This window comes from Rhodococcus sp. P-2 (genome assembly GCF_016598535.1).
In the GTDB taxonomy this organism is placed as follows: Bacteria; Actinomycetota; Actinomycetes; order Mycobacteriales; family Mycobacteriaceae; genus Rhodococcus_F; species Rhodococcus_F baikonurensis.
Map to the genome: position 1 here is coordinate 5,207,081 of NZ_CP066779.1, position 230,686 is coordinate 5,437,766.

The following is a 230,686-nucleotide window of genomic DNA, read 5'->3' on the forward strand; positions in this document are numbered from 1 at the left end:
TGCAAGCGGCCAGGTCGATCTCGTCGACGACGTCGCCTTCACACCCGGTGTCGTCTCGGCTGCGCGTGCCGCTCTGCGCGACGGCGCGCCGATTTTCTGCGACGCTCAGATGGTGGCTGCCGGGATCACGCGCAAGCGTCTGCCCGCCGGTAACGACGTCATCTGCACCCTCGGCGATCCGCGGGTTCCCGTGCTGGCGTCGACCATCGACAACACTCGTTCGGCAGCTGCTCTCGAACTGTGGGGAGCCAAGCTCGAGGGCGCTGTTGTCGCGATCGGAAACGCACCCACCGCACTGTTCCATCTCCTGAACCTCATCGAAGCCGGCGCGCCCCGTCCGGCCGCCATCGTCGGAGGCCCGGTCGGCTTCATCGGCGCTGCCGAGTCGAAGGAAGCCCTCATCGAACACGCCAGCGGGATCGATCATCTCGTGCTCCGCGGCCGACGCGGTGGCAGCGCGATCACTGCGGCCGTCGTCAACGCGATTGCGAGCGAAGTCGAATGAGCGCAGGCAAGCTCTGGGGTGTCGGTATCGGCCCCGGCGATCCCGAATTGGTGACCGTCAAGGCCGCCCGCGTCATCGGCGAGGCCGATGTGATCGCATTCCACTCCGCGCGGCACGGCAAGAGCATCTCCCGAGCAGTTGCAGCGCCGTACATGCGCGACGGCCAGATCGAAGAACACCTCGTCTACCCCGTCACCACCGAGACCGTTGATCATCCCGGTGGATACCAGGGCGCGATGGACGAATTCTACGAAGCAGCTGCCGAGCGGTTGGCAGCTCACCTCACGGCCGGTCGAACCGTCGCGCTGCTCGCCGCCGGCGATCCGCTCTTCTACAGCTCCTACATGCACATGCACAAGAGGCTGGCCGATCGCTTCGACGCCGAAGTGATTCCCGGCGTCACCTCCGTCAGCGCGGCGTCTGCTGCCCTTGGAAAACCGCTGGTCGAGGGTGAAGAAATCCTCACGATCCTGCCCGGAACCTTGCCGCAGGCCGAGCTGACCAGGCGGCTTAAGGAAACCGACGCCGCAGCCATTCTCAAGCTCGGACGCACGTTCCCGCCGGTCCTGCAATCGCTCGAGGATTCCGGCCGCCTGGGCGAAGCGCACTACGTCGAACGCGCGAGCACCACACGTCAACGCGTCGAATCCGCTGCCGAGGTCGACCCCGACGGAGTTCCGTACTTCTCGATCGCCATCGTTCCGAGCCCGTCGAACAACCCTCGACCCGCAGCCGAGTCGCACGGCGAGGTGGTCGTGGTCGGACTCGGACCGGGCGACACCGCGTGGACCACACCCGAAGTGGCGCATGAGCTTTCGTTGGCCACCGACCTCGTCGGCTACGGCCCCTACGTCGATCGAGTGCCGACGCGTCCAGGCCAGCGGCGCCATTCCAGCGACAACCGCGTCGAAGCCGAACGCGCCGCAATGGCGTTGGACCTGGCGAAGAACGGCGCCCGTGTAGCTGTCGTCTCGTCGGGAGATCCCGGCGTATTCGCCATGGCTGCAGCAGTTCTCGAAGTTGCCGCCGAAGACCAGTGGCGCGGCGTCCCGGTCCGCATCCTTCCCGGTATGACGGCGGCAAACGCTGTCGCCAGTCGCGTCGGCGCTCCCCTCGGGCACGACTACGCGGTGCTCTCGCTGTCTGATCGCCTCAAGCCGTGGGATGTCGTCGCGCGCCGTATCTCGGCAGTTGCAGCCGCGGACATGGCGTTTGCGGTCTACAACCCGGCGTCCAAGTCCCGGACGTGGCAGGTCCAGGCTATGAAGGACCTCGTGCTCGAGCACCGCTCCCCCGAGACTCCTGTTGTCATCGGGCGCGATGTTGCCGGCGCCGAGGAATCCGTTCGCGTCGTGCCCCTCGGTGAGCTCGAGCCTTCCGAGATCGACATGCGGACTCTGCTGATCGTCGGCTCCTCGATGACGACGGTCGTCGAAACCGGTTCGGGCCGTCAGGTGTTCACCCCGCGGCGCTACCCGGAGTGACATCCACGCAGCGATAGCATGGCGTCATGCCCGTCAACCGGACCCGGAAAGCCAGATACGCGCGCAAGCGCAAACGCCGAATGGATCTGGTGGAGCACGACCTGTCCACCGAGCAATGGTCCGCGCTCAAAGCCGCCTGGGGTGGATGCGCGTACTGCGGTGAGCCGGACGAGTCGCCGCAACGTGACTGCGTGCTGGCGATCTCCCGCGGTGGGCGCTACACCCTCGACAACATCGCACCGGCATGCCGCTCGTGCAATGCGAGCAAATGCAACAGCGAGGTCACTCTCTGGTTGCGGCGCAAGGGGTATGACGAGAAGGCCTTCCTCCTGCGCCACGCGGAGATCGGCATCGAGATGAGGGCTCAGTTCTCGGAGCAGTCGTGACGACCCCGGACGAGTTACGCCCGATTCTCGACGAGTTGATGGAGTTCGAACCTCTGTTTCACCGAACGCGAGTAGCAATGTCACGAGACGAGTTCGGTGCGGTCGTCGACCCGGGGTTCCGCGAAATCGGACCCACGCTGAGCAGGATCGCGCCTGACTCTTACTTGGTGACGTATCGGCTGACCCAGGCGCATCGGGTTACCGAGCGATCATCTATCTGGCGGTTCACGGATAATCGATGGAGTGTGCTGTTTCATCAAGGAACAGTCGTGGAAAGTGGTCTGGAAGCGTGAACGAATCGACCCACAACCCCACCATTCCGCTTTGGATGGACATCACTTTCACCGTCTTCGTTCTTGCCTGGATCTTCATCACGATTAGCGCGCTCGTGGCGATCATGCGCACCGACTTCGATCGCTCGGGCGGCAAGTTCTGGTGGTCGGCACTGGTGATCGCGGTGCCTGTACTCGGTGCGCTCGTCTGGTTGTTGTTCGGACGACCCCCGCGTGACTCCAGGTCCCGAACCTGATCTACACCGACGGCCCGGCAGTAGTCTGAGTACGGTCCGGTGCTGTCACTCTGCTCGCATCAGGGGAGAACAACGAGATGAGACTACTTCGATACTCGATCAACGTCACCCTCGACGGCTGCTGTCATCACGAGGCGGGGCTACCACCCGACGAGGATTCGATGCGCTACTGGACCGCTCAGATGGAACGAGCCGATGCTTTGCTGTTCGGCCGGGTGACCTACGAGATGATGGAGTCGGCGTGGCGGCGTCCCGCAACCGGCGCGTGGCCTGACTGGATGGACGAGTGGGAGATCCCGTTCGCCGAGACCATCGACGAGGCCAAGAAGTACGTCGTGTCGAGCACGCTGAGCGGGGTCGATTGGAATGCCGAGCTGGTGCCGGGCGACTTGGGGCCAGCAGTTCAGCGACTCAAGGAGCAGCCCGGCGAAGGCCTGTGGGTTGGCGGCGTGACACTCCCCCTGGCATTGGCAGACCTGGGACTGATCGACGAGTACGAGTTCCTTGTGCAACCGGTCCTGGCCGGCCACGGACCGACGTTGCTCGCCGGCCTGCGCGAGCGCATCCAACTCGAGCTCGTCGATCGCCACGAGTTCCAGTCGGGCGCAGTCGCCGTGCGATATCGGCCTGCGCAAGGATCGGCTAGACATGACTGACTAGTGCGAACATTCCGCTCCCACCACCGGAATCAAGTGGTGAGGCATCGCGGCGTCGACCTTGGTCGTGTTGGAGGTTTGTGGTGGAGAAAGACCAACGCAGTCACCGCGACTGCGTTGGTGCAGTCCAGCATCGAACCGGTCCGCGCACCTGACTACTCGTCGAGCCGATATTTCATCAGCAACGTGACGTCCCCGATGACGTATCTGCGGGCTGCGAATGACCTCGCACTGGTGACCGTCTCTCAGGACAACTGCGGTAGCTGGAGTTCGATAGTCGTTGAAGTCAGATCGAATTCGGGATATGCCACGGTGATCCACAATGGCCCTAGCGGGGGTGGGCTGAGGATGTATTCGCCGCCAGTTGCGATGCCGTACAGGTTCTCGGCGATGCCGCGCCATGAACGGCCGCCGTCCAACCAAGGCCCTTTCGGGTCGTCGGGGTAGTCGCCGGGGTGGGTCGAGTTCGCGAGGATCGGTCCGGTGATGGTTTCGACAATGAGTCGAATTCTGTGCGGCTCGTCGGGTTTGATTCGGGATCCGAAGTTCATCTGTTCGTTGCTGGGCTGGTTCAGCGATGGCATCTGTTCGACTGTTGTTTAGTGGGCCACGATATGAAATGCCAGCCCGGTGCGAAATATTCGCAGGCTGTTCAATCGAAGATCGACATCTGAGTTGGCCTTGAACGGCAGGGATATGTCGTAACGCGCGAAGTTCCGAATCGCCCTGGGGGATCCTTCGATAGTCAGGGAGATCGTGGCTACGAATCAGTTGTTCGGTACGGATCGTTCTGGACGGTTCAGGGCATCAAGTTGCGTTGCCGGTTTTGGATCCGGGATATCGTCGCCGGCCAATCGAAGGACCTGTCCGCTGCGCAGTACGTGTGCTTCGCACTGAGGGTTGGTATGGATGTAGGCGGAATTGACGCGTTCCGACATTCGTAATCCTCTCGGTCCCCGGATCCGCTCCAGATCGGTCCCGTCTCTGGACTATCTGCACGCTACGATACCGTCCGCCGAGCTAAGCGGTCGCTGGAACTTCTGAAGCCGCACATCAGCCGTTCAAAGCGCCGGTCTTCGAACCGGATCCGAGGTAACTCAGGTTTTGATTGCTTCCATATCTTCACCGCTCGTGGATCCGTTCAAATCACTGCCTCTGTCGAGTCGTTTGTGGGCTGCGGGAATGCGAAGTTGCGTAAGTTCATCGACAACTAATCGCGGCGGTGATCTGCTGCGGCCTCACTGATTTGGCCAGTTTTCTCCCAGCCGGTCAGCGCGTCGCGGGGTCCGGGCGGCCACGCCATACTGTTCGACTTCGTATCGGCGTCCGGCGGCGCCGGACGCCGATACGTGTTCACGTCAGCTCACGGCGCTCCCGCCGAGGTGGCGGGCGAAGAACCGAGCCGAACTGTCGCGCTCGTAGTCGGGCACCGGATAGTGCCTGCCCGAGTAGGCGTGCAGCGTCTTCTCCTTCGATCCGAAGGCATCGAACAACGCCACCCCTGACGTGCGGTCGTAATCCTTGTCGTCCCAAGGGATCCGGTACTCGACCGGGACGGCGAGCTTTCGTGCCGCCTCGACGAGGGAGTCGTCCACAAAGACTCCCCCGAAGCTCACGGCAGCGATCCTGGACTCGACCGGGGCCAACATCAGCCCGGTCACGACTCCTAGCGACACGCCGCCGAAGCCGATCGGAGCGTCGGCGTCGACGTCGGGCAGCGTTTGCAGCGCGTCGATGGTCGCCTGCCATTCCGGCACTGCACGCTCCGCCAACGATCGGTTGTACTCGACGACGATCGGGGCGATCGGCTCGTGGGCCGCCCGGGCCTGGTGGATCGCCTCGACCCACTGTTCGTCCTGTGTGTTTCGCGGCCGGTCGCCATGTCCGGGCGCGTCGATCGCGGCGACTGTGAACCCGTGGGAGCTCACGCTGTGGAGCGCACTGGCAACCAGACCTGGTGCCTTCTTGTGCATGCCGCCGGAGTGCCCGGACAGCAGAAGTGGTGATCCGACGGATCCGGATGCGGGTGACCAGAGGACACCGCTGATGTCGTCTACAACGAAATGCCGTTCGACGACACCGTTCGACGTTGTCTCGGAAGTGAATTCGATGGTCTGAGAATGAGATTGCATGGTGTTACCTTTCGGGATTGCCTAGTCGAGGCGCTCCCGGCGACACCTACGTCAATCGCCGATCCGTGAACACGAGTGGGAGCACCCACATGGTTACTGCGTTCATGGGTCTCACCTCCTGGCGTGTTGTCACGGTCTCGCACAAGCTATCAACCCGAACCCAAGCACGTCCAATCATTTTCCAGCGCGCCCGATGGTGGTCATACCCGCGATCGGTCGACGCTCACGCGGACGGCGCGGATGTAGCGGCGCGTGACAAACGCTTGCACTCGACGTCCGATCGGAGCGCCGAGACGCACCCACCACGTTCCCGGCTTGGAGAACGCGATGATCTCGACGCGGACCGCTGTGCTGGTCTCGTCGAACTGGACGACAAACAGCTCCTCCCCACATTCGGGGTGGCCGGCGCGGGTTCCGTATGCGAAGCCCTTGCGATTGGGTTCGTCGACGACGTAGACGATCCGAACTGGGATAGTCACCGGACCGAGTCCGAAGGTCGCATCGTGACCCGCCATGGCGGTCGGGGCCGCCGTACGGACGGTCAGACCGGCTCCGCGGTGCATTCCCCAATTCAGGACGGTACGAGCGGCAACCTCGAAATCCTCACGTCCGGATCCGACAGTCGCGCTCTCGTGAACGTGGTGATAGCCGGCGGGGAGAACGCCGGACGTTGCGCCCACCTCGAGGTACGTCAGCCCGCCCGGGCCGGACGCCATCACGGCTCGCGTCGGTGGCTGAGGATGTTGATCACGTGACCGTCGGGGTCGGCAGCGAAGAACCTGCGCACACCCCACGGCTCCTCCGTGACGGGATAAACGATGGTGTCGCCGCGCTGCACCGCGGCCTCGTACGCTGCGTCGAGATCGTCCACCTCGACGGAGACGTCGGGAACCACGGGCGCATGAGCGTCGTGCGTCATGACGCTGATCTGCAAGGACGGATCCGTCGGCGAAGCCAACGTCACGATCCACCCGTGATCCATGACAACTTCGAGGCCCAGCACTTCGGTGTAGAAGCGCTGCGCGGCCTCGAGCGAACTACTCGACAGATCCGAAACTATCCGCGTGACGGCCATGTCCCGCAGGTTACGCCGCCGCCGGAGTCCACCGCGACTTGACGAGCCGTTCGATGTCACCGGAAAGTTCGTCGCTGACGATTCCTGGAAGCAGGATCTGCCACATCTCGTCGACACGATCCGGAAGATCCGAGCGTCGGGTGAGAACGTTCGAAACCAGCTGTACCCCGGTGAATGCCGAGGGCATGAACCTGCCGAACGATTCTGCGCTGACCGATTTTCGGATTTCACCTTTCGCCTGAGCTCTGGCGGTGAGATCGGTGATTGCCGAGATCCATTCGGCGTACGGTTCCACCGGCCCCTCGTACGTGCTCAATTCCAACGTGAGGCGAATGCCCGCGCGAACGATCGGCTCGTCGACAATCTGGCGTGCCATTTCGTGCGTGAGCATGATCATCTGTTCCAACGGGTCCTTACCCGTCGCGGAAATCGCCTGCACCGATTCGATCGAGAGCCGATGCTGTTCGGCAATGATGAATTGGGCGAGCTCGTCCTTCGACGCGAAATGGAAGTACAACGCGCCCTTGGTAGTACCGGCCCCCGAGACTATGTCGGCCATGCTGGTGCTGCCGTAACCAGTCTTCTCGAACTGCGCGGCCGCGCCGGCAACGATTTGCTGCCGAGTCAGCTCGGCGCGTGCTTGCTTGACCACTGAATCCCTCTCGTCCTCCCAAGGCCCCCGCCCAGCAAACCCCACGGTTCGCGCCACACTCCAGCTATACCCAAAAACTTCACAATTGCCCCACATTACCAGCGCTCCTTCCATTGCTTCAATTACGAATGCAACAAAGTCGCTGGTCAGACGTCCGATTTAGAGGGAATCTCCTCTCCCCAACGTGCTTTCGTCAACCCGCGCACGATCTACCAACTCTCCGACGAGGAGCGTCAATTCCATCATCTGGTCCGTGATTTCCTCACGCAACTGCGCGGCATCTGCCTCGGAAATCGCCCCGGACTTGGTATCGAAGGACATCAACAACTCGATATTGGTGCGCAGTGCAGTGAGCGGAGCCAGAAGGTCCTGGCCCGCTTCGGTGATGAGACTTCGCTGGCGCGCTCGCGATTCCGACAACGTCCCGAGCATCCGATTGAAACTGACTGTCAACGACGCCAACTCGTCGTCACCGGTCACAGGGATCGGCGCGAGATCATCCGTTTCGGCGACTCGCCGCGTTGCCGCAGTGAGTCGCGAAATCGGCCGTAATCCTGTGCGTGCCACAGCATCTCCGGCCGCGTAGGCAAGGGCGATACCGGCCGCCCCGAGAGCCGCCAACACCACTGCGAGTCGCTTGAGGACCGAACGCGTCGGCCCCAGGGACTGGGCGACAACCAAAGTTTGGCCCGCAACCGAGGGTTCGACAAGAATTCGATACGCATCGACGGTTGCGATCGTCTGCGACGAATTGCCGTCTGCGATCGACCTGATGGCGTCTGCACTGGTGCTGAACGGCGGCAGACCGGGGGTCGCCGTCACCAAGGCGCCGTCGGCAGTGAGAAGCCCCACCGCCTGGATGACCGCGGTATCCGCGCCGGCCGTCAATCCCAGAACCGGTGTGACACCGCCGAAATTGACGGTGTCGGTGATCGCGTCACTCGTGCGCTCGAGTTGCCGATCGACGTTGCCTTGCAAATAGGCGTTGAACACGATGTACACCGCCGACGCCGACACGATCACTGCGATAGCCACCAGGCCTGCGGTCAGCAACTTCACGCGTGCATGGAGCGTCCGAACGTGAATTCCCGTTGGTTTTCGACGGCTCATTCCGGGAACCGACACTCTCATGCGCGGTCCCGCAGTGCGGCGTCGAAAGATCCCAACATCCCTCCAGTATGGTCACGGAACCTTAGACGAACCTGAAGCGAACGCCCTGTCGGCCTCACGGCGCCGTTCCACGACCGAAAGCCGTGAGCCAGTCCACGGCCCCGGCTTCGGTGTCGAATGCCTCGACCGCCTTGGGGGCCGGTGGTCGCTCGACGACGATCACCGGGATCGACAGCTGCCTGGCCGCAGCGATCTTTGCGTACGTCTGTTCGCCGCCACTGTTCTTGGTGATCACGACGTCGATGCAGTGAGCCCGCATCAGATCGACTTCTGCTTCGACGTCGAATGGGCCACGTGCGAGTAGCAATTGCGAGTGAGTCGGCAACGTCCCGGACGGCGGATCGATCGAGCGCACGAGAAACGAGACGTCCTTCACACGGTCGAACGCCGAAACTCCTTGCCTCCCGATCGTCAAGAATGCGTGGGAGCCGACCCTCGGCACCAAGTCTGCGGCGTGATCGAGATCGCGTACCGGAAGCCAGGTGTCGCCGGGTTGCTCACGCCACGGCGGGCGTCGGTACATGGCATACGGCACGGAATTCGCGACGCACGCCTCGAATGCATTCTTGGTGATGCGAGCGGCGAACGGATGCGTGGCGTCGAGCACTGCACGAATGTCGTTGGCCGACAACCACTCCGAGAGCCCTTCCGCTCCCCCGAACCCGCCGATGCGCACTTCCCCCTCGGGCCACCGAGGATCGCGAACCCGGCCGGCCAGTGAGGTGACAACTTCGAGGTCTGCTGAACCTGCCAACCGAGACGCGATCACTCGGCCTTCGCCCGTGCCTCCGAGTAGGAGTACGCGACGACGGACACCTGCCGAGGTCAGTGTGTGCTTCTCTCACGCGCTGCCGAGTAGAGGTAGCTGTCCGGAAATCCTTCCGCAGTCAACACTCGGCCGACGATCACAACGGCCGTCTTCGTGATGCCGGCTGCATGGACAAGTTCGACGATCGTGTTCAAAGTGCCTCGAACAACGATCTCCTCGGGCCGTGAAGCAAAGGCGACCACCGCCACGGGGCAGTCTTCGCCGTAATTTTCGGCCAACTCGGATGCGATCTGTTCGATGCGATGAGCGCCGAGGTGAACCACCATCGTGGCGCCGCTGCGGCCCAGGGACCGCAGATCCTCACCCTCCGGCATTGCCGTCGACAAGGTGGAGACACGGGTGAGAACAATGGTCTGGGAGACGCCTGGAACGGTCAGCTCGCGCCCCAGCGCGGCTGCTGCCGCGGTAAATGCAGGAACTCCGGGAACCATGTCGAAATCGACGCCCGCGGCGTCCAGACGGCGGGCCTGCTCGGCCACAGCGCTGAAGATCGACGGATCACCGGAATGCAGGCGCGCGACGTCCAGTCCGGCCGAGTGCGCTTCGACAAGGATCGCGGTGATCTCGTCCAGGCTCAGGCGAGCGGTATCCACGACCTGTGCGCCGACCGGGCACCACTCGAGCAATTCCGCCGGAACAAGGCTGCCGGCGTACAGGCACACGGGGCTCGCGGCGATGATGCGCTGCGCGCGGACAGTGATCAGATCGGCCGCACCGGGACCCGCACCGATGAAATGAACGGTCATTGTGAGGATTCCTCCGGCGTATCGGTGTCCGCGTCTGCAGACGGCTGACTTTTTGTGACGGACCATTGGACCACCGGAAGTTGCGGGCGCCAAACGTTGAACGTGCCCAGTGGCTCGGCGCGCTGAACCTGGAAGCGTCGCAGCGTCCCTCCATGTCGGCCCATCCAGCCGAGCAGCAACGATTCGGATTCGGCGGTCACGGCGTTGGCGACAAGACGTCCACCCACGCTCAGCTGCTCCCAGCACGCATCGAGCATTCCCGGTTGCGTGACGCCGCCGCCGACGAACACCGCGTCAGGACGACGAGCCTCGTTCGCGAACGCCTCGGGTGCGGTTCCTTTCACCGCCAAGGCAGGCACGCCGAGATTGCGCGCATTGGTGCCGATCTGTGAAACACGGCTCGCAACCTTTTCGAATGCTGTTGCGGTGCAACGCGGGTGGGTTCTCATCCACTCGATGGCCACAGTTCCCGACCCGCCGCCGACGTCCCAGAGGTGTTCTCCCGGCGCCGGCGCGAGTGCGCACAACGTCAGCGCACGAATCTCCTGTTTGGTCATCTGACCGTCTCCGACAAACGCTGCATCGGGTAGTCCCGGGATTCGAGTCAGCCTCAACGGATCATCGGCCGCGATGCACTCGACGGCCAGAACGTTCAACGCGTCCACGTCCTCGTCCGCGTGATCCCACTCGTCCGCAACCGTGACGGTCCGCGATTCCTCGGCCCCACCCAGCTGGGCCAGCACAGTCAGGATCGATCGACCGAATCCCGCGCCGGACAAGAGACGAGCCACCTCCCCCGGTGTCGCGCGGCCGTTGCTCAAAACCAGCAGGCGCGCACCACCTGCCACTGCCGCCAACACGGTCGCCGAGTCTCGGTTCACCAGGCTCACGACTTCGATGTCGGCCGACGCCCATCCCATTCGCGCGCTCGCCAATGCCACCGACGACGGGTGGGAGATCACTCGCACGTTGTCCACGCCGAGCAGCCGAACCAACGTGACGCCGAGGCCGTGGAACATCGGGTCACCGCTCGCGAGTACACATACTCGCCGATCGGCGCTCTCGGCGAACATCGACGGCAACGCCGGGATCATCGGAGACGGCCAGGTCAGCCGGGTGGGCGCACGTCGCGCCCCGAGGTGTGTCGCCGGGACCAAGTCCAACTGTCGCGACGACCCCATCAGGACCTCCGCGCCGAGGATTGCGCCCTTTGCACTTTCGGACAGCCCGTCCCAGCCGTCGGCACCGATGCCGACGATCACCACCGGGTGTGCGGTCATCGCGGCATCCGGCGCCAGATCGTCTGAGGCAGAAGCCGCATGACGAAGAACACCGGCTGCAGGATTCGCGGTACCCACACACGCGTCGCCCCGGAGTTCAGTCCCCGTACGACGGCGTCGGCGACCTGCGACGGGGTGCTCGACATCGGGGCAGGCGACATCCCTTCCGTCATCTTGCCGGTGACGAATCCCGGCCGTACCAGCATCAATTGGACGCCCGAACCATGCAGTGCGTCGCCCAGACCGCTGGCAAATCCGTCCAAGCCGGCCTTTGCGCTTCCGTAGACGTAGTTGGCGCGGCGAACCCGAACGCCGGCGACTGACGAGAACACCACGATCTTGCCGGTTCCCTGTCGGCGCATGATCTCCGCGAGGTGCGTGAGGATACTGATCTGAGCCACGTAGTCGGTGTGCACCACCGCGACCGCATGCGCCGCGTCGGTTTCGGCACGCGCCTGATCGCCGAGAATTCCGAAGGCCAGCACTGCAACCGAAATCCGACCGTGCTTGGCGACCACGGCGTCGAGGAGGTCTCCGTGAGTGTCCACGGCGTCGGCATCGAACTCGACGGTGGAGACGCCGACCGCTCCGGCGTTCCTGAGTATCTGCTCCTGCTCCGACAGCTCGCCGCTGCGCCTGGCAGCCAGAACGATATTGCGGCCCGGCGCGAGCCTGACCGCGATCTCGAGGCCGATCTCACTTCGTCCGCCGAGGAGCAGTACCGTCTCGACGTCATTCACGTTCGCACCCGCAGTCACCGCTCCAGTGTCCTGGATTACCGTCGTGGCATGACGCTCACCCCCTCCACCACACCATCGTCACAGCAGACTCTCACCGAAGACGGGCTGAAGTTCGTCGGTGAGTACCACCTCGCGACACTCACGACGTTGCGTCCGAACGGCACCCCACACGTCGTGGCCGTCGGATTCACCTGGGACCAGGAAGCCGGAAAGGCGCGCGTGATCACCAGCGGTGGTTCGCAGAAGGCGATCAACGCAGCGCGCGGTGGATACGCCGCAGTCAGTTCGGTCGACGGCGGCCGCTGGCTCACGCTCGAGGGGCCGGCACGCGTGCTCACCGACGCGGACTCCGTGGCCGACGCCGTCCGGCGCTATGCCGAGCGGTACCGCCAGCCACGGGTCAACCCCGCGCGCGTGGTCATCGAAATCGACGTCACACGCATACTCGGGTCCGCAGCGTTCAAGGAAAGCTGATCAGTCGAGGACAGTCAGGCCGTGCGGACGGTTGTTGAACGACTCACAACCGTCCGCGGTCACGACGACGATGTCCTCGATTCGGGCGCCCCAATTTCCGCGGAAGTAGATTCCCGGTTCGATACTGAAGGCCATACCTTCGACGAGTTCGATGGTGTTGCCCTCGACGATGTACGGCTCTTCGTGCACGGACAGCCCGATACCGTGGCCGGTGCGGTGAACGAACACCTCCGCAAGCCCCTGTGCGGCAAGAACTTCACGGGCGGCAACGTCCACCGATTCTGCGGATACACCTGGCCGCACCGAATCGACAGCAGCCTGTTGCGCCGCCTCGAGTACCGCGAACTGTGCTGCAACCTCCGCCGACGGCTGTCCCATGCTGTACGTGCGGGTGGAGTCCGAGTTGTATCCGGGCTCGACCGGTCCGCCGATGTCGATCACCACGACATCGCCGCTCTCGATCACCCGGTCCGAGACCTCGTGGTGCGGGTCGGCTCCGTGTGGGCCCGATCCGACGATCACAAACGCAGCCTCGGTGTGCCCCTCTTCGAGAATCGCCGCCGAAATCGCCTCGCCCACTTCGGCTTCCGTACGACCGACGATCAAGAACTCTGCCATGCGGGCGTGAACACGGTCGATCGCCGCACCGGCCCGTCGCAGCGCCTCGATCTCGGCGTCGTCCTTGACCATCCGCAATTCGCGCAAGACGCCGGTGGCCAGGATCGGCAACGCACCCAACGTGTCTGCCAGGGGGATCAAATGCAGCGCGGGCATCGCGTCCGTCACTGCAACCTTGGCACCGGCCGGGAGTTGAGCCGCCACAATGGCATACGGATCAACACCGTCGACCCAGTCGAGGACGGTCAACCCGAGGTCGCCCACTGCCGATTCCTTCAACGACGCCAACTCCAACCGAGGAAGTACGACGGAGGCCTTCGCGGTCTCCGCAGCGATGACCAACGCGGTCAAGCGCTCGAACGAATCAGCCCGAGAACCCGTCAGGTACCGCAGATCCGGACCGGGAGTCACCACCAGACCGTCGAGTCCTGCTGATCGAGCCAACTCGGCGGCGCGAGCGATACGTGCGCCGTACACGGCGCTGGAGAATCGGGAATCCTGTTCGGCTGGAGACGTCATGGCTTACAGGTTAGTGCCGACTGGCAGGATGGTGACCATGAGTGGGCCATTGCTTCTCCTCGACGGTGCCAGCCTGTGGTTTCGTGCGTTCTACGCGCTGCCCGAGTCATTCGTCGACCCCGACGGAAGACCTGTCAACGCGGTGCGCGGTTTCACCGACATGGTGGCGTCCCTGATCACCAAACACCAGCCGAGTCGTCTCGCCGTATGCCTCGACTTGGATTGGCGACCGCAGTTCCGCGTCGACGCCGTCCCGACGTACAAAGCGCATCGCGTCGAAGAAGGATCTGACGGTTCCTCCGAAGAAGTTCCGGACACGTTGACACCTCAAGTCGACATGATCATGGACGTACTCGCAGCAGCGGGAATCGCGACGGCGGGTGCTGTCGGACTCGAAGCCGACGACGTGCTGGGCACGCTTGCCGCCACCGAGCGCGAAGATCTCACCGTCGTCGTCAGTGGTGACCGCGATCTACTGCAGGTTGTCACCGACGAGTACGTGCCCGTTCGTGTCCTCTACGTGGGCCGTGGCCTGTCCAAGGCAGAACTGTTCGGACCGGTCGAGGTTGCCGAGAAGTACGGAGTGCCCGGAGACCGTGCGGGTGAGGCCTACGCCGAACTCGCGGTACTGCGAGGAGACGCCTCCGACGGTCTACCCGGCATCAAAGGTGTCGGTGAGAAGACTGCGTCGACGCTGATGCTCCGCTACGGCTCGTTGGCCGGACTTCGGGCGGCCGCGGCTGATCCGGAATCCGACATGGCCAAGGGAATTCGCGCAAAACTCACTTCACCGGAAGCAATGGCTTACCTCGACGCTGCATTACCCGTCGTTCGGGTGGTTCGCGACGCGGACGTGCAGTTCTCGAAGGACGACCAACTCCCGGCGACCCCCGTCGATCCCGCACGATTCGAGGAAGTGGCGGCCTCGCTGAACATCGAACGCTCGGCCGGCCGGCTTGCCGCCGCGCTGAAGGCTGCGGCGGCAAGCCGTTCCGATCAGTAGAGCGTCAGCTCGGGCGGCTTACCTCGTACGTGCCGTTGTCGTCGACAAACGTCACGGTCACGTTCGACTTCACGCCCGCGATCGAGAGCGTGCAGGTGAACTTGTTGCCTGACTTGACTTCCTGATCCGCGGGGCACTGAACATTGCTCACGTTCTTTGCCCCGTAGGACTCGGTGACGATCTTCTCGACGCCGGCCTGAGCCGCGCTCTGATCGAGCGTGTTCTTGCCGAAGACACCGAACACCAGAGCTACCACGACAGCTGCCAGAACGACGAGAACACCGATCGCACCGAAGATCAGGGGCTTCTTCGACTTACCCGACTGGTTTCCGGGCGCACCGGGACTCGGGAACGGCTGAGCCTGGTTCCACTGGTTCTGCTGCCCCGGAGTTTGGCCGGGAGTCGCGGCGCCCCACGCCTGCTGCGGTGCGGCGGCAGGAGGCTGACCCCACGCCTGGGTTGCGTCAGGTGCCTGCTGTTGCCCGGGCTGTCCCCACGGCTGACCGGGAGGCTGCTGCTGGGGCTGTCCCCACGGCTGTTGCTGGCCGGGTTGTCCTTGCCCAGGCTGCTGCGGCTGACCGTACGCAGGCTGACCACCCGGCTGCGCGGGCTGCCCGTATGCAGGCTGTCCCCACGGCTGTTGCTGGCCGGGTTGTTGACCGGGCTGCGGTGTCTGACCAGGCTGACCCCACGGCTGTTGCTGGCCGGGCTGCTGACCAGGCTGCTGTTGACCGCCCGGCTGCTGAGGATTCTGCCCCCACTGCTGCTCGTTCGGCTGCTGCTGATCACCAGGACCCCATTGCCGATTCGGATCGTTCGGTCCGTAAGGCCCGCTCATGTTCGCCTCCCACTCGAAATACCAGTCTGCGAATCAAACCACATAGTTGAGGTCATGCTGCGTCGACAGCAACTACCCCGCGACGAATTGCAGCTACCGCCCGCGCCGCAGTCTTCGCAACGTCGGCATCCGTCGAAGTCAGGCGGACCTGATCGAGGAGGTCGATCACCTGACGACACCAGCGAACAAAATCACCCGCAGACAGTGCACGGCCCTGCACTCCGGCCGCGATCAGCGCGTCGACAAGCGAGTTCTCACTCGCCCAGTGATAAACGGCAGTGACGAATCCGAGATCCGGTTCCCGCGTCGGCGGTAGCTTGTGGCGAATCTCGTCCGACCGCAGTTCGCTCCAGAGTCGTTGAGTGTCGTTGAGCGCGTGACGAAGTGCCGCCGTCGGCACCCGGTCAACGGTGTCGCCGTCCCGACGCGATTCGTAGACCACCGAGGACACGACGGCTGCAAGTTCGGCCGGGCTGAGACCCGTCCACGCGCCGGTTCGCAGGCACTCGGCGACCAGAAGGTCGCTTTCCGAGTAAATGCGGCTGAGTCGTCGTCCGGATTCGGTGACTTCTGGGGCTGCTTCGGCAGTCATGTACTCACGCTCTTTGAGTAGCGCGATGATTCGGTCGAACGTCCGCGCCAGCGAGTTGGTGGTGGCCGCAGCCTTTTCCCGCATCGCCTGTGTTTCGCGGGCCAGGCGGTTGTAGCGCTCACCGATCCGGCTCAGATGTTCGCGATCAGGCCAGCTGTGGCACGGATGCGACCGAATCGCGCGACGCAAAGTAGCGACCTCGGCGTCCTCGGACGCGCCCGCTTTGTGGCGCTTCTTCCGCCTGGGCGCACTGATCCCGGTACTTCGCAACGCCGAAGCCAGATCGCGCCGGATCCGGGCGGTGTGGTGATCGACGTGCTTGGGCAGGCGCATCTTTCCCAGGACCTCGGCGGCTTCGGGGAAATCTCCCGACGAAAGACGGCCGGCCCACTGATCGGCAGTCAGAACGAGCGGTCGTGGGTCCTTCGGATCGTTGTCCGGGACGAGGACCACAGCCACTCCGGAATGACGACCGATGGGAATTGCGATGACGTCGCCGCGGGCGAGTGCACGGAGGGACTCCACCGCATCTCCGCGGCGGTCCTCGCGGCCCTTACGTTCGAGCGCACGCTCGCGCGCACCGAGCCGCTCACGCAACGACGCGTATTCGAAGTACTCGCCGTCTGCACCGCCGAGTTTCTCCTGCAAACCCTTCAGTGCTTCTTCGTTCCGCTCGATGCCACGCACCAGGCCGACCACCGAGCGGTCCGCTTGGAACTGTGCGAAGGAACGCTCGAGCAGCTTGCGTGAATCGGCCGCACCCATGCGCTCGACCAGATTGATCGACATGTTGTAAGAAGGCCGGAACGAACTGCGGAGCGGGAACGTCCGAGTCGACGCCAATCCGGCGACGTCCGTCGGCTCGACACCGGGCTGCCACAGGACCACAGCGTGCCCTTCGACGTCGATACCGCGTCGGCCGGCTCGACCAGTCAGCTGCGTGTATTCCCCCGGCGTCAGTTCGGCATGCGATTCGCCGTTGTACTTGACCAGCCGTTCGAGCACCACCGTTCGGGCCGGCATGTTGATCCCGAGGGCCAACGTCTCGGTCGCGAAAACCGCCCGCACGAGACCTTTGACGAACAGTTCCTCGACTGTCTGGCGGAATGCCGGCAGCATGCCGGCATGGTGAGAGGCCAGTCCGCGACGCAACGCCTTGCACCAGTCCCGATATCCGAGAACTTCGAGATCTTCCTCGGGGAGTTCGCCGGTGTGCTTTTCGATGATGGTGTCTATCTCGCGAACCTGCTCCGGGGAAGTCAGGTCCAGCCGGGATCGTAGGCACTGTGCAAGAGCCGCATCACAACCGGCACGGCTGAAGATGAAGGTGATGGCCGGTAGCAGTCCGGACTGATCGAGCTGAGCGATGACGTCAGGTCGCGGCAGGGGCCGGAAATCATTGGAACTCTGGTAGCTGCCACGGCGTCCGCGGCCACGCGGCTGCCAGCTCTCGACGCGTTCGAGAGCCTGACGCTGTTTGACGTGGCGAACCAGATCCTGGTCGACGAGCACGGTCTTCGGCCCAGCGGCAGGGTGACTGCGGCTGTCGAAGAGATCGAAAATTCGTCGACCGACCATGATGTGCTGCCACAGCGGAATCGGCCGCGTTTCGTCCACGACCACAGTGGTATCTCCCCGAACGGTCTCCATCCAGGCGCCGAACTCCTCGGCATTGCTCACGGTGGCCGACAAGCTCACCAGGCGAACATCCTCGGACAGGTGCAGGATCACTTCCTCCCACACCGCCCCGCGGAATCGGTCGGCCAGGTAGTGCACCTCGTCCATGACGACGTGCGAAAGCCCGCGCAGCGCCTCGGAGTTGGCGTAAAGCATGTTCCGCAGGACTTCGGTGGTCATGACAACCACCGGTGCGTCGGAGTTGATACTCGAATCACCCGTCAGCAGGCCGACTTCGCTGGCGCCGTAGCGCTCGACGAGTTCGGCGTACTTCTGATTGCTCAACGCCTTGATCGGCGTCGTGTAGAAACACTTGCGTCCCGCTGCCAGAGCCAGGTGGACAGCGAACTCGCCGACCACGGTCTTGCCTGCGCCGGTCGGTGCGCAGACAAGGACTCCGTGGCCCGCTTCGAGCGCAACGCATGCCTTCACCTGGAAAGGATCGAGTTCGAACTTCAGGCTGGACGCGAACGTGCTCAGTTCACTCTTGTTCATAACCACCTCGTCAGGGTTTCACACGCCGCCGACGTGGTGGCACGGCGCTCAGAGAGTGTCGGTGAAATCCTGGCCGGGCGCGTTGTCGCCGGCAGTGTCGGATTTCTCCGCGACCGAAGCCTTGGACTTGGACTTACGTCCGAACAATCCACTGGATTCGGCCTTGGGTTTGGTCGGATTGTCGAAAGCCTCGTTCAGATCGGACGGAGCCGAGATGGAGGAAGCTTCCTCGTCGGACAGTGCGCCCCAGTCTTCGCCGGCTCGCTTGGCCTTGCGCTTGTCGTTGAGACGAGCGATCTGGACCGCGACCTCGAAGAGAAGCGTGAGAGCCAGAGCGAGCGCCAGCATCGAGAACGGATCCGAACCCGGCGTGGCAACTGCAGCGAATACGAAGAGCCCGAAGATCAATCCTCGACGCCAGGCCTTCAGACGCTCGTACGTCAGAATGCCCGCAAAGTTCAGCACGACCACGAGCAGTGGAATTTCGAAGCTGACACCGAAGATGAGCAGCAGATTGATGATGAAGCCGAAGTACTCCGAACCACTGAGCGCGGTGATCTGGACGTTGTCGCCGATGGTCAGGAGGAAGTGCAAAGCCTTCGCCACGACGAGGTACGCCAGGATTGCGCCGAGAATGAAGAGAGCGGCACCGGCGGTGACGAATCCGACCGCGTATCGACGTTCCTTTGCGTAGAGGCCCGGGGTGATGAATGCCCACAGTTGGTAAAGCCACACCGGGCAGGCAAGAACGATGCCGGCGGTGAGCGCCACTTTGAATCGCAGCATGAACTGCTCGAACGGCCCGGTCGCCAGCAATCGGCACGCGTCGTCGGTGCTGAGGTTGGCGCGACTCTCGGACGGAAGCTCACAGTACGGTCCACGAAGCAGATCGCCGAGACTTTCGAGACCGAGTATCGAGTGTGAGTACCAGAAGAAGCCGAACGCCGTGGTGATGATCACGCCGAGGAATGCGAACAACAAACGAGTCCGCAATTCGTACAGGTGGTCGACCAACGACATGGTGCCGTCTGGGTTGACCTTCCGCTTGCGGTTACGCGGGTCTAACGGAATACGCACTGTGCATCCTGGTCTTGGTCAGCAGACAACCGGGGTGAACGAATATTTCACCCCGGCTAGAACGCAGTGTGTACTAGAGCGGCTTGACTTCGGTCGGCTGCGCAACAGGTGCTGCTGCACCGTTTGCGACCACCGCGGTGTTGGCCGTCGGCAACTGTGCCGGAGCAGGCTGTGCGACCGGCGCGCTTGCGGGCGCCGCATCGTCGTTCTGCATTTCCTTGACTTCGCTCTTGAAGATGCGGAGGGAACGACCCAGACCGCGTGCTGCATCGGGAAGCTTCTTCGACCCGAACAGAATTACGACGACAACAGCGACAATCAGCCAATGCATCGGCTGCATTGCACCCATAACGACCTCCCATGATCAGATTCCTCGATGCTACCGGACACAACCGGCGCTCGGAGGTGTCAAAGCACTTACTTCAGCTACCTTTTACCTGTTTGTTTCCTGCGAACTCACTGAACGTGAAGTTTCCGGAAGGTTTACGAACCGATTACGTCATAGGCGTCAAGCGCCGCAACGGCCCGATCATGTACTTCGGAGACCAGTTCCGGCGGATGAAGGACCCGAACTCCTTCACCGAATCCCAACACCAGTCTCGCCATCCATTCCAGTGTTCCGAAACTCATCGTCGCCTCGACCGACCCGTCGTCGTTCACGTGCTCGACGTCCATCGGGTAGTAGTCGAGCATCCACACCCACTCTTTGGTGATGAACAACCGTGCTTCCGGAAGGGAGCCGTCGCCGCTGAACAACTCGAGATTCGAATCCTCCTCGAGGGCCTGCGGCGGCGGGTCGGCCGGCTCGTCGAGTTGGACGGCAGCGTCGATCCGATCGAATCGGAACAACCGCACGCCCTCGGCCTGACGGCACCACGCCTGGAGGTAGCTGTAGTTGTCGACCAACACGATGCGAACGGGGTCGACGATGCGCTCGGAGACCGCGTCACGCGAGGCCGAGTAATACGTCAATCTGAGGGCGGTCTTGTCCGCGAGCGCGGCTCTGACCGTCGCGGCGATCGGATCTTCGGCGATGTCCGGCGTCGGCGACGTGTCTCGATCTTGACCGATGGCTCGTGCCGCGGCCGATCCGGCGGCGTCCTCGATCTTCGCGATAGCGCGCTGAGCCGAAGACGGATCGACCATCCCCGGCATTTCCACCAACGACCGAAGGGCGATCAGCAATGCCGTCGCTTCCGTGGAGGTGAGGCGCAACGGGCGATCGATCCCGGCCGAGAACGTGACCTCGATACTTTCCTCGGAGAAGGACAGGTCGATGAGATCACCGGGGCCGTAACCGGGCAATCCGCAGACCCACAGTTGATTGAGGTCGGTCATCAGTTGGGTGGTGCTGACGCCGAGTTCCTCGGCGGCCTCGGCGGGACTGATGCCAGGATTCGCGATGAAGTACGGCACGAGGTTGAGAAGCCGCGCCAACCGCGACGACAGTCGATTGCTCATCAGTTGTCCCCCTGTCCATTGCTGGTGATCGGGCTCGCTGCGGCGGCGCGAAGCTTCGCGACGACCTCCGCACGCAAATCCGGTGGGTCCAACACCAGCGCATCCAACCCGTGGCCGGCGATCAACCGAGCGGTCCATTCCCAGGATCGGACGGGAATGGCCAGCACGCTGCCGTCGCGATCGGTCAACCGCCGATCGGAAGACGACGTCGCAAGCCGGCGAAGCTCATGCGCGCGGCCGTCTGCGACCCACACGGTGGCGGTCCCGGTAACGACGCCCGAACCGGTCACGCGATCGACGACCTCGCGAAGATCGACACCTTCGGGTTTGTGAACCGAACCGGCCGGGCCGAACTCCCTGACGTCGTCCCCGATTCGGGAGAGCCGGAAGGTCCTCACCGCATCACGGTCGACGTCGTGCCCGACCAGATACCACTTGCCGTTATGCGTGACGACGCCCCACGGTTCGACGGTGCGCTCGGTGAACGGTTCGTTCAATGCCCCGCGGTGCTGAAAATGAACTGCTCGGCCGGCGTCGACCGCTGCAAGCAGCTTGCCGAGCGCGGGCTCCGAACCCCGGGTTCGTGCCGGAATCGCGGTGACCGGCGCGGCACTGACTTCTGAGTCGACCTGGACGCCGGCCGCTCGGAGTTTGAGTAGTGCACTCTGGGCTGCCGAAATCAGTTCCGGCGATTCCCACAACTGCACAGCGACGGCTACCGCAGCAGATTCCTCGCTGGTGAGGTCCACGTCCGGAAGCTCGTAGGCATTGCGATTGATCCGGTACCCCTCGACCGTCGAGAACCGTCCTGCCAGACCGGTTTCCAACGGGACACCCAGGTCACGAAGTTCGTTCTTGTCGCGCTCGAACATGCGACTGAACGCTTCGTAGTTCGCGGATTCGTTGTACCCGGCCACACTGTCACGGATTTTCTCCGCCGTGAGGAACTGTCTGGTGGACAGCAATGCGATCACCAGGTTCATCAACCGCTCGATTTTTGATGTCGCCACGCCGAAATCCTAGTGGCTATCCGATAACCGAACGCGCGCCGGACACTTTCGTGCCCGGCGCGTCGCCGCAAAACAGACCTGCTGTGTTGTAAATCGTGAAATTGGCTGACCTACATCGAAGCAATCAAACGCTCGACACGCTCGTCGACGGAACGGAACGGGTCCTTGCAGAGCACCGTTCTCTGTGCCTGATCGTTGAGCTTGAGGTGAACCCAGTCGACCGTGAAGTCCCGGCCTGCTGCCTGGGCTGCGGTGATGAAGTCGCCTCGCAATTTCGCGCGCGTGGTCTGCGGCGGATTCTCGACGGCGTCGTCGATCGTCTCGTCCTCGGTGACCCGCTTGACCAAGCCCTTGCGCTGCAGCACGTCGAAGACACCCCGGCCGCGTTTGATGTCGTGGTAAGCCAGGTCGAGCTGCGCGATCTTGGGATCGGACAGGTCGAAACCGTGACGGTCCTGGTATCGCTGGAACAGCTTGCGCTTGATGACCCAGTCGATCTCCGTATCGACCTTCGCGAAATCCTGAGCTTCGACGGCGTCGAGGGTGCGACCCCACAGGTCGACAACCTGCTCCACCTGCGCGTCCGGTTCGCGGTTACGCAGATGTTCGACTGCCTTGGCGTGATACTCGCGTTGAATGTCGAGGGCACTGGCCTGACGACCACCAGCGAGGCGGACAGGCTTCTTGCCCGTCACGTCGTGACTGACCTCGCGGATGGCACGAATCGGATTGTCCAGGGCGAAATCGCGGAACGAAACCCCGGCTTCGATCATCTCGAGCACCAGTGCTGCAGAACCGACCTTGAGCATCGTCGTCGTTTCGGCCATGTTCGAATCGCCGACGATCACGTGCAGTCGGCGGTATTTCTCGGCGTCCGCGTGCGGTTCGTCGCGGGTGTTGATGATCGGACGCGAGCGAGTGGTGGCCGACGAGACGCCCTCCCAGATGTGTTCCGCGCGCTGCGAGAGACAGAACGTCGCGGCCTTCGGTGTCTGCAGTACCTTGCCGGCACCGCAGATCAACTGGCGCGTGACGAGGAACGGCAGCAAGACATCCGAAATGCGGGAGAACTCACCGGCGCGCGCGACGAGAAAGTTCTCGTGGCAGCCGTACGAGTTTCCGGCCGAGTCGGTGTTGTTCTTGAAGAGGTAGATGTCGCCACCGATCCCCTCCTCGGCAAGTCTCGCCTCGGCGTCGATCAGCAGTTCTTCGAGCACACGCTCACCGGCGCGGTCGTGATTGACCAACTGGATGAGACTGTCGCACTCGGCCGTCGCGTACTCCGGGTGCGAACCCACGTCCAGGTACAAGCGGGCCCCGTTGCGGAGGAAGACGTTGGAGCTGCGGCCCCACGACACGACACGACGGAAGAGGTAACGAGCAACCTCGTCGGGGCTCAGTCTCCTGTGCCCGTGAAAGGTGCAGGTAACGCCGAATTCCGTCTCGATACCCATGATTCGTCTCTGCACACTTCGACACTACAACCAGAATGGGAGGTTCACCCGTGTACTTCGATCGCGTCGTAAGTCACGACTCGACAACGTCGGACAGCGGCATAGTGTGACGGTGTGAGCCTTATTCGCCGAAAAGTTGTCCGAAGCGACGTCAAAGTCATGGAAAGTACTGGAGCACTGCGCCCTTCCGTGCTCGACCCGACCATGCGGTTTCTCTCCAGAGCCGCCGATCACGGCGTTTTGTGGATGGTTGTCGCCGCCTTGCTCGCGATGATCGGCGGGCGGCCCCGTAGGGCAGCAGCACGCGGGCTGCTCGCACTGGCCGGTTCGAGCGCGCTGGCCAACGGCATTCTCAAGCCCCTCTTTCCCCGCCGACGCCCACCGGCACGCGTCTGGCTGAGCCCCAAGCGAGGAGTCGACATCCCGACCTCGTCCTCGTTCCCCTCCGGCCATTCCTCATCAGCAGCGGCATTCACTGCCGCAGTGGCCATGGAATCCCCGGTTGCGGGAGCTGCGCTGGCACCACTCGCTGCAGCAGTGGCGTATTCACGCGTTCACAACGGAGTCCACTGGCCGTCCGACGTCTTCGCGGGCCTCGCGGTCGGCGGCGCAATCGCTGCCGGCACCCGCCGTTGGTGGGCGGTGCGCGACGAAGAACCCGCCGAACTCGGACCCGAGTGCGTCGTCCCCGCGCTCCCGCGCGGAGAAGGCTTGTTGGTCTTCACCAATCCTGGTTCAGGCTCCGAGGACGACGGGATCGTGGAATCGATTCGAGAACTACTACCAGATGCGATCGTCTACGAGTTCGACGCGGACATCGACTTCGACATGCAGATCGATGCCAAGATCCCCGAACTCTCACCGAAGGCGTTGGGAGTATGCGGGGGCGACGGAACAGTGGTCACGGTCGCGACCGCGGCGACAAAGCACGAGCTACCACTTGCGGTTTTTCCCGGCGGAACGCTTAACCACTTCGCCCGCGACGTCGGGGCGGTAAATGTCGAGGAGACCGCACAGGCAGTCGAGTCGGGGCAGGCGGCATTTGTCGACCATGCGGTGGTGCGCACGGATTCCGGAGTGACTGCACGGTTTCTCAACACCGCCAGCCTCGGCGGATACCCCGACGCTGTGCGTCTGAGGGAAAAGTGGGAACCGCGATTCGGTAAGTGGCCGGCCGCGGGAGCCGCGATGATGCGTGTTCTCGCAGCGGCGGAGCCGATGACGGTCACCATCGACGGGAAGCGGACCACCATCTGGATGCTGTTCGTCGGAAACGGGAGGTATTCCCCCGCTGATCAGGTGCCGATGTCGCGTCCGGAGATGAACCGTGGACTACTCGACGTCCGCTATCTGCGCGCGGACAAGAAATTCTCGCGCTCACGTCTGCTGTTTGCGGCTGCTACAGGCACATTGGGCAGCTCGCGGGTCTACGTTCGCGAACTCGTCTCGTCGATGTCGGTCCGAGTCGCCGATTCACCGGTAGCCATCGCCACCGACGGTGAAGTGGTGGCAGACGCGCGCCGGTTCGATTTCGACACCGAACCGGGCGCGGTGGCCGTCTACAGAATCACGCAGTGACTATGAGGGTGCGTCGCCGTTTGCCGGCGGCGCATCCTCGGTTGCTGCCGGAGCTGGAAGCATTTCTTCCAACGCCGTCCCCGCGATCCGTTTGAACGCACGGCGTGGACGGTTGCTGTCGAGGACAGCAACCTCGAGTGCACTCACGTCGAGAGTTCGCGGTTCCGCCTCGGCGGTTCCGGCCGGCGCCGGGCCGCCCTTTTGGAGCGCCCCGACCGCGAGCCGCACCGCGGATTCGAGGTCGAGGTCTCGCTGATAGGACTCGCGCATCGCCGTCACGATCGGTTCGGTCGTGCCGCCCATGACCACGAATTCCTGCTCGTCCGCGATGGAACCGTCGTACGTGATCCGGTAGAGCTGGGCCGGCGTACTACTCCCGAAACGGCCGATCTCGGCAACGCAGATCTCGACCTCGTAGGGCTTGGGCTGCTCGGTGAAGATCGTTCCCAATGTCTGTGCGTACGCATTGGCGAGCGAACGCCCCGTGACATCCCGACGGTCGTACGAATACCCGCGCATGTCCGCGTGGACGATGCCCGCACGACGCAGATTCTCGAACTCGTTGTACTTGCCCACCGCCGCAAATCCGAGACGGTCGTACAGTTCGCTGACCTTGTGCAGAGCACGCGACGGATTCTCCGCGACAAAGAGCACTCCGTCGCGATAGGTGAGAACGACGACGCTGCGTCCGCGGGCAATTCCCTTGCGCGCCAATTCCGAACGATCGCGCATGATCTGTTCGGCTGATGCGTAATACGGCATCGTCATAGCGCAGACTCCCCTTCCGGACTCGCGGTCGCCGTGCGAGCCGCGACGATCTCCCTGGCGATCTCGGCAGCCTTGGTGGGCGACAACTCCACGGCGCCGGCCGAGGTGATGGTGACCGCTGTCGGATAGATCCCGCGTGTCAGGTCAGGACCACCGGTAGCCGAATCGTCGTCTGCCGCGTCGTACAGCGCCTCGACAGCGAACCGAAGCGCAGTGTCCTCGTCGATTCCCGGTGAATACAGCTTCTTGAGCGCCGATTTCGCGAACAGGGAACCTGATCCGACTGCGTGATAGCCAGCGCGCTCCTCGTATCGTCCACCGACGACGTCGTAGGAGACGATGCGACCGGCGGTCGACGGATCGACCGCGTCGAGGTCGTAACCCACGAGCAGTGGCACGACCGCCAAACCCTGCATCGCTGCTCCGAGATTCCCTCGAACCATCGACGAGAGTCGATTGGCCTTGCCGTCGAACGTGAGGGGGACGCCTTCGATCTTCTCGTAATGTTCGAGCTCGACCGCGAAGAGTCGGACCAGTTCGATTGCGATCCCGGCCGTTCCGGCGATACCCGCAGCCGAGTAGTCGTCGGTGACGTACACCTTCTGCACGTCACGGCTGGCGATGAGGTTGCCCATCGTCGCCCGGCGATCACCAGCGAGCAAAACTCCACCCGCGTAGCTGATCGCGACGATGGTGGTGCCGTGCGGAGCTACGTCTCCCCCGCCCATGACAACACCTCCTGTGTCGGCGAAGCGGTTCTGCGGAAGATGTTCCGGTGCGTGCACCCGAAGGTATTCCGAGAATGACGACAGATTCGAGCCGAAGCTCAACCGTGTGTCCCCGTCTGTGATCCGGGGCGCGCGATCCACCGTCACTGGCCGCCCTTCTGGACGTAGGCACGGACGAAGTCCTCGGCGTTCTCTTCCAACACGTCGTCGATCTCGTCGAGCAGGTCGTCGGTTTCTGCAGCGAGCTTCTCGCGACGTTCCTGGCCGGCACTGCCGTCGCCACCAGTGGTTTCGTCGTCTTCGCCGCCACCGGCACGCTGCGTCTGTTCTTGAGCCATCGCCGTCGACCTCCTTGTGTGAAGGGAGCTCTCGCGAGCATCCTGTTCGGCCCAGCAGAGTCGGTAACTGATCCCGCTCGGACCTTCACCCTACCGAGCGGCACCGTCAGGTGTGGAGAGACGCGACGGCGAGCCGCATCGGCTGATTTCAGTGAGTGAGCTGATCGACCAATTCCGCGGCGCTGTCCACGGAGTCGAGCAATGCTCCGACGTGCGCTTTGGTACCTCGAAGCGGCTCGAGGGTAGGGATGCGGATCAACGATTCGCCGCCGAGATCGAAGATGACCGAATCCCAGCTCGCGGCCGCGATATCGGCACCGAATCGGCGTAAGCACTCGCCTCGGAAGTACGCGCGAGTGTCGGTGGGAGGGTTCGTGACCGCGTCGAGAACCTGCTGTTCGGTGACAAGCCGCTCCATGGAGCCGCGAGCAACCAGGCGGTTGTACAGGCCCTTGTCGAGTCGCACGTCTGAGTACTGCAGGTCCACAAGATGCAATCGCGGCGCCGACCACGCGAGTCCCTCACGATTGCGGAAGCCTTCGAGCAGACGCAGTTTGGCCGGCCAGTCGAGGATGTTCGCGCACTCCATGGGATCGCGCTCGAGGAGATCGAGGACCATCGCCCACTTGGCGACGATATCGTCCGCTCGCGGGTCACGAGCGGCCTCGCGATCGAGGAACTTCGAGACTCGTTCGAGGTAAATACGTTGCAGCGCAAGCCCAGTCAGTTCGCGACCGTCGGCCAGTGCAACGGTCTTGCGCAGCGTGGGGTCGTGGCTGATGTGGTGGACGGCGGTGACCGGACGTGCCAGTTGCAGATCGGTGAGGTCGACACCCGCTTCGATCAGGTCGAGTACCAGCGCGGTTGTTCCCACCTTGAGATACGTCGACATCTCCGCGAGGTTCGCATCACCGATGATGACGTGCAGACGGCGGTACTTGTCCGCATCCGCGTGCGGTTCGTCGCGGGTGTTGATGATTCCGCGCTTGAGCGTGGTCTCGAGGCCTACTTCGACCTCGATGTAGTCGGATCGCTGCGAAAGCTGGAATCCGGCGTCGTCGCCGGACTGACCGAGACCCACACGACCGGAACCGCAGATCACCTGCCGAGACGCGAAGAACGGCGTTAAGCCGGTGACAATCGAGGCGAACGGGGTGTCACGCGAGCAGAGGTAGTTCTCGTGCGTGCCGTACGACGCACCCTTGCCGTCGACGTTGTTCTTGTACAACTGCAACCGTGGGGCACCCGGCACGCTGGAGGCGTGCCGTGCAGCCGCTTCCATCACTCGTTCGCCGGCCTTGTCCCAGATCACGGCATCGAGCGGGTCGGCGACCTCGGGGGCCGAGTACTCCGGATGGGCGTGATCGACGTACAACCGTGCCCCGTTGGTGAGAATCATGTTCGCGGCGCCGATCTCGTCCGCGTCGATCACCGGTGCGGGACCGCTCATTCGCCCCAGATCGAAGCCTCGGGCATCTCGCAGCGGAGATTCCACTTCGTAATCCCAGCGTGTGCGCTTGGCCCGTGGCACGCCCGCTGCGGCGGCGTAGGCAAGCACCGCCTGCGTTGAAGTGAGAATCGGATTCGCCGACGGCTCACTGGGTGAAGATATTCCGTATTCGACCTCGACACCGATGATCCGCTGCATGACACAAGAGCCTATGTGATTGCGGCGCGGCGCCTACAGGCGTGGCACAGTTGGAGGAATGCACCAACCTCTCACCGCAGACCTGAATCCCGCGGACGAGGTAGTCGCCGTGTACGACCGGACGGGTAATCCGATCGGCCGAGCAACGCGTTCCGTCGTCTACTCGGGTGGGCTCTGGCACGCGAGCGCGGGCGTTCTGGTTCGCACCGGGGACGGCTCTCGCATCTACGTTCATCGCCGAACCGACACGAAAGCGGTGTTCGGGGGCTATCACGACTGTCTTGCCGGAGGTGTCGTGGATCCAGGTGAGACGCCGCAGGAAACTGCGATCCGTGAAGTGGGTGAAGAACTCGGAATCTTCGGAACAGCAGATCAGCCACTCCAACTGACGGAAATCGCTCGAAAATCCTGGGACGGTGAGTGGAAGAACTCTCCGTTGCGCTGTCACCTGTTCGCGTTCGAACTCAGATACGACGGGCCGATGGCACATCAATCCAGCGAGATCGCCGAAGGTTGGTGGTGGACGCCGAAAGAACTCGGCGCCCACCTGCAGGATCCGTCGTGGCCGTTCGTTCCGGACTCACGCGCGCTGCTGGCCGACTATTGCTGGAGCTGAACACCCCTGGAGCTTGAACACCCATGGGGCTTGAACACCACTGGGGCTTGAACACCACTGGGGCTTGAATACCACCGGGACTGCGATCAGCCCGGGGTGATCGCCGAGAGCCACGCAGCGAACGCGCTGGGGTTGCGGGTCTGTGCGAGCACGCGACCGGGTCCGGTGAAGTCGAAGACAAATCCTTCGCCGGACTTCATCGACTGAATGGTGCGTCCCTGAACGGCGCGCCGCATGTTGAAGTTCATCCCGAGGTCGTAGGCGACCACGTGACCGGTATCGATCGTGACCGTCTCACCTGGCTGCAAGTCGATGACGTCGATCGCGCCGTAGACGGCCAGCACTACTTCACCGTCACCACTTGCCCGCAGGCCGAAGCCGCCCTCACCGCCGAAGAGATTGGACATGCCTCCCCACTTGGACTCGACCGTCACACCGTAGGAGTTGGCCAACCAGGTTCCACGGTTGAGGAAGAACGGGCGATCGGACGTGATGGTCAGCGGGATCAGATCACCGGGAAGCACACCGGTCACGTCGACCCAACCACCTTGCGGCGGAGCGGTATACGTCGTGACGAAAAATGATTCGCCGCTCAGCATCGACCGCTTGAGTCCCTGCAGGACGCCGCCCTGCGCCTTCGCTTCGAGAACCACCCCGGCGGAATGCGCGAGCATTGCTCCGCTCTCCACGCGCAGCGGTTCGCCGGGCGCGAGGTAGCAGCGAGCCACAGTGGACGACGGATTGTGTCGAAGATGTATCTGCACGGCGGGACTCTAAACCAGCGCGACCGACCGGTCCAATCGCAGCGGAGGGAACAGCAGCGGCGCATCGATCAGGCCGGCAACTCTCGAGGAGTAGCCGGCCCGATCGATGTTCGTATTTCTACAGATACTGGCCCGTGTTCGACTCCGTGTCGATCGCGCGGCTGGCACTGGCGTTCTTGCCCGTGACGAGAGTGCGGATGTAGACGATCCGCTCTCCCTTCTTGCCCGAAATACGTGCCCAGTCATCAGGATTGGTGGTGTTGGGCAGATCTTCGTTCTCGGCGAACTCGTCGACGATGGAATCGAAGAGGTGCTGCACACGCAAGCCCGGAGCACCGGTGTCGAGTACCGACTTGATCGCGTACTTCTTGGCGCGGTCGACGATGTTCTGGATCATCGCACCCGAGTTGAAGTCCTTGAAGAACAGGACTTCCTTGTCACCGTTGGCGTAGGTGACCTCGAGGAAACGATTCTCTTCGCTCTCCGCGTACATGCGATCGACGACGCGAACGATCATCGCCTTCAAGCATGCAGTGCGATCTCCACCGAACTCGGCGAGGTCGTCCGCGTTGATCGGCAGACCGTCCACCAGGTACTTCGAGAAGATGTCCTGAGCGGATTCCGCGTCGGGACGCTCGATCTTGATCTTCACGTCCAGTCGGCCCGGACGCAGGATGGCAGGGTCGATCATGTCCTCACGGTTGGAAGCACCGATCACGATGACGTTCTCGAGCCCTTCCACGCCGTCGATCTCGCTGAGCAGCTGCGGAACGACCGTTGTCTCCACATCGGAGGAAACTCCCGAACCACGGGTACGGAAGATCGAGTCCATCTCGTCGAAGAAGACGATCACGGGCGTGCCCTCGGACGCCTTCTCACGAGCACGCTGGAAGATCATCCGAATGTGACGCTCGGTTTCGCCGACGAACTTGTTCAGGAGTTCCGGGCCTTTGATGTTCAGGAAGTAGGACTTGGCGTCCTTGCTGTCCTGGCCGCGGGCTTCGGCGATCTTCTTGGCCAACGAATTGGCGACGGCCTTGGCGATGAGCGTCTTACCGCAACCGGGCGGGCCGTAGAGCAGTACGCCCTTCGGCGGTCGAAGCGAATACTCGTGGAACAGATCCTTGTGCAGGAACGGAAGCTCGACGGCGTCACGGATCTGCTCGATCTGACGACCGAGACCACCGATGTCGTCGTAGTGAACGTCCGGAACTTCCTCCAGAACCAGATCCTCGACCTCGGCCTTCGGGATGCGCTCGAAGGCGTATCCGGCCTTGGTGTCGACGAGCAACGAGTCGCCCGGACGCAGTTTCCTGGTCGGAGAATCGGCGTCGTACGCGATGATGTCGGCCTCGGGGTCGGCGAAGACGGCTGCCAACGGCGCTGCGAGCCAGACGATGCGCTCTTCGTCGGCATGACCGACAACCAGTGCGCGCAGGCCGTCGTCGAGTACCTCACGGAGCGTACTGATCTCGCCGACCTGCTCGTAAGTCCCGGCTTCGACGATGGTGAGTGCCTCGTTGAGACGAACCGTCTGCCCGAGCGCGAGGGTGTCCGTGTCGATATTCGGTGAGCACGTCAATCGCATCTTGCGACCTGACGTGAACACGTCGACGGTCTTGTCCTCGTGTACCGAGAGGAGGACTCCGTAACCGCTCGGCGGTTGACCGAGTCTGTCGACTTCTTCACGAAGTGCGATGAGCTGCTGACGGGCCTCCTTGAGGGTGTCCATCAGCTTGCTGTTTCGGATGGACAACGAGTCCACCTTCGACTCCAGCTCACGCACCTGCTCCGGCGATTGTGCAAGTTGTCGGCGCAGAACTTGTGCTTCCACTCGTAGCGCGTGGAGTTCTTCTGCTGCCGCAACCGAATCCGGGTTCTCTGTCGAGCTCATGTGCGTCTCCTCCCAGTGCGATCCATCAACGCTACCGGCATAAGGGCCCAACTGTCGCCAGACACGGTGCGCGAGTGCGAATTCACACCTGCGCGCGGACCGTGCCGACTGGTCTCGAGCCAGAATTTGGTCATGTTAGCCTTGCCTACAAGATGGAGACAGCGCCTGTCTCTCTTTACAACGAAAGGTAACGCTGTGATCATCCGCAAGACTCTCATCAGCGCTTGTGCCGTCGCTGCCGTCCTGACCATGGGTGCATGCAGCTCGGACGACAACAAGGACTCGACGGCTGCCAGCTCGACTTCCGCCGCCGCCTCGAGCACCACGGCCAAGGCCTCGGCTTCCGCCACGACGTCAGCTGCCGCTGCCGCTGCGGCTCCGACGGCCGAGGAGCTCAACGCGTCGCTCGTCGCTCTGATCGATCCGGCCAAGCCGATCGAGGAGAAGACCGCTCTGGTGGTCGACGGAACCAAGCGTCAGGCCAACATCGAGACGATGAGTGCTGCGCTGGGCGGTAACCCGGCCTACGCGATCACGTTCAACGTGGACAACGTCAAGGTTGACGGTCAGACTGCAACCGCAGACGTCGCGGTCGTAAGCCCGCACGGCGCCGCACCGGCCACCCCGTGGACCTGGGAGCTCGAAGACGGCTCCTGGAAGCTGTCCGACACCTCGGCTTGCGTGCTCCTGGAAATGGGCCGCGCTTCCTGCACCGCATAACTTCCAGCTACAACAAGAGCGGCGATCCGGTATCCGGATCGCCGCTCTTGTTGTTTTCGTGTGATTACTTGGCCGCGGTGTTCGAGCCCTTGCCCGCACGCCGCTGAGGCTTCGGGGTGACCGTTCCTTCGGCCAGACGACGAGCGCTCACGAGGAACGCGGTGTGGCCTTGCATCCGATGCTCGGGGCGCACCGCCAAACCGACGACGTGCCAGCCGCGAACGATCGATTCCCACGAGCGGGGCTCGGTCCAGCATTCCTGCTCGCGCATCGCTTCGACGACCTTCGAGAGCTGAGTAACGGTCGCGACGTAGACGATCAGAACGCCGCCCGGGACGAGGGCCTTCGAAACGGCGGGTAGAACGTCCCACGGAGCCAACATGTCGAGTACGACGCGATCGACCTTGCCGCCGTGCGCTTCCGGATCGAACTCCGCAAGATCGGCGATGGTCAGTTCCCAGTTCGGCGGACGTTCACCGAAGAAGGTCTCGACATTGCGAACCGCATGTTCGGCATGATCGTCGCGGACCTCGTAGGAGATGACCTTGCCTTCGGGTCCGACGGCACGCAGTAGTGAACACGTCAATGCGCCGGAGCCGGCTCCGGCTTCGAGCACGCGCGCTCCGGGGAAGACGTCGCCCTCGTGGACGATCTGAGCCGCGTCCTTCGGGTAGATGACCTGGGCACCGCGCGGCATGGAGAGCACGTAGTCCACCAGTAGCGGACGCAGGGCGAGGTAGGGCGTGCCGTTGACGGACTTGACGACGCTGCCCTCGTCGGCGCCGATCAGATCGTTGTGAACGATTCCGCCCTTGTGGGTGTGGTACTCACGGTTCGCCTCGAGGACGATCGTGTAGTGGCGTCCCTTGCCGTCGGTCAGCTGGACTCGGTCACCGACTCGGAAGGGCCCGGAAGGACGCTTTCCCGGCGCAGTGATGTCAGCTTCTGGAAGCTCTTGTTCGGGAATCTCGGCGACAGCGGACTGCACAACCTCATCCACTTCGGTCGTGCCTTCTTCTGGTTGTAGCTCGTTCGCCATGCGCAGATGATCCCTGTTCGTTTGTTTCCGGTGTCCTCGCCACCGGCTCCGACGGAGTTGTCGGACCAACCGCATAGCCTGCCAGGTGTGAGCTCTGTCGAATTGCCAGCCCCCACTCCAACGGGTGCAACATCACAGGAGCGCCCGCGTAGTCGGCCGGCGCTCTCTCCGTCCCGAGCAGGTGACTACAAGCAGTGTCCCCTGCTCTACCGGTTTCGAGCGGTCGACAGAATTCCGGAAACACCTACCAGGGCCCAGGTCAGAGGCACCGTCGTGCACGCTGCGCTGGAAGCTCTGTTTGCACTTCCGACCGGCCATCGGGTGCCGGACCGCGCGGCCGAGCTCGTCCGTCCCGCGTGGGAACGTGTCAGTGCCGAGAGCCCCGAGGCTGCTGATCTGATTCCGGAGGACGAACTGGACACGTTTCTCGGCGAAGTCGCCAAGCTGGTCGCGACGTACTACACACTCGAAGATCCCACTCGATTCGATGCCGAGGCGTGCGAGGTGTACGTCGAGACCGAATTGGACAACGGCGTTCGACTCCGCGGCTTCGTCGACCGGATCGACGTAGCGCCGACGGGTGAGGTGCGGGTCGTCGACTACAAGACCGGGAAGGCACCCCGCGAGTTCACCGAATCCAAGGCGCTCTTCCAGATGAAGTTCTACGCGCTCGTACTGTTGCGCACTCGCGGAATCGTTCCCGCGCAACTGCGGCTGATCTATCTGGCCTCCGGCTCGATTCTCACGTACGCCCCGGACCACGACGAGCTGATCAGATTCGAACGGACCCTCTCCGCCATTTGGAAAGCGATCCTCGCAGCAGGTGCGACCGGAGACTTCAGACCCAAGCCTGGCAAACTGTGCGACTGGTGCGATCACAAGTCACTGTGCCCCTCGTTCGGCGGAACACCTCCGCCGTATCCAGGCTGGCCTGATCTGTTGAGCACCGAACCTGTTGTCGCAAAGGAGAATTCATAACATGACGGACAGTTCGTACTACCGCTACCTCGGAACGACGGAGGAAGGGCACGAGCGGTTCGCGAGCACGCAGGCAACTGTCAGCATCTGGGGCCCGACGCTGCAGCACGGCGCTCCCCCGTCGGCGCTGTTGGTTCGAGCCCTCGAGCGGTGCGGTGCGCGCGACGAAACCCGTCTGACGCGCGTTGTCGTCGAGATTCTCGGACCGATTCCGATCGCCGACCTCGAAGTACGGTCCTGGATCGAACGACCCGGTCGCCGAATCGAATTGATCGTTGCCGAGCTGTGGGCAACGACTGCCGACGGATCTGCACGCGCCGTAGCGCGCGGAACGGCCTGGCGGATGGAGACAGTCGATACCGGCGACGTCGTCCACGTTGTCGATCCTCCACTCGAACCCCGCGACAGCGGCACCCCGGGCGTTCTCGAGGGCCTCTGGAGCGTCGGCTATCTCAAGACTCTCGACTGGTCCTGGATTGCTCCGATCGGGTGTGTCGGAACCGGGAAGGTATGGGCGCGCCCCAAGCCCGAGCTGGTCGAGGGCGAGAAGATGTCTGCTCTCGAGCGTTTGTTCGCGGTGGCGGACATCTCCAACGGCGTCGGCGCCAAGCTCGACCCGGAGCACTGGACGTTCCTCAACACCGATCTCACGGTGCATGTCTTCCGTGTGCCCGAGGGCGAGTGGGTCGGTGTCGCCGCCGAAACCACCACCGGTCCGGACGGCGTCGGTATGTGTGCGGGAGTGCTCTACGACGAGCAGGGTGCCGTCGGCCGTATCGCCCAGACTCTGCAGATTCGCGCCCGTTCCTGATTTCCGGGAACGGGCGCGAATGCGCGTAAATCTATTCGGGCAGTGATCAGAAAGCGCGTACCGAGCGGATGTTCGACGCGAGGATGGCCTTGGCGCCGAGTTCCGCCAAGGCATCCATCACCTGGTTGTGCCCCTTGATCGGGACCATTGCGCGAACCGCGACCCAGTCGGGATCGGCCAACGGCGAGAGGGTCGGCGACTCCATACCCGGGGTCATCTTGATGGCGTCGTCGAGGATGGTGCGCGGGCAGTCGTAGTCGATCATCAGATTCTGCTGAGCGAAGACGATTCCGCGTACGCGTTCGATGAGCTGGTTGCGTGCGGGATCGTCCTGCGGAGCGCCGGTGCGCTCGATCAGGACACCTTCGGAATCGCAGAGCGATTCACCGAAAGCAACGAGGTTGTGTTGACGGAGAGTGCGACCCGACCCGACCACGTCGGCGATTGCGTCGGCGACACCGAGCTGAATCGAGATCTCCACGGCGCCGTCGAGACGGATGACGGTGGCGTCGAGTCCACGATCGGTGAGGTCCTTGCGGACGAGGTTCGGGTACGACGTCGCAATGCGCAGGCCGGACAGATCCTCGACCGTCCAATCCTTGCCGGCCGGTGCTGCGTAGCGGAACGACGAACGGCCGAACCCCAGCGACAGACGCTCGGACACGGGAGCTCCCGAGTCGCCGGCGAGGTCGCGACCGGTGATGCCGAGATCGAGCTCACCGGAGCCGACGTAGATCGCAATGTCCTTGGGGCGCAAGAAAAAGAACTCGACCTGGTTGGCAGGATCCAGGACCGTCAGATCACGGGAATCGGTGCGTCGACGGTAGCCGGCCTCGCTGAGAATCTCGGCGGCGGACTCGGACAGTGAGCCTTTGTTGGGAACTGCTACGCGCAGCATGGTGGATGTCCTTTCGGAAGGTGTGGGTGACGTGAGACGACGTGAATCGGAAGCCCTGGACGAGCGAGATGGCGAACATCTCGCTGGTCAGCTCCGATCACAGATGTCGGTACACGTCCTCGAGGGTCAGTCCGCGACCGACCATCAACACCTGCGTCCAGTACAGCAGCTGGGAAATTTCCTCGGCTAGCTGCTCATCGCTCTGGTATTCCGCAGCGATCCACACTTCACCGGCTTCCTCGATGACCTTTTTGCCCTGAGCATGCACACCGGCGTCGAGGGCGGCGACAGTGCCGGACCCCTCGGGGCGAGTAGCAGCACGCTCGGTCAATTCGGCGAACAAGGATTCGAAGGTCTTCACGGGTAGACATTCTTTCACGAGGACGGAAGCGGTTTTCACACCCCCACGAACAGCGGTGTTCACAGGCCCGCGTCGAGGGTGCGCGAACTCACGAATCTGCGGGTCTGCCCGGTGATCGGATCCGGGTACTCGAGTGCCCTCGCCAACAATCGCAATGGCGTGGAGAAGTCGCCGGGCACCGCAGGCAGATACTCGGGGTAGTAATTGTCACCGACGATCGGGACGCCCAGCGAGTTGAGGTGCAGGCGAAGCTGATGGGTCCGGCCGGTCCGTGGGAGCAACCTGTATCGCCCGAGAGTCCGGCCGGCCGAGTCGGTGATCACCTCGATCAGATCGATCGAGGTCTCACTGTTCGGCTCGCCGTCGATCTCGGTAGCCGTCATCTCGCCGTGAACTTTATTGATGCGGCTAAGCACCGTGCGTGGGAAAGTCAGTTCCGGATCGAAGCCTGCGATCGCCTCGTATTCCTTGACGATCCGCTGCTCGGCAAAAAGTTCCTGGTACGGCCGTCGTAGGTCCGGTGTCACCGTGAAGACGATGACACCCGCCGTCATTCGGTCGAGGCGGTGAACGGGCGCAAGATCAGGAAGATCCAAGTCACGACGCAGTCGCACGACGGCGCTTTCGACGATGTGCGCTCCCCGCGGAATGGTCGCCAGGAAGTGCGGCTTGTCGATCACGAGAATCGAGTCGTCGCGGTACAAGATCTCGATCTCGTGCGGTACCGGAATCTCGGGCGCCGGCTCGCGGTAGAAGTACACGAAACGGGTCGGCTGATAGGGCGTACGGCTCGTGATCTTCCGCCCGTGCTCGTCGACGACGTCCCCGGCGTCGACGAGGTCCGTCCACAGGTCCCGCTCCCCCGGGTGCTCGCCGATCAGGTGCTCGAGGACGGTACGCGCCGACGACTCCGCCGGCATCCGTAGCCGGTCAGGTCCGAGACCGTTTCGGATCGGCAACGGAGCCTTGGGCACTGCTCAGTCCTGCTCGAGGTCTGGTGAACAACTCTCGCAGAGCAATTCGAGCGTTCGGCCGTCGCCGTCGATCCGATTGCGGTATCGCGGTGTCGGAGTACCACAATCGACGCACACGCCGAGTGTCTTGGCTTCGGATGAGAACTCGATGTTCATCCGCTTGTCGAACACGTACAGGGAACCGTCCCAGAGACCGCGGTCGCCGAAAGTCTCTCCGTAACGGACGATTCCGCCGTCCAACTGGTAGACCTCGTCGAAGCCACGAGAGCGCATCAGCGAAGACAACACCTCGCAGCGCACGCCGCCGGTGCAGTACGTGACTACGGCTTTGCCCTTGAGATGGTCGTATTTGCCGCTGTCGAGTTCGTCGACGAAATCGCGAGTGGTGGCGACGTCCGGAACTATCGCATCTCGGAAACGACCGATCTCGGCTTCGAAGGCATTGCGCCCGTCGAAGAACACGACGTCGTCACCGCGGCTGTCGACGAGTTCGTGTAGTTCCTTGGGTGCCAGGTGAACTCCGCCGCCGACAACACCGTTCTCGTCGACTTTCAGCTCGTCGGGGGCTCCGAACGTCACTATCTCCGAGCGGGCCTTGACGCTGAGACGGGGGAAGTCGTTCCCGAGTCCGTCCGACCACTTGATGTCCGCGGTACGGAAGGGCTCGTAGCCACGCGTACCGCGGACGTATCGCTTGACGTCCTCGATGTCTCCACCGACCGTCGCATTGATCCCGTGAGGCGAGACGATGATTCGGCCCGTCAGGTTGTTGGACTCGGCCAGGCTGTGCTGCCACAGCTTGATCGCTTCCGGGTCCGCCACCGGCGTGAACTGGTAGAAGAGAACAATTTTCGGAATAGCCACAGCAAATCCAGCCTAACGTGCCGCGCTTGAGTGAACGTCGTGAAGATCGTGAATGGACAAGTCCACCAGAGACTCTCGAAACACGCGTCCAGGGCCGGCCGGGACATCGACCTCACACGGAACGACGAGCACCGCGCAACCCGCAGCGTCGGCCGACGCCGTGCCGGTCGGCGAGTCTTCGATCGCGAGGCACTGCGCCGGCTCGAGCCCGAGTAGGTGCGCGCCGCGCAGGTACGGATCCGCCGCCGGTTTCCCGTTGGGGACCTCGTCGCCGCACACCGAGTGGTCGAAGAACTCACGGCCGAGCATCCCGAGTGCCCGATCGACCAGTACTCGCTCGGTGTTGGTGACCAGTGCGGAACGCAGACCACCGTCACGCACGGTCGACAGTGCATCGCGAGCACCCGGCCGCCAGGTCACGCCGTCCTCGAACAGATCGCCGACGCGGGTGTACATCCAGTCCTTCGCCTCGGCGATGGCATCGGGATGCTTCTCCAAGCCGAGCGCGTCGAACACCGTCGCCAAGGCGAAGGGGCTCGACGCGCCGATGACGGCGACGCGTGTCGCTTCCGTCATCGGTCCGCCCAGGCGTAGGGACAGCTCACGAAGCGCGATGTCCCACAGCTTCTCCGAATCGAGCAGGGTGCCGTCCATGTCCCACAGCACACCCCCGAGGGTCGATTCGGATACTTCGGTCAACAACTCAGACATTGAAATACTTTGCTTCCGGGTGGTGCAGGACAAAAGCGTCCGTGGACTGCTCGGGATGCAGCTGCAGTTCCTCGGACAGTTCGACGCCGATTCGCTCGGGTTCGAGCAACGCAACCAACTTGGCACGATCCTCGAGATCCGGGCACGCACCGTATCCGAACGAGTAACGAGCGCCGCGGTACTCGAGGTCGAAGTAACCGGCGACCTCGGTGGGATCCTGCTCCGCGACGGTGTGACCCTCGGGAAGCACAAGCTCTTCACGAACGCGCCGATGCCAGTACTCGGCCAGAGATTCCGTGAGCTGGACGCCGATTCCGTGAACTTCGAGGTAGTCACGGTACGAGTTCGACGCGAACAATTCGTTGGCGAAGTCCGCGATCGGCTGACCCATCGTCACCAACTGGAACGGAAGAACGTCGACCTGACCGGTTGCCTCGGCGTCCTTGCGCGAGCGGACGAAGTCCGCGATGCACAGGAAGCGGTCGCGGTGCTGACGCGGGTAGGTGAAGCGGAATCGTTCGGGTGCATCCGGTTTGGGCTCGGTGAGCACGATGACGTCGTCGCCCTCCGAGATCGCCGGGAAGTACCCGTACACAACGGCGGCGTGCGCGAGGATGCCCTCAGACGTCAGCCGATCGAGCCAGTACCGAAGCCTCGGACGGCCTTCCGACTCGACCAGTTCCTCATATGTCGGACCGTCGCCCTTACGCTGACCGCGCAGGCCCCACTGGCCGAGGAAGAGAGCGCGCTCGTCGAGCAGCCCCGAGTACTCGGACAGCGAGATTCCCTTGACGATGCGTGAGCCCCAGAACGGCGGTGTCGGTACCGCGATGTCGGTTGCGACATCGGAACGCTCCGGCAGGACGACGGGAACCGCTGCAGCTTTACGCTTTTCGGCAATGCGCTTGGAACGCTCGTGGCGGGCCTTACGCTCGGCAGCCTTCTCGCGAGCAGCGATGGCCTCCGGGCTGTCCGGCGCGGGGCCACCGCCACGCTTGGTCGTCATGATCTGGTCCATCAAGTTCAAACCCTCGAAGGCGTCGCGGGCATAGCTGACGTCGCCCTCGTACACCTCCTGCAGATCGTTCTCGACGTAGGAGCGCGTGAGCGCCGCACCACCGAGCAGAACCGGGAACTTCTCGGCCACTCCGCGTGCGTTGAGTTCCTGGAGGTTCTCCTTCATCACGACGGTGGACTTCACGAGCAGGCCGGACATGCCGATCACGTCGGCCTTCTTGTCCAACGCGACGTCGAGGATGGTCGCGATCGGCTGCTTGATGCCGATGTTGACGACCTCGTAGCCGTTGTTGCTCAAGATGATGTCGACCAGGTTCTTGCCGATGTCGTGAACGTCGCCCTTGACGGTCGCGATCACGATGCGACCCTTCCCGTCCTCGTCGCTGGCTTCCATGTGCGGTTCGAGGAAGGCCACGGCAGCCTTCATGACCTCGGCCGACTGCAACACGAACGGCAACTGCATCTGACCGGAGCCGAACAGCTCACCGACGGTCTTCATGCCCGACAGCAAGGTCTCGTTGATGATGGCCAGCGGCGGCTTGATCGTCATCGCCTCGGTGAGGTCGTCGTCGAGGCCGTTGCGCTCACCGTCGACGATGCGACGTTCGAGGCGTTCGAACAACGGAAGTCCGGCGAGTTCCTGTGCACGGGACTCACGTGCCGACGCAGCCGATACGCCCTCGAAGAGAGCCATCAGCTTCTGCAGCGGGTCGTAGCCCTCGCTGCGACGGTCGTAGACCAGGTCGAGTGCGGTTTCGCGCTGCTCGTCCGGAATACGGGCCATCGGCAGAATCTTGGACGCGTGAACGATCGCCGTGTCGAGTCCGGCCTCGGTGCACTCGTGCAGGAACACCGAGTTGAGGACCTGGCGAGCGGCCGGGTTCAAACCGAACGAAATGTTCGAGATGCCCAGCGTGAAGTGCAGTTCCGGGTACGCAGCCTTGAGCTGACGGATCGCTTCGATGGTCTCGATGCCGTCGCGTCGCACCTCTTCCTGACCGGTGGAGATGGGGAAGGTCAAGGCGTCGACGATGATGTCGGACTCGGCGAGTCCCCAGTTTCCCTTGATGTCCTCGATCAGACGCTTGGCGATGGCCACCTTGGTCTCGGCCGTGCGAGCCTGGCCCTCTTCGTCGATGGTCAGGGCGACGACCGCCGCGCCGTGTTCCTTGACCAACGTCATGATCTTGTGAAAACGCGATTCAGGGCCGGCGCCGTCTTCGTAGTTGACGGAGTTGACGGCGCAGCGGCCACCGAGGTGTTCGAGACCGGCCTGCAGCACGGCAGGCTCGGTGGAGTCGAGCATGATCGGCAGCGTCGATGAAGTCGCCAGACGACTGGCCAGTTCCGACATGTCGGCGGCACCGTCGCGGCCCACGTAGTCGACGTTGAGGTCGAGCATGTGTGCGCCGTCGCGGGTCTGGTCCTTGGCGATGTCCAGGCACTTCTGGTAGTCCGCGGAGAGCATTGCCTCGCGGAAAGCCTTGGAGCCGTTGGAGTTCGTACGTTCACCGATCATCAGGATGCTGGCGTCCTGCTCGAACGGCACCGCCGAGTACAGCGACGAGGTGCTCGGCTCGTGGATCGGAGTGCGCTGGGCCTTCTCGACCTGACGAACCGCGTCGGCGACCGCGCTGATGTGCTCGGGTGTCGTACCGCAGCATCCACCGACGAGACCGAGTCCGAACTCGGAGACGAAACCACTGAGCGCTTCGGCCAATTCGTCGGCGGTCAGCGGGTACTCGGCGCCCTTGGGGCCGAGCTGCGGCAGGCCGGCGTTGGGCATGACCGACACGGGCAGCGTCGAGTACTTGGAGAGATGTCGGAGATGTTCGCTCATCTCGGCCGGCCCCGTGGCGCAATTCAGGCCGATCATGTCGATCCCGAGAGGCTCGAGTGCCGTCAATGCTGCACCGATCTCACTGCCCAGGAGCATCGTTCCGGTTGTCTCGACCGTCACGTGCGTGATGATCGGCAGCCGCAGTCCGAGTTGCTCCATCGCACGCTGACTACCGAGGATCGCGGCCTTCACCTGAAGCAGGTCCTGGCAGGTTTCGACGAGGATGGCGTCGGCGCCACCGTCGATCATGCCGAGCGCAGCTTCGGTGTACGCATCACGAAGGACTGCATACGGTGCGTGTCCGAGACTGGGGAGCTTGGTTCCCGGTCCCATCGAGCCGAGTACGAAACGGGCCATGCCGTCGCGGCCGGGTCCCATCTCGTCCGCTACTTCGCGGGCGAGAGCAGTGCCTTTTTCCGCGAGCTCGCGGATCCGGTGAGAGATGTCGTAGTCGGCGAGGTTGGGCAGGTTGCAACCGAAGGTGTTGGTCTCGACGGCATCGGCACCAGCGGCGAAGTACGCACGGTGGATGTCTTTGAGCACGTCGGGACGGGTGTCGTTGAGGATCTCATTGCACCCCTCGAGGCCGAGGAAGTCGTCCAGGGTGAGGTCCGCGGCCTGCAACATGGTGCCCATCGCTCCGTCGCCGATGACAACGCGCTGTTTCAGCGCATCAAGCAGGGCAGAGTTAAATGGGGCAGACATGCCGTCCAGAGTAGTGGGCGCACCGACAAGCTCTGGCCGTAGGCTGGGTGGGTGAGTCCAAGTGAGTTCCCCGTCACTCCCGACGGCCCGGTCGATTTCGACGATTCCGCGGCCTTCGAGAGTCCTGACGGCTTTGCCGTCGACAGCAGCGACCGCCTTGAAGGCGACATCCCTGTCCTTCGTGATCCCATCCTCGTTGCAGCTTTCGAGGGCTGGAACGACGCCGGTGACGCGGCCAGTGGTGCGGTCGAACATCTCGAGCTGATCTGGGACGCCCAGCCGCTCGCCGAACTCGATTCCGAGGACTACTACGACTATCAGGTCAACCGTCCCACGGTCCGTCAGGTCGACGGAGTGACCCGCGAAATCGTCTGGCCGGCAACACGTTTGTCGGTCTGTTCACCTCCGGGTAGTGAGAGCGACATCGTCCTGCTTCGCGGGATCGAACCCAACATGCGGTGGCGCAGTTTCTGCGAGGATCTGCTCGAGCTGATCGACCAACTGAACGTCAAGACCGTGGTCATCCTCGGCGCCCTGCTCGCCGACACTCCGCACACCCGCCCGGTACCGGTCACGGGCACGGCGTACAGCAGCGAATCCGCTGCACGATTCAACCTCGAACAGACCCGCTACGAAGGGCCGACGGGCATCACCGGAGTCCTTCAGGACGAGTGTGTTCGTGCTGGTGTACCCGCTATTTCGTTCTGGGCGGCGGTTCCGCACTACGTGTCGCAGCCACCCAACCCGAAGGCCACCGTGGCCCTCCTTCAACGGGTCGAGGATGTGCTCGACATCGAGGTCCCCCTCGGGGAACTCCCGGCTCAATCGGAGGATTGGGAGGAAGCGGTCAACGAAATGACCGCGGACGACGAGGAAATCGGCGAGTACGTGCGCACTCTCGAGGAACGGGGGGACGCCGAGACCGACATCAGTGAAGCGATCTCCAAGATCGACGGCGACGCCATCGCCGCGGAATTCGAGCGCTACCTCAGACGGCGAGGCCCCGGCAGCTTCGGACTGTGAGCAAGAACACCCCAGGAGGCGACGGCGGGAGTCCACAGCGTCCACTGCGCCTCCGGCTGCAACTGATCGCGCTGTACGCCGGCGGGTTCCTCGGCCCGTTCGGCGGCGGTGTGGTTGCTTCCATCCTCCCCGAGATCGGTGACGATCTCGGGGTCGGACCATCGGCGGCAGCCTCTTCGCTCACCGCGTACCTGCTCCCCTTCGCCGCTCTGATGTTGGTGTCGGGGACGCTCGGAACACGCTGGGGCAAAGTCCGGACGGTACGGATCGCATACGGGGTCTACGTTTTCGCGTCGTTGGCATGCTTCCTGGCCCCGACTCTCGAAATCTTTCTGGCCGCCCGGGTACTACAGGGCTCCGCGAACGCATTCACCACACCGCTACTGCTTGCCTCTCTGGCGGCCGCAACACCGCAGGCCCGACTGGGTCGGGCCCTCGGTGCCTTCGGTGCCTTCCAGGCCGCAGGGCAGTCGTCGGCTCCACTGATCGGCGGTCTGGCGGCTGAATTCGACTGGCGTCTTGCCTTTCTCGTCATTGCAGTGGTCGCAGGCATCCTGGGTGCCGTCGGACTCCCGAAGTCGGAAACACCGACAGCGACTGCTCCCGCACGCCTGCGTGATGCACTTCGCCCGGAAGTGCTCCGCATCGGCATCGCTGCACTGCTCGGCTGGGGCGCTCTCGGTGGGCTGAGCTTCCTGCTCGCCTTCCGCTTCGAAGACGAGTTCGGACTGTCCCCCACTGTCCGCGGCCTACTGCTCACCGTCTTCGGCGTGGCCGGCATCCTCTCGGCCCGGCGCATCGGAATCCTCATCGATCGCATCGGCGCACGTTCATCCGTGATGATCGGCGCCCTGGGCGGTGCTGTCCTGGTCTCCATCGTCGGCCTCGCCGGCCTGGTGCCTGTGATCGCGATCGCATGGTTTGTCGCAGGCGTCGCGAGCCAGTTCGTGCTGGTCGGCGTCAACGCGGCGGTACTCGGCTCCGAGGGACCCAACCGCGGCGGCGCCGTGTCGGTCGTGCAAGCGATGCGCTTCGGCGGCGCTGCCCTCGCTCCCCTGGCGTTGACCCCGATCTACGACTCCTCGCCTGTCGCGAGCTTCCTGATCCCTGCACTACTGCTCGCCGTCGTCGCTCCCCTGGTCATGCCGAAGCAACGCTGATCGGTCTTTGCCAGTTTCGGAATTCGAGTTGTGCGGACGGTGAAGTTAGCCGGTGAAAGTGACCACCGTTGTGTGTGATGGCGTGACCGACCAATATTCGGAAAATCTGGTGTTTCCGTCAACGACAGATATTGATACCATTGGAACATGAGCGAATCTGAATCGGAACCGGAACGGTCGATCGACATTTTTCGACGATCGGTTGCCGTCATCGAAGAAAATTTGCCTCCTACCTGGTCTTTGTCGACGCAGCGCTCCCCCGACCTGTCCGAGGCCCCGCTCCGACTCGACCTCCGCTCCCCTGACGGCGCGGTGGCCAAATTCGGCGTCTACGCCGCGCACGGTGTCCTGAGCAGCGACGTTCCCGGTATCGCCGATCGCTTCCCCACCGGTCAATCGGGCTTCGTGTGCGCAAAATATCTGTCCGAGCCCGTGCGCCGGCAGCTCGATTCCCACGCGATCTCGTACGCAGATGCCACGGGCAACGTTTCGTTGACCGCTGATCGACCCGCAGTCTGGGTGCGTGGACGCGGAGCCGACGCCGACCCGTGGCGGGGACCCGGACGTCCTTCCGGACAGCTGACGGGCGATCCGTCAGCTCGCGTCGTGCGAGCGCTTGCCGATTTCGCGGCGCCGCTGGCGATCACAGCCTTGGTGCGCCTGGCCGGTGCGTCGACGGGAGCAACCTATCGGGTGGTTCAGACACTGTCGGATCGTGAACTGGTGACCAGGCTCCCCCGCGGTGGGATCGGCGACGTCCGCTGGCCGAAGATGCTTCGGGAATGGGCAGCTGAAGCCGGCGCCAAAGCGCCGACGCCTCACGGCTTTCACGCGCCGGACGGTCTGGAGGCTCTCTTCGATCAACTGCGTCAACTCAGCGGTCACATCTATGCCGGTACCGCTTCGGTGGCCGCTGCGCCCTTTGCTCGGTATGCGCCCACCCGACGTGCTCACTTCCATGCCGACAACGTCGATCAGTTCGCCGACGCTCTCGGCCTCCGGCGAGTGGAATCCGGCGGTGACGTGTGGATCACCGCTCCCCTCTCACCGTCCGCGTTCGACCGATTGCTCACTCGCGACGGCATTCGCATCGTCGCACCCAGCCAGGCGTTCGCCGATCTGCTGGTCGGTCCGGACTCCGACGAGGCGGCAGCCGAGCACCTGCTCACATGGATGATCGAGAACGAATCGCAGTGGCGACGCGCCGCATCCCCTGCTACGGATCGCCCGTAGGAAAAAGAGGGGCCGTCTCTCGCCTACCCTGTCATGGTGGAAGAAACGAGTGCGCCCGATTACGCCGCGTACGCCGACACCAATCGACTGAAGCTGTTTTCGTTCACGATCGCGGAAAAACGGACCGAGTACCTCTGGGTGCTCCGTGCCTTCGACCATGCTCGCGCCAACTACACAGTGCTGCTGCACGCCGGAACAGTCGCGCAAATCCTCGAAAAGATCGGTGGCTCGGATCCGGCGGCCGATCTGTCGGCGGCGGAGGTCACTCCCCTGTTGGATCAGCTTCACGTCTGGGAGATCCTCGAGCGCAGCTACGACGGCACCCGCGCGGCCACGCTGGCCGAGTACCGTAATCGCCACTTCGTCTACCAGTTCGGTCAGGCCGGATATCAGGTCTATCGATCAGTCGAGGACGTTCTTGCCGCCCGCCTGGACTCGGCGTCGCTTTCGCGTCTCGCCTTGGCGGATCTGCTCGCAGACATGTCCGAACTTGCCGAAGCCAACCGCAGTTCCGACGGCGACCTGATCTTCCGCAAGCTCAAGCGCCTGGACTCGACGCTCTCCGACATGGCTGATCGAGCCGCGCACTTCTATCTGACACTGGGCGACCTGGTACGTACCACGGAGATCACTCCGCAGGCTTTCCTCACGCACAAGGACGCTCTGCTGACTCACATGCGCGAGTTCAGTTCCGACCTGGCGCGCTACGCCCCCAAGCTCAAGGAAGCGATCGAGCACGTCGAATCCACCGGTGTCGATCGCATGATCCGCCTCGCCGCGGCCAGTGACGAGCGGGTGTTCGTCCCGATCACCGAACGTGAAGACGACTGGGCGGCGCGGTGGCGAGGATTGACCGCCTGGTTCGTCTCCGCGGAATCGGGGATCAGCGAGTCCGAACGCCTCCGTGAGGGCACGATGAGTGCGATCGCCGCGGTTCTCGCCCTCCTTCGCCGCGTCACGGAGACACGTCGCGGCGGCGTCAGCCGCGAGAGCCAGCTCCGGCACCTCGCCGGCTGGTTTGCCGCCACGCCGTCCGAAGACGCAGCTCATGCTCTGTTCCAGGCAGTATTCGACCTCGGCCGTCCACGCCATCTCTCGATGGTGCATCCGGACGCCGACATCATTTCTCACTCGCGATCGTGGTGGGAGGCGCCGCCGGTGGAGATCGCACGAACCCTCGCCGAAACCGGCCGTCCGCCCTCACCCGGATTGCCGAGCAAGGTCGCCCGCAACGACGGCAGCATCCGCCGACTGCGCGAAGAACAGTTGGCGGCGCAACGTACCCGCAGCGCCGCCGCGCAATCTCTCGCGTCGAACGGTGTCTACCAGCGTGAACTCAACGAGCAGGAGACCGAAGTTTTGCTGAGTCTGCTCAATGCAGCATTGACCGCGCGTGTTCCGGTGGTGGGACGCGTCAAGAGCTCCACCGGTAGCGAGAACGGGGTGAAGCTGACACTGAGTCCCTCGGACGGTTCGACCACCATCAAGACCGCCCGCGGGCGTATGCATCTCGACGGTATCGAGGTCAGTGTTCGATGAGAGCTCGCGAGATCACGCCCCTTGCCCTCGATTCGTACCAACGCGCGGCGCGCGTCATTCTGTCCAACCACCTGATCACCTCGACGTATCCGGATCGAATTGCGTTGCCGCTCTTGCGCCGTTGGGCCACCGAGCTGCGTGACGACCTACTGGAACTGTTCGGCTACCGCCTCGAGGTGACAGAGACCACCGCGCGCCTGTTCACGGTGTCGGATCGACTCAACCCGTCGGCACCGGCCCGGACTGCCTCCGAGCGAACCTTCGATCGCACGCGCTACGCGTACCTGGCGTTGTGCCTGGCCGCGTTGGGCCGCGCCGGAAACCAGATCACGTTGTCGGAGTTGGCCGATCACGTCGCGGCCGACGCCGCGCAGGTGGACGGCGTCGAACTGTCCACCGATCGTGCGTCGGACCGCGACGCGTTCGTCGACGCCGTCGGTTGGCTCGGCGTCAGGGGCGCCATCGCCCTGGCCGACGGTGACGCTAACGGCTGGGCGTCCAATCCCGAAGCGGGCGAAGCGCTTTACGACATCGATCGTTCCGTCGTCGTCGCCCTCTTCCGTCCGCCGCGTGCCCTGCAGCACCTGCACTCCATTCGAGGACTGTTGGCCGCCGAGACCTCGAGCGCCTCTGAGGACGACGGAATTCCCGTGGACGCGAAGGAGATCGGCCGCCGGGTCCGCCGGGCTCTCGTCGAGCGGCCGGTCGTACTGGCCGGCGAACTCGATCAGCACGAGTTGATCGCGTTGGCGCAGCCCAAGACCGCGTCGGAGGTCGAACTCCTGACGGGGTTGGTGGCCGAGCGCCGTGCCGAGGGGATCGCGATGATCGATCCCACCGGTCGCCTCTCCGACGTCCGCTTCCCGAGTACCGGAACGATCGCCCAGGTAGCGCTACTCCTCGCCGGCGAGATTGCCGACCGCGTACTCGACGTCGACGCTCCGGAGCTGCCGAAACTTCCGATCCCGCACGTGTCGGACGATCACCTGATCGAACAACTCGATGCCGCCATCCCTGAGGCCGGGATCTTCGAGGACCTCGCCGACGAGGACGACGACTTCGTGCTGCCTGCCGGCGAACCGGCCGAGCCCCCGGAACCCGTCACGTACCCGATGATCGACGACGACTGGCTCGCCGACAAGGTCACCGAGTTGGTGGACCAGTTCGGACGCACGTTCGCAGCGCAATGGCAGGCCGATCACAACGGGCTGCGCAAGCAGGCGCTCGGGTTGCTGCAACGTCTGCGCCTGACGCATGCGGTCGACGGCGGCGTACTGGTGTTGCCCGTCCTTGCCCGGTACCGCGACGTCGTGGTCTCCGTACGCGAACGCGATCCTCAGATCGACTTCGCGGTAGACAACTCCGCACCGGATCCGGTCGACGAATTCGGCCCCGAATCTTCCACCAACGGCGAACTATCAGAGGTAGAGAACGTATGAGCAACGCCCGCTTCCGACCTACTCGGGCTGGAATCATCAACCTCTGGGATTACCGAGACCAGGAGTTCTCGTTCGCCGACGGTCGACTGGTCCTACGAGGGCCAAACGGATCCGGCAAGACCAAGGCCCTCGAGGTCTTGTTCCCGTTCGTTTTCGACGGCCGCATCGAACCGCGGCGCCTCAACCCCTTCGCCGGTGAAGAGCGCACGATGAAGTCCAACCTGCTCTACCGGGGCCAGGACAGCGCGCACTCCTACGTGTGGATGGAGTTCTGCCGCGGCTCCCTCGAAGATCCCGAGTCGGTGACCGTGGGCATCGGCATGCGTGCAACCCGCACCAACGACAAGGTCACCCGTTGGTACTTCGTCGCCGACGGCCGCGTCGGAGTCGACTTCTCGCTGATCGGCAACGACGATCGCCCTCTCACCAAGAAGCAGTTGGCCGAACAACTCGGCAGCGATTCCATCACCGACCGTCCCCTCGACTACCGCACCGCGATCGACGCGCGGATGTTCGGTCTCGGTGTGCAGCGTTACGACCAGCTGATCAACCTCATTCTCACGCTACGCCGACCCCAGCTCGCGAAGAACCTTGATCCGAAGGGCCTTTCGCAGGCGCTCACCGACGGCCTCCGTCCGCTCGACGATCAACTCGTCCTCGAAGCTGCGCGTTCGTTCAGCGACATGGAGGAGGTCGGCCGCGCGCTCGAGGGACTCGCGGCCGCCGATCAGGCAGCACAGAGTTTCATCGGGGTCTACACCAAGTACCTGCGTCAGCAGTCGCGCGGAGAGATCGAACAGGTCAGCACCCGCCTCGCAGCGGTCACCAGAGGTGTTGCCGCCATGGACGAGTCGTCGCTCGCCCAGACCCGCAGCCGTGAGGCACGCGCAGCAGCCGAGGAGCGCTTCAACCAGGCCGAACAGGCACTCGAGAATGCGCGCGCCAATGTCGAAGCGTTGCAACGCTCGAGCGCCTACGAAGGCAAACAGCAGCTCGACGATCTCGCCCAGGCGGTCGCGACGCTCAAGCTCTCGACCGAGCAGCAGGCAGACAAGTCACGGAAAGCGCAGGCCGCACTGGCGCAGCGCGGCGACGAAGCCGACAAGGCCGCATCGTCGGTCAAGCGTGCGGCCGAAGCACTCTCGCGCGCCGAGGACGAACTGCAGGCAGCCGCCGAGGACGCCGGCATCGTCTGGACTCCCCTACCCGACGGCTCACGCAGCGACCAGATCACGGCAGCCGTCCGTGGACATGCCGAAGAGCGTGACGGGGACGTGCGCGTCGTCCGCGCCGCTCTGGCGACCGTCGAGAAGGCCTCGACCGAACGCTCTCGGGCCGAAAACAGCTCGCGCCGTGGACAAGAGCTGCTCGAAGCGTCCAAGGCCGCTGTGCTCGAGGGCGAAGCTGCCGTGGAACTCGCGCGCAGTCAGTGCGCCAGCGGGCTGCGCGCCTGGTGGACCGATCATTCCTCCTTGTTCTCGGCTGTCGGCGCCGACACATCGCTGTTCGAGGCACTCGACTCAGCGCTCGCCCAGGTCGGCGACGAGGACGCTCCGGCGTTGTCCGCAGTGCTCGCCGAGCACACCGAGGCAGGCTCCGAGACGCTACGCGAGCGTCGACGCGAAGCAGAGGCGGAAATCTCGGCATCACACGCCTCGATCGCGGCTCTGAAGGCCGAACGCAAGACCGTCTCGGCGGAACACGACGACGCTCCGCCTGCCTTCCACGCACGTACCGACAACCGCAGTGCCCTGGGTGGTGCACCGCTGTGGCAGCTGGTGCGCTTCGTCGACTCCGTCGAACCGGACGTGGCCACGGGAATCGAATCCGCACTCCAGGCGGCAAATCTGCTGGACGGCTGGGTCTGCCCGGACGAGACGATTCCCGAGCACGTCAGTGAGCAGTTCCTGACGGCTCTTCCCGTCAAGCAGCGCCCGAAGGGACGCACGCTGGCCGACGTCCTCGAGGTCGAAGGCAATGCCGACGTACCCGACGCTCGGGTACAGGACATTCTCGCGTCGATCAGTCTCGTCGAGGCACCGGGCGACACGGACGCAAGCGTCGCGATCGGCGTCGACGGCCGCTTCTGGCAAGGCGTCTCGCGCGGCCGGCACGTCAAGTCCGACGCCGAGTACATCGGCACGACAGCGCGGGCGCGTCGACGCGAAGCTCGGATCACCGAGATCGATGCGGCTCTGGAAGTACTTGCCGCGGCAGTCGATACGGCCAAGGCACTGGTAGCGCAGACTACCGAGCAGCTGAGTCGGATCAACTCTGCGGCAAAGGAATTGCCGAAGACAGGTTCGATCCTGCGCGCACTCAAGACCGTCACCGAATCCGCCGGAGCACTCCGCACTCGCTCGGAGGCCACGGAAACGGCACAACGCGAACTCGATGCGGCGATCGCCGATCTCGCGGCGAAGGAAAAGCGACTCCGAGCGACGGCGTCGCAGCACCGGACCCCGCACGTCGGCCGTGAACTCGACTCCCTCGCCGCAGCCATCCGTCATTTCGAGAAGCAGGGCGAACTGGCACTGCGCTGCCGACGCGAGCATGCCAAGGAAGTCGAACTCGAACGCGAGTCCCGCGACCGACTCGACGAATCACGTGCCAATGCCGAGGAATTCGCCGAGGAAGCCGCCATCGCCGAGGAGAGTCTGCTCCAGCAGGTGCAGCGTCTCGAGACACTGCGCGACACCCTCGGTGCGAGCGCCGAGCAGATCGATCTGGACCTGGCAAAAGCCCGCGCGAAGATCGAGGAATGCAAGGTCGAGCAGCGTGCAGCGCGAAAGGCGTACGACGCCGCGGTGCTCCAGATCGGCACAGCCGAGGGTGCGTACAACACCGCTGTCGAGACGCTTCGGCACACCCTGACCGAAACCCGCAGTGATGCAGAGCGACTCGCACCCTATGCTCGTCCGGATCTACTCGAGTTGTTGGGCGTCAAGGAACATCTGAGCTGGCCGGCAAGTTCGGCGGCGTGGATGAGCCCCGATCAGTTGGTCTACCGCATCCAGAACGAAGATCGCAGTGAGGACGCGGCCCACCCGCCGGTCCTGCCCGAAGACGTCGACAAGTTGTACCGAGCGCTCGAGGCTGCGACCTCGGCGGTACGCGTCACCGACGGCGCCCGCAAGGCAACCCGCACGGCACTGACCTCGGCGTTGCAGGACTTCGACGCCCAACTCGCAGCGGCCGGACAGGACTACCGTCTGCAGTGGGATGCACCGGACGGACTGACCGTCGTACGAGTGCAGGATGATCAGGGCTATTCGTCGATCGGTGAATTCGCAACGCGGATCCACGATGCTCGCGGCGATCAGGAGCAGTTGCTCACCGAATCCGAACGTCGCATTCTCGAAGATGCTCTGCTGACCGGTTTGGCTCAGCAGATTCACGAGCGCACGGTCGACGCGCGCGAGTTGATCGCTCAAATGGGCACCGAGATGCGTGAGCGTCGTATGTCCTCGGGCAACACCATCGGCGTTCACTGGGTGCTCGCCGACAATCTCGACGACAGCTCGCGGGCGATCTCCAAGCTGCTGGATCGCGATGCGTCGGCCCTCGGCGTCGACGAACTGGCCACTCTGCGAGCACATTTCGCGACCCAGATCCGCACCGCCCGCGCCGCGCATCCCGAGCGTTCCTACCCGGAGATCCTGTCGTCGGCGCTCGACTACCGCCAGTGGCGCGTGTTCTCGTTCACCCTCATCAGCGGTGAGGGCAAGGAGGACCGGCTGACCGTTGCGCGACACAGCGCACTGTCCGGTGGCGAGCAGTCGGTTTCACTGCACCTTCCGCTCTTCGCCGCGGCGCACGTCATGCTGGACTCGGCCGACCCGCACGCCCCACGTCTGCTGGCACTGGACGAGGCGTTCGCCGGTGTCGACGACAACGGTCGCAGCGAACTGCTCGGCTTGAGCGTTCAGTTCGACCTGGATCTCTTCATGACCGGCTACGACCTGTGGATCACGTACGCGGACGTCCCGGGGTGTGCTCACTACGATCTCGCGCACTCCACGGCCGAGCAGGCAGTCAGCGCCGCGCTGCTGGTGTGGTCGAACGGTGAGCTGCTCGCCGAGCACGACGGAACCGATCTGGCGAGGGCGTTGGGCTCGCCGCTGCGGCGCCGGGTGCCGACACCAGCCGAAGGTGCGCTGGACTACGCCTAGAAACTGCTGTGCGCCTTTATTAACCGCGGGCGGTTAATAAAGGCGCACAGCAGGGGTTCAGCGAAGCGAAATACCCAGCAAAGCGTCGACGGCATCGGCGAACTCGCCGGGTGCCTGCGCGTCGGATCCGCCGCCCTCGATTGCTCGGCGTGCCCAGCCGTCGAGCGCGTCGAGCGCCTTCGGGGTGTCGAGGTCGTCGGCCAGGTGCTGACGCAACCGTGCGACGGTGTCGGTGGCGGACGGCGCGGAACCGAGGGCGGCCGCCTCCCGCCACAGCTTCAGACGTGACTGCGCCTCCTCGAGGACCTGTTCGGTCCAGGCGCGATCCTGGCGGTAGTGACCGGAGAGCAGTCCGAGGCGGATCGCTGCGGGGTCCACCCCTTCGCCGCGCAGCTTGGAGACGAAGACCAGGTTCCCGCGGCTCTTCGACATCTTCTCGCCGTCGAGGCCGATCATGCCGGTATGTACGTAGTGCCGCGCGAAACGGCGATCACCCGTTGCCGATTCCGCATGTGCAGCCGAGAACTCGTGGTGCGGGAAGATCAGGTCGCTGCCGCCGCCCTGGACGTCGAATCCGGAGCCGATGCGATTGAGCGCAATGGCAGCGCATTCGATGTGCCAACCGGGGCGTCCCGGCCCGAAGGGTGAGGGCCACGAGGGCTCGCCCGGACGCTCGGCACGCCAGACGAGTGCATCGAGCGGATTGCGCTTTCCGACGCGATCGGGATCTCCGCCGCGTTCGGCGAAGAACTTCTCCATCGTCGCGCGGTCGTACCCCGACTCGTAACCGAACTGCTCGGTCGCGTCGGCGCGGAAGTAGACGTCGGGGAACTCGGCGTCGTCGACGATGTATGCGGCGCCGGAGGCCACGAACTTCTCCACCAACTCGACTACTTCGTTCACCGATTCGACGGCGCCGATGTAGTCCTTAGGCGGAAGCACGCGCAGCGCTTCCATGTCCTCGCGGAAGAGGGCCGTCTCACGCATGCCGAGGACGATCCAGTCCTCGCCGTCGCGGTTGGCGCGCTCGAACAGCGGGTCGTCCACGTCAGTCACGTTCTGGACGTAGTGAACGTCGTGTCCGGCGTCGCGCCACATGCGGTTCACGAGGTCGAACGTGAGGTACGTGGCCGCGTGGCCGAGGTGGGTGGCGTCGTACGGGGTGATGCCGCAGACGTACATCGTCGCCTTCTTGCCCGGCGTGACGGGGCGAACCTGACGGTCGGCTGTGTCGTACAGCCGCAACGGCGGCCCCTGACCGGGAACGGACGGGAGTGCGGTATCGGACCAAGACTGCATGCTGCCGAGCCTAGTGGAGACTGCTCTGGGGCTGGGAAGGTGCTGGCTGATCCTGCTCCGGTTCGGGCGTCGACGCGAGCTTGCTCGGCCACCAGATCTTCTGACCGATGTCGTAGGTCAAGGCCGGGACCAGCAAGGATCGGACGATCAGGGCGTCGAGTAGGACACCGAACGCCACGATGAACGCGATCTGTGCGAGGAACAACAGCGGGATCACCGCCAACGCCGAGAAGGTTGCTGCCAGAACAACTCCGGCAGAGGTGATCACTCCACCGGTCACGGTGAGTCCCCTCAGCGCACCCGCCCGAGTGCCGATCTTCAGCGCTTCCTCACGCACCCTCGTCATGAGGAAGATGTTGTAGTCGATTCCCAGCGCCACGAGGAACACGAACGCGAACAGCGGGACCACCGGATCCGCGCCCGGGAAGCCGAAGATATGGTCGAACACCAGCGACGAAATGCCCAGTGTCGCAGCAAACGAGAGCACAACGGTGCCCATGAGGAGCAGCGGTGCGAGCAGCGAGCGCAGCAGGAGCGAGAGAATCACGAACACCACGATGATCACCACGGGAATGATCAGTGTCCGGTCCCGCGTCGAGGTGGTCTTGGTGTCGAGGTCGGTCGCGGTCACACCGCCCACCAACGCATCGGCACCGTCGACGGCGTGAACTGCATCACGTAGCCGAACAATCGTGTCTTCGGCCGCGAGCGAATCGGCAGCGTCAGTCAGCGTCGCCTGCAGGGAGACTCGTCCGTCGACCACCAGAGGTGCTCCCCCGTTCTGGACAACACTCACATCGCTGACACCTTCGACGCGACTCGCTTCGACGACGGCATCGGCGTGGCCGGCATTGGCGATCACCACCGCGGGCGACCCGGAACCCGCGTCGAAGTGCTCACCGAGAATCTCCTGGCCTGCAACCGAATCGACGTCGAGCAAGAAGATGTCGGACGAAGAGACACCGCTGGCTTTGAACTGCGGCATCATCAGCGCGAAGATCACAAGCACCAGCGTCGACGCCACCCAGAAGCGGCGCGGATGCCGACCGATTCGAGCAGCGAGCCCGGCCCAGAACCGGTGATCGCTCGCCTCGTCGTGGTGCTCGCGGTCGGCGTCGAACTTCGGTGTGGTCGGCCAGTACGCCGTCCTCCCGAACAGAACGAGGACAGCAGGTAGGAACGTCATCGATGCGAGGAAGGACGCGGCGATGCCGATGGCGGCCACCGGACCGAGTCCGCGGTTCGAGTTCAGGTCGGAGAGCAACAGGCACAGAACGCCCGCGATGACCGTTCCGGCAGATGCTGCAACTGGTTCGAGCGTCGCGCGCCACGCAGTGCGCATTGCTGCGTACTTGTCCTTCTCGATCCGCAGTTCCTCCCGGTAGCGAGAGACCAGAAGTAGCGCGTAGTCGGTGGCGGCACCGAACACGAGGATGAACAGGATGCCCTGGCTCTGACCGTTCAGTGCGATGACGTCCGCGTCGGCGAGCAGATACACGAGCAAGCTCGACAATCCGAGCGCGAAGATCGCCGAGAAGATCACCACGAACGGCAGGATCGGGCTCCGGTAGACGACGATCAGGATCAGGATCACGACGGATCCGGCAACTAACAACAGCAGTCCGTCGATACCGGCGAATGCCGCCGACAGATCCGCAACCTGCCCGGCGGGACCGGTGACCTTGACTGTCAGTCCGTCGGGGCTCGACTCCAGCGCCGCGCGCAGCGCTTTCACGCTGTCCTTGACCTCGAGGGTGCTGTCGACGGGCAGGAACATCTGGAGCGCCTGCCCGTCGGCCGACGGGATCGGCGGCGATGCGGCGTCTCCGAATCCCTCGGTACCGACAAACGAATCGACGGCCTCGGACAGGAAGGTGGAGTCGGTGGGCTCGAGTCCTCCGGATCGTTCCGCCACGACGATGGCCGGCACGAAACGTGTGTCCGTGAAGCTCTCTTGAAGCTTCGCCACCTCGGTGGCTTCGGCCGAGGCCGGCAGGAACGACGTGTTGTCGTTCTGCTGCACCGTGCTGAGCTTTCCGGCGAACGGCCCGCCGAATCCTCCGATGGCCAGCCAGCCGATCACGAGGAGAGCTGGCACAATCCATCGAAGGCGACGAACAGGACGATTTTGTACTGGTGTGCTCACTGGGTCTCCAGGGATCGGCAGCAGAGAGGGCTTGCCGACTATTTTGTTCAGCATGCTGAGTAATTGCAAACGGAAGGCACGAACATGAGTAGCGACGGCCTGGACGACTGGCCAACCGGCCGACTGTTGTCCACCGCTGCGCGCCTGGTAGAGCACTCGTGGGAGAAGGTTCTGCGGTCTCAGGACATGACGCACGCCGGACTGATCGTGCTCCACTCCATCGCCGGTGGACCCGCGTCGCAACGCGACATCGCAAAGAATGCCCGAGTAACCGATCAAACGATGAGCCGCACCATCGATCGCCTCGAACGAGCGGGTTACGTCACCCGAGACACCGATCCGCGCGACGAACGTCGGCGCGTGATCGCGATAACCGACGCCGGACGACTCACCTACGAGCGACTGCTCACGCTCGAGAAGGAAGACGCCGCATTGACCGTCGGTGTCGGGGACGTCGCCGCGCTGCGCGAACAACTACTGCGGTTGGTTCGCTCGCCCGGATTGAAGACGGCAACTCGCGAACAGCAAGAACCTGCGCGCGAGTAGAAAGCGCGGCTAGAAAGCCGGCCAGGGAATCGTTCGATGGCCGTTCGGTTCGGGCATCACCGCGGACTCGGCGAACTGCATCGCCCGCACGGCCAAGGCCACGACTTCTTCTTCGGTGATCAGTTCGGACAACTCGTCCCCGAGATCCCCGTCGAGGGTTGTCGCGAATTCGGCGACGTCGGCGATCAAGGCACCGGGTACGGGCTGGCCGGCCCAGCCCCACAACACGGTCCGCAACTTGTTCTCCGAGTGAAGACAAATTCCGTGATCAACTCCGTACACCGAGCCGTCGACGCCTTCGAGCGCGTGACCACCTTTGCGGTCGGCATTGTTGATGAGGACGTCCAGAACGGCCATTCGCTGCAGCCGTGGATCGTCCGCATGGATCAGCGAGACGGGTTCGCCCTCCGAGTCGAAGGCCTGCAGGACCTCGAACCACCCGGGCGGAACATTGCCGGGACTGCACAGGTCGACCATCTCGAGTCCGCCAGATCCGTCCGCACGGCGATCGACGGTGTCGATCCATCGCTGCACCATTCCCGGCCCGAAAGGCCCGTCCCGCAACACTGTTCGCGGAATCACACCCCAGCCCAGCGCCTCGGACACCCGGTACGACGCGACCTCACGCCCCGCCAGAGTGCCGTCCGGGAAGTCCCACAGGGGACGCTCCCCACGCACCGGCTTGTAGACCACACGGGTGGACTGCTCCCCCAGAGTCGACTCGCACACCAGCGTGGCGTTGCTCGCTGTCGTGATCTGACCGATGAGCGTCAGATCACCCTCGAGCAGAACGTCCGGCACACCAGGTTCGGACACGACGTCAGACCTCGTCGTCGTCTGCGTCGTCGATCGCAAAACCGAAGGACTCGCCGCGACGGTATCCGTTGGTGCGGATGCACACGTGTCCCTCGGGCGCCAACGGTTCACCACACAGCGGGCACGGAGCGCGTCCCGCCGCGATGACGCGCTCGGACCGCAGCGAGAATTCACGCGCTTGCTCCGGGGTCAGGAACACACGGACAGCGTCCGGACCGTCGTCGGCGTCGTCGAGGACAACCGATTCGTCGAACTCCGTCTCACTGACGGCAAGCAGCTCCACGACGACCGCACCGGCATCGGCGTCCCAACCGAGCCCCATCGTGCCGACCCGGAACTCCGCGTCCAGCGGAGTGACCAGTGGGCTGAGATCGGAGACGTCGTCGGCCTGCGGCGGAACCTCGGTACCGAAGCGTCGATGCACCTCTTCGAGGAGAAGGCCCATGCGATCGGCGAGGACCTGAACCTGCTGCTTCTCGAGCAGCACGCTCACCACCCGTGATTCGTGCACGGCCTGGAGATAGAAAGACCTGTCACCGGGTTCGCCCACCGTTCCTGCGACAAATCGGTCAGGAGTGCGAAATACGTGAATCGCGCGCGACATTGCACCTCCTCGAGTTCGAGCAGAACATCACTGAATACCCATTATCCGTCACAGCTCACGCACCGACCTCTCCGCCGGGGACTGACTCCTGTGCGGGAGCCGAACCGTTGGTCGCGGCCTTCGCTGCACCGATCGCGGCGAGCACGTCTCCGGTGTCGTTGACTCGCAGAACGAACGGCAGTGTGGCCGTGTAGCGAATCACGCTGACCGAGGCGGGCTCGGCGACGATGCGCTGGAACGAATCGAGGTGCATCGCAAACGCGTCGGCGAGAACCGATTTGATGACGTCACCGTGCGTGCACGCGATCCAGACGACGTCCTTGCCGTGTTCTTCGGCCAGCCGTGCGTCGTGCTCTCGGATCGCGGCGACGGCTCGCGCCTGTACCTGAGCGAGCCCTTCACCCCCGGGAAACACTGCACCGGAAGCGTGGCGCTGCACCACTTTCCAGAGCGGTTCTTCCAACAACTCCTTGAGCGGGCGACCCGTCCAGTCGCCGTAATCGACCTCGATGAGGCGATCCTCGACGACCGGTGTCAGACCACGGTCGACGGCAATGGGGCCGACCGTCTGCTCGCATCGCAACAGCGGCGAGCGGACGATCTCCGCGATGTCCAGACCGACCAGCCGATCGACGACGCCTTCGGCTTGTTTCCGGCCGTGGTCGTCGAGTTCCACACCCGGCGTTCGACCGGCCAGGGTATGGGCAGTGTTGGACGTCGACCGCCCGTGCCGCAGTAGGACAACTGTCATTCCACAACCCTAATGGGGCGGTGGCCTGACGGACGGGTGGTCGACGTCGAAACGGGCTCTATGTCGCGGACACGACCCCTGTGGCCAGCAGCGCAAGGACGACTACGCCGAGAGCGATTCTGTATCCGACGAACCAGTACATGGAGTGATCGACAACAAATCGAAGCAGCCAGGCGATCGCTGCGTAACCGACCGCGAAGGCGATGACCGTTGCCACCAGCAACTGCGGACCGCTCGCGTTCAGACCCTCACCGGCCGGCTCGAAGGCATCCGGGAGGCTGAACAAACCGGAAGCGAGAACCGCGGGAATCGCCAGCAGGAAGGAGTAGCGTGCCGCAGCCTCGCGGGTGAGCCCGAGGAAGAGACCGGCACTGATCGTGCCACCCGAACGTGAGACACCAGGGATGAGCGCGAGCGCCTGAGCCGAACCCATGATGATGCCGTCGCGCGCCGTGAGCGATTCGATCGGACGCGTCTTGCGTCCGTAGTACTCGGCAGCGGCGATGACGAGTGCGAACACGATCAGCATCGTGGCAATCAGCCACAAATTGCGTGCGCCGGTACGGATCTGGTCTTTGAAGAAGAACCCGAGGATGCCGACCGGGATGGTGCCGATGATGACGTACCAGCCCATCCGGTAATCGAGATCTCCCCGGTGCTCGGCGTTGAACACACCCCGGAACCAGGCAGTGATGATCCTCACGATGTCGCGCGCGAAGTAGATCAGGACCGCCAACTCGGTGCCGAGCTGCGTCACCGCGGTGAACGACGCACCGGCGTCACTGCCGAAGAATATCTCCGACACGATTCGCAAATGTCCGGAAGACGAGATGGGCAGGAACTCGGTCAATCCCTGCACGAGGCCCAGGATCACGGCCTGGAGCCAGGTCATCGCTTCGCCCATCACTCACCGATCCCGGCTGATTCGAATGGGGTTACTGCACACAGGTTTCGTGTGTCGGGTTCACGTTTCACCGGCGCCACGCTACCGGGGCCCACCGTGCCGCGCCGCGCCCGGCACGTCCGTGTCCGAATACCCCGACTCGAGGCGAGCGCCCACTAGTCTGCACGTGGTGAGATCTCTCGGGTGCCGCACTTGCGCACACGAGTCGGGCGCGAGATGCAGGCGGTTATGAAGCACAGATCTGTCGGAACGAGCGGACTTCGGGTCTCGCGACTTGGGCTCGGCACACTGACATGGGGACGCGACACGGACGGCGACGAGGCCGCTGCGCAGCTACTCGCGTTCGCCGAGGCCGGCGGAACCCTGGTCGACACCTCGCCCGCGTACGGCGCCGGTGCGGCGCAACGGATCCTCGCCGAGTTGCTCGACGACGTCGTTCCACGTGACGAACTCATCATCAGCTCGAGCGCCGGCATCGATCCCACTCCGATCGGCACCGACCGCGTCGACTGCTCGCGGCGAGGATTGCTCCGCCAGCTCGACGCGACTCTTCGTGAACTCGGAACCGACTTCCTCGACATGTGGCAGGTCGCAACCTGGGATCCGCTCACGCCTGTCGACGAGGTTGCAGCAACCCTCGACTACGCGGTCTCGAGCGGCAAGGTGCGGTATGTCGGAGTGCGCGGCTACCTCGGCTGGCAGCTCGCAACGGCCGTCGGAGCCGGTGGCGCAACAACGCTCGCCGCGACGCAGGCCGAGTACTCGTTGCTGGCGCGCGGCGTCGAGGAAGAATTGTTCGCAGCGGCGGCCCATCACGGCGTCGGAGTGTTCGCCGCAGTACCCCTCGCGGGCGGCGTTCTGACCGGCAAGTACCGCGACGGCATTCCCGTCGATTCCCGCGGCGCCGACGAGGCACATTCACAGGACGTGCAGAGCTATCTGACCGATTCCTCGATCCGGGTGGTCGACGCAGTCGTTACCGCCGCCGACGGTCTGGGTACTTCTCCACTGGCGGTGGCACTGGCCTGGGCACGCGATCGTGCCGGGGTGGCCAGCGCCGTCGTCGGTACGCGTGATCTCGCCCAGTTGACAGGAGTACTGGCAACCGAAGAATTGGAATTGCCGAAAGCGATTGCCGCGGCTCTCGACGACGTGAGCGCTTAGTTCGTCCCGCTGATCGAAATACCGGAGGTATCGTCTTGGCGAGGGCAGGCTAACCTAGTAGGCAACGCTTGACTACAGCCTCAGGAGAATCAATGACCACGCTCGACGTAGACAGCCTTTCCGCAGACGCAGGCCCCGCCTTCTCCGAACGAATCAAGACCGAGACGGACGCAGCACACCGCGAGACGGAGCAGTCGCGATTCGTAGGCGCGCTTCTCGGCGGTGAGCTGACCACGGCTGGCTACGCCGCTCTTCTGGGACAGACGTACCTCGTCTACACGAGCCTCGAAGAGGCCGGCCGCACACACGCCGACAACGAGTTGGTCGCTCCGTTCCTGTCCGAGGATCTGTTGCGGGTGGCTTCGCTCGAAGCCGATCTCGAGTTCCTCGGCGGACCGAACTGGCGCGACGAACTCGTGGCCTTGCCGGCAACCGAGCGTTACATCGCCCGCCTGAAGGAGGTGGCGTTCGACTGGCCTGCCGGCTTCGTCGCACATCACTACCTGCGATACATGGGTGACCTCTCGGGCGGACAGATCATCCGCCGGATGCTCGAGCGCGCCTACGGATTCGAGACCGACGGACTTCGCTTCTACATCTTCGAAGGCATCCCCAAGCCGAAGCCTTTCAAGGACGACTACCGCTCGAATCTGGATGCACTGCAGATTCCTGCCGAAGAGCAGCAGCGTTTCATCGACGAGGTGAATCTGGCGTACCGCCTCAACGGTGACCTGTTCGCCGATCTCGAAGGCGACATCGAGAGCTACCTCGTCAAATGATGAAGCGCTTGGCCGCGGCGGCACTGGTCGCAGCAGCGGGTATCGGTTTGGTCGCTTGCGGCTCCAGCGACAATTCCACGACCTCGCAGGGTGCCCGGACCGCGGTACTCGAAGATTCCAGCCCGGTTCCCGTGGCCGACAACCCGACCGCGACTCTGCCCGTGACGGTCAAGAGCTTCGACGGCGTCGACGTGACCATCACCGACAACAGCCGGATCGTGGCGGCCGACCGCTACGGGACGCTCGCAACGACGACGGTAGCTCTCGGACTCGGTGACAATCTTGTGGGCCGCGACACCGCCGCCAAGTTCCCTTCAGTCGCGGACGTGCCGGTTGTCACGGTCGGCGGCCAATCGCTCAATACCGAAGCGATCCTCGATTTGAATCCCACCGTGGTACTCACCGACACGAGTATCGGGCCCAAGAGCGTCCAGGATCAGTTGCGCGCTGCGGGTGTTCCCGTCGTCTTCTTCGATCCCACCCGAACACTCGAAGGTGTGCCGAGTCAGCTCCAGGCCGTCGCCGACGCCCTCGGCGTTCCCGCGCAGGGCGCCGCGCTTGTCGACCGAACCGAATCGGAGATCGCTGCAGCTCGCGACCTGGTTCCCGACGAGGGTGATCCACTGAAGATCGCGTTCCTCTACATGCGAGGATCGGCCATCACCATGATCGGCGGTGAGGGTTCCGGAGCCGATTCGTTGATCGAGGCGCTCGGTGCCACCGATGCAGGCACGGCCTCGGGCATCACCCAACAGTTCGTGCCCATCACCAGCGAGGCGCTGATCGCCGCCGCGCCGGACGCTCTCCTCATGATGACGGATGGGTTGGCGTCGATCGGCGGTATCGACGGCCTCGAAAAGGTCCCCGGCATCGCTCAGACACCGGCTGGAAAGAACAAGAACGTAGTCGACATGGAGGACGGGGTGCTACTCAGCTTCGGGCCGAACACCGGACGTGTCATGGCGGCCCTCGCCGAAGCGATCTACGCGCCTGGTGGATCGTGAGCAGAGATTCGTGAGTGCTGATTCGTGAGTACAGAAACAGGCAAGACAGAGACAGGTAAGTCTGGGCCCGGAGCCGAGGATTCACACGACGTCAAGGGTGCCGACAAGTCGGCATCCGGCCCCGCATCGAGGTCGCGGGTGAGTGCGGTTCTGATCAGTTTGACCCTCGCTCTGGTGATCGTGGCAGTGCTGTCGGCGTGCATCGGTCAGGTTCCGACGTCGCCGCTCGAGGTTTTGGGCAGCATCCTGCACCGCATCGGCCTCGATCTCGGTCCGATGCCCGCCCATCCCAGTGGTGAAGTGACCTTGTGGGAGGTTCGCTTCCCCCGCGTCGTGCTCGCCATCTGTGTCGGCGCGGCGCTGGGATGTTCCGGAGCGCTACTGCAAGGTGTGTTCTCCAATCCGCTCGCCGAGCCCGGAGTGATCGGAGTGTCCGCGGGTGCGGCGGTCGGCGCGAGTGCTGTCATCGTCGTCGGCGGCACGTTCGTGGCCGGCTGGGCCGTGGCTGCCGCTGCGTTCGTCGCCGGGCTCGTCACCACCGCGGCGGTCTACCTGCTCGCTCGGCACGAAGGCCGAACCGAAGTGGTGACGCTCGTTCTGACCGGCGTTGCGATCAATGCGTTCGCGGGCGGCCTCATTGCGTTCTTCACGTTCGTGGCCAGCCCGTCTGCTCGCGATCAGATCGTGTTCTGGCAACTCGGCTCACTCAACGGCGCTTCCTGGAACGCCGTCCTGATCGTGGCTCCGATGGCCGTCGTCGGGATTGCCGCGACGATGATGATCGCCCCACGTCTGGACCTGCTGGCTCTCGGCGAACACGCCGCTCGTCATCTGGGCGTCAACGTCGAACGACTGCGCCAGTTCGCGGTACTGATCGTCGCCCTTCTCGTCTCCGCGAGCGTTGCCTTCACCGGCATCATTCTTTTCGTCGGGCTGGTCGTTCCGCACCTGATGCGCATTCTCGTCGGGCCTGGCCATCGCGCGTTGATTCCCGCCAGCGCCTTGGCCGGAGCACTGGTTCTGCTGGTCGCTGATCTCGGCTCGCGTTCGCTGATCGACAACGCAGACCTGCCGCTCGGAATGTTGACCGCGCTGGTCGGCGGACCCTTCTTCTTCTGGCTTCTCCGACGCACCCGCGCGCAACAGGGCGGGTGGGCATGAGCAGCCTCGTACGAAACTGGCGCGAACTGTTCGGCCGCGTCACTCCCGAACCGGAGAGCCCAGCCGTCGGTGACGTCACGCTCGAGGCGCGCGACATCACCGTCGAACGCGGTGGTCGACACATTCTCGAAGGCGTGTCCATCGAAGTCCGGGCGGGAGAAGTGGTCGTCCTCGTCGGGCCGAACGGCGCCGGCAAGTCGACTCTTCTTGCGGCGTTGGCCGGTGATCAGCCCGTCATCGCCGGGCGGGTGAACGTCGAAGGTACTGACCTCACTCAGTGGTCGCCGATCGACATGGCGCGCCGACGCGCGGTGCTCCCCCAGAAACACACCATCGGATTTTCGTTCAGCGCTCGCCAGGTCGTTCGCATGGGACGTTCGCCCTGGGCCGGAACTGGCCGAGAAGACCGCGACGGCGCTGCTATCGCTGCGGCGATGAAGACCTGCGATGTCGAGGGATTCGCCAATCGGCCGTTCGCCGTCCTGTCCGGCGGCGAGCAGGCGCGGGTCGCTCTTGCCCGGGTACTGGCACAGGAGACGTCGACCATCCTGCTGGACGAGCCGACTGCAGCACTCGATCTCGGACACCAGGAAGCGGTGATGTCCGTGGCGCGCGCCCGCGCTGCCGACGGCGATGCCGTCGTCGTGGTGTTGCACGATCTCGCGTTGGCAGCGGCGTATGCCGACCGAATCGTCGTACTCGAGAACGGTCGCATCGCCGCCGACGGTCCCCCGGAATCGGTATTGCACGAAGAGCTTCTGACCCGCGTCTACGGTTATCCGGTCGAAGTGTTCCCGCATCCGACAACCGGAGCGACGCTGGTCATCCCGCGCCGAGAGTTCACCGAACAGAATCGATGATCGATCCCAGTCTGTTGAGGACGGCTCTCACCGTCGGCAGGCTGCGTCCGTCGCCCTCCCGATCGCCGTCACCGATATCGGGATGTGACCAATCAGTCTCGGTCGAGAGAACTGCGTCACGGACCACACCGGCGATGCTTCGCTCGTCGGTCAGATCGATGTCGGTCACCGATCGCTCCGCCGTGGCGACAACGTCCGACGGGGTCGGCACACTGTGCTCGCAGTATTCGCCGTATACCTCGACGAACAGCATGCTCTTGCGTACGCGGAACGCGAAAGTTCGGCCGTCGGACCTGCCGAAACCGTGTGCATGAGCGCCGACGGTGAGGTCCTCGATCTCGAAGCCCGGCCGCGCCGGTTCGGGCGGCTGTGCGCCGGAATCGGTGGGTTCTGTGGGAATCACAATGATCTCCTCGGTGATTGCAGCGTCAACCGCAATCGCTGTTCGTACGGTATCGCGTCAAGGGTGTGAGCGGAATGGTCGGTAGTTCCTCGACGCGATGAACGGCGCCCGACTGCGATCAGGGATGATCGATGACAGTCGCACTGCGTGAAGAACAGATGACAAGAAAAAGAGGAACTACACATGGCTCGCCTAGGGATCCGCACCACTGCAGCAGCAATGGGGGCGGCGGTTCTGCTGGTCACAGGATGTTCTTCCGGAGATGGCGGAGACGACCTCATCACGATCGATCCCGCTACGGCAGCGGTCTCACCGGCCACCACCAGCACCCCGGACGGCGTGGTTCACCCGTATTCAGGTCTGATCGATTCCATCACATTCGACCCGGTCACGCGCAGCGCTGTCGTGGTTGCCAACGACCCCCGGTCGGTGCTGGTCGTTCCTTCGGACGGTTTGGCCGGCGCCGACCCCGCCTCGGCAGGTCGTCCGACAGCCCTGGATTCCGACGTACGCGACGTGTCGATCGGCTCTGACGGTAGCGCTCTCCTGTCGATGGATCGCCAGGTAGTGAAGCTGAATCTGACTTCGGGCGAACAGACGTCCACCCCTGTCGACGGCCAGGCGAATTCCGCGGTCGAGCTCGACGACGGCCGTATCGCGATCGGCACGGAGAATGGTTCAGTTCACATCGTCGACCCGAAGACCGATCAGTCACAGACGGTTTCGGGATTCGCATCCGTCGACGAACTCGCCGTCACCGGCGACAACCTGAGCGCCCTCGATCACCGTCAGACCTCGCTGACCGCGATCAATCTCGAAGACGGCAAACTCGGCGTCGCTCTCCGCGCCGGTGAGGGCGCAACACATCTGGCCACCGATCGCTTCGGACGCATTCTGGTCACCGACACCACCGGCAACGAACTGCTCGTCTTCACTGCCGATCCGCTCCTGATGCACCAGCGCTACCCCGTCGGCGAGTCGCCGTACGCCGTTGCCTACGACGAGACCGCTGATCGGGTGTGGGTCACGCTGACCGCGACCAACGAAGTGGTCGGCTTCGATCTGTCGTCCGGCATCCCCGTGGAGACCGGACGGTTCAAGACGGTGCGACAGCCGAATTCGTTGGCCGTAGACTCTTCCAACGGCAATCTGATCGTCGGATCGGCAACCGGTGACGGGCTGCAGGTCATCCCGTCACGGGAGAACTGATGGAAAAGCGTACGCGCGGGATCCCCGCGCAGTGGGAAACGTCGGACGACAAGTTCGACTATGTGCCGCTCCGGCTACCACCGAATGTTTCGCGGGTCACCGCCTCGATGCGTCTGGCGATCTCCGCCGAGTTCGGCGGATGGGAACTCTCCCGGGTCCGTCTGTACCCCGACGGCAGTCGTCGTGTGCTTCTCAAGCGAAAGAAGACGCCGCTGCACGTGACCGATCCGGACGGCATTCAGCACTGATCGTTCAACAGACGACCAGAGCCCGCCGCTATCGAAACCGCTGACAAAATCACACCATCGAAGAGCTGGAGAATCGTGTACCAACTGCTGCTGAGCCTGATGTTCCGGATCCCGCCGGAACGCATCCACCACATTGCCTTCACCGCGATGAAACTGGTGACACGGTTCGCTCCCCTTCGCTGGCTGGTCGCAAAAGTCCTAGTCGTCGACGACCCGATACTGCGGAGTCAGGCTTTCGGTCTGACGTTCCCGGCACCTCTCGGCCTCGCCGCAGGATTCGACAAGGACGCCACCGGAGTCGACGCCTGGGGCCCGTTGGGATTCGGTTTCGCCGAGGTCGGAACAGTGACGGCCCAGGCTCAGCCCGGTAACCCCGCGCCGCGTTTGTTCCGTCTTCCGGCCGACCGCGCTCTGATCAACCGGATGGGCTTCAACAACCACGGCGCTGGTCACGCGGCGAACTTCCTGCGACAGCGCCGCGTCACGGTCCCGATCGGTGCCAACATCGGCAAGACCAAGATCGTCGAAGCCGCCGACGCCGCTGCCGACTACACCGCCAGCGCGCAGCTTCTGGGTCCGCTGGCCGACTTCATGGTCGTGAATGTCAGCTCGCCGAACACGCCCGGACTCCGTGATCTGCAGGCCGTCGAATCACTGCGCCCGATCCTGCAGGCCGTGCTCGACACCGTCAGCGTGCCGGTACTGGTGAAGATCGCGCCCGACCTCTCGGACGAGGACGTCGACGCTGTCGCCGATCTGGCAGTCGAACTCGGACTTGCCGGAATCGTCGCGACCAACACCACGATCCGCCGCGACGGTTTGAAGACCCCGGACGCCGAGGTGGCTGAACTCGGGGCAGGCGGGCTGTCCGGTGCACCGGTTGCCGAGCGCTCCCTCGAAGTACTCCGGCGCCTGTACGCCCGAGTCGGCGACAAGATGACCATCATCTCGGTCGGCGGTATCGAGACAGCCGATCAGGCGTGGGAGCGCATCCTCGCCGGCGCGACACTGGTGCAGGGATACACGGGCTTCATCTACGGCGGACCGTTCTGGGCCCGCAGCATCCACAAAGGCATAGCCAAGCGCGTGCGCGCAGCCGGCTTCTCGTCGATCGCCCAGGCAGTTGGAGCTGAGAACCCTCGCTAGAAAACTGCTGTGCGCCTTTATTAACCGCGGGCGGTTAATAAAGGCGCACAGCACAGTGATTATTATTCGACCTCGAACGTCCCGGTCAGGGTTGCACGCGCAATCGCGTGATGGAACACGTTGAAGCCGAGGAACGCCGGCGACGAGTCAGGGGTGACGCCGTCGAGCGTCTCCACGTCGAGGGCATGCACCGCGACGATGTAGCGATGCGGACCGTGCCCGGGTGGCGGGCCCGCACCGATGAAACCGAACCCGCCACCGTCGTGGCGGAGGGTGACGGATCCGGCGGGCAGGACATCGCTGTCCGCCGCGCCGGCACCGGCGGGAAGCTCCGTGACGGAAGCGGGGATGTTCGCCACGGCCCAGTGCCAGAATCCCGACGCCGTCGGTGCGTCCGGGTCGAACACCGTCACGACGAAGCTCTTCGTCTCGGCCGGAAAACCAGACCACGAGAGCTGCGGTGAGATGTCTTCGCCACCGGGGACACCGAAGGCTCCACTGGCCTGAGCGAGCTTCAGCGGCTGGCCGGCAGTGATGTCGTCACTGGTCAGCTCGAAACTCGGCAACTTCGGCAATGGTTCGTACGGATCGTGCGCCATGCGAATCCTTTCTGTGACAAGAGAGCTCGATGTGCGTCGAGCTCACGGATCTATCCACGTGCTCGTCAGGAATTGAGCAGGAAATGTTCCAGAACACGTGTCCCGAACAGTAGTGCGTCCACCGGAACTCGCTCGTCGACACCGTGAAACAGCGCACTGAAATCGAGCTCGGGCGGCAACTGCAACGGCGCGAAGCCGAAGCAGCGAATGCCCAGTTTCGCGAATGCCTTCGCGTCGGTTCCGCCGGAGAGCATGTACGGCACGGTGCGAGCTTCCGGATCGTGCGCAAGGATCGCCTCGTTCATGGCATCGACGAGATGGCCGTCGAACGTCGTCTCGTACGAGTCCAGCTTGGTGATCCACTCGCGGGTCACGTCGGGACCGATCAGTTGGTCCACCGTGCGCTCGAATTCGGCCTGCCGTCCCGGCAGCACACGGCAGTCGAAGACCGCCTCGGCCGTCTGCGGAATGACGTTCGCCTTGTATCCGGCCTTGAGCATCGTCGGGTTCGCGGTGTCACGGAACGTCGCCCCGACGATGTTGGCGATCGTCCCCAGCTTCGCGAGGGTCCCGTCGATGTCCGGTGATCCCGGATCGAAATCCAATCCGGTCTCTTCGCCGACGGCGGTGAGGAACTCGGCGACCGAATCCGAGATCACGATCGGGAATTGATGCGCAGCGAGCCGCGAGACCGCGCCGGCGAGTGTCGCGACCGCGTTGTCGTCGTGGAGGAAGGAGCCGTGCCCGGCGCGTCCCTTGGCAGTCAGACGCATCCAACCGAGACCCTTTTCCGCAGTCTCCACGAGGTAGAGCCTGCGGTCGGTTCCGTCGGGCCGCGGAACCGTCAGCGAGAAACCGCCTACCTCACCGACGGCCTCGGTCACTCCCTCGAACAAATCCGGGCGATGCTCGACCAACCATTGGCATCCGTACTTTCCGCCCGCTTCCTCGTCTGCCACGAAGGCGAACACCAGATCGCGCGGCGGCACGACGCCTTCCGCCTTGAACTGCCTGGCAAGAGCCAGGATCATCCCGACCATGTCCTTCATGTCCACGGCGCCGCGCCCCCACACGTAGCCGTCCTGGACGGTGCCGGCAAAGGGATGGACGCTCCAGTCGGCGGGCTCGGCCGGGACGACGTCGAGGTGACCGTGAAGCATCAACGCACCTCGACCCGACTCAGCTCCCTTCAATCGGGCAAAGACATTCCCGCGGCCGGGTGCACCGGACTCGACGTATTCCGTCTCGTAGCCGACTTCTTGAAGCTGCGCGGCAACCCACTCCGCGCACGCACGCTCACCCTTGGTGGTTTCGAGTTCTCCCGTGTTCGAGGTGTCGAAGCGGATGAGAGAACTGACCAGTTCGACTACTTCTGCTTCGGCTCTGCTCGGATTCGGATTATTCGGGGTTGTGGTCATTCCACTTTCCTACCATCGAATCAAACGACGCGGGCGACCGGAATGCCCCGCAACCTGGCGATTTGGGGCAGCTCACCGAATCGGATACTCTTTCCCAGCACCGAGAAATCGGGGCCGAGTCCGAGTGGCGGAATGGCAGACGCGCTAGCTTGAGGTGCTAGTGTCCTATTAACGGACGTGGGGGTTCAAGTCCCCCCTCGGACACTCTGTGTTGAGACAGACAGGAAAAGCTCCGGTTCATCGAACCGGAGCTTTTCTCGTAATTGGCGAAGTTCCCGCACCAGGGAACAGTCCGCGCGAGCGGCGATCGAGATGGAACAGAAGTTCGAAGTGGATACAGACACCAAGAAGTCGGATGCACTGCAGGCAGATTCGCTGGAAACAGCCGATTCAGAATCTGCTCGAGCCGAACTCACCGGACTCGACCCCGCAGAACTCGAAATCTGCCTGAAGGTCCTTTCCGAAGCTGCTGAACTCGACGACGAGCATCCCGACTCGATCACCATGCAGCGCGCTGTCGGCCATCTGTTCAAACGACTCAAGAAGAAGCGTCGCCTCGCCTCGCGCGCAGCGGTCAACGAAGCCGACCGCCAAGTTGTTGCCGCGACTGCCACCGGTTCACCCGATCGCATCGACGACGAGACCGCAGGCATTCCGATCAAGTCGAACACCGTCGGCGCCTCCGCCGGCACACTCATCAAGGCGCGGCCGTGCTACATCTGCAAGCAGCGCTACACCGCAGTCGACGCCTTCTACCACCAACTGTGCCCCGATTGCGCTGCAACCAGCCGCAGCAAACGTGATGCGAGCACCGATCTCACCGGCCGACGCGCACTCCTGACCGGCGGCCGCGCGAAGATCGGCATGTACATCGCGTTGCGCCTGCTGCGTGACGGCGCACATCTGACCATCACGACACGATTCCCCAACGACGCGATCCGCCGATTCAAGGCGATGGAAGACAGCAACGACTGGATACACCGTCTGCGCATCGTCGGCATCGACCTCCGCGACCCCGCCCAGGTTGTTGCACTCGCGGATTCCGTTGCCGCACAGGGGCCACTCGACATCCTCATCAACAACGCCGCGCAAACCGTCCGACGCTCCCCCGGTGCCTACGGCGCACTGGTCGACGCCGAGTCCGGAGCACTGCCCGCCGGCGAGCTGCCCGATGTGCTGACCTTCGGCAAGACGAGCGACGCTCACCCCGCGGCTCTGGCCGGATCGCTGTCGGACGTCGCTAGCATCACCTCCGGAAATCTCTCCGCCGACGCGGTCAGTTCACTCGCACTCGTCGCCAAGTCGGCTTCACCCGATCGCATCGAGCAAGGCATCGCCATCGACGCCGGCGGACTGCTCCCCGACCTCGCGCACACCAACAGTTGGGTCCAGACCGTCGAAGAGGTCGATCCGATCGAGCTTCTCGAAGTCCAGCTCTGTAACTCGGTCGCGCCCTTCATCCTCGTTTCGCGCCTGCGCCCGTCCATGGCCGCAGCAGCTGCGCGACGCAAGTACGTCGTGAACGTCTCGGCCATGGAAGGTCAGTTCAGCCGCGCGTACAAGGGCCCCGGCCACCCACACACCAACATGGCCAAGGCAGCACTGAACATGCTGACCCGCACCAGCTCCAAGGAAATGCTCGACGACGGCATCCTCATGACCGCCGTCGACACCGGCTGGATCACCGACGAACGCCCGCACTTCACGAAGATGCGTCTGGCCGACGAAGGTTTCCACGCACCACTCGACCTCGTCGACGGCGCCGCCCGCGTCTACGACCCCATCGTTCAGGGCGAGCTGGGCGTCGACCTGCACGGCTGCTTCCTCAAGGACTACAAACCGTCACCGTGGTGATGGGCGGCACCCCGCAGTGGTGACAGGCAGCACCTAGGCGCCCCAATGTGGCGATCTCGTCACCGCCAAACCCCCGTGTCGAGTAGCTCATTTCAGGTAGGGCACAGCATTGCAGGCGATAATGGACTGCGAACCTGCTCACCGACTCGGAGGAACCATGACGATCGCCGTCGTACACAAGGACAGCCCGGAAGGCCGCGCCGCAATCGTGGCCGCCGCACGGGAATCCGTGGGTCGAAGCGATGAACTGCTGGTTCTGCACGTCCTGGACGACGTCAACATCGGGGACACGGTCAACACCGGAGACACCGAGGACGATCGGGCCGCTCTTCGCGGCGAGATTCAGTCAGCTCTCGATGCCGGTGGATTCTCGGAGACGAAGTGGGATCTGCGCACCACCGAGCACGACGGCGATCCGGTGACCGCCCTAGTCAACCTGGTCCACGGCGCGGGTGTCGATCTCCTGGTCGTCGGAACACGCCGGATGTCCCCCATCGGCAAGTTCCTCCTCGAACGCCCGCTGCAGCGCCTTCTGCTCGAAGTGGAGGCTCCGATCCTGGTCGTCAAGGAGCCCCTCCCCGCTGAGTGACCTCGGTCACATCACTTTCGGGTACTCGTTTGTAGGCTGGCTCCATGACTGGAACCTCGCCCGCCCGAGAACTCGACATCATCGTCTACGGAGCGAGCGGCTTCGTCGGAAAGCTACTCGCCGACTACCTCGTCAAACATGCTCCCGAAGGTACGAAGATCGGCCTCGGTGGCCGTTCCCTCGAGAAGTTGGCAGCCACTCGCGCCGATCTGGGTACCGCCGCCGCCGATCTCCCCCTGATCATCGCCGACGCCGACGACGCCGCGGCGTTGAAGGCGCTCGCGCAGCGAACCCGCGTCGTCGCCACCACGGTCGGCCCGTACGCCAAGTACGGCCACACCCTTGTTCACGAATGCGCTTCCGCGGGAACTCATTACGTCGACCTCACCGGTGAGGTGCTGTTCCATCGCGAGAGCATCGACGCCAATCACGAGCTCGCGGTCTCGACCGGCGCAAAGATCGTCCATTCCTGCGGATTCGATTCCATCCCTTCCGATCTCGGAGTTCACGTCCTCCACGAGAAGGTCACTGCCGACGGCGCCGGTGAGCTCACCGACACAACCCTGGTGGTCACGGCGCTGCGCGGCGGCGTGAGCGGTGGCACCATCGATTCGCTTCGCAACCAGATCGACGTGTCGAAAGACGATGTGCGCCTGCGGAAACTCGCTGCCTCGCCGTATTCGCTGAGCCCCGATCGTGACAGGGAGCCCGACCTCGGACGTCAGAGCGACGTGAGCGTGGTCGACGGCAAGAAGATCGATCCTTCGTTGAAGGGGTGGAAGGCACCGTTCGTGATGGCGTCGTACAACACACGAGTCGTTCGTCGCAGCAATGCGCTCCGAGAGTGGGCGTACGGCAAGAAGTTCAAGTACAGCGAGGTGATGAGTGTCGGTTCTTCGGTGGTATCACCGGTGATCGCGGGCGGCGTGGCGGTCGGCCTCGGTGCGCTGGTCGCCGGACTCGCCCTTCCCCCGACGCGCTTCCTTCTCGACAAGGTATTGCCGGCTCCCGGCGAAGGTCCGAGCGAGAGCACCCAGAAGAAGGGTCATTTCACGCTCGACGTGTTCACCACGACCACGACCGGCGCTCGATACACATCACGAGTGAAGGCGAAGGGCGACCCTGGATACAGCGCAACGGCGGTAATGCTCGGCGAATCTGCGTTGTCGTTGGCGAAGGACCACAAGGATCTCCCCCCGGCCACCGGCGTTTTGACCCCGGCGACAGCGCTCGGCGACGTCCTGGTCGAGCGCCTACGCGCGGCTGGTTTCGAGATTTCCGCGCGAAAACTCTAGACAGAACGAATTTCACTTGATCGTTTCAGCTCTTCGCGCCCGATTATCGCAGCTCAGGGCGCGGACAGCGGTAGGAATACTCCCAGGTAACATTGATGTTGGTTCATGGCATCCATATGTGGTGCTCCGCTTTCGGAAAAGTGAGGCTATTCATGACTGAGCGCGTTCAGGTCGGCAGTCTTCAGGTTGCCAAGGTTCTCTACGACTTCGTGGTCGAGGAGGCTCTTCCCGGCACCGGTGTAGATGGCGAGACGTTCTGGGCCGGCGCCGACAAGGTCATCACCGAGCTCGCACCGAAGAACCGTGACTTGCTTGCCAAGCGTGACGATCTGCAGGCTCAGATCGATCAGTGGCATCGCGATCACGCCGGCGCTTCCATCGACGCCGCTGCGTACAAGGCATTCCTGCAGGAAATCGGCTACCTCTTGCCGACGCCTGCCGAATTCTCGGTCACCACCGCGAACGTCGACACGGAGATCACCTCGACGGCCGGCCCGCAGTTGGTCGTGCCGATCCTCAACGCGCGCTTCGCACTCAACGCGTCCAACGCCCGCTGGGGTTCGTTGTACGACGCGCTGTACGGCACGAACGCCATCTCGGAGGAGAACGGGGCCGAGAAGGGTTCCGGCTACAACAAGGTCCGCGGCGACAAAGTCATCGCCTGGGCGCGTGAATTCCTCGATGCGGCAGCACCTCTCGCGTCGGGATCGCATGCCGATTCAACCAAGTACGTTGTCGACGGCAGTGAACTGAAGATCACGTTGGCAGACGGTACGGTCACCACGCTCGCCCAGCCGGAGAAGTTCGTCGGCTACCTCGGTGAGAAGGACGCACCGACGAGCATCCTGCTGCTCAACAACGGCCTGCATGCCGAGATCCAGATCGACGCCTCGTCCCCGATCGGGAGCACCGACGCCGCCGGCGTCAAGGACGTCGTTCTCGAATCCGCCGTCACCACGATCATGGACTTCGAGGACTCGGTCGCCGCTGTCGACGCCGACGACAAGGTTGTCGGTTACCGAAACTGGTTGGGTCTCAACCGCGGTGATCTGTCCGAGGAGATCAAGAAGGGCGCCAAGTCCTTCACCCGCACGCTCAATGGCGACCGTAAGTACACCGCCGTCGACGGCAGCGAACTCAGCCTGCACGGTCGTTCGCTCCTGTTCGTCCGCAACGTCGGTCACCTCATGACCAACCCCGCGATCCTCGACGCCGACGGCAACGAGGTCCCCGAGGGCATCCTCGACGCCTTGATCACCAGCGCCTGCGCTGTGCACGGCCTCTCGATCAATGACGCGAACGGCCCGCTCGACAACAGCCGCACCGGCTCGATCTACATCGTCAAGCCCAAGCAGCACGGCCCCGAGGAAGTTGCCTTCACGACCGAACTGTTCGGCCGTGTCGAGCAGGTCCTCGGCCTTCCGGAGAACACGCTCAAGGTCGGCATCATGGACGAGGAGCGTCGTACGACGGTCAACCTCGCTGCGTGCATCAAGGAAGCCAGCGACCGCGTCGTGTTCATCAACACCGGCTTCCTCGATCGCACCGGCGACGAAATCCACACCTCCATGGAGGCCGGCGCGATGGTGCGCAAGGCCGAGATGAAGAAGCAGAAGTGGATCGGTGCCTACGAAGACTGGAACGTCGACACCGGACTGGCCTGCGGTCTGCAGGGCAAGGCGCAGATCGGCAAGGGCATGTGGGCCATGACCGAGCTGATGGCGGACATGCTCGAGCAGAAGATCGGCCACCCCAAGGCCGGCGCCAACACCGCGTGGGTTCCGTCGCCGACCGGCGCAACGCTGCACGCGACGCACTACCATCGCGTCGACGTGTTCGCAGTTCAGGATGGTCTGAAGGGCAAGCCTCGCGCGAGCGTCGACGACATCCTGACCATCCCGCTCGCGCCCAGCACAGACTGGACGGACGCGGAGAAGAAGGAAGAGCTCGACAACAACTGCCAGTCCATCCTCGGATACGTCGTCCGCTGGATCGACGCAGGCGTCGGCTGCTCCAAGGTTCCCGACATCCACGATGTCGCGCTCATGGAGGACCGCGCCACGCTCCGCATCTCGAGCCAGTTGCTCGCCAACTGGCTGCGTCACGGCATCGTCAGCGAGAGTGACGTCGTGAGCGCGCTCGAGCGGATGGCCCCGGTTGTCGACCGTCAGAACGAGGGCGACGCCGAGTACCGCAACATGGCACCTGATTTCGATTCCAACATCGCGTTCCAGGCTGCCAAGGAACTCATCCTCGAAGGCGCGAAGCAGCCCAGCGGGTACACGGAGCCGATCCTGCATCGCCGCCGCCGCGAGTACAAGGCTGCCAACGCCTGATTTCATCTTCTTCGAACTCGAAGCTGAACCCGAACAGCCTCGGCGCCGCTCCCGGTGCCGAGGCTGTTCGCGTAGGCCCCGAAGATTCGTCACTAGACTGGCCGAGGACACAGTCCGTTCGACAGACATTCTTCGAGTGACCGAGGTAGGGCAAGGTACGTGGGCGAACATCGCGGCGGGTCAGGCGCCAGAGGTATCAGCAAGGGGCCGATTCTCGTCGTCGTGCTGATCGCCTTGATCGTGGCAGGCTTCTTCGGGTGGAAGGCCCTCAGCAGTCGCATCGACGATCAGGGGCAACAAGCGGCAGGCACGTGCGTCGAAGGCAACAAGACGCTCGACGTCACCGCGGATCCGTCCATCGCCCCACAGGTGGAGGAACTGGCCAAGCGGTACACCCAGACTTCACCGGTGGTTCGTGATCACTGCATCGCCGTCGCGGTGCACGGTGCACCGTCCGCGGCAGTGTCGACGGCACTCGAAGCCGGTCCGGCGGCGCCCTGGGACGACGCAGCATTGGGACCGCGCCCCTCCCTGTGGATCCCGACGAGTTCTTTCGAACTCGCGCCGCTGGCGGGCAAGGCCGTGATCAACGGTGATCCTCGCTCGCTCGCGAGTTCCCCGATCGTCCTGGCAGTCGGCCCCGAGACCGCAGCAGCATTAGCCGGCGCAGCATCGAGTTGGAAGTCGTTGCCTTCGGATCTGACGGTTGCACTGCCAGTCGGAAGTACCGAAACTTCCATGGCGGCACAGGCAATCGCTGCCGACGTCGCCGATGCGGGTGCCGGTCCGGTCACGACAGATCAGGCGAAGTCCGCGCAGGTCAACGCTGCGCTCAGTGCGCGGGCGTTGCAGTTCCAATCCTTGCCGACTCCCCCCACGTCCACTGCCGAAGCCCTCGGGGCACTGAGCGCCGGAACACCGGATTCGGTGAAAGCCGTTCCGGCCACGGAACAGTCGATAGCGCAGAGCGCGAACGCTGCGATGACGACGTACTCCCCCGCCGGCGCAACGCCAGTTGCTGATTATCCGGCGGTCATCATCTCGGGCAGCGGGATCGACGAAACCGCTTCGCGCGCAGCGGCTCAGTTTGCCGATTTCATGCGTGAGCCGAATCAGTCACAGTTGTTCGTCGGCGCCGGTTTCCGGGTCGAGGGCCAAGACCTTCCCGATCTCGGTGCGGTGTCCCCGGCCAAGGTCTCGTCCACGTTGATTCCCGCGTCGGCCGAAACCGCAGCTGCGCTCGTTGACATCGTCGCCAATCCGGTCTCTCCGCGCAGTGCCACCATCCTGATGGACACGTCGGCGTCGATGGGTACCGACGACGGTGGCACTACCCGCTTGGCGAACGTTGCTGCGGCAGTGAACACTCAATTGGGTCGCAGCCCTGACGCTTCCGACATCGGCCTCCGCGAGTTCAGCACGGGCACCGACGGAAAACCGTCCGAGCGCATCCTGGTTCCGGGCGGTTCACTGTCCGAACCGAATCGGCGTGCCACCATCACCGATTTCCTCAACGGACTCCGAGCCGGCGGAAAGACGTCCAAGTACCCGGCGCTTGCCAGCTCGTACAAAGCTGCGGTGGACGGTTTCGACGCGGGACGAGTCAACTCGGTGCTGCTGATCACTTCGAGCACACCTGACGAATCCACCACGACGCGAGCCGAACTGCTCAGCGCGATCGCGGCAGCGGGCAATCCGTCGCGTCCGGTGCAGGTCGACGTGATCGTCGTCGGTACGGGTGACGACGTCTCCACTCTCCAAGACGTCTCGGATCGGACGGGTGGAACTTTGGTTCGCGTCGATTCGACATCCGACCCCGCTCTCGCGGCCGCAGTGACCAAGATGCTGTCCTGATGGGGCGCGTCGCGGTTTTTGCAGTCCTTCTCGCCCTTCTGACCTGGTTCCTGCACCGCCGACTCGTTCGCGCCACCGGCATCCCGAGGCGATGGGCTCGTCTTGCCGATACTGTGCTTGTCGTCTTGGCGGTCTCGACGCTCATCGGGGTCGGCAGTGGCGAAGTCTTTCCGACGTCGTGGGCGCGACGGATCGGATTCGTCGGATGGGTCTGGCTGGCTTCGTGGCTGTATCTGATTCCCGGACTGCTCGTGATCGGCCTGTTCGCCGGGATCGGTCGACTACGTGCACGCCACACGGATACCACGACCGAAGTCGACCCAGCCAAGCGTCGTACGTTGCAGTTGGCTACAGCAGCAGTCACTCTCGCGGCGATCGGCACCGCCGGCTACGGCGTCTACGAGGCGTCGGGCCCCAAGATTTCCCGCGTCCGCGTGCCGCTCGCTCGCCTACCTGAGGGCTTCAACGGATACCGGATCGCCTTGATCACCGACCTGCACGTGGGACCGGCCCGAGGGGTCGACTTCACCCGCAAGGTGGTCGAGATCGTCAACGCACAGAACGTCGATCTGATCGCGATCGGCGGCGACCTCGTGGACGGCACCGTCGCGAAAGTTGCTCCCGACCTTGCTCCGCTCGCCGATCTTCAGGCGCGGGACGGAATCTTCGGAGTCAGCGGAAACCACGAGTTCTATGCCGACGACGGCGGCAAATGGCTCGATGTCTGGGAATCATTGGGGATCACGACGCTTCGCAACAGTCGCGCCTCGATCCAGCATGACGGCGACACCATCGACGTCGTGGGCATCCACGACTACACGTCACCGGCCCCGTACGAGCCGAACCTGACGGCCGCGCTCGCAGGCCGCGATCCGAATACTTTCGCCTTGCTTCTCGCACACGAACCGCGCCAAGCGATCGAGGCATCCGAGATGGGTATCGATCTGCAACTGTCCGGGCACACTCACGGCGGACAGATGTGGCCGCTGCGCTACCTCGTTCCGCTGCAGCAGCCTTCGGTGCAGGGCTTGGACAAGATCGGAAACACCGTGCTGTACACGACGCGTGGCGCCGGGGCGTGGGGCCCGCCGGTACGCGTCGGCGCCCCGCCGGAGATCACCGTTCTCGAACTCGTACGCGAGAGGTGATGATCTCCGGCGGGCACACGCTCTAGTTGCCTGCGAACGCTTCGATCGGCGGGCAGGAGCAGACCAGGTTGCGGTCGCCGTGTGCACCGTCGATACGACGCACGGACGGCCACACCTTCGGGCGAGCCTTGCCGCGCGGGAAGACGGCGATCTCACGCGAGTACGGGTGATCCCACTGCGCTGCAATGCTTCCGGCGGTGTGGGGAGCACCCCGAAGCGGGTTGTCCTCCACCGTCCACTCGCCGGCGCCGACGCGATCGATTTCGCCGCGAATGGCAATCATCGCCTCGCAGAACTCGTCGATCTCTTCGAGGTTCTCGCTCTCGGTGGGCTCGACCATCAGTGTCCCGACCACGGGGAAGCTCATGGTCGGAGCGTGGAACCCGTAGTCGGCCAAACGCTTTGCGACGTCGTCGACGGCAACTCCGGTGTCCTTGGTCAACCCGCGGAGGTCGAGGATGCACTCGTGCGCGACCATGCCGTTCTCACCGGTGTAGAGAACCGGGAAGTACTCGTCGAGTCGACGCGCGATGTAGTTTGCCGACGCGATGGCGGTCAGGCTGGCGCGGCGCAGACCCTGTGCACCCATCATCCGAATGTAGGTCCAGGTGATGGGCAGGATGGACGCACTGCCGTACGGCGCTGCCGCGATCGTGCCTCTGCCACCGAGTTCGGGGGCCATCGGGTGTCCGGGAAGGAACGGCGCGAGGTGTGAGCGCACACCGATCGGCCCGACGCCGGGTCCGCCGCCGCCGTGCGGGATGCAGAACGTCTTGTGCAGGTTCAGGTGGCTGACGTCGCCGCCGAATCGTCCCGGACGGGCAAGGCCGACAAGCGCGTTGAGATTGGCGCCGTCGACGTACACCTGGCCGCCGGCGTCGTGTACCGCCGCGCAGATGTCGGAGATCTCGTGCTCGTAGACACCGTGCGTGGACGGGTAGGTGATCATGATCGCGGCGAGACGCTCGGCGTGATCGGCGATCTTCGCACGCAGATCGTCGACGTCGACGTCACCGTTGGGGCGGCAGGCGACAACCTCGACGCGCATCCCGGCCATGACGGCGGACGCCGCGTTGGTGCCGTGAGCACTCGACGGGATGAGGCAGGTGTCGCGGTGGTCGTCACCCCGGCTGAGGTGGTAATTACGAATCGCGAGCAGGCCCGCGTACTCCCCCTGGCTGCCGGCGTTGGGCTGGAGGCTCACGTTGTCGTAGCCGGTGACCGCAACCAACCAGTCTTCGAGATCCTTGATGATCTTCAGCAGACCGGGCGCATCCGACGTCGGCGCGAACGGATGGATCGCGTTGAACGCAGGCCAGGTGATGGATTCCATCTCGGCGGTGGCGTTGAGCTTCATGGTGCACGAACCCAGCGGAATCATGCTGCGATCGAGCGCGATGTCCTTGTCGGAGAGCGCGCGCAGGTAGCGGAGCATTGCTGTTTCCGTACGGTAACGGGTGAAGGCTTCGTGCTGCAGGTAGTCGGAGGTGCGCTCCTGAGCAGCGGGAACCGCGTTGCCCTCTGCTTCGATAGCGACAACAGCGTCTTCGATGCCGAACGCGTCGAGCACCGCGAGGACGTGATCGGCTGTGGTGGCCTCGTCGCACGAGATGCCGACATGATCCGCGTCGACCAGGCGCAGGTTGATCCCGGATTCCTTCGCCGCAGCGACGACGTCGGCCGCCTTGCCCGGAACCTGAGCCAGCACGGTGTCGAAGAACGAATCGTGGACTACGGTCACGCCACCCTCGCGCAGGCCGTTTGCCAATGCGTGTGCGCGGGCAGCGACGCGCAACGCAATCGCCTTGAGTCCCTCGGCGCCGTGGTAGCTCGCGTACATCGCTGCGAGGATGGCGAGGAGTACCTGCGCGGTACAGATGTTGGACGTCGCCTTTTCACGGCGAATGTGCTGCTCTCGTGTCTGCAGCGCCAGGCGGTATGCCTTGTCTCCGTCGGCGTCGATGGAGACGCCGACCAAGCGGCCGGGCAGCTGACGCGCGTGCTTCGAGTGCACCGCCAGGTAACCGGCGTGCGGTCCGCCGTAACCCATGGGAACACCGAAGCGCTGGGTGGTGCCGAAGCACGCGTCCGCACCGAGTTCACCCGGCGAGGTGATGAGCGTCATCGCAAGAAGGTCGGCGCCGACGGCAACCAAAGCGCCGCGCTCGTGAGCTTCCGCGATGATCGCGGTGTAGTCGACGACTCGTCCCGAGGCTCCGGGGATCTGGGCGATGACGCCGAAGAAGTCGCCTTCCGGAAGACCGGCAGTGAGGTCCGCGGAGACGATCTCGATGCCGAGCGGCTCGGCGCGTGTCTCGATGACGGCGAGTGTCTGCGGGTACAGATCCGCGTCGACGACAAATCGCGGAGACTTGCTGCGGTTCGCGCGACGCAGAAGCGTCATGGCTTCGGCAGCGGCGGTGGCCTCGTCGAGCATCGACGAGTTGGCCAGTTCCATGCCGGAGAGATCGGCAACCATGGTCTGGAAGTTGAGGAGGGCTTCGAGGCGGCCCTGGCTGATCTCGGGCTGGTACGGGGTGTACGCGGTGTACCAGGCCGGGTTCTCGATGATGTTGCGCAACAAGACCGGCGGCGTCAACGTATCGAAGTAGCCGAGGCCGATCATCGACGTCGCGACGGTGTTCTGGGCTGCGAGTGCAGTCAGTTCGGCAAGTGCCTCGTGCTCTCCGACCGGAAGCGGCAGAGCGTCGAGTCCGGCCGCGATACCGTTCGGGGCAGCGTCGAGGATGACGGAGGGAACGGCCTTGGTTGCCAGTTCGTCCAGAGAATCGACCCCGACAAGTTCGAGGATGCGCGCGAGTTCCGCGGCGTTCGGACCGACATGGCGGTCGGCAAATATACGGCTTGCAGCGTCGATCACGACAACTCCCAGACAGATCGGAGGATCAGGACACACACCGAACTGCGGTGTGTTCCTCCCCCTCTGTCGCATGCTCGATTCCCGAGCGCCTGAGAGATTCGGTAGTGATCCGCCGATTGACGGAAGCCACAGCCTTTCCCCGTCGGCGGGTGGGTTGTCCCACCGCTTTCCAGAGGCGTCGGAGCCCGTACGGTCCTTGGTGCCTGAGAGATTGACGGGGAGGTATTGCTCCTTCGGCGCCCTGATCCCGCTCACCACTGGGCTCTGCAACAAAGACTGCAGCAAAGACAAGTTCGGTGAATCGGTATCCGAGGCTCTCCCGTACGCCGGCGACGCAGGCCCAGTCTAGTTGACCGAGACGCCTACCTGCACCGTGGCATCCTCCAAAGAGATGTGACGTACGTTATCCGGTTTTGCGGCTGGCGCGATTCTTGCGTCGCGAAGCCAACTCGTCTTCCGGATTGGGATCACTTTCGCCGCCGTCAGCCCGCTCGGCGGGGAAGTCGGCGATCGTTCCGGTGAGTTCACGCATCGCGCCACTGACTGCGATGCCGAATACGCCCTGCCCACCCTGGAGGAGGTCGACGACCTCTTCGGGAGACGTGCATTCGTAGACGGTGGTGCCGTCGGAGAAGAGTGTGATGTTCGCGAGATCGCGCACGCCGCGCTTGCGCAGGTGGTCGACGGCAACGCGGATGTTCTGCAGTGAGATGCCGGTATCGAGCAGACGCTTGACGATTTTCAGGACGAGGATGTCCTTGAAGGAGTACAGACGCTGGCTACCTGATCCGGCAGCGCCACGGATGGACGGAACAACCAACGACGTTCGTGCCCAGTAGTCGAGTTGGCGGTACGTGATCCCAGCGATCTGGCACGCGCTGGGCACTCGATATCCGACGAGGTCGTCGGGGATGGAATCATCCGGGAACAGGCCCGGCTGCAGCTCTTCGGAAGACATTTCTGCAGTCGGCTCGGCACTATCGGCTATGCCCGTTCCGCGCTCATTCGACTGTTCTTCCACTGCCGTCTCCCTCTCGCTTCGCCATCATGTAACCAACCTGTGCTATCAGCAGTCACGAGAATCCCGTGCCGACCGAACTTTCAGATGTGAATCCAAGGCAGGTAATTCCATGAGTGGACTTACCCAGAGTACGCCTCGATCGACAAGGCGAGAAGATCTCCACCGCACGCAACGGTAAGACCACGAGGGTGCTCGGTCAACGCAACACGCCGACCGAGACTCAACCTCTACTTGAGAGTTGAAGACTAAAGCCTGATTACGGACAAACAGGACTAACCGTCAGTTGCCTTGAAGTCGTCCGGCGAGATGGTGTCGAGGAATTCCTTGAACTTCTCGACTTCGTCTTCGCGCTCGTCGGGAATGACCAGGCCGGCTTCGGCGAGAACGGCTTCCGACGCGAAAATCGGAACGCCGATCCGCAGGGCCAATGCAATCGAGTCCGACGGACGTGCCGAGACAGTAGTCTGCTCGTCGAAGACGAGATCCGCATAGAACGTGCCCTCTTGCAGGTCCACGATCCGCACTTCCTTGAGGCTCCGGCCGAAAGACTCGATCAAGATCTTGATCAGGTCGTGAGTCAGCGGCCGCGCCGGCTCGACTCCCTGTTGTTCGAGAACAATCGCGGTAGCTTCGGTTTGCCCGATCCAGATCGGCAGGTACCGATCGCCGTCGGACTCTCGCAGCAACAGGACCGGCTGATTCTGAGGCTGCTCGACACGAACTCCGATCACACGCATTTCGCCCATCGAGCTTGCCTCCAACCTGACGTGATCCAGCCGACCGGCTCCGATGCGGTCGTACTGAAATTCTATTCGAGTGTGCCCCGCTGATCGAGGAACTCAGCGATCGAGACTTCCCCGAACCGCCGATTTGACCAGACACGTGTGCAGAGTCAACGACAGCGCGGCCAGTTCCCGGACCATTTCCTCGGCGCGATCACGCGCTCCGGCGTCACGACCCTTGGCAACCGGTCCGGCGATCTGGGTCACCAGTCCCGCTTCGCGATCGGCAGCCAACTTGAACGCCCGTAGATGGCGAACCTCCAAGCCGTACTCGGACATCGCCTTCGCGGTGCGCGCCAATGTCACGGCGTCCTCGTCGAAGAAGCCTGCTGCGCCGGGAACGACCAAACCGGTGCGGATCAGATCGGTCAGAAACCGATCGTCGATGTCGGCGCGCGCGAGAAGATCCTGACGACCGACCCGAACTTCGCGATCGACTCGGAAAGCCTCGGGTGAGACATCGCCCGTAGCGATCGACAGGACGCGGGCACGACGAGGCGCAGGAACTTCTGCACTCACCGTCGCTGCGCCACTGTCGATCGCTTCGAGTTGTTCTTTGATCACTTTGAGCGGCAGGTACTGATCGCGTTGAGCGGTCAGCACGAAGCGAAGACGCTCGCAGTCCTCGACAGAGAATCTGCGGTATCCCGACGGTGTCCGTTGTGGGCTGATCAAGCCCTCGGACTCGAGGAAACGGATCTTCGAAATCGTCACGTCGGGAAAATCTGGACGCAACCGATCCAGCACGGAACCAATCGACATTCCGGGCTGGCTCTGCTGCCGCACTGCCGTCATTAGCTACCCGCACCTGCTGACGACTCGCCGACCTGCGAACCGCCGGCACGAGGGCCGGTGAGGAACACCAGACGGAACTTGCCGATCTGAACCTCGTCACCGTTCGCGAGAACTGCCGAATCGACAGGCTCACGGTTGACGTAGGTGCCGTTGAGGCTTCCGACGTCGACGACGTGGAAATCTGCATCTTCCTGACGGAACTCGGCGTGACGACGGCTGACGGTCACGTCGTCGAGGAAGATGTCGCTGTCCGGGTGTCGACCTGCCGACGTCGTCGGCTGATCGAGCAAGAAGCGGGATCCTGCATTCGGTCCCCGCTTGACCACCAGAAGTGCGGCTCCGGCGGGAAGGCCTTCCACGCCCGAAACCGGCTGCTCGGCGGCCGGTGCTGCAGAGGAGGTGTTGTCGAGCTCATTGAGGAAGTCCGCACGGAAAACCGAAGTGGTCTCCGCCGGCGACTCCCCATAGCCCGCGTCGTTACCGTTCTCGCTCACTGTTTCTCCTCCTGGGTCAATCATCCAGATCATGAATCACTGGACTACGCAGTGCACTTTCTTCACGAGCATCTTTCACAGTCACGTTCGATACGGCCCTGCGCCCCGACTCGGCACATGCGTACCTAACGACCGTACCCTGCGCAGACCGCCGTGTGCAGCGAGACAGGCCGCGACACAACACGAGTTGGCCGGTCCACGCGCAGGTTTTCTACTCGGACGTGAGCCCCTTGTATGCCTCCGCGTCCAGAGTTGCCGCCAGAGCGGCGTCGAGTGTGGCCTCGTCGGCAACCTCGAGCTCGACCAACCAACCCGTGTCGTACGGATCGGTGTTGACGAGGTCAGGCTGTCCGTCCAATTCACCGTTGGCTGCAAGAACTTTCGCAGTGAACGGAGCAAAGATGTCGGAGACGCTCTTGGTCGACTCGACCTCACCGAGCGATTCACCGGCGGTCACGTCCTCGTCGACAGCGGGAAGCTGGACGAACACGACGTCACCGAGCTGCGACTGAGCAAAGTCGGTGATACCGACTCGAACTGAGGTCGGGCCGGTTCGCTTCACCCACTCGTGCTCCGCGGTGTAGCGCAGATCGGTAGGTGTATCGAGCTCACTCACAGTGGCTTCCTTTCACAGGCCGTCCGAAAGTCGGACGCAAAAAGATCAATTTCCGGGTTGAGCGTATTGGCGCGGATTCAATTGTCGCAAGACGGAGATCGTGACCTGCTGCGATTGCTCGACGGACGACGTTCCGCCGTTGCGTGCGACATTGTCGAAGACGCCTCCGGGAATGTTCAACGCTGCCGCCAATGTCGGCGGATCCCCGATCGCGGTCACAGTGTACGGCTGCTCGATCCGGGTTCCGTCCAATTCGATCTCGCCGCCGCGCCCACTCACCCACGAGTTCACGCCGATACGAATGGGTTCGCCGTTCGCACCGGCAATCGAGATGGCCTCGGCACCGGCAGCACGCAGTTCCTGGATGAGATCGAGAATCACTTCCGATCCGACGCCGCCTGCTGGATCTGTCAGGGTCATCGTCACACCCGGTCCGGTAGCGGGAGCGGTCCCCACTTGAATGGAGAGCGAGGTCAGCCGCGCCCGCGCCTCGTCAAGCGCTGCTCCCGTGTTTCCGCCGGCTTCCAAAGTGGCAAGCGATTCCTGAAGATTCGCGACTTCCTGCCGCAGCGCGGCTTCGCGACGATTCAGGTTGTCGAGAACCACCAAGAGGTCTGCAGGGCGCGCGGCGTCGAGTGAATCTCCGGCCACGGTGCTGCGTACCTGTGTCGCAATCGCAACGCCGAGCACGCCCAGGAGCACGGCCGCGAGGATGGCGAAGACGACGTTGGTGCGGTGTTTCGACGGTGAACGCAACTCGTGACGACCTTCACTCGTGGTCGTGACGGGTGGTTCTTCGGGTTCAGTCGTGACGTGGTCGGACATGGCTCACGCTCCGAACAGTCGTCGTCGCAAGGCCGCTGCGTTCCCGAAGATCCGGATACCCAGTACGACGACGATTGCCGTCGAGAGTTGAGTACCCACACCCAACTGATCGCCGAGCCAGACGATCAACGACGCGACGAGCACGTTGAAGACGAAGGAGACCACGAACACCTTCGCGTCGAAGATCTCGTCCAGATACGCGCGAAGTCCGCCGAAGACGGCGTCGAGCGCTGCAACGACAGCGATCGGAAGATAGGGCTGGATGACGTCGGGCACCTGCGGGCTGAAAACAACGCCCAAGACGATGCCGACGACCAGTGCTGCGAGTCCGTACAGGGCGGAACCGGCCTTCATCGAACTCCTTCTGTCACTTGGGCTCTGTGGGTTCTGTTGCCACCCGGACCGCGCGAGGCGTTGCAGGCGGCAGTGTCAACGAATCGTCCTCGGCCACCGCGAAACCGACTCCGTACAATTGCGAGACGCTCGACATTCTCACGTAGGCGTCGCTGACGACGAACTCTCTCTGCAGCGCGCGCGTGTCGCCGATCGCCTCGACGCGGTACGGCGAGAAGACAGGTTGGTTGTCGACGAGCATCGCGCCGCCCGCCTGACGGATGGTCACCGTCGGCCCGATTCGCACGCCGCCGACGGCAATTGCCTCCGCTCCGCCCGCCCACAGGGCGTTGACGACGGTCTGCAGATCGCGATCGAGGACAACGGTCTTACCGCCGACGCTGCGCTGGGACGCGTCGGTGAGGTTCGGGCGTCCGGCCGGGTCCGTCAGGGTCACGACCAGACCTTCTCCGTGAACAGCTTCGGCTCCTGCACCGGATTCGACCGCTCGCAGTTGATCGAGGACCGCGCTGCCGCGTGTATCGCCTTCGAGCGCCACGCCGCGCGCGGCGTCCACGTCACCGCCGAGTGAATCGCGGGACGTGGCCAGCGAATCGATACGATCCTCGGCGTCACGGACCTTGGCCACCAACTCGCTTCGAACCTCCTCGGTACCGGTCACCTGTTTGGTGGCCTGCACTGCGGACACCGTGACGATGAACCCGATCAACAGTGCGCCGAGAGCCAGCCACGGCCCGGTTTTCGAGGATCTGTTCTTGGTGTGCTCGTGTTGACGTTCGAATGCCGTTGCTTCGTAGCCCGGATCGAGATGCTCGGTCATGAGCGACCGAAGCAGCGACGGTACCGGGTTACGACGGACGTCCTCCCCGGTCGACTTCATCGGGGCACGACCTCGTGTGTTCGCGCCACGTCGACGGCCTTGAGCACGTAGATCACGGCAGTCCACACGTAGAGGACGGTTCCCCAGATCAGGAAAGCGAAACCGAAGGCATGGGTGAACGGTCCGATGGCCCAGTCTCCGTGTCCGGCAAGAATCAACGGCAGCGCGAACATCAGCAGGAAGGTCGCGGCCTTACCGAGATAGACGACCTCGGGCGGCGGCAGTCCACGCCGCCGGTAGATCGGCAACGTCAACGCGAGTAGAAGATCACGTCCGATCAATATCGCCGCGACCCACCAGGGAATGAAATCGCGGGCGACGAAGGTGACGAGTGTCGTGACGACGTAGAGACGGTCGACCAGCGGGTCGAGAAGCGCTCCCAGACGGGAGGTTTGTCCGAGCACTCTGGCCAACTTGCCGTCGAGCCAGTCGGTGAACCCGCTGAGCATCAACAGTGCCAATGCCCAGCCGTCCGAGTGCGTGACGAGCAGTAGATAGGCGAACAGCGGCAGAGCGAGTAGACGCACGATACTGAGCACATTGGGAACAGTGAGAATCCGATCCGTGGGGACCAGTTCTTGTTCGCCAGAGTTCACTGCACACACCTCGCGTCGTTCGATTGCCGTGCGGCCAGCTTTCCACAGCACGACTGACTATTCGCCGAGGCGCCGTAGCCCGAACTGTCCCGAGCGTGTCGAGCTGGTCTTATCGCCAGGCGAACACCGGTTGCTCGAGGTTGTCGATGCGCGTGGTCCGTCCGTTCAGAACTTCGCGGAACTGATAGATGACGGCTCCGGTCGGCGCATGGATCAAGCTCGTTCGGAACGGCCATTGAATCACCGGGTTCGGTGACTCCTCGATGGTGACGAATCGCGAGTCCACGTCGAGCTCCTCCGACGTCACGGCATACACCTGGGCCACCTCGTCGGGATTGGGTACCAGTCCCCCGATGTCCTCACCGGACCAGACGACGAACGGTCGGATCACAAATCCCGAACGGGTGACGTAGTCGTCGAGCCGGCCGATGATGTTCGACTCAGGGACGTCGACGCCCAACTCCTCGGACAGTTCCCGAACCGCTGCTTGTTCGGACGACTCGCCCGGGTCGACGCTTCCGCCCGGCAACGCGAACTGACCGGGGTGGGCGCGCATCTTGCTCGGCCGCTTCGTCACCGGAAACACCGGTGTTCCGTCCGCAGTCCGCATGACGACGATGACCACCGACGCCGAGCGCCTTCCGTCCAATTCGACCGACCGAGGTTCGAAGGCGGCTAGTGAGGCGGCCACGTGGTCCCGATTCAGTAAATCTCCGTTCACCATGGCTCGACAGTAGCGCCACGAGACTGAGACCCCCAGCCAGTCTGGTCCATTTTGACCGCTTCGCCTGATTATCGGTCTGTATTCCTGTCATGCTGAACAGGCAGAATCCACCGTGCGGCATGGCGAGAAGAGAACGTCGATGGCTGAGCAGTCCCAGACCCCCACCCCACAGACCGACCAGAGCGCGCCGGGCGCGCCGAATCGGGCCTCCCGCTTCGCCTCCGAAGCGCTCAGTGTCCTGCGGCGCGTGCCGTTCACCGCGATCGTCGTGCTCACCATCACCGTCGTCGGGATCGCCACCGGTGCGTTGTGGAATCACGTCCGTACCTACTCGTGGTTCGACGACATCGCCTACGGAGTCCCTGCCTTGCAGGAAGGCAAGTGGTGGACTCTCGTCACGGGGTGGTTCTTCGGATTGACGCCGGGTCAGTATGTTTCGATCATCGTCGTCTTCGCCCTCGCGGTCGGCTGGTGCGAGTGGCGCCTGGGCACCAAGAACGCGGCCATCGTCACGATCAGCGGTCAGTTGGCGGGCGAAGTGGGTGCATCGCTCCTCCTCTGGGCCGGCAGCCACACCGACTGGGATTGGGCCCGCAACCTCGCCACCCACCGCGACGTCGGTGTCACCACCGCCATCATCGCCGCACTCGCCGCAACAACCGCAACTCTGCGCTCGCCCTGGCGAATGCGAGTGCGCGCCATCCTGTGTGCGTACATCGCCATCGCATTTCTCTTCGAAGGCCGCCTCGCCGACGTACAGCACCTCATCGCGGTCGCGATCTTCCTCCCGGTGGGCGAGAAGTTCTTCGGCGACGGAGAGCGTGGGTTCATCCCCCGAACCCGACGTGAGATCCGTCTGCTCGGATTCATCGGCCTGCTCCTGATCGGCGTGGTCGAGATCGCCGTCTGGTTGTTCCCCGGAAGCGGACCGTTCGGGCCGACGGAAGCCGAAACCGGTTCGGGCTGGACCGCATTGGTCGACGTGATCATCGTTGCCCTGATCGCGGATCAGTTGCGACGAGGTCGCCGCTGGGCCTGGTGGGTTGCTGTGGCCTTCGGCTCTCTGACGGTTTTGGCCACCGCCCTCGTCCTCGGTTCGGTCATCTTCTTCGACTACGAAAGCGCCGGCGCCGTCACGGTCGGTACCGCGCTACTCTGGCTTCTCGAACTCATCTTGTTGATCAAGGGCCGTCACGCTTTTCACGTGCCGATGCGGCGCAAGATTCGAGGCGGGCCGCTGTCCGGGAACGATCCTCGCGCCGCTGCTCGGGAACTGCTCAAACAGCACGGCGGCGGAACCATGTCGTGGATGACGACGTGGGACGGCAACAATTACTACTTCGGTGAGTCGGGTGAGAGCGTCGTTGCATTCCAACGACATGTCGGTGTCGTCGTCGTTCTGGCCGATCCGATAGCGAGCCCCGACAGGCTTGCCGCGGCGGTCGACGAATTCACGACGATGTCCGAAGCCAACGGCCTTACTCCTTGCCTGTTCTCCGTAGGAAGGGAGACGGCCGATGCCGCCACACGGCGCGGGTGGCGCACCGTTCAGGTCGCCGAGGACACGATCGTCGACCTACCGGAATTGCAGTTCACCGGGAAGTCCTGGCAGGACATCCGCTCGGCGCTCAACAAGGCGAAAAAGGACGACATCACCTTCCGGATGACAACACTGGCAGACGAACCGTTCTCCGTGTTGGCTCAGGTACGCGCCATCTCGGAGGAATGGGTGGGCGACAAGGGACTACCCGAGATGGGGTTCACTCTCGGCAGCGTCGAGGAGGCGCTCGATCGCGACGTCCGGGTCGGCTTGGCCGTCGACCCGACGGGAAGCATTCACGGCGTCACCTCGTGGTTGCCGGTGTACGGCGAGGGCGGCGTCGTCCGGGGTTGGACCCTCGACGTCATGCGTCGACGCCCGGACGGGTTCCGCCCCGTGGTCGAATTCCTCATCGCATCGTCGGCTCTCGAATTCAAAGAACAAGGTGCCCAATTCGTCTCACTGTCCGGAGCACCACTCGCCCGCAGCGACGACGGCGCCGACGCCGCATCGATGGACCGCCTGCTCGACATGCTCGGAGCCGCGATGGAACCGCTCTACGGCTTCCGGTCGCTTCACGCGTTCAAGAAGAAGTTCAAGCCCAGATACGAACCCGTTTTCCTGTGTTTTCGCGACGAAGCCGACCTGCCTCGGATCGGAATCGCACTGACGCGTGCATACCTACCCGACGCGACGGCTCCTCAGCTGATCAAGCTCGCCACCAGCAAGAGCTGACGCCGTGCGGTCCTGGTTCGAGCACACGGTCGTCGACACCGGCAGACTCCCACTGTTCTTCCTTCTACTCGCCTTTGTTCTGACGTTCCTGTTCATTCGATTCAGCGTTCGAATGATCCGGGCCGAGGTCTCGTGGTGGCCGGGCAATGTCACGCCCGGCGGAATGCATATCCACCACATGGTTTTCGGCCTGATGATGATGCTCGTGTCCGGTTTTGCCTTCATCGCTCTGGCCGACTATCACACCCCGATCGCCAACTGTGTTCTCGCGTCGGTGTTCGGTATCGGCAGTGCGCTGGTGCTCGACGAGTACGCACTCGTGCTGCATCTACGCGATGTCTACTGGGCCGAGGAGGGTCGCTCGTCCATCGACGCGGTGTTCGTTGCCATCGCGATCTCATTCCTTTTCCTTCTCGGAGTCCACCCGATCGGGTTCGCGGGAGAGTTCGACCCGTACGAGCAGGACCGTAGCCTGGCGACGTTGATCGGCGTCGTCGTCGCGATCGTGATCCAACTCGGACTCGCAGTGATCACGTTGATGAAGGGCAAACTCTGGACCGGCTTGATCGGACTGTTCTTCACCCCGCTTTTGTTGGTCGGCGCGATTCGATTGAGTCGCCCGGGTGCGCCGTGGGCGCGTTCGCGTTACCGCGACAAGCCCGCCAAGATGAGCCGGGCAGTCGCCCGTGAGCAGCGGTATCGCGAGCCGATGATCCACGCGAAGATCTACGTTCAGGAAACGGTGTCGGGAAGTTTCGGTTCTACTCCCCCGACCCCACCACCGCTCCCCGTCGTCGACACCACGACGCCTACGACGAAAGTCGGACTATCACGGCGGCTTTCGGACAGAATTCGCTGGCGCCGAACTCGCCGACGATTACGAACAGTCCCGGTCTGGCGCCTCCCCGTGATCCTCGTCGTTCTGTCCGTCGTCACCGCGAACATCCTCGTCGGGATCGACGGAGACCTGGTGAGCGACGGCGACGTCGGTACCATTTCCGAGGGCGTGGACGCCGGGGCCACCGCAACGCTGCTCAGCGTCATCGCCGGCGGGATGATCACTCTCACCGGTCTGGTGTTCACCGCCATCACCCTCGCAATGCAGTTCGGCGCCTCGCAGATTTCGGTGCGGGTGGTCCCGATGCTTGCGCAACAGCGAGTGATGCGGTGGTCGATCGGCATGTTTCTGGCCACGTTCGTCTTCTCCTTGATCATTGCGCTCGATCTGGCGCTCGATTCGGAGAATTCCTCACCGACCATCTCAACGGCGATCGCACTGCTTCTGGCATTGGCCAGTGCGATCCTGTTCATCGCGTTGGTGGCGAAGGTCGGGTCGATTCTCAATTCCAGTCGGTTGCTGCGTTGGATAGCGGCCCAGGGTCGCAGCGCGACGATTCGTGCCTATCCGCTGTACGAGGACTTGCCTTCCGGCGCACCGAAACCCAGTCAGCCGCTCCCCCTCCCCCAACCGCGCGAGTCCGAAACCTCCGAGAGCGCCGACGCACTGGTGATTCGCCTGCGCCACCTCTCACCCGACGGCCGGATTCTGCTGGCGATCGATCTCGCACGATTGCAGCGTTTGGCCGGCCGCTGGGACGTCTCGGTCGAGGTCGTCCCCAGCATCGGCGAGTTCGTCGCCCAGAACGCGCCCCTCTTCGAGGTACGCGGACCGTCGCTGAAGGTACGTCCTGACACCTTGATGTCGTGCTTGATCTTCGGTGACACGCACAGCCCGGTCGTCAGCCCCGGTGCAGCGCTTCAGTCGATCGTGGACATCGCGCTCAAGGCACTGTCACCCGCCATCAACGACCCGGGCCGAGCCGTGCAGGCTCTCGACCACATCGAGGACCTTCTGGTACTTCTCGCCCCGCGGGTCCGCTTCGACACGTCAACCTCGGATCTCACGCTGATCCGAGGGCAGCAACGCACCTGGACCGATTACGTGTCCGTCGCCACCGACGAGATCCGGCACTTCAGTACCAATTCCGCGCAGGTCCAGCGTCGTCTACGCGCGGTATTCGCGACCTTGCTCGAAGCCTGCCCGCCGGACCAGCACCCTCCGCTACTAGAGCGCGTCGACGCACTCGATGCGCAATTGACCCGAGAATGGACCGGCGCACTCGACCTTCGGCTCGCGAGTGTGGCAGATCCGCAGGGATTGGGCTCCGAGGCCGGGGCGACCGGAAGAATTCACCCGCTGATCATCGGGTCTTCGGAACTTCCAGACGATCGTTCATTCGGGCAGACCGAGTCGCGTTCCCAGCCAACCTAATTGACTCGCCAATCCAGCCGACCACACCTGGAAGCTGTGTCCTCCGTCGACCTCGGCGTACTGGACGTCCATCCCTGCGGCTTTTGCGGCTTCGTAGAGCGTTTGAAGACCTGGGCGGTAGTCGTTGTCCTGTTTGCCGACTACGAACACTCCGGCGCTGTCGGGGAACTTCTTCTCCCGGAGCAGATCCTGCGGATTCACTGCCACGAACGCGGCTTCGTTGCCGCCGAACGCTGCATCGACCGTCTGCTTCCGATCACCGAGGGTGGGTTCGATCTGACCGGACAGATCCAGGAACGTCGGATACACCGCGGGGAAGTTCGTTGCCATCTGGAACGCGCAGGTACCGCCGTAGGAAAGTCCCCCGATCGCCCACTTCCTCGGGTCGGGATCCACCTGGAGGTTCCCGCGCACCCAGTCGGGAACATCGCGCGAAAGGTACGTTGCGACGTTTCCGAGTTGGGAATCGACGCAGAGCGGATTCGCCAGTTCCGACCCGGTCCCGTCAGCAACGACGACAACGGGAGCCAAGCCCGAATGCGCAGCGGCGTAGGCGTCCATGGTCTGGACGAGACGTCCGCCCTGTAGCCAGTCCTCGGGCGCGCCTGGTTGGCCGGCAAGCAGTACCAACACCGGCAACTCCGGTCGTGGGTTGGTGAAATACGCGGGCGGTAGGTAGATCTCGGCGTCGCGGGCGCTGAATCCGGAGACCGTCCCCGCAATCGTGACCGTGCTGACCTTGCCGGTCGACGGCATGTCCGCTGGAGCCTTCCATTGCGAAACCGGTACCGCGCCGTCCTTGCCGTCGTCCAGGTCGGCGAGTGAAACCTTCTCCGCGTCCGAGAGTCCCAGCGCTGTTCCCAACGTCGGATACGACTGGAACTGCAGATTCACGTGAGCCGCGCTCGACACGACCACCAGGAGCACGGAGACGACGGTGAGCACGCGGCCGTCGAGTCGCGTCGCCGCAAATATCCGCGAAACACCCAGCAGCGCGCCGAGAATGCCCAACCCGATCCACACGTAGACCGGACGGGCAATCGGATCGGGGAACGGGTGCCATACCTTCTCGATCAGCCAGTACAGCACGAGAGTGATCGCAATTGCCGCGACGATGCAGACCGGAATCGAGATCAGCACGTGACGCCTCGATCTCGAGAAGATCAGCCACAGAAGTGCCAGAATTCCGAGCACCGTCACCACGGGCGGGACCGGGCCCGTGACCAGCGACAGATCCGTGATCGTGTGCACGTCGTCTCCCGTCGCAGCCCTGTTTAGACAATATCCAAGAACAAGACATTTCGGAGCTGATGGCGTCAGATCACCGCGTTCGACGCCTGGGCACGTAGGTCTCGGGCCAAGTGATCCCGACGCTCGAGAACAAGCCGCCGCAGCGACGCGGGCGCGTCTGCGTTGGCCTGGATCCAGGCATCGACCGCAGAGGTGTCTTCAGCTGCCGGGAAGAGTCCGTTCACCAACCGTCGCGCAATCTCGATGCTGCGTTCGGACCACCACTTCCCCAAGGACGAGAAATACTCACCCGCATATCCCTCGATCAGTGACGCGTCCGTGCCCGAACGGAATCCGGCGATCGTCGCATCCAGGCGGTCGTTCGAGAGTGAGGCATCGGTGGTCGCCGACGCCCAGGCAGCCGCCTTGGTCGCGGCATCGGGAATCGACGCCGCGGCGCGGACGTACGCAGTTCGACCCGCCGACGTGCTGTCCTTACTCAGCTCACCGTCGAAGTCGCTCACACTCGCATGGCCGGTCGCGGACAGGGCGATCCACAATGCCCACCGCAGATCGGGATCGAGAGCCAGTCCGACCGGTCCCGGGCACGTGCCGCCGAGTATCGACCGCAACTCGTCGGCGCGAGCGTCGTTGACCGCTGCGGCGGCCGACAGGGCCCGTGCCCAGGCCAGCTGTCTTCCGGACCCCGGTTCGGCTTCGAACACCGCCTTCCAGGTCGTTTCCAACCAGCCTGCACTGACATTGGGCCGCAAGCTTTTCGGAACGTAGTGAAGAACCGCGTATTGGGCATCGGTCAGAATCGAGCTGAGAATCGCAAGATCTGTCTCTGCGGGCGCGAATCGTTCCACCATGTCGAGGTATCGGAACACCGAGAGTTGCGCATCACGCACCGAGTTCCACAGCGACGACCAGATCACCCCGCGCGCAAGCGGATCGCTCACGCGGTCCAGGGATGCCTCGACTGTCGACAGTGATCGCTCGTCCAAGCGGACCTTCGCGTAGGTGAGGTCTTCGTCGTTGAGCAGTGTGAGCGCCCCAGATGGAAGGTCCACGGAAGTGCGGGATTCGGTGATGTCGAGTTCGACGCGTTCGGTGCGAACAAGATCTCCGGACTCGTTGTAGTCGTAAATTCCGACTGCGAGCCGATGCGGCCTCGGGTCCGTCTGGACCACATCTGTTCCATCGAGCGACAGCGTGGACACTCCGGTGGTCTGCAACCAGATTCGTGCCCATTCGCGCACATCGCGTCCGGAAGTCTCCGCGAGCACGTCGAGCAGATCGACCAGCGTGGTGTTCCCGAATGCGTGAGCCTTGAAGTACCGTCGAGCCGCTTCGAAGAACGCGTCACGGCCGACAAACGCAACAAGTTGCTTGAGGACGCTGGCGCCCTTGGCGTAGGTGATTCCGTCGAAGTTCAGCTTCGCAGCTTCGAGATCGACGATGTCGGCGACGATGGGGTGAGTGGTCGGCAGCTGATCTTGGAGGTAAGCCCACGCCTTCCGCTTGATGGCGAACGCTACCCAGGCATCGGTGAAACGCGTGGCTTCGGCGCTGACCAGCGATCCCATGAAATCGGCGAAGGATTCCTTGAGCCACAAGTCGTCCCACCAAACCATGGTCACCAGATCGCCGAACCACATGTGCGCCATTTCGTGCAGGATCGTGTTGGCGCGGCGCTGATGCTGCTCGTCGGTCGCGGAGCCGCGGAACACGTATGCCTCGGTGAAGGTCACCAATCCCGGGTTCTCCATGGCGCCGAGGTTGTACTCGGGGACGAAGATCTGGTCGTACTTGCCGAACGGATACGGATAGTCGAAGTGCTCGGCGTAGAAGTCCAGCCCCTGACGGGTGATGTCGAAAACGTTGTCTGCATCGAGATGAGGAGCCAACGACGCCCGGCACAAAGCGCCCAACTCGACAGTGAGGTCGCCGCAACTCCACGACGACGCCACCCGGTGATACGGCCCGGCCGCGATTGCGGTGATGTAGGTCGAGATCGGCAGCGTCGGTGCGAAAGTGACGCGTTGTCCGCCGTCTACGGAGTGGGTCTGGGTCGCGGGCTGATTCGACAGGACTTCCCAGCCGTCAGGTGCTGTCACCTCGAATGTGAAGGGCGCCTTGAGGTCCGGTTGCTCGAAGCAGGCGAAAACACGTCTGGCGTCGGCGGGCTCGTATTGCGTGTACAGATACGTCTGATCGTCAGCGTCGTCGACAAATCGGTGCAGCCCTTCGCCGGAACGGCTGTAGTTACCGTGAGCTGCCACCCGCACGACGTTCGATCCACCGAGTCCGCGCACCACAATCCGGGACCCGTCGTACTCCACGGGAATCGACACACCGTCGACGTCCACGGAATCGACTGCAGCACCGATGAAGTCGAGCCATGTGGACTCCGCCGACGACGTCAGATCAATTGTCGTGACCGTCGAAAAGGTCTTCACGGCGGAGTCGACCGCCGATCGCAGATCCAACTCCACCCGGTAACCGGCGACGGAGATGGCTCGAGATCGTTCGGCGACTTCGCTTCGATTCAGGTTCGCTGTACTCACGCACTCGATCCTGCCAGGCCGCGCGCGGCGATGTGAGCCGCAGTGCGCCTATCCCTTGAAAGCGCCCTGCCAGACGGTGTCGAACGGCGTGTGCGCCGAGACTCGGCCTTCGATGCCCGCCGTGACGAACTTCTTTGCCAGGGCGACGGCTTCGCCCACGTCGGCGCCCTTCGCCAGCTCCGCGGTCACTGCGGCGGCCAGCGTGCAACCGGCACCCGAGACGCGCTCTTCACCGACCTTGGGGGCGGAGAGAACCGTCACGTCGGTCCCGTCGAACAACACGTCGACAGCGTCGCCACCGGCGAGTTCGACACCACCCTTTGCGAGCACGTACTTGGGCCCGAGGTCATGGATACGACGTGCGGCCTCGATGAGGTCGTCCACGCTTTCGATGCTGTCCATTCCGGCGAGGGTGCGTGCCTCGAACAGGTTGGGTGTGACGACGGTGGCGAGCGGAAGAATCGAATCACGAAGTGCTGTATCGGTATCGAGAGCCGCGCCGGGCTCCTGGCCCTTGCAGATCAGGACCGGGTCGAGGACGACGTGGCGCCAAGACTGCCGACGCAATCCCTCTGCCACAACCTCGATCGTGGCAGGCGTGCCCAACATGCCGATCTTGACGACGTCCAGATCGTGAGCTGCCGTGGCAGCCTCGATCTGATCAGCGATCACGTCAGGGGCGATCGGCACGAAGCGGTGACCCCAGTTGTTCTTGGGATCGAACGAAACGATGCACGTGGTGGTCGCTACGCCGTAGACGTCCAATGCCTGAAACGTCTTCAGGTCGACCTGCAGGCCGGCACCGCCAGTCGCTTCGGACCCAGCGATGACATAGGCGAGGTCAACCACAGCACAATCTCCTTCTTCGGACTTTCGAAACGTGCGTGGATGGCCACGAACGCGGGGCCCAGTTTATCAACCGATCCGACGTCCGGTTTTCGCCTATGCAGGCACCGGAGTTCCCCACGCAACGTCGTTGTCCTCGTAACCGAAGGGTGGGCCGACGAACTCGCCACCACAGGTGATCAGCGCGAGGGTTTCCGGTCCGTCGAGGCTGTTCAATCGCTCGACCGGCAGCTCGCCGTTCTTGCCGTAGTGATCGACCGCATCGATACGGTAGTTCCAGGTCTGTCCCCCGGTGCCAGTCACGGTCACGATCGAGCCGATTTCCAGTGTCGAGAACTTCTTTCCGAATCCGTCACCTTGATAGATGTCGTTGATGTGTCCGGTGATCACCACGGTGCCCGCGCCGGAGCCTGGAAAGGCCGAGTCCGCCCACCACCCGATCTCACTGACATCCTCGGGAGGAATGAGCGAGCCGTCCGTCGTCGTCTTGATCGACAGAATGTCAGCCGTGCTGTCGACTATACGAAGCGTGGTCGGGACATCCGGACCGTCGACCGCAGCGCGAACCTCGGGCGGCAGATCTTGTTGGCCGGTCGCGAGGACACGGGTCGGCGATTCACCGTCGTCAGAACATCCCCCGGTCAGGAGCGTGGCCACCACTACTGCAGCGGCCCATGTTCGACGGACCGTGGATCGAGGTGCCGCTGTCACTGGCGAGAAGTCGGGCCGGACGGGACCTGGGAAATCGGTACTCGGTTTCCGACGTCACGGCCGGGAAGGGCGTCACCGGAATCCCCACCGGAACCGTTGTCACCGCTGCCGTTTCCGCCACCGCTTCCACCGCCTCCATTTCCGCCGCCTCCATTCCCACCGGGGCCGGGGCCGGGGCATTCACCTCCTGGTTCGGTGGTGTCGCCTGCCAAGACGATCTTGACTGCCGAGAGGTTGACTGTCTGGTTCTGTGCCACTTGTCCAGGAGTTGTGACGTCGAATGCGAGCTTGGCGCGAACTGGAATGACCGAGCCGTCGTCGGCATCGGTGACCGTGGATCCTGAGCGACCAAGATCTTGAGTCAACGTCATTCTGGAGAGCAAATCCTGATCTCCGGTCAAGCCGGCGCCGTCGATCCGAAGGGTCCCTCGGACTGGACTACCGTGCGCTCTGATCGTCACCGACGCGCGAAACTCGAGAACATCTCCCGGTACGGTCCGCCACGCTTCGATCGAGGTGATCTTCGTTCCGGGCGAACCAGTCGAGATGTCGTACCAGCCGTCGATCACTGCCGGATCGAGTGACATCGAGTTGTCGTTGATTTCCGAATTGCATCGGTGGGTGAGCGCGACGGGGTCCGCCGATCCCACCGCGGGGAGCGCCGTCGACACAACAGTCGCCAGAACGAAGGCCGTCGCGGTGACGACCGCGGAACGCCTACCGAAGATTGTCATTCTCTCGCTACTCTTTTCCGCGGACCGCGGCTTCCGGTCAATTCAGCCAAAATACCAGTACAGCTGGACAAATAGGTCACATTTAGCGCCGAAATTTTCTCGTTTTCTGTGAACCTCGGTAACGAGCAATTCCTCCGCACACACATTCCGGCAAGGGGTACATCGCATCAACAGTGCCCAGAAGTTACATTTCGCCCGCACGCAGGCGCAGAACACTCTGATTTCTCACCGAAGCGGGCAGGCATTGTCGTTTCGAGACGGTCACCAGGTGGAACAACCATCGGTACAGCGTGCCGGGCACGTGTCCGGTCGCCCCACCGAATCAGTCGCCCCACCGAATCAAGGGAAACCGTCATGTCGGATACAACGTCAGTCAAGCAAGGATTCGCGGTAGGAACATCGATCGGGGCAGCAGTCATCCTGGTGACAGTCGGTATCGTGCAGTTCTTCCAAGGTCTCGCTGCCGTCGCCGAAAACGAAGTGTTCGTGGTCGGGATCGACTACGTCTATCAATTCGACCTGACGACGTGGGGGTGGATCCATCTCGTGCTGGGCGCGCTCGTCGCTCTCGTCGGTCTCGCACTGTTCACCGGAACGGCGTGGGCGCGGGTATCGGCGGTCGTGATCTGTGCCATCTCGATCATCGCGAACTTCTTGTGGCTGCCGTATTACCCCTGGTGGTCGACTCTCATCATCGCGCTGAACATCGTCGTGATCTGGGCTGTGTCGACATGGAAGCCCGCCCAAACGACGCACGCCGCTGCGCATGCACCGTCAACGCCGACTCGATCTGTTTGAGTTGAAAGCATGTGTAGGTGGATGGCGTATTCGGGAGAGCCGATACTGGCCCATGACTTGCTGTTCCGGCCACAGCACTCGCTGATCGACCAGAGCCTGCATTCTCAACTCGGGGCAACGACGACGAATGGTGACGGCTTCGGAATCGGTTGGTACGGGGAAGGGCCCCAACCTGCATTGTTCAAGAGCATCGAACCGGCATGGAACGACTCGAACCTGCGCGAGGTCACCTCTCAACTTCGCACTCCACTTCTGTTCGCCCACGTCCGCGCCTCGACGGGAACTGCGGTGCAGCGCAGCAACTGCCACCCATTTCGGCACGGCAATTGGATGTGGATGCACAACGGTTCACTACGCGGATTCCACGACATGAAAAGGGAATTGGTGACCGCAGTTGATCCGTCGCTCTTCCCGGATCTCGAAGGATCGACGGACTCGGAAACCTTGTTCTTCCTCGCGCTGACGTTCGGCCTGACCGACGATCCGTTCGAAGGTGTCGCGAGGGCAGTCGGATTTGTCGAGCACACGGCTCGCTCGCAGGGAATCGACAATCCGGTCCAGATGACCGTTGCCACGTCGAATGGCACCTCCACCTGGATCTTTCGCTATTCGAGCGAGAACCGGTCGAGGTCACTGTTCTTCTCCACCGAGATCTCCACGTTGCGCAAGCTCCATCCTGAGGTGGATGCCCTGCACCATCTGAGTGAGGAGACCCGAATCGTCGTATCCGAGCCTCTGCGCGACCTTCCCGGCGCCTGGAACGAGGTTCCCGAATCCGCCGCAGGCGTCATCCGGCCCGGACGGGACGAGATGCGGCACTTCGCGCCGATCCCCCCAGCGTGATGTCGCCAGACGCGGACATAGCTGCGAAATAGCCTGCCCTCGAAGCGCTTTCACGACGCTCGACTAACGGAAAACCCGGAAAACTAGTCTCCCGAGAGGATGAGCCGAAACGCCTGGCGAGCCTTCTCCGCATCCGGAGTGCCACCGGTGAGCAGATCGTTGTAGATGAACGACTCCCCCACGCGAACCAGCAGATAGGCCATGTCCTCAACAGGCAGATCGGGTCGAATCTGCTCCGGTATTTCGGCTTCGATCAGCCGCCGCACGGATTCGACCATCGTCCCCTGAACCGGCCCCAACCCCGTTGTGAGTATGCACAACGCCTTTTGCGGTTCGCGAGTGAGATACTCCCGGAAGAATTCGGTCTCGATCGTCGCCCGCGCGTGGTAAGTCAGGACGTCGACGACCTTTGACGCTCCGCTTCCGCCACACTCCTCCAGGCCCATTCGCCACGTTCGACGCGCCAGGGAATCGAGCACGTCACCGGTTATCGTGTCGCGATTCCCTGCGCGCCGAAACAACGTGGTCCGATCCACGCCCAACTCGGTAGCCAAAGCGTTCACATCGAGCGGTTTTCCCGCTGCGAACTGCCGACGGGCAGCGCTCAACGCTTCCGCGCGGATGTCACGTGTCTCGGCCATGGAGTGAATGTATCGCTGACGACATGCTGGTCGGTAGCCGGAGGCGATCAGCAGGGGTCACCAACGACTATCGCTGCAACATTCATTGACTTTGTTGCAGGTCAGTGTTTATGGTTCCCCGGTACGTGATTCCAGTCACAACAATTGAGTTGTTTACGGAGGAATGCGATGAACGATCACACGTGGACGACTCGACGATGAGCCCACTACTGCAAGTCCGAGGCCTCACGGTTGACATTGGGACGGAGACGATTTCGAACAGACTCCTCGATCGAGTGAGCTTCGAGTTGGGGGCCGGCGAAGTCACCGGCCTCGTGGGCGAGAGCGGGAGCGGCAAGACACTGACCGGACTCGCTCTGCTCGGCCTCCTGCCCCGAACGGCAACGATCAGCGGAAGCGTCCGCTTCGAGGATCAGGAACTTGTCGGCCTGCCCGCCGCCGAGTTGAGGAAGATACGCGGTCGCGACGTCAGTATGGTGTTTCAGGACCCGAGTTCGGCCCTCAACCCCTCCGTCACCATCGGCCGCCAGATCGTCGATGTCTTGAAGGCCCACCGTGACATCACGAAGGTCGACGCGAAGGGTATCGCAAAAGATCTACTTCACCAGGTCGGACTGGCCAACCCGAGCAGAACCTTGAAAGCGTACGGGTACGAGCTTTCCGGTGGGATGTGCCAACGGGTGATGATCGCCATGGCCCTGGCCTGCGGTCCGAAGTTGCTGATTGCGGACGAACCGACGACAGCGCTCGATGTGACCATCCAAGCTCAGATCGTCGACCTCCTTCGAGAACTGGCCGAACAACGCGATCTTGCCGTCTTGTTGATCAGTCACGACCTCGGCGTTGTCGCCGAGGTCGCGGATCGAGTCATCACCATGTTTCGTGGCGAGATCGTCGACGTCGCGCCGCGGGACGCACTACTTCGCCGACCCGCGCATCCTTACACGTTCAGCCTTCTCGAAGCAGCACGCTCGACATTCGAAAACATCTCCTCCCCGATACACCAGGCGCGAGGAGATTTCACCACCCAAGCCGCTTCACACAGCGAGGGTTGCCGATACCTCGCCCGGTGCGACTACGCCGAGGAGCGATGCGTATCAGATCATCCACTTCTGATCGGATCGTCGGAATCGGCGACGAGATGTCACCGCAGTTCCGACCTCGAGTTGATCGGACTGGTGAGTTGATGAGCAATACCGACATCATCGTCGATGTCCGGAATCTTTCCGTCGAGTACGGACGCGGACGCAAAGCTCTTCGAGCGGTCGATGACGTCAGCTTCTCCGTGCAGCGGGGTGAAACCCTTGCGATCATCGGTGAATCAGGGTCGGGAAAGTCCTCGACGGCTCACGCTCTGGCCGGCCTGGTGGGTACGGCCGCTGGCTCCATCACGATGAATCTCGGCATCCCGGCCTTCGGCAAGGGCGGAACGTCCCACCTCATTTTCCAGAATCCCACGTCGGCTTTGAACACTCGGATGAGCTCATGGGCTTGCGTGGCCGAACCAATGGCACCAGGCCGCATCCGCATCCCACAGTCGTTGCGGCCCAGAGCTGTCGAGCTGTTGCGACGGGTCGGTCTCGGAGCCGATCTTGCCGAGCGCCTCCCGACACAGCTCTCCGGCGGCCAACGCCAGCGCGTGACCATCGCGCGCGCACTTGCTTCCCAGGCGCCACTCATTCTCTGCGACGAACCTGTTGCATCCCTCGATGTTTCACTGCAGGAAGAGGTGCTGCGCCTTCTTGCCGATCTGCGAGAGGAGCACGACCTCACCTACATCTTCATTTCGCACGATCTGGGTTCGGTAGCACGGATCGCCGATCGCGTCGCAGTCATGTACCTCGGCCGAATCGTCGAGATCGGACCGGTTGCCACGGTCTGGAGGACTCCATCGCACCCCTACACGCAGGCCCTTCTGGCAGCGGCTCCGCATATCGACCTCGAACGGCGCAGTCGTCGAAAGGCACTGGTGCGCGGAGAGCTACCCGATCCGCGAAATCCACCGTCGGGTTGCCGATTCCGCACGCGCTGCCCGTTTGCGATGGATCGCTGCGCGTTGGAGTCGCCACTGCTTCACCCGACCTCGAATTCCGCGCACCGCACCGCGTGCCATCTGTCCTCCCCGGTTGCATCAACCGGAATCTCGAACCCGCCGCAGTAAGTGAGTGGCGCGCCAGACTCCCATTCCGACAAGACCGAATCGAAAGTCGCCATATGAATCCACGCTTGTCTTCGCAACCTCGAAATCCCATGACACTCTTCCACACTCGCGAAAAAAGCCACCCACGCGTGCTGATGGCCGCATTCGCACTTTCTGCCCTCGTGCTCAGCGGCTGTTCGAGCAGCGCCACCGGTGCCGCAGGCGGCACCGGACCTGTCGATCCGAACGCCGAACTCAAGGTCGCGACATCGCACGTTCCTGCCTCACTCGACCCATGCGCGGGAAATATCGGATACGACATCGACTACTTGCAGTTGATGTACGCACCACTGATCGATGCCGAACCTGCCACTCAGAAACTACGGCCGGGAATCGCGACCGAGTGGGGATTCTCCGGGCCGGACAACCTCACGTTCGAGATGACGTTGCAGAACGGATTGACCTTCCACGACGGTACAACTCTCGATGCAGCAGCAGTCAAAGCCAGCATGGAACATTGCTTGAGTCTCGGAATCGTTTCCGTCCCGACGATCAAGAGCATCGAAGCAAAGTCCCCTGATCGGGTAACGATCTCGTTGAGCTCACCGACCTCCGGCTTACCAGGATGGCTCAACGGCAGACTGGGAATGGTCGTCTCCCCTACTGCCCTGGCAGTAGCAGGAGCAGACTTCGCCAACAAGCCTGTAGGCGCCGGGCCGTACACATTCACCAGCGCAGTCCCGAACAGTTCATACATATTCAGTCGATTCGATGACTACAAACCGGCAGGTCCACCCAGCCCCCAGCTTGCCAAGATCCAGATCCAGGTGATCTCCAACCCCACAGCGCTGACCAATGCCCTGACATCGAACGCTGCGGATTTTGCCTACGGGCTCACACCGTCGAGTGCTCCGATCCTCGAACGCAACCCCAACCTGAACGTCAGTCACGACCCGAGACTCGGAGTTGCGCTCGTCGTGATCAACAACAAGAACCCCGTGGTCAACGATGTCCGGGTTCGTCTGGCGATGCAATATGCGCTCGACCGCAAGGCAATTGCGCGAGCTGCGCTGGACAGTTCGGAAGGAACTGCGGCTTTCGGGCAATATCCTCCCGGCTCGCAGTTCTACGACGAGGAGACTGAAGATGCGTGGCCGTACGACCCGGAAAAGGCGAAATCGCTGCTGACCGAGGCCGGGTACCCGAACGGGGTCACCGTGCGCGGATTGGCCGGCAATCTACCGCCGTACTCAACCAACGCCGTCCTTGTGGGAGAACAATGGGAGAAAGTCGGCATCAAGGTCGACTTCGTCGAAATGAGTGGACCACAGGCGATTACAGAGTTCGTGGCACACAACAGTGCAGACGTCTTCAGCGTGGGATGGCCCACGCGAGCATCCGCACCTCTCAACTTCGAAGCCTCACTGGGTTCGCGGTCGTACTTCCGGCAGAATTCCGTCCCCAACGAAGAGTTGGAGAAGCTGATCGCATTGTTGAACAACACATATGACGAATCCGCTCAGCTCGACATCGTCAAACGAATCAATCAAGTCGTGATCAAGTCGGCCGAGTACGTACCGTTGTACTTCACTCCCGACGTGGTCGCCTACACGAAGAACGTCCACGGCGCGGTTCCAGCACTGAACGGATCGCCCAATCTCACCTACCTCTCGAAGTCATGACGGCGACCGTCGTATCGCACGAGAATGCTGTGACTCCGGAGGCTGAGAGCATTCCGACTCGAAAACCTCACCGATCGCCCGTCAATCCTTACGTGCGGATGATCGCCGTCAGGTTCGCGCAGATGATTCCCACGGCGGTTATCGCCAGTTTCTTAACCTTTGCCCTCGTCCGGATCATTCCAGGCGGTCCAGCCGAGGCACTACTCGGTCCGAACGGTAGCGACGAATCGATCGCTGCACTCAACGAGCGCCTTGGATTGAATCAACCGCTGCTGGTCCAGTACTGGAACTGGGTGGTGTCGGCGCTGCACGGAGATCTGGGAACCTCGCTGCAGAACAGCGCCCCCGTCGGACCTCAGATCTTTGCCCGTCTGCCGGCGAGCGCGGAACTCGTTGTTCTCGCTCTCTTACTGTCCGCCGTCGTGGCCATACCTCTCGGAGTGTGGACCGCGACGCGTCAGGGTCGACGCAGCGATGGCCTGACCCGCACGATTTCTGGGATCGGACTCGCGGTGCCGGACTTCTTCCTCGCTATCGTGCTGGTCGACGTCTTCGCCCTCGGGCTGGGAGTACTTCCGGTGCTCGGCTGGGTGCCACTCGGGGACGATGTGATCGCCAACCTGAGCCACCTCGTCCTACCAGCAACGGCGCTTGCCGCCGGCGCAGCATCGATCGCGGTCCGGCAGACCAGGGCCGCAATGATCGAGACACTCTCCGGTGACTACGTGCGAACCGCGCGCGCGATGGGCATCGACGAGCGGAAAATCGTGTGGCGCTATGCGTTACGAAACATCGTCCCCACCATTGTCACTGTCTACGGATTGCTCGCCGTGGCGATGTTGGGTGCCACGGTCATCCTCGAGCAGATCTTCGTGCTGCCGGGCCTCGGCAGCGCTCTGGTCATTGCAATCGACACGCGGGACTATCCGATGCTTCAAGGCATCGTGTTGCTGTTCGTCGTGATCGTGCTTCTCGTGAACATCCTGGTCGACATCGTCAACAACATGATCAGCCCGCAATTGAGGAAGGGAACGATCTCGTGAGCCAACTCGTGGTGACCACTGCAGGCGAGACCCGTTCCAAACCGCCTCTCCGCCGACTGACGCCCGGCCTGTGGATCAGCTACGGCTTTCTGGGAACACTCATCGCGGCGTCCGCCTTGGCCTCGTTCGTGGCTCCGTACAGTCCGACCGATCAGAACCTGACCAACACGTTCGCCGGCCCGAGTGCACAACACCTACTGGGCACTGACGGCTTCGGCCGCGACGTGCTCAGCCGGCTGATCTGGGGAGGACGCTCTGCTTTCTTCGGCGTTGCAATTGCGGTCGCTGTCAGTCTGCTCTTAGGCATTCCGTGGGGACTGATCGCCGGATACTGGCCACGCTGGATCGGTGCGTCGCTCCTCCGGGTGGCAGACGCATTGCTGGCATTCCCCGGTTTGGTTCTTGCAGTGGCAATTACGGGCGTTCTGGGGCCGAGCCTGATTACGTCGATGTCCGCCCTCGGAGTCGTCTACGCACCCACGATTGCACGAATTCTGGCTGCCGGGGTCAGCGAAACGAGGAACCGAGACTTCGTCCTGAGCGCGCGACTCTCGGGATGTCCACCGCACGTAGTGCTTTTGCGTCATCTCCTTCCACACGCCATGGGTCCGGTTGTCGTTCAGGTGACTGTGCTCACCGGTCTGACCTTTCTCGCGCAGGCCGCCCTCTCGTTCCTCGGGTTGGGGATACAGCCGCCCACTCCGAGTTGGGGCGGCGACTTGTCAGATGCGTACTTGCATATCTTGAGCGCGCCACAACAGATTCTCCCCTCCGGCATTCTGATTTCACTGGTCGTCTTGGCCGTCTACCGAGTGGGTGATGCCGTCCGAGACCGCATGTATGTCAGAGGGAGATAGCTCACGAAGATCCCCTACCCAGCCTGATTCTCGACCACCACATCACCCATATGAAGGATTACCGATGACCCCGATCGCACCAGACACCGCGCGCCGCGTCTTCCGTGGAGCCGAACCGATACACGGCATGATCTACTTCACCCCCTACGGCGCGGAAGCATATGCCGCTCTGGGTTTTACACATCCTCGGATGGGGTACTTCGCTTCGCGGTCCGCACCCATGGGTGCTGTAGCAGCAGAAGTCACCATCGCTACCTTCTTCAACTTCAATCCGGCACTGGTACACGCGGTACTGCCGGAAGCCTGGACCATCGCCACCCCCGAACAGATCCTCGCCGCTCGACTCGACGCTGTCGACCGTTCGCTGCGCAAGGCATGGGGCGAGCATGTCGACGGCGAGGAGGTACGAGAAGCTGCCGAACTCGCGCGTCGAGCTGCGGAACGCGCATGCAACAGACCACAAGGGCGACCCCTGTTCGGTGGACACGCGTCATTGCCGTGGCCTGAAGAGCCTCATCTCGTGTTGTGGCATGCCCAATCCTTGCTCCGGGAGTTTCGCGGAGATTCTCATGTCGCACTTCTTCACACCGAAGGACTCAACGGTCTCGAAGCGTTGGTAGTCCACGCCGCGACCGGTGATGTTCCAGCTGCTGCTCTGCAAATGAGCCGCGCGTGGGACAACGATCAGTGGGCGGAGGGCGTCGAAAGTGTGCGAGCGCGCGGGTGGCTCGAAGACGGTGATGAGCTTCACCTGAACGAGCTGGGCCGCGATCGTCGGCAGAGGGTTGAGCATCAGACCGATGTGCTGGGGTCGTATCCGTACGAGGCGATCGGTGAAACCGGATGCAGTCGACTCATCGAAATCTCTGAACGTCTTTCCGGTGAAGTGATCGATGCAGATCTCGGATTCCCGGCCGCTCTGGCAGCGCGGCGCCGATTGCGTGCGTGACTGCAGGCGGTGAGTGTCGAACGTGGCTGGTGGTGATACGACGAGGGCATCACCGCCAGCCCGTTCACTGTTTGATCGCCGAAAGTGGGGTGAGCCCGAACCTGCACAGCGGGTCGTCATCCGAATGAGACTGCCGTTGTGCCGAATTCTCCCGCGGGATGGGTCAAGATGGCTAGATGTGGAAACAGGCACTCGGGTTTTCTTTGTTCGGTGCTGCCGTTGCCTTGATCGCTACAGCGCTGACACAGGGTTCGTCACAAGTACCGGCCACGATCACACTCTTTTCTGGCGGCACGACAATCTCGAGCGTTGGAGGCGAATCGCACTGGGCCTGGCCGATTCGGGCTGCACTGACCGGCGCTGTTCTGGGCGCGATGACCGGGTTCGTACTCCGACTCGCGGGCGTGCGAATGTCGGCAGGCCAAGACAACCGAGTGGTACGAACTGCGGTGGCAGGCCTCGCAGGAGTCACTCTTGGGTTGACGCCTCTGTTGGTCGTGATCAGCATGGCATTCACCGGGTCGGTTGACATCGGATGGTCCCCGCTCGCGGTCTACGCCGTCAGCGGTCTCGTGGCCTATGGTCTGTCGGTCGCCGCCGTGTTCGGAGTGCTTCGCGCTGCCGGAGATCGACTGACTGCTCGCACGACGCGAGCGGTCGCGGCGATGCTCCCGGTCGGGGCATTGGTCGCGACGGCCGTGGGTGTCGGAACTGCATGGAAGCTGGGCTTCTCCACCGCCGCTCCTACATGGATCGCGGTCGTACTACTGGTGGTACTCGTATTGGCCACGACGCTCGTTGCGGCACGAGCGTGGGCTCTCCGGACTCAGCCTCGTGACTTACCAGAAGTCGCATAGGCAGTGGGACGTGTGATTCGGACGGGTGCATCGCGATGAGGGGCGAACGAATCTTCGCTGGACTCGTCGTTGGCGTCCTGCTGGGGCTGTTCGGCTACCTGCCATTGGTACTCCTGTGGCAACACTTCGCTGATGTCCCGCAGCCGCAGCTGTATCCGAACCGTTCATTCACTTCGTTCGGCCCCAACCCGCCACCACTCACCTACTGGATAAGTTGGGCGGCGCCTGCCGCCGTCTTCGTCTTGCTCGGACTCATGACTATTCCTAGCCGCACCGGTCGGCAATTTGCATTGCCATTGGTTCTCGCGTTTCTTCCGGTCGCGGCAATGGTGGCGTGGTTCTGGATGTCGATGGAACTGTTCTTCAGCCCCGACTGATCACCCACCCGATCGCAGATCGCGGACCCCACCGCGAGCCCTGACAATGGCGCCGTTGCGCAGAGCGATCGCCTGATGCACCGCCGCAAGTGCCAATGCCAGCACTGCCGCAGGGAGGCTTCCCACCATCGACATCAGGGACGGCATATCAGAGCCGAAAGCCGTAAAGAAACCCAGCACTGCAGCACAAAGCATTGTCGCCGAGACGATCCAGGACACGAATGGTCGCGGGATAACGGCTGGAATGACGCACAGAGCCACCGGCAATGCGAGCACCAAGAAGAGATCTCGTCCGAAGTAGTCGTGAATCGAGCGGTAACAATCTGCCGAACTGAGTGGGCCGAGACCTATTTCGCAATTGGTGATCTCATACAGCGGCCCTGTGCCGTCGCGGATCCCAGAATCCCTGTGGCGACCGCCAATACAACCCACGCGATCCGAATCCCCGTCATACGAAGAGATCATGCCAGGAACGAAAAAACGCCCAGGAGCAGAAAGCGATTACAGCTCGAAATGCGAGGAAGGGCGATACCGTCACCGAACATCAAAGAAGGGATCAACCGATGTTGATCGCATGCGGTGCACTGATGCTCGCTGTTGCTGTCCATATTTACGGTGCTCGCCTCGCAGCTCAGGGAAACTATGGGCGGAGATCGCCTCTCGCGTCGGACCAATTCTCGACGCGAGTGGCACAACAAGTTCGGCGTGCTCAGCTCGCGGGCTAGGTATTGAGCTTGCTCGGAGCATCCGCCATCGTGAACGACTATTGGGAGACAGCACCTCTTTTGAGTGCAGGTAGCGCAGTCGGTGTACTCGGAGCAGTTAACGGCCTGCAGAGTTTAATTGTCACCGTGATGCGCAATCGCAGGTCGCAACAGGCTTGAAGTTTTCGGCCGTGATTTGTGGGAGGGTCCTTGCATGGACACACAACCGCAGACACAGTCGATCACCCCGGCTTGGAAAGTGTTCACAGCCATCGGTTTTGCAGGTGTTGTAGGCGCTGCCGTGACGTACTTCCGAGACGGGTCCACTGCGGCAGTGATTGCCGGGATGATCGTCCTCGCGATTGGTCTGCCGCTTACTGTCTGGTCCATCCTGCGAATGCTGCGCGAGAATCGAGAGCATCGCCTTCATTGGTGGAGAACGCCGCCGGTCAATCCGAGGAACGTCGACCTGTCTCGTGCTGTCGGCATTACGACTACAATTTTCGGTGCACTGACCATCTGGCTTAATACAACAGGTTCGGCGCCGTGGTGGTTGGCAGCAATCTTTACCGCCATTCTGATCGCGCTCTTCGGAGCAACCGTTGCCGTCCACAATATTCGCCTCCGTCGGCGAACCTGAGCTAGCCTTCCGCGCATGCCGGTTTCTGCGAGTGTCCGTGCGCGCCTGAGCTCCCACTTGGATGCAGACGACGAGATCCGGTACGTATTTCCAGCAGACGTTCTGATGAGCGCGAAACCGTGTGTATTTGTCGTGGTGAGCCGAAAGGCCATCACGGTGTTCTCGACAAGCTTTCGTTCGAGAAAAGTGCCGAGGTCGATCCTCACCCAGTTTCCGAGAATGACCGTTCTCGGCCCGGTCGATACTGCGTCCACCCCGCATTTCGTCGTTGCGGGCATTACGTATGAGATCGACGAAGAATATGTTGCAGTCGTGAATGCTGCCGACGCGGAGATCACGTCGCCACAGGACTTCCCGCGTGATCCGTTGCCGAACCTCTGAGGCACAAACAAAAAGGCAGTTTCTCATTTCTGAGAAACTGCCTTTTTGATCTAACTTCGGTCGGGCTGACAGGATTTGAACCTGCGACCACTTGACCCCCAGTCAAGTGCGCTACCAAGCTGCGCCACAGCCCGTCCCACGCCCTTGTTTCGGGCGCTTGGAAAGATTACATCAGGGACGGGCCGAAGTGCCAATCGGCAGGTCAGAGCCTTTTCAGTACCGATTTGGACGCAGAATCAGCGGCCCTTACGGTCACGCTTCTCGCGCACTCGTACGGATACGCGGATCGGGCTGCCGTCGAAGTTGAACTCTTCACGCAGACGCCGCTCGATGAAGCGGCGGTAGCCGGCCTCGAGGAAGCCCGTGGTGAAGAGAACGAATGTCGGCGGGCGTGTGCTTGCCTGAGTCGCGAACATGATGCGAGGCAGGCGACCACCACGCATCGGAGGCGGCGTAGCCGCCACAACTTCCTTGAGCCAGGTGTTCAGGCGACCCGTGGGGATACGCTTGTCCCAGGACTCCAGAGCCGTGTCGAGAGCCGGCACGAGCTTCGCCACGGCGCGACCGGTGTGGGCGGAGATGTTGACTCGCTGAGCCCACGGAACGCGGACCAGATCGCGGTCCACTTCCTTGTCCAGCATGAGTCGACGGTCCTCGTCCACGAGGTCCCACTTGTTGAATGCGATCACCAATGCACGACCCGTGTCGGCCACCATGCTCAGAACACGGAGGTCCTGCTCGGTGATCGGCTCGTGTGCGTCGATGAGCAGGATCGCGACCTCAGCGGCCTCGATTGCACTCTTCGTACGCAGCGACGCATAGAACTCGGCGCCGCTGGCATGGCTGACGCGCTTGCGCAGACCAGCCGTGTCGACGAAACGCCAAGGGCGCCCGCCGAGTTCGACGATGGAGTCGACCGGGTCGACGGTGGTGCCGGCAACATTGTGCACGACGGACCGCTCGTCACCGGACAGCTTGTTGAGCAAGCTGGACTTTCCGACGTTCGGCTTTCCGACCAGCGCAACGCGACGCGGACCGCCGCCGGGGATACCTTCACGCGGGGTTTCCGGCAGCTTCTCGAGAACCTCGTCGAGCAGGTCGCCGGTACCGCGTCCGTGGGTCGCACTCACGGAGTACGGCTGACCGAGGCCCAAGGACCACAGCGCTGCAACCTCGGACTCGGTGCGTCCGTCGTCCACCTTGTTGGCAACGAGGATAACCGGAGTCTTCGAGCGGCGAAGCACTCGAGCGACAGCTTCGTCCGTCGCCGTAGCGCCGACAACGGCGTCGACCACCAGGAGAATGGCGTCAGCCGTTCCCATGGCCAATTCGGCCTGGCGGGCAACGGCCTGCTGAAGACCCTTTGCGTCGGGTTCCCATCCGCCGGTGTCCTGGACGAGGAAGCGTCGTCCGGCCCAGTTCGCCTCGTACGAGACGCGGTCACGGGTAACGCCGGGGATGTCCTCGACTACCGCTTCACGACGGCCGATGATGCGGTTGACGAGCGTCGACTTGCCGACGTTCGGTCGACCGACAACAGCCAAGGTCGGGACGGCAATGTGCGCTTCGCCTTCGCCGTCCGCTTCGAGATCGGCGTAATCCCACTCCGATTCCTCGGACCAAGTTCCGTCACCGGCATATTCGGTTACCAGATCGTCGCTCACTGCACTGCTCCAGTTCTGTCGCTGACCACCAACAGCAACTTGGCGATCACATCTTCAATTCCCAATTCGCTCGTATCCACCAGGATGGAATCCTCGGCAGGGCGCAACGGCGACACTGCCCGAGTCGAATCGAGATGGTCACGGCGCTGCACATCAGCCAGCACCGCTTCGTAATTGTCTTCACGGCCTTGGCCGACGTTCTGCGTATTGCGCCGTGCCGCACGAGTTTCCGCCGATGCGGTCAAGAAAATCTTGACGTCGGCATCGGGAAGCACAACGGTTCCGATGTCGCGACCTTCCACGACGATCCGCTCCGCACCGGCCGCCAACTCACGCTGAGTGGCGACCAGCAGGTCGCGAACCTCGGGCACAGCCGAGACCGCGGAGACAGCCTTGGTGACCGCGTCGCCGCGGATCTCCTCACTGACGTCCGCGCCGTCGAGATGCACCTGCTCGCTGCTCGGATCGGTACCGATGGACCACGGCAACGCCGCAACGGCTGCCGTGATCGCGGCGGAATCAGCCAGATCGATTCCCTGACGCAGCACGTGCAGGGTCGCGATCCGGTAGATGGCTCCGGTGTCGAGGTAGCGAGCGCCCAAACGCTGCGCCAACGCGCGAGAGACGCTGGACTTGCCGGTTCCGGACGGTCCGTCCATCGCGACTACCAGCGGCATGGACGAATCGGTCACAGGCCGACCGCCTCGTACAGTCCACCGACCTCGCTACGTCCGAGGACGCGCTGCGTTCCCGGACGCTGATCGCCGAGAGCGACAACTCCGACGTTGGTGCGTACCAGGCGGACAACGGGGTGACCGACGGCATCGAGGAGGCGACGCACGATGTGCTTACGGCCCTCGTGCAGGACGAGCTTGACGAGCGTCTTGCCCTCGTTGATCTCGAGCACGGTGAACGCGTCCACCTTGGCCGGACCGTCGTCGAGAGTGACACCGTCACGCAGCTGCTTGCCGGTGCTGCGCTCGACAACGCCGTGAACCGTGGCGAGGTACGTCTTCGGAACCTCGAACGACGGGTGCATCAGGCGGTGAGCCAGATCGCCGTCGTTGGTGAAGAGGAGCAAGCCTTCGGTGTCGGCGTCGAGGCGGCCGACGTGGAAGAGCCGCTGACCGGACTGAACGCGCTCGGAGACGATGTCACCGACGCACGGGCGACCGAGGTCGTCGGACATGGTGCACTGCCACCCACGCGGCTTGTTCATCGCGAGGTAGACGAGGTCCTTCTGCACGACGACGCGGACGCCGTCGACACGAACCACTGCGTTCTCGGGGTCGACACGCAGACCCTGTTCGACCACGATGCGGCCGTCGACCTCGACGCGCCCCTGGTCGATCAGCTCTTCAGCTGCACGGCGTGATGCGACGCCGGCCTGAGCCAGCACCTTCTGCAAGCGGACGCCGTCGCCCTTCGGCGGGCCGTCGTGCTTGGTGATCTCGGCATGCTGGTGACGTGCCGGCTTGGCGTTGGAGACCAACGGGTTCTGAGAGACGACGCGCTGCGGCTTCTCGGTCTTCGGCTTGCCACGCTTGTTGGTCGCCGGCGGTGTCGGGGCTGCCGGGCGCTTGCGCGGAGGTCCGTCGAACTTGGATCCACGAGGTGCGTTCGACCATGCGCCGCCGCGAGGAGCGTCGGGGCGTGCGCCGCGCTGATCGTCACTACGACGGTCAGCGCCGCCACGCGGTGCGCGACGGGCGTCGACGTGGGGGGTACGGCGGTCGTCGCTGCGAGGTCCGCGCCGGTCGTCGTTGTAACCACCACGGCGGTCGTCGGTGCGTGCGGGGCGACGGTCGTCACTGCGCGGAGGGCGACGGTCGTCGCTGCGCGGGGGGCGACGGTCATCGTTGAATCCACCGCGACGGTCGTCCGTGCGGGGACGGTCGGATCCGGCGTTGCGGTCGTATCCGGAGGTACTGCGGGAAGTGTTGCTGCGTCCACCACGGGGCGCTTCGCTGCGTGCGCCGCGGGGGGCGTCGCTGCGACCACCACGGAGTGCTTCGCTGCGTGCGCCGCGGTTGTCGCGGGAGTTGTTACGGTCCGGTGTGCCATCTCGGCGAGCGGGATTGTTCACTTTTTTCCTGTCAGTTTTCTACTGTTTCCCGAGCGTGGTCGGGTCTTTCTCGGTGCTGACGACCGACGGAAGTCCGGTCAGTCGTCGACTTCGGTGTCCACTACGTCAGCGGGCACGTCGGCCTTGTTCATTCTCGCAAATCGCGGATCGGATTCCAGGCTTTCGCTGATGTCGTCGATGAGATCGACATCAGGCAAGAGCGGGGCCAACTCCGGGAGCTCGCTCAGCGAGGCCAGCCCGAGCCGTTCGAGGAACAGTTCGGTCGTGGAGTACCGTGTCGCGTTGGTGTCCGGGTCCGGCCCGGCTTCCGCGATCAGTCCGCGGGCAAGGAGGGTGCGTACCACCCCGTCCACGTTGACGCCTCGTACCGCACTGATCCGCGCACGAGTCAACGGTTGACGGTATGCGACTACGGCCAAAGTTTCCAATGCCGCCCTGGTCAATTTGGTGCGTGCGCCGTCCAATAGCAGCTTTTCCACGTACGGGGCAAACTCTTGTCGCGTGTACAGACGCCATCCGTCGCCCGCGTAGCGAAGGTCCATTCCGCTGCCGCGAGCGGTCAATGCGGCCGACATCGACGTCAGGCGTTCTTCGACTCGTTCCGGTGCGGTGCCGGTGACCGATGCGAGCTGGTTCACTTCGGCCGGCGAATCCACGACAAGCAGAAGCGACTCCAGCACTGCGTCGAGCTGATCGTCGTCGAGTTCGAAATCGGGGGCGGAATCTTCGGACTCCGAGGCGTGTTCGGTAGGCTCGATCATCTCGTCTAGCTGCGAAGACTCTGATTCCGTCGGCTCGGCGTTCATCCGTAGTCCTCCTCTGTGACCGGCGCGGCCGGGTCGTCTCCGGTCCAACTCACCATCAGCGGTCCGAGTGCTTCGGGTTGCTCGAACACAATGACCTGCCGGCGATACAACTCGAGCAACGCGAGAAATCTTGCGACTATCTCGACGGTGATCTCACACTCGGCAACGAGGTCCCCGAAGGGTGTCCACTCCCCTATGCCTCGCTCGCGCAGCAACTCGAGAATTCGCTCGGCTTGTTCGGGTATCGAGATATTGGACACATGGAGGTGATCGAGGCCCACCGTGGGCACCGGACGCGGCGTGAACACCGTCGCCGCTATCTCCGCAAAACGCTGCGGATCGACGCCCAACAGCACCTCCGGCAGAAGTTCGGTGAACTGATCCTCGACCGCCACCGAACGCGGATAGCGCCGCAGCGCCGCTTCCTCGAGCTCACCGAACAGCGCCGCAACTTGTTTGTACGCCCGGTACTGCAGCAGGCGCGCGAAGAGAAGATCGCGAGCTTCGAGAAGTCCCAGATCCTCCGCGTCCTCGACCTGCCCGGCAGGCAACAGCCTGGCGGCTTTCAGGTCCAGAAGAGTGGCAGCGACGACCAGGAATTCCGTCGTCTGATCGAGGCCCATCGCGCTGCCGAGTTCCTTGGTGTACGCGATGAAATCATCCGTGACCGTGTGCAGGGCAACTTCGGTGACGTCGAGTTGCCGTTGATTGATCAGGTTCAACAGCAGATCGAACGGGCCTTCGAAGTTCCGGAGAGTGACTCGGAAACCGGCAGCTTTGGCTGCGGTCTGAGCGTCGGTCGGCACGTTCGGGTCGATCGAATCCGGTGCGACTTCGACCGGATCTTCTTGCGATGCAATCAGTTCCACTAACGACCAGACCGGTGAATGACCTCGCGGGCCAATGCTCGATATGCCTCGGCCCCAGCCGACTTCGGCGCCCATGTCGTGATCGGCTCACCGGCGACGCTGGTTTCGGGGAACCGAACGGTACGGTTGATCACCGTGTCGTAGACGACGTCGCCGAAGACCTCCACGACGCGCGCCATCACCTCCCGTGCGTGCAGGGTCCGGGCGTCGAACATCGTGACGACGATGCCGGCCAACTCGAGCTTGGGATTGAGACGATCGTGCACCTTTTCGACAGTGTCGTTGAGGAGTGCCAGGCCGCGCAGGCTGAAGTACTCGCATTCCATCGGAATGATGACCGAATCGGCGCACGCCAGAGCATTCACCGTGAGCAAGCCCAGCGACGGCTGGCAGTCGATGAGCACGTAGTCGTACCGATCGAGAACCGGGTGGAGCACGCGTCCCAAGGTCTGCTCACGTCCGACTTCGGTGACCAATTGGATCTCGGCGGCCGAAAGGTCGATGTTGCTGGGCAGGAGGTCGAGGCCGTCGACTCGGGTTCTCATCAGCACGTCGTCTATGGACACACGCGGTTCGACCAGGAGATTGTGGACGGTCAGTTCGAGGTCGTGATGCTGAACGCCCAGTCCGGCAGACAACGCGCCTTGTGGATCGAGATCCACCAGGAGCACTCGACGACCGTATTCGGCCAACGACGCGCCCAGGTTGATGGTCGACGTCGTCTTGCCGACGCCACCCTTCTGGTTGCACATCGCGATGATCATCGCGGGTCCGTGATGCGCCAACGGTGTCGGTTGAGGCACCTCGCGGACCGGCCGGCCCGTCGGGCCGAGTTCTTCCGCGGAAACGGTCAGTGTTTCCGCAGGTGGAGAGGCTACTGGCGTCGTATCTATTTCGAACATCGCCTCTGGTTCGGAGGGTACAGCTGGTGCTGATTCGTTCACGCGCTCGAAGAGTTGGGCATTGACATGCGGCGGCGCGGACTCCGCCGCTGGTGGCTGCGATGTCGACACGGTCCGATGCTCCCCTACTCTTTCGGCGGTTGCTCTCGGCGCCGGCAAACCCCCGAAACTGCGGTGGAGGCCGCTCGCGCTCCTTGAACGCTACCGCTTACATCACCGAATGGTCTCGCAGACACGCATGAGCCAACCAACCCCTAACGGGCACGCGGGTGTGCCTGAGCCCACACTTCACGCAACGCGGTGACGGTGACCAGCGTGTAGATCTGCGTCGTGGTTACCGAAGCGTGACCCAGGAGTTCCTGCACGACACGTACGTCCGCGCCGCCGTCGAGCAGGTGTGTGGCAAACGAGTGCCTGAGCGTATGGGGTGAGACGTCCGCCTTGATTCCGGCCGACGCCGCCGCATCCTGAAGTATCTGCCACGCGCTTTGACGCGAGAGGCGTCCACCGCGAGCGTTGAGAAACAGGGCAGGAACACCGCGCGTCGCCAGGCTGGGGCGCCCACGGACGAGATACGCGTCGACGGCGGCGATCGCCGGCCTGCCGACGGGTACGATCCGCTGCTTGCCGCCCTTGCCCTTGAGCAGCACGGAACGGGTTTCGGTGTCGATGTCGTCGACGTCCAGATCGATCGCTTCGGTGATGCGTGCTCCGGTCGAGTACAGAAGCTCGAGCAGAGCGCGATCCCTCAGGTCGCGGGGCCCGTCACCGGCCGCACCGCCACCCGAAGCGTCGAGTAGGGCTATGACGTCGTCGAGCGGCAGAGCCTTGGGCAACTTGCGTCCGGGCGTCGGTGGCTTGACCGTCCGAGCCACATCGACACCGACCAGGCCCTCCGCGGCGGAGAACTTGTGGAATCCGCGGACCGCGATCAGGGTGCGCGCTGCCGAACTGGCCGCCAACGGTACGACTCCGGCATCTTTGTCACCCAGGCGCAGATGTGTCACGAATTCGGTGACGTCGTTCTCCGTCACGCCCGCGACGTCGTCGATGCCGCGCCCGTTCAGATAGTCCGCGTAACGATTCAGGTCGCGGCGGTACGAAAGAAGAGTGTTGCGCGCCGATCCTCGCTCGACCGCTAGATGGTCGAGATACGAGTCCACCTGTCGGGCAAGCACTTCAGGCTCGCGACTTGCGTTCTCCGAATGCGCGAGGACGATCGGGCCACGGTGCGTCGGCCGGGCGCAGCGGCTTTCCCGTCGAGCGTGCGGTAGCGATCGCGAGAATGCCCGATACCGCGGTGGCATTGACGAGGTCGCCGCGCAGCGCCATGTCGACGGCGTCGGCGAGCGGAACTCGCGAAATCTCGAGATCGGCTTCTTCGTGTTCGGGATCGTCGCGCTCCACCTCGTGCAACCCCTCGGCGAGGAAGACGCGAACCGCCTCGTCCGTGAACCCGGGTGAGAGAGCTACATCGACCAGCACCGACCATCGATCGGCGCCGAGTCCGGTTTCTTCGCCCAGCTCACGCGCTGCTGCCTCGACCGGGCTCTCGCCCGCAGCGTCGAGCAGACCGGCGGGGATTTCCCACAACCGGTGCCCGAGCGGGTGACGGTACTGGCGAATCAGCACCAGGTTGTCCTGCTCGTCCAGTGCCACGACGGCAACGGCGCCGTGATGCTCGACGACTTCCCGATCGGCACGCTGACCACCAGGCATCGCAACGGTGTCGACACGCAACGCGATGATCGCGCCGGTGTAGACCGTCTTGGAGCCGAGGGTGTCGAATTCGTGCCGACCGGGATCGCTCATCTGTGGCTAGACCTTTTCCACGTTCTCGACTGCAGCGTCGAGCGCCGTCTCGGTGGCGGCGGTGTCGATCTTCTCGTCACCGTGGACGTCGACGGGCAGGCGCTCTTCGAGCTTGTACGTCAACGCTGCTTCGACGAAGGCGGCGAACAGCGGGTGCGGACGCGTCGGGCGGCTCTTGAGCTCCGGGTGTGCCTGGGTGGCAACGAAGAACGGATGCTGCTCACGCGGGTACTCGACGAACTCGACCAGGTGACCGTCCGGTGAGGTTCCGCTGAACTGCAAGCCGGACTTGGCAATCCGATCGCGGTAGGTGTTGTTGACCTCGTAGCGGTGACGGTGACGCTCGGAAACGTCCTCGGTTCCGTAGGCCTGAGCGACGACGGAACCCTTGGTCAGCACGGCCGGGTAAGCACCCAGACGCATGGTGCCACCGAGGTCGGCGTCACCGGCGATGACGTCTTCCTGATCAGCCATCGTGGAGATGACCGGATGCTTGGTGTCCGGCTCGAACTCGGCCGAGTTTGCATCGTCGAGGCCGACGCTGCGAGCAGCTTCGATGACGACGCACTGCAGACCCAGGCACAGACCCAGCAGCGGCAGCTTGCGCGAACGTGCAAAACGGATCGCGCCGAGCTTGCCTTCGATGCCGCGGATGCCGAAGCCGCCCGGGATCAGAACACCGTCGACGTCACCGAGAGCGGCCTGCGCTCCAGCTTCGGTCTCACAGGCGTCCGACGGGACCCAGGAGATCTCGACCTTGGACCGGTTCGCGAATCCACCGGCGCGCAGAGCCTCGGTGACGGAGAGGTATGCGTCTGGCAGGTCGACGTACTTGCCGACCAATGCGACGCGCACGGTCTCACGCGGCTGGTGAACACGATCGAGGAGGTTGCCCCACACGGTCCAGTCGACGTCGCGGAACGGAAGACCGAGCTGGCGAACGACGTAAGCGTCGAGGCCCTCACGGTGCAGAACCTTCGGGATGTCGTAGATCGAGGGAGCGTCGGGCGTCGAGATGCAGGCGTCGACGTCCACGTCGCACATCAGCGCGATCTTGTTCTTGAGGCCCTGCGGAACGTCACGATCGCAACGAAGGATCAGCGCGTCGGGCTGAATGCCGATGCTGCGCAACGACGCAACCGAGTGCTGCGTGGGCTTGGTCTTGAGTTCTCCGGAAGGGCCGAGGTACGGCACGAGGGAGACGTGCAGGAAGAAGACGTTGTCGCGGCCGACGTCGTGGCGGACCTGGCGAGCGGCTTCGAGGAAGGGCTGCGATTCGATGTCGCCGACGGTTCCACCGATTTCGGTGATCACGACATCCGGGCGGTGGCCCTGCAGATCCGGGCCGCTCATCTCGAGGATGCGACGCTTGATCTCGTCGGTGATGTGCGGGATGACCTGAACGGTGTCACCGAGGTACTCGCCGCGGCGTTCCTTGGCGATGACCGTCGAGTACACCTGGCCGGTGGTGACGTTGGCCTGACCGGAGAGATCACGGTCGAGGAACCGCTCGTAGTGTCCGACGTCGAGGTCGGTCTCGGCACCGTCTTCGGTGACGAAGACCTCGCCGTGCTGGAAGGGGTTCATGGTGCCCGGATCCACATTGAGATAGGGATCGAGCTTCTGCATGGTCACGCGCATTCCCCGCGCGGTCAACAACTGTCCCAGGCTCGAGGCGGTCAAACCTTTGCCGAGCGAGGAAGCTACACCTCCGCTGACGAAGATGTGCTTGGTGGCGGTACGCGTGTTAGTGCGTGACTGTGGCAAAGGGGCTCCCGTGACGACTGTGCAGGGCTTGGTCTGATGAAGCATGCTGGGGCCTGCCGACCCACGGGATTTCACGGTAACACCTATCGGGGGTCGGTGCCTACAACGCGCCGACTTTCGACCCCCGATGTGACCGGCGTATCAATACCGGGGTGTCAGTTGGTGGGTGCGCCGACGGTAACCGCCGCCGCTCCCGGTCCCGTGCCGTAGCGGCCGGCGCCGCCGTTCAGCTGTTCCTGCAGCGCCAACGGCGTCGTGATCTTGCCCGACTCCCGATCGATGTTGTCGATGGTCGTCAATCCCGCTGAGAGCGCCGCATCCGCACGTGCGACGGCAACCGGACCACTACCCTCCGCCGAGCCGGGTCGGCCCGCGAGAATCGTTCCTGCGCCGCGTCCGTCGAGAGCGCCTGCAAACCGAGCGATGACCGCGCCGCGGTTACCGGTGGCTGCGTCGGATTCGCTCTTGTTGTCGCCGGTGAGAACCACAGCGAGCTGAGCCGGCTTGACCGCTCCGTCGTCGTAGCTGATGAAGCCGGCACTGCGCAGCGAGTCGAGCGCGAGATTCATCTCGTCGGGAGTGCTCTGCGGTTCGCTGTTCTGCCCGTTGAGAAGCAGAACCGACCCGAGAAGATCGCCCGCAAGGCTTCCCTGATCGACCGCACCGGTCTTGAGGGTGATGCCCGCAGGGATGACATTGGTGACGACGGTCCGCAAGCGGTCGCCGCCCGTGGCGTCGACAAACGAATCGGTGAGCGAGACGCGTCCGGTCACGGCGCCGCCGGCGGCAGTGACGAGTCGGTTGACACCGTCGAGATCACCGGGATCGGCGTCCGGTGCCGTGATCACGACGACCGTGCGACCAGCGAGACTGTCGCGCACGACGCGGCCACCCACGGCAGCATCGAAGCCGTCCGCGGAATTGAGTTGCTGCTGAAGCTGATTGGACTGTTGATTGAGGTCTTCGATCTCGTTCTGCAGGTCCGCCTTGTCGTCACGCAGACCGGACAGCAATCCACTGGACAGCATTCCCGAACCGAGCACCACGCCGATCGCGAGTGCCAGAAAGATTGCCGCTATGGAAATTGCATGTTGACGCATCGAAATCACTTGAAGAGCCCCTGAACCCACAGCGCGAAGCTGTTCCACGTTGCGATTGCCCAGTCGAGAACTTCACTACCGGCATTGGACACGACCAGGGCGACGATCACTGCCACCAGGGCGGCGAGCACCAGGAGCGCGATCGCGCCGCCAGACACTCGACTTCGATACAGCGTTGCGACGGCTTTGGCGTCGACCAGTTTCGGTCCCACCTTGAGCCGTGTCATGAACGCCGACGGATTGCTTTCACGGCGTCCGCGGTCGAAGAACTCGTCCAGGGACACCACGTTGCCGACCGTCACGATCAGTGAAGCTCCGTGGTGATCGGCGAGCAGCAGTGCAAGGTCGGTCGGTGAGCAGGTCGCCGGGAACGTCATCGCCCCGATACCGAGATCCTGGATTCGCGAAAGGCCCGCCGCATGTCCGTCCTGGTCGGCGGGCAGAACAACTTCCGCGCCGGACTTGAGGGTGGAACTGGTGATTTCCTCCGGGTCGCCCACGATCAGATCGGGGCGGTATCCGGCCTTGCTCAATACGTCCGCACCTGCGCCGACACCGATCAGGATCGGCGAATACTCCTTGATGAAGGGTTTGAGGTTCTTCAGATCTGCCTCGTGTTCGGGGCCGTCGGAGACGACCACGACATGGCGATCCTTCAAGTCGATGTCGATGTCCGGAACACCGATTCCGTCAATCAGCAAAGGGCTTTCGGTGCGGATGAACTCGATGGTGTTACCCGAGAACGCTTCCAGGTGATCGACCAGTCCGGTCTTGGCCTCGATCATCCGGTCGGAGATCTCGGCCTCGGTCTGCTCTTCACCCTTGACGAGGCTCTTCTCGCCGTTGAAGATCTCACCCTCGTGCAGGCGGATCTTGCTGCCGTCCTTGACGTTCTTGAAGACGTCACCGTCGACGGCATCGATCAGAACGATGTCGTTGGCGACGATCACTTCCGGGCCGAGGTTGGGGTAGCGCCCGGAAATCGACGGCGACGCGTTGACCACGGCCATGACTCCGGCTTTCACCAGAGCGTCGGCGGTCCGGCGATCGATGTCGACTTCGTCGAGGATCACGATGTCTCCAGGACCGACACGGCGCAGAAGCTTCGCCGTGTTCCGATCGGCCCTGGCGATGCCACTGATCCCAGGCAAGGATTCGGTGTTACGTGAGAGCAATCCGGGCATCTTCATGGCTTCGATGATGAACCTGAAACCGCGTTGACCGGTGGAGGCGCGCCGACAACTACCACATCAGTCACACCAACACCACAGAACCTTCAATCTGTGACGCGGGCCGCATTCGCGATCTCGAGCAGTTCTTCGGCGTGCGCACGACCGGTCTCGGTGTCGTCCAGCCCTGCCAACATACGGGCCAATTCGACCACCCGATCCGAATCCGACAGAGTCCGCACACCACTGCTCACCACTCCGCCTTTGTCGTCGACCTTGTCCACCACGAGGTGGGTGTCGGCAAACGCAGCTACCTGCGGAAGGTGGGTGACGACGATAACCTGATGCGTGCGAGCAAGTTTCGCCAATCGACGTCCGATCTCGACAGCAGCGCGACCACCGACCCCCGCGTCCACCTCGTCGAAAACCATCGTCGCGCCGGTGTCGCTACCAGCGAGAACAACTTCGAGCGCCAGCATGACGCGTGACAGCTCGCCACCGGAAGCGCTCTTGCTGATCGGAAGTGACGGTGCCCCACTGTGCGCGGACAGGCGAAATTCCACCTCGTCGACGCCGGCAGACCCCGCATGCAGGTCTACTCCCCCGACACTGAGCGGCGCCGAGTCCTGCGGGCCGGCAGGCTGCGAACGCACAGTCACCTCGAGGCCCGCACGTCCCATCGCCAGACCGGCAAGTTCCGCGCTGACCGCTTTGGCGAGCTTTGCCGCTGCCTTGACTCGCGCGGCGCTCAGCTTTGTGGCGGCTTCCGCCGTGAGGCCAGCCGTCTCCTCGACCTGCTTGGACAACAGCGACAACGCATCCGAGGACACGTCGAGTTTGGACAGACGAGCGCGAGCGGTATCCGCCCATTCGAGAACACCGTCGACATCGGCGGCGTACTTACGCGTCAGAGTTTTCAGTTCGGATTGCCGCGACAACAGCGAGTCCAGTGCCCCCGGATCGGCAGGAAGCCCGGACAGGTAGGTGTTCAGGTCACCGGCAACGTCGGTGACGACGGCAATAGCGTCGGCCAACCGGGAACCGAGACCGTCCAGATCGGCATCGGTGACCGACTCGATCCGCGCCCTCGCTTCGGACATCAGGTCGAGCGCAGGCATGACGCCCACATCGCCGCTGGCCATGTCGTCACTACCGGCGAGGGCAGCGTGCGCCTCTTCGGCCGCGGAGCGCAATGAATCGAGTTCGCTGAGCCGACGCACCTCGGCAACGATCGCCGTGTCCTCGCCGGGCTCGGGTGCCACGCCGTCGATTTCGTTGAGCGCGAAGGTCAACTGGTCTGCTTCCTGCGCCAGTTCACGAGCCTTCGACGTGCGCTCGATCAACTCCGAACGAGCGTCAAGCCACTCCCGACGATGTTTGCGGTACCTCGTCAGCAGCGTTCCGATTGTCTTGTCCCCGAAGCGGTCCAGAGCGTTGCGCTGTTGGTCGGGACGAAGCAACCGCAGCTGATCGTTCTGTCCGTGGACAGTCAGCAGCGGATCAGTGAATTCGGAGAGAACTCCCGCCGGCACGCTACGGCCGCCGAGATGGGCGCGCGAGCGGCCGTCGCTGCCGACCGTGCGGACGGCGATGATGGTCCCGTCCTCGTCCCGCTCGGCGCCCGACGATTCCAGGATTCGGACGATCTCACGCTCGGTGGCCGGTGAGACGTCGTCGGCGATGAATCGTCCTTCGACAACGGCTCGCGACGCACCCAATCGCACTCGACCGGCATCCGCTCGCGCCCCGCTGAGGAGGTGCAAGCTCGTGACGACCATCGTTTTACCTGCGCCGGTTTCACCGGTCAGGACGGTCAGGCCCTCGTGAAACTGGGCGCTGGCCTCGGAGATCACACCAAGACTGTCGATACGGATCTCTGCGAGCACGATTAAGGCTTCCTTCCTCGCCATCCGGTAACCGGAAGCTCGAACTTGCGAACCATCCGATCAGCGAAGGGCGCAGAGTCCAACCGGACCCACTTGACGGGAGTGGCGCCGCGAACGATCTCGACGCGAGCGCCGGCAGGCAGTTCCAACGTTCGACGGCCGTCGCAGAAGACCAGGCCGTCATGGCTACCGGCGACGGTCTCCACCGCGATGATCGAATTCGGGCTGGTGACCAACGGCCGCGCGAACAGCGCATGCGCGTTGCTGGGTACGACGAGCAGCGCTTCGAGTTCGGGCCACACGACGGGGCCGCCTGCGGAAAATGCATACGCGGTCGAGCCTGTGGGAGTGGACACGAGAACACCGTCGCAACCGAAGGCAGAGACCGGTCGGCCGTCGACTTCGAGGACAACTTCGAGAACTCCCAGACGCGAACGATTCTCGATACTGGCCTCGTTGAGCGCCCACCCGCGGTCGATGATCTCGTCGTCCACCCGAATCACGACGTCGAGTGTCATACGCGACTCGACGCGATATTCCTTGCGAACTACTTGTGCGAGAGCCTCGTCGAGATGCTCGGCCTCGGTCTCTGCCAGAAATCCGATGCGTCCGAGGTTGATGCCCAGTACCGGAATGGACGCTTCTTGAGCGAGCTCGGCGGCGCGCAGGAACGTGCCGTCGCCACCGAGAACCAGTACCAACTCGCATCCGACGGCGGCATCAGGGCCGGGATGAACAACGGTGACGTCGAGACCCGGCGCAGAGAAACCCGCGGGTTCCGTCATTGCTTCGATGCGCGAGCTGTCTGCTTCGTCGACGAGGACGCGCAGTCCGATTCCCGCGCGCTCGAAGATCTTCCCGACCCGCTTGGCAGTTTCCGTGATGTCACGTCGACCCGGGTGTGCGACAAGAAGGATCTCGCGCGACTCGCCGTTCGTGACCGCGTTCACTGGGGCCCTTCCTCTACAGCCTTGCGAATCATGTCCTCCACCGTGGGGACATCGTCGGTAGCGGCATCCGTCTCTTCATCGCCGGATGAACCTGTCTTTCGAAGCCACAGGAAATACTCGACATTTCCCGACGGACCGGGCAATGGGCTGGCCACCACACCTAACGTCCGCAGACCTACCTTTGCAGCAGCCTCCGACACGTCGAGCACAGCGGAGATTCGCAATTCCGGATCTCGTACGACGCCACCGGCACCGACGCGGTCCTTGCCCACCTCGAACTGAGGCTTGACCATCGGGACCAGGTCCGCACCGTCAGCAGTACAGGCGACGAAGGCCCCGAGTACGAGTTTGAGAGAAATGAACGACAGGTCCGCGACAACCAGATCGACTGTTCCACCGATCGTCTCGGCATCGATAGCGCGAACATTGGTTCGGTCGATGACATGCACGCGGTCGTCGGACTGAAGGCGCCACACCAATTGGCCGTAACCGACGTCGACGGCGACAACTTCCTTCGCACCACGCGTCAGAAGAACATCGGTGAACCCACCGGTGGAAGCGCCCGCGTCAAGGCATCGGCGTCCTTCGACCGTCAATCCTTCGGACCCGAAAGCGTCGAGGGCACCGATCAGCTTGTGTGCCCCTCGCGAGGCCCACGAGACTTCCTGCTCGACCTCGACTACCCGAAGTGGAGTTCCTGCCTCGATCGCCGTCGCAGGCTTGGTCGCGACTGCGCCCGAGATGAGAACTCGGCCTGCGGAAATCAGTTCTTGCGCATGATCTCGCGACCGTGCGAGTCCGCGACGGACCAGTTCGGCATCCACCCGTGCTCTACGTGCCACGTCAAGCCCTGTCCACAGAGGCGAGCGCCTGGACGAGCACCTCGTGTGCCTGTTCCAAAATATGTGCCTTCTGCGGAATCACACCTGCTCCGTGCTGATCGTTCGGATCGTGCTCGATGCCGCCGAGGCGCGCCAGCAAACCGTCGACGTCAGAACGTATACGTTCCGGATCGACGGTCTGGCGTGGCCCGGGCAACGGCGATCCGTTACTCGAGTTTCCGGGGTGCGGTGTCGGCGTGCTCATCGCGCACAACGCTAGTGCATGACTCTCGGTTACGCATACACCCGCACCCCCGCGAGTCGAACACATTTGCGAGAAATCAGACGAGCCAGGAAGCAAACAGATCCGCCACGCCGGCGTCCGACGCTTCCAGTGTCTGGAAGGACGGATTGGCCCATGCGACAGGCGCAACCGCGCGTAGAAGGGACATCTCGTCACCGACAACCGGGCCGTCGACAACCAGCGCCGATCCGTTCACGGAGACAGACCACTTGGAGTCCGCACCGACCAGCGATTCGACGGCCGGCTGATTGAGCGAATCCAGAGTTGCTGCAATGTAGGTGGGACGCTGCTCAATCGGAGCCCGCAGTACGTCGCCCGGCGTGCTCACACCGGTGAGAACCAACAACGAGTCGACCGAAACAGCATGTGCGCCTTCGATATCAGTGTCCAGACGATCGCCGACCACCAGAGGACGCGAACACCCGCTGCGAGCGAGCGCATCCTCCATCAGCGGTGCAGCCGGCTTACCTGCCACCAAGGGTTCCTGCTTGGTCGCAGCGCGTAGAGCTGCCACCATCGAGCCGTTTCCGAGAACCAAACCCCGTTCCGACGGCAGAGTGGTGTCCAGGTTCGCAGCCACCCACAGCGCGCCGGCCCTGATCGCCAAGCACGCCTCGGCGAGGATCGTCCAGTCGGTCTCCGTCGAATGTCCTTGAACGACAGCAACCGGAGAATCCGCGAACTCACGAACCGGAAGCAATCCGACGCGGGTCACCTCGTCGGCCAATGCGTCGGTACCGACGACCAGAACAGCTGCACCGGGTTCGAGACGCTCAGCCAACAGGCGCACTGCCGTCTGAGAACTGGTGACGACACGATCATCTTCGGAATCGAAACCGAGTTCGGTCAGATGCGCCGACACTGCCGAAGGCGAGCGACTCGCATTGTTGGTCACGTAGTACAAAGCCTGCGTGCCCTGCCCCAGAGCAACCTGGGTGCCGGGAATCGCATGAGCTCCGGCGTACAGCGTGCCGTCGAGATCGAGCAAAAGTACGTCGTACTGAGTACGAAGCACGGTCACTGATCTTCTCCGGTCAACTCGGCCACCCGTTCTTCAGCATCCGTGTCACCCTCGAGGTCTGCAGCTGCAGCGTTGAGGAACCACTTCAGTCCGTCTTCGACACGACCGGCTGCAACGAGGGCATCGGCATAGGCGTAGAACAGCCGAGCCGCGGCTTCACCGGTACGCGCTGCGTCCAGATCCTTGGTCTGCAGCGTGACAACTGCCTGATCGAACTGACCGAGATCCATGCGGGCGCCGGCGACGACGATCCTCAACTCCGAAGCCTCGTCGCCCGAAAGCAGGGCAGCCTCGTCGCTGCGGCCGAGTTCGATCGCGCGCTCGGGTCGACCCAAACCGCGTTCACAGTCGGCCATGACAGCGATCAGACCCGGTCCACCAGCCATTCGACGGGCAGCACGAAGCTCGGAGAGAGCTTCAGCCCATTCACCGGCGTGGTACGCGGTGATTCCAGCAGCTTCACGAACGACGGCAATACGGCCGGCGCGCTGACGAGCAGCGCGAGCGTGGAGCAGTGCGAGTTCCGGGTCTTCATCGACGAGCTTTCCTGCCATGACAAGGTGACGCGCAACGGTGTTGGCGTTGTCCTTGTCGAGGCTGAGCAGATCCCGACGAACGGCCGGGTCCAACTCGGTGGGCTCTACGTTATCGGGCAAATCCGGTTCGTCAGGTCGTGCTTGCTGACGGTTGCGGTCGCCGTCGCGCCCACGAGGGGTGAACCCACCCTCGCCGCCGCGACGTTGTCCGCCGTTGAATCCGCCGCCGCGGTTACTGTTTCCAGCACCACCACGGTTGTTGTCTCCGGCACCACCGCGGCGGTCTCCGCCTGCAGCGCCGCGTGATCCACGCCCGTCGTTGTCACGACGGGGGCCACCTGATCGAGGCGCTCCTCCCCCACGGAAGGACCGACGCTCGTCGCCATTCTCCGACACAGTCATTCCTCTCATACAACGCACGAAAGGGGACCCAATATGTTGGGTCCCCTTTCGGTTAACGGGTGTTCGGCGGTGTCCTACTCTCCCACACCCTGTCGAGTGCAGTACCATCGGCGCTGAAGGGCTTAGCTTCCGGGTTCGGAATGGGACCGGGCGTTTCCCCTTCGCTATGACCGCCGTAACTCGTCGTCGACTTACCCGCACCGTTCGGGCCCAGAAAGCCCGTCACGATGCCCGGCTTGACCGTGAACGACAAATCGTCCACCGCTTTCGTCGGTCCGTAAACCTTGGTCAATCCCCTCAGTTCAATCATGAGGAGAACTCTGCCCTACCGGCAATAACCAGCACATCGGCCACAGGTCTAGTTCCGAGTGGTACTCAGGTAGGACATGAGTCCGGGCAATTCGGGCAGAACCCCGAGAAATCACCCGGATCTCGTCCCTCAGGACGACGCTTGAGCCCAGAATCGCTTGGGGATCCGGCCGGCGTGCCGCGCCTCGAAACCTGCCACGACAGCGTGACGCATCGCCGACGCCATCAGCGCGGGGTTCTTGGCCCGCGTCACCGCTGTCGCAAGCAGGACGGCGTCGCAGCCCAACTCCATGGCAAGGGTGGCGTCGCTGGCCGTTCCGATCCCGGCGTCGAGGATGACGGGCACGCCGGCGCGCTCGACGATCATCTCGATGTTGTGCGGATTCGCGATGCCCAACCCGGTGCCGATAGGTGAACCGAGCGGCATGACTGCTGCGCAGCCGACCTCTTCGAGGCGAAGCGCCAGCACCGGATCGTCCGTCGTGTAGGGCAGAACGGTGAATCCGTCGTCCACCAATTGTTCTGCGGCGGAAACGAGTTCGATTGCGTCGGGCAGCAGTGTCCGCTCGTCGGCGATGACTTCGAGTTTGACCCAGTTCGTCTCGAGCGCTTCGCGTGCCAACTGCGCCGTCAGCACTGCCTCGGCGGCGCCCCGACACCCGGCGGTGTTCGGCAGCGGTTCGATTCCGAGGCGACGAAGCAGGTCCAGAACACCCGTGCCGCCGGCCGCGTCGACTCGCCGCATCGCGACGGTGGTCAGTTCGGTGCCGGAGGCGACAAGCGCCTCCTCGAGCACCGCGAGGTTGGCGGCGCCGCCGGTTCCGGTGATGAGCCGGGAACCGAAACTGCGGCCCGCGATAGTGAGAAGGTCCTGCTCAGCCACCCTGCACCGCCGTGAGGATCTCGATTTCCCAACCACGTCCGACGGATTCGTCCCAGCGCCCGCGAGGAAAGAGCGCACCGTCGACGGCGACGGCGATACCCTTGCTCGGCAACTCGAGGTGCGTCAGAAGTTCGGTCACCGTGACTGCTCGATCGAACTCGAGATCTTCGCCGTTGACGGTGATCCCGATCGGGACCTGCTCACTCATGAATTTTCCTTAGCTACTGCGAACCGCTCGGGTTCGGTTCCTTTTACCTCGACCAAAGATGTGCCGTTCAACAACGCGAGCGTCGCATCGGCGGTGACGGGCGTCAGCAGGACCCCGTTGCGCCCGTGCCCGGTGGAGACGACGACACGATCGGACACGCGCCCGATCAACGGCAGGTTGTCCGGCGTCATGGGACGCAGGCCTGCCGCGCATTCGTACAGTTCGTATTCGCCGATCGCCGGCATCAGCGCCTCGGCGTCGTTGATCAAGTCCCGTACTCCGGCCATCGTGACCTGTGTGTCCTCACCGGACTCGTATTGTGTTGCGCCGACGACGATTCCGTCGCCTCGCGGGACGAGGTAGGCCGGCCGGCCGTGGACGCTGCCACGGATCGTTCGACTGGGCGCCGGGGTGACTCCAGGCCTACTCCGCAGGCGAAGAATCTCGCCTTTGACCGGGCGTACCGGTAGCCCGGGCCACAGCTTGGGTGACGCGATACCGGCGGTGAGCACTACCTGATCGGTGTCCAGTTCGGCGAGGTCGTTGACGGCACGCGCGATCAATTCGACGCCGGTTTCCGCGCAGGCCTTCTGCAGCGCCTCCAGCAGAAGTCTGTTGTCGACGGCGGATTCACCGACGGCCATCAACCCCGACCGGATGCCCCGGCCCAGCATCGGTTCGAGTTCACGGATGCGCGCCCGACCGAGAACTTCGAGTTCGTGCCCCTGCGAGCTCACCCACTCGGCGATGGTCTGCAGGTCCTGCGCGTCGGCAGCATCGAGTGCAACCGTCAGCGAGCTGTCCGCGGTGAAGACCGATTGCCCGAATTTTCCGAGCTCCTCACCGAACGCCGGCCACCGTTCCAGGGAAGCTGCACCAACCGTCAACGCTGTTTCTTCACCCGGCCAGCCTTCGGAAAGCGGTGCAAGCATTCCGCCCGCCACCCACGAAGCACCTGATCCAATGGACGGGTCGTACAACCGAACGGACCACCCGTCGCGGGCTGCGCGCCACGCTATGGCGAGACCGATGACACCGCCGCCGACCACTGACACCGTACGAGCGTGTGTACTCACGAAACTCCACCTCCACTTCCTGCGCCGGCATGATCCGGGTCAGGTCTGACGGTCGGGATCTGGTCGCGATCCCCTCTCAGCCCCACGAACCTCGCAGTCACGACAAAAAAGTGACGACGACGTTTCAGGACTCCCGTGTCGAACCTTGCTCCCTAGAGGCTACCGTTTGCTCCGTGCACCCCACACATCCCAGTAACGACATCGACCGGCGCGAGCGCCTGGCAGCAGCACGGCTGTACCTGTGCACCGACGCGCGCCGCGAGAAAGGCGACCTCGCGCAGTTCGCCGAGGCCGCTTTGTCCGGCGGAGTCGACATCATCCAATTGCGTGACAAGGGCTCGGCCGGTGAGCGCGAGTTCGGCCCGCTCGAAGCCAAGGACGAACTGGTAGCGCTGGGCATTCTCGCGGCAGCAGCGCGACGCCACGGCGCATTGTTGGCCGTCAACGATCGCGCGGATCTCGCGATGGCTTCCGGTGCCGACATCCTCCACCTCGGCCAGAACGACATTCCGGTCCCCTACGCGCGAACCGTTGTCGGTGAAGACGTCGTCATCGGCCGTTCGACGAGCAGTCGCGCGCAGGCCAGTCTGGCCGCCATCGAAGAGGGCGTCGACTACTTCTGTACCGGACCGGTGTGGGCGACACCGACCAAACCGAATCGAAGTGCGTCCGGTTTGGAACTGGTTCGATCGACCGCCGACGCCGCGCCGCCGCGCCCCTGGTTCGCGATCGGCGGTATCGACGAGGAGCGCCTGCCAGAGCTGCTCGACGCCGGTGCCACACGCATCGTCGTCGTGCGTGCAATCACGCACGCGTCGGATCCCCAGGCGGCCGCGCAACGCCTCGCCGCAGCCGTCGCCGGACGCTGAAAACCGGTAACTGGCGACCGTCAACTGTTTGCCGGGCGATTCCGCACAGTTACGGGTCAGCACGCCTGACTCGAAACATGAACGGAAGTTGTCCGATCAGACAACAAACCCCCAGTTCCTAGGTGCGATTTGATGTCCGAAAAGTCGGAATGCGTGATCTTGATCACAGTTGCTCCGATTGCGTGTCACATCCCATTCGGTTTGTTGTAGTTTACCTCCAGTTACTAACTGAACCTAGGAGCACTAAATGGGATCCCTCGACACCGGCTCGCTCAGCACCGAATCGCTCGAAGACCTGAACCTCGGCAAGATCAGCGAGCTGCTCAAGCTCGGTATCACCGCGGTCAGCTTCATCACGGCGCTGAACTCGCTCAGCTGAGCCTCGTTTCGGTCGGGAGACCGAAACACGGAAGGGCCGGACTCCTGAGGAGTCCGGCCCTTCTGCTGTGTATATGACCTGTTGAGACTACGTCGCTACAACTGGGTATTGCTCGCCTCGGACAGGTTCTGATCACTGCCTTCAGGAGAATTACCCGACAACCATCCGAATCCGCCGTCCTCGAGCACGACGGTGTGCGGGTCGCCGTCCACCGACACAACCGGCTCGGTCCGGAGCTCAGGCCACGAGGAACCGAATCCCGGATGCAGCGGCAGTGAGTCGACGTCGGCTTCACGCACCCACCGCAACTCGGTGCTCTCACCGTTGGCAACCGTCGACAGTGGATGCGCAGCATCAGCCACGACGGTGGTGTACGTCCACCCGCTCTCGGCGCGCATCGTCACTACTTCCCCGCGAACGCGGACGGCGTCCTCGGCGATACCTGCTTCTTCGTGTGCCTCCCGGACTGCAGCGTGCGTCGTGCTCTCGTGTGAGTCCCGCGCTCCGCCGGGCAGTGCCCACGTTCCACCCTGATGACTCCACGCCGCACGATGCTGCAGCAAGACCATGGGTGATCCGTCCGAATCGGGGGCACGCAGAAGCAGTCCAGCGGCTCCGTGTTTACCCCAATGCCGAGTACCGTCCGATCCGATGGACCAACCGTCACCGTCACCACGCATCGACTACCTCGCTCCGCCTGCTCTCGCCGTTGTCCCACACTAACCGTTTCAATCTGCTCCAGGTGTAGGTGATGCTTATATGCTCGCGAAGATGCCCTGAATCATTTCTCGGCGGCATCATTTCTCGGTAGCCCGCGTACAGCAGCGAAGTGAGGTGCTCGATGGTCGACCGTGTCGTCCCGTCCATCGAACCCCGGTCGCTGCCGCCCTCCGAGGCCACGTCGGTATCGGCGGAAGACGAGCGCGCACTTCTGCGGCGCGAACTGCAGGCATTCATGTCGTCCACACCTGGCCGGCTGACCGTCGTCGGACTGATCCTGATCGCGATCACCTTGATCGCCGGACTTCTCGCCACTGCAGCGATCGAGAACCGTCAGGCAAATCTCGACCTCCTCCTCGTCGAAACCGAGCCTCTCGCCAACTCGGCCCAGAATCTCTACAGCGCGCTGTCATTGGCCGACGCCGCCGCGGCCACGGCCTTCATCTCCGGTGGCCTCGAACCCGCCGACGTACGCGACCGATACACGCAGTCGATCGGCGAGGCGTCGGCGGAGATCGTGCAGGCATCGGCCGGCCTCGACTCGACGGATCTTGCCGGCCACAGCGCGTTGACCACCATCTCGACCGACCTGTCCGTCTACACCGGGCTGGTCGAAACCGCACGGGCCAACAATCGCGTCGGAAACCCGGTCGGGGCAGCATATTTGAGCGAAGCCTCGCAGTTGATGCAAACCTCGCTGCTGCCGATGGCTCAGCAACTCCACGCCTCGCAGGAGACTTTGGTCTCCCAGGTACAGCGCGATTTCGAGACTCCACCGTGGTGGCCGATCGTGGCCTTCGTCCTCGTCCTGTGCGCACTGGTGGCTACCCAGGTGTACTTCTCCCGCAAGAGTCGCCGACGCTTCAACCTCGGGTTGATCCTTGCCTCGATTGCCGTTGCGGCAGCTCTGCTGTGGCTGCTCACGGTCGGACTGGTGTCTGCACTCGCCACCGGGCGCGCTCTCGACGCGGGCGCCGAGCCACTGCACGAACTGACCGAGGCGCGAATCATGGCGCAGCAAGCACGCACAGTCGAAACTCTCACATTGGCGCGACGGGATTCGACCGCCGAGGACAACGTCACGTTCACGCGCAAGGTCGACGCTCTGCGCGACACCCTCGAGCGCCTGCAAAACGATGATCGCGCGCGAGTGAACAGCGACGTGTTGACCGCCGCCCTCGACTCGCGCCAGCAGTGGGTGGCTGCGCACACGCGCATGTACAACAGCCTCGGAAACGGTGACTTCAATTCCGCCGCGGCCATCACCATCGGCGCCGGAGAACAGGATTCGGCCGCGGAGTACGGAAAGCTCGATCACGAACTCTGGCAGGGAATCGTGGATTCGCGGACAAATCTGCGTTCCGACGTCTCCTACGCCTCACGTGTGTTGGCAGCCTCTGCACCGGGCATGACCGTATTGGCAGTACTCGGAGTTGCCGGAATCTTCATCGGATTCTGGCCCCGACTGCGGGAGTACCAGTGACGGGAGTACCGGCAATGCGGAGGAAGAGCCCGGCTGCATGCGTCGCGGTTCTGGCGGCGGCGATGCTGGCACTCGCCGGTTGCGGTGCGGACCGAGTAGAAGACCTGAACAACGCGGCCACCACGTCGTACACGGAACCGCCGCTGCCGGCCGAGGCCACCATCGCGCCCAGCCCGACGCCGACGACTACCGCTTCGTGCACCAATCTCACCGCGAGCCTGCGGCCCACCCCCGCGGACGCATCTCCGCAACCGCCGACACCGAGCCTCGACGCCATCCGCGCCCGCGGGCGCCTGATCGTGGGCCTGGACACCGGTTCCAACCTCATGAGCTTTCGCGATCCGGCAACCGGGCGCCTCGAAGGTTTCGACGTGGACATCGCCCGCGAGATCGCCCGCGATCTGCTCGGCGACCCCGAGAAGATCGAGTACCGGATCCTGACATCCGACGACCGGATCGCGGCGCTCCAGGAATCCATGGTCGACGTTGTCGTCAAAACCATGACCATCACCTGTGAGCGACGCGAGAAGGTCGACTTCTCGACGCAGTACTTCTCCGCCGAGCAACGAATTCAGGTCTTGCAGGGTTCACCGGTGCGCGGCATCGACGACCTGGCAGGTAAGCGAGTCTGTGCCGCCCGGGGAACGACGTCGGCCACTCGAATTCAGCAGCTCCAACCCGAAGCTACCGTCGTCACAGTCCCGATGTGGTCCGACTGCCTCGTCGTCCTGCAACAGGGTCAGGTGGACGCGATCAGCACCGACGACACGATTCTCGCGGGCCTCGCCTCGCAGGATCCGTACCTGATGATGGTCGGCGGATCACTGGGCGTCGAACCGTACGGAATCGGCGTGAACAAGGACAACTCCGACCTGGTCCGATTCGTCAACGGAACACTGGATCGGATCCGCACTGACGGGACCTGGAACCGTATCTACGACCGCTGGCTCAGCGTCCTCGGTCCGTCACCCGGTCCCCCGCCGGCCGTCTACCGGGATTGAGGCAGACATGACCGAAGAGACCGGCCCCGAGCCCGACGCCACGCAGGCGTCCATGCGTCCCGAACCCGACGCCACCCAGGCGGTTCACCGCGAGCCTGACTCCACGCAGGCAGTTCACCGCGAGCCTGACTCCACGCAGGCATCCGTACGCCCCGAACCCGAAGCCACCGGCGCCTACGAGCGTCTCGAACCGACCTCGGCCCAGCTACGAGGAACCACGCCGTCCGCGTCCTCCTCCCCTACCGGCCGCTCCACCCGATCCCGGCGCAGTCGGTCGGGACGAAAGCTGCGCCTCGGCGGCGGCCTGGTGGAGGTTCCCCCCGTCCCGCAGATCGACCCGGCGTCGGCGGTGATGAGTGACCCGACCGTCCCCGAGCGCAAACGATTCTGTTGGAAGTGCAACGAACCGGTCGGCCGTAAGAGCGCAAGCACCAAGGCAACTCAGCACGGAACCTGCCCCAAGTGTGGTTCGACTTTCGACTTCCGTCCGCTCCTCGAAGAGGGGGAATTGGTCTCGGGTCAGTACGAGGTTCAAGGGCCCATCGCGCACGGCGGCCTGGGATGGATTTACCTCGCGATCGATCGCAATGTCAGCGACAGGTGGGTAGTTCTCAAGGGGCTCTTGCATTTCGGTGATTCCGAAGCCCAAGCCGTCGCGGTGGCCGAGCGTCAGTTCCTCGCCGAGGTCGCCAACCCCAGCATCGTCAAGATCTTCAACTTCGTCGAGCATCCGCGCCCGGACGGCACACCCATGGGGTACATCGTCATGGAGTACGTGGGCGGGCGATCATTGCGCGAGGTGCTGGCCGAATTCCCGGACGGCAAGCACATGCCGATCGAGCAGGCAATCGGCTACGTACTGGAAATCCTTCCGGCGCTGAGCTATCTGCATTCCACCGGCCTGGCGTACAACGACCTCAAACCCGAGAACGTGATGGTCACCGAAGACCAGCTGAAGCTGATCGACCTCGGCGCCGTGTCCGGAATCGAAGACTACGGATACCTGTACGGCACTGCGGGCTATCAAGCACCGGAGATCATCGAGACCGGCCCGACCATCGCCTCCGACATCTTCACCGTCGGAAGAACACTTGCGGTTCTCACCCTCGACATGCCGTCGAAGCACGGACGGTACCTCGACGGTCTCCCTGAACCCGAGGACGAGCCTCTGCTGCGCGATCACGAGTTCTTCCATCGCCTGCTGCTGCGCGCCACCGACCCGGATCCGAAGAAGCGATTCCAGTCTGCCGAGGAGATCGCGGGCCAACTCACCGGCGTTCTGCGAGAAATTCTCGCGGAGCAGACCGGGCAGGAGAATCCCGGACTGTCACTCGTGTTCAGCAGGCAGCGAACGTCTTTCGGCACCGATGAATTGGTCGGGCAAACCGATGTGTACGTCGACGGTGTCAGCCACGACGCTGCTCTCGATCCTCGCGAAGTTGCGCACGCACTTCCCATTCCGTTGGTCGACCCCACAGATCCGAGTGCGCCGTTGCTTGCGGCTGCGGTGCACAGCGAACCGTCTCAGACTCTCGATGCGCTCAAGCATGCCCGTGAGAACGGCATCGACCGAACGTCCGGCACACCGGCGGCCGCCATCTCCGGAGAAGTTCGACTGGCCGAGGCCAAGGCGCATCTCGATCTCGGCGATCCGGAGACCGCGCTGACTGTTCTGGACGAACTCCACCGATCCATCGGAGATCACTGGAAGATCGAGTGGTATCGAGGGCTTGCAGCGTTGCAACTGGACCGATTCGAGCCCTCCTTCAGTCATTTCGAATCGGTCCTGAACGCGCTCCCGGGCGAGGCCGCACCCAAACTCGCGTTGGCGGCAACAGCAGAACTGATCCTCCAGCATTGGGAGAGCGACGACCCGGACCAGTGGTGCCGCTTCTCCGAGAAGTACTACCGCACCGTCTGGCGGACCGAACGGAACTACGTGAGCGCAGCATTCGGGCTCGCCCGACAACTCGCCGATCACGGCAACAAGAAGGCAGCCATCCCAGCCCTCGACGAAGTCCCCACGTCTTCCCGGCACTACAACGTCGCACGGATGTCGAGCGCTCTGACGATGCTGTCCGGCGTTCCGATCGCCGAACTCGACGAATCGACTCTGCGGGAAGCTGCCCGTCGCGTTCGGGCGCTACCGGCTGAGGAGAGTCGAAGTCTGCAGATGCGAACCCTGGTGTTGGGTACGGCACTCGATTGGATTCGCTACGGCAATCGCTCGCACACCGAACTCGAACCCATCCTCGACCTGCCCTTCACCGAGCAAGGTCTACGCACCGGAGCCGAAGCCTGCCTTCGCGCCCTCGCTCGCGCCACGACCTCCCGCACACACCGCTACGCACTCGTGGACCGGGCGAATGCGGTGCGTCCGCGCAGCAATTTCTGACGGACGCCCGAGATTTACAGCGCGGCCACCAAAGCCTTCGCCGCGCGAGCGATCGCCAACTCCTCGTTGGTGGGGACCACCAGCACCTCGACGTCCGACGTGGATGCGGAGATACGACGCTCGTCGCGGCTCTTCGCCTCGTTGAGAGCCGGGTCGACCTCGATGCCCAGACGGGAGAGGCCGGCCAGACTGTCGCGTCGTACGTCGATGTTGTTCTCCCCGACGCCACCGGTGAAGGTGATGACGTCGACGCCGCCGAGTTGAACGATGAAGGCGCCGATGTACTTACGCAGCATGTGGACGTAAACGTCGTACGCAAGTTGTGCGTCGTCGTCGCCGCCCTCGATCAGTGCGAGCAGAGCACGAAAATCATTGACTCCCGAAAGCCCCTTCAAACCGGAACGACGATTGAGGAGGTCGTCGATCTCGTCGACCTTCATTCCCGAGTTGCGGTTGAGGTGCAAGATGATGCCTGGGTCGATGTCGCCGCTGCGAGTACCCATGACAAGGCCCTCGAGCGGGGTGAGGCCCATCGTGGTGTCGATGGCCTTGCCGCCCTTGATCGCCGAGGCTGAAGCGCCGTTTCCGAGGTGCAGGACTATCTGATTCAGCTCGGCCGGATCTTTGCCGAGGAAGTCCGCGACTCGTCCAGACACGTATTCGTGTGAGGTCCCGTGGAAGCCGTACCGGCGAATCTGGTTGGCCTTGGCCACATCCCGATCTATCGCGTACGTGGACGCTGCGGCAGGCAACGTATGGAAGAACGCCGTGTCGAACACGGCTACGTGCGGAACGTCCGGCAGTTCTTCGCGCGCCACCTCGATACCGATCACGTTGGCCGGATTGTGCAGCGGCGCAAGGTTCGACAGATCCGCGATGGCTTTCACGACGCCGTCGTCGATGAGCGTCGGCGAATAGAAGATGTCGCCGCCGTGCACGACTCGGTGACCGACTGCGATGATTCCTGCCTCGCTCAGCGGCCGTCCGACCTCGGCGACGATGTCGAGCACCATCTTCAGGCCCGCTCGGTGATCGGCGATGGCGAGGCTTCGGTCTTCGACTCCGGTGCGGTGGTTGTAGACGATGTGGCCGTCTGGTTCACCGATGCGCTCGATGAGGCCGTGCGCCACCGATTCCGCTGTATCCGGATGCACGAGTTGAAATTTGATGGATGACGAGCCGGAATTGATGACCAGTACGGTGCCGTCGCTCACGCTTGCGCTCCCTGTGCCTGAATTGCCGTGATAGCCACGGTGTTGACGATGTCCTGGACCAACGCTCCACGAGAGAGGTCGTTGACCGGCTTGTTCAGTCCCTGCAGAACCGGGCCGACGGCGATAGCGCCGGCACTGCGCTGCACTGCCTTGTAGGTGTTGTTACCGGTGTTCAGGTCCGGGAACACGAACACCGTGGCCTTGCCCGCCACCAGAGAATCCGGCATCTTCTTGTCGGCGACACTCTGCTCGACGGCGGCGTCGTACTGAATGGGTCCTTCCACCAACAGGTCCGGTCGGCGCTCGCGCACCAAAGCGGTTGCGGTGCGAACCTTGTCGACGTCGGCTCCACTGCCCGAATCGCCGGTGGAGTACGAGAGCATCGCGATGCGCGGATCGATCCCGAACTGCGACGCCGTCTGTGCCGACGAGATGGCGATGTCCGCCAACTGCTCCGACGTCGGGTCCGGGACCACGGCGCAGTCACCGTAGGAGAGCACGCGGTCGGCCAGGCACATCAGGAAGATGCTCGAAACCGTCGAGACGCCGGGGGCTGTCTTGATGATCTCGAACGAGGGCCGGATCGTGTGAGCGGTGGTGTGGGCGGCACCGGAGACCATGCCGTCGGCAATACCCAAGTGCACCATCATCGTTCCGAAGTACGAGATGTCGGCGATCACCTCGCGTGCCCGCTCGATGGTCATGCCCTTGTGCGCCCGCAGCGCGGTGTATTCCTGTGCGAAGCGCTCGGTGTACTCGGACTGCGCGGGTGCGAGTACCTGTGCGCCGCTGATGTCGACGCCGAGTTCCGCTGCGCGTCGACGCACACTGGGTTCGTCGCCGAGGATCGTCAGGTCGGCAACCTGGCGCTGCAGTAGCCGGCCGGCCGCGCGCAGGATCCGGTCGTCGTCACCCTCCGGGAGGACGATGTGCTTGCGATCGCGTCGAGCGCGGTCGATCAGCTTGTACTCGAACATCTGTGGGGTCACGACGGACGGGATCGGCAGTGCCAGTCGGTCCATCAGGACGTCGGCGTCGACGCGCTGTTCCATCAAACTCAGCGCGGTGTCGACCTTTCGCTGAGATCCGACTGCCACGCGTCCGCGGGTTTGGGCTGCGGCGCTTGCGGTGTCGAAAGTGCCGAGGGTTGTCGTCAGGATCGGTAGACGCTGTTTCAGGCCGGCCATCAACGCCGCGATGGCCGGGTGCGGCGTGATCCCGCCGTTCATGATGATGCCCGCCAGCGACGGAAATCCCTCTGCCTCATGCGCATTGAGCAACGCGAGCAGCACGTCCGAGCGATCGCCCGGAGCGATCACGACCATGCCTTCGACCAGACGCTCGAGGATGTGCTCGGCGGTCATGCCGCCCACCATCACCTTCAGTGCCTCGCGGTGCAGCAGTTCCGGGTCACCCGAATACAACTCGCCGCCGGTGGCCTCCATCAACTCCGCCATCGTGGGCGAGACGAGCAACGGAATCTCCGGCAGGCTCCACGTCGGAACACCGATGTCGGACAGGGCTGCGGTGACCTCGTCGAGCTTGTCGGGATCGCAACGGTTGGCGACGACGGCGAGCAGATGGGCGTGGTTGGCGGCCAACTCGGCGGCGCACAGGTGCGCGAGCTGAGCGACCTCCTCGACGCTGCGCCGAGCGCCTCGAACCGCCAACAGAACCGGCGCTCCGAGGTTCACGGCGATGCGGGCGTTGAAGCTCAGTTCGCTGGGGCTTGCGACGTCGGTGTAGTCACTTCCGATGATCACGACGGCGTCGCACTGCTCGGCCACGGTGTGGTACTTCGCGACGATGTCGGCCAGTGCGGCTTCGGGGTCGGCGTGAACCTGCTCGTAGGTGACGCCGAGTGCGTCGGCGTAGGAGAGATCGGCGGTGGTGTGCTCCAGCAGCAGTTCGAGGATGTAGTCGGTTTCCTCGGTCGAGCGGGCGATCGGGCGGAAGACACCGACCCGGGCGACGGTCGCGCACAGCATCTGCAGCACGCCCAGCGCGATGGTGGATTTTCCGGTGTCACCTTCAGGAGAGGCGACGTAGACACTCGACACGGCAGCGGGCGCTTCTGGCATGCCCAACAGCCTAGTGTGGGCCGCCGCCCACCTTGCCACTGATCGTGGTCACGCTCACGCTCGTGCCGACAACCGGCCGCTACGAGAAAGACGAACGGTGTCTGCCACACGTCGAGTGGCAGACACCGTTCAGTTGATCTCGGGAATCAGCCCAGAGCGCGCAGGCGCGGCGCCAGGTCACGCTCGAACAGTTCGAGGAACCGGCGCTGATCATGGCCGGGTGCGTGGAACACCAGGTGATTGAGACCGGCGTCGACGTAGGCCTTGACCTGCTCGACGGCGTCGTCGGGATCGGAAGCGACGATCCAGCGCTTAGCCACCTGCTCGATGGGCAGAGCGTCGGCAGCTGCTTCCATTTCGATCGGGTCCTCGATGCTGTGCTTCTGCTCCGGCGTCAGGGACAGCGGAGCCCAGAAACGCGTGTTCTCGAGTGCGGCCTCCGGGTCGGTGTCGTAGCTGATCTTGATCTCGATCATCTTGTCGATGTCGGCGACGTCGCGCTCGGCCTTGGCTGCGCCCTCGGCAACCGCCGGAAGCAACTTCTCGGTGTAGAGCTCCATGCCCTTGCCGGAGGTGCAGATGAAGCCGTCACCGGCACGTCCCGCGTACCGGGCGACAACGGGTCCACCGGCCGCGATGTACACGGGAATCCCACCCTCGGGGACGTCGTAGATCGACGCGCCACGAGTGGTGAAGTACTCACCTTCGAAGTCGACACGATCGCCCAGCCACAGCTCACGCATCAGCCGCACCGACTCACGCAGGCGCGCGAAGCGTTCCTTGAACTCGGGCCACTCGCCCTGGAAGCCGGTGGCGATCTCGTTGAGAGCCTCACCGCTGCCGACGCCGAGCATGATGCGCCCCGGGTAGAGGCATCCCATTGTCGCGAACGCCTGAGCGATGACCGCCGGGTTGTAGCGGAACGTCGGCGTCATCACGGACGTGCCGATCTGCACGCGCTCGGTGCGCTCACCGACGGCCGTCATCCAGGCGAGCGAGAACGGCGCGTGTCCACCGTTGTGGCGCCACGGCTGGAAATGATCGCTCACCGCAACGGAATCCATGCCGTGCTGCTCTGCCAGAACTGCCAGCTCTACCAGTTCGCGAGGGCCGAATTGCTCAGCCGATGCCTTGTATCCGAGCTTGAGTTCCTGCGCCACCGTGCACTCCCTTGTCGTCTGTTTCGTTTACTTCTCTGACGTGCTTCTCGTTCTTTGCAGACTATCCAGACACCGCTCGGACTTCTCTGCCTGTCTCAGCGAGCGAGGCTGGTAACCACCGTTGCCACACCGGCTGCGACGGCAACCCCGGCCAATGCCAGTGCAAACAGCCACAATGCGTGCGGTTCCGGCATCGCCGCTCCGTCCTCTAGCGCCTTCTTCACCTGTAGCCAGCGTCGCATACCCACGAGGGCGGCCGCCGCGGCGAGAGCGATCAGCGTCAGACCGAGAGTCGTACGAACCCACCCGGTACTCCATTCCGGCACCAACTGGACGACGGCAATGCCGCCCGCCAGCAGGGCAAGCGAGCTACGCATCCACGCGAGGAAGGTGCGCTCGCTGGCAAGGGTGAATCGCTCGTCCGGGCGGTTCGGTTCACTCATGCGTGCTCGCCTCCGTGGGGTGCCACCAGATCCGGGTCCTGACGCCAGTCGTAGACGACCTCGGTGCGCAGAACGATGTCCTGCAACGATCGTCGTCGTCGATCGACCGCCGACCACAGCAATCCGAAGGCGAAGAGCACGCAGAGCACCGCTCGGATGAAGGCCAACGGCCAACGGACCAGCCGGTGACCCGACGTGATCACCCGAAGCCCCATCACGAGGGAGCCGACGGTCCGGCCGGTGGTCGCCCAACAGGCGGTCAGATACGCCACCGAGACACCGAGAAATGCCGTCGTGGACAGGAAGATTCCCGGTTCCGAGAACGTGAAACTCTGCGGCGAGAAGAGCAGTCGGACGAAGGCGAAGCCCACGTACACGGAACCCATCAGGAGCAGGACGACGCCCAGGTCGATCAGTCCGGCGAGTCCACGGGTGACGATGCCGGCCGGGCCGGAACTCTCCTGGGCCACTAGCGTTCGCCTGCGTTCGTCTTCGGATCGGTCTCTGGTGACGGCTTTTCTGGTGACGGTGCGTTGTCGCGGCCGAACAGGCGGCCGACGAACCCGGCGACAGCGTCGTCCGCCTGCATGCCCTGCACGCGCGCCCCGTGCACGGCCTCGGTGGAGAGTGAACCGGTCGATTCACGAATCATCTGGGGGAGGTCGACACCCTCGATGACCTGGTCGGCGATCTTGACGAGGTCGATGCGGTTGACCTGGCGTTCGAGGTCGACCGTGTCGACTATGCCGTCGAGGTCGAGACGGTCGATCACAGCTTTGACGTCGAGGCGGCTCGCGATCTCGTCCACGTCGACCCGGTCGATGATCGGTTCGAGCGAGACCCGTTCGGCAATCTTGTCCACGTCGATGTTCTCGGCGATCTTGTCGATGTCGACGTGGTCGACGACGATTTTCGTGATGTCGACTTCGGCCAGAGCAGCGTCGACGACAGCTTTGATCACCGTCCTCAACGTGGAATCGGCAAATTCCGCCGTCGAGCGGATCGCGTCAGTGCCGCGAGTGGTGACCTGGGTGATCGCGTCGTCGAGGGTGCCACCGACTACGGGGATCCGCTGCATCGAATCAAGGGCGAGACCAGCGGTTCTGCGCGCCGCACCGGCCGTGATCGCAGCCAGCCCGAAAGCCAGCCGAATCACGTCGGATTCGGGGTGGTGCGACTGCGATCCCACGCAATTGTCTCCATCTTCTTATACGACTGTTACCCGGACATTCGTCACTCCTCTTCGCATTGTGCCACTGTTGGAAGGCACAAATACGCTGTCCGGCTTGCGCCTGGGGGGAAATATGAAGACACGTCGATTCACGGTTCGGCTGACGATGGCGGTGGCCATGGCCGCCGGCTTTCTCGGCCTCAGCGCGCCGACCGCGAGCGCGGATTCCGTGGTCAGTCGCATCGACGTCTACTCCCCGTCGATGGACCGCTGGATCGCCAACGACGTGATTTCCCCGGCCGGAGGTGGCCCCGCGCCGACCTTCTATCTGTTGACCGGCGTCGGCGGCGGCGAGGACGGAATCTCGTGGTTCAACAACACCGGAGTTCGTGACTTCTTCGACGACAAGCACGTCAACGTGGTCATGCCGGTCGGCGGCAAGTTCAGCATGTACACCGATTGGAACGCCGACGATCCGGTGCTCGGCCGCAACAAATGGCAGACGTACCTCACCAAGGAACTACCGGCGGCGGTCAACGCTCGGTACAACACGACCGGCGTCAACGCTCTGGGCGGTGTGTCGATGGCGGGTGGACCGGTTCTGGACCTCGCGATCCAGTCGCCGGGCACCTATCGCGCCGTCGGCTCGTACAGTGGCTGTCCGCGCGCCGGCGACCCGCTCGGTCAGGCAGCGGTGCGCTCGATGGTCGAGATACTCGGCGGCGGCAACGCAGCCAACATGTGGGGTCCGTGGGGTAGCCCGCAGTGGGCTGCGCACGACCCGCTGATCAACGCCGAGAAACTGCGCGGGACAGCGTTGTTCATCTCCACCGGCAATGGCCTTCCCGGCCCGGTGGACGGAATCAATTCACTGGCCATGGCTGCCGGCGTCGTTCCCGGCGCTGTGCTCGAAGGCATCACCAACATGTGCACCGCCGCTCTGCAAGGTCGATTCGGCCAGCTCGGGATTCCCGCGACGTTCAGCTTCCGACCCGAGGGCACCCACACCTGGGGGCTCTTCGAAGCCGACATGCGTGCGTCGTGGCCGATGATCGCCGGCGCTATCGGGGCGTGAGCTTCGCCGCCCTCATCGCAGGCCGTGGCCTCAGGTGAGACTGCGCGCCCAGTCCCGCATACCGGCGGGGCCGGTGCCAGTGGCGTATTCAGCGAACAACCTTCGCGATTCGTCACGGCGAATTCCGCCGAGCACTTCACGCGGCTTACAGAAAAACGGAAGCTCCACGGGCGGCGCCCAAAGCTCCACGAGTTCCTTTGCGCCGTCGTTCGGGGATTCGAGAGCGAACCACACCCGGGTCACACCGAGCGTGATCGCCGCACCCATGCACATCAGACATGGTTCGAGATTGACCGCCAAGGTCAATTCTCCTGACGCTCGAGTGAACCCGAGAGCCTCGTCGGCCTGCAAGATCGCTTGAAGGTCCGCATGGACTACCCGTCGGCCTAGTGCCCGTTCTTGCGTATACGCCCGCCCGAGCACACGGTCGTCGTCGAACACGACTGCGCCGATCGGCATCTCCCCGAGCTCCATGCCCTCACGCGCTACGTCAAGAGCAAGCGCAAGCGCATCTCGAGGTGAAAACATCATTCGACACTAATGGACCAGGCGAGCTCATGCTGCGAGTAGTGCGGGTAGTCCCCATTCCTTGGCCAGCAGCTCGTACGAGCGCAGGCGATCCTCGTGCCGATAGGTCACCCCGGTGATCACCAATTCGTCCGCCCCGGTGAGCTTCTGCAAACTCTCGAGCCTGTCGGCGACGGTGGTAGGTGAACCAACGAACTGCGTGATCAGCCGATCCTCCACCACTGCTTTGTCGGCATCGGAAAGTGGGAGCGCCGTCGCCGGATCGGGATACGGTATTGCTCCGTGCCCGCTGCGGATGCTGTGTGTCCAGTGTCCGAACGTCGACGCCAACTCTCTCGCCGTCGCATCGTCTTCCGCAGCAACAACATCCGCGGACACGACCACGTACGGCTCCGAGAGGACGTCCGACGGGCGGAATGCTGCGCGGTACGCCTCGACGGCATCGAGCGTACTCGACGGCGCCACATGATAATTCGCACCGAACGGCAATCCGAGCCGTCCCGCGAGCTCGGCGCTGGGGCCTGCACTGCTTCCGAACACCCACAATTCGACGTCGGCATCCTCGCCGGGACTGGCGTGCAAGTCGATGCCGTCACGGGTGCGGTGAGTGCCGTTCAGGAGCGAAAGTATGTCGTCGACCTGCTGCTCGAAATCGGGCGCCTGCGCTCCCGGAAAGGCCAGCGCCTCGAACGACGCCTGCAAGCGCGGTGACGTGAGTAGCCCGGTCGGATCGAAGGGCGCCGGGATCACGACGCCCTCACGCACGACCGCCTCCCGCTTCGATTCTGCCGGGGCAGGCGTTCCGGCAGCGACGGCGCGAAGTGCCTCCACCCGACGCTGTCCGCTGCGCCCGATACCGAGATCGATACGACCCGGGTACAACGCTTCGACGGTACCGAAGGCCTCGACCACCTGAGCTGCCGTGTTGTTGCCCAGCAGCACGGCGGCCGAGCCAACGTGAATGGTGTTGGTCGCGGCCGCAATCAGTCCGACAAGCACGGCCGGTGACGAGCTCGCTACGCCGACGAAGTGGTGTTCGGCGACCCAGTACCGCTTGTATCCCCACGCTTCGGCAGAACGAGCGAGGTCCAACGAGTTCCGCAAGGCCTGGCGGGCCGTTCCGCCCTCACTGATCGGCGAGAGGTCGAGTACGGACAGCGGCGCGCTCACCTCGGTGCGCTTCCGTCGCGGGTATTCGGGGTCTTCTCGCCGGCTTCCACCGCGAACGGCAAACGATTCTCGGCGGGAGCGACGGGGCACGTCGCGTAATCGGTGAAGGCGCAGGGCAGGTTCGACGCCCGATTGAAATCGAGGACTACCGCACCACCGGGCTCCGGTGCGCTCACGTGCAGCGAGCGTGCGGCCGGGTAGGTGGACACACCACTGGTCGCATCGGTGAACAGGATGTGAAAGCCGTTGTCCTTGCCCGCGAACGCAATCAGCGTGTGCGTTTCACCGTCGTGTTCGAAGCCGATGGTTCCCCTGGCGTCGTGATGATGCTCGAGGCGCTCGACGACCGCGCCCGTCGTGACCGTGCGAGCCTCCTCGAAAGCAGTGAAGACACCGTCGATGCGCCACTGCGGATTCGGCTCGAAGGTCGGAATGCCACTGAACCGTGTCAATGCCGGGGCCGACGAATCATGAATCCGCAGTGCCACCTCACCGGTGCGGCGGATGACCTCGACCAGCCGTGCACCCTGCTTGACGATCAGTCCCGGCGCACCCTCGATCGGATTCAGAGTGGCTGAACCGTCCACTGCGACACCGTCGATCGAGAGGTCGTCAGCCGGTGTCGCGGTGACGACAACGGCATTCGCGTCGGCGCGCCATGCACCCGGCAGATCCGCGAAGGTGGAATCGGTGTCCACCAGCCAGTGCAACGCAGTCAAGCTCAGCCAGCCGAGTGGCTCACTGAAGGTGGCGTCGCGCGAGGCATGCCAAACATTCCAATCGCCGGTGAAGGTGCTGGTGGACGTGTCGGTAACGGTCATGATGCGCGGACTCCTTCAGCCTGCTCGTGCGGGTGGCGCAGCCCCAGATGGCTGCGCAAGGTGGTTCCTGAGTATTCGGTGCGGAAACTGCCGCGGTCCTGCAGCTCCGGTACGACCGTGTCGATGAACTCGTCGAGGCCACCGGGGGTGAGGTGGGGAACGAGGATGAATCCGTCGCTCGCGTCGCCCTGGACGTAGCTGTCGATCTCGGCAGCCACCTCGGCGGCACTGCCCACGAACTGTTGGCGGGCAGTCACTTCGATGATGAGTTCACGGATGCTGAGGTTTTCGGCCTCCGCCTTCGCACGCCACTGATCGGCGACCGCTCGCGGATCCTTGACGTGCCGGACGCGTCCGCGGGTGATGTTGACGTCGTCCGACGGATCTTCCTTCGGCAAGGGGCCGTCGGCGTCGTACTGCGAAAGGTCTCTGCCCCAAACCTGTTCGAGAAAAGCTATGGCAGTCTGGGGCCCGACCTGCTGCCGACGAATGTGATACGCCTTCTCCTGTGCGTCCGCGGCGTTGTCACCGAGGACGAAGGTGGCAGCGGGGAGAATCTTGAGGTCTGCGTGCGTGCGTCCGTACTTGGCCAAGCGTCCCTTCACGTCGGCGTAGAAGGCCTTGCCTGCTTCGAGCGTTCCGTGTCCGGTGAAGATGGCGTCCGCCTTGGCCGCGCCGAACTCGCGTCCTTCGTCGGAGTCCCCTGCCTGCAACAGAACTGGGTGCCCCTGTGGACTCCGAGGAACCTCGAAGCGTCCGGCGATGTCGAACTGCTTACCGGAGTGTTGGAACTGGCCGACCTGCTGGTCGGTGGCAAAAATACCGCGCTCACGGTCGATGATCGGACGATCGATGCTCCAACTGTCCCACAGCGTCCGCACTGCGTCGACCAACTCGTTGGCTCGTGCATACCGCTCGGCATGCTCCAGATACCCACCGCGGCGGAAGTTCTCGCCGGTGAATGCATCCGAGGAGGTCACCAGGTTCCAGGCGGCGCGGCCCTCGGAGAGATGATCGAGCGTCGAGAACTGCTTGGCCAACTCGTACGGCTCGTTGAACGTGGTGTTGATCGTCCCGGCCAGGCCGAGATGCGTTGTCACTCCGGCAACCGCGTTGAGAATACTGAAAGTGTCGGGGCGACCGACCACGTCGAGGTCGTGAATCTTGCCCTGATGCTCGCGTAGGCGCAAACCCTCTGCGAGGAAGAAGAAGTCGAACAATCCGCGTTCGGCACTGCGTGCGAGATGCTCGAAGGAGCTGAACTCGATCTGGCTCTTGGACGCCGGATCGGTCCACACCGTGGTGTTGTTCACGCCGGGGAAGTGAGCGCCCAGATGAACTTGCTTGCGAATCCTGTTCTGTGTCATCGGTGTTCCTGTTCTTTTCTCGCGCTACGCGAACTGATTGACGGGCAACTCGAAGCCCAACCGCTCGCGCAGCGTGGGGGCGATACTCGGTCGCGGATTGAGAGTTGGCACCACGTCCGTCGCAATCTTTTCCACTGCGGCGGCCAGTGCCAGCGGGCGCAGAACTACTCCGTCGACCCCGGCAAGCCCACCGATCTCGCGCAGCAGCGCAGTCAAACCCGCGCTGTCACCGCGATAGAACAGCGAGTGCGGGGTGTACGGTGCTCCCGCCCATTCCTCGAGTTCGGCCAAGGCGTCGTCGGCCGCTCCGCGGTCGGCGCCGAGAAGAACGTCGACATCGAGAAGAACCCTGACGCTTCGCCCGAGGGCAGCGGCACTCGAATGGACCAGCTTGGCCGTGGCTTTCGCCTCACCGAGGTCGGTTGCCGAGATCCGAATCAGATCTCCGCGCGCAACAGCGAGGTCGCGAGCCTCCGGTCGACTGGCGTCGACGGCGATCAGTGGCTGCCCCTGCGGGGAGCGCGGTGTGATGGACGGACCCTTGACGGAAAAGTTCTTTCCCTCGAAATCGATGTAGTGCAGCTTGTCGCGATCGATGAATCGTCCGCTCGCCGCGTCACGTATCTCGGCGTCGTCCTCCCAGCTGTCCCACAGCCGGCTGACCACCTCGATCGCCTCGGAGGCTTCTTCCCACGCGGACTCCGGAGCCTGCACCGCCTTCCGGCCGAACAATGCTGCCTGCTCGGCGGTGTCGGACACCGCGACCTGCCAGCCGGCCCGCCCCGCGGAGGAGTAGTCGATACTCGCGACGGCCTTCGAGATGTGGAACGGTTCGGTGTGTGTGACCGTCGCCGTGGGGATCAGGCCGATACGCGAGGTCACAGCACTGAGCCGCGCTGCAGTCGCCACAGCCTCCAACCTGCCCCGCACGGCGTGCCGGCCCTCGGATTGCAGTCCGAAAGAATCCGGGAGGAATGCCAGGTCTACGCCACCCCGATCCGCGGCGGTCACCAGGTCCACCCAGTACGACGGCGTGAACAGAACTTCGGCGCGTGAGTCCTCGCGCCGCCAGGAATACGGATGAGCGCCGGTGCCCTCGAATTCGAGGCCGACCAGGAATGCTCCGGAACTACGCTCGGACATGTTCGGCCTTTCGTGTCGAATGATCCCGCCCGGGGATCGCGTCGAGAAGTGTGCGGGTGTACTCGTTTCGGGGATTGTCGAAAATCTCGGTGGTAGTGCCGATTTCGAGCAATCTCCCGGCCTGCATGACGCCGACGACGTCGCTGATCTGGCGAACTACCGCCAGATCGTGGGAGATGAAGAGATAGGTCAGGCACAGTTCTCGCTGCAACTCGTCGAGTAGAGCCAGAATCTGCGCTTGCACCGAGACGTCGAGAGCGGATACCGGTTCGTCGAGAACGAGCAGGTCCGGCTTCAGCGCGAGCGCGCGGGCGATCGCCACCCGTTGACGCTGACCGCCCGAGAGTTCGGCAGGCTTGCGACTGAGGAACTGCTCGGGAAGTGCAACCTGATCGAGCAACTCTGCTGCACGAGTCTGCTGCTGGCTGCCTCCACCAACCTTGAAGGCCCGCAGCGGCTCCGCCACGATGTCCTGGACGGACAATTTCGGGTCGAGCGATGCATAGGGGTTCTGGTACACGAGCTGGATCTTTCGACGCAGCTCGCGCAGGTCGCTGCCCTTGACCTTCGTGATGTCGTGGCCGTCGAAGGAGATGGTGCCGGCATCCGGCTGTTCCAATCGCACGGCGATGCGCGCCGTGGTCGACTTGCCCGAGCCCGACTCCCCCACCAGCGAGACGGTCTGTCCCCGCGGAACAGTCAGCGATACTTCGTTCACCGCGGTGATCGAACTCCCGCGTCCGACGTTGAACCGCTTGGTGATTCCGGTCAACGTCAACAGCGGGCTCGTGTCCTGGCGGACCGGGCGATCGACCGGTCCCGAGGACAGGCTCGGAGCCGAGTTGAGAAGTTTCTTCGTGTACTCGTGTCGCGGGTTGTCCAGAATATCTGCGGTACGGCCGGATTCGACGATTCTGCCGCCCTGCATGACCAGGATCCGGTCCGCACGATCTGCGGCCACTCCAAGGTCGTGCGTGATCAGGAGCACGGCGGCACCGGATTCGGCGATCCGCTCGTCGAGATGGTCGAGAATGCGTCGTTGAACCGTGACGTCGAGAGCACTGGTCGGCTCGTCGGCGATGATGAGGGCCGGGTTCGCGACGAGCGCGATTCCGATCAGAACTCGTTGCCGCATACCGCCGGACAGCTCGTGTGGGTACTGGCGTGCTCGGATCTCCGGTCGGTCGATACCCGCGCGCTCGAGCACCTCGACGGCGTCCAACCGCGCTTTGCGACGGTCGGCGAGGCCGTGGATCCGCAGGACTTCGGCAACCTGGTCGCCGATCCGCGTTACAGGGTTGAGCGAAGTCGTCGGATCCTGCGGCACCAAACCGACACGCGCGCCGCGGATTCGCTGCCACGCACGGTCGGAGTACGAGTCGATTCGTTCACCTTCGAACTCGACGGTCCCGCCGGTGACGTGACCGCTGCCGGCGAGCAGACCCAATATCGCGTGGGCCGTGGTCGACTTACCCGAACCCGATTCCCCGACCACCGCAACTACTTCACCACGGCCGACGGTGAAGCTCACGCCGGATACCGCGGGCTCGTTTCCGTAGGAGATCTGTAGGTCGGTGACGGAAAGCAACTGATCCTCGGTCGTGCTCATCGTCGGTTGTTCCTTTCGATCTCGTGGCCGATTCGGTGTGCCGAGATGACCACGGCGACAATCGCGAGACCGGGAAGTGTTGTCATCCACCAGGCATTGGCGAGGAAATTGCGTCCCTCGGATACCAGCGATCCCCATTCAGGGGTAGGTGGAACGGCGCCGAATCCCAAGAAGCTCAGTGCCGACACGGCAAGCACAGCCTGCCCGAACTCGACTGCGGACAGCGCGACCACGGGCGCGTAGGAGTTGGGCAGCACATGCCGACGCAGGACACCGAGCCACTGCACACCCGAACTGAACGCGGCCTCGACGTACTGAGCGCCGCGCACCCGCATCACTTCGGCACGCATCACTCGCGCAAAGTTCGCGACCATGCTGACGCCGACCGCGATGGCGACGTTGATGGTGCCGAACCCGAGTGCGGTCACCAATGCCAACGAAAGCAGCAGCGCCGGAATGGACAGCAGAACGTCGACGATGCGCATCAGCACGGCGTCGACGACACCACCGACGAAACCCGCAAGCAGACCGATGAGCGATCCCGCCACCAATGCGATTCCCACCGCGACCAAGGTCGCGGTCAGGGACAGCGCGGCACCGTGCACGAACCGTGTGTAGAGGTCACGTCCGAGATTGTCGGTTCCGAACCAGTGAGCCAGGCTCGGGCCCTGCAGTTTGTCGGCAGGGACACCGGACAGCGGATCGCCACTGGCGAAGAATCCGGGTGCGACGGCAAAGCCGATCGCAAGCAACACGATCAGCACCGGAATGACCAGACCAGGCTTGCGGATCCAACCGATGGCAGTGGACCTTCGGCGTGAAACCACTGGCTCCTTCGCCTCGACGCTCGGATCGAGGAGTAGGGGTTCGATCAATGTGTCAGACATGGGCCGGCTCCAGATCGGTCGAGCTTTCGATATTCGACTTTTCGGTGTGACTCTTCTTCGTCTGGATGATCCGTGGATCTATCAAGGGGTAGAAGAGGTCGACCGCGAGGTTGACGAGCACGAACACGAGAGAGGCGAACACGACGACTCCCTGCACCACCGGGATGTCCTGCGCCATCACCGACGTCTGAGTCAGACGCCCGACGCCCGCGCGGGAGAACACCGTTTCCACGACCACCGAGCCGGCCAGTAGCGTGCCGACCAGCACTCCGGCGATGGTGAATGCCGGAATACTCGCCAGTCGCAACGCGTGACGGGTCTGCACGCGCCATCGGCTCGCGCCCTTGGCGTACGCAGTCTCCACGTGCGGCGAACGTAGCGTCGACTGCAGGCTGGTCGTGAGCACCTGCGCGATCACCGCGCCGGTCGGGATCGCCAAGGTGATCGCCGGAAGAATCACCGTTGCGAAACCTTTGTCGCCGAATGCCGGGAAGATGTGCAGACGGAACGAGAAGAGCTGCAGGAGAATCAAGCCCACCCAGAAAGTAGGCACCGCCACACCCAGCGGCGGCAGCGAGAACAACAGGTTCGCGAGCCACCGCTTGCGGGTGTAGGTAGCGAAGAATGCGATCGCCACTCCGAACAACACGGCCAGAACCAAAGCGGTGGTTGCCAGCACCAGAGTGCTGGGCAGCGCCGAGAAGATGGCGTCCGTCACCGACTGGCCGGTGGAGATGGACGTACCGAAATCACCGCGAAGAGCGTTTGTCAGCGATGTCCAGTACTGCACCCACACCGACTGGTCCAAGCCGTACCGTGCCCGAAGCTGATCGAGGGCAGCCTGATCCACTGCAACACCCTGACCGGACGAGTCGGCAGCCATGCTGACCGGATCGCTCGGCAAGAGGAACAGAATCACGAACGAGATGGTGAAGGCGGCCCACAGAACCACTGCGGCCTGGCCCAGTCGGGTGAGTACGTATCGAGTCATGATTACTTACCCGACAACCATGCGTCGTAGAACTGCAGTCGTGAGGAGGCTTCGAAGTTCAGGTCCTGCACACTCGATCCGGCGCCGATAGCCTGCGAGAGTTCGATGGTCGGAATGGAGAGTCCACGGTCGAGGATCAATTCCTGTGCGGTGGATACCAGTTCGCCGCGTTGGCCGTTGTCCGTGGCTGCAAGCTGGTCTGTGAGTACCTTGTCGAGCTCCGGATCTGCGCCGCGGCGGTTCAGGTTGCGACCCTCGGTGCTGAACGATGCCCGCAGGATGTCGGCATCCGCGCGAGTGCTGTTGTAGTACAGCGAATCGTAATCACCCGACACCCCCTTCTCGGTCCATTCACCGTTCGAGACCAGGTTGAGCTGCAGGTCGACGCCGACCTTCTTGAGCTGCTGCTGTACGAGCTCGAGGATGGCCTGGTTACCCGAGAACACCGGACTGAAGGTGACGCTGAAAGTGAGCTTCTGCCCGTCCTTCTCGCGGATACCGTCGCTGCCGGTCTTCCAACCGGCCGCGTCGAGGAGCTTCGCCGACTTGTCGGCGTCGTACGTCACGACACTGGATTCGTCGCTGTAGAGCGGAGTGGTGTGAGCCAACGGGCTCGTGGCCGGGAAGAACGACGGATCCAGAACGGTATCGACGAGTTCTTGGCGGTTGATCGCGGGGATGATGGCCTGGCGAACAGCCTGATCGGCGAGAACGCCGCGACTGACGTTGGGCTGGAAGAAGAAGCTCACACCCGGGTTCGGCCTTGTGAGGATTCGTCCACCTGCGCCCTCGATCTGCGGCGCATCCTGTGGAAGCGCATCGCTGACCGCATCGAGCTGGCCGGAGGCCACGCTGCCTGCCCGCACACCGGATTCGGGGACCACCGTGAAGTCGACGCCGTCGAGATAGGCCTCGCCCTGATGCGCGACCGCGTCCGATGCCCAGTTGTATCCCGCACGCTTGGCGATCTTGACGCTCTTGTCCTGCTGCCAGTCGGTGTAGACGAACGGGCCGGACGCGATCACCGCTGCACCGGGGCAACGCTGCTCGGAAGCCAGCGCGGTGGTGGAATCTGCGAGAATCCCGAGCTGCGGCGTCGAAGTTGCCTGCAGGAACTGAACATTGGGTCCGGAGAAATTGATCTTCGCCGTGTGGGCATCTACGACGTCGGTACCGGTGTACGCGGACAGGTAACTCTTCGCCAACGACGCGTTCGGTCCGAGATTCTTGACCGAGTCGAAGGTCTTCTTCACCGAATCCGCCGTCACCGGGGTGCCGTCGCTGAAGGTGGCGTCGTCGCGAAGAACGAACGTGAAGCTCGCGGCGTCGGGGCTGATCTCCCAACTCTTGGCGAGCCACGGGGTGATCTCTCCGGTGTCGGGATTTTGATCGGTCAGCGAATCCACCACGGTCCGAGTGACATACACGGTCTGGTTACTGCCGGCCTGAGCCGGATCGGCGCAGGTCGGCGCCTGTGACAGTCCGTAGCGAAGGGTTCCGCCGGACTGCGCGGGACCCGCGTCGGCCGCGCTGTCACTTCCGTTGCTGCTGCAACCGGCGAGGACGGTGCCGAGAACCGTGACAGCACCGATACCGGCGATGACGGTCGCGCGTTTACGGGCACCGAATGAGGGCGAAGACACCAAGAACTCCTAAAGAGGCATGCCGAAGAGCGCACCCGCCGCCTGAGACGAAAAAGGCGATCGAGCACGAATCACTTGTGAGAGAGAAGAAAACAGACTTGTCGACGACTCGCCTGAGTGTGAATGACTGACCGAGGTCAGTTGGTACAGAAAGATCCCGCGGTGCGGCACAGGTCTACGTGACGACGCGACCAGGCGGTATCGAAACCGCCTTCGACTGCCTTCATTTCGTGTTCCTCCATCGGTCCTGGCGGTAGCACCCGCACCCGATCACTCGGGGGGTTGCTGCGACTTCAATGAGCCAGGTCTCTCGGTCGCTCTGGATGGTCGTTCGCAAGTGTACGAGGTCAAACCCGGGTGTTGTCAACCCGGTCGGTAGGAATTGCTGCTCGAGTCACATTTTCGAGCACCCGAAGCTGCTTCTCGAACGGGTGGACGCCCACTTCTTCGGGCGAGAGCGAAGCGTCGTAAAGCGGTGTGTATCCACTGGACAGATACAGCGCGACGGCCTCCGGTTGCCGAGGCCCCGTCGTGAGGAACACCCGACTGTATCCGCGAAGCTCGATCTCTCGTTCCAACTCACGAACGACGGCCTTGCCGAGGCCACGCTTCCGATAGTCGACCGACGTCCAGATTCTCTTCAGTTCCGCAGTGGTGGAATCGAATTGACGAAACGCACCGCCTGCGATCGGCAGGCCGTCGTGGGTGAGCACCAACAGCGCTCCCTGTGGGTATGCAAATTCTTCTGCCGGATACGTCGTGAGATCCTCGAGCATCGCTTCGCGAGTCCCGCCGTAACGTGAACTGTATTCGAGGGCCAACTCCGCGATCAGTGGAGCTGCCAAGGGGTCGTCCTGCGAGACCGAGTAGACCTCTACCGCGCCGATACCCGCGAGCTGCCGAGTCCCGAGCTCCAGTGCCACAACACTTTCCTCCATGAATCTGGTCAACGCTCCCCCAGCCGAAAAACTTCCGGAGCGAGAGTGGTTCCGTCGACAAGGTCCGACACGAGTTCACCCAAGGCCGGACCGAATTTGAATCCATGCCCCGAGAATCCCGCTGCCACCGTGACGGCGCCGACTCGGTCGACGACGAAGTTACTGTCAGGTGTGCTCGTGTACAGGCACGTGATCGATTCCACCCGGGTGGAATCGACGCCGGGCAACCACGACTCGGCGTACTCCACCAATCGTTGCTCTCCGGCCGAGTCAGGGGTGTAGTCACGGGTCTGCGGAGTCACCACCGGCCCGGTCGCGTGTTCACCGATCTTGATGCCGTCCTCGGAACCGAGTCCGTAGATCCCCGCAGTCTCCAATTGCGCACCGGTGTGGTGAACGAAACTCGGCCACTCGACTCCGGGATCGAGCGGTGCGAAGTGCGCCGGTTGTTCCTGTGTCGTGCGTAGCGTCGGCAGCACGATCTCGGAACCGAGACAGCTGTCTGCGATCAGGTCCTCAGTCCACGCACCAGCGGCGATCACGACCTGACGAGCTGCGAGTGTTCCGCCGTCCGTCACCACGTCCACGCCGTACGACGCACGTGCAAGCGCCAACACCCGAACGTCGTGACGGACCTCGGCACCGGCGAACACCGCTCCCGCTTTCAGCGCGGTCACGGCTCGGTCCGCGTGCAACCGGCCCGCATCGGGGTGATGGAGCACGGTGGTGTCGAATCGCAGCCCCGGCCAGCGGGCGGACGCCTCGGCAGGAGTGAGAATCTCGCCCTTGATGCCCGCCTCGAGAAGTATCTGCGCCTTGGACTGCACTGCCTGCGGCAGACCGTGATCGACGGCACCGGTCAGTTCCAGGAACCCGATGTCCGTCGTGGCCTCCAACTCCCGCCACAACGGCAGAGCGTCGGCCGCCAACCCTGTGTACAGGTGATTGTCGTACGCCTGACGGTAGATGCGCGACGTACCGTGCGACGCACCGTGCTTGTGCCCCGGCCCGAACTGTTCCAACTGAACGACGCTACGTCCGCGCGCCGCGAGCCGCCATGCGGCGGAGGACCCGACGAGTCCTCCGCCGATGACGATCACATCGAGAATCTCACTCATGGACGAGAGCTCACTTGGTCTTCGGAAGGCCGGGCGGGTTGATCAAAGACGTGTCGACGGCTTCGCTGGTGATGTTCCAGCGCTCGAGGATCTGCTGGTACGTGCCGTTCTCGATCGTGTGGTTGATCGCGTCGTTGATTGCCTTGATCAGGCCGTTGTCCTTCTTCACCAGCACGGCAATCTGCCCCTGCAGAGTGTCGCCTGCACCGGAGAACTCACCGACAACTTCGGTTTCACCCGACTGTTTGGCGTGGAACTGCGACGACGGGTTCGGTCCGAAGTAGGCGTCGATCCGGCCGGACTGCAGGGGCAGGTAGTAGTCGGTGGTGTTCTGGTAGTAGGAGATGTCGGTGGGCGCCAGGCCGGCCGCGACGTTCTGCTCACTCCACTTGACCAACAGCGCTTCTTGATTGGTGCCCGAGGAGACGGCGATCTTCTTGCCCGCGACGTCCTTGGGTTCCTTGATGGAAATTCCGGCACCCTTCTTGGCTTCGAAAGCGAGGGTGTCGAGTCGGTAGGTGGCGAAGTCGTACTTCTCCTTACGCTCCTCTGTGACAGTCACATTGGAGAGGAACGCGTCGGCCTCACCGGAGTCGATGCGGACGAAGTTCTGTGCCCAGTCTGCGGTCTGCAGGTCGACTTTCAAACCGAGAACGTCACCGATCAGGTAGGCGAAATCGGTCTCGGAGCCGATGAGGGTGGTGTCGTCGTCGGCGTAGAAGCGAAGCGGCGGAGCGGAACCGGCACTACCGGTGACTCGCAGTGTGCCGCGGTCGCGGATCGCCTGAGGAACCTCGGCGGCGATGGAATCCACCTTGTCGGTGGTGATGCGATTCTGGTCGGCTGTGAGGTTGTAACCCGCAGCGGCAGTGACCTGTCCACCGTCCGACTCGGCGTCCGCACTGCTGCACGCGGCGCTGAGCAGTCCGACTGTGGCGATAGCCGAGATCAGGAAGGTCGCGCGACGGGATGGGGAGAACATCAATTTTTCCTTTCGGGAATGTGTCTAGGTCGCGTCAGAGGACGCGGGAGAGAAAAGCCTTGGTCCGTTCGTGGACCGGGTTGTCGATCACCTGTGAAGGTGGGCCCTGTTCGACGATGACGCCGCCGTCCATGAAGACCGCGGTGTCCGCCACTTCCCGAGCAAATCCGACCTCGTGCGTGACGATCACCAAGGTGGCGCCGTCACGAGCCAGCTGAGCCAGGACTTCGAGAACCTCGCCCACCAGTTCCGGGTCGAGCGCCGACGTCGGCTCGTCGAAGAGAATGACCGCCGGCCTCAGTGCCAAAGCTCGCGCAATCGCCACGCGCTGTTGCTGACCACCGGAGAGTTGACGGGGATACTCGTCTGCCTTGTCCCCCACCCCCACTCGCTCGAGCAGTGCGCGGGCCTCGCGGTACACCTCGTCACGATCACGCTTCTGGGCCGAGAGCGGCGCTTCCACCACGTTTTCCAGCGCAGTCAGGTGAGGAAACAGGTTGAAGTTCTGGAACACGAATCCGATGTGTGAACGCTGCTTCAGGATCTCGCGGTCACGCAGTTCGTGAAGCCGATTTCCCTTGCGCCGGTACCCGATCAGTTCTCCGTCGATCCGTACGGTCCCGCGGTCGACCTTCTCGAGGTGATTGAGGGTACGCAGCAAAGTGGACTTGCCGGAACCCGACGGACCGAGAATGACAGTCACCTCGCCCTTGCGGACCAGGAGATCGACACCGGCAAGTACTTCCAGCGCGCCGAACGACTTGTGGATGCCGCGCGCTTCGACGGCGTACACCGTCTCTTCGGCCAACTCTGCGGTCATCGGGTCGCACCTCTCGGAATATCGAGACGCGCATCACGAATCTCTTCGAACTTCTTGCGCGCCTTCTGTATCGGCGTCAACGGAAGGGCACGGGCAGATCCACGGGCGTAGTGGCGCTCCACGTAGTACTGACCGATCGAGAGCAACGTCGTCAGGATGATGTACCAGATGGTGGCGACCATCAGCAGCGGCACAACTCGACCGTTGCGTCCGAAGATGACCTGCACCTGGTAGAACAGTTCGGCGATTGCCATGGTGGAGACGATGGACGTTCCCTTGAACAGTCCGATGACCTCGTTTGCCGCGTTGGGCAGGATGGCCCGCATCGCCTGAGGGAGAACGATCTTGAAGAACTGGCGACTGCGCGGAATACCGAGCGAGTGAGCAGCTTCGATCTGACCGTGATCCACCGAGATGATTCCGGAACGGATGATCTCGGCCGAGTACGCGGCCTGGTGCAGCGCCAAACCGATGACCGCTGCGGTGAATCCGCCGATCACACCACTGACCTGGAAGGTGAAGAACTCGGGTCCGAAAGGTATTCCGAGAGAAAGCGTCTGGTACAGGTACGTGATGTTGAACCAGAAGAGCAACTGCACGATGAGCGGAATGGAGCGGAAGGCCCAGATGTAGGTCCAGGCGATCACCTGCAGGACCGGGTTCTTCGACAGACGGCCGAGTGCCAGGAAAACACCGAGACCGAATCCGAGGATCGTCCCCCACAGGGTCAGTTTGATCGTCACCCACAACGCGGCGAGCACGGATTTCGCGGTGAAGTACTGCGCGAACGTCGGCCAGTCCCAGCCTGGGTTGACGACGAGTCCGTGAATGAATTGGGCAAGCAGTACCAGTACGACCGCGCTGATCACCCAGCGCAGCGGGTGCCAGGTACGAGCAACGACAAGCTCCGAGTCGGGAAGTTGCGGCTCGGCCACCGACTTTTCGGGGCGGACATCGGTGGGCGCGCTCACGGCGCACTACCTGACGGAGTGGACATCACGAATAGACCTTTCGGGAAATGGGAACGCAGCTGTGTGCTCGAGTAAATGCACTCGAGTTACGAAGACGACAGTTCGGTCAGCGACAGTGACACGAAGCCGTGCGGCACAGATCGATGTGACGGCGCCTGTGCGGAGCGTGCGAAGTGGAACCCATGTGATGCCTTCCATCGGTCCTGGCGGTAGCACCCGCTCCCGATCACTCGGGGGGTTGCTGCGACGTCGACGAGCCAGGTCTCTCGGTCGCTCTGGATGGTGAGCAAAGACTAGACGCGAATTGCCGAGTCGTCAAATGTTGTATTTCCCTGCACTGCAAGGGAAATGAAAGGTCGATCAGGTTGAAATCGCACTGATTTCAACGGTGCCTAAAGCCTTGACCGCCGTGTTGAATGGAGTGTTCGAATGAAGACCGGGACCGCCGTCCGGACCGACTTCGCACCTGCCGTACCGTCTGCGGAGTGAGTGGACTCGACGCTTTCTTCATCTTGTTGGCCGGCATCGGCGCGGGCGCGATCAACGCCGTCGTCGGCAGTGGAACACTGATCACGTTCCCCACCCTGGTCGCCTTCGGCATGCCACCGGTCACCGCGACCATGTCCAACGCGGTCGGACTGGTCGCCGGCGGAGTGTCGGGCACATGGGGCTATCGGCGTGAGTTGTCCGGGCAGTGGGAACGCCTGCGCTGGCAGATTCCGGCGTCGCTCGCCGGTGCCTTCCTCGGCTCGTGGTTGCTCATGCATCTACCCGAGAAACTGTTCGAGACCATCGTGCCGGTGCTGTTGATCCTGGCTCTCGCACTCGTCCTCCTCCAACCACGCATCCAGGCTTGGGCCAAGAAGCGTTCCACCGAGGAAACGACGCTGTCCACCACAAGGCTGATGCTCCTGACCGTGGGCACCTTTGCGGTCGGGATCTACGGCGGCTACTTCACTGCCGCGCAGGGCATCCTCCTCATCGGTGTGATGGGTGCCATCCTCCCGGAAACCCTCCAGCGCATGAACGGCGCGAAGAACCTGCTCTCACTGCTCGTCAACATCGTTGCAGCGGGAATGTACATCACCCTGGCTTTCGACCAGATCAATTGGGCAGCAGCCGGTTTGATCGCCGTCGGCTCACTCGCGGGTGGCGTTCTGGGTGCCCGCTACGGACGGCGCCTGTCCCCCACCGCACTTCGCTATACGATTGTCGTCGTCGGTTTGATCGGGCTGTGGCGACTTCTCGCTTGACCGCCCACATCGGGCGGCTCCCGCACATACTGGAGACATGACCAGTACAGAAGATCAGACCGGTTGGACCTACCTCATGGACATGGACGGGGTTCTCGTCCACGAGGAGCACTTGATACCCGGAGCGGACACGTTCCTGGCAGAGCTGGCGTCGAACGACATCCCGTACATGGTGCTCACCAACAACTCCATCCGCACCCCGCGTGACCTGCGAGCACGTCTGCTCAATTCGGGTCTCGACATCCCGGAGAAGTCGATCTGGACGTCAGCGCTCGCCACCGCGACGTTCCTGGCGAACCAACGGCCGGGTGGAAGCGCCTACGTGGTCGGCGAATCGGGCCTGACCACTGCCCTGCACGATATCGGTTACGTCCTGACGGACAGTGACCCCGACTACGTCGTCCTCGGTGAGACGCGCACGTACTCGTTCGAGGCGATCACCACCGCGATTCGCCTGGTCGAGCGTGGTTCGCGGTTCATCGCCACCAACCCCGACGCGACCGGACCGTCGCGCGACGGCTCGCTGCCGGCCACCGGCTCCGTCGCCGCCCTCATCACCAAGGCAACCGGGCGCGATCCCTACTACGTCGGCAAGCCCAACGCTTTGATGATGCGGTCGGCCCTGCGGTCCATCGGCGCTCATTCGGCCAACACGTTGATGATCGGTGACCGCATGGATACCGACATCGTCTGCGGCCTCGAAGCCGGACTGCAGACGATTCTGGTGATGACCGGGATCTCGACCCGCGCGTCGGTGGAGCTCTTCCCGTACCGACCCACAGTCGTTCTCGAGTCGGTCGCCGATCTTGTAGGAATGACAACCGATCCATTCCGTAGCACCGCAAACAATTGATTCAATTGCAAAACAAAACCGCGAGTCGGTAATTAACTGGTAAAAAACACCAGATTTGCCAGGATCCGACTCGTCCACTTTGTCCAGATGGACAAACAAGCGGTTTCTTTCGTAGGAAGATTGCGTACTGATAGTTATTCGCAGGTCAGAGGCGAATACACCCCCGGCGATAGGTGGATCACAGTCCAAAAAGAAATTTGAGAAAAAGTAGTAACGAATCGTTTGCCGTGGCTGATACTCATGTCTGAACGACCCATTTCGGGTCCCAGACATGAAATGAGATTTTCATGAAGAAGCAGACCAAGGGCGCGATCGCTGCTGCGGCGGCCGGCGCCCTCCTCCTCGGCGGTGCGGGCTCGCTCGCTGTGTGGAGCGACTCGGCCGACGTCAGTGGCGGCGGACCCGTCACTTCCGGTGCACTCGACCTGAGCGCCTGCGCACCGGTCGGCGGCGGTTGGAACTCCCTCAATCCGACGAAGACCGCGATCACCAACATCTCGGCTTACCGCATCGTCACCACCGAGAGCATCGAATACACCTGCGACGTCACAGTGACCGCGGTGGGCGATCGTCTCGCGGCTGTTCTGACCGCTGATACGGCCGGCATCGTTCCAGGTGCCAACAGTGCCGAACTTGCCGCCGCTGTACAGCCGGTTACGACCATCAAGGACGCTGGTGGCAACCCGATTTCCCAGATCACCAAGGTGCAGAACGGCACGATCGTGCACGTCGGAGTCCGTCTGAACTTCACCGAGGTGGCCAACCAGGTCGCGCAGAACCAGTCGCTGAACTTGTCTGCGATGAAGCTGGTCGTCACTCAGACAGCACTGACACCGGCTCCGTAATTTCATGAGGAAAAAGGTCTGGGGAGCGATCGCAGTCGCGGTGGCTGCTGTAGCGGTGTTCGCATCGTCACAGCAGTCGCTCGCGCTGTGGTCCGATTCGGCGAGCGCGAGTGGTGGGACCGCAACCGCTGCCAGCGTCAACCTCACCGTTGGTACTTCGGCCGGAACCAGTGCGGCGTACACCCTGGCAAATTTGACGACGGCCACGACGCCCGTTGTCCCGGGAGACACGGTGCAAGCTCCGCTCACCGTCAAGAATTCGGGGGCTGATCCTCTGCGGTGGCGAATGCAGTCGACGACCACGCCACTTCCGGGATTCACGTTGACCACGTACGGAGTCGACAACGAAGGCGCCTGCCCGACCGGCGTCAACACCGCGGCTCCGGCAGTGACCCCACTGACGTCCGGATCGATGAATGCATCGCTACAGTACCCGGTTTCCCCCGCGTACATGCCGACTCCGCTCGCAGCCGGTGGCACCTACGTCCTGTGTCTGCGGGTCGCGGTGGACTCTGGTGCGGTCTCCGGTCAGACGAACAAGGCCACCTTCACGTTCCAGGCAGGGGCGGCATGACGAAACACTCGACCAAACGCGGTGAACGTACCGGCCCTCTGTGGTGGGTCACCTCTATCGTCAGTTGGACACTGCTGCTGGCAATTTCGGCAGTCATCGTCGCAACCATTGTCGTCCCCTTCTTCGCGGGAGCGCAGCGCTTCACGATTCTGACCGGTTCGATGCGCCCGACGTACAACCCTGGATCACTGGTCGTCGTCAAACCTGTCGATCCGTCCGAACTGGGGATCGGTACACCTATTACGTACCAGCTGGAATCGGGTCAGCCGACCGTCGTCACGCACCGGATCATCGCCACAAGTGAAAACCAAAAGGGTGAACGAACTTTCATCACCCAGGGCGACGCGAACGGTGAACGCGACGAGAAAGAAGTACGGCCAGTACAGATCCGGGGAAAGGTCTGGTACAGCCTTCCGTATCTCGGCTACGTCAACACCTGGCTCACCGGAGAGCAGCGCACCGTGATCGTGGTGATCGTCGTGACGGCACTACTGCTGTACGCGGCCTACATGATGATCAGCGGCATCCGTGACGGCCGGAAGGAGCGAGCTCGTGCCCGATTGGCTCCTGACCCTGCAGCTTCCAACCTCATCGACTCCGCCCAGATCGAGAAAGGCCAGCACGATGCCCTCGCGCCCTGACCGTCCGGCTCACCGGATTCGTCACCTGTTGACCAGCACGCGCTTTCGCGCGCTGCTCGCGCTGGGGATGGTGCTTGGTGTCGGCGGAGTGACCACGCTCGCGGCCTGGACGTCTTCCGCGACTGCGACTTCGGGAAACATCACGACCGGGTCGATCAACCTGCAGTTGAACAGCACTGCCCAGCCCACCTTGACCAAGTCCCTGAATTTCAGCGAGCTTGGCAAGTCCGGAATGATTCCCGGTGATTCGAATACCGCTCTGATCAAGGTCAACAATCTGGGCACGGGGGCAACTGTCCCACTGAAGTACACGATTACGTCGACGAGTAGTGGTGCGTTGACGACCTCTCTACGTATGACGGTTTCCTCCAGCGGAACTGTTGCCAACAAGTGCACTGACGGCACCAACGTGGTCTCCTCGCTCGCGCTGACACTCACCGCGAATCAAGCCATCGGTGCCGTCGACCGCCCACTGCCGGTCGGGGCGACGGAGAATCTATGTGTCTCGGTGCAGCTTCCGACAACACCGACACCACCGACGAACAGCACGTCGAACATCGTCCTGACCTTCACGGCAAAGGTGTGATGGCAATGTCCCGACACACGAAAGCACGTGCAAAGGTCTCGATGCCGAACCGGATATGGGAAGTGCTACTCACTCTGGGAGCCCTCGCAGGCTTGGCGTCCATCGTCATCTTCATCGCCGGTCTGGTGTTCGGCATCACTCCGCTGATATTTCAGAGTGGATCGATGTCACCCACGATCGATACCGGCGCTCTCGCATTCGCGCGCACAGTACCCGCTTCGGAAGTTCAGGTAGGTGACATCCTCAGCGTCTACGACAGCCAAGGCACGCGCATCACCCATCGCGTGGAATCGATAGATCAGCAGGGCAACAACCTTGCCGTCGCGCAACTGCGTGGTGATGCAAATCCGATCGCCGACCCCGATCCCTACGTCATCACCGAAGCCGATCGCGTCTTCTTCAGCATCAACCGCCTCGGCTACGTGGCAGTCTGGCTGTCCGGACCGAGTGGGCTTGTGCTTGGTGCGATTGCCGTCGGAGGACTGCTGTACATCGCATTTCGCCCACGGAAAGGACCGGATGAAGGGGAACCCAGGCTGGATCGTCACGACGCGCACGGCGATTCCCACGCCTTCAAGGCAATCGTCGCGTTGGCAACGGTCGGTCTCAGCGTGACGGGCATTGCGAACATAGGCGGAACACAGGCCGCCTTCACGGGCACGGCGACAGCGGGAAGCATTTCGTTCACCACTGCTGCAAGCTTTCCGAAACCTCCCGCGTCAATGACCTGCTCGGACAAGGGAACTTCCGTCCTGCTCGCTTGGCCTGGCGTTGCCACGGATACATTTCGAATCATCGTCCGAAACGCAACCAACACCACCCAACCTCCGCTGATCAGAGACGTGACCGGCCTCTCGACGACCCTGACGTTGTCCGATCTGCCGAGCGGCGGGATTCTCCTGTCGAACACGAACTACGACGTCGAATTACACGGACTCGTTGGAACTTACGTGACACCGGAATACACCGGGTACCGCATCAGCAGTTCGACACTGCTCATCATCCTCAATGACATGGCGTGTGTATCCGGACCCACGAGCGGAACCACGGCAGCCTCAGCACCGGCCGCTCGTTCGGCGCTGGTTGCACAAGCTCCGAGTGCGACGACCACCACTTCCACCGCAGCAGTCAGTTCGACCACACCTTCACCCACGACTACTCCGAGCGCATCAACAACCTTGCAGGCCACGACAACCACCAGCACAACTACACCTTCGACAACCACCTCGTCACCGACTACAACTACGGCGCCCCCGACGACGACAACGACAACGACAACGGTGCCACCGATCACGACCACCCCGAGCGAGGTTCCCATCGGTGCCCCGGCAACCACGACCGGCCTCAGCGCCCAGAAGCTCTCGACTGCCAGTGGAAACGTTGTGTCCGTGTCGAATTCATCAGGCACCGAGGTGTATCGGGGTGCCGTGGACAATGACGCTGTACTGCATTGGCTCACCGGTACCGATCAGTTGTACGTGATCACCACGTCCGGAGTCACCGTCATCGACACATCAACGGGAGTCTGGGCCGAATCTCCTGCCCCGAGCGAACTTCCGGACGAAATCAAGGCGCTGGTGCCGTGATGAAGAAGACGACGAAAGCCGCCATGGCAGTCGCCGCGGCCGGAGCTGTATTGCTCGGCGGCTCGGGCACATTGGCGAAATGGACGGACAGTACGACCCTGACGAGCGCCGCTGTCCAGTCCGGGACCCTGGATCTGGGAGCATGCGTGACCACGAGCGGCGGGGGCTGGTATTCGCAGGTCTACGTCAACGCGCCCACCAATCCGAATCCACTCGTATATATCCCGGACATCACTACCTACCGACTCAAGCCCGGATTCAACTACACGTATTTCTGCGATTCGAAGGTCTTGGCCACCGGTCCCCGGTTGAGAGCCAATGTGACGGTCGACAAGACCAAGTTGAGTGGCGGGCTCGCAGCCGCCAACATCGACCTTCGCACGTACGTCACGGATCAGAACAACAATCTTCTGTACGACAGCACGGCACCGACGCCGAATCTCATAGCGGTCACGTCGGCCTTGAACAACACCAATCTGACGGCGCAGGTGCTGTTCACGATTTACCCGAGCGATACCACCAGCTCGGGACTCACGATGAATACGACGGCGTTGACGATCGACGTCAAACAACTGGGTCTCACGCCTGCACCGTAGAACGCCTTGCCGACGAAAGTTCGAGGCAAGGCGCTCTACGGGTTCAGCCGAGAGCTCGCTTCAGATCAGCCAACAGATCGGCCGTGTCCTCGAGCCCGACGGACAGCCGCACAACGCCGTCCGTAATACCCACCGCTGCACGGCCTTCCGGACCCATGGCCCGGTGCGTTGTCGTGGCGGGGTGAGTGATCAACGACTTGGAATCTCCCAAGTTGTTGGAGATGTCGATGACCCGCAGCGCGTTGAGAACCTCGAACGCCCGCTTCTTGCCCTCACCGTCAGCCGCATTGAGCTCGAACGTGACTACAGTTCCGCCGCCGCTCATTTGAGTCTTCGCGAGCTCGTGCTGCGGGTGTGAAGTCAGGTACGGGTACTTGACCCACTTGACGCCGGAGTGTCCTTCGAGGAATTCGGCGATCTCGAGTGCCGAAGCCACGGAATGCCGAATGCGGACCGGCATGGTCTCGAGACCCTTGAGCAGCGTCCAGGCGTTGAACGGGCTGAGCGCAGGACCGGTGTGCCGCATCAGTTCTCGAACGGGACCGCTGATGTATTCCTCGGTCCCGAGGATCGCGCCACCGAGCACGCGGCCCTGACCGTCGATGTGCTTGGTGCCGGAGTACACAACGACGTCGGCTCCCAGATCGAGGCTGCGCTGCAGGAGCGGCGTCGCGAAGACGTTGTCCAGCACTACCTTTGCACCGGCTGCATGAGCAAGCTCCGACACCCGTCGAACGTCGACGAGAGATTGCATCGGGTTGGACGGAGTCTCGAAGAACACGGCAGTGGTCGGCACGGACAGAGCCTCTTCCCACTGCGCGTTGTCCTCACCGTCGACGAAAACAACCTCGACGCCCCAGCGCGGAAGGATCTCGTTGCACACCACGAAGCAGGATCCGAAGAGGCTGCGCGCGGCAACCAATCGGTCGCCGTTGGCCAACAGTGCGCCCAACGCCGTGAAGACTGCCGACATTCCGCTGGCCGTCGCAAAGCACGCTTCTGCACCTTCGATGAGACGCAGACGCTCTTCGAACATCTTGACGGTCGGGTTGCCGTAGCGGGAGTAGACAAAATGATCCACCTCGCCGGTGAAGGCTTGTTCGGCGGCTTCTGCACTCTCGTAGACGAATCCGGAGTTGAGGAACAGAGCTTCGGAAGTCTCCTCGAACCCGGTGCGCATCAGTCCGCCGCGAACACCGAGGGTGCCGAGACCGACGTCGTCCGGCAGCGCTCGTTGAAATGCGCCGCCCTGGGGAATTCCGCTCACTGCTGCCTCCACGGCAAGCCGATGGCCCGCCAACCTACAAGTCCGCGATGCCCGTCGGCGCCCAATGCGCCTTCGAACCCGTCGAGCACGTTGTACGACGGGCCGATACCCGCCGCAGTCGCAGCTTCCGCCGCACCGATGGAACGCTGTCCGGATCGACACAGGAAGATCACCGGACGCTCCGACCCGGAGGAATCGGCGGTGATGCCGGCTTCCTTCAACTGGTCGACGAAGTTGTCATTGCGCGCGCCGGTCGGGTGGCTCACCCATTCGATCAGTGCGGCCTGCTTGCCGAGGGAGGAAACATCGGGGACACCGACGTACTTCCACTCCGCATCGGTCCGCACGTCGACCAGCACGGCGTCGGGGTTTTCGCGGAGCAGCTCCCAGGCTTGCTCCGGCGTCAGATCGCCTGCGTAACTCACGTAGTCCATGTTTTCACAAGACTGCCGCGAGCGCCTGAGCGGGCCGTCAGTTACAGACGACCCAACGGTTGCCGTCACGGGTCAGGGCCCAGGTCGAGACTCGCTCGCCCGCTCCGCCACCGGTGATCGTCACGTCGGCCCGTGCACGATCGCCGTTGACCACGACCCCGTCCACACCCTTCAGTTCGACGGTTCCGTCGACGTCGGCCATCGGACCGTTGCTCGAATTGAAGCTCGCGCAGGTCAGGGTCTTGATCGTCTCCGCGTCATTCCGATTCTCGGCATCGACGTAGTCGGTGACGGAGCGACTCACGCGGTCTGACTCGGTGACGTTCTCCTCGGCCGGCGAGATCCACGACGCGACGAAGATTCCACCCAGGATCAAGGCGACGATGGCGACAGCCAAGAGGAACGGCCCCGCAGACGCCTTCTTGCCATCGATGTTGTCGGATTCGCGAAGCTCGTCACTCATAGCGCCAATACTCCCCCACAACTTGAAGTTGTGGCCCGTCAAGGAGCAGGCCCCTACCCCGAATACCCGAGACAACGGGAGAATGGGAAGAAAGAATAGGTTTACCCACAACCGATCGAGTGAGAGTGTGGATCCGTTCGGCCGCAACCGAGGCGCTGTGCTTAGGTTCGGCTAAATTGGATACTTGTCGATATGTTGTCCGAACTTCGAAGAAGGTAGCTGTCCTCACGATGACTGACTCCAACCGCCCACTCCGGGTCGCGATCGTCGGCGCCGGCCCCGCCGGCATCTACGCCGCCGACGCCCTCATGAAATCCGACACCGCAGTCTCCGGCCGCGGCGTCAGCATCGACCTCTTCGAGCGCATGCCCGCGCCCTTCGGCCTGATTCGTTACGGCGTCGCGCCTGATCATCCGCGCATCAAGGGCATCATCACCGCCCTGCACAAGGTGCTCGACAAGCCTCAGGTACGCCTGCTCGGTAACATCGACTACGGCACCGACATCACCCTCGACGACCTGCAGTCGTTCTACGACGCGGTCATCTTCTCCACCGGCGCCAACGCCGACCGCGCGCTCGGCATCCCGGGTATCGAACTCGACGGCAGCTATGGCGCGGCCGACTTCGTCTCCTGGTACGACGGCCACCCCGACGTGCCGCGTACGTGGCCGCTCGAGGCCGAGAAGGTCGCCGTCCTCGGCGTGGGCAACGTTGCGCTCGACATCGCCCGCGTTCTCGCCAAGACCGGTGACGAACTGCTGCCGACCGAAATCCCCGCGAACGTCTACGAGGGTCTCAAGAACAACAAGGCCGTCGAGGTTCACATTTTCGGACGCCGCGGCCCGGCCCAGGCCAAGTTCACGCCTCTCGAACTGCGCGAACTCGACCACTCGCCGACCATCGAGGTCATCGTCGACCCCGAGGACATCGACTACGACGAGGGTTCCGAGCAGGCTCGCCGCAACTCCAAGCAGGTCGATATGGTTGCGAATACCCTGCAGGACTGGGCAATTCGCGATGTCGGAGCCCGTCCCCACAAGCTGTTCCTGCACTTCTTCGAATCTCCCACGGAGATCCTCGGTGAAGACGGCAAGGTCGTCGGCCTGCGCACCGAGCGCACCCAGCTCGACGGAACAGGCAACGTCAAGGGCACCGGCACGTACAAGGACTGGGATGTCCAGGCCGTGTACCGCGCCGTCGGTTACCTCTCGCAGAACATCACGCAGCTGCCGTTCGACGACCAGGCAGGCACCGTTCCCAACGACGCCGGACGCGTCGTCGCAGACGACAACGCCGAGGGCGCAGCCCGGTTCATGCCGGCCACCTACGTCACCGGCTGGATCAAGCGCGGCCCCGTCGGCCTCATCGGCCACACCAAGGGTGACGCCAACGAAACCGTCGCGAATCTTCTCGAGGATTCCGTCGACTTCGCCGGCGCCGCGAACCCCGACGAGAACGCCGTCATCGAGTTCCTCGAAGGCAAGCAGGTGCCGTACACGACTTGGCAGGGCTGGTACCGCCTCGACGCGCACGAGCGCAGCCTAGGCGAGCCCGAAGGCCGTGAGCGCATCAAGGTCGTCGAGCGTCACGACATGCTGAAGGCGTCGGAGCCCGACCGCGCGAACTGAGTGCGCAGAAGTAACTGAACACAAGCCCTCCACCGGCCCGACGCGACCCAGGTCACATCGGGCCGGTGGTGTGTGCGGGGACCCAAGGCAACAGGGCAAAATAGACCCCGTGTTTGACGCCCATGTGCATATCATCGACCCGCGCTTCCCGCTGGTCGAGAATCACGGGTACCTGCCTGAGCCCTTCACCGTGGCCGATTACCGGGCCCGGATTGCCTCGCTGAAGGGCCTGAGTGTGGACGGCGGCGCGGTGGTGACGGCGTCGTACCAGGGCAATGACCAGGAATACCTGAAAGCCGCATTGTCCGAGCTCGGCGAAGGCTGGGTGGGCGTCACTGCTTTACCGCTCGATGCGACGGACGAAGACATCGTTGCTCTGGACGCGCTGGGAGTGCGCGCCGTCCGGTTCAATCTGCGCCGAGGCGCCACCGACCTGCGTCTGCTCGCCGATCTCGCCAATCGCGCATTCGATCTGGTGGGCTGGCACGCCGAGTTCTACGTCGATGCCACGCTGTTGCTGTCGTTGGAACCCGTCTTCGCCAAATTGCCGGCGGTGAGCATCGACCACTTGGGAATGTCCACCCGCGGGCTGCCGTATCTCCTCAACCTCGTCGACCGCGGAGTACGTGTCAAAGCCACCGGGTTCGGCCGCACCACCATCTCCGACGTCAGCGATGTGCTTCGCCAGATCCACGCGGTCAATCCCGCTGCGCTGATGTTCGGCACCGACCTACCCGGTACCCGGGCACGTCGAGCGTTCGAGGTCCACGACCTGGACGTGATCGCCGATGCCGTCGGCGACGACCTGTCCGCGGTCATGTGCGACAACGCACGCTCCTGGTACCGCTGCGCTCAAGTGAACGCGACGGCTCCCAGCCACAGCCCCGCCGCGATCAGCGCTCCGAACAGTTCCACCAGCATGGACAATCCGACTGCCTTCACCGCGTGAAGCGTCGACGACCAGGCGATGTCGTAGCGACGCAGCCGCGCTAGTTCCGCGAAGTAGGTTCCGACGATGAACCCGAGGAACAACCCCACGACCGGGATCACGAAGAACCCGATGATGCCGACGACGCCGCCGACCACCACCGACAGGTTGGGCACGCCCCCGGACTTCATCCGCTTGCCTGGCCACGTGTACTTCACGATCCCGGTGACCACCAGCGCCAGCGTGGACAGCGCGAACACCGTCCACGCCGTCGCGCCACCGGTCATGATCGCCCACACGAGAATTGCGGCGAAAACGAGAAGTGTCCCGGGGAGAATCGGAACGACGACCCCGATCAGACCGACCAGGATGACCAGCCCGACGAGGACCTCGGCCACAGGACTCATCCGACGGGACGCACCTTCGACGCGGCTTCGCGAGCACGGGCGCGTGCAGTGGGCACATCGGCGGCCGTCGACACGGCAACACCCATGCGACGACGCGTGAAGCTCTCCGGCTTGCCGAATAGCCGCAGGTCCGTCTCGGGAACCGCGAGTGCCTCGGCGACACCGTCGAATCCGATTCCCTTTGCCTCCACGCCGCCGTAGATCACCGCCGACGCTCCCGGGGCCGTGAGAGTCGTGTCGACCGGCAAGCCCAGGATCGCACGGGCATGCAGCTCGAACTCCGAGAGTCGCTGCGTCCGCAGGGTCACCAATCCGGTGTCGTGCGGCCGTGGGCTCACTTCGGAGAAGTAGACGTCGTCGCCCTTCACGAACAGCTCGACGCCGAAGATGCCTCGCCCGCCCAGAGCCGTGGTCACCTTCTCGGCGACGTCCCGCGCCGACGCGAGGGCAGCCGCGGACATCTGCTGCGGCTGCCACGATTCGATGTAGTCGCCGGCCTCCTGCAGGTGCCCGATCGGCTCGCAGAACGACGTTTCGACCTGACCGCTCTCCCCGACGGCGCGAACCGTCAATTGCGTTATCTCGTAATCGAAATCGACAAAACCCTCGACGATCACCCGGCCGTGATTAACACGGCCTCCGGCCATCGCGTAATCCCATGCGGCGTCGAGATCTTCGGCGGATCGAACCGTCGACTGTCCCTTTCCCGACGAGGACATGACTGGCTTGACGACGCACGGGAAACCGATTCGGTCTGTCGCTGCCTGTACTTCGGCAAGCGAGTCCGCGAAGGCATACGGCGAAGTGGGCAGGCCCAACTCCTCGGCCGCGAGCCGACGGATTCCCTCACGGTTCATCGTGAGCTGAGTGGCGCGGGCGGTCGGAATGACCACCGCCCCTCCGCGTTCTTCGACGAGTGCAAGCGCATCCGTCGCGATGGCCTCGATCTCGGGAACCACGAAGTGAGGCTTTTCCAACTCGATGACGGCAAGCAGCGCTTCCGGATCGGTCATGTCGACAGTGTGAGCACGGTGGGCCACCTGATGCCCTGGGGCGTCGGGATAGCGATCCACCGCAATCACTTCGACGCCCAGACGCTGCAGCGCGATGACAACTTCCTTACCCAACTCGCCTGATCCCAACATCATCACGCGAATGGCGTTCTCGGTCAGTGGGGTCCCGAATCGGAGTGGGAGGGTCGGCAGGTGCGAAGGCGTCGAATCAAGCTGCATGGGTGCGACTATATGCCAATCCCGATGCAGGTCAGCGCAGTTATCCGCCGTCGACCACGCCTTCGCGGTCAAACCCTCGCCTGATCGTTCGAGGTACCGCTGGCTTGCGATAGGTGCGGGTGGCCGTGGTCGGCTCGGAATTCTGTTGCGGCACGGCGTCGTTGCCGACGTTGCGCACTTTCACGAGATTGCGTCCGGCACGCTTGGCGTCGTACAGAGCCTCGTCCGCGACGCTCATGAGGGTGGCCAAGGCAGGCGTCGCGTGATCAACCCACGCGACGCCGACACTGACCGTGCTCGTCACATCTGATTCGGCCGAGTACTCGACCTGCGCGCCGCGGACGGCCTCGGCGACGTCGACTGCTCGGGCAAAGCTGCAGTCCGGAAGCAGAATGGCGAACTCCTCGCCGCCGAGCCTTCCGATCAGATCGCCGTCCGACAATCGGTCAGCGGCCCGTTCGGCGAAGTTCGCGAGAACGCTGTCACCGGTCATATGTCCATGCGTGTCATTGATGCTCTTGAAGTGGTCCAGGTCGAGCATCAGCAGGCCGACCGGGGACTGCGCGCGGGCCGCGTCGGCAAGTTCCGATTCCGCATGTCCGAGAAAAGCACCGCGCGAGAGGACTCCGGTCAGATGGTCGAATTCGACAGCAAGGAAAAGCTCACGCTCGGCAGCGCGACGTTCCTCGGTCGCACAGGCAACCGCGATCGGCCCCAACGCGATCAACGTGACCGCAATGGACGTGATGACGTCCTCGTTCCAAGTCGACGCGGCTTGATCTCCGATATCGAGTCGACCGCTACCCGCCATCATGAGTGACCACACCGACCAGACCACGGAAACGAAGGCAGTGCTCGGAACCGAGATGCGAGTGGCGCACCACAGGAGAGCTGGAATCGGCAGGACCAGCGCGATCGGCCCTTCGATGCTGAGGGCGATCGGTACGCAGGCTGCAGTGGCGAGTAGCGGAACGCTCATAGCGGCGACGGTTCTGGCCGTCAGTTTGGTGCGGAACTCGGCAAGGCTCGACGGGATGGTGAGAGTCAGAATGAGAGGAAGGACCAGCAGGTACGCCATGACCTCGGTGGCGCCCCAGTGGACAAACGTGTCGGTGAAGGACAGACCGCGTAAGAGCCGGTCCAAGGCGCCGGCGGTTGCCGCGGTACCAGTCGCCGCGACGAACGAGACGAAGACCATCCACACCAGTGACTGCGAATCGACCAATCGGAACGGTGTTCGCTTCAAGTAGTACAGAACAAGAACACCGACTGTGACACCGGCGAGGTTCGCCCCGTTCAACTGCAGGGCAAGCGATAGCGAATTGCCGGTGATCAGGTCGGCGCAGACGTATCCGACGGCCGCAGCGATCCACGTTCGCCATTCGATCAGGACCGGCCATCTGACCATCATTCCCAGCAAAATGGCGTTGGCGCACCAGAATGTCGCGAGCAAACCTGGTGGGCGGGTGAGGATGCCGATCAACGAAGCCGCAAGCACGACGGCCAGCACTAGGAGAAGGCGCAGAAAGCGACTCGTCCCTACCATGCGTCACCTCGCGGTCGGCTACCTCTGAATTCGGGAGCACCGGACGTCGCGGTGACCGTATGCCGATGTCGTCGAACCATCGTACGCAGGTGCTGCCACTCGCAGTTCTGTGTTTACATGCCAAAAGGGCAACTACGAATATCTCCGCAAACACGGGTGCCCTCCGGCCACGACAGTGGACAGAGGGCACCTGCATGCAATCCGATTGGCAGAGCCGAACGACCCTGCCGGAAGGGATGACTACTCGGCGGATCCGCTGGACAGACCCGAGAGTGAACCGGTGGACGAGCCCTCGCCCTCGCCGGACAGCGATTCGGTGGGAACGGACTTGAGGAAAGCTCCGAGCGCGGTGAGCAGGGGTCCGAGGGTGCTGAGTGATCCGAACATAGGAGGTTCTCCTGTATGTGAGGTGGTGTGGTGTTCCAGCGCCATTCCGGCCGCAGGCGGTGGCCGAGATGGTTCGGGAACTTCTGCCGCACGGATGGCTGAACCGCCCCCGAACAACATCCCGAGCTGTGACGTAGCGCACTACCGTGGCGCTGACTGCATTTATAGACCGGCTACCGACACTTGTCTAGCTACCAAATAGCTACCAAGGTGAACGGCCAGTAACACCTTCAGTCGTAATTGCAGTTCAGAGCACATATCCACTGTTCAATCCTTGCAAAAATGTGATTTAGCTCACACTAGAAAGGCGGAAAGTGTGACTCGCAGACAACTGCGAGCCACACTTTCGGACAAACGGGACTTACTTGTCAGCCGCCGATCCGGTCCCAGGGGTGAGCGAGCCACCACCGAGTGCCGTGAACAGGTCCTTGAGTACCGGAATGAACGTCTTGACGACGCCGCTGAAGTCTTCGAATGAACCCATGTCGGGTCTCCTTATGTCGGGATGCAGTTGAAAAGAAGTTGGGACCGAGAACTACTCGGCAGTGGAACCGGCCGAACCCGAGTCGTCTGCCGACCCCGCGTTCAACTTGGTCACGAATGCGAGAACGCTCTTGAGGAAGGCGTCGAGATTCTGAATTGAGGTCATGCGACTACTCCTGTGTTGTTTCGGAAGATTTCCAGCGGTCGAACGTCAGGAGTTCGAGCTCGCGGTGTCGAGCCCCTGAATGGTCTTGAGCATGTTGACCAGGGGAAGAAGCTGGAGAATGCCCCAGCCCATACCGTTGGCCTTGAGAAGGTTTCCGAGGGATCCCATGTGTGACTCCTTGCATGAATATCTATGACGCGGCGCACGTTTTGTTCGCTCCGCCCCTTTGTAGCCAAGCTAAACAAGTACGTCCAGTTTGTTTTTGCTCAAACAGAAGCGTGACATATTGGATCGATGTGTAAACCTGCAGTTCAGGCACTGTGACCTGAATCCAACCTCGAATTCGAATGTGGCAGACATCACAATCAAATAGGACAAAAGGATGCAATCGTCAGAGTCGGTGCCAACCTCGACCACGATCTGTCATACCGTGTGCTTGTGATCAATCGCGAACGAGCGGCAACCCGGCCAATTCACTGGGAACCGTCGTGTTAGCAAAACTGCTCAAGGCGTACCTCCCGCCGTACCGCTGGTTGCTTGCCGGAGTTCTCGCACTTCAACTCTTCGGGGCTATCGCGTCGTTGGTCCTCCCCACGCTCAACGCTCGGATCATCGACGACGGTGTCGCCCGCGGTGACACCGGATTCATCATGTCCACCGGCGGGATCATGCTTCTGGTCTCGCTTGCATCGATCATCGCGTCGGTCGCATCGACCTATCTGGCTGCAAAATCGTCGATGGGCTTCGGCCACGACGTTCGAGGCGCCTTTTACAAAGCCGTCGGCAGCTTCTCGGATCGCGAATTCAACAGTTTCGGTGCGCCGACGCTGATCACACGGAACACCAACGACGTCCTGCAGATCCAGGCCCTGGTCATGCTGACGTCCTCGATGCTCGTCAGCGCCCCACTGATGTGTATCGGCGGCATCGTCATGGCCCTGCGCGAGAACCTGCAGATGTCCTGGCTCCTGACGATTTCGGTGCCACTACTCGGCATCACCGTCTCGGTCGTTGTGGCCAAGCTGATCCCGCATTTCCGAACTATGCAGACGCGGATCGACAACATCAATCGATCACTGCGCGAACAGCTCACCGGTATGCGTGTCATTCGCGCCTTCGTTCGCGAGCCTGACGAGACGATCCGCTTCGACAAGGCCAACAAGGAACTGACCGACACCTCGCTCCTCATCGGTCGGTACCAGGCAGTGCTGCTGCCCACCGTGATGTTGATCGCCAACCTGTCGAGCGTCGCGGTGCTGTGGTTCGGCGCGCATCTGGTCGACACCGGAGACATGCAGATCGGACAGATCAGCGCCTTCCTCGCCTACGTCATGCAGATCCTGATGTCAGTGGTCATGGCGACCATGTTGGCCGTGGTGATCCCCCGCGCGGCCGTGTGCGCCGACCGCATCACCGAGGTACTCGACACCGAGCCGACCGTGCCCGCGCCGGCCCAGCCCCTCCGCCCGACCAGCCCCTACGGCGTTGTCGAGTTCGGTGGAGCCGGATTCACGTATCCGGGAGCAGAAACGCCGGTCCTGTCGAACGTTTCGATGCGATGCATGCCAGGTACGGTCACCGCGATCGTGGGCAGTACCGGTAGTGGCAAATCGACCCTCGTCTCACTCATCCCCAGACTCTTCGACGTCACGGCCGGCGCCGTCCTCGTCGACGGCTTGGACGTCCGCGGCTGGGATCAGGACGAACTCTTCACCAACTTCGGATACGTGCCGCAGAAGGCCTACCTGTTCGCCGGCACGATCGCGAGCAATATCCGCTACGGAAACCCGACCGCCACCGACGACGACATCTGGGCAGCCCTCACCATCGCCCAGGCAGACGACTTCGTGCGGGAACTGTCCGATGGTCTCGAGTCTCCGATCGCCCAGGGCGGCGGCAATCTCTCGGGCGGACAACGCCAACGTCTCGCCATCGCCAGAGCTGTGGTTCGTAGACCCCGGATCTTCGTCTTCGACGATTCGTTCTCAGCACTCGACATGCACACCGATGCTGCGGTCCGGCGCGAACTCCGCACGGTCTCGACTCATTCGACGGTCATCATCGTCGCGCAGCGCGTCGCGTCCATCATCGATGCCGACCAGATCATGGTGCTGGAGGATGGTGCGCCGGTCGGCCTCGGCGACCATCAGTTCCTTCTGGCCAACTGTCCGACGTACCAAGAGATCGTGGCTTCCCAGATTCCCGCGGAGATGAGCGCATGACCAGCCCGCAGGACCCGACATGGGGCGGCCCCAACAGCCAGTACTTCGACGATGCCCCGACTGTGGTGTTCGCCAAGATCCCGAGCGAACCCGAATCCGCGGACGGGGATGCGAAGTCGAGTAACCCCGAGAACCCCGACAAAGAGCCGAAGCCTGCGCTGACCGCGACGGACACCAAACCTCGCCACTTCAAAGCGACGATGAAGCGGCTTCTCTCGCTTCTTCAGCCACACAAGTTTGCGGTCGTCTGCGTCGTCGCTGCGACGATCGCCAGCATCGCACTCTCCGTCGCAGTGCCGAAGATCCTCGGTCACGCGACAGACCTCATCTTCGCCGGGTTCATCGGTAAGAGCCTGCCCGCCGGACTGACCCGCGAGCAGGCCGCAGACGCCATCCGGGCATCAGGAAATTCGACCTTCGCCGACCTCGTGTCCAATTCGACCGACGTCGTTCCGGGCGTGGGTCTGAACTTCGACGCGATCGGCAAGGTCGTCATGCTCGCGATCGGCGTGTACTTGCTCTCGTCGCTACTTGCCTGGTTGGAAGCATTTCTCCTCAACATCATCGTCCAGAAGACCATCTACAACCTGCGTGCCTCGGTCGAGGCGAAGCTTCACCGTCTGCCCCTTCCGTACTTCGACAAGACGCCGCGCGGCGAGATCCTCAGCCGCGTCACCAACGACATCGACAACATCTCGTCTACGTTGTCGTCGACGTTGACCTCGCTCCTGACGTCGGTGCTCACCGTCCTCGGTGTCCTGACGATGATGTTCGTCATTTCGCCGATGCTCGCCCTGATCGCACTGATCGCGGTGCCGGTATCGGTGCTCCTCGTTGCCAGGGTCGCCAAGCGAGCACAGGTGTTGTACAAGGCTCAGTGGGCCGAGACGGGCAAGATCAACGCACAGATCGAGGAGAACTACAGCGGTCGCGACCTGGTTCGTGTGTACGGGCATCAGGCCGAAGCCGAGCGTGAATTCGCCGAGCAGAACAAGAAGCTCCTCGACGCGTCCTTCGGCGCACAGTTCCTCTCCAGTCTGATCATGCCGGTCATGAACTTCGTCGGAAACATCACCTACGTGCTGCTTGCTGTGGTCGGCGCACTCAAGGTCGCCAGCGGCAACATGTCTCTAGGTGACGTTCAGGCGTTCATCGTCTATTCGCGCCAGTTCAGCCAGCCACTCACGCAGATCGCGTCCATGTCGACGAGCCTGCAGTCCGGGGCCGCGTCGGCCGAGCGGGTCTTCGAGCTTCTCGACGAACCCGAGCAGTCGCCCGACATCGACGTGCCGCTTCTCCCCGAGCCCGCCGGACGCCATCGCAACGTCGGTCACATCGAGTTCGAGAACGTCTCGTTCCGCTACGAGCCGGACAAGCCGTTGATCGAGAACGTGTACCTCACGGCTCGGCCCGGGCAGATGGTCGCCATCGTCGGCCCCACCGGTGCCGGCAAGACCACCTTGGTGAACCTGCTCATGCGCTTCTACGAAGTCGACTCGGGCCGAATCACTCTCGACGACGTCGACATCTCGCAGATGCGCCGCTCCGACCTGCGAAACCACGTCGGCATGGTTCTGCAGGACACCTGGCTCTTCGGCGGAACGATCCGCGACAACATCGCGTACGGCCGGCTCGACGCCAGCGAACACGAGATCCACGAAGCCGCACGCGCTGCCTTCGTCGACCGCTTCATCCACACGCTCCCGGACGGGTACGACACCGTGCTGGACGAGGAGGCGTCGAACATCAGTTCCGGCGAGAAACAGCTCATCACGATTGCCCGCGCATTCCTGTCGGAGCCGTCGCTGCTGATTCTCGACGAGGCGACGAGCTCGGTCGACACACGTACGGAACAGCTTGTGCAGCAAGCAATGTCCGCGTTGCGCGTCGGGCGCACCAGCTTCATCATCGCGCACCGGCTCTCCACCATCCGTAACGCCGATCTGATCGTCGTGATGGAGGCGGGCAAGATCGTCGAACAGGGCACACACGACGAACTCATCGCAGCGGCGGGCGCGTACTTCCGTCTCTACAACGCTCAGTTCGAGGGTGCCGCCGTCTAGTGATCGGCGCCTCCCTCGGCGGACACAGTGCCCCGGAGCACACCTGATCGATCCGACAGGTTACCGTCGGGTCAGAAGTGTTGTCACCGTCTGAATTGGGAGTGCGTGTGTCTGCAGAAGCTGTGGAGAAGAAGGGCCCGCTCGCGGGCATTCGGATCGTGGAATTCGCTGGATTGGGACCGGGCCCGCACGCCGCGACGCTGTTGGCGGACATGGGGGCCGACATCGTCATCGTGCAGCGCGCAGGGCAGATTCCGCAGGACTCGAACGCAACCGACCAGATCAAGCGCGGCCGCCGCATCATCGAGGCCAACCTGAAGGACCCGGCCGACGTCGCCAAGGTTCTCGATCTCCTGAGCCGCGCCGACGTCCTCATCGAGGGCTTCCGCCCCGGCGTCATGGAGCGAATGGGACTCGGCCCCGACGTGGTCTCGGAGCGCAATCCGCGTCTTGTCTACGGCCGCATGACGGGCTGGGGCCAGGAAGGCCCACTCGCCAACGCCGCCGGTCACGACATCAACTACATCTCACTGACCGGTGTCCTCAACGCCATCGGACGCAAGGGTGAACGTCCCGTCCCGCCGCTCAACATGGTCGGCGATTTCGGCGGCGGTTCCATGTTCCTGATCTTCGGCATTCTGTCGGCTCTCGTCGAGCGCTCGACATCCGGAAAGGGCCAGGTCGTCGACGCGGCGATGGTCGACGGAACCCTCGCGCTCTCCCACATGATGTGGGCATTCCGCGGTCGCGGCGTCTGGTCCGACGAGCGTGGCGTCAACCTCCTCGACACCGGCGCTCCGTTCTACGACACCTACGAGACCTCCGACGGCAAGTACATGGCCGTCGGATCCATCGAACCGCAGTTCTACGCACTGCTGCTCGAGGGCCTCGAACTCGATCCCGCGACGCTCCCCCATCAGATGGACACGTCCAAGTGGGACGACATGAAGAAGCTCTTCACCGAAAAGTTCCTGTCCAAGACTCGCGACGAGTGGGCCAAGATCTTCCTCGGCACCGACGCCTGCGTCTCGCCGGTCCTCACGTTCGCCGAGGCTCCGTCCAACGAACACATCGCGGCCCGCGGTTCGCTCATCGAACTCGACGGCGTCACCCAGCATGCTCCGGCGCCGCGCTTCTCGCGTACGCCCACCACGACGCCCGCCGCCCCGGCACGTGAGGCGACTGATATCGACACGGTCTGGACCTAGGGCCTTCGGCCCCGTGCGTGGTCAAGGAGCCTCGGGACTCTCTAACCGCGCACGGGGCGTCAGCCCAATCTGTAGAACCTGAACATCTCGTGCTCGATCGGCAGCACGTCCACTCTCTCGAAACCTGCTGCCTTGGCATAACTTTCGAGTGTCGAGTGCCTCATCACCGTCCCGGTGGCAATGCTCCCCGGATGCGAAAGACTGTCCGGTAAGCAGCAGGTCAGCGAAAATCCGTACAGCAATTGCTCGATCGGACCCGCCTCGGGATCGAAGGCATCTGCCGTTCGTTCGTCCATCACGATCACCGGGGCGCCGGGCTGGGCAATCGCCCGAGCCGTGGACAGAAATCCCACCGGATCCGGAACGTCGTGAAGGCACTCGAAAGCAAACACGGCGTCGTAGGTCCCGGCATCGGCTCGACCCGTCTCCGGGGCTTGGCCGGCCACGTCGACCAACGAGAAATGAACGCGGTCGTCCACCCCGCGATCGTGGGCGTTTCGGCGGGCAGCATTCACCGAGGCTGCGTCGACGTCGAAGCCGTGCACCTCGATATTCGGGTACCCGAGGGCGAGCGCGATCGACGACCAACCCTCCCCCATTCCGAGATCAGCGACCTGCCCGCCGCCGAGAAGAATGGCGTGCAGATCGGTGACTACCGGCAGAAACTGCTGACAAAGCTGCTGGAGATACATCGGCCGGTTCAGCAGCGCCTGGCCCTCGCGAGCGTCCGGACCCATCGATTCCCACGTGACTCCCCCGCCGTGACGATAAGCGTCCAGCAGGCGGGGCATCGACGACGTCGTCGCGACGAACAGCCTCGCCAACGGGGCCAGGAAAAGCAGGTTCTCGTCGTCGACCAGCACATCGGCGTGGGCCTGCGGCAAGCTGTACCGCCGATCGGCATCCGAATTGACGTCCACATAACCAGCCACGGCCTGCTGCTCGAGCCACTCCCGCGCATACCTCTCGACGGTCCCCGTCCGGTCCGCGAGTTCCGTGGACGTGAGCGGGCCGTGATCGCTCAGCGCGCGGTACCAGCCCAACCGGTCGCCCAGATACACAGCCTGCAGCTCCGACGCCCCGAGCGTGGCCGCGAACAATCGTTCTGCGAGCGCTTCCGCCGCACTGGTTCCCGCTGCGCCTGTACCGTCTACCGCCGTCATGCCCGACCTCCTGGTTCACACCGCTTTCAGGGTGTGTACCCAGTTCTCAGACGACGACCATTCGTTGGTCTGCCGTGTCGCGATCCGTCGCGAGAGTGTCGTACGCAGCGGCGATGGACGCAACGCCGCGAATGAGGTCCTCGGGAGAACGTGCGTACGGCACGCGAATGAATCGTTCGAACGCACCTTCGACGCCGAAACGGGGGCCGGCGGCCAGGAGTACACCGAAGTTGGGTGCCACCGCAGCCAACGCCGTCGAGACGGGCGCGGACATTCGCATCCAGACCGACATTCCGCCGGAGCCGATGGTGGGACGCCAGTCGGGCAGATGCTCTGCCACTGCACCGAGAAGCACCGCACGCTGTTCTCGCAGAACTTCGCGACGCTGTTCGAGCAACGAGCGGTCGTCGGCGAGCAAGTAGGCGGCTGCCAATTGATCCATGACGGGAGTACCGAGGTCGACCGCGGCACGCGCCCCCACCAACTGGGTGATGAGTGCGGCATCGGCGCGAATCCAACCGACACGTAGCCCGCCCCACAGGGACTTCGCCGTCGAACCGAGCGTCACCACTTCGGTTTTCGCCGCGCCTCGCCCATGTGACGCGACCGGTGCCGGCGGTGGTGCGTCGAGCCACAGGTCTACCATCGTCTCGTCGACGACCAGAGTCATTCGCGTTTCATGCGCAATCTTCGCAAGCTCTGCGCGACCGGAAGAGTCCATGCAGAGGCCGGTCGGGTTGTGAAAGTCGGGGATCAGGTAGGCCATTCTCGCAGCGGTTTGCCTTGCTGCACTTCGAATCCCGTCCAGATCCCAGGCTCCGGCCGCCGCGAACTCCGGCCGGACCGGAACCGGCACGGGCCGAGCGCCGTTTCGCCGAATCGCTTCCAGCGCATTGGGATACGTCGGGTGATCGACCAGCACCCGCTCGCCTGGTGAGGTGAGCACCGACAGCAACAACCGAAGCGCGTGCTGCGCACCCGAGGTCACCATGATCTGTTCGGCAGTGGTGGGCAAGCCCCGCGCCGTGTAGCGCTGCGCGATCACGTCACGCAAGTCGGCAATCCCGACCGGTTCCATCCCGTGCGTGGGCAGGAAGTTCGGAAGTTCCTGCAGCGCAGACGCATACGCAAGTTCGACCTGGGCGGCGGGAGCTGCCATCGCTGCGTAACTGAGATCGACGACGGGTCCACTCGGCCCCGGTTGGTGGGAGCGGAACATCAACCCGTTCGGCCGCGCGCCGGCGGGCAACGCCACGGTGCTTCGTGAACCCTGCCGGCTGATCAGATACCCCTCGTCTCGTAGGACCGAGTACGAGGACGTGATCGTGGTTCGACTGAGTTCGAGCACCGTCGCAAGTTCACGCTCACTCGGCAGTGCGACCCCCAGCGGAACGCGACCGTCGTGCACGAGCAGGCGGATACCGTCGGCAAGCGCACGGTACGCGGGCCTGCGTCCGGACTCTTCCTGCCAGGACCCCAGATCGCGCGCGAGCGAACGGGCACCGAGAACTCGAGTCATCATGCAGTCCAGTATCGCCAACTTGGCTATGTAACTCAATGCCAGTCGAGTTGATCATATGTCCATGACTACCTTCGCGACCCTGATCGGCATCGGACTCTTCGTGGCACTCGTCTACTTCTTCGCACCCGCCGAAGGTGAAGGTACTTACATTCGCGTGGAGCAGTTTCGCCTGGCAGCACCCCTCGGCGGCATCTTCCACGACGCAACTCCGGACCGCGAGAACAACTCTGTCAGACCTCCATGCGATTGTGATCAGGGGGAAGAATTCACTGATCTCAGTCCAGTTGCGTAAAACTGGACTCTTTTCGCACTCAGAAAGTCTCCAGAGAGGTTTCCCTTCCCCTCGATGGCACTGCCGGCTTCCAAGAAGATTCTCTACATCGATCTCGACAACACCCTCGTCAACTTCCAGTCGGGCATCGATCGCCTGACCGACGGCGTCCGGGAGAAGTACAAGAACGGCCTCGACGAAGCGCCACACATCTTCTCTGGCATGGACCCACTCGACGGTGCCATCGACGCCTACCACCAACTGGCGCAGCAGTTCGACACCTACATCCTCTCGACGGCGCCGTGGAAGAACGCCACAGCCTGGCACGACAAGGTGCTATGGGTCCAAGAGCACCTCGGAATGGAGGAAGGCAGCGTCGCGTACAAACGTCTGATCCTCTCGCACCACAAGCACCTCAACCGAGGCGACTACCTCGTCGACGACCGCGGAGCAAACGGCGCAGATCGATTCGAGGGCGACTGGATCAAGTTCGGCAGCACCGAGTTTCCCGACTGGAAGACCGTCACCGCACACTTGTCGAAGCTGGCTTGAACACGAAATCCCCGTCCCTGCAGACAGGAACGGGGATTTCGAGGAATCGAATCAGCGGACGATCTCGCGCCGGACGATCGTCTCGTCGCGGCCGGGGCCGACACCGATGCAGGAGATGAATGCACCCGAAAGCTCTTCGAGCCGAAGCACGTAGTTCTGCGCATTCTGCGGCAGTTCCTCGAAGGTGCGAGCCTCCGAGATGTCTTCCCACCAGCCGGGCATCTCTTCGTAGATGGGCTTGGCGTGGTGAATGTCGCTCTGCGACATCGGCATTTCGTCGTGGCGGACACCGTCCACCTCGTACGCGACACAGATCGGTACCGTGTCGAGGCTGCTCAGCACGTCCAGCTTGGTGAGGAAGTAGTCGGTGATGCCGTTGACGCGCGTCGCGTAACGCGCGATGACAGCGTCGAACCATCCCGTACGACGAGCGCGTCCGGTGGTGACACCGACCTCGCCGCCCTGCTTCGCCAGGTATGCGCCGTGATCGTCGAACAGCTCCGTCGGGAACGGACCGGAACCGACACGCGTCGTGTACGCCTTCAGGATGCCGAGCACCGTGGTGATCTTGGTGGGACCGATTCCCGAACCGACCGCCGCACCACCCGAGGTGGGGTTGGACGAGGTCACGTACGGGTACGTACCGTGGTCGACGTCCAACAGAGTGCCCTGCGAACCTTCGAGCAGAACGGTCTCGCCGCGCTCGAGGGCGAGGTTGAGCTCCAGACGCGTGTCCGAGATGCGGTGCTTGAAACCCTCGGCCTGTGTGAGGACCTCGTCGACGACCTGCTGCGGGTCGAGTGCCTTGCGGTTGTAGATCTTGACCAGCACCTGGTTCTTGAATTCGAGTGCTGCTTCGACCTTCTGGGTCAGGATCTTCTCGTCCAGGACGTCCGCAGCACGGACACCGACACGGGCGATCTTGTCCTGGTAGCACGGGCCGATACCGCGGCCGGTCGTGCCGATCTTCTTCGCTCCCAGGAAGCGTTCGGTGACCTTGTCGATGGCCACGTGGTACGGCATGATCAGGTGCGCATCAGCAGAAAGCAGCAGGCGGGACGTGTCCACGCCGCGCTCTTCCAAGCCTGCCAATTCGGTCAACAACACTCCCGGGTCGACGACGACACCGTTACCGATGACGTTGTTGACGGCGGGGGTGAGGATTCCGGAAGGGATGAGGTGCAGTGCGAACTTGTCACCGTTCGGCAGAACCACGGTGTGTCCGGCGTTGTTACCGCCCTGGTATCGCACGACCCACTGAAGCTGCTCGCCCAGTAGATCTGTAGCTTTGCCCTTACCTTCGTCGCCCCACTGGGCGCCGATCAGGACGATTGCCGGCATGACGTTGTCTCCTACGGTCGACGTGCAGCAGTTGTCCCGCCGCATTGGTACTGCCTGGCTTCCGCGCACATGATGCAGCGCCGAACTGTTGCAGTGACCGAAGGAGCAGTCTAGCCCAGAGCACCAGACCAGACCTGACGGTCCAGAATTTGGCGGTGTGACCATCACGATTACGAGTCGACACGGAGACTCGCACTAAGATCGTCGGCAGTGATTCGGACGGCCATTTCGGGGAAGGGTGGCGAGGTCCCACTACCCGAGAAGAAGTCTTGATCGAGCTAGGAGTGGCTTTGACCCCTGTGGTGCTCAAATGTGGCGATTCGCCGGTTCCACTCCCCCTGGGTGAACTCACGTCGTTCACTGCCCCTGAACTTCCGGAGAAGCAGGACTTCGACGAGGCCCTGTCTCAACTGCAGGTCGTCACCGAACCGCGCTTGATCGTCGTCGGTAACGACGGCGCGTTTGCCGCGGCTTTGACACGGTTGATGCGACTGGAGCGACTCAACGTCGAACTCGCCTACGTCACCGAGAACAGGTCCGACGCAACCGACGCGTACAAACTCGCAACGGGTGCGCGAGCTGCGCGCACGGCGTTGAAAGGCACAGTCCACACCGTGCCGCTCATCCGCGACGACGCTGGAATCGCGCTGGTAGGTGCGGCAACTGTCACGGGTCCGGCCGATGCCGCAGAATTGATCGGCGAGGCCTACGTCGACGACAACAAACTGTTCTCCGGCACGGTCCCCGGCATCCGGATAGTGCCGAGTCCCAAGCTCCCCGGCATCAAGGCATCTGTGGATCGCAAGAGTCGCTGGGGCGGGCGACGCTGGCTGGAAGGCCGAGCCATTCAGCTGGGCTCGCCCGCGGCTCGTCTGGTTCGCGACGGGGTGGCCAACCCACGCGATCTCAAGCGTTCGACCTTCTACCGGCATGACAAAACTTGGTTGTTGGTCAGGTGAGAACCGGAGCAGCACGGTCGGCGGTTCGGCCGAGCCCTGTCTTCCTCGGCGTAGTTGCGATCACTGTCATCGCCGGAGTGGTCGCCTGGAACTCGACGTGGGGTTCAATCGCGGGCCGAGCGGGTGTTTTCGTTCTCGTGGTTGCAGGCTGGGTGGTCACGCTGTGCTTGCACGAGTTCGCCCATGCGTATCTGGCGTGGCGTCACGGAGACACCGATGTCGAGGCTCGTGGCTACCTGACGCTCAACCCGCTCAAGTACAGCCATCCGATGCTCTCGATCGGTCTGCCGGTGCTGTTCATCGCATTGGGCGGCATCGGACTTCCCGGCGGCGCCGTGTATCTGCGCACCGGGATGTTTCCGCCCAAGGTGCAGGCGCGAATATCGCTTGCCGGTCCGTTCACGAACGCCGTCGCCGCGGTGATTCTCCTCGTCGTCATACGTACGTACGGCTCAGCGTCCGAGCACCTGACGTTCTGGGCCGGCCTCAGCTTCCTTGCCTTCTTGCAGGTCATGGCGACGGTCTTGAACCTGCTCCCAGTCCCCGGTCTGGACGGTTACAACGCGCTGGAGCCCTATCTCGCACCCAACACACGGCACCAACTCGACCAGTTCAAGCCGTACGGACTGCTCCTGCTGGTTGCACTCTTGTTTGTCCCACAGATCAATGTCGTCTTCTTCGACGCGATCTACTGGATCTTCGAATTGAGCGGTGTGTCCGACTACTACGCCATGCTCGGTAACGCCCTCATGCGTTTTTGGACGTGATCGAGTGCGCTGGAGGAGACTCGTGAGAGTCTGACATTTCAGACATTCATTCTTCTTCAGGGGAGCATCGATGATTGCGACGTCATTTCAGTCCGGCGGAGTGGAGTACACCCTCACGCGGGCCGAGATTCGACACGTGGAAGCACTGATCGACTTGCTCGCCGACGACCCGATCGGCAGCACTCGGGAGACGACCAACCCCGAAGCCCGAACGATCTACGAGGACGCGTTCAAGCGAATCGACGAAGATCCGGCTCAACTCCTCGTCACCGTTCTGGTCGGCGACGCGGTAATCGGCACCATGCAATTGACCTTCATTCCGGGTATGAGCCGAATGGGGGCGACACGACTGCAGATCGAAGCTGTTCGCGTCCACGAGGATTACCGGAGCAAGGGCATCGGCAGTTCGATGATCCGCTGGGCCTGCGAAGAAGGCGCCCGGCGCGGCGCTTTCCTGGCGCAGCTCACCTCGGATCAAACTCGCAAGGAAGCTCACGACTTCTACGAGCGTCTCGGATTTGTCGCCTCCCATGTCGGGTTCAAGAAGTCACTGAGCTGACGCCCAGCCAACCACCCAGACTCCCAAACGCAGGCCCGAGCACCGGGGCACGACTGTGCCCCGGTGCTCGCGTCTTCAGTTGGTTCAGTTCAGGCCGCGGTGGGTGGGCTGTTCCCGCCGATCGGCTGTTGATACGGGTCGATCGACATCGGCCGATAGAACACCGACTTCCGATCCGGGCCGATCTCCACTCTCCATTCCGTGTGGTGCAGTGTCCGGTGATGGTGGCCGCACAACAAGATCAGATTGTCGAGATCTGTTGGGCCACCGTCGTTCCAGTGAACGATATGGTGGGCGTCGCACCATCCCGATGGTGTCCCGCGCCCCGGAAACGCGCACCCGCCATCACGAACTGCCAACGCCCGCCGCTGCGGCACCGTCGCGGTTCTGGCTTCCTTACCGCGGTCGAGCGGAACACCATTCTCATCCAACAAGATCCGCGTGACCGTGCAGTCGCAGGCGAGCATCCGGGCCGTGTCGATACTGATCGGGCCCACCCAATCCGTCCACGCAAACCCCAACTCCTCAGTGGACGGCAACATATCTTTCAATGCTTTGAGGTCGGTCATGTCTTTCGCACTCGCGGTGACCGTGATGTGCGGTTTCACCCCACCTTCGATCGGACCCAACCCCGCCCGCTCATACCGGCGCAACATTTCGCAGAACCCGTCCGCCCGTCGTAATGCCGGCGTGCGGGTGTCTTTGACGCCGTCCTTCTCCGGTGTCGGAGCCGACAGGCTCGACAGCAACGTGATCAACCGCGCCCCGTTGATCGCATCCACATCACCCTTCACCGTGACCCGCCCGTACAGGCCTTTCGAGGCGTAGAACTCGTTACGTTCGGAATCCTCGCCGACCGGAACTCCGTCCTCGCGCTTGCCGTACTGCTTCTCGATCCGCCGGATCGCCGCCCGCACCGCATCACAATCCGCGATGTTCTTCGACGCCAATCCCAACAGGATCCCGCGCGCCTTGTCCACATCGGCCGGGGTCATGTTCTTCGGCGGATGCTGACAAAACGACGCCACCTGCCGGGCCTTCAACGCATCCACGTCACCCCGATGAAACGCATCGCCCACCACGGGTTCGAGCATCAACAACCGCGCCAACCCGACCAGCAGACTGCACTCACCGATCTCCAGATTCGTCGACCCGTGCAACCACTGCGCGATCGCCCGAAAACCCTTCCCACCGAGAACCTCACGGGAAAACATCTCCACGATCAGCAACACCAACCGTGACTGCAACTCGTGCCGGACACGCACCAGATCCAGAACCTCACCCTTGAGGTCCTCACCATCCAGCTGCCACGCTTCCCGACTGGCCATACCGAAAGTTTAATCGAACATACTTTCGATAACCAGAGACATAACGGACAACTTCAAGAAGGCCCACAGCTCGAGAGCTGTTGAAATGCATCGCTATTCGCGCTGACGTCCACGCGATTCGTTGACAGAGACTCGCAACTCGCCGAGCGGCACTTCACGCCCCGACTCACTGCGGACCTCGACGCGAACGGGCTCACCGGTAGCGTCGTCCGCCACCGCCAGCGGTCCACCCTTTCCGCCGTGCAGGTACTTGTCACCCCACTGCATCAGCGCAAGAACCGCCGGCAGCAAGTCACGACCCTTCTCGGTGAGCACGTACTCGTGCCGCGTCCGCTTTCCAGGCTCCTTGTACGGCACACGCTCGAAGAGGCCCGCCTCCGTGAGCTCCTTCAGCCTCGCCGACGCCACCGCCTCGGTAATGCCGACCCGCGACGCGAAGTCGTCGAAACGAGTTGTGCCGTAGTAGGCCTCTCGCAAAATCAGCATGGCGGAGCGAGTGCCGACCACTTCCATGGCCCGCCCGATCGAACAGTGCGTGGCCCGCCAGGCGTCGCGATCTTCGAGCACCCCGGTCAGTCGTACAGCGTCCATGAGTTTCACAATACCCCCTGGCTTGCCATAACCATAGCCAGAGTCTAGATTGCTGACTATGGAACTTCATAGCCAGCCGGTGCGGACCGGACCCCTTCTCGCGATACTGTCGGGGGCGCCGTTCGTCGCCAGCCTCGACCTCTTTGTGGTCAACGTGGCCTTCGGCGACATCGCCAAGAGCTACCCGGGTCACTCGCTCGGTGAGTTCAGTTGGATCCTCAACAGCTACGCGATCGTCTACGCCGCGCTGTTGATCCCCCTCGGACGCTGGGCGGACAGGATCGGACACAAACGCGCCTTCATCGCCGGTCTCGCACTGTTCACCCTCGCCAGCGCCGCCTGCGCCTTCAGTCCGTCACTGTGGGCGCTGGTGGCTTTCCGCATCGTCCAGGCGGTCGGCGCCGCGGCGCTCACCCCGGCCAGCCTCGGCCTCCTGATCAGTGCCCTCCCGGCTGCGAAACGTCAATCCGGCGTGCGCATCTGGGCGGCGGCCGGTGCGGCTGCCGCGGCATTCGGCCCCGTCGTGGGCGGCATTCTCGTCGAGGCGTCGTGGCGCTGGGTCTTCCTGATCAACGTTCCGGTGGGGATCGTGTTGCTCTACTTGGCAGTCCGACTCGTACCGGACACGACCCACAAGGACCCCGATGCCGGGATCGACGTCGTCGGCGCTGCCCTGCTCACAGTCGGAGTCGGCTCCCTTGCACTGGCACTCGTGCAAGGACCTGACTGGGGGTGGACCGACAGTCGCGTTCTGATCGCCTTCGCGGTGGCCGCCGTGACACTACTCTCGTTCTGGTGGAGCAACTCTCGTCACCGAACTCCGTTGATTGCTCCGGATCTTCTGAAGATCCGCTCATTTGCCTGGTCCAACGTCACCGCCATTCTGTTCAGCGCAGCGTTCGCCGCCGGCCTGCTCTCGAACATCCTCTGGCTGCAAGAAGTTTGGGGATACTCGGCATTGCGTACCGGCTTCGCCGTCTCACCGGGTCCGCTTCTGGTTCCGCTGTTCGCCATCGCCGGTGGATCGCTTTCGCGCAAGTACTCGGCCGGTCGCGTCGCCGCACTCGGCAGCCTTCTGTGGGCCGTCGGAACGGTATTGGTCCTCGTCTCGGTCGATACGACGCCCAACTACGCGACCGGACTTCTTCCAGGCTGGATCATCGCCGGGATCGGTGTCGGTCTTGCCCTGCCGACCATTCTGTCGCAGGCCACGGCGGATCTGGCACCGGCTCGATCGGCCACCGGTAGTGCAATCGTCAGCATGAGCCGACAGATCGGAACCGTTCTCGGCGTGAGCGTTCTGATCGCGGTTCTCGGCTCTGCTGTCGACTACGACACCTTCCGCCAGGCCTGGTGGGTGATCTTCGCCGTCGCGCTCGCGTCTGCTCTGGCATCGCTGGGAATGACACCTGCGACCACACCCACCCCAGTTGTCCCTGCTGAATCCGCCGTCCCTGAAAGGAATTTGTCATGAGAGACGCAGTTATCGTCGAAGCCGTTCGCACTCCGATCGGCAAGGGAAAGGCGAACGGCGCCCTGCACGGCATCAACGCCGTCGACCTCCTCGCCCACAGCCTCACAGCGGTAGTCGAACGCACCGGAATCGATGCAGCGCTGATCGACGACGTCATCGGTGGTGCGGTAAGCCAAGTCGGTGAACAGAGCCAGAATGTCACTCGCACTGCTCTTCTCGCCGCCGGCTACCCCGAGTCGGTGCCGGGAACCACCGTCGACCGCCAGTGTGGAAGTAGCCAACAAGCAGTTCATTTTGCCGCTCAGGGCGTTATTGCCGGTGCATACGACATCGTTGTCGCGGCCGGAGTCGAGTCCATGAGCCGAGTGCCGATGGGCTCGAGCAGCATCGGGCGCGAATCGCTCGGCGTGGGTTTCGAAGAGCGCTATCCGGACGGTCTGGTACCGCAGGGCATCAGCGCCGAATTGATCGCCGCCAAGTGGGGACTGAGCCGCACCCAACTCGACGAGTTCTCGGCGTCGAGTCATCGGAAAGCCGCGCTGGCAACCGAAAGTGGGTACTTCACCAAGGAACTCGCAACTCTCCCGCAGCTGTCGGTCGACGAGGCCATCCGCCCCGGCACCACCGTCGAGACCCTTGCCGGCCTACGGACCGCCTTCGAGTCCGACTATTACGCACAGCGATTCCCACAGATCGACTGGTCCATCACCGCAGGCAACAGCAGCCCCCTTTCGGACGGCAGTTCGGCGGTGATGATCACGACCAGTGAAATCGCCGCGAAACTCGGACTCACCCCGAAGGCACGGTTGCACAGTTTCGCGGTCGCGGGCGACGATCCGCTGTACATGCTCACCGCGGTCATCCCCGCTACGCAGAAGGTCCTGGCCCGTGCGGGTTTGACGGTCTCGGACATCGATCTGTTCGAGGTCAACGAAGCCTTTGCCCCAGTGGTCCTCTCGTGGGCAGCAGACACCGGCGTCGACCTGTCCAAGGTGAACGTCCACGGCGGTGCCATCGCGCTCGGCCACCCACTAGGCGGCAGTGGAACGCGGATCATGACCACCCTGGTCAACGCCATGGAACAGCGCGGCGCGCGCTACGGACTCCAGACCATGTGCGAGGCAGGCGGGTTGGCCAACGCGACCATCCTGGAACGCTTGGGCTGAGCACTCTCCCCGATGGACGGCATTCCGACATCAGTGACCGAGTGCCGTCCATTCGGGGTCCGGCTTGCGCGCAACGACCCGGAACACGATTCCACCCCGTCCGGTGCGCTGCACCTCGTCGATCAGGAAACCGGCGTTTTCGAGGTATCCAATCGGTTCGCGGGTGAGATGATCGGCACCGAACCGAACAAAAAGCGGTTCGACAACCTTCATCAATGTACGAGCCACAATGTTCTTGCTCGGTCCGTGCTCGGCGAGAACGAATCGACCGCCGGGCACCAGGACTCGAAACGCTTCGCTCGCAACTCGGTCCGGATCGGGGATCGTACAAAAGGCGTAGGTGGAGACCAATGTGTCCACGCACTCGTCGGGAACATCGAGTGCTTGCACGTCTCCGAGTCGTAGGTCGACTTCGGTCTTCACTCCCTCGGAGACCTTGAGCCTGGCCTGATCGAGCATCGCAGTCGAGATGTCCACGCCGATGACGTAATCGACGTCGTCCCCGTAGAGCGGCAGGTTCAGTCCGGTTCCCACGGCGATCTCGACCACGCGGCCATGCGCCTGGTCCACAGCCCATTTCCGGGCGTCACCGAGCACAAAACGTTCGAAGCGCCCGATCTGTCGGTCGTAGTGCGCCGCCATTGCGTCGAAAGTCTTGGCGACCTGTGCAGTGTCTGGTTCACGCATAGTGCCCCGTTTCGATCGATCTTCTGTGCAGTCTTACACGCGAGCACCGGGTCGGGAAGACCTTTCGTGACGAAGGGCAACCGGCCGAGCGAGGTCGTCCGTGACGGATGCCCCCGGTATCGTTCCAGGTGACCTGACCTCACCTACGACGATCATGGATAGAGACCTCGTGCGATCAAGTAACTGCGTCACCGGTTCGGTCCGGCCACCTTTTCTCACTGATTCCACGGGAGGTCTGTGATGGCCGGCGGACTGTTCGCTCTGCTCGACGACGTCGCGGCCCTGGCTCGCATGGCCGCGGCCTCGATCGACGACGTTGCTGCCGCAACCGGTAAGGCGACGGCCAAAGCTGCAGGTGTCGTGATCGACGACGCAGCCGTCACCCCGCAGTACGTCCGTGGACTCGCGGCCGAGCGCGAACTACCGATCATCAAGCGCATCGCCATCGGATCGCTGCGCAACAAGCTGCTGATCATCCTGCCGATCGCTCTGCTGCTCAGTCAGTTCCTTCCCTGGCTCCTGACGCCGCTGTTGATGGTCGGTGGCTGCTACCTCAGCTATGAAGCAGTGCACAAGATCTGGGGTGCGATATTCGGCCACGGTGATCACCACGAAACGGCCGACGAGCACCCTCGCGACGAAGAGGCCGTGGTTTCGGGTGCCGTCCGCACCGACCTGATCTTGTCCGCCGAGATCATGGTGATCGCACTCAACACCATCGCAGGTGAAGGCTTCTGGAGCCGGTTGGTGATCCTTGCCGTCGTGGCGGTTGTCATCACCGTGGTCGTCTACGGCGTCGTCGGACTGATCGTGAAGATGGACGACATCGGCTTGAGAATCGCCGAGACGTCGTCGGGTTTCACCCACAAGGTCGGCCGTGGACTGGTTCGCGGTATGCCTCACGTGATGTCGGTGCTCTCGGTGGTGGGTACTGCCGCGATGCTGTGGGTCGGTGGCCACATCCTGTTGGTCGGCATCGACGAACTGGGCTTCCACCCGCTGTACGACGCCGTTCATCACGGAGAAGAAGCAGTCAGTGACATCGCCGGAGTCGGTGGCGTACTGGCGTGGATCGTCAACACCCTTGCCTCGGCAGCGCTGGGTCTGGTGGTTGGCGCCATCATCGTCGCAGCTCAACTCGGTATCACCCGCCTGTTCGCAAAGCGTTCTGCGACGGCCTGATCGCCTACCTGTGGCGGAGCACCATCTGCTCCGCCACAGTTCGCATCCCTTCACGCAACGACGAGGGTGCGAGCAGCTCGACGTCGGCTCCCAGCCCGATCAACTGTGAGAGCGCGACGGCTTCGCTCTCGAGTTTCAGCCAAGCGCCCACCCATCCGTCGTCGTCCTCGGGTCCCACTTCGACAGCAGCCGCAAGCTCGCCCACCACATCGGGGAGCCGGCGCCTGCCCTCTGGTGACAACCGCACCTGGCAGTCGAAACGAAGCAGCGACCGGTCGAACTCGGCCATCGACGCAGCCCACCACGACGGCAGATCGAAATCCACCGGCCGGGTGAACGAATCATCTTCTACCACCGTATTTTTGATGCGGCAGACTCGAAACGACAGCGTTCGACCGTTCATCCCCGCCACCAGATACCAAACGCCGGCTTTGATGACCAGCCCCAGCGGTTCGACCGTCCGCTCGCGATCGCGGTAGACGAAGCGCAGTCGACGCGAGACCAGCACAGCGGATGTTATGAGCGGAAGCGCAGAGATGTCGTCGACGCCGCCGAACCAGCCCGGGACGTCCACCAGGATTCGGTCCTGCCACAAGCGCGCACTCTCGCGCAGCGGACCGGGCAGGGTGCGGAGTAGTTTGGCCCCTGCCGAACCGACGGCGTCGGATCGCCCGAGGTCCGCAGCGATGGACGGTACGCCCAACAGCATGAGTGCCGACGTCTCGTCGTCCGTCATGCCGGACAGCTTGGACTGCCAACCGTCGAGCAGATGGATGCCGCCGCCAGGACCGCTCTCGGTCCAGATCGGCACACCGGCAGCCGACAACGAGGCCACGTCGCGGTAGATCGTCCGCACCGATACACCGAACTCGTCGGCCAATTGATCTGCGACGACGCCAGGGCTGCCCTGCAAACGCAACATGAGTTGGAGCAGTCGCGCGGATCTCATGGTGCGAACATTACCGAGAATCACTGACAGAAGTTGTCAGGAATAGGGGTGCACAATGACCGTCATGGTCACCTGGAAGCAATTCTCCGAAGAAGTTCCCACCCTTGCCGACGCGGTTCAAGCGCGGTTCACAGCCCACAAGCATCACGTCCTCGCAACGCTGCGCAAGGACGGTTCCCCGCGGGTCAGCGGCACCGAAGTCGCAATCCTCGACGGACGGTTGGTGCTCGGTTCGATGTTCGGCGCTCTCAAGGCGAAGGACCTCGTCCGTGACGGGCGCTACGCCCTCCACAGCAATCCCGGCGAGCACACGATGGAAGGCGGCGATGCGAAGATCGCCGGAATTGCACGCGAGGTGACCGGCGACGAGTTCGAAGCCGTTCTGGAAAGCTACACCTACGAGGTTCCGAAACCCCTGCACCTCTTTGTCCTCGATATCGACGAGGTGGTGCACACGACCGTCGACGGGGAACACATGTACGTCGACCTCTGGAAGCCGGGCAAGGAGATCACCCGCTTCACCAAGTGACGTTCTTCTCGCAATGCTCGCCGTTGGCACACGATTCCACCTGGACAGTGGCGTGGGAAAGACCGTGACTTTCGAGGACGGTGCGCGCGGATTCCAGAACGTTCGACGAATTCGCGTCACTGGTCAGGTGGACCGTCGCGACATCCATCCCGGTAGTGAGCGTCCAGACGTGCAGGTCGTGGACACCCATCACGCTCGGCAGTGCGGCCAGGTCGGCCTCGACAGCTTCGACGTCGACGTCGGCGGGCGACGCCTGCGTCAGAATGCGAAGCGATGCTGCAGCCAGTTTGATCGCACGCGGCACCACCCACAGCGAGATGAGAACACCGACGACGACGTCCGCCCACGTCCAGTTGAACACCAGGACAAGGCCACCGGCGATCAGAACGCCGACGCTACCGACCGCGTCGGCAAGCACTTCGAGGTACGCGCCACGCACCGCGAGGCTGTCCTTGGAATCGCCGCGCAGCATCAGCATCACAACGATGTTCGCGGCCAGACCGGCGGCAGCAGTGATGATCAGGGCGCCGCCGGGAATCTCGGGTTCGTTTCCGATCCGGCCGATTGCCTCGTAGAAGACCCAGGCCGCAACGGCCAGCAGCATCACCGCGTTGGCCATGGCGGTCAACACCTCGGCGCGGTGCCAACCGAAAGTCCTGGCAGCGGTGGTGCTGCCCTTCTTCGCGAGCAACAACGCTGTCAGTCCCATGGCCATACCCACCACGTCGGTGAGCATGTGACCGGCGTCGGCGAGCAGAGCCAACGAGTTGATCAGGATGCCGACCGTGGCTTCGAGCACGAGGAATGCAACGAGAATCGCAAGCGCGATCGCCATTTTCCTGATGCGTTGCGGTGACGGTCCTACGCCGACCGAATCTGCTGCCGAGTGGCCATGTGAATGACCGTGCCCTGCTCCCATTTGTCCTGTTCCCTCCCAAGTCCTCCTCAGAGCATATGCATACATTCGCATACATACAATGAGTTGCTCAGTGAGCGGGAAACGGCAGAGGTCAGTGATCCGGCTCGTACGCGGGATGAGGCACAGTGGGCGGCAGAGTGGCGATCGACGAGATGCGCTTCATGCCTGCTACCTGCAAGAGGTCGACGACCAGCGAGCGAATCTGGGCGAACACCACGGTCGAGGACAGTCCTGCGTTCTCGACTATCGCCGGTTTCAGCTCCTTTGCGACCGAGCGCAGGACGCGCGCTGCTTCGGCCTGATCAGGCTGCTCCCCCGGCTCCGCCAGGATCATCTCCTTCAGAACTTCGACGGCTTTCGACAAGCGCTCCACCTGAGCTACCAGACGCGGATCGAGGATCTCGTCGTCCCTGACCAACGTCAACGAACGACGCGCGAGCACTCGAATGTTGCGCATCGCGTTGTCGATGGGATCGGCTGTCGCCATGAGCCTTTCGAGGCGCGGTCGACTGTTCCAGTACAGCGGGGAGATTCGGCTGATCTCGCGCCCGCCGAGAAGGTTGCTGCGCAAACCGTCGATGGCACCTTGAGTTGCGCGCGCCTTCTGCAGCGCCTTCACGATCGGGTCAGGGTCGTTCGCGACAAGCCCGTCTGCCACCAATTGCAGTACCTCGGAAGCGGTTCCGAGAATCGATGCAGCATCCTTGCGTGCGCGTCGTACCGGGTGGGTGGGGATGATCGCGACCACAGCGATGCCCACCAGGCCACCGACCAGGGCATCGATCATGCGATCGGGTCCGCCACTGCCGCCCGGCGGGATCAGCGTCGCCACCAGCACCGCCGAGTTTCCCGCCTGCATGGAGAAAATCGGTCCGCTGTTCAGAAGCACCGCCACGGACATCGCCAGAACAACGACCAAACTGATCTGCCAGGGCCCGCTCCCGATGCCGGAGATGATCAGGTCACCGATTCCGATACCGACCGTGACTCCCGCAACCAACTCGAACGAGCGTCGGAGTCGGGCGCCCAACGACAGACCGAGCGAGACCACGGCGGCAATCGGCGCGAAGAACGGCGCATGGTGCCCGATCACCGTGGTGGCAACCCACCACGCCAATCCGGCCGCCAAGGCACATTGAATGATCGGTAGCGCCGACGTTTGAAGCCGACGCACCGATTTGCGAGCCCGGTCCTTGATACCGGCCCGGCTCGGACGGAAACTGCTAACCGAGGCCAAGCGCTTCGGCGGCGTTGGGATCGCAGTCTTCGAGCAGATCGAGGCAACGCGCGTACTCGTCGGCTTCACCGATCGTCTTCGCGGCCTTGGCCAGGACAGCGACGCAACGCAGGAAGCCACGGTTCGGTTCATGGCTGTACGGCACGGGACCGAAACCCTTCCAACCGTTTCGACGCAGTTGGTCCAGTCCGCGGTGGTAGCCGGTACGCGCGTAGGCGTAGGCCGTGATGGTTTCGCCCTTGTCCAGGGCAGCCTCGGCGAGGTAGGCCCACGCGATGGAGGCAGTGGGATGGTCGGCCGCGACCTGGGCCGGGTCAGCGTGGTTGAGCAGTGCCGATTCCGCTTCGTCGTCGCCGGGAAGCAGGGTGGGCTTGGGTCCGAGCAGGTCACCGAATTGGGTCATGCGCTCATTGTGCCCGCTACGCCTTTCTGCCACAGGACCGCCTCGCCGACGGTCGGAGTTATGCAGGCTACATACCGGTCGTTACCCTGACATGGTCATTGCTGCATAAGACCGAAGGGTTACCCGTGCCGGACTCGAAAGACGACAACTCGACAAAGAGCGCAGCCCCGAAGGGTGCGCCCGAGAAGTCGGCCCCGACCGAACCTGCGACTGTGGCGATCCAGAAGGCAGACAAGAACTCGAAGGCCGGCAAGGATTCGAAGGCAGACGGCGACGCCAAGGCCGCTAGTGCGCCAACGGTCGCGATCCCCACGGCAACTCAGGCTCCCACGGCAACTCAGGCTCCCACGGCAACTCCGGCACCCACAGCAGCCCCGACACCCCAGCCGAAACCGGAGCCCGCCACCGTCGCGATTCCGAAAGCCTCGCGGCCGACACCACCGCCCCGGCAAGCTCCGACCCCACCACCGGCGCCGCAGCGCGCCGCGCCTCAACCGCCGCAGCGCGCCGCGCCTCAACGTGTTGGTGTCGCAGCGACCCAACCTCCGGCCCAGCCGATGCCGACTCGCATCGAGCCCGCCGCGCCGGAGAAGACCAAGCGCAGCGGCAAGGGCTGGTACATCGCGGCAGCAGCTGCCGGCGTGGCCGTCCTCGCGGCAATCGGCGTCGCCGTATTCGTCTCGTCCAACAGCGGTAGCGGTGAAAGCTCACCCGAAGCCCAGGTCCAGACCGCCATCTCGACGTACGTCGACGCTCTGCAGACCGGCGATCTGGCAACGCTGCGAACGTCGACCTGTGGGGCGTTGGGCGAGTACTACCGCACCATTCCCGACACGGCGTTCGCTCAGGTCCACGACAATGCCGTCGCGCAGAAGACGATCCCGCAGGTCGGGGCTGTCGACGCGGTTCGCATCACCGACGACACCGCGATCGCTCAGGTCCAGGCAAGTTTGCCGAGCACGGGCGAGCAGTCATGGCGCACATTCGACCTCGAGCGCCAGGACGGCACGTGGAAGGTCTGCGATCCCAGCAAGTAAGTACCTGAACAGACAATAAGTACCTGAACAGACAATGCGCGCCGGCGAGAATTTCGCCGGCGCGCATTTTGTTCTGTGTAGCTCAGTTGTGAAGCCGATCAGCCTGCCGAGACCGAGCGTCCGGCCGACTTCAGGTCGTTGCACGCCTCGACGACGCGAGCCGTCATGCCTGCTTCGGCCTTCTTGAGGTAGCTGCGCGGGTCGTATGCCTTCTTGTTTCCGACCTCGCCGTCGACCTTGAGGACGCCGTCGTAGTTGGTGAAGAAGTGTCCTGCGATCGGACGGGAGAACGCGTACTGGGTGTCGGTGTCGACGTTCATCTTGACGACGCCGAAGTTCAGCGAGTCCTCGATCTCCGACTTCAGCGATCCCGATCCACCGTGGAAGACGAAGTCGAAGGGCTGCGAACCGGAAGCCAGGCCGAGCTTGGCAGCGGCGACCTTCTGGCCCTCTTCGAGAACCTCGGGCTTGAGCTTGACGTTGCCCGGCTTGTAGACGCCGTGGACGTTGCCGAAGGTGGCAGCGAGCAGGTACTTGCCCTGGTCACCGATGCCCAGAGCGTCGACCGTCTTCTCGAAGTCCTCGCTCGAGGTGTAGAGCTTGTCGTTGATCTCGGCCTCGACGCCGTCTTCTTCGCCGCCGACGACACCGATCTCGACCTCGAGGATGATGCGTGCAGCCTTCGAGAGGGCGAGCAGTTCCTTGGCGATGGCCAGGTTCTCGTCGATCGGGATAGCCGAGCCGTCCCACATGTGCGACTGGAACAGCGGGTTACGACCGGCGTCGACGCGCTCCTGCGAGATCGCGAGCAGCGGACGCACGTAGGTGTCCAGCTTGTCCTTCGGGCAGTGGTCGGTGTGCAGCGCGATGGTGACGTCGTACTTTGCGGCGATCACGTGTGCGAACTCGGCGAGCGCAACAGCGCCGGTGACCATGTCCTTGACGCCCAAACCGGAACCGAACTCGGCGCCGCCCGTCGAGAACTGGATGATGCCGTCACTGCCGGCGTCCGCGAAGCCCTTGATGGCTGCGTTGATGGATTCGGAGCCGACACAGTTGATGGCGGGGAAGGCAAAGGAATGCTCCTTGGCCCGACCAAGCATCTCGGCATAGACCTCGGGAGTTGCGATAGGCACGGCGGGAGTCCTCCATATACGTGTCGTTCGGAGCGCTCGGCGATGTGAAAGCGCTTCGTGTGGTCCTAGCAGTATGGCAAGTCCGACTCGTCACGTCTCTTTGCGGTCTCGGCCGCCACACAAGCCCGGTATCAGTCACCGCCGCCGACGCGATGACCTGCGGTGGTGGGAAACACTCAGATTCGGCCGGTACTCTGGCCCCCGTGAATGTGCAGGCAGCAACTGAATCCGTGACGAACCTGGCCTTGCTGCCCGGCTTCCTCGATCCCGTGAACCTCTTGAATTCCTTCGGAACGTGGGTTCTGGTGGGATTGCTTCTGGTGGTCTTCATCGAATCCGGCCTGCTGTTTCCGCTCTTGCCCGGCGATTCGCTCCTCTTCACCGCGGGGCTGATCGCGGCTTCCAAGTCCACCGAGATCGAACCGTTCGCACCTCTGTGGGTGCTCTTGGTGACCATTCCGATCGCCGCGATTCTGGGCGACCAAGTCGGGTTCTACATAGGCGCCAAGGGCGGAACTGCCCTGTTCAAGACGGACGACGCGCGGTTCTTCAAGAAGAAGTACATCGACGAGTCGCACGCCTTCTTCGAAAAGCACGGCCCGATCACCATTATCCTGGCTCGGTTCGTGCCGATCGTGCGTACTTTTGCACCGGTGGTCGCCGGTGCTTCGAAGATGAAGTACTCACTGTTCCTGACCTACAACATCGTCGGCGGCATCCTGTGGGGTGCCGGCGTGACTTTGCTCGGCTACCTCCTGGGGCAGATCGAATTCATCCGCGACAATGTCGACTACATCTTCATCTTGATCGTCCTGGTGTCGGTTCTGCCGATCGTCTTCGAAATCGGAAAGCGAATTCTGGCGTCGAGACGTGGTGAAACGGCGAATACTTCCACTACGGACAATTCGACGGTGACAGTCCCCGAAGACCCCACCCCCTGATTGCAGAACGAGGCGAAGAACTGACCACGATGACGCTCGCATCCGGCAGTTTCTCCCCACTCGAGACTGCCGGGCCTCTGTTGGTCTGGATCATCGTCGTCACGTTCGTCTTCATCGAGTGCGCGATCATCCTCGGATTGTTTCTGCCCGGTGATTCGCTACTGATCACAGCCGGAATCGTGCTTGCCGGTCACGAATCCGGTGCAGGCCACGTATGGGCACTGTCGGTGGGCGCGATGATTGCCGCCATTGCCGGTAACCAAGTCGGGTACGTCATCGGCCACCGAACCGGCAATCACATCAAAGCCCGCAAGGGCGGCAAGTACTTCACCGAGAAGAATTTGCACCGCGTCAACATCTTGTTGGAAAAACACGGGTTCTGGGCGGTCCTGATCGCCCGCTGGGTTCCGTGGGTGCGCACCCTGTGCCCGATGGTCGCCGGCGCAGCCAAGATGAACCACACGCGCTACACCATCGCGAGCACCATCGGCGCGATCATCTGGGCGCCGGTGCTCTTGCTGCTCGGTTTCTACGGTGGCTCGTTCCTCGATCGCGTTCCGTGGTTGCTACCCGCCGTGCTGATCGTGATGATGGTCAGCTTGGTCATCGGTACCGCGTTGGGTATCTGGCAGTACCGCAAGGAGATGGCCCGCCCCGCCGAAGACGTCGAGGTCGAAGAAGTCCTCGACTAGAAGCGCACGGCTCAGTGCACGTGGCTCCGGTCCCACGCCGGTAGCGGGTCCTCGTAGCGCGTCCAGGCCCGCGGCCCTTCGCGTAGTTCGTCATCGGTCAGCAGGGCTGGGTCGAGGATTCGTGACGGCGCCGTCGGGTCGAGTTTCACTCCGATGAACACGATCTCCTGCCCCGGTACCTCCGCTGCCGACGCCCACAGTTGAGCCGGTTCGATGACGAGGTTGGGGCCTGCCTGCGACCAGATCGCGGCGAACTCGGGCCGACTCGCGATCCAGCAGAAGCCTTTGCTTCGCAAGAGGCCCGCGAACTGACCGAGCGCAGCCTCGAGTCGCGCAGGATGAAAGGGGCGCGAGGCGCGATACGTGACGCTACGTATTCCGTATTCCTCGGTTTCCGGAGTGTGCCCACCGGCCAGTTCCTCGTCCCAACCGGGTACTTGCACAGCCAGTTCCGGGTTGTAGAGACCGGTTTCGAGGACGCGATCGAGGGTGACTTTGCCGTGGTCGGTGCGAATCAGTTGCGCGGTGGGGTTGAGCCTGCGAAGCGTTGCCTCGACGGTTCCCGCCGCCCGCTGGCTCACCAGGTCGGTTTTGTTCAGCAAGATGACGTCGGCGAACTCCACCTGATCGACCAGGAGATCGGAGATGCTGCGTCCGTCCCCCTCCCCGGCTTCGAGGTTGCGCTCGTCCAGTCGTTCGCCTTTTGCCAGCTCGCCGAGGAAGGTCGACGCGTCCACCACGGTCACCATCGTGTCGAGCTTCGCGAGCGAGCCGAGGCTGAAGCCGTCCTCGAATTCCCAGTCGAAGGTGGCTGCCACCGGCATCGGTTCGGAGATGCCGGTGGATTCGATCACCAACTGATCGAATCGCCCCTCTCGGGCCAGAGCGCCGACGGCGTCGATCAGATCCTCACGCAGCGTGCAGCAGATGCATCCGTTGGTCAGCTCGACCAACTTCTCCTCGGTGCGATCGAGGTGGCCCTGGCCTGCGACCAGGGCCGCGTCGATGTTGATCTCGCTCATGTCGTTGACGATGACGGCGACCCGCCGACCGTCGCGATTGGCGAGGATGTGGTTGAGGAGTGTGGTCTTGCCTACGCCCAGAAATCCGGACAGCACGGTTACCGGTAGCTGCTTCATTCCTTAATGATAACCATTGTCATTATCAACAACGGGAAGCGGGCCTACTGCACTGCGGACGCACTACCCGAGAACTGGCTCTCGGGCCTCGGCAAACCGAAATGATCGCGAAGCGTCGTACCCGAGTATTCGGTCCGGAACAAACCGCGATCCTGCAGGATCGGAACCACACGCTCGGTGAAGACCTCGAGCCCACCCGGGTAGTACGGCGGCATGACGTTGAATCCGTCAGCAGCACCGCTGGTGAACCACTCCTCGACAGTGTCGGCCACCTGCTCGGCGGTTCCGGCAAATACCCGATGTCCGCGCGCACCCGCCAAACGATGAAGCAGACCCCGAACCGTCGGACGCTCACGCTCGACAATGCCGGCGATCACCTGCAATCTGCTTTGCTTGTTGTCGGTGACATCACCTGCCGCCGCGAACAATTCGACAGGAACCGGAGCATCCAGTTCCAGATTCCGAACATCGGTTCCGGTGAGTGCACCGAGCTGCGCGAGCCCGTACTCCGGCGAAGTCAACTCGTTGAACTCGCGCTCGAGTGCCTTGGCCTGCTCTTCGGTGTCACCGATGAACGGGCTGATTCCGGGCAGGATCTTGACGTGATCGGGGTTGCGCCCGAACTGAGCGGCCCTCGACTTGATGTCGGTGTAGAACGCCTGAGCATCGGAAAGTCTCTGGTGCGCTGTGAAAATCGCCTCCGCGTACTGACCGGCAAACGCGCGACCGTCGTTGGACGCACCGGCCTGTACCAGCACCGGGTATCCCTGCGGCGTTCGCGGTGCGTTGAACGGTCCCCGCACCCGAAGATGCCGGCCGACGTAATTGATCTCGTGAATCTTGCTTCTGTCCGCGTAAATTCCGTTCTCCCGGTCCAGACTGATCGCGTCGTCCTCCCAGCTGTCCCACAAGCGCACCACCGCGTCGACGAATTCCCGTGCACGCGAGTACCGGTCACCGTGGTCCGGATGCTTGGCCAGGCCGAAGTTGGCTGCTGCCAGGTCGGTGCCGGTGGTGACGATGTTCCACCCCGCGCGTCCGTTGGAGATGTGGTCGAGCGAGGCGAACAGCCGAGCCAGGTTGTACGGCTCGTAGTACGTCGTCGACGCCGTCGCGATCAAACCGATCCGCTCGGTCGCCACTGCGATGGCTGTCAACAAGGTGATCGGCTCCAACGTCCCCGCTGGACCGTGCTCGACGTCGCTGCGCAACGCGGGACCGTCGGCGAAGAAGATTCCGTCGAACTTCGCTGCCTCAGCGGTGCGCGCGATCTCCTGGAAATAGGTGACGTCGAACAGTCGTTCCGGGGTTGTCCACGGATGACGCCATGCCGCTTCGTGATGGCCGGCGGGGTGGATGAACGCGTTGAGGCTCAGTTGGCGCGGAGAATCAGACATGCCTGAATGCTGGCAACTGCCGCCGCCGTCCGACAGGGTTAGGGTTCGCGTGATTCCAACTCAGGGTGGGCAGCTCGGTATCGTCACAAGGGTGAGCCGTGTAGTCGTAGCCGAGTTCGTACCGTCCGAGGACTCGGCACCTGTTCTTCGGCAATGGTGTGAGGTGTTCTCCGAAGGTCAACGCCGGCTCTCCGGAACTGCGCCGACAGCGGCCGCCTTGGCGGACATGATCGAGGCCGAAGGCGATTCGATCGATGTGTGGCGTTGGATCGCACGCGACGCCGACACCGACGAGGTTCTCGGTATCGCCCAGGCACGACGAAATTCAGCCGAAGCCGATCTCGCAGAGTTTCGGATGTACGTGACGCCCCATTCGCAGCGACGAGGAGTAGGACGAGCGCTGTCCGAACTCGTCGAGGTCGATATCACCGGGTTCGGCGTGCGGAGAATCAGGGTCACCGCGCTCGTGGGAAGTGCGGCCGAACACTTCCTGCACAAGTTCGACGGCCATCGTGTGCTGCTTCGACTGGCCAACCAGGTGCAGCACCTCAGCTCTCCCACTGCAGAAAGCGATCGCCCCGGCTATCGAATCGTCAGTTGGCGCAACCGAACCCCCGACGAGCTTGTCCACTCCTTCGCGGAGGCATTGAATCGACTTCTCGACGCACCGGGCGCCGAACTGCAGATGCCCGAACGTAATTGGGGAGCCGACGAGGTCAGATCCTGGGAACAGAAGATGACGGGTGGCTCTCAGGTACTCCTGGTGTGCTGCGCGGTCGACGGCGTCGGCGAATTGGCCGCAGCGACAGTAGTGACGGTGGACGAGCACGACTGCACCCACGCTTCGCAGCACGACACCGTGGTACTTCCCCAACACCGCGGGCATGGCCTCGCTCAGTGGGTCAAGGAGCAACAAGCGGCTGTGTTGGCAGCTGAATTTCCTTTGCTGCAAAAGATTCACACGACGGTGAACACGGAAAATCACCCGATGCTGACTGTCAATCGGAGCCTGGGATATCAGACTGTTGCGGAGCGGATCCTGGTGGAGATCAGGAGAGTCGAGAGTGCGTCGCACAAGCCTCGGTGACGATCGTCCTCCACAGGCCCGGGTGCGACTGCCAGAAGTTGTGCGCGGCACCGTCGACGACCTCGAAACTACCGTTCGGCACCAGCGCGGCCAGTTGCTGCAACGGCCACGACGGGCGAATGTCGTCGGCTGCCGCGAGAAATGTCATGGGCACGGGTGAGTCGGCCAACTGCCGAAACAGCTTTGGTTCATGAATCCATTCGACGAACGATTCTTGAAGCGATTGCCAGACAACAGGTTCCCAAGGTATCTGCGGGTCCGGCTCGATCCCCGCTTCGTACTGCTTCGACCAGGTCCGGTCCTTGTGGAGGCCGTGCCCCGCGATTCCGACGACGCCGGACACCGATTCCGGACAGTCGAGTGCGTACCGCACTGCCAAGTCGGATCCCCACGAGTGCCCCAGCACGACCCAGCTGTCGATCTCGAAGGTGCGCCGGACCAGTTCGAGGTCCGCAACCGCCTGCGTCATCGAATGAGCGCCGCCACCGGACCGGCCGACTCCGCGCGGCTCAGGGCACCACGCGCGCATTCCTTCAGGGACCAGCTCGTCCTGAGCAAGATAGTGAACGCATCCCGGGCCGCCGGAGAGAACCAGAACGTCCGACCCCGACCCACCGACGTCGATGTGAAGACGAACGCCGTCGGTGTCGATCACGTGCCGGGATTCCATGACGGAAAAGCCTAGCGCTTACGCGGGTATCCAGCCGCCGAGACGACAAATGCCGCTTCCATGAGCATCCACCCACCCACCTGCACCGAGAGGTCTCGCTCGGGGACGCTCGACGAGCGCACCGTTCCAGCTGCGAAGGTGGCGATGTCGCCGGACAGACTCGGCAACTGAGCATCCTTGGTCCAGTCGTGCCCGAACAGCGGCAGACCTTCGATCTGCAGTCTGTTGTTCCAGGCGGCTTCCGCGGAGGACAGAACGATCTGCGCTGCGAGTTCGCGCGCTCGTAGGTCCTCGTGCGTCTCCCAGGACAGGTTCACCACCACGAAGGCGAGGTAGCGGGCCAGGATTGCGTTGAACAATCCACCGTCGCCTCCGCCGCCGCCCGTGATGACTCCGTACTCGGTCATGCCGTCGTACACGGCGTCGACGAGTTTGTGGACTCGCTCGCGGTGACGCGGCTCGCCCAATCGCGTCGACAACTCGGTTTCCAACCCCAGCGTGACGCCTTGACAGTACGAGTAGATCGCGCGCTCGAGGGTGCCGTCGCGGCGGATACCGTCGAAGATCAGTCCGGAGTCCGGATCCCGCAGCGTCTCGTCGATCCAGTCGGCCGTTGCTTGCGCACGCCAGAGTTTTCCGGTGCGCGCCAGCATGATTCCGGCAGGTCCGTTTGCCGGGGTGTTGTAGAAGTCGGAACCTTTGCACCACGGAATGCCGCCGCCGTCGGCCGGGGACCACGAATCGAAGAGTTGCGATTCGAGCGCCTGGACCGCGGTCCGGTGATCGACCGAGAACATGCGTTGAGCACGTTCGAGCGAGAGGCCCAGCCACGCCATGTCGTCGTAGTAGTTGTTGGTCCACGCCGAGACGTTGCGGACCCGCACACTGCGGGCAACCTTCGCCACCCGGCGACGACGCTTGGGCGTCGGGTCACGTTCGAGTGCGTCGATTGCAGTATCGAGCAGGTGCGCCTGCCACCAGTAGTGCCAGGGCTTGAACATCCGCTCGCGCCGAACTGCAGGCCAGGCAACCACGCCGAGTGCTGTCCGGGGCATCCCCCACAGGCGCCGAAGGTGACGACTGACTATCGCGCCCTCAGCCGCATCGGCCCGCTCTGCCCACACTTCCTGCATAACTACCTATCCTGTCTGGTCGAGCCGCTACGCGCTAGCCGGAATACGAGAGCGAGATCAGCGGGAATCGGCGAGATCGGCATGCTCACGGACCCACGCGTGCATCGCGATACCGGCCGCGACTCCGGCGTTGATGCTGCGGGTCGACCCGAATTGCGCGATCGAGACCGTCATGGACGCAACCTCTTTCGCATGATCGGTCACTCCGGGGCCTTCTTGACCGAACAGCAGGATGCACTCTCGCGGCAGACTTGCCGTTTCCAGCGGCACCGACCCCGGAGTGTTGTCGACGGCCACGATCGTGAGTGAATTCTCACGGGCGTACTCGACGAGTTCGCCGATGTCGGCGTGGTGAACGATGTGCTGGTATCGATCGGTCACCATGGCGCCCCGCCGATTCCAGCGCCGACGCCCCACGATGTGGACGGCGGCTGCGGCAAACGCGTTGGCCGTGCGGACTACCGTGCCGATGTTGGCGTCGTGCGCGAAGTTCTCGATGGCGACATGCATCGTGTGACGGCGCGAGTCGATGTCCTCGACTATCGCTTCCCGCGTCCAGTACCGGTACTCGTCCAAGACGTTTCGACGATCACCCTCGACCAGCAGCACCGGGTCGTAGCGCTCGTCGGTCGGCGGTTCCGTGTCGTGTTCCTCGGCCCACGGTCCGACACCGTTGGGATTCTCGCCCCACTCGGTGGGTCCCGGTTCACCGGCCCCGCCGGAAACGTCGTCGGCTGCGACTTCGGTCATCAGAACACCTCGTTGGAATCTGCAGCCACGGTGAAGCCGTGCGTGGTCTGATCGTTGACACACGAGACGTCTGTCGCGGTGGTCGTGCAGGTGAAACCCAGTTTGCTCAGCGGTTGACCGGCGGCCAACACCGGATCGGCGTCGGGGCCGCCGGAGGTGTACACCTCACCGCCCGAACACATGAAAGCACCTTCGCCCTCGTCGGTGACGCGAATGCCGTTGCCCCAGTTGACCATGCAGCTTTCCGGCCGCGGCGGGACCGGGGTGGTCGTTCCCTCGCACCCGGCTTCGATTCTGGTGGGCAACTTGATGATGCCGCACTGGAAGTTACCGTCGGGAGTGGTGAAGTAGTACGACTCGTTGCGCTCGAACTGCACGTCCGTGAGCGTCGTCGTCGGCGGCAGCGTCGTGGTCGGTGGTTCGGTGGTCGTGGTGACGACGGGCGCGACGGTGGTTGTTGTCGTCGGTGTCGCGGTCGTGGTGGTCGAACTGGGCTGCGCCGCTACGGTCGGTGCCGAATCCGCCTCCCCGCCGCACCCTGCGAGCACGAGCACCGATCCGACGCCCAACAACACGAACCCCACCCGAACACGAACCACCCGACTACCTCCACACACGTCATCTTGGCCCAGCAACAGCCGACAGTGCACTCTATCGTGCGGCCGACTAAGTGCTGGTGACGCGCTTGTTCATCAGCCGTGAGAGCCACGCGGGCGAGAACCGCGACGCACTGAGGAAGAGCTTCGCCTGAGTTCCGACCGGGTAGTGAACCTTGTGTACGCGACCGGCGCCGCGTGTGGCCGTCCACAGCTCCTGCGCGACGTCGGTGGCAGTCAGCTTGATACCCAGAGATCTGGTGGCACCGGTGTCCATTCCGGTGACCATCGCGGTCTGGACGAACAACGGCCAGAGCGCGAGTACGCGGATGTCGTGCTGTGCCCATTCCAAATCGAGCGCCTCGGTCAGGCCGCGGATCGCGAACTTGGTTGCGCCGTACGTCGCGAGTTCGGGTTGGCCGTAGATCGCCGACGCGGAGCACAGATTGACTACCTGCGCCCCGGCGGTATCACGGAGGTACGGGAAAGCCGTGTGCGTGCCGTTGAGCGTGCCGGTGACGTTGATGTCGACCATTCGGCGATGCGCCGCAAGAGAAATATCCCCGAACCGTCCCGAGGAGAGCACGCCCGCGTTGTTGATCAGGATGTCCAGACGCCCTGACTCCCCGGCAAAATCGGCCAGACACCGCGCCCATCCGGCCGGATCGGTGACGTCCAGGACACCCGTCACGACGCTGCCGCCGAAGCCGTCGATCTCGGCCTTCACAGAGGCAAGGCCGGCGTCGTCGATGTCGAATGCGCCGACGCGGTATCCGTTGCGCGCGAACAACAGCGACGTCTCCCGCCCGATTCCAGCCGCAGCACCGGTGATGAAGACGTTCGGTTCGCTCATCCGGTCAGGCTATCCTGGATGTGGAGGAAATCTGATGAATCACCGTCGCGTCGTACACACCGTGTGTTTCATCGCGGTGGGGTATCTGATCGTGCTCGCGGTGTGGCTCGGATGGCTGGTCGAGCACACCCCACCCGGCACGCTGCCCTATCAGATCGGCGGGCTGCTCGCCGCTTTCGGCTCGGTTCTCGGATTCGGAATGGCCTGGGCCAACCGCCCGACCCGTGCCGAGCGCAAACTCGAGAAGCACGGCCTCGAAGGATGGGCACGAATCGACAAAGTCACACCCCTGCGCCGAACCGTCGACGGCGAGTTGGCCAAGCTCGCACTCCACCTCACGGTTCCAGGTTCCGATTCGTATTCGGGCCGGATCGAGTACGAGATCCGGCCCGAGTTCAAAGACAAGATCACTCCGGGATCCACGGTCACCGTCATGGTGGACCCGAAGAACCGAGACCGAATCATGCTGTGCCCGTGAAAAACTAGACGCTCTTCTTGCGTCCCAGCGCCAACATGCCCTCCACCAGCATCAGTTGCGCTCCCGCGTACGACGCCAGGATCACACCCTCGGCAGCAGCGCGGCCGGCGGTCCCGCGGATGAACAGTCGACGCACCACGATCAGCCCGTCGGACGCGGTGAAGAGCACTCCGCCCAATCCGAGCCACGAGCGTCGATCCTTGTTCGGGACGACCACGTCGAGCACGGCCTTCGATTGCGGTGCCAGCGCGGGGTCCGCCGACAACGTCGAGGTGGTTCCCAACATCAATCCGTATCCGGTGAGCGGCGTCGACACGCTCGGCGCCTTGGCACGCAGCAGACCGGACGCCGTCGACCAACCGCTGATGCGGGGCCGCAGGGCAGCGCGGGTCGGCCGAGCGCCACGGCGCAGCAGCAGCGCCGAGTAACTGGCCTGCATCACCGCGAACGAGGACGCGCCCTTGATCAGACGAGCATCGTTGTCCGGGTCGATCATGAACACGTCGCCGACAGTCGCAGCGGCGAGGCCGGCGAGAAGCAGTGCGGTATCGGCAGTTTCCGTCTCCGAACGCTTGCGCAGCACTCGGGCAGCCAGGGCGGGTGCAATAAGGGGCTTCGCGATCTGCTGAACCCGCTCGTTACCGACTACTGCCCCGACCACGGTCGCTGCCGTCGCCGCCGCAAAAACTGCGTGCTCGATGCCCCACTTGCCCGCCATCACAATCCTCCTGTTGGTTACACGTCCAACAGCGACCGTACTGGGTCACTCAGGCGGCATCGCCGGATTTGACGTCCGCGCCGTAGACATCGACGTATTCCTGCCCTGATTGCTCACAGAGAACCGTCATCAATTCGTCCGTCGCCGCGCGCACGACGGCCTGGTAGCCCCGAAGTTCGCGGTACCGCGAGAAGTCGATCGGCTCCCCTACCGTGATCCGGACCTTGCTGAAGCGCCACATCCGCGTCCCCGGCGGGTTGACGGCGTCGCCGCCGTGCACGACGACGGGAACGACCGGTGCTCCGGTTTCCAGGGCAACGCGAATCGCTCCGGTCTTTCCCTTGTACAGGCACCCGTCGGGTGATCGCGTTCCCTCGGGATAGATCCCCCAGACCCCGCCCTTGTCGAGAATTCCGATTGCCGTGTCCAACGCCGCACGGGAGGCGTCGGCGCCGCTACGATCGATCGGCACCTGACCCGCTCCACCGAAGAACCAGCGCTGCATCGCGCCCTTCACACCGGTCCCGGTGAAATATTCACTCTTCGCGACGAAGGTGATGCGTCGGCGCACCATGAGAACCAGGAAGAACGAGTCGACGACTGCCCGATGGTTGCCGGCGAGAATCACCGGCCCCTTCTTGGGGATGTGGTGCTGGCCCTCGATCGTCGGCCGCCCGAACAGCCAGAGGACCGGGCCGATCAGGACGTATTTGAACAGCCAGTAGAGCACAGGGCATCACCTTTTCCGTCTAGTAGACAGTGTCTACGTTCAAGATAGTAGACACTGTCTTCCATGCCTGTCAGCAGCCTTCGCGAAACACTTGTCGCCACCGGCGTCGAGATTCTCGATATCGACGGCGCCACGGAACTGACGCTACGGGAGATCGCGCGGCGCGCGGGCGTGTCGCACGGCGCCCCGCGGAGATACTTTCCGACACACAACAGCCTGCTTGCCGCAATCGCCTCACACGGCCTGCGCGATCTCACCGACAGACTCGATCCCATCCTCGCCGGCAAACAACCCGCTCGTAGCCGATTGATCTCGGCAGCAATCGAATACGTGTCATTCGCCCAGGAGCGACCCGCAATGTTCGAGTTGATGTTCCGCCACGACCTCCTCGAGGGCGCAGGCAGCAACCTCCGGGAGTCTTCACTCCCACTCTTCGCCGCCCTGCAATCCCTGACCGAAGAGGCCGACGCCTCCGATCCCAGCACTTCTGCACTGAACATCTGGACGGGAACCCACGGCGTCGCAGTGCTGGCGGCAAATCGAAGCCTCACGCTCGTCTGCCCCGACCTCGACATCGCAGCGCTGGTCACCACGACTGTGACGAACCACCTTCCGCACACTCGTTGATTTACATAGTTACCCTATGTAATAATATTTCTCGTGTCCGATGACCAGCAGCAACTGCATGAACTACTCGTCGACCTCGTGAGCAATACACACCGCTTCGCGAAGCTGGCAGGTTCGTTCGCGTCCGAGCAGTACCCACGCGCCTGGCTGCGCGCACTCTCACTTCTCGAGGAGTACGGCGAAATGCGCATCAGCGATTTCGCCCGGCTCGACAGATGCTCGCAGCCCTCCGCCACCGCGCTGCTACGCAAACTCGGCGAACACGGTTACGTCGAACGCCGCGCCGACCCGGAGGACGCCCGCGCAGTGCGCGTCGCCATGACCGAGAAGGGGCGAAAGATATTGAACGACGGCCGAAACGAGATCGCCGACGCCCTGGTACCTCACTTCGTCGAACTCGAGCCCGAACAGATCAAGAAGCTGGCTGACGGATTGGCCGAATTACGGTCCATCATCAAGACTTCCGACCCCAGCTGAAATACCCACCACTGAAAAAGGAGGTGGCCGTGAGCAACACGACCGCGACATCAACGCACCAGAACGAGGCTCCGCCGAGCCTCCTGAAGCAACCGAAAGCGGTGTGGGCGGTAGCTTTTGCCAGCGTCATCGCCTTCATGGGCATCGGTTTGGTCGATCCGATCCTCAAGCCGATCGGCGAACAACTCGACGCCACACCGTCGCAGGTTTCGCTCCTGTTCACCAGCTACATGCTCGTCACCGGTGTGGCCATGCTCATCACCGGTGTGGTGTCCAGCCGCATCGGCGCCAAGAAGACACTCCTTGCAGGCCTTGCCATCATCATCGTGTTCGCTTCTCTGGCAGGCGCTTCCAGCACCATCGGGCAGATCGTCGGATTCCGTGCGGGCTGGGGACTCGGCAATGCACTCTTCATCGCAACGGCGCTGGCGGCCATCGTCGGCGCGGCCAGCGGCGGCGTCGCACGCGCGATCATCCTGTACGAGGCTGCGCTGGGCATCGGTATCGCGGTCGGACCGTTGGTCGGCGGCGTTCTCGGTGACATCAGCTGGCGCGCACCGTTCTTCGGCGTCGCAGCTCTGATGGCGGTTGCCTTCATTCTCATCGTCGTGATGCTTCCGAGCGCACCCAAGCCCGAACACCACACATCCATCGCTGCGCCGTTCCAGGCTCTGCGGCACCGCGGGCTACTCACCGTTGCCATCACCGCGCTGCTCTACAACTACGGATTCTTCACGCTGCTCGCGTACACACCGTTCCCCCTCGACATGGGGGCGTACCCGATCGGATTCATCTTCTTCGGCTGGGGCCTGATGCTGGCGATCTCGTCGGTTTTCCTCGCCCCTCGCCTGCAACGACGCTTCGGCACACTACCGATGATGATGCTGGCGCTGACACTGTTCGCACTCGACCTCGGCATGATGGCGCTCTTCACCGAGAACAAGATCGTCCTGATCGTCGGCGTCGTCCTCGCCGGTTTGTTCCTCGGCGTGAACAACACACTCATCACCGAAACCGTCATGATCTCGGCTCCCGTGGAACGGTCGACCGCCTCGGCTGCCTACAGCTTCGTTCGATTCGTCGGCGGCGCCGCAGCCCCGTGGGTTGCCGGCAAGCTCGGCGAGTCCAACGTCCACATGCCGTTCTGGGTCGGCGCGGTGCTCACCCTCGCCGCCGTGTTCGTCCTGTCGAGCGGACGCAAGGTCCTCGCGCACGTCGACGACCACGATCCCGCGCCGCACAGCGTCGACGAAGCACTCGCCGTCACCGTCGGCGACTGACCCCTGTGAGTGGTTAAGGAGTGCAGGGACCCCTTAACCACTCACGGGGCGTCAGCTCAGGTTCAGATCTTCCAGGCCCAACAGCGAGCGGTACTCGACGCCCTCCGCACCGATCACCGCATCCGCACCCGTCGCGCGATCGACGACCGTCGCGACTCCGACCACGGTGGCCCCCGCCTCGCGCAGGGCCTTCATTGCTGTCAGCGGCGAATTGCCTGTCGTGGTCGTGTCCTCGACAACCAGGACACGCTTGCCCACGATGTCCGGGCCCTCGATCTGACGCTGCATCCCGTGTGCCTTGGCAGCTTTGCGAACGACGAACGCGTCGATCGGGCGTCCGGGAGCGTGCATCACCGCCATCGCAACCGGATCGGCGCCCATCGTCAAACCGCCGACGGCGTCGAAATCCCAGTCCGCGACCAGTTCACGCAGCAGCGAGCCGATCAGCGGCGCCGCCTTGTGGTGAAGTGTCGCGCGGCGAAGGTCGACGTAGTAATCGGCTTCCTTGCCCGAGGACAACGTCACCTTTCCGTGTACAACAGCCAATTCGCGCACCAGCGCAGCCAAATCCTCACGATCGCTCATGAGTGCTCAGCCTACCGACCACTGCCTTGTGTTCGGCTTCTGCCTCTGGGCTAGGTTCGCCCGCGGCCTCGGCCGACGATGTTCGTCAGCCGACGAACCAGACCCTTGGGAACCAGACGCCCAGCCGTAGTGAGGACCTTGTACTGGACTCCCGGAATGCTGATGACCTTGTCGTCACCGAGATCCTTCATCGACGCCGCAACCACCTGGTCGACGCTCAGCCACATCGGCTTGGGGATCGTGGACATCTCGATACCCGCACGCTCGTGGAACTCGGTGCGGATGAAGCCCGGGCACAGCGCCTGCACGCGCACTCCCGTTCCGGCCAACCCGCCGGACAGTCCCTCCGTGAACGAGATCACGTACGCCTTACTTGCCGAGTACGTCGAACCGCGCCCGGACAACAGCCCCGCGACGCTCGCGACGTTGACGATCGTTCCGTGCGCCGACGCGATCATGCTGGGCAGCGCCGCGCGGGTCAGCCGCATCACGGCGGTGACGTTGACGTCGAGTTGCGACTGCAGCAGCGCCGGATCTGCGGTCCAGAACTCGCCGGACGTACCGAATCCGGCGTTGTTCACCAACACCTCGACGCCCTTCTCCAATCGAAGCGCGACCGTGTCGCGTCCGGCCTCGGATGCGAGATCGGCAACCAAAATCTCCGACTCGGTGCCGAACATCGTCTTCAGCTCGGACGCGAGGTCATGCAATCTGACCTCGTCACGCGCGACGAGAACCAGGTCGTATCCAAGGGAGGCGTATTTCTTGGCGAAACCAGCGCCGAGACCAGAGGTAGGTCCGGTCACCAGGGCAACGGGACGCACAGGGCGATCCGAGTGGGAAGTCGACATACCGGCCACGCTAGTGGTTATCGGGACGGGACGGGAACCTGAAGGTCAGTCGACGGGGCGAATTGTGCCCGAGCGCTGCGACGCCGGACGCTGAGCCGGCTTGTCGGCCGCCTCGGGCTTGCGCAGCGATTGGTCCTGACGTGGCGCAGATTCACGCGGTCCAGATTCACGCGATCCAGATTCACGCGGCGCGGACTCGCGCGGCGAAAATTCACGAGGTGCAGCTTCACGAGGCGGCTGCTCCTGACGCGAACGGGGCTGCTCTACCGGATCCTGAGCGGGGCGAGACTTCTCGGCCCCCGGCCGCGGACGGCTCGGATCGTGATCGACCTCGAGTTCGTTGGGATCGGTGACGGGGGGCAGTACGTGCAAGATGCCGGACAGCCGCGCAACCGACTCGATTGCTGCGTCCCAATCCCGGCCGTTGCTGGTCACCGGCAGCGAGCCGAGCGTCCACGGCCCTTCGCTCCACAGCATGCTGATCGACGGCGGAACGGATTCGGTGAACGCCACCATGCGCTGATCGCAGACGCGACGAGCAATCTCGAGGTCCGTTGCGAAAACCACCCGGGAACCGATCGCACCCAGCAGGTTCAGGTCACCGTCTTTGGGCGGAGCTGTCGACTTCAACCGGAGATCGATGTCGACGTCGGACCCGATCTCGCGGCGAACGGCCACGATGGTCGCGGTCTCTTCCAGGTCGAACAGCACGAACTGCTCTCCGCGGCGACGGCCTCGGACGACGTCGGTGGCTGTGAGGTAGTCCTGCTTGGCCATGACCGCGCGATGCCATTCGCCTGCCAGCTGATCGTCGGTAGCCGTGTACGTGTAGCCCTGAGCCTTCGCCCAGATCTGACGCACTCGCCCTGATTGATCTCGCCTCGTCCTGTCGACGTACAGAAGCGCACCCGCGCCTGCGAGTGCAATTGCTGCCAGTCCGAACCACATTCCAGTCATCACCCTCCAGGGTAGCGACTCGCGGCTTCAACCTCCCGCGACACCCTGGTGAACTCGCCCGATGTGTCGTGAACGACTCAGTTGCCGAACTTCGGCAGCGACGTACTCAGAATCGTGTTGGCGGTCATCGTCCCGTTCTCCACCGGCGTTCCGTCGACGACGATGTTGTCTCCCGGTTGCAGATCGGCGATGGTGGCGCGGTTGAGCGCGATGAGCGTGGTGTCCGCAGTGGTCAGGATCGTCACCTGCGAGCCGCCGATCGAATCGATGACCAATGTGCCGCCGTCATTCGACTTGACGGTGCCGACGGCTCCCCCGGCGTCACCGATGACTTCGCCGAGCCCGCCCGGAAGCTGGCTGAGCGGGGAATCCGTCGTCGGAGTCGGTGCCGTGGTGCTCGCCTTCGGCGGTGTGGTGGTCGGCGCCTGCGTCGTGGTGGTCGGGGGAACGAAAGCGGTCTGGGTGCCCTTGTCGTTCGAACCGAACGCCGAGAACGCGACGATCGCGATCACGGCGACCAGGATCCCGACCACGCCGGCGGCCACCCATGTCGCGAGCTTGCGCTTCTTGCCGCCTCCCGACGACCCGTCCTCGATGAACGGCTGTTCCGGCGGGACACCACCGCCACCACCGGCAACCGGATACTGCTGTGTATTTCCGTACTGCTGCGTATTTCCGTACTGATCCGTGGTCCCGTACTGCTGGGCCGTGTACGGCGGATAGGCCTGCGTCGCTCCGGGCGGCGGCGCCTGCGGATCGAACTGCGGGTTGTAGGCAGGGAACGCCTGAGTGGGATTCGGCTGCTGCCCCTGCTGCCCCAAGTACTCCGTGTTCTGATCCGGGCCACCGTAGGGATACTGCTGTGCCCCCGGCTGCTGACCGAAATACTCCGTCGGCTGGTTCGGATTCTGGCCGGACACCGTCCCGTACTGCTCCGTCGGCTGGTCGGGCGTACGCCCCCACACCTCGGTGGCCTCGGGATCCTCACGGCGCGGCCCACCCGAGTTACGCGGATCGTTCTGATCGGTCATGCCTGGCTCACCTTCGGTTGGGACGAAAGAGCGTCGAAGTCGTTCGGAGAGGCGCGGGTGCACTCATCCCCGGTTCGAGCATCCAGCCATCCAGGGTAGAACAAAATGCGAATGCCCCGCCGTTCCAAGTGGATCGACGGGGCATTCCGCTTACCGAATCAGGAGAGAACCAACTGATCCGCGTCCTCGCTGACACCGACGTGCACGGTGTCGCCGTCCTGGACCTTGCCTGCCAGGAGCAGCTTGGCGAGCTGGTCGCCGATCGACTGCTGAACGAGTCGACGCAGAGGCCGAGCGCCGTACAGCGGGTCGTAGCCGCGCACTGCGAGCCACATCCGAGCCGCACCGTTCACCTCGAGGGTGAGACGACGCGCAGCCAGACGCTTCTGCAACTGCTCGAGCTGGATGTCCACGATGTGCTCCAGCTGCTCTTCGGAGAGCGAGTCGAAGATGACCACGTCGTCGAGACGGTTGATGAACTCCGGCTTGAACGCGTGGCGCACCGCGTCCATGACCTGCTCCCGTGTGCCACCGGATCCCAGGTTGGAGGTCAGGATCAGGATGGTGTTGCGGAAGTCCACCGTGCGGCCTTGACCGTCGGTGAGTCGGCCTTCGTCGAGCACTGCGAGCAGGACGTCGAACACGTCGGGGTGTGCCTTCTCGACCTCGTCGAAGAGGACCACCGAGTACGGGCGTCGCCGAACAGCTTCGGTGAGCTGGCCGCCGGCTTCGTAGCCGACGTATCCCGGAGGGGCACCGACGAGTCGGGCCACCGAGTGCTTCTCACCGTATTCGCTCATGTCGATGCGGATCATCGCGCGCTCGTCGTCGAAGAGGAAGTCCGCCAAGGCTTTGGCGAGCTCCGTCTTACCGACGCCGGTCGGGCCGAGGAACAGGAAGGAACCGGTGGGCCGATTGGGGTCGGCGACACCTGCTCGGGCGCGGCGAACCGCATCCGAGACGGCGACGACGGCGTCGGTCTGGCCGACGACTCGCTTGCCGAGTTCGGACTCCATGCGGAGCAGCTTCTCGGTCTCGCCTTCCATCATCCGGCCGGCGGGGATTCCGGTCCAGGCTGCGACCACGTCTGCGACGTCGTCTGGCCCGACCTCTTCCTTGAGCATCACGTCACCGTCGGAGGCGGCTCCGGAAGCGGCTGCTGCCTCTTCCAGTTCCTTCTCCAGCGCCGGGATGCGGCCGTAGCGCAACTCGGCTGCCTTGCCCAGATCGCCGTCACGCTCAGCGCGTTCGGACTCTCCTCGCAGGTTTTCGAGCTGTTCCTTCAGCACGCGCACCGAGTCGATGGCCTGCTTTTCGTTCTGCCAGCGGGTGCTGAGCTGATTGAGCTTTTCGCGGTCGTCGGCGAGTTCCTGACGCAGCTTCTCGAGCCGTGCCTTGGACGCGTCGTCGGTTTCCTTCTCGAGTGCCACTTCTTCGATTTCGAGTCGGCGAACCGTGCGTTCCACCTCGTCGATCTCGACGGGCCGCGAGTCGATCTCCATACGCAGTCGCGATGCGGCTTCGTCCACGAGGTCGATGGCCTTGTCCGGCAGGAACCGCGACGTGATGTAGCGGTCCGACAGCGCGGCAGCAGCCACCAACGCGGAGTCGGTGATGCGGACGCCGTGGTGCACTTCGTAGCGCTCCTTGAGGCCGCGCAGGATGCCGATGGTGTCCTCGACCGAGGGCTCACCGACGAGCACCTGCTGGAAACGACGCTCGAGTGCTGCGTCCTTCTCGATGTACTTGCGGTACTCCTCGAGTGTGGTGGCACCGACCAACCGCAGCTCACCGCGGGCGAGCATCGGCTTGATCATGTTGCCTGCGTCCATCGCGGATTCACCGGTGGCTCCGGCGCCGACGATGGTGTGCAACTCGTCGATGAAGGTGATGACCTGTCCGGCGCTGTTCTTGATGTCGTCCAGAACTGCCTTGAGACGTTCCTCGAATTCACCGCGGAACTTGGCACCGGCGACCATGGACCCGAGGTCCAGGGAAACGACGGTCTTGCCTCGCAGCGATTCCGGGACGTCACCCGCGACGATGCGTTGGGCCAGGCCCTCCACGATCGCGGTCTTACCGACGCCGGGCTCACCGATGAGGACCGGGTTGTTCTTTGTACGACGCGAGAGCACCTGCACGACACGACGAATCTCGGTGTCGCGACCGATCACCGGATCGAGCTTGCCGCTTCGCGCGGCTTCGGTGAGGTCGGTGGAGTACTTCTCCAGCGCTTGGTAGGTGCCTTCCGGCTCCGGGCTGGTGACGCGAGCGCTGCCGCGAACGGTGGTGAAGGCTTCACGCAGTGCGTCCTGGGTGGCGCCGTGGCGCACGAGCAACTGGGCGACGTCGGAGTCGCCGCCGGCCAGTCCGTAGAGGACGTGCTCGGTGGAGACGTATTCGTCGTCCATCTCGGTGGCGAGGTGCTGAGCAGCGGTCAGTGCCGCGAGTGCCTCGCGTCCGAGTTGTGGAGTGGAGCTTGCGCCGGTTGTCTTGGGCAGGCGGTCGACGATTGCCTGAGCTTCACGGTGTACGACCGTGGGGTCGACGCCTACGGCTTTGAGTAGTGGGGCAGCGATGCCGTCGGTCTGGTCGAGCAATGCGACCAGCAGATGGGCGGGCCGGATATCGGGATTACCCGCCGACGACGCCGACTGCAGTGCAGCCGTCATCGCAGCCTGGGTCTTGGTTGTTGGTGTGAACGAGTCCACTTGTCACCTTTCTGGCGAAGTCGAACGGGAAGAGCCGCGACCGGTTGGTATTGCGACTGTGTCACTATGCTCAACGCGGACAAACTTGAGTCTATTCCGCTCAAGTTTGTTTTCGCCAGACCGAGTTGGTTTCGTAGGTCACATTTTCGGCCGTACTAGAATTGTGGCGAGAGTTGCAGCTGGTGCGAAAGGGGGATGGATTGGATCCGACAGTGATCGCCCGTCTGCAATCCAGCCTCGATTCTCTGACCGACGACGAAGAGAGCCGCGCGCACTTCTCGGCAGTGTTCTACACCGGCCTCTTTGCGGAACATCCTCTGTACCGCTCATTGTTCCCCGCCGGGATGGAATCGCAGGGCCACCGTTTCTTCAGAGCCGTCGAGTTCGTCGTGAAGAATCTGCCGCAGCATCGCCGGATCCGAAAGTTCCTCACGCAACTCGGCCGCGACCACCGTCGCTACGGTGTCGAGCGTGAGCACTACGAGGCCGCAGGCGTCGCTCTGAAGCGCGCGGTTCGGTCGATGTACGGCACGAGCGCGCACAGCCGCTACAAGTGGACGCCGGAACTGGACGAGGCCTGGTCGCAGTTCACCGACCTCGTCGTGAGCACGATGGCCGACGGCGCCGAATCCGATACGACCCCGGCGCTCTGGGGCGCAACCGTGGTCAGCCACGAACGAGTCCTCGACGATCTGGCGATAGTGCGCCTCGAAGCCGACCCACCCATTCCGTACGGGGCGGGACAGTACGTCGGCGTTCAGATTCCGCAGCGCCCGAAAATGTGGCGGTACTACTCACCGGCGATTCCGACCAACCCTTTCGGTCAGCTCGAGTTCCACATCCGCAAGGTGTCGGGAGGATGGGTCAGCCCCGCGATCGTCAGCGAAACCAACGTCGGTGACCGCTGGGTCATGTCCACTCCTCTCGGCGGTCTCGAGGTCGACTTCACCAGCGACCGTGACGTTCTCATGATCGGGTCCGGCACCGGCATCGCCCCTCTGCGGGCCCAGGTGATGGAAATGTCCCAACGCGCGAACAACCCGCGCGTGCATCTGTTCGTCGGCGGCCGCTACCCGTGCGACCTCTACGACCTCGAAACCCTCTGGCACATCTCGCTCAGCAACCCGTGGTTGACCGTCGTACCGGTTTCCGAAGAACCCGAAAACCCTTGGTGGCACAACGGACCGGTGCTCGAACCGCCCTTCGGAATGCACAGCCGGCTGATCGGACCGATCGGAAAAGTGGTCGCGCAGTTCGGCTCGTGGGCCGACCGTCAGGTGCAGATCTCGGGGTCACCGTCGATGATCAAGACGACCGTCTACGCCTTGCGTGCCGGCGGAACTCCGCTCGACCAGATCCGGCACGACCCGCTCTACTGACTACAGGAGAACTTTCATGGCCCAGCGAACCTGGTCGAGCACAGTTGTCGAACATCACCGTCTCCGTGAGGATCTGGCGGTTGTCCGCCTGGTCGGCGATGTCGTACCCTTCCGCCCCGGCCAGTACGTCGATGTCAGCGTCCCGCAGAATTCGCGGTTGCTCCGTCGGCTCTCCCCCGCCCTGCCTCCCTCACACGACGGGAAGCTGGAGTTTCACGTCAAGACGGTTCCCGGCGGTTGGGTCAGCGGTTCGATAGTCAAGGACACCCAGCCCGGTGACGTCTGGCAGATCCTCGACCCGCGCGGCAACCTGTCCGTCGACGAGAACGGACCCACCGTCATCATGGTCGCGGGCGGAACCGGCTTGGCTCCGCTCCGGTCGATCATTCTCGATCTGGCTCAGACCCCGAACCCGCCGCAGGTGTACCTCTTCTTCGGTGGCAGAACGCTTCGCGATCTCTACGCAGCGGACATGCTGTGGCTGCTCGCCGACCAGTTTCCGTGGTTGCAGCCCATTCCTGTCGTCGAAGATCTCTCCGACGGCGGCCCGCCCGACGGATGGTTCGACCGGTTGAACGTCGACATCGGATTCGGCGACGATCATCTCATCGAGGGAACGCTCGCCGACGTCGTCGCGTCGTACGGTGCGTTCACCGAACATCAGGTCTTGGTGTGCGGGTCGGCAGCAATGGTTCGATCGACGCGCGATCGATTGATCGAGGCCGGAACGCCGGCCGATGTCATTCAGTTCGATCCTTACTGACGGTCAGTACGTCGGATCATTGCGAACGGTGTCGACGTCGATGCCCACTGCGCGAAGCCTGAATTTGGTGCTGTTGACCATGGATTCGCTGCCGACGACCTGAATGTCGTAGCCCGCCCAGTCACCGAACGAGGTCACGACCTTGCCGACCTTGCCGACGATGCGCCTGGCCATGCCGATCGGGGGCAGCGGTTCCGCTTCGGTGTGCCACCACGGATTCTCGTCTTCTTCGGAGACCGGGACAATCGTGAGCCACGGGTGCTTCTCTGCCAACTTCCACAGGTATGGAAGGTCGTACAGATCGCACGGATGCTGTCCGGAGTAGAACAGTTGGACCTTGCGGGTGTTGCCGCGTCGGATCAGCTCGAGTATCTGAGCGCGCAGCGGAGCCACTCCGGTTCCCGACGCGATCATCAAGAGGTCCTTGGAGTTCTCCGGAATCCCCAGCGCGCCGATGGGCGAACCGACCACCCAGGTGTCACCGACAGCGGTCTGGTTCACCATGACCGGGCTGACCCACCCACCGGTGACCTGCCGAACGTGGAACTCGAGGATTCCGGTCCCGTCGTACGGCGTGGCCGGCGAGAGGTAGCGCCACATCCGCGGCCTCGCGGCGACCTGCACGCTGACGTACTGACCGGCGCGGTACTCCATCGTCTGGTCGAGTTGGAGCCGCACGACGGCGACGCCCTTGATGACCGGACGGCATTCGACGACCGTGGCGCTCCAGGCGGGCGGTCCGTCTTCCGCGTTGGCGGCATCCATCATCGCGGCCGAGATGATCGCGAGCGCGTTGCGCCACGCGCTGTCCACCTCGTCGGTCCACATTTCTGCGCCACCGAAAGTTTCGAGTGCTTCGATCAACGCGTTCCCGACTGCCGTGTAGTGCTCGTCGGTGACGCCGTACTTACGGTGATCGCGGCCGAGCTGCGCGAGGTACTCGAGTATCGCGTCGGACTCGTCGAGGCGCTCGACGACGTGGGCGATAGCGCCGACAAGCCGGTCCCGCTGCACATCCATCGCTGCCGGAAAGAACTCCCGGGTTTCGGGCGATCGAGCGAACAGGATCGAATAGAAGGTACGGGCGAGCCGTTCCGGACCATCTTCCACCGCAGCGACGGATTTGAAGCTCGACCGGACCAGAGAGATTGCTTGCGAATCCACGCTCATCCTCGTCCCGACTAGACGCGGCAAGACCCGCCGCGGAATTTCGTCTGCAGCTTATGTCACAAATGTCTGACTCGTAAATCATTCTGGACAAGTGTCACAATGCGACCCCATTTCGCGGTGTGACCGTCCCTTTCTTATTCTTGCGTGCAAGATAAACAAGAGCTTCGACACTCTCGATCGCCGAGCTAACGTTCAGCGAAATCTCAACCAGCCAAACAGGAGTCGTGCCGTGGATTTTGTTCGACAGGACGAATTGCCCACCGATAGCGGGCTTACGTCCCAGATCGCCTCCACTACCCCGACGCTGACCGAGCTTCAACGTCGGGAACTCGAGTGCGTCGAATTTTTCGACTCTCCGGAACTGGGCCACCTCCCGACGTCTCGGCGGCGCGAGGCCTTGCGTGAACTCCATCGGACCGGCACCTACACGCACACAGCGGAGGAATTGCTCGTCGGCGCCAAACTCGCCTGGCGAAACCACGCCCGGTGTGTCGGTCGCGCCCATTGGCGGACCCTCAAACTCATCGACGCCCGCGATGCCGTCACCGCTTCCGCTCTCGCAGAAGCGTGCTGGGAGCACCTGCGTCTGTCGACGAACGGTGGCGCTCTGCAGTCCGTCGTGACGGTCGGCCCCCTTCCCCGCGAGGACGGCCAGGAGTACCGCATCCTCAGCCCGCAACTGATCCGCTATGCCGGCTACCGTCAGCCGGACGGCAGCATCCTCGGCGACCCCTGGCACGTCGATCTGACCGCTCAGGTCACCGCGATGGGATGGAAGGGCGCCGGTACGGCGTTCGACGTTCTCCCCGTACTGATTTCGGTTCCCGACGAGCCCTTGCAGTATTTCGACGTTCCGACGGACCTCGTACTCGAGGTCGAGATCGAACATCCCGAATACAGCTGGTTCGCTGATCTGGGGCTTAAATGGCATGCCGTTCCCGCGGTCTCGGACATGAATCTCGACATCGGCGGAATCGTCTATCCCTGCACACCGTTCAGCGGTTGGTACGTCAGCACCGAGGTCGGCGCACGCAACTTCAGCGACACCGATCGCTACAACATGTTGCCCACCATCGGAGCGATGATGGAGCTCGACATGAGCCACGACCGCACGCTGTGGAAGGATCGCGCACTGGTCGAACTGAACCGCGCAGTTATCCACAGCTACCGCAAGGCCGGCGTCATCATGGTCGACCATCACACTGTCGCAAAGCAATTCATCGATCACATCGCGCGCGAGGACAAGGCCGGGCGCAAATGCCCGACCGACTGGTCCTGGGTGAACCCGCCCATGTCCAGCTCGCTCACACCGACGTTCCACCGCCTGTACGACGAGCCTGATCTCGACATCCGGCCCAACTTCGTGACAAAAAAGAAGAAGGGCACCGACCAAGGCCGGTGCCCCTTCCACAACTGATCGCACTCAGAAGGGGATCTGCCCCAATCCGACGCCGACCACGAGCATCGTGATCGAGATCAGTCCGGCTCGCCACAGGACCTTCTTGTGGTGATCCGCCAGGGACACACCCGCGAGCGTGACCAGCAGCAGGATCGCCGGGACCAGCGGACTCTGCATGTGTACGGCCTGCCCGGTAATCGACGCGCGCGCCATCTCCACCGGCTCGATGCCGTACTGCGCTGCAGTCTCGGACAGTACCGGGAGCACCCCGAAGTAGAACGCGTCGTTGGTCATGAAGAACGTGAGCGGAATGCTCAGGACGCCCGTGATGACGGCAAGGTGCGGGCCCATGGCGTCGGGAATGACCTGGAGCAGCCACTCCGCCATTGCCTCGACCATGCCGGTTCCCTGGAAGACTCCGGTAAGCACGGCCGCTGCCAGGACCATCGCGACGACCGAGACGATGCTCGACGAGTGGCGGGCGATCGCTTCGCCCTGATCCTTGACCGCCGGGAAATTCACCGCGAGAGCGATCGACGACGCGATCATGAACAGCACCGGGATGGGCAGGATGTCCATCACGAGCACGACGAGAAGGATCGTCGTCAGCGCGGCGTTGAACCAGAGCAGCTTCGGTCGCAAGGTGTCCCGCTTGGGGTCGAGGCCGTCGATGAAGCGTCCGGTATCGCCGCCGTCGTCTTCGGAGTCGTTCGAGCCGCCGGTGCCGGCGCTACCGGTGCTGGAACTTCTACCGTTTCCGACCTTTTCGAGGATGCGCTCAGAAGTCAGGACCAAAGTCCCGATCCTGCGGCGTTCCATGATCCCGAGGTGAATCGCGAATCCGAGCACCATGATCAGGCCGACGATCAACGACGGCACCATCGGGACGAAGACGTCGGACGGTGAGAGTCCCAGCGCACTCGCCGCTCGGACGGTCGGGCCGCCCCACGGAATGATGTTCATCGTCGCGTTGGACAGGCCGGCGATCACCGTCAGGACGACGGGGCTGACACCGAGTTTGAGGTAGAGCGGTAGCAGCGCGGAGGTCACGATGATGAATGTCGTCGAACCGTCGCCGTCCAGGGACACCACCATCGCGAGCACCGCGGTTCCGACCACGAGCCGCATCGGATCGTCCCGCACCATCCGCAAGATGAGTTTGACCAGCGGATCGAACAGTCCGACGTCGATCATGATTCCGAAGAAGATGATCGCGAAGAACAACAGAGCCGCGGTGGGTGCAAGCGACTTGATGCCGTCGGTGATCATGTCGCCGATTCCGAGCCCCGCCCCGGCAAGTAGTCCGAAGGCCACCGGAACCAGGGTCAGTCCCACCACCGGGGTCGCGCGTTTGGTGAGGATCAGGAACATGAACACCGCAACCATGAGGAAGCCGAGTGTGACGAGCATGATGAACTCCTTTTGTGCTGAGTTGCCGAGAAAAACGGCACGGCAAATCGAGCCGGTGACCTTCGTGGAGGTGAAACGAAACTTTCGGTTGTGCTAGTTCGTGCCGGGCGGATCGAGCGTCGCGTCGACGAACTGGGCTTGATCGGCAAGGAAGGCAGAGAACTCTGGTTCGGTGAGAACTGCACTGTTCCAACCATTTCGGCGAGACAGCTCGTTCCATCGCGGGCTTGCCGCCAGATCCCGCACCAAATCCTGCAAGCGCTGACGCTGATCGTCGCTCAGACCCGGCGGCGCCATGAGCCCTCGCCAGTTGGTGAACGTGACGTCGACGCCCGACTCCGCCATGGTGGGCGCATCCACCGCCGGGGTGCGCTCCGGCGAGCTGACCGCAAGAACCCGAACCGTGCCTGCCGCAATCTGATCCAGGTACTCACCGATTCCGGTTGCAGCGACGTCGACCTGCCTGGTGAGCAGCGCGGGGAGCAGTTCTCCGCCGCCGTCGAAGATGCGATAGGGAGACAGCGACGGATCTATCCCGACTGCCCGTGCGAACAGAAGGCGGAACAACCCGTCAGGTCCACCTTCGCTCGAACCACCACCGATCGAGATCGACGACGGATCCGCCACCCATGCCTGCGTCAGCTCCGCCAGAGTTTTGTACGGCGAATCTGCCGGAACCAGTAGGGCTTCCGGTTCTTCGACCAGTCTCGCGATCGGCGTCACGTCGGCAAGAGTGTGCTCTGACGGCAGAATCTCGAGCGAACCCAGAACACCGAGCCCCATGACCATGAGCAGATCGGGATTCCCGCTTTCGAGAGCCAACCGGTTGAGTCCGACGATGCCGCCCGATCCGGGCAGTACAACGACGTCGGAGTCGACGGTTCCCTCGTCGGCCAGTGCCTGCACCATGGTCCGGGCGGTCAGGTCGTAACCACCACCGGCCACCGAGGGCACCAGTACTCGCAGTTCTTCGGAACTCTCACCCGCTCGGCCACCGGCGAAGAAGGACTCGACCGGAGTGCATCCGGTCGAGAGCACGAGAGTCATCGCGCAGGCGCCGAGCAGGGCGATATGCCTGCTCAGCCGCTTCGATGCCTTCATGTCGCTGCCCTTGTCTGCTGGTTGTCTGCTGGTACCGCTGTGTGAACAGGTTTCATACTGACGCACTTTGTGACTGGGGTCACCATTGGGAAAGCAAATTGATTTGTGCTCATTGTGCTCACGAACGGCCGCTTTCCCGACGTCGAACCGAAGGCTAGGGTCTGGCTGGTGTCCTCAGGAAACGAGCAGGCCGAGCGAGAGCGCAGGTCTCCACTGCGTGCGCGCCTGCGTCCGCGCCGGCACACTCTGGCGTCGCAACTCCTCGAGCTGCAACTTCTGATCGTCGTCGCGGTTCTCGTGTGCGTCACTGCCCTCTCCCTCGCTCAATCGTCCGCGAGTTTTCAACGCGAGGAGGGACGTCGCGCACTCTCCGCAGCGGAATCGCTCGCAGCCAATCCGGCGGTACGCGAACTACTCCCCCAGGCTCAGACCCGCCTGCGCTCCGGACTACAGGGTTCGGTCGACTCGGTGCGCGCCATCTCGGGCGTCACCTACGTCTCGCTTGCCGACGCCGACGGCACTGTCGTCATTTCGACGCGCCCCGGTGATGTCGGCATCGATGCACGTCAGACCCAGGATCGGTCGTGGACAGGCTTGGTCGACACGCCATCCGGCAAGGCCGTGGAAGCGCACGTTCCGATCCTCGGAGGCGAAGGCACGATTACCGGAACTGCGATCGTCGGCATCGAGTATCCCTCGATCTGGGCGCGACTGCTGCAGTCGGCGCCGAACCTCCTGGTGTACCTCGCGGTGGCCTCACTCCTCGGCGGCGTCGGTTCGATCCTGTTGGCCCGCAGGGTCAAACGGCAGACCCTCGGCATGGAGGCCGGGGAGATCCTGGACCTGGTTCGCCAACGAGAGGCGATGTTGCGTGGCCTCAAGGAAGGTGTCATCGCATTCGACGCGCAGGGAAAAGTGGTGCTGATGAGCGACAGTGCTCACCAACTCCTCGACATCCCACGCGGGAGTGCCGGTAGATCTGTGCGGGACCTCGGCCTCGACGACCGCCTCCAGAGTGTACTGACCTCCGGCACAACCGAATCCGATCAGTTGGTTCTTGTCGGTGATCGACTACTGGTCCTCAACACCGTCTTGATCGAATCCAAAGGCCGCACTATCGGGTCGGTCACCACTTTCCGCGACCGCACCGAATTGCGCTCCGTGGAAGAGGAACTCGACGTGACCAGAACCAGCACCGAC

At 63.2% G+C, this 230,686-nt stretch carries 223 protein-coding genes, 2 tRNA genes, 1 rRNA gene, 2 pseudogenes and 4 riboswitches (2 of these 232 cut by a window edge); of the genes and pseudogenes, 88 read left to right on the forward strand and 140 right to left on the reverse strand.

Annotated elements, in window-relative coordinates; genetic code table 11:
• The 5 genes from I7X09_RS24200 to I7X09_RS24220 form a co-directional block, all read left to right on the forward strand.
• Window positions 1-505, forward strand: partial view of a precorrin-8X methylmutase gene (locus I7X09_RS24200; RefSeq protein WP_007729839.1) — the 3' portion only. The gene continues 122 nt to the left of window position 1, outside the view; 505 of the gene's 627 nt are visible here — the last part of the coding sequence; its start codon lies off the left edge, out of view; its stop codon occupies window positions 503-505.
• A complete protein-coding gene (gene cobJ, locus I7X09_RS24205; protein WP_200314044.1) occupies window positions 502-1,989 on the forward strand; it encodes a precorrin-3B C(17)-methyltransferase in 1,488 nt (495 codons plus the stop codon). The genes I7X09_RS24200 and cobJ overlap by 4 nt, the downstream gene beginning before the upstream one ends.
• Before the next feature lie 26 nt (window positions 1,990-2,015).
• Window positions 2,016-2,375, forward strand: a complete 360-nt coding sequence (locus tag I7X09_RS24210) for an HNH endonuclease (protein ID WP_200314047.1) — start codon at window positions 2,016-2,018, stop codon at window positions 2,373-2,375.
• A gap of 289 nt (window positions 2,376-2,664) precedes the next feature.
• Window positions 2,665-2,904 carry a PLDc N-terminal domain-containing protein gene (locus tag I7X09_RS24215; protein ID WP_095970109.1) on the forward strand — a complete coding sequence of 80 codons (240 nt, stop codon included), beginning with the start codon at window positions 2,665-2,667 and terminating at the stop codon, window positions 2,902-2,904.
• Window positions 2,905-2,981: 77 nt separating this feature from the next.
• Window positions 2,982-3,560 (forward strand): dihydrofolate reductase family protein, encoded by a 579-nt coding sequence (locus I7X09_RS24220; RefSeq protein ID WP_200314049.1) that lies wholly within the window; start codon window positions 2,982-2,984, stop codon window positions 3,558-3,560.
• A 245-nt stretch (window positions 3,561-3,805) separates the two neighbouring features.
• Here the strand turns inward: I7X09_RS24220 and I7X09_RS29530 are convergent, their stop codons facing one another.
• From I7X09_RS29530 to I7X09_RS24270, 10 genes are all read right to left on the reverse strand, one after another.
• The gene (locus tag I7X09_RS29530; protein WP_234036698.1) at window positions 3,806-4,144 is read right to left on the reverse strand and encodes a hypothetical protein; all 339 of its coding nucleotides are present in this window, start codon (window positions 4,142-4,144) and stop codon (window positions 3,806-3,808) included.
• A gap of 774 nt (window positions 4,145-4,918) precedes the next feature.
• Window positions 4,919-5,692, reverse strand: coding sequence for an alpha/beta hydrolase (locus I7X09_RS24230; RefSeq protein ID WP_200314051.1), 774 nt, complete (start codon window positions 5,690-5,692; stop codon window positions 4,919-4,921).
• Window positions 5,693-5,892: 200 nt separating this feature from the next.
• Window positions 5,893-6,408 (reverse strand): DUF1990 family protein, encoded by a 516-nt coding sequence (locus tag I7X09_RS24235; RefSeq protein ID WP_200314053.1) that lies wholly within the window; start codon window positions 6,406-6,408, stop codon window positions 5,893-5,895.
• Window positions 6,408-6,767, reverse strand: a complete 360-nt coding sequence (locus I7X09_RS24240) for a VOC family protein (protein WP_124568559.1) — start codon at window positions 6,765-6,767, stop codon at window positions 6,408-6,410. The genes I7X09_RS24235 and I7X09_RS24240 overlap by 1 nt, the downstream gene beginning before the upstream one ends.
• 10 nt (window positions 6,768-6,777) lie before the next feature.
• Window positions 6,778-7,419, reverse strand: a complete 642-nt coding sequence (locus tag I7X09_RS24245; RefSeq protein ID WP_095970103.1) for a ScbR family autoregulator-binding transcription factor — start codon at window positions 7,417-7,419, stop codon at window positions 6,778-6,780.
• A 159-nt stretch (window positions 7,420-7,578) separates the two neighbouring features.
• The gene (locus I7X09_RS24250; RefSeq protein ID WP_234036699.1) at window positions 7,579-8,478 is read right to left on the reverse strand and encodes a HAMP domain-containing protein; all 900 of its coding nucleotides are present in this window, start codon (window positions 8,476-8,478) and stop codon (window positions 7,579-7,581) included.
• Window positions 8,479-8,644: 166 nt separating this feature from the next.
• A complete protein-coding gene (locus tag I7X09_RS24255) occupies window positions 8,645-9,358 on the reverse strand; it encodes a cobalt-precorrin-6A reductase (protein ID WP_234036700.1) in 714 nt (237 codons plus the stop codon).
• A 56-nt stretch (window positions 9,359-9,414) separates the two neighbouring features.
• A complete protein-coding gene (cobM, locus tag I7X09_RS24260) occupies window positions 9,415-10,164 on the reverse strand; it encodes a precorrin-4 C(11)-methyltransferase (protein ID WP_095970100.1) in 750 nt (249 codons plus the stop codon).
• The gene (gene cbiE, locus I7X09_RS24265; RefSeq protein ID WP_200314055.1) at window positions 10,161-11,444 is read right to left on the reverse strand and encodes a precorrin-6y C5,15-methyltransferase (decarboxylating) subunit CbiE; all 1,284 of its coding nucleotides are present in this window, start codon (window positions 11,442-11,444) and stop codon (window positions 10,161-10,163) included. The genes cobM and cbiE overlap by 4 nt, the downstream gene beginning before the upstream one ends.
• Window positions 11,441-12,202 (reverse strand): SDR family NAD(P)-dependent oxidoreductase, encoded by a 762-nt coding sequence (locus I7X09_RS24270; protein WP_200314057.1) that lies wholly within the window; start codon window positions 12,200-12,202, stop codon window positions 11,441-11,443. Before I7X09_RS24270 ends, cbiE begins: the two co-directional genes overlap by 4 nt.
• A 30-nt stretch (window positions 12,203-12,232) precedes the next feature.
• On the opposite strand from I7X09_RS24270, the gene I7X09_RS24275 reads away from it, so the two are divergent.
• Window positions 12,233-12,658, forward strand: a complete 426-nt coding sequence (locus tag I7X09_RS24275) for a PPOX class F420-dependent oxidoreductase (protein ID WP_030536346.1) — start codon at window positions 12,233-12,235, stop codon at window positions 12,656-12,658.
• Here the strand turns inward: I7X09_RS24275 and I7X09_RS24280 are convergent, their stop codons facing one another.
• Window positions 12,659-13,795: a M24 family metallopeptidase gene (locus tag I7X09_RS24280; protein WP_166810156.1), complete on the reverse strand. Its 1,137-nt coding sequence runs from the start codon at window positions 13,793-13,795 to the stop codon at window positions 12,659-12,661. It lies immediately after the preceding gene.
• 37 nt (window positions 13,796-13,832) lie between these two features.
• On the opposite strand from I7X09_RS24280, the gene I7X09_RS24285 reads away from it, so the two are divergent.
• Entirely contained in the window at window positions 13,833-14,798 is a 966-nt protein-coding gene (locus I7X09_RS24285) for a 5'-3' exonuclease (RefSeq protein ID WP_095970259.1), read from the forward strand.
• Window positions 14,799-14,802: 4 nt separating this feature from the next.
• Here the strand turns inward: I7X09_RS24285 and I7X09_RS24290 are convergent, their stop codons facing one another.
• The 7 genes from I7X09_RS24290 to pafA all read right to left on the reverse strand — a co-directional run bounded on the left by I7X09_RS24290 (window position 14,803) and on the right by pafA (window position 23,417).
• Window positions 14,803-15,636, reverse strand: a complete 834-nt coding sequence (locus I7X09_RS24290) for a DUF4333 domain-containing protein (protein ID WP_124568554.1) — start codon at window positions 15,634-15,636, stop codon at window positions 14,803-14,805.
• Window positions 15,637-15,688: 52 nt separating this feature from the next.
• Window positions 15,689-18,400: a DEAD/DEAH box helicase gene (locus I7X09_RS24295; RefSeq protein WP_095970095.1), complete on the reverse strand. Its 2,712-nt coding sequence runs from the start codon at window positions 18,398-18,400 to the stop codon at window positions 15,689-15,691.
• A gap of 48 nt (window positions 18,401-18,448) precedes the next feature.
• Window positions 18,449-19,477, reverse strand: coding sequence for a twin-arginine translocase subunit TatC (tatC, locus tag I7X09_RS24300; RefSeq protein WP_124568552.1), 1,029 nt, complete (start codon window positions 19,475-19,477; stop codon window positions 18,449-18,451).
• A 73-nt stretch (window positions 19,478-19,550) separates the two neighbouring features.
• Window positions 19,551-19,826 carry a Sec-independent protein translocase subunit TatA gene (gene tatA, locus I7X09_RS24305; protein WP_003944836.1) on the reverse strand — a complete coding sequence of 92 codons (276 nt, stop codon included), beginning with the start codon at window positions 19,824-19,826 and terminating at the stop codon, window positions 19,551-19,553.
• Window positions 19,827-19,960: 134 nt separating this feature from the next.
• Window positions 19,961-20,938, reverse strand: coding sequence for a helix-turn-helix transcriptional regulator (locus I7X09_RS24310; RefSeq protein ID WP_200314058.1), 978 nt, complete (start codon window positions 20,936-20,938; stop codon window positions 19,961-19,963).
• Complete coding sequence (locus I7X09_RS24315; RefSeq protein WP_200314060.1) at window positions 20,938-21,948, reverse strand: helix-turn-helix transcriptional regulator; 1,011 nt, start codon at window positions 21,946-21,948, stop codon at window positions 20,938-20,940. Before I7X09_RS24315 ends, I7X09_RS24310 begins: the two co-directional genes overlap by 1 nt.
• Before the next feature lie 110 nt (window positions 21,949-22,058).
• Window positions 22,059-23,417, reverse strand: a complete 1,359-nt coding sequence (pafA, locus tag I7X09_RS24320; protein WP_185564761.1) for a Pup--protein ligase — start codon at window positions 23,415-23,417, stop codon at window positions 22,059-22,061.
• 144 nt (window positions 23,418-23,561) lie between these two features.
• Between pafA and I7X09_RS24325 the strand changes: the two genes are divergently transcribed.
• On the forward strand, window positions 23,562-24,980 hold the full coding sequence (locus tag I7X09_RS24325; protein ID WP_200314062.1) for a bifunctional phosphatase PAP2/diacylglycerol kinase family protein: 1,419 nt from the start codon (window positions 23,562-23,564) through the stop codon (window positions 24,978-24,980).
• Here the strand turns inward: I7X09_RS24325 and prcA are convergent, their stop codons facing one another.
• The 4 genes from prcA to dop form a co-directional block, all read right to left on the reverse strand.
• Window positions 24,981-25,748: a proteasome subunit alpha gene (gene prcA / locus I7X09_RS24330; protein WP_095970089.1), complete on the reverse strand. Its 768-nt coding sequence runs from the start codon at window positions 25,746-25,748 to the stop codon at window positions 24,981-24,983. It lies immediately after the preceding gene.
• A complete protein-coding gene (gene prcB / locus I7X09_RS24335) occupies window positions 25,745-26,623 on the reverse strand; it encodes a proteasome subunit beta (protein ID WP_095970088.1) in 879 nt (292 codons plus the stop codon). Before prcB ends, prcA begins: the two co-directional genes overlap by 4 nt.
• Window positions 26,620-26,814 carry a ubiquitin-like protein Pup gene (locus tag I7X09_RS24340; RefSeq protein WP_003944925.1) on the reverse strand — a complete coding sequence of 65 codons (195 nt, stop codon included), beginning with the start codon at window positions 26,812-26,814 and terminating at the stop codon, window positions 26,620-26,622. The genes prcB and I7X09_RS24340 overlap by 4 nt, the downstream gene beginning before the upstream one ends.
• A 148-nt stretch (window positions 26,815-26,962) precedes the next feature.
• Window positions 26,963-28,462 carry a depupylase/deamidase Dop gene (gene dop, locus I7X09_RS24345; protein WP_200314073.1) on the reverse strand — a complete coding sequence of 500 codons (1,500 nt, stop codon included), beginning with the start codon at window positions 28,460-28,462 and terminating at the stop codon, window positions 26,963-26,965.
• A 58-nt stretch (window positions 28,463-28,520) separates the two neighbouring features.
• Here dop and I7X09_RS24350 point away from each other — a divergent pair, with 58 nt between their 5' ends.
• A complete protein-coding gene (locus I7X09_RS24350) occupies window positions 28,521-29,078 on the forward strand; it encodes an NUDIX hydrolase (protein WP_200314075.1) in 558 nt (185 codons plus the stop codon).
• Window positions 29,079-29,164: 86 nt separating this feature from the next.
• On the opposite strand, the gene I7X09_RS24355 is transcribed toward I7X09_RS24350, so the two are convergent.
• Together I7X09_RS24355 and arc are read right to left on the reverse strand one after the other, a co-directional pair.
• Window positions 29,165-29,842 carry a TIGR00266 family protein gene (locus I7X09_RS24355; RefSeq protein WP_003944961.1) on the reverse strand — a complete coding sequence of 226 codons (678 nt, stop codon included), beginning with the start codon at window positions 29,840-29,842 and terminating at the stop codon, window positions 29,165-29,167.
• A 118-nt stretch (window positions 29,843-29,960) separates the two neighbouring features.
• Window positions 29,961-31,736, reverse strand: a complete 1,776-nt coding sequence (gene arc / locus I7X09_RS24360; protein WP_003944870.1) for a proteasome ATPase — start codon at window positions 31,734-31,736, stop codon at window positions 29,961-29,963.
• A 195-nt stretch (window positions 31,737-31,931) separates the two neighbouring features.
• On the opposite strand from arc, the gene I7X09_RS24365 reads away from it, so the two are divergent.
• On the forward strand, window positions 31,932-32,456 hold the full coding sequence (locus tag I7X09_RS24365) for a hypothetical protein (protein ID WP_003944789.1): 525 nt from the start codon (window positions 31,932-31,934) through the stop codon (window positions 32,454-32,456).
• A gap of 64 nt (window positions 32,457-32,520) precedes the next feature.
• Here I7X09_RS24365 and I7X09_RS24370 read toward each other — a convergent pair whose 3' ends face one another.
• Window positions 32,521-33,444: a tRNA (adenine-N1)-methyltransferase gene (locus tag I7X09_RS24370; RefSeq protein WP_095970258.1), complete on the reverse strand. Its 924-nt coding sequence runs from the start codon at window positions 33,442-33,444 to the stop codon at window positions 32,521-32,523.
• 138 nt (window positions 33,445-33,582) lie between these two features.
• Here I7X09_RS24370 and I7X09_RS24375 point away from each other — a divergent pair, with 138 nt between their 5' ends.
• Window positions 33,583-34,473, forward strand: a complete 891-nt coding sequence (locus tag I7X09_RS24375; RefSeq protein ID WP_095970085.1) for a RecB family exonuclease — start codon at window positions 33,583-33,585, stop codon at window positions 34,471-34,473.
• Between the two features lies 1 nt (window position 34,474).
• Window positions 34,475-35,284, forward strand: coding sequence for a thioesterase family protein (locus I7X09_RS24380; protein ID WP_095970084.1), 810 nt, complete (start codon window positions 34,475-34,477; stop codon window positions 35,282-35,284).
• A gap of 46 nt (window positions 35,285-35,330) precedes the next feature.
• On the opposite strand, the gene hisG is transcribed toward I7X09_RS24380, so the two are convergent.
• From hisG to metH, 6 genes are all read right to left on the reverse strand, one after another.
• Window positions 35,331-36,182, reverse strand: a complete 852-nt coding sequence (hisG, locus tag I7X09_RS24385; RefSeq protein WP_095970083.1) for an ATP phosphoribosyltransferase — start codon at window positions 36,180-36,182, stop codon at window positions 35,331-35,333.
• A gap of 97 nt (window positions 36,183-36,279) precedes the next feature.
• Window positions 36,280-36,543 carry a phosphoribosyl-ATP diphosphatase gene (locus I7X09_RS24390; protein ID WP_003944933.1) on the reverse strand — a complete coding sequence of 88 codons (264 nt, stop codon included), beginning with the start codon at window positions 36,541-36,543 and terminating at the stop codon, window positions 36,280-36,282.
• A gap of 59 nt (window positions 36,544-36,602) precedes the next feature.
• Complete coding sequence (locus I7X09_RS24395) at window positions 36,603-37,463, reverse strand: pseudouridine synthase (protein ID WP_397487711.1); 861 nt, start codon at window positions 37,461-37,463, stop codon at window positions 36,603-36,605.
• A gap of 57 nt (window positions 37,464-37,520) precedes the next feature.
• The gene (trhO, locus tag I7X09_RS24400) at window positions 37,521-38,381 is read right to left on the reverse strand and encodes an oxygen-dependent tRNA uridine(34) hydroxylase TrhO (protein ID WP_200314077.1); all 861 of its coding nucleotides are present in this window, start codon (window positions 38,379-38,381) and stop codon (window positions 37,521-37,523) included.
• Between the two features lie 12 nt (window positions 38,382-38,393).
• Complete coding sequence (locus I7X09_RS24405; protein WP_095970080.1) at window positions 38,394-39,092, reverse strand: HAD family hydrolase; 699 nt, start codon at window positions 39,090-39,092, stop codon at window positions 38,394-38,396.
• Window positions 39,085-42,654, reverse strand: a complete 3,570-nt coding sequence (metH, locus tag I7X09_RS24410; RefSeq protein WP_124568544.1) for a methionine synthase — start codon at window positions 42,652-42,654, stop codon at window positions 39,085-39,087. The genes I7X09_RS24405 and metH overlap by 8 nt, the downstream gene beginning before the upstream one ends.
• Before the next feature lie 168 nt (window positions 42,655-42,822).
• Between metH and I7X09_RS24415 the strand changes: the two genes are divergently transcribed.
• From I7X09_RS24415 to I7X09_RS24440, 6 genes are all read left to right on the forward strand, one after another.
• The gene (locus tag I7X09_RS24415) at window positions 42,823-43,677 is read left to right on the forward strand and encodes a PAC2 family protein (protein ID WP_223257810.1); all 855 of its coding nucleotides are present in this window, start codon (window positions 42,823-42,825) and stop codon (window positions 43,675-43,677) included.
• Entirely contained in the window at window positions 43,674-44,837 is a 1,164-nt protein-coding gene (locus tag I7X09_RS24420; RefSeq protein WP_124568543.1) for an MFS transporter, read from the forward strand. The genes I7X09_RS24415 and I7X09_RS24420 overlap by 4 nt, the downstream gene beginning before the upstream one ends.
• Before the next feature lie 147 nt (window positions 44,838-44,984).
• Complete coding sequence (locus tag I7X09_RS24425) at window positions 44,985-46,070, forward strand: hypothetical protein (protein WP_200314079.1); 1,086 nt, start codon at window positions 44,985-44,987, stop codon at window positions 46,068-46,070.
• A gap of 33 nt (window positions 46,071-46,103) precedes the next feature.
• Window positions 46,104-47,609 (forward strand): TIGR02677 family protein, encoded by a 1,506-nt coding sequence (locus I7X09_RS24430; RefSeq protein ID WP_200314081.1) that lies wholly within the window; start codon window positions 46,104-46,106, stop codon window positions 47,607-47,609.
• Entirely contained in the window at window positions 47,606-49,048 is a 1,443-nt protein-coding gene (locus I7X09_RS24435) for a TIGR02678 family protein (protein ID WP_200314083.1), read from the forward strand. Before I7X09_RS24430 ends, I7X09_RS24435 begins: the two co-directional genes overlap by 4 nt.
• Window positions 49,045-53,220: a TIGR02680 family protein gene (locus I7X09_RS24440; RefSeq protein ID WP_200314085.1), complete on the forward strand. Its 4,176-nt coding sequence runs from the start codon at window positions 49,045-49,047 to the stop codon at window positions 53,218-53,220. The genes I7X09_RS24435 and I7X09_RS24440 overlap by 4 nt, the downstream gene beginning before the upstream one ends.
• Window positions 53,221-53,277: 57 nt before the next feature.
• Here the strand turns inward: I7X09_RS24440 and mshC are convergent, their stop codons facing one another.
• Both mshC and I7X09_RS24450 read right to left on the reverse strand, forming a co-directional pair.
• Window positions 53,278-54,519 (reverse strand): cysteine--1-D-myo-inosityl 2-amino-2-deoxy-alpha-D-glucopyranoside ligase, encoded by a 1,242-nt coding sequence (mshC, locus tag I7X09_RS24445; protein ID WP_166810145.1) that lies wholly within the window; start codon window positions 54,517-54,519, stop codon window positions 53,278-53,280.
• A gap of 10 nt (window positions 54,520-54,529) precedes the next feature.
• On the reverse strand, window positions 54,530-56,719 hold the full coding sequence (locus I7X09_RS24450; RefSeq protein ID WP_206029199.1) for an MMPL family transporter: 2,190 nt from the start codon (window positions 56,717-56,719) through the stop codon (window positions 54,530-54,532).
• A gap of 30 nt (window positions 56,720-56,749) precedes the next feature.
• On the opposite strand from I7X09_RS24450, the gene I7X09_RS24455 reads away from it, so the two are divergent.
• Window positions 56,750-57,211 carry a MarR family winged helix-turn-helix transcriptional regulator gene (locus I7X09_RS24455; RefSeq protein ID WP_095970070.1) on the forward strand — a complete coding sequence of 154 codons (462 nt, stop codon included), beginning with the start codon at window positions 56,750-56,752 and terminating at the stop codon, window positions 57,209-57,211.
• A 9-nt stretch (window positions 57,212-57,220) separates the two neighbouring features.
• Here I7X09_RS24455 and I7X09_RS24460 read toward each other — a convergent pair whose 3' ends face one another.
• From I7X09_RS24460 to I7X09_RS24475, 4 genes are read right to left on the reverse strand one after another with little or no spacing between them, the layout of a single operon-like run.
• Window positions 57,221-58,027 (reverse strand): SCO1664 family protein, encoded by an 807-nt coding sequence (locus I7X09_RS24460; RefSeq protein WP_095970069.1) that lies wholly within the window; start codon window positions 58,025-58,027, stop codon window positions 57,221-57,223.
• 4 nt (window positions 58,028-58,031) lie between these two features.
• Window positions 58,032-58,631 carry a DUF3090 domain-containing protein gene (locus I7X09_RS24465; protein WP_003946200.1) on the reverse strand — a complete coding sequence of 200 codons (600 nt, stop codon included), beginning with the start codon at window positions 58,629-58,631 and terminating at the stop codon, window positions 58,032-58,034.
• A gap of 55 nt (window positions 58,632-58,686) precedes the next feature.
• On the reverse strand, window positions 58,687-59,382 hold the full coding sequence (locus I7X09_RS24470; protein ID WP_003946173.1) for a histidine phosphatase family protein: 696 nt from the start codon (window positions 59,380-59,382) through the stop codon (window positions 58,687-58,689).
• A 58-nt stretch (window positions 59,383-59,440) separates the two neighbouring features.
• Entirely contained in the window at window positions 59,441-60,286 is an 846-nt protein-coding gene (locus I7X09_RS24475) for an undecaprenyl-diphosphate phosphatase (protein WP_030537531.1), read from the reverse strand.
• 228 nt (window positions 60,287-60,514) lie between these two features.
• Here I7X09_RS24475 and I7X09_RS24480 point away from each other — a divergent pair, with 228 nt between their 5' ends.
• The 5 genes from I7X09_RS24480 (at window position 60,515) to I7X09_RS24500 (ending at window position 65,254) form a co-directional block, all read left to right on the forward strand.
• A complete protein-coding gene (locus tag I7X09_RS24480) occupies window positions 60,515-61,450 on the forward strand; it encodes an aldo/keto reductase (RefSeq protein WP_003946175.1) in 936 nt (311 codons plus the stop codon).
• Between the two features lie 92 nt (window positions 61,451-61,542).
• Entirely contained in the window at window positions 61,543-62,229 is a 687-nt protein-coding gene (locus tag I7X09_RS24485; protein ID WP_003946162.1) for a biliverdin-producing heme oxygenase, read from the forward strand.
• Window positions 62,226-63,233, forward strand: a complete 1,008-nt coding sequence (locus tag I7X09_RS24490) for a heme/hemin ABC transporter substrate-binding protein (RefSeq protein ID WP_166810144.1) — start codon at window positions 62,226-62,228, stop codon at window positions 63,231-63,233. Before I7X09_RS24485 ends, I7X09_RS24490 begins: the two co-directional genes overlap by 4 nt.
• A gap of 138 nt (window positions 63,234-63,371) precedes the next feature.
• Window positions 63,372-64,394, forward strand: a complete 1,023-nt coding sequence (locus tag I7X09_RS24495; protein WP_166810247.1) for a FecCD family ABC transporter permease — start codon at window positions 63,372-63,374, stop codon at window positions 64,392-64,394.
• Window positions 64,391-65,254, forward strand: coding sequence for a heme ABC transporter ATP-binding protein (locus tag I7X09_RS24500; protein ID WP_200314088.1), 864 nt, complete (start codon window positions 64,391-64,393; stop codon window positions 65,252-65,254). The genes I7X09_RS24495 and I7X09_RS24500 overlap by 4 nt, the downstream gene beginning before the upstream one ends.
• Here I7X09_RS24500 and I7X09_RS24505 read toward each other — a convergent pair.
• Window positions 65,235-65,657 (reverse strand): hypothetical protein, encoded by a 423-nt coding sequence (locus I7X09_RS24505; protein ID WP_166810142.1) that lies wholly within the window; start codon window positions 65,655-65,657, stop codon window positions 65,235-65,237. The genes I7X09_RS24500 and I7X09_RS24505 overlap by 20 nt on opposite strands.
• A gap of 183 nt (window positions 65,658-65,840) precedes the next feature.
• Here I7X09_RS24505 and I7X09_RS24510 point away from each other — a divergent pair, with 183 nt between their 5' ends.
• From I7X09_RS24510 to I7X09_RS24520, 3 genes are all read left to right on the forward strand, one after another.
• Window positions 65,841-66,866, forward strand: a complete 1,026-nt coding sequence (locus tag I7X09_RS24510) for a hypothetical protein (RefSeq protein WP_200314090.1) — start codon at window positions 65,841-65,843, stop codon at window positions 66,864-66,866.
• Window positions 66,866-67,114: a DUF5703 family protein gene (locus I7X09_RS24515; RefSeq protein ID WP_003946171.1), complete on the forward strand. Its 249-nt coding sequence runs from the start codon at window positions 66,866-66,868 to the stop codon at window positions 67,112-67,114. The genes I7X09_RS24510 and I7X09_RS24515 overlap by 1 nt, the downstream gene beginning before the upstream one ends.
• A 75-nt stretch (window positions 67,115-67,189) precedes the next feature.
• Entirely contained in the window at window positions 67,190-68,260 is a 1,071-nt protein-coding gene (locus I7X09_RS24520) for a quinone-dependent dihydroorotate dehydrogenase (protein ID WP_200314092.1), read from the forward strand.
• A gap of 62 nt (window positions 68,261-68,322) precedes the next feature.
• On the opposite strand, the gene I7X09_RS24525 is transcribed toward I7X09_RS24520, so the two are convergent.
• Window positions 68,323-68,859, reverse strand: a complete 537-nt coding sequence (locus I7X09_RS24525; protein ID WP_095970060.1) for a YbhB/YbcL family Raf kinase inhibitor-like protein — start codon at window positions 68,857-68,859, stop codon at window positions 68,323-68,325.
• 65 nt (window positions 68,860-68,924) lie between these two features.
• Window positions 68,925-70,277 carry a M20/M25/M40 family metallo-hydrolase gene (locus I7X09_RS24530; protein ID WP_200314094.1) on the reverse strand — a complete coding sequence of 451 codons (1,353 nt, stop codon included), beginning with the start codon at window positions 70,275-70,277 and terminating at the stop codon, window positions 68,925-68,927.
• Window positions 70,278-70,395: 118 nt separating this feature from the next.
• Between I7X09_RS24530 and I7X09_RS24535 the strand changes: the two genes are divergently transcribed.
• From I7X09_RS24535 to I7X09_RS24565, 7 genes are all read left to right on the forward strand, one after another.
• Window positions 70,396-70,481 (forward strand) — tRNA-Leu (locus I7X09_RS24535).
• 108 nt (window positions 70,482-70,589) lie between these two features.
• Window positions 70,590-72,131, forward strand: a complete 1,542-nt coding sequence (locus tag I7X09_RS24540; protein ID WP_234036701.1) for an SDR family NAD(P)-dependent oxidoreductase — start codon at window positions 70,590-70,592, stop codon at window positions 72,129-72,131.
• Window positions 72,132-72,288: 157 nt separating this feature from the next.
• A complete protein-coding gene (locus I7X09_RS24545; protein ID WP_166810137.1) occupies window positions 72,289-72,720 on the forward strand; it encodes a universal stress protein in 432 nt (143 codons plus the stop codon).
• A 44-nt stretch (window positions 72,721-72,764) separates the two neighbouring features.
• A complete protein-coding gene (locus I7X09_RS24550) occupies window positions 72,765-74,015 on the forward strand; it encodes a saccharopine dehydrogenase family protein (protein ID WP_200314096.1) in 1,251 nt (416 codons plus the stop codon).
• A 152-nt stretch (window positions 74,016-74,167) separates the two neighbouring features.
• Window positions 74,168-76,351, forward strand: coding sequence for a malate synthase G (locus I7X09_RS24555; protein ID WP_200314098.1), 2,184 nt, complete (start codon window positions 74,168-74,170; stop codon window positions 76,349-76,351).
• A 159-nt stretch (window positions 76,352-76,510) separates the two neighbouring features.
• Window positions 76,511-78,205 (forward strand): VWA domain-containing protein, encoded by a 1,695-nt coding sequence (locus tag I7X09_RS24560; RefSeq protein ID WP_200314100.1) that lies wholly within the window; start codon window positions 76,511-76,513, stop codon window positions 78,203-78,205.
• Window positions 78,205-79,353: a metallophosphoesterase gene (locus I7X09_RS24565; protein ID WP_200314102.1), complete on the forward strand. Its 1,149-nt coding sequence runs from the start codon at window positions 78,205-78,207 to the stop codon at window positions 79,351-79,353. Before I7X09_RS24560 ends, I7X09_RS24565 begins: the two co-directional genes overlap by 1 nt.
• A gap of 22 nt (window positions 79,354-79,375) precedes the next feature.
• On the opposite strand, the gene gcvP is transcribed toward I7X09_RS24565, so the two are convergent.
• The 11 genes from gcvP to I7X09_RS24620 all read right to left on the reverse strand — a co-directional run bounded on the left by gcvP (window position 79,376) and on the right by I7X09_RS24620 (window position 89,321).
• Window positions 79,376-82,234 carry an aminomethyl-transferring glycine dehydrogenase gene (gcvP, locus tag I7X09_RS24570; protein WP_200314104.1) on the reverse strand — a complete coding sequence of 953 codons (2,859 nt, stop codon included), beginning with the start codon at window positions 82,232-82,234 and terminating at the stop codon, window positions 79,376-79,378.
• Between the two features lie 53 nt (window positions 82,235-82,287).
• Window positions 82,288-82,417, reverse strand: a riboswitch (glycine riboswitch).
• 220 nt (window positions 82,418-82,637) lie between these two features.
• Window positions 82,638-83,192, reverse strand: coding sequence for a MerR family transcriptional regulator (locus I7X09_RS24575; RefSeq protein WP_021344354.1), 555 nt, complete (start codon window positions 83,190-83,192; stop codon window positions 82,638-82,640).
• A 335-nt stretch (window positions 83,193-83,527) separates the two neighbouring features.
• The gene (locus I7X09_RS24580; protein ID WP_003946194.1) at window positions 83,528-84,001 is read right to left on the reverse strand and encodes a bifunctional nuclease family protein; all 474 of its coding nucleotides are present in this window, start codon (window positions 83,999-84,001) and stop codon (window positions 83,528-83,530) included.
• 93 nt (window positions 84,002-84,094) lie between these two features.
• A complete protein-coding gene (gene ftsR, locus I7X09_RS24585) occupies window positions 84,095-84,832 on the reverse strand; it encodes a transcriptional regulator FtsR (RefSeq protein ID WP_003946161.1) in 738 nt (245 codons plus the stop codon).
• Window positions 84,832-85,326, reverse strand: coding sequence for a glycogen accumulation regulator GarA (gene garA / locus I7X09_RS24590; protein WP_003946166.1), 495 nt, complete (start codon window positions 85,324-85,326; stop codon window positions 84,832-84,834). Before garA ends, ftsR begins: the two co-directional genes overlap by 1 nt.
• 211 nt (window positions 85,327-85,537) lie before the next feature.
• The gene (gene gcvH / locus I7X09_RS24595; protein ID WP_003946160.1) at window positions 85,538-85,942 is read right to left on the reverse strand and encodes a glycine cleavage system protein GcvH; all 405 of its coding nucleotides are present in this window, start codon (window positions 85,940-85,942) and stop codon (window positions 85,538-85,540) included.
• A gap of 45 nt (window positions 85,943-85,987) precedes the next feature.
• Window positions 85,988-86,767 (reverse strand): DUF881 domain-containing protein, encoded by a 780-nt coding sequence (locus tag I7X09_RS24600; protein WP_200314106.1) that lies wholly within the window; start codon window positions 86,765-86,767, stop codon window positions 85,988-85,990.
• Window positions 86,768-86,770: 3 nt separating this feature from the next.
• Window positions 86,771-87,121, reverse strand: a complete 351-nt coding sequence (locus I7X09_RS24605) for a small basic family protein (RefSeq protein WP_003946178.1) — start codon at window positions 87,119-87,121, stop codon at window positions 86,771-86,773.
• A 13-nt stretch (window positions 87,122-87,134) separates the two neighbouring features.
• Window positions 87,135-88,001: a DUF881 domain-containing protein gene (locus I7X09_RS24610; RefSeq protein WP_200314108.1), complete on the reverse strand. Its 867-nt coding sequence runs from the start codon at window positions 87,999-88,001 to the stop codon at window positions 87,135-87,137.
• Window positions 87,998-88,597, reverse strand: coding sequence for a CDP-alcohol phosphatidyltransferase family protein (locus tag I7X09_RS24615; protein ID WP_166810130.1), 600 nt, complete (start codon window positions 88,595-88,597; stop codon window positions 87,998-88,000). Before I7X09_RS24615 ends, I7X09_RS24610 begins: the two co-directional genes overlap by 4 nt.
• 109 nt (window positions 88,598-88,706) lie before the next feature.
• Complete coding sequence (locus I7X09_RS24620) at window positions 88,707-89,321, reverse strand: NUDIX hydrolase (protein WP_095970048.1); 615 nt, start codon at window positions 89,319-89,321, stop codon at window positions 88,707-88,709.
• Window positions 89,322-89,460: 139 nt separating this feature from the next.
• Here I7X09_RS24620 and I7X09_RS24625 point away from each other — a divergent pair, with 139 nt between their 5' ends.
• Together I7X09_RS24625 and I7X09_RS24630 are read left to right on the forward strand one after the other, a co-directional pair.
• Window positions 89,461-91,596: a bifunctional lysylphosphatidylglycerol flippase/synthetase MprF gene (locus tag I7X09_RS24625; RefSeq protein ID WP_200314110.1), complete on the forward strand. Its 2,136-nt coding sequence runs from the start codon at window positions 89,461-89,463 to the stop codon at window positions 91,594-91,596.
• Window positions 91,597-91,600: 4 nt separating this feature from the next.
• On the forward strand, window positions 91,601-93,868 hold the full coding sequence (locus tag I7X09_RS24630) for a DUF2254 family protein (protein WP_200314112.1): 2,268 nt from the start codon (window positions 91,601-91,603) through the stop codon (window positions 93,866-93,868).
• On the opposite strand, the gene I7X09_RS24635 is transcribed toward I7X09_RS24630, so the two are convergent.
• The 5 genes from I7X09_RS24635 to I7X09_RS24655 form a co-directional block, all read right to left on the reverse strand.
• Complete coding sequence (locus I7X09_RS24635) at window positions 93,830-95,119, reverse strand: alpha/beta hydrolase (RefSeq protein ID WP_200314114.1); 1,290 nt, start codon at window positions 95,117-95,119, stop codon at window positions 93,830-93,832. The genes I7X09_RS24630 and I7X09_RS24635 overlap by 39 nt on opposite strands.
• 65 nt (window positions 95,120-95,184) lie before the next feature.
• Window positions 95,185-97,668 (reverse strand): aminopeptidase N, encoded by a 2,484-nt coding sequence (pepN, locus tag I7X09_RS24640; RefSeq protein ID WP_200314116.1) that lies wholly within the window; start codon window positions 97,666-97,668, stop codon window positions 95,185-95,187.
• Window positions 97,669-97,716: 48 nt separating this feature from the next.
• The gene (gene thiD, locus I7X09_RS24645) at window positions 97,717-98,517 is read right to left on the reverse strand and encodes a bifunctional hydroxymethylpyrimidine kinase/phosphomethylpyrimidine kinase (RefSeq protein WP_003946192.1); all 801 of its coding nucleotides are present in this window, start codon (window positions 98,515-98,517) and stop codon (window positions 97,717-97,719) included.
• A gap of 93 nt (window positions 98,518-98,610) precedes the next feature.
• A complete protein-coding gene (locus tag I7X09_RS24650; RefSeq protein ID WP_234036702.1) occupies window positions 98,611-99,225 on the reverse strand; it encodes a class F sortase in 615 nt (204 codons plus the stop codon).
• The gene (locus I7X09_RS24655) at window positions 99,222-99,959 is read right to left on the reverse strand and encodes a hypothetical protein (RefSeq protein WP_200314118.1); all 738 of its coding nucleotides are present in this window, start codon (window positions 99,957-99,959) and stop codon (window positions 99,222-99,224) included. The genes I7X09_RS24650 and I7X09_RS24655 overlap by 4 nt, the downstream gene beginning before the upstream one ends.
• A gap of 354 nt (window positions 99,960-100,313) precedes the next feature.
• On the opposite strand from I7X09_RS24655, the gene I7X09_RS24660 reads away from it, so the two are divergent.
• A complete protein-coding gene (locus tag I7X09_RS24660) occupies window positions 100,314-100,757 on the forward strand; it encodes a DUF7144 family membrane protein (protein WP_200314120.1) in 444 nt (147 codons plus the stop codon).
• A 21-nt stretch (window positions 100,758-100,778) separates the two neighbouring features.
• Entirely contained in the window at window positions 100,779-101,600 is an 822-nt protein-coding gene (locus I7X09_RS24665; protein ID WP_200314122.1) for a class II glutamine amidotransferase, read from the forward strand.
• A gap of 83 nt (window positions 101,601-101,683) precedes the next feature.
• On the opposite strand, the gene I7X09_RS24670 is transcribed toward I7X09_RS24665, so the two are convergent.
• Window positions 101,684-102,241, reverse strand: coding sequence for a QsdR family transcriptional regulator (locus I7X09_RS24670; RefSeq protein ID WP_095970040.1), 558 nt, complete (start codon window positions 102,239-102,241; stop codon window positions 101,684-101,686).
• A gap of 275 nt (window positions 102,242-102,516) precedes the next feature.
• Here I7X09_RS24670 and I7X09_RS24675 point away from each other — a divergent pair, with 275 nt between their 5' ends.
• The 8 genes from I7X09_RS24675 to I7X09_RS24710 all read left to right on the forward strand — a co-directional run bounded on the left by I7X09_RS24675 (window position 102,517) and on the right by I7X09_RS24710 (window position 110,146).
• Window positions 102,517-103,428: an ABC transporter ATP-binding protein gene (locus I7X09_RS24675; RefSeq protein WP_234036703.1), complete on the forward strand. Its 912-nt coding sequence runs from the start codon at window positions 102,517-102,519 to the stop codon at window positions 103,426-103,428.
• Window positions 103,428-104,402, forward strand: coding sequence for an oligopeptide/dipeptide ABC transporter ATP-binding protein (locus tag I7X09_RS24680; RefSeq protein WP_200314125.1), 975 nt, complete (start codon window positions 103,428-103,430; stop codon window positions 104,400-104,402). Before I7X09_RS24675 ends, I7X09_RS24680 begins: the two co-directional genes overlap by 1 nt.
• A gap of 134 nt (window positions 104,403-104,536) precedes the next feature.
• Window positions 104,537-106,063 (forward strand): ABC transporter substrate-binding protein, encoded by a 1,527-nt coding sequence (locus tag I7X09_RS24685; protein WP_200314127.1) that lies wholly within the window; start codon window positions 104,537-104,539, stop codon window positions 106,061-106,063.
• Window positions 106,060-107,106, forward strand: a complete 1,047-nt coding sequence (locus I7X09_RS24690; protein ID WP_200314129.1) for an ABC transporter permease — start codon at window positions 106,060-106,062, stop codon at window positions 107,104-107,106. Before I7X09_RS24685 ends, I7X09_RS24690 begins: the two co-directional genes overlap by 4 nt.
• Complete coding sequence (locus tag I7X09_RS24695) at window positions 107,103-107,963, forward strand: ABC transporter permease (RefSeq protein ID WP_200314131.1); 861 nt, start codon at window positions 107,103-107,105, stop codon at window positions 107,961-107,963. The genes I7X09_RS24690 and I7X09_RS24695 overlap by 4 nt, the downstream gene beginning before the upstream one ends.
• 64 nt (window positions 107,964-108,027) lie before the next feature.
• Complete coding sequence (locus I7X09_RS24700; RefSeq protein ID WP_200314133.1) at window positions 108,028-108,912, forward strand: SCO6745 family protein; 885 nt, start codon at window positions 108,028-108,030, stop codon at window positions 108,910-108,912.
• Window positions 108,913-109,088: 176 nt separating this feature from the next.
• On the forward strand, window positions 109,089-109,769 hold the full coding sequence (locus I7X09_RS24705) for a hypothetical protein (protein ID WP_200314135.1): 681 nt from the start codon (window positions 109,089-109,091) through the stop codon (window positions 109,767-109,769).
• A 35-nt stretch (window positions 109,770-109,804) separates the two neighbouring features.
• A complete protein-coding gene (locus I7X09_RS24710) occupies window positions 109,805-110,146 on the forward strand; it encodes a hypothetical protein (protein WP_200314136.1) in 342 nt (113 codons plus the stop codon).
• Here I7X09_RS24710 and I7X09_RS29620 read toward each other — a convergent pair whose 3' ends face one another.
• Window positions 110,147-110,281 (reverse strand): hypothetical protein, encoded by a 135-nt coding sequence (locus tag I7X09_RS29620; RefSeq protein WP_267910366.1) that lies wholly within the window; start codon window positions 110,279-110,281, stop codon window positions 110,147-110,149.
• Window positions 110,282-111,064: 783 nt separating this feature from the next.
• Between I7X09_RS29620 and I7X09_RS24720 the strand changes: the two genes are divergently transcribed.
• Window positions 111,065-111,490, forward strand: a complete 426-nt coding sequence (locus tag I7X09_RS24720) for a hypothetical protein (protein WP_200314138.1) — start codon at window positions 111,065-111,067, stop codon at window positions 111,488-111,490.
• Window positions 111,491-111,709: 219 nt separating this feature from the next.
• Window positions 111,710-111,871, forward strand: a complete 162-nt coding sequence (locus tag I7X09_RS24725; RefSeq protein WP_200314141.1) for a hypothetical protein — start codon at window positions 111,710-111,712, stop codon at window positions 111,869-111,871.
• A 60-nt stretch (window positions 111,872-111,931) separates the two neighbouring features.
• On the opposite strand, the gene I7X09_RS24730 is transcribed toward I7X09_RS24725, so the two are convergent.
• The 23 genes and pseudogenes from I7X09_RS24730 to thiO all read right to left on the reverse strand — a co-directional run bounded on the left by I7X09_RS24730 (window position 111,932) and on the right by thiO (window position 132,442).
• Window positions 111,932-112,005: transfer RNA gene (locus I7X09_RS24730), tRNA-Pro, on the reverse strand.
• 102 nt (window positions 112,006-112,107) lie between these two features.
• The gene (der, locus tag I7X09_RS24735) at window positions 112,108-113,535 is read right to left on the reverse strand and encodes a ribosome biogenesis GTPase Der (protein ID WP_003946199.1); all 1,428 of its coding nucleotides are present in this window, start codon (window positions 113,533-113,535) and stop codon (window positions 112,108-112,110) included.
• Window positions 113,532-114,212: a (d)CMP kinase gene (gene cmk / locus I7X09_RS24740; protein WP_029255443.1), complete on the reverse strand. Its 681-nt coding sequence runs from the start codon at window positions 114,210-114,212 to the stop codon at window positions 113,532-113,534. Before cmk ends, der begins: the two co-directional genes overlap by 4 nt.
• Before the next feature lie 11 nt (window positions 114,213-114,223).
• The gene (locus I7X09_RS24745; protein WP_200314143.1) at window positions 114,224-115,621 is read right to left on the reverse strand and encodes a pseudouridine synthase; all 1,398 of its coding nucleotides are present in this window, start codon (window positions 115,619-115,621) and stop codon (window positions 114,224-114,226) included.
• Between the two features lie 77 nt (window positions 115,622-115,698).
• A complete protein-coding gene (gene scpB, locus I7X09_RS24750; protein WP_037127047.1) occupies window positions 115,699-116,382 on the reverse strand; it encodes an SMC-Scp complex subunit ScpB in 684 nt (227 codons plus the stop codon).
• Between the two features lie 41 nt (window positions 116,383-116,423).
• Window positions 116,424-117,296 carry a segregation and condensation protein A gene (locus I7X09_RS24755; RefSeq protein WP_200314145.1) on the reverse strand — a complete coding sequence of 291 codons (873 nt, stop codon included), beginning with the start codon at window positions 117,294-117,296 and terminating at the stop codon, window positions 116,424-116,426.
• A complete protein-coding gene (locus tag I7X09_RS24760) occupies window positions 117,296-118,309 on the reverse strand; it encodes a ParA family protein (RefSeq protein WP_003946138.1) in 1,014 nt (337 codons plus the stop codon). Before I7X09_RS24760 ends, I7X09_RS24755 begins: the two co-directional genes overlap by 1 nt.
• 143 nt (window positions 118,310-118,452) lie before the next feature.
• Window positions 118,453-119,376 (reverse strand): site-specific tyrosine recombinase XerD, encoded by a 924-nt coding sequence (gene xerD / locus I7X09_RS24765; protein ID WP_095970025.1) that lies wholly within the window; start codon window positions 119,374-119,376, stop codon window positions 118,453-118,455.
• A 1-nt stretch (window position 119,377) separates the two neighbouring features.
• Window positions 119,378-120,010 carry an NUDIX domain-containing protein gene (locus tag I7X09_RS24770; protein ID WP_200314147.1) on the reverse strand — a complete coding sequence of 211 codons (633 nt, stop codon included), beginning with the start codon at window positions 120,008-120,010 and terminating at the stop codon, window positions 119,378-119,380.
• Between the two features lie 6 nt (window positions 120,011-120,016).
• On the reverse strand, window positions 120,017-121,777 hold the full coding sequence (locus I7X09_RS24775; RefSeq protein WP_003946139.1) for a CTP synthase: 1,761 nt from the start codon (window positions 121,775-121,777) through the stop codon (window positions 120,017-120,019).
• 155 nt (window positions 121,778-121,932) lie between these two features.
• Window positions 121,933-122,886, reverse strand: a complete 954-nt coding sequence (locus I7X09_RS24780) for a copper transporter (protein WP_007731900.1) — start codon at window positions 122,884-122,886, stop codon at window positions 121,933-121,935.
• On the reverse strand, window positions 122,883-124,067 hold the full coding sequence (gene steA / locus I7X09_RS24785) for a putative cytokinetic ring protein SteA (RefSeq protein WP_007731902.1): 1,185 nt from the start codon (window positions 124,065-124,067) through the stop codon (window positions 122,883-122,885). The genes I7X09_RS24780 and steA overlap by 4 nt, the downstream gene beginning before the upstream one ends.
• Before the next feature lie 86 nt (window positions 124,068-124,153).
• Window positions 124,154-125,932, reverse strand: a complete 1,779-nt coding sequence (recN, locus tag I7X09_RS24790) for a DNA repair protein RecN (protein WP_124568492.1) — start codon at window positions 125,930-125,932, stop codon at window positions 124,154-124,156.
• Window positions 125,933-125,934: 2 nt separating this feature from the next.
• Window positions 125,935-126,882 carry an NAD kinase gene (locus tag I7X09_RS24795; RefSeq protein WP_003946132.1) on the reverse strand — a complete coding sequence of 316 codons (948 nt, stop codon included), beginning with the start codon at window positions 126,880-126,882 and terminating at the stop codon, window positions 125,935-125,937.
• A complete protein-coding gene (locus tag I7X09_RS24800) occupies window positions 126,879-127,724 on the reverse strand; it encodes a TlyA family RNA methyltransferase (protein WP_166810098.1) in 846 nt (281 codons plus the stop codon). Before I7X09_RS24800 ends, I7X09_RS24795 begins: the two co-directional genes overlap by 4 nt.
• A 1-nt stretch (window position 127,725) precedes the next feature.
• A complete protein-coding gene (locus I7X09_RS24805; protein WP_095970021.1) occupies window positions 127,726-127,968 on the reverse strand; it encodes a hypothetical protein in 243 nt (80 codons plus the stop codon).
• 76 nt (window positions 127,969-128,044) lie between these two features.
• Window positions 128,045-129,028, reverse strand: a complete 984-nt coding sequence (locus I7X09_RS24810; RefSeq protein WP_200314154.1) for an HAD-IIA family hydrolase — start codon at window positions 129,026-129,028, stop codon at window positions 128,045-128,047.
• The gene (locus I7X09_RS24815) at window positions 129,025-129,966 is read right to left on the reverse strand and encodes a hypothetical protein (RefSeq protein WP_073513327.1); all 942 of its coding nucleotides are present in this window, start codon (window positions 129,964-129,966) and stop codon (window positions 129,025-129,027) included. Before I7X09_RS24815 ends, I7X09_RS24810 begins: the two co-directional genes overlap by 4 nt.
• 61 nt (window positions 129,967-130,027) lie before the next feature.
• A 5S ribosomal RNA gene (rrf, locus tag I7X09_RS24820) occupies window positions 130,028-130,144 on the reverse strand.
• A gap of 3 nt (window positions 130,145-130,147) precedes the next feature.
• Window positions 130,148-130,276, reverse strand: a pseudogene (locus I7X09_RS24825) (ATP-binding cassette domain-containing protein); the annotation flags it as partial.
• Between the two features lie 129 nt (window positions 130,277-130,405).
• Window positions 130,406-131,158, reverse strand: coding sequence for a thiazole synthase (locus I7X09_RS24830; protein WP_007726857.1), 753 nt, complete (start codon window positions 131,156-131,158; stop codon window positions 130,406-130,408).
• Window positions 131,151-131,366 (reverse strand): sulfur carrier protein ThiS, encoded by a 216-nt coding sequence (thiS, locus tag I7X09_RS24835; protein ID WP_003944402.1) that lies wholly within the window; start codon window positions 131,364-131,366, stop codon window positions 131,151-131,153. Before thiS ends, I7X09_RS24830 begins: the two co-directional genes overlap by 8 nt.
• The gene (gene thiO / locus I7X09_RS24840) at window positions 131,363-132,442 is read right to left on the reverse strand and encodes a glycine oxidase ThiO (protein ID WP_095973703.1); all 1,080 of its coding nucleotides are present in this window, start codon (window positions 132,440-132,442) and stop codon (window positions 131,363-131,365) included. Before thiO ends, thiS begins: the two co-directional genes overlap by 4 nt.
• A riboswitch (TPP riboswitch) is annotated at window positions 132,442-132,589 on the reverse strand. (Overlaps the previous gene by 1 nt.)
• A gap of 26 nt (window positions 132,590-132,615) precedes the next feature.
• Here thiO and thiE point away from each other — a divergent pair.
• Together thiE and I7X09_RS29625 are read left to right on the forward strand one after the other, a co-directional pair.
• Window positions 132,616-133,311, forward strand: coding sequence for a thiamine phosphate synthase (thiE, locus tag I7X09_RS24845; RefSeq protein WP_095973704.1), 696 nt, complete (start codon window positions 132,616-132,618; stop codon window positions 133,309-133,311).
• A gap of 247 nt (window positions 133,312-133,558) precedes the next feature.
• Window positions 133,559-133,690, forward strand: a complete 132-nt coding sequence (locus tag I7X09_RS29625; RefSeq protein WP_003944354.1) for a hypothetical protein — start codon at window positions 133,559-133,561, stop codon at window positions 133,688-133,690.
• A 227-nt stretch (window positions 133,691-133,917) separates the two neighbouring features.
• On the opposite strand, the pseudogene I7X09_RS24850 reads toward I7X09_RS29625, so the two are convergent.
• Window positions 133,918-134,370: pseudogene (locus I7X09_RS24850) on the reverse strand (NUDIX hydrolase); the annotation flags it as partial.
• A gap of 161 nt (window positions 134,371-134,531) precedes the next feature.
• On the opposite strand from I7X09_RS24850, the gene I7X09_RS24855 reads away from it, so the two are divergent.
• Genes I7X09_RS24855 through I7X09_RS24865 form a run of 3 tightly spaced genes read left to right on the forward strand, consistent with a single transcriptional unit; the run spans window position 134,532 to window position 139,289 of the window.
• The gene (locus tag I7X09_RS24855) at window positions 134,532-135,893 is read left to right on the forward strand and encodes a hypothetical protein (RefSeq protein WP_200314156.1); all 1,362 of its coding nucleotides are present in this window, start codon (window positions 134,532-134,534) and stop codon (window positions 135,891-135,893) included.
• A 14-nt stretch (window positions 135,894-135,907) separates the two neighbouring features.
• Window positions 135,908-136,894, forward strand: coding sequence for a glutamate ABC transporter substrate-binding protein (locus I7X09_RS24860; RefSeq protein WP_200314158.1), 987 nt, complete (start codon window positions 135,908-135,910; stop codon window positions 136,892-136,894).
• 7 nt (window positions 136,895-136,901) lie between these two features.
• Window positions 136,902-139,289 carry a serine/threonine-protein kinase gene (locus I7X09_RS24865; RefSeq protein WP_200314160.1) on the forward strand — a complete coding sequence of 796 codons (2,388 nt, stop codon included), beginning with the start codon at window positions 136,902-136,904 and terminating at the stop codon, window positions 139,287-139,289.
• 14 nt (window positions 139,290-139,303) lie between these two features.
• On the opposite strand, the gene I7X09_RS24870 is transcribed toward I7X09_RS24865, so the two are convergent.
• The 6 genes from I7X09_RS24870 to I7X09_RS24895 form a co-directional block, all read right to left on the reverse strand.
• Window positions 139,304-140,503, reverse strand: coding sequence for an acetate kinase (locus I7X09_RS24870; RefSeq protein WP_200314163.1), 1,200 nt, complete (start codon window positions 140,501-140,503; stop codon window positions 139,304-139,306).
• On the reverse strand, window positions 140,500-142,584 hold the full coding sequence (gene pta / locus I7X09_RS24875) for a phosphate acetyltransferase (protein ID WP_042452123.1): 2,085 nt from the start codon (window positions 142,582-142,584) through the stop codon (window positions 140,500-140,502). The genes I7X09_RS24870 and pta overlap by 4 nt, the downstream gene beginning before the upstream one ends.
• Window positions 142,585-142,730: 146 nt before the next feature.
• Window positions 142,731-143,744 carry a glucose-6-phosphate dehydrogenase (coenzyme-F420) gene (fgd, locus tag I7X09_RS24880; protein WP_003944371.1) on the reverse strand — a complete coding sequence of 338 codons (1,014 nt, stop codon included), beginning with the start codon at window positions 143,742-143,744 and terminating at the stop codon, window positions 142,731-142,733.
• Window positions 143,745-143,839: 95 nt separating this feature from the next.
• The gene (locus I7X09_RS24885) at window positions 143,840-144,187 is read right to left on the reverse strand and encodes a YidH family protein (protein ID WP_003944317.1); all 348 of its coding nucleotides are present in this window, start codon (window positions 144,185-144,187) and stop codon (window positions 143,840-143,842) included.
• The gene (locus I7X09_RS24890; protein WP_003944375.1) at window positions 144,184-144,657 is read right to left on the reverse strand and encodes an RDD family protein; all 474 of its coding nucleotides are present in this window, start codon (window positions 144,655-144,657) and stop codon (window positions 144,184-144,186) included. Before I7X09_RS24890 ends, I7X09_RS24885 begins: the two co-directional genes overlap by 4 nt.
• Complete coding sequence (locus I7X09_RS24895) at window positions 144,657-145,376, reverse strand: hypothetical protein (protein ID WP_200314165.1); 720 nt, start codon at window positions 145,374-145,376, stop codon at window positions 144,657-144,659. The genes I7X09_RS24890 and I7X09_RS24895 overlap by 1 nt, the downstream gene beginning before the upstream one ends.
• A gap of 115 nt (window positions 145,377-145,491) precedes the next feature.
• Here I7X09_RS24895 and I7X09_RS24900 point away from each other — a divergent pair, with 115 nt between their 5' ends.
• The gene (locus tag I7X09_RS24900; RefSeq protein ID WP_003944347.1) at window positions 145,492-146,433 is read left to right on the forward strand and encodes an alpha/beta hydrolase; all 942 of its coding nucleotides are present in this window, start codon (window positions 145,492-145,494) and stop codon (window positions 146,431-146,433) included.
• A gap of 30 nt (window positions 146,434-146,463) precedes the next feature.
• Here the strand turns inward: I7X09_RS24900 and I7X09_RS24905 are convergent, their stop codons facing one another.
• From I7X09_RS24905 to I7X09_RS24970, 15 genes are all read right to left on the reverse strand, one after another.
• The gene (locus I7X09_RS24905) at window positions 146,464-146,961 is read right to left on the reverse strand and encodes a nucleoside deaminase (RefSeq protein ID WP_234036704.1); all 498 of its coding nucleotides are present in this window, start codon (window positions 146,959-146,961) and stop codon (window positions 146,464-146,466) included.
• Window positions 146,962-146,988: 27 nt separating this feature from the next.
• On the reverse strand, window positions 146,989-148,131 hold the full coding sequence (locus I7X09_RS24910) for an LLM class flavin-dependent oxidoreductase (protein WP_200314167.1): 1,143 nt from the start codon (window positions 148,129-148,131) through the stop codon (window positions 146,989-146,991).
• Window positions 148,128-148,952, reverse strand: coding sequence for a DUF1684 domain-containing protein (locus I7X09_RS24915; protein ID WP_200314168.1), 825 nt, complete (start codon window positions 148,950-148,952; stop codon window positions 148,128-148,130). Before I7X09_RS24915 ends, I7X09_RS24910 begins: the two co-directional genes overlap by 4 nt.
• The gene (locus I7X09_RS24920; RefSeq protein WP_200314174.1) at window positions 148,949-150,319 is read right to left on the reverse strand and encodes an NtaA/DmoA family FMN-dependent monooxygenase; all 1,371 of its coding nucleotides are present in this window, start codon (window positions 150,317-150,319) and stop codon (window positions 148,949-148,951) included. Before I7X09_RS24920 ends, I7X09_RS24915 begins: the two co-directional genes overlap by 4 nt.
• Window positions 150,320-150,343: 24 nt before the next feature.
• Entirely contained in the window at window positions 150,344-151,462 is a 1,119-nt protein-coding gene (locus I7X09_RS24925) for an LLM class flavin-dependent oxidoreductase (protein WP_200314176.1), read from the reverse strand.
• Entirely contained in the window at window positions 151,449-153,071 is a 1,623-nt protein-coding gene (locus I7X09_RS24930; protein ID WP_200314178.1) for a dipeptide ABC transporter ATP-binding protein, read from the reverse strand. The genes I7X09_RS24925 and I7X09_RS24930 overlap by 14 nt, the downstream gene beginning before the upstream one ends.
• Window positions 153,068-153,958 carry an ABC transporter permease gene (locus I7X09_RS24935; RefSeq protein ID WP_200314180.1) on the reverse strand — a complete coding sequence of 297 codons (891 nt, stop codon included), beginning with the start codon at window positions 153,956-153,958 and terminating at the stop codon, window positions 153,068-153,070. Before I7X09_RS24935 ends, I7X09_RS24930 begins: the two co-directional genes overlap by 4 nt.
• Window positions 153,951-154,949, reverse strand: a complete 999-nt coding sequence (locus I7X09_RS24940) for an ABC transporter permease (RefSeq protein WP_095972401.1) — start codon at window positions 154,947-154,949, stop codon at window positions 153,951-153,953. The genes I7X09_RS24935 and I7X09_RS24940 overlap by 8 nt, the downstream gene beginning before the upstream one ends.
• A gap of 2 nt (window positions 154,950-154,951) precedes the next feature.
• On the reverse strand, window positions 154,952-156,592 hold the full coding sequence (locus tag I7X09_RS24945) for an ABC transporter substrate-binding protein (protein ID WP_095972402.1): 1,641 nt from the start codon (window positions 156,590-156,592) through the stop codon (window positions 154,952-154,954).
• Window positions 156,593-156,729: 137 nt separating this feature from the next.
• Window positions 156,730-156,834: a putative leader peptide gene (locus I7X09_RS29785; RefSeq protein WP_019749498.1), complete on the reverse strand. Its 105-nt coding sequence runs from the start codon at window positions 156,832-156,834 to the stop codon at window positions 156,730-156,732.
• Window positions 156,828-156,922: riboswitch (SAM riboswitch) on the reverse strand. Its footprint overlaps the gene before it by 7 nt.
• Window positions 156,923-156,939: 17 nt before the next feature.
• Window positions 156,940-157,530, reverse strand: coding sequence for a GNAT family N-acetyltransferase (locus tag I7X09_RS24950; RefSeq protein ID WP_172436670.1), 591 nt, complete (start codon window positions 157,528-157,530; stop codon window positions 156,940-156,942).
• Window positions 157,531-157,538: 8 nt separating this feature from the next.
• Window positions 157,539-158,648 (reverse strand): FAD-dependent oxidoreductase, encoded by a 1,110-nt coding sequence (locus tag I7X09_RS24955; RefSeq protein ID WP_200314182.1) that lies wholly within the window; start codon window positions 158,646-158,648, stop codon window positions 157,539-157,541.
• Window positions 158,649-158,658: 10 nt separating this feature from the next.
• A complete protein-coding gene (locus tag I7X09_RS24960) occupies window positions 158,659-159,630 on the reverse strand; it encodes an ABC transporter substrate-binding protein (protein WP_166810620.1) in 972 nt (323 codons plus the stop codon).
• A 34-nt stretch (window positions 159,631-159,664) separates the two neighbouring features.
• The gene (locus I7X09_RS24965; RefSeq protein ID WP_050655070.1) at window positions 159,665-160,450 is read right to left on the reverse strand and encodes an amino acid ABC transporter ATP-binding protein; all 786 of its coding nucleotides are present in this window, start codon (window positions 160,448-160,450) and stop codon (window positions 159,665-159,667) included.
• A complete protein-coding gene (locus I7X09_RS24970; RefSeq protein ID WP_095972405.1) occupies window positions 160,447-161,421 on the reverse strand; it encodes an amino acid ABC transporter permease in 975 nt (324 codons plus the stop codon). Before I7X09_RS24970 ends, I7X09_RS24965 begins: the two co-directional genes overlap by 4 nt.
• A 191-nt stretch (window positions 161,422-161,612) precedes the next feature.
• Window positions 161,613-161,707, reverse strand: a riboswitch (SAM riboswitch).
• Between the two features lie 199 nt (window positions 161,708-161,906).
• Between I7X09_RS24970 and I7X09_RS24975 the strand changes: the two genes are divergently transcribed.
• The 8 genes from I7X09_RS24975 to I7X09_RS25010 all read left to right on the forward strand — a co-directional run bounded on the left by I7X09_RS24975 (window position 161,907) and on the right by I7X09_RS25010 (window position 168,355).
• The gene (locus I7X09_RS24975) at window positions 161,907-162,674 is read left to right on the forward strand and encodes a sulfite exporter TauE/SafE family protein (protein WP_200314184.1); all 768 of its coding nucleotides are present in this window, start codon (window positions 161,907-161,909) and stop codon (window positions 162,672-162,674) included.
• A 37-nt stretch (window positions 162,675-162,711) separates the two neighbouring features.
• Window positions 162,712-163,527 carry an HAD-IIA family hydrolase gene (locus I7X09_RS24980; RefSeq protein ID WP_029254768.1) on the forward strand — a complete coding sequence of 272 codons (816 nt, stop codon included), beginning with the start codon at window positions 162,712-162,714 and terminating at the stop codon, window positions 163,525-163,527.
• A 287-nt stretch (window positions 163,528-163,814) separates the two neighbouring features.
• Window positions 163,815-164,372: an alternate-type signal peptide domain-containing protein gene (locus I7X09_RS24985; RefSeq protein WP_166810618.1), complete on the forward strand. Its 558-nt coding sequence runs from the start codon at window positions 163,815-163,817 to the stop codon at window positions 164,370-164,372.
• A gap of 4 nt (window positions 164,373-164,376) precedes the next feature.
• Window positions 164,377-164,946 carry a hypothetical protein gene (locus I7X09_RS24990; protein ID WP_200314186.1) on the forward strand — a complete coding sequence of 190 codons (570 nt, stop codon included), beginning with the start codon at window positions 164,377-164,379 and terminating at the stop codon, window positions 164,944-164,946.
• Window positions 164,943-165,587 carry a signal peptidase I gene (locus I7X09_RS24995; protein ID WP_200314188.1) on the forward strand — a complete coding sequence of 215 codons (645 nt, stop codon included), beginning with the start codon at window positions 164,943-164,945 and terminating at the stop codon, window positions 165,585-165,587. Before I7X09_RS24990 ends, I7X09_RS24995 begins: the two co-directional genes overlap by 4 nt.
• Window positions 165,571-166,173 carry a SipW-dependent-type signal peptide-containing protein gene (locus I7X09_RS25000; RefSeq protein ID WP_200314190.1) on the forward strand — a complete coding sequence of 201 codons (603 nt, stop codon included), beginning with the start codon at window positions 165,571-165,573 and terminating at the stop codon, window positions 166,171-166,173. The genes I7X09_RS24995 and I7X09_RS25000 overlap by 17 nt, the downstream gene beginning before the upstream one ends.
• 5 nt (window positions 166,174-166,178) lie before the next feature.
• On the forward strand, window positions 166,179-167,759 hold the full coding sequence (locus I7X09_RS25005) for a signal peptidase I (protein ID WP_200314192.1): 1,581 nt from the start codon (window positions 166,179-166,181) through the stop codon (window positions 167,757-167,759).
• Window positions 167,759-168,355 (forward strand): alternate-type signal peptide domain-containing protein, encoded by a 597-nt coding sequence (locus I7X09_RS25010; protein ID WP_200314194.1) that lies wholly within the window; start codon window positions 167,759-167,761, stop codon window positions 168,353-168,355. The genes I7X09_RS25005 and I7X09_RS25010 overlap by 1 nt, the downstream gene beginning before the upstream one ends.
• 43 nt (window positions 168,356-168,398) lie before the next feature.
• Here the strand turns inward: I7X09_RS25010 and I7X09_RS25015 are convergent, their stop codons facing one another.
• From I7X09_RS25015 to I7X09_RS25025, 3 genes are read right to left on the reverse strand one after another with little or no spacing between them, the layout of a single operon-like run.
• Window positions 168,399-169,622: an O-succinylhomoserine sulfhydrylase gene (locus tag I7X09_RS25015; protein ID WP_193754195.1), complete on the reverse strand. Its 1,224-nt coding sequence runs from the start codon at window positions 169,620-169,622 to the stop codon at window positions 168,399-168,401.
• Entirely contained in the window at window positions 169,619-170,047 is a 429-nt protein-coding gene (locus tag I7X09_RS25020) for a rhodanese-like domain-containing protein (RefSeq protein WP_007726822.1), read from the reverse strand. Before I7X09_RS25020 ends, I7X09_RS25015 begins: the two co-directional genes overlap by 4 nt.
• A 46-nt stretch (window positions 170,048-170,093) precedes the next feature.
• Window positions 170,094-170,519, reverse strand: coding sequence for an Rv0361 family membrane protein (locus I7X09_RS25025; protein WP_095972415.1), 426 nt, complete (start codon window positions 170,517-170,519; stop codon window positions 170,094-170,096).
• A gap of 230 nt (window positions 170,520-170,749) precedes the next feature.
• Here I7X09_RS25025 and I7X09_RS25030 point away from each other — a divergent pair, with 230 nt between their 5' ends.
• Together I7X09_RS25030 and I7X09_RS25035 are read left to right on the forward strand one after the other, a co-directional pair.
• Complete coding sequence (locus I7X09_RS25030) at window positions 170,750-172,147, forward strand: FAD-dependent oxidoreductase (protein ID WP_200314196.1); 1,398 nt, start codon at window positions 170,750-170,752, stop codon at window positions 172,145-172,147.
• 109 nt (window positions 172,148-172,256) lie between these two features.
• A complete protein-coding gene (locus tag I7X09_RS25035) occupies window positions 172,257-173,096 on the forward strand; it encodes an amidohydrolase family protein (protein ID WP_234036705.1) in 840 nt (279 codons plus the stop codon).
• Here the strand turns inward: I7X09_RS25035 and I7X09_RS25040 are convergent.
• The 6 genes from I7X09_RS25040 to I7X09_RS29635 all read right to left on the reverse strand — a co-directional run bounded on the left by I7X09_RS25040 (window position 173,000) and on the right by I7X09_RS29635 (window position 177,464).
• Window positions 173,000-173,482: a DUF456 domain-containing protein gene (locus tag I7X09_RS25040; protein ID WP_050655057.1), complete on the reverse strand. Its 483-nt coding sequence runs from the start codon at window positions 173,480-173,482 to the stop codon at window positions 173,000-173,002. The genes I7X09_RS25035 and I7X09_RS25040 overlap by 97 nt on opposite strands.
• Window positions 173,479-174,714, reverse strand: a complete 1,236-nt coding sequence (gene purT, locus I7X09_RS25045; protein ID WP_095972417.1) for a formate-dependent phosphoribosylglycinamide formyltransferase — start codon at window positions 174,712-174,714, stop codon at window positions 173,479-173,481. The genes I7X09_RS25040 and purT overlap by 4 nt, the downstream gene beginning before the upstream one ends.
• A 40-nt stretch (window positions 174,715-174,754) precedes the next feature.
• On the reverse strand, window positions 174,755-176,260 hold the full coding sequence (locus I7X09_RS25050) for a GGDEF domain-containing protein (RefSeq protein ID WP_234036706.1): 1,506 nt from the start codon (window positions 176,258-176,260) through the stop codon (window positions 174,755-174,757).
• A gap of 240 nt (window positions 176,261-176,500) precedes the next feature.
• Window positions 176,501-176,647, reverse strand: coding sequence for a hypothetical protein (locus tag I7X09_RS25055; RefSeq protein WP_003944356.1), 147 nt, complete (start codon window positions 176,645-176,647; stop codon window positions 176,501-176,503).
• 361 nt (window positions 176,648-177,008) lie between these two features.
• Complete coding sequence (locus I7X09_RS29630) at window positions 177,009-177,131, reverse strand: hypothetical protein (protein WP_019749478.1); 123 nt, start codon at window positions 177,129-177,131, stop codon at window positions 177,009-177,011.
• A gap of 210 nt (window positions 177,132-177,341) precedes the next feature.
• The gene (locus tag I7X09_RS29635) at window positions 177,342-177,464 is read right to left on the reverse strand and encodes a hypothetical protein (RefSeq protein ID WP_260395586.1); all 123 of its coding nucleotides are present in this window, start codon (window positions 177,462-177,464) and stop codon (window positions 177,342-177,344) included.
• 320 nt (window positions 177,465-177,784) lie between these two features.
• On the opposite strand from I7X09_RS29635, the gene I7X09_RS25060 reads away from it, so the two are divergent.
• The 3 genes from I7X09_RS25060 to I7X09_RS25070 all read left to right on the forward strand — a co-directional run bounded on the left by I7X09_RS25060 (window position 177,785) and on the right by I7X09_RS25070 (window position 182,789).
• Window positions 177,785-179,518 (forward strand): ABC transporter ATP-binding protein, encoded by a 1,734-nt coding sequence (locus I7X09_RS25060; RefSeq protein ID WP_124567843.1) that lies wholly within the window; start codon window positions 177,785-177,787, stop codon window positions 179,516-179,518.
• On the forward strand, window positions 179,515-181,581 hold the full coding sequence (locus I7X09_RS25065; protein ID WP_200314198.1) for an ABC transporter ATP-binding protein: 2,067 nt from the start codon (window positions 179,515-179,517) through the stop codon (window positions 181,579-181,581). Before I7X09_RS25060 ends, I7X09_RS25065 begins: the two co-directional genes overlap by 4 nt.
• A gap of 107 nt (window positions 181,582-181,688) precedes the next feature.
• Entirely contained in the window at window positions 181,689-182,789 is a 1,101-nt protein-coding gene (locus tag I7X09_RS25070) for a CaiB/BaiF CoA transferase family protein (RefSeq protein WP_200314200.1), read from the forward strand.
• Window positions 182,790-182,848: 59 nt separating this feature from the next.
• Here the strand turns inward: I7X09_RS25070 and I7X09_RS25075 are convergent, their stop codons facing one another.
• Together I7X09_RS25075 and yczR are read right to left on the reverse strand one after the other, a co-directional pair.
• A complete protein-coding gene (locus I7X09_RS25075; protein ID WP_095972422.1) occupies window positions 182,849-183,952 on the reverse strand; it encodes a class I SAM-dependent methyltransferase in 1,104 nt (367 codons plus the stop codon).
• Window positions 183,953-183,998: 46 nt separating this feature from the next.
• On the reverse strand, window positions 183,999-185,474 hold the full coding sequence (gene yczR, locus I7X09_RS25080; protein WP_050655050.1) for a MocR-like transcription factor YczR: 1,476 nt from the start codon (window positions 185,472-185,474) through the stop codon (window positions 183,999-184,001).
• Between the two features lie 61 nt (window positions 185,475-185,535).
• Here yczR and I7X09_RS25085 point away from each other — a divergent pair, with 61 nt between their 5' ends.
• Both I7X09_RS25085 and I7X09_RS25090 read left to right on the forward strand, forming a co-directional pair.
• Complete coding sequence (locus I7X09_RS25085) at window positions 185,536-185,766, forward strand: hypothetical protein (RefSeq protein ID WP_095972496.1); 231 nt, start codon at window positions 185,536-185,538, stop codon at window positions 185,764-185,766.
• Between the two features lie 60 nt (window positions 185,767-185,826).
• Window positions 185,827-186,297 carry a 5' nucleotidase, NT5C type gene (locus I7X09_RS25090; protein ID WP_200318077.1) on the forward strand — a complete coding sequence of 157 codons (471 nt, stop codon included), beginning with the start codon at window positions 185,827-185,829 and terminating at the stop codon, window positions 186,295-186,297.
• Between the two features lie 51 nt (window positions 186,298-186,348).
• Here I7X09_RS25090 and I7X09_RS25095 read toward each other — a convergent pair whose 3' ends face one another.
• Window positions 186,349-187,638: an adenylosuccinate synthase gene (locus tag I7X09_RS25095; RefSeq protein ID WP_095972424.1), complete on the reverse strand. Its 1,290-nt coding sequence runs from the start codon at window positions 187,636-187,638 to the stop codon at window positions 186,349-186,351.
• 284 nt (window positions 187,639-187,922) lie between these two features.
• Between I7X09_RS25095 and I7X09_RS25100 the strand changes: the two genes are divergently transcribed.
• The 3 genes from I7X09_RS25100 (at window position 187,923) to I7X09_RS25110 (ending at window position 189,923) form a co-directional block, all read left to right on the forward strand.
• Window positions 187,923-188,597 carry a hypothetical protein gene (locus tag I7X09_RS25100; RefSeq protein ID WP_200314202.1) on the forward strand — a complete coding sequence of 225 codons (675 nt, stop codon included), beginning with the start codon at window positions 187,923-187,925 and terminating at the stop codon, window positions 188,595-188,597.
• Window positions 188,594-189,364: a site-2 protease family protein gene (locus tag I7X09_RS25105; protein WP_200314204.1), complete on the forward strand. Its 771-nt coding sequence runs from the start codon at window positions 188,594-188,596 to the stop codon at window positions 189,362-189,364. Before I7X09_RS25100 ends, I7X09_RS25105 begins: the two co-directional genes overlap by 4 nt.
• A 70-nt stretch (window positions 189,365-189,434) precedes the next feature.
• Complete coding sequence (locus I7X09_RS25110) at window positions 189,435-189,923, forward strand: GNAT family N-acetyltransferase (RefSeq protein ID WP_007726792.1); 489 nt, start codon at window positions 189,435-189,437, stop codon at window positions 189,921-189,923.
• Between the two features lie 89 nt (window positions 189,924-190,012).
• Here I7X09_RS25110 and I7X09_RS25115 read toward each other — a convergent pair whose 3' ends face one another.
• Complete coding sequence (locus I7X09_RS25115; protein ID WP_200314206.1) at window positions 190,013-191,251, reverse strand: HNH endonuclease signature motif containing protein; 1,239 nt, start codon at window positions 191,249-191,251, stop codon at window positions 190,013-190,015.
• Between the two features lie 93 nt (window positions 191,252-191,344).
• On the reverse strand, window positions 191,345-191,842 hold the full coding sequence (locus tag I7X09_RS25120; protein ID WP_095972428.1) for a winged helix-turn-helix transcriptional regulator: 498 nt from the start codon (window positions 191,840-191,842) through the stop codon (window positions 191,345-191,347).
• A gap of 58 nt (window positions 191,843-191,900) precedes the next feature.
• On the opposite strand from I7X09_RS25120, the gene I7X09_RS25125 reads away from it, so the two are divergent.
• Together I7X09_RS25125 and I7X09_RS25130 are read left to right on the forward strand one after the other, a co-directional pair.
• Window positions 191,901-193,316: an MFS transporter gene (locus I7X09_RS25125; RefSeq protein WP_166810609.1), complete on the forward strand. Its 1,416-nt coding sequence runs from the start codon at window positions 191,901-191,903 to the stop codon at window positions 193,314-193,316.
• Window positions 193,313-194,482 carry a thiolase family protein gene (locus I7X09_RS25130; RefSeq protein WP_200314208.1) on the forward strand — a complete coding sequence of 390 codons (1,170 nt, stop codon included), beginning with the start codon at window positions 193,313-193,315 and terminating at the stop codon, window positions 194,480-194,482. Before I7X09_RS25125 ends, I7X09_RS25130 begins: the two co-directional genes overlap by 4 nt.
• A gap of 30 nt (window positions 194,483-194,512) precedes the next feature.
• Here the strand turns inward: I7X09_RS25130 and I7X09_RS25135 are convergent, their stop codons facing one another.
• Entirely contained in the window at window positions 194,513-195,169 is a 657-nt protein-coding gene (locus I7X09_RS25135; protein ID WP_124567306.1) for a class I SAM-dependent methyltransferase, read from the reverse strand.
• Between the two features lie 240 nt (window positions 195,170-195,409).
• Here I7X09_RS25135 and I7X09_RS25140 point away from each other — a divergent pair, with 240 nt between their 5' ends.
• Window positions 195,410-196,351, forward strand: coding sequence for a DUF808 domain-containing protein (locus I7X09_RS25140; RefSeq protein ID WP_124567307.1), 942 nt, complete (start codon window positions 195,410-195,412; stop codon window positions 196,349-196,351).
• 4 nt (window positions 196,352-196,355) lie between these two features.
• Here the strand turns inward: I7X09_RS25140 and I7X09_RS25145 are convergent, their stop codons facing one another.
• Window positions 196,356-197,300, reverse strand: coding sequence for a helix-turn-helix transcriptional regulator (locus I7X09_RS25145; protein WP_200314210.1), 945 nt, complete (start codon window positions 197,298-197,300; stop codon window positions 196,356-196,358).
• A gap of 64 nt (window positions 197,301-197,364) precedes the next feature.
• Here I7X09_RS25145 and I7X09_RS25150 point away from each other — a divergent pair, with 64 nt between their 5' ends.
• Window positions 197,365-197,829 (forward strand): pyridoxamine 5'-phosphate oxidase family protein, encoded by a 465-nt coding sequence (locus I7X09_RS25150; protein ID WP_200318078.1) that lies wholly within the window; start codon window positions 197,365-197,367, stop codon window positions 197,827-197,829.
• On the opposite strand, the gene I7X09_RS25155 is transcribed toward I7X09_RS25150, so the two are convergent.
• The 3 genes from I7X09_RS25155 to I7X09_RS25165 form a co-directional block, all read right to left on the reverse strand.
• A complete protein-coding gene (locus I7X09_RS25155; protein ID WP_124567309.1) occupies window positions 197,819-198,748 on the reverse strand; it encodes a cation diffusion facilitator family transporter in 930 nt (309 codons plus the stop codon). The two genes, I7X09_RS25150 and I7X09_RS25155, sit on opposite strands and share 11 nt — an antisense overlap.
• A gap of 91 nt (window positions 198,749-198,839) precedes the next feature.
• Window positions 198,840-199,985 (reverse strand): FUSC family protein, encoded by a 1,146-nt coding sequence (locus I7X09_RS25160; RefSeq protein ID WP_124567310.1) that lies wholly within the window; start codon window positions 199,983-199,985, stop codon window positions 198,840-198,842.
• Complete coding sequence (locus I7X09_RS25165) at window positions 199,972-200,388, reverse strand: DUF3151 domain-containing protein (protein ID WP_003944361.1); 417 nt, start codon at window positions 200,386-200,388, stop codon at window positions 199,972-199,974. Before I7X09_RS25165 ends, I7X09_RS25160 begins: the two co-directional genes overlap by 14 nt.
• Window positions 200,389-200,513: 125 nt before the next feature.
• On the opposite strand from I7X09_RS25165, the gene I7X09_RS25170 reads away from it, so the two are divergent.
• Entirely contained in the window at window positions 200,514-201,425 is a 912-nt protein-coding gene (locus tag I7X09_RS25170; RefSeq protein WP_200314212.1) for an Rv0361 family membrane protein, read from the forward strand.
• A 98-nt stretch (window positions 201,426-201,523) separates the two neighbouring features.
• Here I7X09_RS25170 and fbaA read toward each other — a convergent pair whose 3' ends face one another.
• Window positions 201,524-202,561, reverse strand: a complete 1,038-nt coding sequence (gene fbaA, locus I7X09_RS25175) for a class II fructose-bisphosphate aldolase (protein ID WP_095972438.1) — start codon at window positions 202,559-202,561, stop codon at window positions 201,524-201,526.
• A 203-nt stretch (window positions 202,562-202,764) separates the two neighbouring features.
• Between fbaA and I7X09_RS25180 the strand changes: the two genes are divergently transcribed.
• Both I7X09_RS25180 and I7X09_RS25185 read left to right on the forward strand, forming a co-directional pair.
• Entirely contained in the window at window positions 202,765-203,502 is a 738-nt protein-coding gene (locus I7X09_RS25180; RefSeq protein ID WP_003944390.1) for a VTT domain-containing protein, read from the forward strand.
• A 29-nt stretch (window positions 203,503-203,531) separates the two neighbouring features.
• Window positions 203,532-204,194, forward strand: a complete 663-nt coding sequence (locus I7X09_RS25185) for a DedA family protein (protein WP_003944306.1) — start codon at window positions 203,532-203,534, stop codon at window positions 204,192-204,194.
• 11 nt (window positions 204,195-204,205) lie between these two features.
• Here the strand turns inward: I7X09_RS25185 and I7X09_RS25190 are convergent, their stop codons facing one another.
• Both I7X09_RS25190 and I7X09_RS25195 read right to left on the reverse strand, forming a co-directional pair.
• The gene (locus tag I7X09_RS25190) at window positions 204,206-205,333 is read right to left on the reverse strand and encodes a GTP-binding protein (protein ID WP_200314214.1); all 1,128 of its coding nucleotides are present in this window, start codon (window positions 205,331-205,333) and stop codon (window positions 204,206-204,208) included.
• 44 nt (window positions 205,334-205,377) lie between these two features.
• Window positions 205,378-206,730, reverse strand: coding sequence for an LLM class flavin-dependent oxidoreductase (locus tag I7X09_RS25195; protein WP_200314216.1), 1,353 nt, complete (start codon window positions 206,728-206,730; stop codon window positions 205,378-205,380).
• Window positions 206,731-206,821: 91 nt separating this feature from the next.
• Here I7X09_RS25195 and I7X09_RS25200 point away from each other — a divergent pair, with 91 nt between their 5' ends.
• Complete coding sequence (locus I7X09_RS25200) at window positions 206,822-207,817, forward strand: GNAT family N-acetyltransferase (RefSeq protein ID WP_234036707.1); 996 nt, start codon at window positions 206,822-206,824, stop codon at window positions 207,815-207,817.
• Here the strand turns inward: I7X09_RS25200 and I7X09_RS25205 are convergent.
• The 5 genes from I7X09_RS25205 to I7X09_RS25225 all read right to left on the reverse strand — a co-directional run bounded on the left by I7X09_RS25205 (window position 207,780) and on the right by I7X09_RS25225 (window position 211,819).
• On the reverse strand, window positions 207,780-208,487 hold the full coding sequence (locus I7X09_RS25205; RefSeq protein WP_200314219.1) for an alpha/beta fold hydrolase: 708 nt from the start codon (window positions 208,485-208,487) through the stop codon (window positions 207,780-207,782). The two genes, I7X09_RS25200 and I7X09_RS25205, sit on opposite strands and share 38 nt — an antisense overlap.
• Before the next feature lie 11 nt (window positions 208,488-208,498).
• Entirely contained in the window at window positions 208,499-209,620 is a 1,122-nt protein-coding gene (locus I7X09_RS25210) for a glycoside hydrolase family 76 protein (RefSeq protein WP_003944321.1), read from the reverse strand.
• A gap of 57 nt (window positions 209,621-209,677) precedes the next feature.
• A complete protein-coding gene (locus I7X09_RS25215; RefSeq protein WP_200314221.1) occupies window positions 209,678-210,370 on the reverse strand; it encodes a TrmH family RNA methyltransferase in 693 nt (230 codons plus the stop codon).
• On the reverse strand, window positions 210,370-210,969 hold the full coding sequence (locus I7X09_RS25220; protein ID WP_200314224.1) for a DUF6636 domain-containing protein: 600 nt from the start codon (window positions 210,967-210,969) through the stop codon (window positions 210,370-210,372). Before I7X09_RS25220 ends, I7X09_RS25215 begins: the two co-directional genes overlap by 1 nt.
• 67 nt (window positions 210,970-211,036) lie before the next feature.
• Window positions 211,037-211,819 (reverse strand): SDR family oxidoreductase, encoded by a 783-nt coding sequence (locus I7X09_RS25225; RefSeq protein WP_200314226.1) that lies wholly within the window; start codon window positions 211,817-211,819, stop codon window positions 211,037-211,039.
• Between the two features lie 34 nt (window positions 211,820-211,853).
• Here I7X09_RS25225 and I7X09_RS25230 point away from each other — a divergent pair, with 34 nt between their 5' ends.
• On the forward strand, window positions 211,854-212,297 hold the full coding sequence (locus I7X09_RS25230; RefSeq protein ID WP_050656270.1) for a hypothetical protein: 444 nt from the start codon (window positions 211,854-211,856) through the stop codon (window positions 212,295-212,297).
• 4 nt (window positions 212,298-212,301) lie between these two features.
• On the opposite strand, the gene I7X09_RS25235 is transcribed toward I7X09_RS25230, so the two are convergent.
• Window positions 212,302-213,015 (reverse strand): lysoplasmalogenase, encoded by a 714-nt coding sequence (locus tag I7X09_RS25235; protein ID WP_007726757.1) that lies wholly within the window; start codon window positions 213,013-213,015, stop codon window positions 212,302-212,304.
• 49 nt (window positions 213,016-213,064) lie between these two features.
• Window positions 213,065-213,745, reverse strand: coding sequence for a lysophospholipid acyltransferase family protein (locus I7X09_RS25240; RefSeq protein ID WP_200314228.1), 681 nt, complete (start codon window positions 213,743-213,745; stop codon window positions 213,065-213,067).
• A gap of 63 nt (window positions 213,746-213,808) precedes the next feature.
• Here I7X09_RS25240 and I7X09_RS25245 point away from each other — a divergent pair, with 63 nt between their 5' ends.
• The 3 genes from I7X09_RS25245 to I7X09_RS25255 are packed head-to-tail and all read left to right on the forward strand — an operon-like array spanning window position 213,809 to window position 216,129.
• Entirely contained in the window at window positions 213,809-214,372 is a 564-nt protein-coding gene (locus tag I7X09_RS25245) for a TetR/AcrR family transcriptional regulator (RefSeq protein ID WP_200314229.1), read from the forward strand.
• A 33-nt stretch (window positions 214,373-214,405) separates the two neighbouring features.
• On the forward strand, window positions 214,406-214,849 hold the full coding sequence (locus I7X09_RS25250) for a MarR family winged helix-turn-helix transcriptional regulator (protein ID WP_095972448.1): 444 nt from the start codon (window positions 214,406-214,408) through the stop codon (window positions 214,847-214,849).
• Between the two features lie 23 nt (window positions 214,850-214,872).
• Window positions 214,873-216,129 (forward strand): MFS transporter, encoded by a 1,257-nt coding sequence (locus I7X09_RS25255; RefSeq protein ID WP_003944384.1) that lies wholly within the window; start codon window positions 214,873-214,875, stop codon window positions 216,127-216,129.
• Between the two features lie 51 nt (window positions 216,130-216,180).
• Here I7X09_RS25255 and pyrE read toward each other — a convergent pair whose 3' ends face one another.
• From pyrE to clpB, 5 genes are all read right to left on the reverse strand, one after another.
• The gene (pyrE, locus tag I7X09_RS25260) at window positions 216,181-216,714 is read right to left on the reverse strand and encodes an orotate phosphoribosyltransferase (RefSeq protein WP_200314231.1); all 534 of its coding nucleotides are present in this window, start codon (window positions 216,712-216,714) and stop codon (window positions 216,181-216,183) included.
• Between the two features lie 50 nt (window positions 216,715-216,764).
• Window positions 216,765-217,565, reverse strand: coding sequence for an SDR family NAD(P)-dependent oxidoreductase (locus tag I7X09_RS25265; protein WP_095972449.1), 801 nt, complete (start codon window positions 217,563-217,565; stop codon window positions 216,765-216,767).
• A 45-nt stretch (window positions 217,566-217,610) separates the two neighbouring features.
• Complete coding sequence (locus I7X09_RS25270; protein ID WP_124567423.1) at window positions 217,611-218,513, reverse strand: hypothetical protein; 903 nt, start codon at window positions 218,511-218,513, stop codon at window positions 217,611-217,613.
• Window positions 218,514-218,599: 86 nt separating this feature from the next.
• A complete protein-coding gene (locus I7X09_RS25275) occupies window positions 218,600-219,553 on the reverse strand; it encodes a hypothetical protein (protein WP_095972450.1) in 954 nt (317 codons plus the stop codon).
• A gap of 158 nt (window positions 219,554-219,711) precedes the next feature.
• On the reverse strand, window positions 219,712-222,264 hold the full coding sequence (gene clpB, locus I7X09_RS25280) for an ATP-dependent chaperone ClpB (protein ID WP_095972451.1): 2,553 nt from the start codon (window positions 222,262-222,264) through the stop codon (window positions 219,712-219,714).
• 182 nt (window positions 222,265-222,446) lie between these two features.
• Here clpB and I7X09_RS25285 point away from each other — a divergent pair, with 182 nt between their 5' ends.
• The gene (locus I7X09_RS25285; RefSeq protein WP_200314233.1) at window positions 222,447-223,643 is read left to right on the forward strand and encodes an FAD-binding oxidoreductase; all 1,197 of its coding nucleotides are present in this window, start codon (window positions 222,447-222,449) and stop codon (window positions 223,641-223,643) included.
• Window positions 223,644-223,659: 16 nt separating this feature from the next.
• Entirely contained in the window at window positions 223,660-224,406 is a 747-nt protein-coding gene (locus I7X09_RS25290; RefSeq protein WP_050656278.1) for an FAD-binding oxidoreductase, read from the forward strand.
• Between the two features lie 3 nt (window positions 224,407-224,409).
• Here the strand turns inward: I7X09_RS25290 and I7X09_RS25295 are convergent, their stop codons facing one another.
• Window positions 224,410-225,570, reverse strand: a complete 1,161-nt coding sequence (locus tag I7X09_RS25295; RefSeq protein WP_029538575.1) for a globin domain-containing protein — start codon at window positions 225,568-225,570, stop codon at window positions 224,410-224,412.
• Window positions 225,571-225,805: 235 nt separating this feature from the next.
• On the opposite strand from I7X09_RS25295, the gene I7X09_RS25300 reads away from it, so the two are divergent.
• On the forward strand, window positions 225,806-226,993 hold the full coding sequence (locus tag I7X09_RS25300) for a nitric oxide synthase oxygenase (RefSeq protein WP_019749425.1): 1,188 nt from the start codon (window positions 225,806-225,808) through the stop codon (window positions 226,991-226,993).
• 6 nt (window positions 226,994-226,999) lie between these two features.
• Here the strand turns inward: I7X09_RS25300 and I7X09_RS25305 are convergent, their stop codons facing one another.
• Together I7X09_RS25305 and I7X09_RS25310 are read right to left on the reverse strand one after the other, a co-directional pair.
• Complete coding sequence (locus I7X09_RS25305; protein ID WP_200314235.1) at window positions 227,000-228,385, reverse strand: CitMHS family transporter; 1,386 nt, start codon at window positions 228,383-228,385, stop codon at window positions 227,000-227,002.
• Between the two features lie 93 nt (window positions 228,386-228,478).
• Window positions 228,479-229,486, reverse strand: a complete 1,008-nt coding sequence (locus tag I7X09_RS25310) for a Bug family tripartite tricarboxylate transporter substrate binding protein (RefSeq protein ID WP_200314237.1) — start codon at window positions 229,484-229,486, stop codon at window positions 228,479-228,481.
• A 168-nt stretch (window positions 229,487-229,654) separates the two neighbouring features.
• On the opposite strand from I7X09_RS25310, the gene I7X09_RS25315 reads away from it, so the two are divergent.
• Window positions 229,655-230,686, forward strand: the 5' portion of a protein-coding gene (locus I7X09_RS25315) for a sensor histidine kinase (protein WP_234036708.1). The gene runs 651 nt beyond the window's last position; 1,032 of the gene's 1,683 nt are visible here — the first part of the coding sequence; it begins with the start codon at window positions 229,655-229,657; its stop codon lies beyond the right edge, outside the window.

Bases quoted from the DNA above. Each gene is read 5' to 3' on its own strand.
- cobJ (WP_200314044.1), top strand. From the start codon at position 502: ATGAGCGCAGGCAAGCTCTGGGGTGTCGGTATCGGCCCCGGCGATCCC.
- I7X09_RS24210 (WP_200314047.1), top strand. From the start codon at position 2,016: ATGCCCGTCAACCGGACCCGGAAAGCCAGATACGCGCGCAAGCGCAAA.
- I7X09_RS24220 (WP_200314049.1), top strand. From the start codon at position 2,982: ATGAGACTACTTCGATACTCGATCAACGTCACCCTCGACGGCTGCTGT.
- I7X09_RS29530 (WP_234036698.1), bottom strand. From the start codon at position 4,144: ATGCCATCGCTGAACCAGCCCAGCAACGAACAGATGAACTTCGGATCC.
- I7X09_RS24230 (WP_200314051.1), bottom strand. From the start codon at position 5,692: ATGCAATCTCATTCTCAGACCATCGAATTCACTTCCGAGACAACGTCG.
- I7X09_RS24235 (WP_200314053.1), bottom strand. From the start codon at position 6,408: ATGGCGTCCGGCCCGGGCGGGCTGACGTACCTCGAGGTGGGCGCAACG.
- I7X09_RS24240 (WP_124568559.1), bottom strand. From the start codon at position 6,767: ATGGCCGTCACGCGGATAGTTTCGGATCTGTCGAGTAGTTCGCTCGAG.
- cobM (WP_095970100.1), bottom strand. From the start codon at position 10,164: ATGACCGTTCATTTCATCGGTGCGGGTCCCGGTGCGGCCGATCTGATC.
- cbiE (WP_200314055.1), bottom strand. From the start codon at position 11,444: ATGACCGCACACCCGGTGGTGATCGTCGGCATCGGTGCCGACGGCTGG.
- I7X09_RS24275 (WP_030536346.1), top strand. From the start codon at position 12,233: ATGACGCTCACCCCCTCCACCACACCATCGTCACAGCAGACTCTCACC.
- I7X09_RS24280 (WP_166810156.1), bottom strand. From the start codon at position 13,795: ATGACGTCTCCAGCCGAACAGGATTCCCGATTCTCCAGCGCCGTGTAC.
- I7X09_RS24285 (WP_095970259.1), top strand. From the start codon at position 13,833: ATGAGTGGGCCATTGCTTCTCCTCGACGGTGCCAGCCTGTGGTTTCGT.
- I7X09_RS24290 (WP_124568554.1), bottom strand. From the start codon at position 15,636: ATGAGCGGGCCTTACGGACCGAACGATCCGAATCGGCAATGGGGTCCT.
- I7X09_RS24295 (WP_095970095.1), bottom strand. From the start codon at position 18,400: ATGAACAAGAGTGAACTGAGCACGTTCGCGTCCAGCCTGAAGTTCGAA.
- tatA (WP_003944836.1), bottom strand. From the start codon at position 19,826: ATGGGTGCAATGCAGCCGATGCATTGGCTGATTGTCGCTGTTGTCGTC.
- I7X09_RS24310 (WP_200314058.1), bottom strand. From the start codon at position 20,938: ATGAGCAATCGACTGTCGTCGCGGTTGGCGCGGCTTCTCAACCTCGTG.
- I7X09_RS24325 (WP_200314062.1), top strand. From the start codon at position 23,562: ATGGAAAGTACTGGAGCACTGCGCCCTTCCGTGCTCGACCCGACCATG.
- prcA (WP_095970089.1), bottom strand. From the start codon at position 25,748: ATGACGATGCCGTATTACGCATCAGCCGAACAGATCATGCGCGATCGT.
- I7X09_RS24340 (WP_003944925.1), bottom strand. From the start codon at position 26,814: ATGGCTCAAGAACAGACGCAGCGTGCCGGTGGCGGCGAAGACGACGAA.
- dop (WP_200314073.1), bottom strand. From the start codon at position 28,462: ATGCAGCGGATCATCGGTGTCGAGGTCGAATACGGAATATCTTCACCC.
- I7X09_RS24350 (WP_200314075.1), top strand. From the start codon at position 28,521: ATGCACCAACCTCTCACCGCAGACCTGAATCCCGCGGACGAGGTAGTC.
- arc (WP_003944870.1), bottom strand. From the start codon at position 31,736: ATGAGCTCGACAGAGAACCCGGATTCGGTTGCGGCAGCAGAAGAACTC.
- I7X09_RS24380 (WP_095970084.1), top strand. From the start codon at position 34,475: ATGACGGACAGTTCGTACTACCGCTACCTCGGAACGACGGAGGAAGGG.
- hisG (WP_095970083.1), bottom strand. From the start codon at position 36,182: ATGCTGCGCGTAGCAGTTCCCAACAAAGGCTCACTGTCCGAGTCCGCC.
- I7X09_RS24395 (WP_397487711.1), bottom strand. From the start codon at position 37,463: ATGCCGGCGGAGTCGTCGGCGCGTACCGTCCTCGAGCACCTGATCGGC.
- I7X09_RS24405 (WP_095970080.1), bottom strand. From the start codon at position 39,092: ATGTCTGAGTTGTTGACCGAAGTATCCGAATCGACCCTCGGGGGTGTG.
- metH (WP_124568544.1), bottom strand. From the start codon at position 42,654: ATGTCTGCCCCATTTAACTCTGCCCTGCTTGATGCGCTGAAACAGCGC.
- I7X09_RS24425 (WP_200314079.1), top strand. From the start codon at position 44,985: ATGAGCGAATCTGAATCGGAACCGGAACGGTCGATCGACATTTTTCGA.
- I7X09_RS24430 (WP_200314081.1), top strand. From the start codon at position 46,104: ATGGTGGAAGAAACGAGTGCGCCCGATTACGCCGCGTACGCCGACACC.
- I7X09_RS24435 (WP_200314083.1), top strand. From the start codon at position 47,606: ATGAGAGCTCGCGAGATCACGCCCCTTGCCCTCGATTCGTACCAACGC.
- I7X09_RS24440 (WP_200314085.1), top strand. From the start codon at position 49,045: ATGAGCAACGCCCGCTTCCGACCTACTCGGGCTGGAATCATCAACCTC.
- mshC (WP_166810145.1), bottom strand. From the start codon at position 54,519: ATGCAGTCTTGGTCCGATACCGCACTCCCGTCCGTTCCCGGTCAGGGG.
- I7X09_RS24450 (WP_206029199.1), bottom strand. From the start codon at position 56,719: ATGCTGAACAAAATAGTCGGCAAGCCCTCTCTGCTGCCGATCCCTGGA.
- I7X09_RS24455 (WP_095970070.1), top strand. From the start codon at position 56,750: ATGAGTAGCGACGGCCTGGACGACTGGCCAACCGGCCGACTGTTGTCC.
- I7X09_RS24465 (WP_003946200.1), bottom strand. From the start codon at position 58,631: ATGTCGCGCGCGATTCACGTATTTCGCACTCCTGACCGATTTGTCGCA.
- I7X09_RS24470 (WP_003946173.1), bottom strand. From the start codon at position 59,382: ATGACAGTTGTCCTACTGCGGCACGGGCGGTCGACGTCCAACACTGCC.
- I7X09_RS24475 (WP_030537531.1), bottom strand. From the start codon at position 60,286: ATGGGCGAAGCGATGACCTGGCTCCAGGCCGTGATCCTGGGCCTCGTG.
- I7X09_RS24480 (WP_003946175.1), top strand. From the start codon at position 60,515: ATGAAGCACAGATCTGTCGGAACGAGCGGACTTCGGGTCTCGCGACTT.
- I7X09_RS24485 (WP_003946162.1), top strand. From the start codon at position 61,543: ATGACCACGCTCGACGTAGACAGCCTTTCCGCAGACGCAGGCCCCGCC.
- I7X09_RS24490 (WP_166810144.1), top strand. From the start codon at position 62,226: ATGATGAAGCGCTTGGCCGCGGCGGCACTGGTCGCAGCAGCGGGTATC.
- I7X09_RS24500 (WP_200314088.1), top strand. From the start codon at position 64,391: ATGAGCAGCCTCGTACGAAACTGGCGCGAACTGTTCGGCCGCGTCACT.
- I7X09_RS24510 (WP_200314090.1), top strand. From the start codon at position 65,841: ATGGCTCGCCTAGGGATCCGCACCACTGCAGCAGCAATGGGGGCGGCG.
- I7X09_RS24515 (WP_003946171.1), top strand. From the start codon at position 66,866: ATGGAAAAGCGTACGCGCGGGATCCCCGCGCAGTGGGAAACGTCGGAC.
- I7X09_RS24525 (WP_095970060.1), bottom strand. From the start codon at position 68,859: ATGGCGCACGATCCGTACGAACCATTGCCGAAGTTGCCGAGTTTCGAG.
- I7X09_RS24530 (WP_200314094.1), bottom strand. From the start codon at position 70,277: ATGACCACAACCCCGAATAATCCGAATCCGAGCAGAGCCGAAGCAGAA.
- I7X09_RS24540 (WP_234036701.1), top strand. From the start codon at position 70,590: ATGGAACAGAAGTTCGAAGTGGATACAGACACCAAGAAGTCGGATGCA.
- I7X09_RS24545 (WP_166810137.1), top strand. From the start codon at position 72,289: ATGACGATCGCCGTCGTACACAAGGACAGCCCGGAAGGCCGCGCCGCA.
- I7X09_RS24550 (WP_200314096.1), top strand. From the start codon at position 72,765: ATGACTGGAACCTCGCCCGCCCGAGAACTCGACATCATCGTCTACGGA.
- I7X09_RS24555 (WP_200314098.1), top strand. From the start codon at position 74,168: ATGACTGAGCGCGTTCAGGTCGGCAGTCTTCAGGTTGCCAAGGTTCTC.
- I7X09_RS24565 (WP_200314102.1), top strand. From the start codon at position 78,205: ATGGGGCGCGTCGCGGTTTTTGCAGTCCTTCTCGCCCTTCTGACCTGG.
- I7X09_RS24575 (WP_021344354.1), bottom strand. From the start codon at position 83,192: ATGTCTTCCGAAGAGCTGCAGCCGGGCCTGTTCCCGGATGATTCCATC.
- I7X09_RS24580 (WP_003946194.1), bottom strand. From the start codon at position 84,001: ATGGGCGAAATGCGTGTGATCGGAGTTCGTGTCGAGCAGCCTCAGAAT.
- ftsR (WP_003946161.1), bottom strand. From the start codon at position 84,832: ATGACGGCAGTGCGGCAGCAGAGCCAGCCCGGAATGTCGATTGGTTCC.
- I7X09_RS24600 (WP_200314106.1), bottom strand. From the start codon at position 86,767: ATGTCCGACCACGTCACGACTGAACCCGAAGAACCACCCGTCACGACC.
- I7X09_RS24605 (WP_003946178.1), bottom strand. From the start codon at position 87,121: ATGAAGGCCGGTTCCGCCCTGTACGGACTCGCAGCACTGGTCGTCGGC.
- I7X09_RS24610 (WP_200314108.1), bottom strand. From the start codon at position 88,001: ATGAAGTCGACCGGGGAGGACGTCCGTCGTAACCCGGTACCGTCGCTG.
- I7X09_RS24620 (WP_095970048.1), bottom strand. From the start codon at position 89,321: ATGGTGAACGGAGATTTACTGAATCGGGACCACGTGGCCGCCTCACTA.
- I7X09_RS24625 (WP_200314110.1), top strand. From the start codon at position 89,461: ATGGCTGAGCAGTCCCAGACCCCCACCCCACAGACCGACCAGAGCGCG.
- I7X09_RS24655 (WP_200314118.1), bottom strand. From the start codon at position 99,959: ATGACAATCTTCGGTAGGCGTTCCGCGGTCGTCACCGCGACGGCCTTC.
- I7X09_RS24660 (WP_200314120.1), top strand. From the start codon at position 100,314: ATGTCGGATACAACGTCAGTCAAGCAAGGATTCGCGGTAGGAACATCG.
- I7X09_RS24665 (WP_200314122.1), top strand. From the start codon at position 100,779: ATGGCGTATTCGGGAGAGCCGATACTGGCCCATGACTTGCTGTTCCGG.
- I7X09_RS24670 (WP_095970040.1), bottom strand. From the start codon at position 102,241: ATGGCCGAGACACGTGACATCCGCGCGGAAGCGTTGAGCGCTGCCCGT.
- I7X09_RS24680 (WP_200314125.1), top strand. From the start codon at position 103,428: ATGAGCAATACCGACATCATCGTCGATGTCCGGAATCTTTCCGTCGAG.
- I7X09_RS24685 (WP_200314127.1), top strand. From the start codon at position 104,537: ATGGCCGCATTCGCACTTTCTGCCCTCGTGCTCAGCGGCTGTTCGAGC.
- I7X09_RS24690 (WP_200314129.1), top strand. From the start codon at position 106,060: ATGACGGCGACCGTCGTATCGCACGAGAATGCTGTGACTCCGGAGGCT.
- I7X09_RS24700 (WP_200314133.1), top strand. From the start codon at position 108,028: ATGACCCCGATCGCACCAGACACCGCGCGCCGCGTCTTCCGTGGAGCC.
- I7X09_RS24705 (WP_200314135.1), top strand. From the start codon at position 109,089: ATGTGGAAACAGGCACTCGGGTTTTCTTTGTTCGGTGCTGCCGTTGCC.
- I7X09_RS24710 (WP_200314136.1), top strand. From the start codon at position 109,805: ATGAGGGGCGAACGAATCTTCGCTGGACTCGTCGTTGGCGTCCTGCTG.
- I7X09_RS29620 (WP_267910366.1), bottom strand. From the start codon at position 110,281: ATGTCGATGGTGGGAAGCCTCCCTGCGGCAGTGCTGGCATTGGCACTT.
- I7X09_RS24720 (WP_200314138.1), top strand. From the start codon at position 111,065: ATGGACACACAACCGCAGACACAGTCGATCACCCCGGCTTGGAAAGTG.
- I7X09_RS24725 (WP_200314141.1), top strand. From the start codon at position 111,710: ATGACCGTTCTCGGCCCGGTCGATACTGCGTCCACCCCGCATTTCGTC.
- cmk (WP_029255443.1), bottom strand. From the start codon at position 114,212: ATGCCGCTGGTAGTCGCGATGGACGGACCGTCCGGAACCGGCAAGTCC.
- scpB (WP_037127047.1), bottom strand. From the start codon at position 116,382: ATGATCGAGCCTACCGAACACGCCTCGGAGTCCGAAGATTCCGCCCCC.
- I7X09_RS24770 (WP_200314147.1), bottom strand. From the start codon at position 120,010: ATGAGCGATCCCGGTCGGCACGAATTCGACACCCTCGGCTCCAAGACG.
- steA (WP_007731902.1), bottom strand. From the start codon at position 124,067: ATGAAGATGCCCGGATTGCTCTCACGTAACACCGAATCCTTGCCTGGG.
- I7X09_RS24805 (WP_095970021.1), bottom strand. From the start codon at position 127,968: ATGAGCACGCCGACACCGCACCCCGGAAACTCGAGTAACGGATCGCCG.
- I7X09_RS24815 (WP_073513327.1), bottom strand. From the start codon at position 129,966: ATGACTGTGTCGGAGAATGGCGACGAGCGTCGGTCCTTCCGTGGGGGA.
- thiS (WP_003944402.1), bottom strand. From the start codon at position 131,366: ATGAGTGAGCAGGTCCCGATCGGGATCACCGTCAACGGCGAAGATCTC.
- I7X09_RS29625 (WP_003944354.1), top strand. From the start codon at position 133,559: ATGGGATCCCTCGACACCGGCTCGCTCAGCACCGAATCGCTCGAAGAC.
- I7X09_RS24855 (WP_200314156.1), top strand. From the start codon at position 134,532: ATGGTCGACCGTGTCGTCCCGTCCATCGAACCCCGGTCGCTGCCGCCC.
- I7X09_RS24860 (WP_200314158.1), top strand. From the start codon at position 135,908: ATGCGGAGGAAGAGCCCGGCTGCATGCGTCGCGGTTCTGGCGGCGGCG.
- I7X09_RS24865 (WP_200314160.1), top strand. From the start codon at position 136,902: ATGACCGAAGAGACCGGCCCCGAGCCCGACGCCACGCAGGCGTCCATG.
- pta (WP_042452123.1), bottom strand. From the start codon at position 142,584: ATGCCAGAAGCGCCCGCTGCCGTGTCGAGTGTCTACGTCGCCTCTCCT.
- I7X09_RS24885 (WP_003944317.1), bottom strand. From the start codon at position 144,187: ATGAGTGAACCGAACCGCCCGGACGAGCGATTCACCCTTGCCAGCGAG.
- I7X09_RS24900 (WP_003944347.1), top strand. From the start codon at position 145,492: ATGAAGACACGTCGATTCACGGTTCGGCTGACGATGGCGGTGGCCATG.
- I7X09_RS24905 (WP_234036704.1), bottom strand. From the start codon at position 146,961: ATGTTTTCACCTCGAGATGCGCTTGCGCTTGCTCTTGACGTAGCGCGT.
- I7X09_RS24915 (WP_200314168.1), bottom strand. From the start codon at position 148,952: ATGACCGTTACCGACACGTCCACCAGCACCTTCACCGGCGATTGGAAT.
- I7X09_RS24920 (WP_200314174.1), bottom strand. From the start codon at position 150,319: ATGACACAGAACAGGATTCGCAAGCAAGTTCATCTGGGCGCTCACTTC.
- I7X09_RS24925 (WP_200314176.1), bottom strand. From the start codon at position 151,462: ATGTCCGAGCGTAGTTCCGGAGCATTCCTGGTCGGCCTCGAATTCGAG.
- I7X09_RS24930 (WP_200314178.1), bottom strand. From the start codon at position 153,071: ATGAGCACGACCGAGGATCAGTTGCTTTCCGTCACCGACCTACAGATC.
- I7X09_RS24935 (WP_200314180.1), bottom strand. From the start codon at position 153,958: ATGTCTGACACATTGATCGAACCCCTACTCCTCGATCCGAGCGTCGAG.
- I7X09_RS24940 (WP_095972401.1), bottom strand. From the start codon at position 154,949: ATGACTCGATACGTACTCACCCGACTGGGCCAGGCCGCAGTGGTTCTG.
- I7X09_RS29785 (WP_019749498.1), bottom strand. From the start codon at position 156,834: ATGGAGGAACACGAAATGAAGGCAGTCGAAGGCGGTTTCGATACCGCC.
- I7X09_RS24950 (WP_172436670.1), bottom strand. From the start codon at position 157,530: ATGGAGGAAAGTGTTGTGGCACTGGAGCTCGGGACTCGGCAGCTCGCG.
- I7X09_RS24955 (WP_200314182.1), bottom strand. From the start codon at position 158,648: ATGAGTGAGATTCTCGATGTGATCGTCATCGGCGGAGGACTCGTCGGG.
- I7X09_RS24960 (WP_166810620.1), bottom strand. From the start codon at position 159,630: ATGTTCTCCCCATCCCGTCGCGCGACCTTCCTGATCTCGGCTATCGCC.
- I7X09_RS24965 (WP_050655070.1), bottom strand. From the start codon at position 160,450: ATGACCGCAGAGTTGGCCGAAGAGACGGTGTACGCCGTCGAAGCGCGC.
- I7X09_RS24980 (WP_029254768.1), top strand. From the start codon at position 162,712: ATGACCAGTACAGAAGATCAGACCGGTTGGACCTACCTCATGGACATG.
- I7X09_RS24985 (WP_166810618.1), top strand. From the start codon at position 163,815: ATGAAGAAGCAGACCAAGGGCGCGATCGCTGCTGCGGCGGCCGGCGCC.
- I7X09_RS24990 (WP_200314186.1), top strand. From the start codon at position 164,377: ATGAGGAAAAAGGTCTGGGGAGCGATCGCAGTCGCGGTGGCTGCTGTA.
- I7X09_RS24995 (WP_200314188.1), top strand. From the start codon at position 164,943: ATGACGAAACACTCGACCAAACGCGGTGAACGTACCGGCCCTCTGTGG.
- I7X09_RS25000 (WP_200314190.1), top strand. From the start codon at position 165,571: ATGCCCTCGCGCCCTGACCGTCCGGCTCACCGGATTCGTCACCTGTTG.
- I7X09_RS25005 (WP_200314192.1), top strand. From the start codon at position 166,179: ATGTCCCGACACACGAAAGCACGTGCAAAGGTCTCGATGCCGAACCGG.
- I7X09_RS25010 (WP_200314194.1), top strand. From the start codon at position 167,759: ATGAAGAAGACGACGAAAGCCGCCATGGCAGTCGCCGCGGCCGGAGCT.
- I7X09_RS25025 (WP_095972415.1), bottom strand. From the start codon at position 170,519: ATGAGTGACGAGCTTCGCGAATCCGACAACATCGATGGCAAGAAGGCG.
- I7X09_RS25030 (WP_200314196.1), top strand. From the start codon at position 170,750: ATGACTGACTCCAACCGCCCACTCCGGGTCGCGATCGTCGGCGCCGGC.
- I7X09_RS25040 (WP_050655057.1), bottom strand. From the start codon at position 173,482: ATGAGTCCTGTGGCCGAGGTCCTCGTCGGGCTGGTCATCCTGGTCGGT.
- purT (WP_095972417.1), bottom strand. From the start codon at position 174,714: ATGCAGCTTGATTCGACGCCTTCGCACCTGCCGACCCTCCCACTCCGA.
- I7X09_RS25050 (WP_234036706.1), bottom strand. From the start codon at position 176,260: ATGGTAGGGACGAGTCGCTTTCTGCGCCTTCTCCTAGTGCTGGCCGTC.
- I7X09_RS25055 (WP_003944356.1), bottom strand. From the start codon at position 176,647: ATGTTCGGATCACTCAGCACCCTCGGACCCCTGCTCACCGCGCTCGGA.
- I7X09_RS29630 (WP_019749478.1), bottom strand. From the start codon at position 177,131: ATGGGTTCATTCGAAGACTTCAGCGGCGTCGTCAAGACGTTCATTCCG.
- I7X09_RS29635 (WP_260395586.1), bottom strand. From the start codon at position 177,464: ATGGGATCCCTCGGAAACCTTCTCAAGGCCAACGGTATGGGCTGGGGC.
- I7X09_RS25065 (WP_200314198.1), top strand. From the start codon at position 179,515: ATGACCAGCCCGCAGGACCCGACATGGGGCGGCCCCAACAGCCAGTAC.
- I7X09_RS25075 (WP_095972422.1), bottom strand. From the start codon at position 183,952: ATGACGGCGGTAGACGGTACAGGCGCAGCGGGAACCAGTGCGGCGGAA.
- yczR (WP_050655050.1), bottom strand. From the start codon at position 185,474: ATGATGACTCGAGTTCTCGGTGCCCGTTCGCTCGCGCGCGATCTGGGG.
- I7X09_RS25085 (WP_095972496.1), top strand. From the start codon at position 185,536: ATGACTACCTTCGCGACCCTGATCGGCATCGGACTCTTCGTGGCACTC.
- I7X09_RS25095 (WP_095972424.1), bottom strand. From the start codon at position 187,638: ATGCCGGCAATCGTCCTGATCGGCGCCCAGTGGGGCGACGAAGGTAAG.
- I7X09_RS25110 (WP_007726792.1), top strand. From the start codon at position 189,435: ATGATTGCGACGTCATTTCAGTCCGGCGGAGTGGAGTACACCCTCACG.
- I7X09_RS25115 (WP_200314206.1), bottom strand. From the start codon at position 191,251: ATGGCCAGTCGGGAAGCGTGGCAGCTGGATGGTGAGGACCTCAAGGGT.
- I7X09_RS25120 (WP_095972428.1), bottom strand. From the start codon at position 191,842: ATGGACGCTGTACGACTGACCGGGGTGCTCGAAGATCGCGACGCCTGG.
- I7X09_RS25125 (WP_166810609.1), top strand. From the start codon at position 191,901: ATGGAACTTCATAGCCAGCCGGTGCGGACCGGACCCCTTCTCGCGATA.
- I7X09_RS25130 (WP_200314208.1), top strand. From the start codon at position 193,313: ATGAGAGACGCAGTTATCGTCGAAGCCGTTCGCACTCCGATCGGCAAG.
- I7X09_RS25135 (WP_124567306.1), bottom strand. From the start codon at position 195,169: ATGCGTGAACCAGACACTGCACAGGTCGCCAAGACTTTCGACGCAATG.
- I7X09_RS25140 (WP_124567307.1), top strand. From the start codon at position 195,410: ATGGCCGGCGGACTGTTCGCTCTGCTCGACGACGTCGCGGCCCTGGCT.
- I7X09_RS25145 (WP_200314210.1), bottom strand. From the start codon at position 197,300: ATGAGATCCGCGCGACTGCTCCAACTCATGTTGCGTTTGCAGGGCAGC.
- I7X09_RS25150 (WP_200318078.1), top strand. From the start codon at position 197,365: ATGGTCACCTGGAAGCAATTCTCCGAAGAAGTTCCCACCCTTGCCGAC.
- I7X09_RS25155 (WP_124567309.1), bottom strand. From the start codon at position 198,748: ATGGGAGCAGGGCACGGTCATTCACATGGCCACTCGGCAGCAGATTCG.
- I7X09_RS25165 (WP_003944361.1), bottom strand. From the start codon at position 200,388: ATGACCCAATTCGGTGACCTGCTCGGACCCAAGCCCACCCTGCTTCCC.
- I7X09_RS25185 (WP_003944306.1), top strand. From the start codon at position 203,532: ATGACGCTCGCATCCGGCAGTTTCTCCCCACTCGAGACTGCCGGGCCT.
- I7X09_RS25190 (WP_200314214.1), bottom strand. From the start codon at position 205,333: ATGAAGCAGCTACCGGTAACCGTGCTGTCCGGATTTCTGGGCGTAGGC.
- I7X09_RS25195 (WP_200314216.1), bottom strand. From the start codon at position 206,730: ATGTCTGATTCTCCGCGCCAACTGAGCCTCAACGCGTTCATCCACCCC.
- I7X09_RS25205 (WP_200314219.1), bottom strand. From the start codon at position 208,487: ATGGAATCCCGGCACGTGATCGACACCGACGGCGTTCGTCTTCACATC.
- I7X09_RS25210 (WP_003944321.1), bottom strand. From the start codon at position 209,620: ATGCAGGAAGTGTGGGCAGAGCGGGCCGATGCGGCTGAGGGCGCGATA.
- I7X09_RS25215 (WP_200314221.1), bottom strand. From the start codon at position 210,370: ATGACCGAAGTCGCAGCCGACGACGTTTCCGGCGGGGCCGGTGAACCG.
- I7X09_RS25225 (WP_200314226.1), bottom strand. From the start codon at position 211,819: ATGAGCGAACCGAACGTCTTCATCACCGGTGCTGCGGCTGGAATCGGG.
- I7X09_RS25230 (WP_050656270.1), top strand. From the start codon at position 211,854: ATGAATCACCGTCGCGTCGTACACACCGTGTGTTTCATCGCGGTGGGG.
- I7X09_RS25235 (WP_007726757.1), bottom strand. From the start codon at position 213,015: ATGGCGGGCAAGTGGGGCATCGAGCACGCAGTTTTTGCGGCGGCGACG.
- I7X09_RS25245 (WP_200314229.1), top strand. From the start codon at position 213,809: ATGCCTGTCAGCAGCCTTCGCGAAACACTTGTCGCCACCGGCGTCGAG.
- pyrE (WP_200314231.1), bottom strand. From the start codon at position 216,714: ATGAGCGATCGTGAGGATTTGGCTGCGCTGGTGCGCGAATTGGCTGTT.
- I7X09_RS25265 (WP_095972449.1), bottom strand. From the start codon at position 217,565: ATGTCGACTTCCCACTCGGATCGCCCTGTGCGTCCCGTTGCCCTGGTG.
- I7X09_RS25270 (WP_124567423.1), bottom strand. From the start codon at position 218,513: ATGTGGTTCGGACTGGCAGCAATTGCACTCGCAGGCGCGGGTGCGCTT.
- I7X09_RS25275 (WP_095972450.1), bottom strand. From the start codon at position 219,553: ATGACCGATCAGAACGATCCGCGTAACTCGGGTGGGCCGCGCCGTGAG.
- I7X09_RS25290 (WP_050656278.1), top strand. From the start codon at position 223,660: ATGGCCCAGCGAACCTGGTCGAGCACAGTTGTCGAACATCACCGTCTC.
- I7X09_RS25305 (WP_200314235.1), bottom strand. From the start codon at position 228,385: ATGCTCGTCACACTCGGCTTCCTCATGGTTGCGGTGTTCATGTTCCTG.
- I7X09_RS25310 (WP_200314237.1), bottom strand. From the start codon at position 229,486: ATGAAGGCATCGAAGCGGCTGAGCAGGCATATCGCCCTGCTCGGCGCC.